The 198,723-nt window shown below is 35.8% G+C and carries 154 protein-coding genes, 4 tRNA genes, 1 other RNA gene, 1 riboswitch and 1 other annotated feature (1 of these 161 cut by a window edge); of the genes, 51 read left to right on the forward strand and 108 right to left on the reverse strand.

Annotated features, from left to right (window positions below):
- Window positions 1-1,477 carry the 3' portion of a DUF3794 and LysM peptidoglycan-binding domain-containing protein gene (locus CPHY_RS19640; RefSeq protein ID WP_012201789.1) on the forward strand. 95 nt of this gene lie to the left of the window's left edge, so 1,477 of the gene's 1,572 nt are visible here — the last part of the coding sequence; its start codon lies beyond the left edge, outside the window; the stop codon is at window positions 1,475-1,477.
- A 175-nt stretch (window positions 1,478-1,652) separates the two neighbouring features.
- Here CPHY_RS19640 and CPHY_RS19645 read toward each other — a convergent pair whose 3' ends face one another.
- The 6 genes from CPHY_RS19645 to CPHY_RS19670 form a co-directional block, all read right to left on the reverse strand.
- Window positions 1,653-2,225, reverse strand: coding sequence for a hypothetical protein (locus tag CPHY_RS19645; RefSeq protein WP_012201790.1), 573 nt, complete (start codon window positions 2,223-2,225; stop codon window positions 1,653-1,655).
- A 251-nt stretch (window positions 2,226-2,476) separates the two neighbouring features.
- On the reverse strand, window positions 2,477-3,199 hold the full coding sequence (locus tag CPHY_RS19650; protein ID WP_012201791.1) for a PHP domain-containing protein: 723 nt from the start codon (window positions 3,197-3,199) through the stop codon (window positions 2,477-2,479).
- A complete protein-coding gene (locus CPHY_RS19655; RefSeq protein WP_012201792.1) occupies window positions 3,180-3,527 on the reverse strand; it encodes a hypothetical protein in 348 nt (115 codons plus the stop codon). The genes CPHY_RS19650 and CPHY_RS19655 overlap by 20 nt, the downstream gene beginning before the upstream one ends.
- A 20-nt stretch (window positions 3,528-3,547) precedes the next feature.
- Entirely contained in the window at window positions 3,548-4,825 is a 1,278-nt protein-coding gene (locus CPHY_RS19660) for a [Fe-Fe] hydrogenase large subunit C-terminal domain-containing protein (RefSeq protein WP_081428635.1), read from the reverse strand.
- 145 nt (window positions 4,826-4,970) lie between these two features.
- Entirely contained in the window at window positions 4,971-5,393 is a 423-nt protein-coding gene (locus tag CPHY_RS19665; protein WP_012201794.1) for an ATP-binding protein, read from the reverse strand.
- The gene (locus CPHY_RS19670) at window positions 5,390-5,740 is read right to left on the reverse strand and encodes a DRTGG domain-containing protein (RefSeq protein WP_012201795.1); all 351 of its coding nucleotides are present in this window, start codon (window positions 5,738-5,740) and stop codon (window positions 5,390-5,392) included. The genes CPHY_RS19665 and CPHY_RS19670 overlap by 4 nt, the downstream gene beginning before the upstream one ends.
- Window positions 5,741-6,166: 426 nt before the next feature.
- Here CPHY_RS19670 and CPHY_RS19675 point away from each other — a divergent pair, with 426 nt between their 5' ends.
- The 5 genes from CPHY_RS19675 (at window position 6,167) to CPHY_RS19695 (ending at window position 11,335) form a co-directional block, all read left to right on the forward strand.
- Window positions 6,167-6,661: an NADH-quinone oxidoreductase subunit NuoE family protein gene (locus tag CPHY_RS19675; RefSeq protein ID WP_012201796.1), complete on the forward strand. Its 495-nt coding sequence runs from the start codon at window positions 6,167-6,169 to the stop codon at window positions 6,659-6,661.
- A gap of 72 nt (window positions 6,662-6,733) precedes the next feature.
- Entirely contained in the window at window positions 6,734-7,291 is a 558-nt protein-coding gene (locus CPHY_RS19680) for an ATP-binding protein (RefSeq protein WP_012201797.1), read from the forward strand.
- A 61-nt stretch (window positions 7,292-7,352) separates the two neighbouring features.
- A complete protein-coding gene (locus CPHY_RS19685; RefSeq protein WP_012201798.1) occupies window positions 7,353-7,724 on the forward strand; it encodes a (2Fe-2S) ferredoxin domain-containing protein in 372 nt (123 codons plus the stop codon).
- Between the two features lie 15 nt (window positions 7,725-7,739).
- Complete coding sequence (locus tag CPHY_RS19690; RefSeq protein WP_012201799.1) at window positions 7,740-9,527, forward strand: NADH-quinone oxidoreductase subunit NuoF; 1,788 nt, start codon at window positions 7,740-7,742, stop codon at window positions 9,525-9,527.
- Between the two features lie 59 nt (window positions 9,528-9,586).
- Complete coding sequence (locus CPHY_RS19695; protein WP_012201800.1) at window positions 9,587-11,335, forward strand: NADH-dependent [FeFe] hydrogenase, group A6; 1,749 nt, start codon at window positions 9,587-9,589, stop codon at window positions 11,333-11,335.
- A 179-nt stretch (window positions 11,336-11,514) separates the two neighbouring features.
- On the opposite strand, the gene CPHY_RS19700 is transcribed toward CPHY_RS19695, so the two are convergent.
- The 4 genes from CPHY_RS19700 to CPHY_RS19715 all read right to left on the reverse strand — a co-directional run bounded on the left by CPHY_RS19700 (window position 11,515) and on the right by CPHY_RS19715 (window position 14,037).
- Complete coding sequence (locus tag CPHY_RS19700; protein ID WP_012201801.1) at window positions 11,515-11,913, reverse strand: hypothetical protein; 399 nt, start codon at window positions 11,911-11,913, stop codon at window positions 11,515-11,517.
- A gap of 77 nt (window positions 11,914-11,990) precedes the next feature.
- Entirely contained in the window at window positions 11,991-12,797 is an 807-nt protein-coding gene (locus CPHY_RS19705; RefSeq protein WP_041703799.1) for a C39 family peptidase, read from the reverse strand.
- 207 nt (window positions 12,798-13,004) lie between these two features.
- Window positions 13,005-13,577, reverse strand: coding sequence for a signal peptidase II (locus CPHY_RS19710; protein ID WP_012201803.1), 573 nt, complete (start codon window positions 13,575-13,577; stop codon window positions 13,005-13,007).
- Window positions 13,578-13,602: 25 nt separating this feature from the next.
- Entirely contained in the window at window positions 13,603-14,037 is a 435-nt protein-coding gene (locus CPHY_RS19715; RefSeq protein WP_012201804.1) for a GNAT family N-acetyltransferase, read from the reverse strand.
- 391 nt (window positions 14,038-14,428) lie between these two features.
- Between CPHY_RS19715 and CPHY_RS19720 the strand changes: the two genes are divergently transcribed.
- The 8 genes from CPHY_RS19720 (at window position 14,429) to CPHY_RS19755 (ending at window position 22,014) form a co-directional block, all read left to right on the forward strand.
- Window positions 14,429-15,385 (forward strand): AAA family ATPase, encoded by a 957-nt coding sequence (locus tag CPHY_RS19720; protein WP_012201805.1) that lies wholly within the window; start codon window positions 14,429-14,431, stop codon window positions 15,383-15,385.
- A gap of 223 nt (window positions 15,386-15,608) precedes the next feature.
- The gene (locus tag CPHY_RS19725) at window positions 15,609-16,751 is read left to right on the forward strand and encodes a DUF58 domain-containing protein (protein ID WP_012201806.1); all 1,143 of its coding nucleotides are present in this window, start codon (window positions 15,609-15,611) and stop codon (window positions 16,749-16,751) included.
- Window positions 16,723-17,955: a DUF4129 domain-containing protein gene (locus tag CPHY_RS19730; RefSeq protein ID WP_157668764.1), complete on the forward strand. Its 1,233-nt coding sequence runs from the start codon at window positions 16,723-16,725 to the stop codon at window positions 17,953-17,955. Before CPHY_RS19725 ends, CPHY_RS19730 begins: the two co-directional genes overlap by 29 nt.
- 80 nt (window positions 17,956-18,035) lie before the next feature.
- Complete coding sequence (locus tag CPHY_RS19735; protein ID WP_012201808.1) at window positions 18,036-18,455, forward strand: protease complex subunit PrcB family protein; 420 nt, start codon at window positions 18,036-18,038, stop codon at window positions 18,453-18,455.
- Window positions 18,456-19,064: 609 nt separating this feature from the next.
- Window positions 19,065-19,307 carry a Veg family protein gene (locus tag CPHY_RS19740; protein WP_012201809.1) on the forward strand — a complete coding sequence of 81 codons (243 nt, stop codon included), beginning with the start codon at window positions 19,065-19,067 and terminating at the stop codon, window positions 19,305-19,307.
- 191 nt (window positions 19,308-19,498) lie between these two features.
- A complete protein-coding gene (locus CPHY_RS19745) occupies window positions 19,499-19,897 on the forward strand; it encodes a Fur family transcriptional regulator (RefSeq protein ID WP_012201810.1) in 399 nt (132 codons plus the stop codon).
- A gap of 551 nt (window positions 19,898-20,448) precedes the next feature.
- Complete coding sequence (locus tag CPHY_RS19750; protein WP_012201811.1) at window positions 20,449-20,991, forward strand: NADH peroxidase; 543 nt, start codon at window positions 20,449-20,451, stop codon at window positions 20,989-20,991.
- A gap of 294 nt (window positions 20,992-21,285) precedes the next feature.
- The gene (locus CPHY_RS19755; RefSeq protein ID WP_012201812.1) at window positions 21,286-22,014 is read left to right on the forward strand and encodes a YjjG family noncanonical pyrimidine nucleotidase; all 729 of its coding nucleotides are present in this window, start codon (window positions 21,286-21,288) and stop codon (window positions 22,012-22,014) included.
- 288 nt (window positions 22,015-22,302) lie between these two features.
- On the opposite strand, the gene CPHY_RS19760 is transcribed toward CPHY_RS19755, so the two are convergent.
- From CPHY_RS19760 to CPHY_RS19810, 11 genes are all read right to left on the reverse strand, one after another.
- The gene (locus tag CPHY_RS19760) at window positions 22,303-23,886 is read right to left on the reverse strand and encodes a DEAD/DEAH box helicase (RefSeq protein WP_012201813.1); all 1,584 of its coding nucleotides are present in this window, start codon (window positions 23,884-23,886) and stop codon (window positions 22,303-22,305) included.
- A 397-nt stretch (window positions 23,887-24,283) separates the two neighbouring features.
- Window positions 24,284-26,869: an ATP-dependent chaperone ClpB gene (clpB, locus tag CPHY_RS19765; protein ID WP_012201814.1), complete on the reverse strand. Its 2,586-nt coding sequence runs from the start codon at window positions 26,867-26,869 to the stop codon at window positions 24,284-24,286.
- Window positions 26,870-27,412: 543 nt separating this feature from the next.
- Window positions 27,413-28,870 carry an alpha/beta hydrolase gene (locus CPHY_RS19770; protein ID WP_012201815.1) on the reverse strand — a complete coding sequence of 486 codons (1,458 nt, stop codon included), beginning with the start codon at window positions 28,868-28,870 and terminating at the stop codon, window positions 27,413-27,415.
- 218 nt (window positions 28,871-29,088) lie between these two features.
- Entirely contained in the window at window positions 29,089-29,994 is a 906-nt protein-coding gene (gene hflC, locus CPHY_RS19775; protein ID WP_012201816.1) for a protease modulator HflC, read from the reverse strand.
- 1 nt (window position 29,995) lies between these two features.
- Entirely contained in the window at window positions 29,996-30,931 is a 936-nt protein-coding gene (hflK, locus tag CPHY_RS19780) for an FtsH protease activity modulator HflK (protein WP_012201817.1), read from the reverse strand.
- Between the two features lie 480 nt (window positions 30,932-31,411).
- Window positions 31,412-33,019 (reverse strand): PEGA domain-containing protein, encoded by a 1,608-nt coding sequence (locus CPHY_RS19785; RefSeq protein ID WP_012201818.1) that lies wholly within the window; start codon window positions 33,017-33,019, stop codon window positions 31,412-31,414.
- A 144-nt stretch (window positions 33,020-33,163) separates the two neighbouring features.
- Window positions 33,164-34,207 (reverse strand): protein kinase family protein, encoded by a 1,044-nt coding sequence (locus tag CPHY_RS19790; protein WP_012201819.1) that lies wholly within the window; start codon window positions 34,205-34,207, stop codon window positions 33,164-33,166.
- Window positions 34,208-34,362: 155 nt separating this feature from the next.
- The gene (locus CPHY_RS19795) at window positions 34,363-35,157 is read right to left on the reverse strand and encodes a hypothetical protein (protein WP_012201820.1); all 795 of its coding nucleotides are present in this window, start codon (window positions 35,155-35,157) and stop codon (window positions 34,363-34,365) included.
- Window positions 35,150-35,623 (reverse strand): hypothetical protein, encoded by a 474-nt coding sequence (locus CPHY_RS19800; protein WP_012201821.1) that lies wholly within the window; start codon window positions 35,621-35,623, stop codon window positions 35,150-35,152. Before CPHY_RS19800 ends, CPHY_RS19795 begins: the two co-directional genes overlap by 8 nt.
- Before the next feature lie 236 nt (window positions 35,624-35,859).
- Complete coding sequence (locus tag CPHY_RS19805) at window positions 35,860-37,239, reverse strand: CCA tRNA nucleotidyltransferase (RefSeq protein ID WP_012201822.1); 1,380 nt, start codon at window positions 37,237-37,239, stop codon at window positions 35,860-35,862.
- Window positions 37,240-37,301: 62 nt separating this feature from the next.
- Window positions 37,302-38,429: an SGNH/GDSL hydrolase family protein gene (locus CPHY_RS19810; protein WP_012201823.1), complete on the reverse strand. Its 1,128-nt coding sequence runs from the start codon at window positions 38,427-38,429 to the stop codon at window positions 37,302-37,304.
- Between the two features lie 353 nt (window positions 38,430-38,782).
- Here CPHY_RS19810 and CPHY_RS19815 point away from each other — a divergent pair, with 353 nt between their 5' ends.
- The 3 genes from CPHY_RS19815 (at window position 38,783) to CPHY_RS19825 (ending at window position 43,253) form a co-directional block, all read left to right on the forward strand.
- A complete protein-coding gene (locus tag CPHY_RS19815; RefSeq protein WP_012201824.1) occupies window positions 38,783-39,496 on the forward strand; it encodes a FadR/GntR family transcriptional regulator in 714 nt (237 codons plus the stop codon).
- Between the two features lie 565 nt (window positions 39,497-40,061).
- The gene (gene ilvD / locus CPHY_RS19820; RefSeq protein WP_012201825.1) at window positions 40,062-41,783 is read left to right on the forward strand and encodes a dihydroxy-acid dehydratase; all 1,722 of its coding nucleotides are present in this window, start codon (window positions 40,062-40,064) and stop codon (window positions 41,781-41,783) included.
- A 144-nt stretch (window positions 41,784-41,927) separates the two neighbouring features.
- On the forward strand, window positions 41,928-43,253 hold the full coding sequence (locus CPHY_RS19825; RefSeq protein WP_242658011.1) for a GntP family permease: 1,326 nt from the start codon (window positions 41,928-41,930) through the stop codon (window positions 43,251-43,253).
- 99 nt (window positions 43,254-43,352) lie between these two features.
- On the opposite strand, the gene ileS is transcribed toward CPHY_RS19825, so the two are convergent.
- Window positions 43,353-46,628 (reverse strand): isoleucine--tRNA ligase, encoded by a 3,276-nt coding sequence (gene ileS / locus CPHY_RS19830; protein ID WP_012201827.1) that lies wholly within the window; start codon window positions 46,626-46,628, stop codon window positions 43,353-43,355.
- 606 nt (window positions 46,629-47,234) lie between these two features.
- On the opposite strand from ileS, the gene CPHY_RS19835 reads away from it, so the two are divergent.
- A complete protein-coding gene (locus CPHY_RS19835) occupies window positions 47,235-47,429 on the forward strand; it encodes a hypothetical protein (RefSeq protein WP_012201828.1) in 195 nt (64 codons plus the stop codon).
- Between the two features lie 122 nt (window positions 47,430-47,551).
- Here the strand turns inward: CPHY_RS19835 and CPHY_RS19840 are convergent, their stop codons facing one another.
- The 18 genes from CPHY_RS19840 to CPHY_RS19925 form a co-directional block, all read right to left on the reverse strand.
- Complete coding sequence (locus CPHY_RS19840; protein ID WP_012201829.1) at window positions 47,552-48,925, reverse strand: citrate/2-methylcitrate synthase; 1,374 nt, start codon at window positions 48,923-48,925, stop codon at window positions 47,552-47,554.
- A 319-nt stretch (window positions 48,926-49,244) separates the two neighbouring features.
- Window positions 49,245-49,676, reverse strand: coding sequence for a MarR family winged helix-turn-helix transcriptional regulator (locus tag CPHY_RS19845; RefSeq protein WP_012201830.1), 432 nt, complete (start codon window positions 49,674-49,676; stop codon window positions 49,245-49,247).
- Window positions 49,677-50,043: 367 nt separating this feature from the next.
- A complete protein-coding gene (locus CPHY_RS19850; RefSeq protein WP_012201831.1) occupies window positions 50,044-51,501 on the reverse strand; it encodes a nicotinate phosphoribosyltransferase in 1,458 nt (485 codons plus the stop codon).
- A gap of 127 nt (window positions 51,502-51,628) precedes the next feature.
- Window positions 51,629-53,062, reverse strand: coding sequence for a proline--tRNA ligase (proS, locus tag CPHY_RS19855; protein WP_012201832.1), 1,434 nt, complete (start codon window positions 53,060-53,062; stop codon window positions 51,629-51,631).
- Between the two features lie 108 nt (window positions 53,063-53,170).
- Window positions 53,171-53,405: a binding site (T-box leader), on the reverse strand.
- 119 nt (window positions 53,406-53,524) lie between these two features.
- Window positions 53,525-54,559 carry a sporulation integral membrane protein YtvI gene (gene ytvI / locus CPHY_RS19860; RefSeq protein WP_012201833.1) on the reverse strand — a complete coding sequence of 345 codons (1,035 nt, stop codon included), beginning with the start codon at window positions 54,557-54,559 and terminating at the stop codon, window positions 53,525-53,527.
- A gap of 279 nt (window positions 54,560-54,838) precedes the next feature.
- Window positions 54,839-55,594 (reverse strand): cytidylate kinase family protein, encoded by a 756-nt coding sequence (locus tag CPHY_RS19865; protein ID WP_012201834.1) that lies wholly within the window; start codon window positions 55,592-55,594, stop codon window positions 54,839-54,841.
- A gap of 228 nt (window positions 55,595-55,822) precedes the next feature.
- Window positions 55,823-56,407: an ATP-binding cassette domain-containing protein gene (locus CPHY_RS19870; protein ID WP_012201835.1), complete on the reverse strand. Its 585-nt coding sequence runs from the start codon at window positions 56,405-56,407 to the stop codon at window positions 55,823-55,825.
- Window positions 56,408-56,492: 85 nt separating this feature from the next.
- Window positions 56,493-57,353, reverse strand: a complete 861-nt coding sequence (locus CPHY_RS19875; RefSeq protein ID WP_012201836.1) for an ABC transporter permease — start codon at window positions 57,351-57,353, stop codon at window positions 56,493-56,495.
- Between the two features lie 233 nt (window positions 57,354-57,586).
- Entirely contained in the window at window positions 57,587-58,360 is a 774-nt protein-coding gene (gene trpA, locus CPHY_RS19880) for a tryptophan synthase subunit alpha (RefSeq protein WP_012201837.1), read from the reverse strand.
- Window positions 58,353-59,537 carry a tryptophan synthase subunit beta gene (gene trpB / locus CPHY_RS19885; RefSeq protein ID WP_012201838.1) on the reverse strand — a complete coding sequence of 395 codons (1,185 nt, stop codon included), beginning with the start codon at window positions 59,535-59,537 and terminating at the stop codon, window positions 58,353-58,355. The genes trpA and trpB overlap by 8 nt, the downstream gene beginning before the upstream one ends.
- 34 nt (window positions 59,538-59,571) lie before the next feature.
- Window positions 59,572-60,228: a phosphoribosylanthranilate isomerase gene (locus tag CPHY_RS19890; RefSeq protein ID WP_012201839.1), complete on the reverse strand. Its 657-nt coding sequence runs from the start codon at window positions 60,226-60,228 to the stop codon at window positions 59,572-59,574.
- Between the two features lie 106 nt (window positions 60,229-60,334).
- The gene (gene trpC / locus CPHY_RS19895) at window positions 60,335-61,150 is read right to left on the reverse strand and encodes an indole-3-glycerol phosphate synthase TrpC (RefSeq protein ID WP_012201840.1); all 816 of its coding nucleotides are present in this window, start codon (window positions 61,148-61,150) and stop codon (window positions 60,335-60,337) included.
- A 3-nt stretch (window positions 61,151-61,153) separates the two neighbouring features.
- Window positions 61,154-62,164: an anthranilate phosphoribosyltransferase gene (gene trpD, locus CPHY_RS19900; RefSeq protein ID WP_012201841.1), complete on the reverse strand. Its 1,011-nt coding sequence runs from the start codon at window positions 62,162-62,164 to the stop codon at window positions 61,154-61,156.
- A gap of 8 nt (window positions 62,165-62,172) precedes the next feature.
- On the reverse strand, window positions 62,173-62,745 hold the full coding sequence (locus CPHY_RS19905; protein WP_012201842.1) for an anthranilate synthase component II: 573 nt from the start codon (window positions 62,743-62,745) through the stop codon (window positions 62,173-62,175).
- Complete coding sequence (gene trpE / locus CPHY_RS19910; RefSeq protein WP_012201843.1) at window positions 62,742-64,208, reverse strand: anthranilate synthase component I; 1,467 nt, start codon at window positions 64,206-64,208, stop codon at window positions 62,742-62,744. The genes CPHY_RS19905 and trpE overlap by 4 nt, the downstream gene beginning before the upstream one ends.
- 620 nt (window positions 64,209-64,828) lie before the next feature.
- Complete coding sequence (locus CPHY_RS19915; protein WP_012201844.1) at window positions 64,829-65,308, reverse strand: flagellar export chaperone FliS; 480 nt, start codon at window positions 65,306-65,308, stop codon at window positions 64,829-64,831.
- Between the two features lie 53 nt (window positions 65,309-65,361).
- Complete coding sequence (locus CPHY_RS22365) at window positions 65,362-66,870, reverse strand: flagellin N-terminal helical domain-containing protein (protein WP_012201845.1); 1,509 nt, start codon at window positions 66,868-66,870, stop codon at window positions 65,362-65,364.
- A 20-nt stretch (window positions 66,871-66,890) separates the two neighbouring features.
- Window positions 66,891-70,301, reverse strand: a complete 3,411-nt coding sequence (locus tag CPHY_RS19925; protein WP_012201846.1) for a DUF6240 domain-containing protein — start codon at window positions 70,299-70,301, stop codon at window positions 66,891-66,893.
- A gap of 431 nt (window positions 70,302-70,732) precedes the next feature.
- On the opposite strand from CPHY_RS19925, the gene CPHY_RS19930 reads away from it, so the two are divergent.
- From CPHY_RS19930 to CPHY_RS19945, 4 genes are all read left to right on the forward strand, one after another.
- Window positions 70,733-72,493 (forward strand): DUF885 domain-containing protein, encoded by a 1,761-nt coding sequence (locus CPHY_RS19930; protein WP_012201847.1) that lies wholly within the window; start codon window positions 70,733-70,735, stop codon window positions 72,491-72,493.
- Between the two features lie 523 nt (window positions 72,494-73,016).
- On the forward strand, window positions 73,017-74,684 hold the full coding sequence (locus CPHY_RS19935; protein WP_012201848.1) for a phosphoenolpyruvate carboxykinase (ATP): 1,668 nt from the start codon (window positions 73,017-73,019) through the stop codon (window positions 74,682-74,684).
- Between the two features lie 589 nt (window positions 74,685-75,273).
- A complete protein-coding gene (locus CPHY_RS19940) occupies window positions 75,274-77,667 on the forward strand; it encodes a GH36-type glycosyl hydrolase domain-containing protein (protein WP_012201849.1) in 2,394 nt (797 codons plus the stop codon).
- 289 nt (window positions 77,668-77,956) lie between these two features.
- On the forward strand, window positions 77,957-79,381 hold the full coding sequence (locus CPHY_RS19945; protein WP_012201850.1) for a phosphoglucomutase/phosphomannomutase family protein: 1,425 nt from the start codon (window positions 77,957-77,959) through the stop codon (window positions 79,379-79,381).
- A 429-nt stretch (window positions 79,382-79,810) separates the two neighbouring features.
- Here the strand turns inward: CPHY_RS19945 and CPHY_RS19950 are convergent, their stop codons facing one another.
- Window positions 79,811-80,986 (reverse strand): ISL3 family transposase, encoded by a 1,176-nt coding sequence (locus CPHY_RS19950; protein WP_012198949.1) that lies wholly within the window; start codon window positions 80,984-80,986, stop codon window positions 79,811-79,813.
- A 163-nt stretch (window positions 80,987-81,149) separates the two neighbouring features.
- On the opposite strand from CPHY_RS19950, the gene CPHY_RS19955 reads away from it, so the two are divergent.
- The 6 genes from CPHY_RS19955 to CPHY_RS19980 all read left to right on the forward strand — a co-directional run bounded on the left by CPHY_RS19955 (window position 81,150) and on the right by CPHY_RS19980 (window position 87,555).
- Window positions 81,150-82,895 (forward strand): sensor histidine kinase, encoded by a 1,746-nt coding sequence (locus CPHY_RS19955; RefSeq protein ID WP_012201851.1) that lies wholly within the window; start codon window positions 81,150-81,152, stop codon window positions 82,893-82,895.
- A 100-nt stretch (window positions 82,896-82,995) separates the two neighbouring features.
- On the forward strand, window positions 82,996-84,345 hold the full coding sequence (locus CPHY_RS19960; RefSeq protein ID WP_012201852.1) for an ABC transporter substrate-binding protein: 1,350 nt from the start codon (window positions 82,996-82,998) through the stop codon (window positions 84,343-84,345).
- 137 nt (window positions 84,346-84,482) lie between these two features.
- Window positions 84,483-85,364 (forward strand): carbohydrate ABC transporter permease, encoded by an 882-nt coding sequence (locus CPHY_RS19965; RefSeq protein ID WP_012201853.1) that lies wholly within the window; start codon window positions 84,483-84,485, stop codon window positions 85,362-85,364.
- Window positions 85,365-85,376: 12 nt separating this feature from the next.
- Complete coding sequence (locus CPHY_RS19970; protein ID WP_012201854.1) at window positions 85,377-86,252, forward strand: carbohydrate ABC transporter permease; 876 nt, start codon at window positions 85,377-85,379, stop codon at window positions 86,250-86,252.
- Window positions 86,253-86,508: 256 nt separating this feature from the next.
- Window positions 86,509-87,288, forward strand: a complete 780-nt coding sequence (locus CPHY_RS19975) for a response regulator transcription factor (RefSeq protein ID WP_012201855.1) — start codon at window positions 86,509-86,511, stop codon at window positions 87,286-87,288.
- 196 nt (window positions 87,289-87,484) lie between these two features.
- Window positions 87,485-87,555, forward strand: a tRNA-Gly gene (locus tag CPHY_RS19980).
- Between the two features lie 683 nt (window positions 87,556-88,238).
- Here CPHY_RS19980 and CPHY_RS22260 read toward each other — a convergent pair.
- Window positions 88,239-88,670, reverse strand: a complete 432-nt coding sequence (locus CPHY_RS22260) for a hypothetical protein (RefSeq protein ID WP_242658015.1) — start codon at window positions 88,668-88,670, stop codon at window positions 88,239-88,241.
- A 469-nt stretch (window positions 88,671-89,139) separates the two neighbouring features.
- Here CPHY_RS22260 and CPHY_RS19985 point away from each other — a divergent pair, with 469 nt between their 5' ends.
- A complete protein-coding gene (locus tag CPHY_RS19985; RefSeq protein WP_408611179.1) occupies window positions 89,140-95,427 on the forward strand; it encodes an endo-1,4-beta-xylanase in 6,288 nt (2,095 codons plus the stop codon).
- A gap of 77 nt (window positions 95,428-95,504) precedes the next feature.
- Here the strand turns inward: CPHY_RS19985 and CPHY_RS19990 are convergent, their stop codons facing one another.
- The 15 genes from CPHY_RS19990 to CPHY_RS20060 all read right to left on the reverse strand — a co-directional run bounded on the left by CPHY_RS19990 (window position 95,505) and on the right by CPHY_RS20060 (window position 116,322).
- A complete protein-coding gene (locus tag CPHY_RS19990) occupies window positions 95,505-96,494 on the reverse strand; it encodes an ABC transporter ATP-binding protein (protein WP_012201857.1) in 990 nt (329 codons plus the stop codon).
- Window position 96,495: 1 nt separating this feature from the next.
- Window positions 96,496-97,278 (reverse strand): ABC transporter permease, encoded by a 783-nt coding sequence (locus tag CPHY_RS19995; protein ID WP_012201858.1) that lies wholly within the window; start codon window positions 97,276-97,278, stop codon window positions 96,496-96,498.
- Window positions 97,279-97,489: 211 nt separating this feature from the next.
- Window positions 97,490-98,308 carry an ABC transporter permease gene (locus CPHY_RS20000; protein WP_012201859.1) on the reverse strand — a complete coding sequence of 273 codons (819 nt, stop codon included), beginning with the start codon at window positions 98,306-98,308 and terminating at the stop codon, window positions 97,490-97,492.
- Window positions 98,309-98,310: 2 nt separating this feature from the next.
- Window positions 98,311-99,477 carry a serine hydrolase domain-containing protein gene (locus tag CPHY_RS20005; protein WP_012201860.1) on the reverse strand — a complete coding sequence of 389 codons (1,167 nt, stop codon included), beginning with the start codon at window positions 99,475-99,477 and terminating at the stop codon, window positions 98,311-98,313.
- 473 nt (window positions 99,478-99,950) lie between these two features.
- Window positions 99,951-101,669 (reverse strand): methyl-accepting chemotaxis protein, encoded by a 1,719-nt coding sequence (locus CPHY_RS20010; protein ID WP_012201861.1) that lies wholly within the window; start codon window positions 101,667-101,669, stop codon window positions 99,951-99,953.
- Window positions 101,670-101,860: 191 nt separating this feature from the next.
- Window positions 101,861-102,322: a pyridoxamine 5'-phosphate oxidase family protein gene (locus tag CPHY_RS20015; RefSeq protein WP_012201862.1), complete on the reverse strand. Its 462-nt coding sequence runs from the start codon at window positions 102,320-102,322 to the stop codon at window positions 101,861-101,863.
- Window positions 102,323-102,522: 200 nt separating this feature from the next.
- Window positions 102,523-106,818 (reverse strand): fibronectin type III domain-containing protein, encoded by a 4,296-nt coding sequence (locus CPHY_RS21075; RefSeq protein WP_012201863.1) that lies wholly within the window; start codon window positions 106,816-106,818, stop codon window positions 102,523-102,525.
- Between the two features lie 471 nt (window positions 106,819-107,289).
- Window positions 107,290-108,354: an ABC transporter substrate-binding protein gene (locus CPHY_RS20025; protein ID WP_012201864.1), complete on the reverse strand. Its 1,065-nt coding sequence runs from the start codon at window positions 108,352-108,354 to the stop codon at window positions 107,290-107,292.
- A 196-nt stretch (window positions 108,355-108,550) separates the two neighbouring features.
- Window positions 108,551-108,799, reverse strand: coding sequence for a TM1266 family iron-only hydrogenase system putative regulator (locus tag CPHY_RS20030; protein WP_012201865.1), 249 nt, complete (start codon window positions 108,797-108,799; stop codon window positions 108,551-108,553).
- 254 nt (window positions 108,800-109,053) lie between these two features.
- A complete protein-coding gene (locus CPHY_RS20035) occupies window positions 109,054-109,743 on the reverse strand; it encodes a response regulator transcription factor (protein ID WP_012201866.1) in 690 nt (229 codons plus the stop codon).
- Between the two features lie 158 nt (window positions 109,744-109,901).
- The gene (locus CPHY_RS20040; RefSeq protein WP_012201867.1) at window positions 109,902-111,443 is read right to left on the reverse strand and encodes a sensor histidine kinase; all 1,542 of its coding nucleotides are present in this window, start codon (window positions 111,441-111,443) and stop codon (window positions 109,902-109,904) included.
- Window positions 111,444-111,855: 412 nt separating this feature from the next.
- Window positions 111,856-113,046 (reverse strand): methionine adenosyltransferase, encoded by a 1,191-nt coding sequence (metK, locus tag CPHY_RS20045; RefSeq protein WP_012201868.1) that lies wholly within the window; start codon window positions 113,044-113,046, stop codon window positions 111,856-111,858.
- A 145-nt stretch (window positions 113,047-113,191) separates the two neighbouring features.
- Window positions 113,192-113,287, reverse strand: a riboswitch (SAM riboswitch).
- A gap of 139 nt (window positions 113,288-113,426) precedes the next feature.
- Complete coding sequence (locus CPHY_RS20050) at window positions 113,427-113,621, reverse strand: heavy-metal-associated domain-containing protein (RefSeq protein WP_012201869.1); 195 nt, start codon at window positions 113,619-113,621, stop codon at window positions 113,427-113,429.
- Between the two features lie 106 nt (window positions 113,622-113,727).
- Window positions 113,728-114,039, reverse strand: coding sequence for a metal-sensing transcriptional repressor (locus tag CPHY_RS20055; RefSeq protein WP_012201870.1), 312 nt, complete (start codon window positions 114,037-114,039; stop codon window positions 113,728-113,730).
- Complete coding sequence (locus tag CPHY_RS20060; RefSeq protein WP_012201871.1) at window positions 114,040-116,322, reverse strand: heavy metal translocating P-type ATPase; 2,283 nt, start codon at window positions 116,320-116,322, stop codon at window positions 114,040-114,042.
- 628 nt (window positions 116,323-116,950) lie between these two features.
- Here CPHY_RS20060 and CPHY_RS20065 point away from each other — a divergent pair.
- Window positions 116,951-118,039 carry an HD-GYP domain-containing protein gene (locus CPHY_RS20065; protein ID WP_012201872.1) on the forward strand — a complete coding sequence of 363 codons (1,089 nt, stop codon included), beginning with the start codon at window positions 116,951-116,953 and terminating at the stop codon, window positions 118,037-118,039.
- A 232-nt stretch (window positions 118,040-118,271) separates the two neighbouring features.
- Here the strand turns inward: CPHY_RS20065 and CPHY_RS20070 are convergent, their stop codons facing one another.
- The 3 genes from CPHY_RS20070 to CPHY_RS20080 all read right to left on the reverse strand — a co-directional run bounded on the left by CPHY_RS20070 (window position 118,272) and on the right by CPHY_RS20080 (window position 120,980).
- A complete protein-coding gene (locus CPHY_RS20070) occupies window positions 118,272-119,570 on the reverse strand; it encodes a UDP-N-acetylglucosamine 1-carboxyvinyltransferase (RefSeq protein ID WP_012201873.1) in 1,299 nt (432 codons plus the stop codon).
- A gap of 281 nt (window positions 119,571-119,851) precedes the next feature.
- Window positions 119,852-120,364, reverse strand: a complete 513-nt coding sequence (locus tag CPHY_RS20075) for a shikimate kinase (RefSeq protein ID WP_012201874.1) — start codon at window positions 120,362-120,364, stop codon at window positions 119,852-119,854.
- Window positions 120,351-120,980, reverse strand: coding sequence for a flavin reductase family protein (locus CPHY_RS20080; RefSeq protein WP_012201875.1), 630 nt, complete (start codon window positions 120,978-120,980; stop codon window positions 120,351-120,353). Before CPHY_RS20080 ends, CPHY_RS20075 begins: the two co-directional genes overlap by 14 nt.
- Before the next feature lie 214 nt (window positions 120,981-121,194).
- On the opposite strand from CPHY_RS20080, the gene CPHY_RS20085 reads away from it, so the two are divergent.
- Window positions 121,195-121,536: an Ig-like domain-containing protein gene (locus CPHY_RS20085; RefSeq protein WP_012201876.1), complete on the forward strand. Its 342-nt coding sequence runs from the start codon at window positions 121,195-121,197 to the stop codon at window positions 121,534-121,536.
- 125 nt (window positions 121,537-121,661) lie between these two features.
- On the opposite strand, the gene CPHY_RS20090 is transcribed toward CPHY_RS20085, so the two are convergent.
- The 3 genes from CPHY_RS20090 to CPHY_RS20100 all read right to left on the reverse strand — a co-directional run bounded on the left by CPHY_RS20090 (window position 121,662) and on the right by CPHY_RS20100 (window position 126,628).
- On the reverse strand, window positions 121,662-123,725 hold the full coding sequence (locus tag CPHY_RS20090; RefSeq protein WP_012201877.1) for a tetratricopeptide repeat protein: 2,064 nt from the start codon (window positions 123,723-123,725) through the stop codon (window positions 121,662-121,664).
- Window positions 123,726-123,892: 167 nt separating this feature from the next.
- Window positions 123,893-124,615, reverse strand: a complete 723-nt coding sequence (locus CPHY_RS20095; RefSeq protein ID WP_012201878.1) for an ABC transporter ATP-binding protein — start codon at window positions 124,613-124,615, stop codon at window positions 123,893-123,895.
- 204 nt (window positions 124,616-124,819) lie between these two features.
- Window positions 124,820-126,628 carry a flavocytochrome c gene (locus CPHY_RS20100; protein WP_041703804.1) on the reverse strand — a complete coding sequence of 603 codons (1,809 nt, stop codon included), beginning with the start codon at window positions 126,626-126,628 and terminating at the stop codon, window positions 124,820-124,822.
- Between the two features lie 242 nt (window positions 126,629-126,870).
- On the opposite strand from CPHY_RS20100, the gene CPHY_RS21080 reads away from it, so the two are divergent.
- Window positions 126,871-128,613, forward strand: a complete 1,743-nt coding sequence (locus CPHY_RS21080) for a cache domain-containing sensor histidine kinase (RefSeq protein ID WP_012201880.1) — start codon at window positions 126,871-126,873, stop codon at window positions 128,611-128,613.
- Window positions 128,588-129,346 (forward strand): response regulator transcription factor, encoded by a 759-nt coding sequence (locus CPHY_RS20110; RefSeq protein WP_012201881.1) that lies wholly within the window; start codon window positions 128,588-128,590, stop codon window positions 129,344-129,346. The genes CPHY_RS21080 and CPHY_RS20110 overlap by 26 nt, the downstream gene beginning before the upstream one ends.
- A 290-nt stretch (window positions 129,347-129,636) precedes the next feature.
- On the opposite strand, the gene CPHY_RS20115 is transcribed toward CPHY_RS20110, so the two are convergent.
- The 6 genes from CPHY_RS20115 to CPHY_RS21085 all read right to left on the reverse strand — a co-directional run bounded on the left by CPHY_RS20115 (window position 129,637) and on the right by CPHY_RS21085 (window position 141,034).
- Entirely contained in the window at window positions 129,637-134,061 is a 4,425-nt protein-coding gene (locus CPHY_RS20115) for a chromosome segregation ATPase-like protein (RefSeq protein WP_012201882.1), read from the reverse strand.
- Window positions 134,048-134,788, reverse strand: coding sequence for a DUF6063 family protein (locus CPHY_RS20120; RefSeq protein WP_012201883.1), 741 nt, complete (start codon window positions 134,786-134,788; stop codon window positions 134,048-134,050). The genes CPHY_RS20115 and CPHY_RS20120 overlap by 14 nt, the downstream gene beginning before the upstream one ends.
- A 171-nt stretch (window positions 134,789-134,959) precedes the next feature.
- Window positions 134,960-136,507 carry a hypothetical protein gene (locus CPHY_RS20125; RefSeq protein WP_012201884.1) on the reverse strand — a complete coding sequence of 516 codons (1,548 nt, stop codon included), beginning with the start codon at window positions 136,505-136,507 and terminating at the stop codon, window positions 134,960-134,962.
- A gap of 65 nt (window positions 136,508-136,572) precedes the next feature.
- The gene (locus tag CPHY_RS20130; RefSeq protein ID WP_012201885.1) at window positions 136,573-138,888 is read right to left on the reverse strand and encodes a cyclic nucleotide-binding domain-containing protein; all 2,316 of its coding nucleotides are present in this window, start codon (window positions 138,886-138,888) and stop codon (window positions 136,573-136,575) included.
- A 257-nt stretch (window positions 138,889-139,145) separates the two neighbouring features.
- Window positions 139,146-139,407: signal recognition particle sRNA large type (gene ffs / locus CPHY_RS20430), an RNA gene on the reverse strand.
- A gap of 265 nt (window positions 139,408-139,672) precedes the next feature.
- Complete coding sequence (locus CPHY_RS21085) at window positions 139,673-141,034, reverse strand: LCP family protein (RefSeq protein WP_012201886.1); 1,362 nt, start codon at window positions 141,032-141,034, stop codon at window positions 139,673-139,675.
- Window positions 141,035-141,383: 349 nt separating this feature from the next.
- Here CPHY_RS21085 and tadA point away from each other — a divergent pair, with 349 nt between their 5' ends.
- The 3 genes from tadA (at window position 141,384) to CPHY_RS20150 (ending at window position 143,296) form a co-directional block, all read left to right on the forward strand.
- The gene (tadA, locus tag CPHY_RS20140) at window positions 141,384-141,869 is read left to right on the forward strand and encodes a tRNA adenosine(34) deaminase TadA (protein ID WP_012201887.1); all 486 of its coding nucleotides are present in this window, start codon (window positions 141,384-141,386) and stop codon (window positions 141,867-141,869) included.
- The gene (locus CPHY_RS20145; protein WP_012201888.1) at window positions 141,866-142,564 is read left to right on the forward strand and encodes an anaerobic ribonucleoside-triphosphate reductase activating protein; all 699 of its coding nucleotides are present in this window, start codon (window positions 141,866-141,868) and stop codon (window positions 142,562-142,564) included. Before tadA ends, CPHY_RS20145 begins: the two co-directional genes overlap by 4 nt.
- Before the next feature lie 180 nt (window positions 142,565-142,744).
- Window positions 142,745-143,296, forward strand: a complete 552-nt coding sequence (locus CPHY_RS20150; protein WP_012201889.1) for a GNAT family N-acetyltransferase — start codon at window positions 142,745-142,747, stop codon at window positions 143,294-143,296.
- A 161-nt stretch (window positions 143,297-143,457) separates the two neighbouring features.
- Here CPHY_RS20150 and CPHY_RS21090 read toward each other — a convergent pair whose 3' ends face one another.
- Window positions 143,458-144,885 carry a hypothetical protein gene (locus CPHY_RS21090; RefSeq protein ID WP_012201890.1) on the reverse strand — a complete coding sequence of 476 codons (1,428 nt, stop codon included), beginning with the start codon at window positions 144,883-144,885 and terminating at the stop codon, window positions 143,458-143,460.
- A gap of 263 nt (window positions 144,886-145,148) precedes the next feature.
- Here CPHY_RS21090 and CPHY_RS20160 point away from each other — a divergent pair, with 263 nt between their 5' ends.
- On the forward strand, window positions 145,149-146,990 hold the full coding sequence (locus CPHY_RS20160; RefSeq protein ID WP_012201891.1) for an ABC-F family ATP-binding cassette domain-containing protein: 1,842 nt from the start codon (window positions 145,149-145,151) through the stop codon (window positions 146,988-146,990).
- A 286-nt stretch (window positions 146,991-147,276) separates the two neighbouring features.
- Here the strand turns inward: CPHY_RS20160 and CPHY_RS20165 are convergent, their stop codons facing one another.
- The 5 genes from CPHY_RS20165 to CPHY_RS20185 form a co-directional block, all read right to left on the reverse strand.
- The gene (locus tag CPHY_RS20165) at window positions 147,277-148,161 is read right to left on the reverse strand and encodes a GNAT family N-acetyltransferase (RefSeq protein ID WP_012201892.1); all 885 of its coding nucleotides are present in this window, start codon (window positions 148,159-148,161) and stop codon (window positions 147,277-147,279) included.
- Window positions 148,162-148,190: 29 nt separating this feature from the next.
- Window positions 148,191-149,063 carry a 16S rRNA (adenine(1518)-N(6)/adenine(1519)-N(6))-dimethyltransferase RsmA gene (gene rsmA, locus CPHY_RS20170; RefSeq protein WP_012201893.1) on the reverse strand — a complete coding sequence of 291 codons (873 nt, stop codon included), beginning with the start codon at window positions 149,061-149,063 and terminating at the stop codon, window positions 148,191-148,193.
- A 120-nt stretch (window positions 149,064-149,183) separates the two neighbouring features.
- Entirely contained in the window at window positions 149,184-149,972 is a 789-nt protein-coding gene (locus CPHY_RS20175) for a TatD family hydrolase (RefSeq protein WP_012201894.1), read from the reverse strand.
- A 66-nt stretch (window positions 149,973-150,038) separates the two neighbouring features.
- Window positions 150,039-150,941 carry a 1-phosphofructokinase gene (gene pfkB / locus CPHY_RS20180; protein WP_012201895.1) on the reverse strand — a complete coding sequence of 301 codons (903 nt, stop codon included), beginning with the start codon at window positions 150,939-150,941 and terminating at the stop codon, window positions 150,039-150,041.
- A 106-nt stretch (window positions 150,942-151,047) separates the two neighbouring features.
- Window positions 151,048-151,335, reverse strand: coding sequence for a hypothetical protein (locus CPHY_RS20185; RefSeq protein ID WP_012201896.1), 288 nt, complete (start codon window positions 151,333-151,335; stop codon window positions 151,048-151,050).
- A gap of 386 nt (window positions 151,336-151,721) precedes the next feature.
- Here CPHY_RS20185 and CPHY_RS20190 point away from each other — a divergent pair, with 386 nt between their 5' ends.
- The 4 genes from CPHY_RS20190 to ptsP all read left to right on the forward strand — a co-directional run bounded on the left by CPHY_RS20190 (window position 151,722) and on the right by ptsP (window position 155,618).
- Window positions 151,722-152,096, forward strand: coding sequence for a GntR family transcriptional regulator (locus CPHY_RS20190; protein WP_012201897.1), 375 nt, complete (start codon window positions 151,722-151,724; stop codon window positions 152,094-152,096).
- A 2-nt stretch (window positions 152,097-152,098) separates the two neighbouring features.
- Entirely contained in the window at window positions 152,099-152,977 is an 879-nt protein-coding gene (locus CPHY_RS20195) for an ABC transporter ATP-binding protein (protein WP_012201898.1), read from the forward strand.
- 83 nt (window positions 152,978-153,060) lie between these two features.
- The gene (locus CPHY_RS20200; protein WP_012201899.1) at window positions 153,061-153,675 is read left to right on the forward strand and encodes an ABC-2 transporter permease; all 615 of its coding nucleotides are present in this window, start codon (window positions 153,061-153,063) and stop codon (window positions 153,673-153,675) included.
- Window positions 153,676-154,013: 338 nt separating this feature from the next.
- A complete protein-coding gene (gene ptsP / locus CPHY_RS20205) occupies window positions 154,014-155,618 on the forward strand; it encodes a phosphoenolpyruvate--protein phosphotransferase (protein ID WP_012201900.1) in 1,605 nt (534 codons plus the stop codon).
- A 3-nt stretch (window positions 155,619-155,621) separates the two neighbouring features.
- On the opposite strand, the gene CPHY_RS20210 is transcribed toward ptsP, so the two are convergent.
- Together CPHY_RS20210 and CPHY_RS20215 are read right to left on the reverse strand one after the other, a co-directional pair.
- Window positions 155,622-156,146, reverse strand: coding sequence for a spore maturation protein (locus tag CPHY_RS20210; protein ID WP_012201901.1), 525 nt, complete (start codon window positions 156,144-156,146; stop codon window positions 155,622-155,624).
- A gap of 84 nt (window positions 156,147-156,230) precedes the next feature.
- Window positions 156,231-156,821, reverse strand: coding sequence for a nucleoside recognition protein (locus CPHY_RS20215; RefSeq protein WP_012201902.1), 591 nt, complete (start codon window positions 156,819-156,821; stop codon window positions 156,231-156,233).
- Window positions 156,822-157,407: 586 nt separating this feature from the next.
- Here CPHY_RS20215 and CPHY_RS20220 point away from each other — a divergent pair.
- Window positions 157,408-157,665, forward strand: a complete 258-nt coding sequence (locus CPHY_RS20220; RefSeq protein ID WP_012201903.1) for an AbrB/MazE/SpoVT family DNA-binding domain-containing protein — start codon at window positions 157,408-157,410, stop codon at window positions 157,663-157,665.
- Window positions 157,666-157,903: 238 nt separating this feature from the next.
- On the opposite strand, the gene rsmI is transcribed toward CPHY_RS20220, so the two are convergent.
- The 7 genes from rsmI to CPHY_RS20255 all read right to left on the reverse strand — a co-directional run bounded on the left by rsmI (window position 157,904) and on the right by CPHY_RS20255 (window position 164,287).
- A complete protein-coding gene (rsmI, locus tag CPHY_RS20225) occupies window positions 157,904-158,749 on the reverse strand; it encodes a 16S rRNA (cytidine(1402)-2'-O)-methyltransferase (RefSeq protein WP_012201904.1) in 846 nt (281 codons plus the stop codon).
- A gap of 24 nt (window positions 158,750-158,773) precedes the next feature.
- Window positions 158,774-159,544 carry a tRNA1(Val) (adenine(37)-N6)-methyltransferase gene (locus tag CPHY_RS20230; RefSeq protein WP_012201905.1) on the reverse strand — a complete coding sequence of 257 codons (771 nt, stop codon included), beginning with the start codon at window positions 159,542-159,544 and terminating at the stop codon, window positions 158,774-158,776.
- Window positions 159,537-160,439: a PSP1 domain-containing protein gene (locus tag CPHY_RS20235; RefSeq protein ID WP_012201906.1), complete on the reverse strand. Its 903-nt coding sequence runs from the start codon at window positions 160,437-160,439 to the stop codon at window positions 159,537-159,539. The genes CPHY_RS20230 and CPHY_RS20235 overlap by 8 nt, the downstream gene beginning before the upstream one ends.
- 96 nt (window positions 160,440-160,535) lie before the next feature.
- Entirely contained in the window at window positions 160,536-161,528 is a 993-nt protein-coding gene (gene holB, locus CPHY_RS20240; protein WP_012201907.1) for a DNA polymerase III subunit delta', read from the reverse strand.
- Window positions 161,529-161,549: 21 nt separating this feature from the next.
- Window positions 161,550-161,990: a YaaR family protein gene (locus tag CPHY_RS20245; protein ID WP_012201908.1), complete on the reverse strand. Its 441-nt coding sequence runs from the start codon at window positions 161,988-161,990 to the stop codon at window positions 161,550-161,552.
- 274 nt (window positions 161,991-162,264) lie between these two features.
- On the reverse strand, window positions 162,265-162,855 hold the full coding sequence (locus tag CPHY_RS20250; protein WP_012201909.1) for a nucleoside/nucleotide kinase family protein: 591 nt from the start codon (window positions 162,853-162,855) through the stop codon (window positions 162,265-162,267).
- The gene (locus CPHY_RS20255) at window positions 162,848-164,287 is read right to left on the reverse strand and encodes an aminotransferase class I/II-fold pyridoxal phosphate-dependent enzyme (protein ID WP_012201910.1); all 1,440 of its coding nucleotides are present in this window, start codon (window positions 164,285-164,287) and stop codon (window positions 162,848-162,850) included. Before CPHY_RS20255 ends, CPHY_RS20250 begins: the two co-directional genes overlap by 8 nt.
- A gap of 252 nt (window positions 164,288-164,539) precedes the next feature.
- Between CPHY_RS20255 and trmB the strand changes: the two genes are divergently transcribed.
- The 3 genes from trmB to trxA all read left to right on the forward strand — a co-directional run bounded on the left by trmB (window position 164,540) and on the right by trxA (window position 165,994).
- Entirely contained in the window at window positions 164,540-165,184 is a 645-nt protein-coding gene (trmB, locus tag CPHY_RS20260; protein ID WP_012201911.1) for a tRNA (guanosine(46)-N7)-methyltransferase TrmB, read from the forward strand.
- A 57-nt stretch (window positions 165,185-165,241) separates the two neighbouring features.
- Complete coding sequence (locus CPHY_RS20265; RefSeq protein ID WP_041703805.1) at window positions 165,242-165,553, forward strand: hypothetical protein; 312 nt, start codon at window positions 165,242-165,244, stop codon at window positions 165,551-165,553.
- 129 nt (window positions 165,554-165,682) lie between these two features.
- A complete protein-coding gene (gene trxA, locus CPHY_RS20270) occupies window positions 165,683-165,994 on the forward strand; it encodes a thioredoxin (protein WP_012201913.1) in 312 nt (103 codons plus the stop codon).
- 44 nt (window positions 165,995-166,038) lie between these two features.
- Here trxA and CPHY_RS20275 read toward each other — a convergent pair whose 3' ends face one another.
- Window positions 166,039-167,343 (reverse strand): AI-2E family transporter, encoded by a 1,305-nt coding sequence (locus tag CPHY_RS20275; protein WP_012201914.1) that lies wholly within the window; start codon window positions 167,341-167,343, stop codon window positions 166,039-166,041.
- Window positions 167,344-167,679: 336 nt separating this feature from the next.
- On the opposite strand from CPHY_RS20275, the gene CPHY_RS20280 reads away from it, so the two are divergent.
- Together CPHY_RS20280 and CPHY_RS20285 are read left to right on the forward strand one after the other, a co-directional pair.
- Window positions 167,680-167,752: transfer RNA gene (locus CPHY_RS20280), tRNA-Lys, on the forward strand.
- 297 nt (window positions 167,753-168,049) lie between these two features.
- Window positions 168,050-168,122: transfer RNA gene (locus CPHY_RS20285), tRNA-Lys, on the forward strand.
- 64 nt (window positions 168,123-168,186) lie between these two features.
- Here the strand turns inward: CPHY_RS20285 and CPHY_RS20290 are convergent.
- The 3 genes from CPHY_RS20290 to CPHY_RS20300 all read right to left on the reverse strand — a co-directional run bounded on the left by CPHY_RS20290 (window position 168,187) and on the right by CPHY_RS20300 (window position 171,300).
- Window positions 168,187-169,485, reverse strand: a complete 1,299-nt coding sequence (locus tag CPHY_RS20290) for a DNA polymerase Y family protein (protein WP_012201915.1) — start codon at window positions 169,483-169,485, stop codon at window positions 168,187-168,189.
- A gap of 128 nt (window positions 169,486-169,613) precedes the next feature.
- A complete protein-coding gene (locus CPHY_RS20295) occupies window positions 169,614-170,807 on the reverse strand; it encodes an RNA-guided endonuclease InsQ/TnpB family protein (RefSeq protein ID WP_330370861.1) in 1,194 nt (397 codons plus the stop codon).
- Window positions 170,808-171,033: 226 nt separating this feature from the next.
- Window positions 171,034-171,300, reverse strand: a complete 267-nt coding sequence (locus CPHY_RS20300) for a hypothetical protein (RefSeq protein ID WP_012201917.1) — start codon at window positions 171,298-171,300, stop codon at window positions 171,034-171,036.
- A gap of 630 nt (window positions 171,301-171,930) precedes the next feature.
- Here CPHY_RS20300 and CPHY_RS20305 point away from each other — a divergent pair.
- Together CPHY_RS20305 and adhE are read left to right on the forward strand one after the other, a co-directional pair.
- The gene (locus CPHY_RS20305) at window positions 171,931-172,593 is read left to right on the forward strand and encodes an SOS response-associated peptidase (protein ID WP_012201918.1); all 663 of its coding nucleotides are present in this window, start codon (window positions 171,931-171,933) and stop codon (window positions 172,591-172,593) included.
- A 210-nt stretch (window positions 172,594-172,803) separates the two neighbouring features.
- Window positions 172,804-175,422 carry a bifunctional acetaldehyde-CoA/alcohol dehydrogenase gene (adhE, locus tag CPHY_RS20310; RefSeq protein ID WP_012201919.1) on the forward strand — a complete coding sequence of 873 codons (2,619 nt, stop codon included), beginning with the start codon at window positions 172,804-172,806 and terminating at the stop codon, window positions 175,420-175,422.
- A 279-nt stretch (window positions 175,423-175,701) separates the two neighbouring features.
- On the opposite strand, the gene CPHY_RS20315 is transcribed toward adhE, so the two are convergent.
- On the reverse strand, window positions 175,702-176,463 hold the full coding sequence (locus CPHY_RS20315; protein WP_049762442.1) for an ATP-binding cassette domain-containing protein: 762 nt from the start codon (window positions 176,461-176,463) through the stop codon (window positions 175,702-175,704).
- A gap of 405 nt (window positions 176,464-176,868) precedes the next feature.
- On the reverse strand, window positions 176,869-177,615 hold the full coding sequence (locus CPHY_RS20320) for a phosphotransferase (RefSeq protein WP_012201921.1): 747 nt from the start codon (window positions 177,613-177,615) through the stop codon (window positions 176,869-176,871).
- Between the two features lie 294 nt (window positions 177,616-177,909).
- On the opposite strand from CPHY_RS20320, the gene CPHY_RS20325 reads away from it, so the two are divergent.
- Both CPHY_RS20325 and CPHY_RS21095 read left to right on the forward strand, forming a co-directional pair.
- Window positions 177,910-178,632 carry an L-ribulose-5-phosphate 4-epimerase gene (locus CPHY_RS20325; protein ID WP_012201922.1) on the forward strand — a complete coding sequence of 241 codons (723 nt, stop codon included), beginning with the start codon at window positions 177,910-177,912 and terminating at the stop codon, window positions 178,630-178,632.
- A 221-nt stretch (window positions 178,633-178,853) separates the two neighbouring features.
- Window positions 178,854-180,404: a D-alanyl-D-alanine carboxypeptidase family protein gene (locus CPHY_RS21095; protein ID WP_012201923.1), complete on the forward strand. Its 1,551-nt coding sequence runs from the start codon at window positions 178,854-178,856 to the stop codon at window positions 180,402-180,404.
- A 165-nt stretch (window positions 180,405-180,569) separates the two neighbouring features.
- Here CPHY_RS21095 and CPHY_RS20335 read toward each other — a convergent pair whose 3' ends face one another.
- From CPHY_RS20335 to rpmH, 18 genes are all read right to left on the reverse strand, one after another.
- On the reverse strand, window positions 180,570-181,265 hold the full coding sequence (locus CPHY_RS20335) for a hypothetical protein (protein ID WP_012201924.1): 696 nt from the start codon (window positions 181,263-181,265) through the stop codon (window positions 180,570-180,572).
- Between the two features lie 395 nt (window positions 181,266-181,660).
- Window positions 181,661-181,732 (reverse strand) — tRNA-Arg (locus CPHY_RS20340).
- Window positions 181,733-181,765: 33 nt separating this feature from the next.
- Window positions 181,766-182,641 carry a DUF3881 family protein gene (locus CPHY_RS20345; protein ID WP_012201925.1) on the reverse strand — a complete coding sequence of 292 codons (876 nt, stop codon included), beginning with the start codon at window positions 182,639-182,641 and terminating at the stop codon, window positions 181,766-181,768.
- Window positions 182,642-182,761: 120 nt separating this feature from the next.
- The gene (locus tag CPHY_RS20350) at window positions 182,762-183,844 is read right to left on the reverse strand and encodes an HD-GYP domain-containing protein (RefSeq protein ID WP_012201926.1); all 1,083 of its coding nucleotides are present in this window, start codon (window positions 183,842-183,844) and stop codon (window positions 182,762-182,764) included.
- Between the two features lie 143 nt (window positions 183,845-183,987).
- Window positions 183,988-184,500: a DUF4446 family protein gene (locus CPHY_RS20355; RefSeq protein ID WP_012201927.1), complete on the reverse strand. Its 513-nt coding sequence runs from the start codon at window positions 184,498-184,500 to the stop codon at window positions 183,988-183,990.
- Between the two features lie 68 nt (window positions 184,501-184,568).
- Entirely contained in the window at window positions 184,569-185,456 is an 888-nt protein-coding gene (locus CPHY_RS20360; RefSeq protein WP_012201928.1) for a ParB/RepB/Spo0J family partition protein, read from the reverse strand.
- Window positions 185,457-185,458: 2 nt separating this feature from the next.
- Complete coding sequence (locus CPHY_RS20365) at window positions 185,459-186,313, reverse strand: ParA family protein (protein ID WP_012201929.1); 855 nt, start codon at window positions 186,311-186,313, stop codon at window positions 185,459-185,461.
- Between the two features lie 1,416 nt (window positions 186,314-187,729).
- Entirely contained in the window at window positions 187,730-188,371 is a 642-nt protein-coding gene (locus CPHY_RS20370; RefSeq protein WP_012201930.1) for a response regulator, read from the reverse strand.
- A gap of 3 nt (window positions 188,372-188,374) precedes the next feature.
- On the reverse strand, window positions 188,375-189,475 hold the full coding sequence (locus CPHY_RS20375) for a sensor histidine kinase (protein WP_012201931.1): 1,101 nt from the start codon (window positions 189,473-189,475) through the stop codon (window positions 188,375-188,377).
- 100 nt (window positions 189,476-189,575) lie between these two features.
- A complete protein-coding gene (locus CPHY_RS20380; RefSeq protein WP_012201932.1) occupies window positions 189,576-190,064 on the reverse strand; it encodes a GNAT family N-acetyltransferase in 489 nt (162 codons plus the stop codon).
- Between the two features lie 84 nt (window positions 190,065-190,148).
- Complete coding sequence (gene rsmG / locus CPHY_RS20385; RefSeq protein WP_012201933.1) at window positions 190,149-190,877, reverse strand: 16S rRNA (guanine(527)-N(7))-methyltransferase RsmG; 729 nt, start codon at window positions 190,875-190,877, stop codon at window positions 190,149-190,151.
- 273 nt (window positions 190,878-191,150) lie between these two features.
- Complete coding sequence (mnmG, locus tag CPHY_RS20390; protein WP_012201934.1) at window positions 191,151-193,034, reverse strand: tRNA uridine-5-carboxymethylaminomethyl(34) synthesis enzyme MnmG; 1,884 nt, start codon at window positions 193,032-193,034, stop codon at window positions 191,151-191,153.
- A gap of 29 nt (window positions 193,035-193,063) precedes the next feature.
- Entirely contained in the window at window positions 193,064-194,440 is a 1,377-nt protein-coding gene (gene mnmE, locus CPHY_RS20395; RefSeq protein WP_012201935.1) for a tRNA uridine-5-carboxymethylaminomethyl(34) synthesis GTPase MnmE, read from the reverse strand.
- Window positions 194,441-194,737: 297 nt separating this feature from the next.
- Window positions 194,738-195,568 (reverse strand): RNA-binding cell elongation regulator Jag/EloR, encoded by an 831-nt coding sequence (gene jag / locus CPHY_RS20400; RefSeq protein WP_012201936.1) that lies wholly within the window; start codon window positions 195,566-195,568, stop codon window positions 194,738-194,740.
- Window positions 195,568-196,896 carry a YidC/Oxa1 family membrane protein insertase gene (locus CPHY_RS20405; protein ID WP_012201937.1) on the reverse strand — a complete coding sequence of 443 codons (1,329 nt, stop codon included), beginning with the start codon at window positions 196,894-196,896 and terminating at the stop codon, window positions 195,568-195,570. Before CPHY_RS20405 ends, jag begins: the two co-directional genes overlap by 1 nt.
- A 52-nt stretch (window positions 196,897-196,948) precedes the next feature.
- Window positions 196,949-197,161 carry a membrane protein insertion efficiency factor YidD gene (yidD, locus tag CPHY_RS20410; RefSeq protein WP_012201938.1) on the reverse strand — a complete coding sequence of 71 codons (213 nt, stop codon included), beginning with the start codon at window positions 197,159-197,161 and terminating at the stop codon, window positions 196,949-196,951.
- Window positions 197,162-197,292: 131 nt separating this feature from the next.
- Entirely contained in the window at window positions 197,293-197,643 is a 351-nt protein-coding gene (gene rnpA, locus CPHY_RS20415) for a ribonuclease P protein component (protein WP_012201939.1), read from the reverse strand.
- A 232-nt stretch (window positions 197,644-197,875) separates the two neighbouring features.
- Window positions 197,876-198,010, reverse strand: a complete 135-nt coding sequence (gene rpmH / locus CPHY_RS20420) for a 50S ribosomal protein L34 (RefSeq protein ID WP_012201940.1) — start codon at window positions 198,008-198,010, stop codon at window positions 197,876-197,878.
- Window positions 198,011-198,723 lie beyond the last annotated feature (713 nt).

The raw sequence follows: 198,723 nt of genomic DNA on the forward strand, positions 1-198,723 counted from the left end.
TAAACCAGACATTAGTAAATTAATTAAGTCGCAGGGGGAAATCAAATTTAACGATCAGAAAATAAACAATGGTAAACTCTATGCAAATGGCTCGCTGCATTTTCAGGTATTATATTTAAGTGATGAAACCAATCGTCCAATTCATAGCTTAAGTGGACAGATTCCTTTCGATGAGGTAGTTAACTTAAATGAATCCTGCAATCATGATACCGGAACATTAAAATACGAGATCGAAGACCTAACCGCTAGTATTATTAATTCCAGAAAACTTAGTGTAAAGGCTTTGGTTCGCTTAAGTGTTGCCGTAGAAGATTTGTATGATGAAGAAAGTGCAGTATCTGTTGATGCCGAACCTGATGTACAATCCATATCCAAAACAATTGACGTTACCAATATGGCTGTAAACAAAAAGGACAGCTATCGGTTCCGTGATGAGGTTGTTCTTCCATCTGGTAAGAGCTGTATCTCCGAAGTTCTATATAATAATGTAGAATTGAAGAATGTCGATGTGCGTCTGTTGACAGATAAGTTCACTGCCAAAGGTGAGATTTCGTTGTTTGTGCTTTACATAGGAGAGGGTGAAGACAGCCCAATGGAATACTATGAGGCTGATCTACCTTTTAGCTCAACCATTGACTGTAATGGCTGTTCCGAAGATATGACTCCTGACATCTCACTCGATATCGTTGGTAACAACTTAAGTGTAAAACCAGATGCGGATGGAGAAGAAAGAGTTCTTGACTTAGAGACAATCTTAGATGTTTCCATTAAGATTTATGAGGAAACTCAGATGCAAGTTCTTCAGGATATTTATTCTCCAATGAGGGAAATAACTCCTGTTTACAAGGAAGCTAAGTATGAGAACCTTCTCATGCGTAATAACAACCGCGCACGTATTTCGGAAAGAATTCGATTAGATGAAGATAGTGCAAAACTATTACAGATTTGCCATGGAAATGGTACCGTTAAGATTGATGATATTACTCCAGTAGATAATGGATTAGAAGTGGAAGGCGTCATTGACCTTAGCATCCTTTACATAAGCTCAGATGATGCAAGGCCTTTACAGGCTATTAAATCTTCGGTCCCATTTTCTCAAATGATCGAAATTCGAGACTTAAAGGCAAATAGCAACTATGATGTAAAATCAAACCTTGAACAAATCAACATTATGATGCTTGATAACACAGAGGTAGAGGTAAAAGCTAGTGTTGTTCTTAACGTTATAGCATTTGATTGTTTAACCGAATCCTTTATGGTTGATTTCAAAGAAAATCCTCTTGACTTAGCAGGGTTACAAGCAATGCCAGGTATGGTTGGATATGTAGTAAAATCTGGTGATAGCCTTTGGAAGATAGCAAAGAGTTACCATACCACAGTTGACGCTATCAAAGATATTAATGATTTGGAATCAGAAGCTATCAGTGTAGGGGATCATCTCTTAATCGTTAAAGAATTAGATCCGAGCTTTGGATGATTTTAAAGAAAGTTTAATTTATAGGTAATTGCATAGCAATTTCCAAATAAATGAAAAAAGAGAGTGTAATTAGATACCTAACTACACTCTCTTCTTAAAGTCAAAGGATACTCGTAATTCGCATGTCGGCTATGCTTGAAAACGCTACTTACTCGTAATCCATTAGTAACTACGATTACTCTAAACCGTCTTTCCACTTATTAAGCTTTTCAATCGTTGTATCTAAAGTTTTCTGACATATCTCAGGAAGTTCGCCTCCCCAAGCTTTCGTAGCCTCTTTAAAGCCCTTCTTAACAGCATTAATCATGGCTTCTGCTTTGGAAGAATCATTCCCAGCCAGTGCTTTTGCAAAAGATACTAATCGTTCGGAGGTTTGTTCAACACCCCAATACCCATCTTCTGCAATTTCAGAAGCGGCTTTCGCAGCAGTTTCTGGGTCAACCGTTACTTTTCCTTCACGAAGCAGAGCCCAAATATCTGTAGCATCCGTTACTTGCTCGCCTTGTTTTAATAGCATTTTTTCAACTAACGAGCGAAGACTTGCTGTTCTTTGTTCCGCATCCGCTTTTAATCTTTCGATAGTCTCTCTATCCTGTTGCTTATTTGTTTTAATGCCTTCGGACTTTTCATAAGTTGCAGCCACTGTTTCTTGCTTTGGCTCATTTGTCGTGGAATTTTTCTTTTCTAATTCCACTGATTCTGTTAACGCATAGGTGCTTCTTACACCCGTAACTCCGTTTACACTCATACAATACCCTCCTTGGTATACGTAGGGCTATAAACCCTAAAAAAAGACATTAGTTACCGACCTATACTTAGGTCTTATTTCTTATATCGGAAGAAATCGTAAAATGTTTAACTCTATGTAACCTTAATTGAGATTCTAAATCTTCTAGCTTAAGTTCCTAATGCCTCTAATTTAAGTTTCAAGCTTTTAATTTAAGTTTCTATGCTTCTAATTTAAGTTCCTAAGCTCTCTAATTTACTTTCCGCTCTAGTCTAATATCCCATATTTTCTAGTGCTTTCAGTACAGCCGTTGCACTTTTCATAGAAGCTGATAATAGATGAATTGGTTCACTAATCTGCCCTAAGTTATGGGCATCGGAATCTGAAATAACATTGCACTGGTGAAGATAGGGATTATTAGGTACGAAAAGTTCTCTATTCTCTAGTTTTGTAAACTCCACACAAGAAAATCTACTATCTGGTGGTAGAAACCCTAGGTTTGATATTACACTATTCGAATTTTTATCAATATGAGCCGGAATCATAACCCCACGATAAGCAGTTACGATTTCATAGACATCAGAAAATCCAATAGTAGTCGCATTAATCAAAAGATACTCTTCACGCTCTACCACCTTCTCATCTTCGTCTACAACTAACTGATTTCCAAAGATACTTTCCTTATTCTTTACCTTTATTAAATGCTCATAGACATAGGAATCAAACAACATCGCATCTTCTAATTCCGCAAATAAACAAATGACATGTACTTCTTCAGAAGTCGTTAACTCCATTCCTGGTAAGACTAAAATATTATTTTTCTTTCCAATCTCTATTGCAATCTTACAGTTTCTACAGGTATTATGATCCGTAATTGCAATCACATCTAACCCCTTTAATGCCGCCATCATAACAATATTGGTCGGAGTCATATCGTCATCAGCACAAGGGGATAAGCAGGTGTGAATATGAAAATCATAGGTTAGAGGAATCATGTATGATTTGATATACTTGATATGCTGCCCCAAAAATAGGAAGATCGGTAGCTAAGATAGTAACACCTTCACTTTTCGCTTTTGATAGTGCAGCAGCATCAATCGTAACTCCCTCCGATAAAATTACACAAGCTACTTCCGTTAAAGTTGCAACCGCTATCGTATTTATATTACCCATTACAGTTGCCCAAGCGGCTCCAACTGGAATTTTACTCATTGCAATACTTAATAAATCACAACAAAATGGAGTTTCTACTTTCATATTTAGATTGTCACCTTCGTTAATTACTGTAAAATTGCATCTCCTGATAAACTCTTGTTTTGTCATCCTTACCTCCTGCTAATCTTCTAATTATCCTTTGTAAATTTACCAGATAGCTTGCTTACATACTCTCTAAAGATATGGATGCAATAGTTTTCCTCTGCAACCCCTCTCACAATATCCTCTGCAAGAGCCTTACAAGTCGGAGCTCCGCAAGAACCACAGTCAAGCCCCGGAAACTTCTTACAAAGTTCTTCTACTTTTGCTACCTTACCGATACTTTCAAGTAAACTGACACCAAGATTGAATACAGGTTCATATTCAACTTCCTGTGTCCAGCCAATATCAATACTTTCAAGTGGAATATGTGTTCTTGCAACAGGCATATATTTACGAAGTCTCTTTAGTTTTACTTTTGCAACATATGGATTTTCAACAGTAAGTACCCCTCCAACGCAGCCTCCATTACAAGCATTCAGTTCAATAAACTCAAGATTCGTAAACTTCTGATCCTCCATATCCTCAAGTACTCGAATGATATTTTCAATTCCATCTGCTGCAAGGTAACTATCTGTTAGAAGTCCACTTGCCTCACCGCCACTAGAACCCCAGCTGATTCCTATTTTACCTGCGATTGCAAGGTCTTCTAACTCTTCTCTTTCTGCTACAGTTTTCATACAGCTAATTAACTGAGGATAGACATCCTTAATTGCAAGTACCCCATCCACCTCACTTTTTTCATATCCCAACGGATTTTTTGCCGCTGTAACCTTCGCTGGGCATGGTGAAATGAAAAAGATACCTATTTTCTCACTTGGAAGTCCCGTCTTTTCCATGGCTATTTTTCTAGCTAATTCCGCAGCAATATCAACTGGCGCCTTTAACGGAAGCAGATGCTCCAATAAGCTTGGAAAACGGACACGAATCAATCTAGTTACCACAGGGCATGCCGTACTAATAACAGGCCACTTCTCCTTATGTTCTTCTATGTACATTCTAGTTGCTGCAGATACAATTTCAGCAGCACCGCTTACTTCAAAAACATCAGAGAATCCCATTAACTTTAAGGCATTTAAAACAATATTAATATCATCTAAATTATTCATCTGTGCATACAAAGAAGGTGCTGGTAAGGCAACGGTATATTCGAATTGCTTAATCATATCCATACTATCATACGTCGCATTCTTGGCATGATGAGGACATATTCTAATACACTCACCACAGTCGATACAAAATTCCTTTGTGATTACCGCCTTTTGATTACGAACTCTTATTGCCTCGGTAGGGCAACGCTTAATGCAATTGATACAGCCCTTACAAAGGTTTTCATCTAATCGTACCGCGGTATGAAACTTCCCCATCGTCATCCCCCTCTCCTAGCATATCTCTTAGTATATATTTCATTCCAAGACACAAAAAACATATAGGAAGCTATGCTGATTCTTTATGCACTATATCTTAATACATCAACTCTAATATATCCATCATTCCTTTATACTAACATAATTACATATAAACCTTCAACGATACAGTAGTCCCCTCTCCCAATATGGTATTTATACTCATTTCATCTGAGTATTTTTTCATATTTGGAAGGCCCATGCCAGCCCCAAATCCCAGTGCCCTAACATTATCGGGTGCAGTGGAATATCCAGCCTGCATGGCAAGTTCTACATCTACAATTCCTGGTCCCTCATCTTTTAATATCATTATGATTTCTGTAGAAGAGATATGTACCGTGATATCTCCTCCATGAGCATGAATCACCATGTTTATCTCGCCCTCATACATAGAGATGGCAACCTTTCTTATAGCCTCCGGATTTGCTCCCATCTGCTTTAATTTCTTTTTAACATCACTAGATGCTTCCCCCGCTCTAGTAAAATCATCACCAGGTATCGTATAAGTTAGTGTGATTGATTGGCTCAATTTGAGGTACCTCCTCGCAGACCATTTTGATATAATAAACCACATGCTGTAAACATACGATGTCCGGTACATAATAACGGTATTTCTCTTTCATTTGCAAGCTCAATCATAGCTTCATCTGGTCTTTTTCCTCGAACAAAAACGATACATACGACATCCATCATCTCCGCTGTGCGAATTACCTGTAAATTGCACAACCCGGTTAACAATACGCATTGTTCTTCGACAAATGCAAGTACATCACTCATCATATCGGATCCACAACCAGTTTGTGCCTCACGATTTAAAAATTCTTCTCCGCTAATTACCTGTGCTCCAAGTATTTCTTTCACATCTCTTACAGTCATGTGCGAATGCCTCCTCATCTTCTTTTACTCTATTTATCTTTATGGCTTTCCTTTTTTCAATAAAACTGTCAATATTGTATAAATTTTATACATTTTTACTTATTTATCAGTATAACATTACCAAATGTTCTTTTCAACTCCAGCTGGATAATTATTTTAATCTATATGTTATTTTATTAACCACTTTCTATGTATTATTGTATATTTCATATAAATAATTCAATATTTAATGTGCTTAATATGTTTCATGTATTTTATTGCATATACAATTGTATATAGTGTATTTGGTTATACTAAAATTAAAGATTACTATTTGTTAAATTTATATCATTGTGGATTTTTCACTAATACCATGCTATAATACTATTGTTTTTCGACAACATGTCATCGAAAAGATTGTTAAAAAACTATCAAGGAGGTTTTATCATGAGCTCACAGAAATCAACCGTTCCTTTTGCTGGAACAAAAGAGCAAGAGGCAGAACTTATAAGTGTTATAGAAGAGCTTAAAAGTGACAAAGGTGCCTTAATGCCAATACTTCAGAAGGCACAGGAAATCTATGGTTACCTTCCGATTGAAGTTCAAACCATTATTTCTAACACATTAGATATTCCTTTGGAAAAGATTTATGGAGTAGTAACATTTTATTCTCAATTCTCTCTTTTACCAAAAGGGAAATTCAAAATTTCCGTATGTCTTGGAACCGCCTGTTATGTAAAAGGCTCTGGTGACATCTATAATAAACTCATGGAGAAGCTTGGTATTGCTAGCGGCGAATGTACCCCTGACGGTAAGTTCTCTTTAGAAGCTTGCCGTTGTATTGGTGCCTGTGGTTTAGCTCCTGTTCTTACCGTTAACGATGATGTATACGGAAGACTTTCCGTAGATGACTTGGATGGTATTCTTGCTAAATACGCATAAGCTAATTCCTATTAGTACCTTTCAACTTCAAAATCGCATTGTTTATAGAATATGAAATAGAGGAAATCAAGTATGATGCCGGAAATCTCTCTGAACGTATTAGATGTGGCTCAAAATTCCATACGTGCAGACGCAACACTCATTATTATAACTGTAACTGCAGATAGAAAAAAGGATACTATGACTATAGTAATTAAAGATAATGGCTGTGGCATGACAAAAGAGCAGGTAACCCATGTCTTAGACCCTTTTTTCACAACACGAACTACCCGTAAGGTCGGGCTTGGAATACCGTTTTTTCAATATGCGGCGACTTCCACTGGTGGTAACTTTTCCATAGATTCTGTTGTTGGGGAAGGTACCATGGTTACAGCAAGTTTTATTCTCTCTCATATTGATCGGATGCCGCTTGGAGACATGACAAGCACGATGCATACGCTGATAACATTGAATAACCGGATAGATTTCTTATATACATATACCGTAGATGACAAAAGTTTCACCCTAGATACCAGAGAAATTCGAATGATACTTGACGGAATACCGCTTAATTCTCCTGATGTTTCTAATTATATACGAGAGTTTTTAAGCGAAAATAAGCAAGAAGTCGACCAAGGAATCATTCTCTAAGATAATCCGTTTGAATTTGGTAATTATATGCGCAAAGAATATGCGCAGAAATGGAGGAATTATGAAATCTCTTGAAGAATTAAAAGCAATACGGGAGAAGATGCAGAATCAAATTGGCCTTCGTAACGAAGCCGAAGCAAATATCCGTGTCGTTGTAGGTATGGCTACCTGCGGTATCGCAAGTGGAGCAAGACCTGTTCTTAATGCTCTTTCAACCGCAGTTCAAGAAAAAGGCCTTTCAAATATTGTGGTTACACAAACAGGATGTATCGGTTTGTGTCAGTTTGAACCAATTGTAGAGATTACGGAAGCCGATAAAGAAAAAGTAACTTATGTAAAGATGACAGCAGAAAAAGCGCTTGAAGTAGTAGAAAAGCACTTAGTACGTGGACAAATTGTCAAGGAATATACGATTCAAAATTATATTAAATAGCGAGGAGGACCTAATATGTATCGTTCACACATCTTAGTTTGTGGCGGAACTGGTTGTACTTCCTCCGGAAGTCAGCAGATTCTAAATGCGTTACAGACTGAAATCGAAAAAGCCGGACTAAAAGAAGAGGTTGCTGTCGTTCAGACAGGATGCCACGGACTTTGTGCTTTGGGACCTATTATGTTAATTTATCCAGAAGGCACATTTTACTCTATGGTAAATGTTGACGACATCCCGGAAATCGTAACGGAGCACTTATTAAAAGGTAGAATTGTGAAACGCCTTCTCTATAATGAGACTGTTACTGAAGATGGTATCAAATCATTAAACGAAACGGATTTTTATAAAAAACAGCACAGAATAGCACTTCGTAATTGTGGTGTAATTAACCCAGAGAATATTGATGAATACATAGGAACAAGGGGGTACGAAGCACTTGGTAAGGTTCTTACTGAGATGACCCCAGACGATGTAATACAAGTCCTCCTAGACAGCGGGTTACGTGGCCGTGGAGGCGGCGGATTCCCAACCGGTTTAAAGTGGAAACTTGCAAAAGGAAATGACGCTGATCAAAAATATGTTTGCTGTAATGCCGATGAAGGTGACCCAGGTGCATTCATGGATCGTTCTGTATTAGAAGGTGACCCTCACGTTGTATTAGAAGCCATGGCTATTGCAGGATATGCAATAGGAGCAACCCAAGGATATATTTACGTTCGTGCAGAATACCCAATCGCTGTTGCTCGTCTTGAAATTGCAATCAAACAGGCGAGAGAATATGGACTTCTTGGGAATAATATATTCGGAACCGATTTCTCCTTTGATGTAGGTCTTCGTTTAGGTGCTGGTGCTTTCGTTTGTGGAGAAGAGACAGCTCTTATGACCTCTATTGAAGGTAACCGTGGTGAACCTCGTCCACGTCCTCCATTCCCAGCACAAAAAGGATTATTCCAGAAACCAACTATATTAAATAACGTAGAAACTTATGCTAATATCCCACAGATTATTCTAAATGGATCCGAATGGTTTGCATCTATGGGTACTGAAAAGAGCAAGGGTACGAAAGTATTCGCTCTTGGTGGCAAGATCAAGAACACTGGTCTTGTAGAAATCCCAATGGGTACTACACTTCGCGAAGTTGTAGAACAAATCGGTGGCGGTATTCCTAACGGTAAGAAGTTTAAGGCTGCTCAGACCGGCGGACCATCCGGCGGATGTATTCCAGTGGAGCACTTTGATATTCCAATCGATTACGATAACCTGATTTCCATCGGTTCTATGATGGGTTCTGGTGGTCTTATCGTAATGGATGAAGACAACTGTATGGTTGATATTGCTAAGTTCTTCCTTGAATTCACCGTAGATGAGTCTTGTGGTAAATGTACTCCATGTCGAATCGGTACAAAGCGTATGTTAGAGATTCTCGAAAAGATTACCAAGGGTAATGGAACCTTAGAGGATTTAGATAAGTTAGAGGAACTTTGCTATTACATCAAAGATAATTCTCTCTGTGGTCTTGGCCAGACAGCACCAAACCCAGTTTTATCTACACTTCGCTACTTCAGAGACGAGTATGTTGCTCATGTAGTAGACAAGAAATGTCCAGCTGGTGTATGTAAATCCTTACTTTCCTATACCATCGATGCAGACATGTGTAAAGGATGTACCTTATGTGCACGTACCTGTCCAAACAATGCTATTGAAGGTAAAGTACGCGAGCCTCACGTAATCATACAAGATAAGTGTATCAAGTGTGGAGCTTGTATGGAGAAATGTAAATTCGGTGCAATCAGTAAGAAATAATATGGTGGCATTGTGAAAATAAAAGACTATTTTCATAATGTGGCATAATGGAGGAAACTATGGCGAATATTAATTTAAAAATTAACGGCATGGATGTCTCTGCTCCGGCAGGTTCGACCATCTTAGAAGCTGCCAGATTAGCGCACATTGAAATTCCAACCCTTTGTTACCTAAAGGAAATCAACGAAATTGGTGCTTGCCGTATCTGTGTAGTAGAAGTAAAAGGTGCAAGAAGCTTAGTAGCTTCCTGTGTATATCCAATAAATGAAGGTATGGAGGTATTTACAAATACTCCAAAAGTATTAAAGTCCAGAAAAAAAACCTTGCAATTAATTCTTTCTAATCATGACAGAAGATGTCTCTCCTGCGTAAGAAGTGGGGACTGTGAATTACAGAAATTATGTAAAGAACTTGGTGTTGATGACGAAGCATTATATGATGGCGAGAAGGGCTTATATGAGCTCGATGAAACCGCAGCTCATATGGTTCGTGATAATAATAAATGTATTCTTTGTAGACGTTGTACTGCTGTGTGCTCAATGACACAAGGTATCGGCGTAATTGGAGCAAATGAGCGAGGATTTAAGACAAATATCGGTTCTGCTTTTGAAATGGGACTAGGCGAAACAAGCTGTGTATCTTGTGGCCAGTGTATCGCTGTCTGTCCTACCGGTGCACTTTATGAAAAAGATAGCATCGATGCAGTATTAGAAGCAATTGCAGATCCGGAGAAGTTTGTATTCGTTCAAACAGCACCTGCTGTTCGTGCAGGACTTGGTGAAGCATTTGGCTTACCAATCGGAACGAATGTGGAAGGCAAGATGGTTGCTGCACTTCGTCGCATTGGCTTTGATAAAGTATTTGATACAAATTTCAGTGCTGACTTAACCATTATGGAAGAAGCAACAGAATTCCTTGATCGTGTACAAAATGGTGGAGTATTACCACTCATTACTTCCTGTTCTCCAGGATGGATTAAATACTGCGAGCACTATTTCCCAGATATGACAGAGAACTTAAGTTCCTGTAAATCTCCACAGCAGATGTTCGGTGCAATTGCAAAGACATATTATGCTGAGAAGCTTGGTATCGACCCAGCAAAGATGGTAAGTGTAAGTATTATGCCATGTACCGCAAAGAAATTTGAACTTGGCCGTGACGATCAATCCGCAGCAGGTGTTCCAGACGTTGACTATTCCTTGACTGTACGTGAGTTCGCAAGACTTATTGATAAGGTAGGCCTTAAATTCTTATCCTTACCAGACGAACAGTATGACAATCCACTTGGTATCTCTACCGGTGCCGCTGTTATCTTTGGTGCAACCGGTGGTGTTATGGAAGCAGCTCTTCGTACTGCAGTATGGAAGTTAACCGGTGAAAATAGTGATTCTCCAATTGAATTTAATGAAGTTCGTGGTGTACAAGGCATCAAAGAAGCAACCTTCCAAGTTGCTGGTATGGATGTCAATGTTGCTGTAGCTTCTGGTCTTTCCAATGCAAGAGAATTGCTTGAGAAAGTAAAATCAGGAGAAGCAAACTATCACTTTATCGAAATCATGGGATGTCCTGGTGGTTGTGTAAATGGTGGTGGTCAGCCTCAAGTTCCAGCAAGCGTTCGTAACTTTACGGATATTCGTGCTCTTCGTGCAAAGGTTCTTTATGATTCCGATGCAGCAAATCCTTTGCGTATGTCTCATGAAAATGAAGCAGTTAAGATGGTTTATGATGAGTTCCTTGGTGCTCCTGGAAGCCATAAGGCACACGATATCTTGCATACTACTTATGTTAAGAGATCCATTAATAAATAGAAACTAGAAAAAATAAAAAATGTCTCTGTGCAGGTATTAAACCGCTGAGACATTTTTTATTTTAATAAGAAAAGTTTCTATTCGCAGATAAATCTTTAAAGAGAGCTTTCAAATCCTGTCCAGTTACTTATATTTCATATAAAACTAGACAACTCAAATAATTGATCTAACCTACATCATTAGTTTTTTCCCTTTGTAACTTTACATAGTTCGAATATTCGATCCATATCAAGATTATAAAAGAAATAATATTTACCATTCACTTTTAGATCGTCTCCATAGAATATTATTTCATTAATAATGTTAGCATTCGTGTCTATCATAACGATTCCATAATCCCATCCCCCAGATGGAAGCTTTATTGGTTTGTATACATAATATCCATCATTCAACAATTGAAATAACTCTTGCTTTTGTTCCTCATTAAATGGAATCATTAAATCTTGATATCTTAAAAAATAGTCAGTCTCTGAACTATCTTTATCGCTTATAACATCCGAAAACTTTTTTATTGACAAAATAATAATCAACAAAATTAAGGATAGAGAAAATAGTGCAATTAATATTTTACGTTTCATATTCACCTCTAATTTTGTATAAAAGTATAATAAAAGTTGACGTTAGCACTTAATTATCCTTAAACTATTTTTAGAAATTACTCAGAAATATAAACTGCATTTTGCATAGATGCATCAGCAGGGCAGATATATCTCAAAGCTCTTGATACCCAACCATCAGCTATTTTATAATAAATTCTTTTCGTCCCATTACTAAATTGGTATTGTCTGTAACCTAACGCTAAAACAAAGTGTTCTTCATACAGGTTGTGTCCCATAACATTTAGTATAAAAGGTACATTATTATCTATTTTACCCATCATAGTACTATCCTTGGATAGTATTGTTGCATTGGCTGATATACTGTTATAGTTCTTTGAAAAAAAATATCTATTTATGGCACCACTTACATCCCATATAGATGCATTATAGCCAGCATAACTATAAATTGTAGAAAATGCAGTTTGCCAGTTATTATTATCATAAAGATTATAATAACTACGAGATTGATAATAATATAATAACAGATTAACTGCAGATGTAGCACCACAATGTCCTGTTGCTGAAAAATCACCAGTTGTCATATAATAATTATCCCAACCATTTATAGACTTAGTAGATAAACTGCTATATCCCTTTTCATAATCATCTGGATCAATTATGGGTATTGAAGGGGCTGTACTATTTCTATTAGTATTTGATGAATTAATAAAATCAGTTATTTTTTCTTTATCATTATATGATATGTTATTAAGCACATCATATACATACGAATTTTCAGAAATAAACATATTGAAGGAATCAAGGTAATAGTATTTTTTGTCAGAAAATCTCATTAATTTATTTGTACGGTTATATGGACTTGAACCATCATCAGAAAATTCATATACAATAGCATAACCCACCACGATATCAAAAAAGTACGTAAGCAACACTAAAAAAGAAAACTTACAGGTTTTGTATTCAGTATTTTTTATGCAGATAGTTCAATACTTGCAACAGACTTAACAACCTAAGAATTGAAAATATTCATGTATACAATTCTTTTAATATATAAATAGTTAAGTTAAAACGTTTGAGAAAACACATTCATAATACAGTATGGGGCAACCTCAATAGCAATACACCGTGAGGTTACCCCAACTATTACTAACATCACTCTTCCACCATTTACGCAAACAAAAGTAAGCAATATCATATCTCCTTAGTTTTTCAATTCTTTTATAATTCTTTATCAATGCAAAGGCAAACAATACTTCTGCCCCACTGATATAACAATCTTTCAAATCAAAGATAAACCAGTCAAATAGTAAAATATAATCAAGACTACCACCAAAGAATATCTTATCAATAAGGCTACAAAATGCTCCTGACAACAATAACACATAAATTACTTTCGGTATTATTCCCTCCCGTTTTGCACAAAAGTGATAATACTCGTACATATAGTAAGCTATCACTATAACGAAAGCATTAATCAGTATTGCAAACCATGGGTAACTAAAAATGTCTACATAATTCCCAAGATAAGATTGGTTTGTATTTACCTTTGGTTTGAAGGCAAATACGTCTCCCAATATCCGAAAACTCTTATCAAAATAATTATGTCGTATGATAGCCTTTATCACCTGATTGATTACTACCAAACTTCCTATTGTTATACCTTTTTTTGCTATTGGTTTCATGAAAATATCTCCTCCCCATTTCTAATTAGAAACGAATTCGATATAAAACTTCTTCTTCCACCCATTCGCTATGTACCGGTTGAAATCCTAGTCTCTTATATAGTCTTCTTGCCTGTTCGTTATCTGGCTCAAAACTAATATAGACCATCTTTTGACTCTTTTCTTCCTTCATATACTGAAGCAACTGTTTCATCGCTTCTGCTCCTAACCCCTTTGACTGATGCTTCTCATCAATCATAAATCTTATAATTAAATAATGATATTCATCTGGGTGTAAGCAATACATTAAAAATCCAACCAATTCCTCTTCCTCATAAATCGTCATTGGCATATAGTCCTCATGTATCTTCGCTTGTTCTAAGGAATAGTGGTTGGATACTAAAAAGCGGCGTTGATCCTCTTTCACTTTTAGGCTAATCACCGCATCATAATTAGACTCTGTAATACCCCTTAGGGACACCAAAGGATAACCTCTCCTTTCGCTATGTTTTCATTTGATAATTTCCCATATATTCTTTGGTTAGTCCTTATATTATATAGTTAAATATCCCCATTTGCAACCATCTCTGGTGCTTTATATGCTCAAATATTTCTTTTGTTTTATATACTTAAAATACTTTGTAAATACTTTGTTTTCAATACATAGAATCCCCCTGTTTAAACGAATTAGCATCCCGATTGAAGTCTTTCTATACCTATCTACAATGAAAAAGAAATTCTACTTTCTTGAATAACTTTTCTACTATGTTATAATATTAGTAAAATTTAGAATTTTATAGGTCTTAAATTCTCAAATATATTTTTCAACATCATATTTTTATGCGTGATAGAAAACGTGGATAGGAGCTCGTATGAATGTAAATGAGGCAAATAGAATTGTCAATAAATTAAAATCCAATATTCAGCAAGTAATTATAGGAAAAGACGAAGTTATTCTAAAAGTAATCACTTCCCTTATCGCAGGCGGACATGTTTTACTGGAGGATACGCCTGGTACCGGAAAGACATTACTATCCAAAGCACTCGCTCGTTCCCTCTCTCTAGATTTCAGACGTATTCAGTTTACTCCTGACCTATTACCATCCGACGTTACAGGACTTAATATATATAACCAAAAGGAAGAACGCTTTTCATTTTTAGCAGGCCCTGCCTTTACTAATATTTTATTGGCAGACGAAATAAACAGAGCAACTCCAAGAACCCAATCTAGTTTATTAGAGTGTATGGAAGAGCACCAGATTACAATTGACGGAGAAACAAGGACCTTATCGGATCCGTTCTTTGTAATTGCTACACAAAATCCAATAGAAACTGCAGGGACATTTCCACTTCCTGAAGCTCAGATGGATCGTTTTATGATGCAGCTCTCTATGGGGTATCCTACGGAATCTGAGGAGCTTTGTATGATAGAGAGGTATCTCTTAAATAACCCGTTAACCACGCTAAATCCGGTATGTACTGCTGAAAATATTCTTGCAATCAGAGAATTTTCAAAGACCGTTTTTATACATAATTCAGTACGGGAATATCTCGTTGCTATTATTCATGCAACAAGAAAACATCCTTTATTATCTGTTGGAGTTAGCCCTCGTGGAACATTGGCTTTGATAAAAGCCTGTCAAGTTTATGCTGCGATACAAGATCGTAATTATTGTCTACCAGATGATGTAAAACAATTGGCACCTTGCGTATTAAAACATCGTGTTCTATTATTTGGTAACTATAAACAGGGAGTTAATAATCATCCTATCGATGAAATTCTTCAAAAAATTCCTGTACCAACCGAGGATTTTAGTGAGAAGAGATGATGTAAAATGGTTGCTAAACATTGAAACGAAGTTAGTGTGGGATAAAAAATTACACGTTTCTTCAATATAACATTACTGCATTTGCAAGAAGATGTGGTATTCAATGGGTGTACTTAATATGTATGTGTACTTGATATATATGTGTACTTGATATATATGTGTACTTGACATGTATGTGTACTTGACATGTATGTGTACCTAAAACACGCAGATGGGAGTTCATATGAGAATTATAACATCATTTCTTCTCTTTGGTTTTGTGTACTACATTCAACACTATTTATACGCGAAGTATTGGGATTATAGATTGAGAGTAACGTTATCTTTTGAAGATAACTTTGTAACCGAAGGACAAAAGACTTATCTCATCGAATCTGTTGAGAATAATAAATTTTTACCTATCCCCCTCCTTCGTGTTAAGTTTTCAGCCTCGAAGTACTTTTTATTTGGAAAAGAGAGTAATGCAGACGTTACAGATCAGTATTATCGTCATAATGTTTACTCAATTATTCCATATCAAAAAATCACGAGAAAGTACCCATTTTTATGTAGCAAAAGAGGCTGTTATTCCATCAATCGCATTGATTTAATTTCCCGTGATTTATTCTTATCTGGAATACTTGCAAATCAAATACCATGTGATAGTATGATTCACGTCCTACCGGGTACAATTTCCCCGCTGCATTATCCAAAGAATCTGATATCAGCATTGCAGTCTATCATCCATCAGGCTGCATTAACAGAAGACCCATTTGAATTAAAAAGTATACGCAATTATGAACCATACGATAATATAAGACATGTGAACTGGAAGCAAACCGCAAGGACAGGACACTTAAAGGTAAATACCCACTTTCCGACGACGTGGCAAAATGTATCCATTTACCTAAATCTTGACCCCAATCTTGTTTTACATCAAGAAGATTTACTGGAAGAAGGCATACGTATTGCTTATTCCCTTGCTTCTATGTTAAATGAGACGAATATACCGGTGCGATTTATATGTAATGGTAAGGACATTTTCACAAACCAGACTATAAAGATGGAAGCTGGAAGTGGCAGACATTATTTAACTCAACTTGGCATCTCTTTAGCAAGAATAGACTTAAAGAAGCCAGTTGATAACTTTACCTCAACACTCGAACAATTTTCGGTGCAGGACCAAATATCCCATCAACTAATATTAATATCAAATTATCGAAAGCCTGACTTATTAGAAGTCTATCAAAAGCTTATGGATTGCGGCTATTCTTGTTTTTATATTATTCCAGCACTTAAGTCTGTGGAGATATTGGAAACATCGATTCCTAATTCTATGATATGGGAGGTGGACTATCTTGAAACAACGTTATCAGAAACTACTTGATGTATTCCATCTTGGCATGTTATTACTTGTTTGCTGCACATTGACAACTCTATTTTTTCAATATACTAAACAAACAACTATAGTAAGGCAGTCCGCTTTCTATGCTATTCTTCTGATATCTTCTTATCTAATCAATAGCTATGTGAGAAAGAATTTTTTTATTTTTCTACTACCACATTTGGCGATGTTGGTTTTGTTATTCTACCTGTCAATTCCTATACTAGATAAGTCCCTGTGTATTATTCTATGGTTTTTTCTGATCGTATTTGATATTTTGTTTTGGTGCGATATGACAAGGTCTAAAGTTATGGACATGCCATTACCAATCACGTTTGCCTATCCTATCCTTTATTGGTATTTAGGTAGAAGTGATTTCGGTAATTATCAAACGCTCTCTTATTACTATGGAATTTTATACTTAACTCTTGCACTTATTTGTTCTTATTTAAAGAATACAAAGTACATCGAACCAATAAAGGAAGTTACTGGGTATACTCCAACAAAGGAAATCCTAAAAAGTAATAACCGTATTGTTTTTAGTATTTGTAGTATTCTCCTTTTTGGAACCTTATTTCTTCGATATAAACCGATAGAAGCTTTTTTATCCTATGTATTCGGTCTCATAGGGCAAGGACTTAAAGCATTCCTCTCTTTTCTTATCAGTTTATTTCATAGTGCTCCTGCCATACCAGAGAGAGAAGAAATAATTCAACCTAATATACAACAAATACCTTTACCAAAAACGACTACAAACCCAATCGTTAACTTGATTCAGGATGTTATTATTTATATTGTTTCCTTTGCACTTATTACCGGAATTGTCATTACGGTTTCCGTAGTATTATATCATTTTATAAAAAAGTACCTTTATCATCATACTCCTGCTTCTTTTACAGAGGAGGATGACTTTTCCGTTATCGTAACCACAGAACGGCTTAATAGAAAAAAGCTTAAAGCGGAAAATGTTGATATGAAAGGTGATAATAATCAAAAAATAAGGTACTATTATAAGAAGAAAATAAAGCGCTTCATAATTAAAAATAAGAATTTTGATCCGTCACTAACACCAAATGAGCGTGCCAATACCTCTGACCCCTTAGCCGAGAAAGGACTAACAGAACTTACAACCTTCTATAATCAAGCTCGATATAGCAATGAATCTATGACAAAAGAAGATGCAAAAAAAGCAAAAACTTATTTATGATAATAGATTATCCTATGTTTACGTATAGTTCTAAAATTTTTATCATAAGATAGAATAAGAATTATTCGGAGTAGCACCATATGAAACATATTATAAAACAGTTTCTTCTTTTCTCATGCCTTCTAGTATTAAGTGCTTTACTGATTTCATGTAAGAAAACAAATGGCACACCAGAAAAAGAAAGAGATTTAGAATTTACCGTTGTAGAGAATGCTGATCTACCAGATAAATTATTAAAATGCATCGAAGATAAGAAAGCCAATCCTTTTAAATTAACTTATGAAAATGAAGATTATCTCTACATAGTGCAAGGTTATGGAGCACAAAAAAGTGGCGGCTATAGCATCTCTGTTGATGAACTATATCTTGCTGGTAATTGGATCTATGTTAAAACCAGCTTAATAGGTCCTGGAAAAAATGAACCTGTAACTCAGAACATCACCTACCCATATGTCGTTATTAAAACAGAATTTATGGATAATGAAGTTTGCTTTCAATAATAAGAAAAAGCAAAGCATTACAATCAATGCTTTGCTTTTTTATTCATGACAACGAAAAGTTCACGAAGCGTATTTTTTATTTGTTGAATAAAAATAAACATAACAACAATATTTAGTGTTACTAAAAACTAAATAAACCACATATAGTATATGGACGGTAATTTATTTAGTATTTTCTATATTTTTGTTATTAATGCTCATGTATTTCTTGGTAAGATTGTGCATTATTTCTTCTAATTCTAGTTCTTACTACCCAATCAATAAAAATCTAAATAACAATATGCATAGTATTACAGTTATTTGTTGTGCAATATTATTATTTAATTCAAAAAAATCGAACCTACATTCTCCCCCTTATTTGACTTTGATACCCTTGTATGCTATAGTATCATTATGAATTTGTTAGTTTTTGGATATGTCTTGACTACTAGTTATAACTTAATGTAATACTATGTCAGATGGTTTTCTGAATATATTTTTGGTTTTCCAAAATAACGGACAAACCTAAGCTTTATTTAGAAACCAATGGCCTATGGTTCGTAACACTTACTATAACAGGCATGTAAAGCGTCAAGTTTCACAGACCGTACTGCAGATTGGAGTATAATAATGAAGCAACCAGAAAACATGTGCAAGGTAAGAAACACTGTAGTTAATAACGTAGGGAGAAGGGTAAAAATCAAAGCAAATAAAGGACGTAATAAAGTAGATATCGCTGAGGGTATTATTGCTCAAACTTATCCATGCGTATTCTTAATTCAGGTGGAAGGTGAACTCGCCGAGTCCGTGAAGACAATGTCCTTTAGTTATACCGACGTTTTAACCAAGGAAGTAGAATTGGTACTCTGTTAATCTGAGTGTCAGAATACCTATTAATATAAGGAAACCCTAACATATAAAGATGTCATTTCATGATATTTCCACTTATTTGTGGTATATCATATTTGGCATCTTTTCTATTTTTACACATTGACATGTTACGTATTTTTCTATATAATTAGTAATCATTATTAATATAATTAATATTTAGAAAGGAGTCAGGCTTGCAAACAACGAAATATAGTAGACAGAGAGAATCCATCAAAGATTATCTTGCTCATACGAAAGAGCACCCTACTGCTGATACCATTTATTTGAAGGTTCGTGAAACTTATCCTAATGTAAGCTTAGGAACCATTTATCGTAATCTGAATCTTTTGGTTGAGCAAGGCGAAGTACTAAAAATCAGCTGCGGCGACGGATGTGACCATTTTGATGGGACAACAAAACCGCATTACCACTTTATATGCACCACTTGTAATAAAGTGATGGATCTTCCTGCATTATCTCTGGATCATATCGATACCTTAGCAGGAGCAAATTTTGCGGGTAAAATTGAAGGGCATACTGCTTTCTTCTATGGCTCTTGTCCAGAATGCACCACTAAGACTTCCAATAGTTAAAGTAAGCAAGCTGCTTCAGCTGAGTTAGCAGATAAATAGAGATTACGTAATTCTCTCGTTGTGTAAAAATAAAAAACCAGGAGCTTTTCTATAGGAAAGTATCCTGGTTTTTTTTACGTTAAAGAAGGATTACTGCCTTTGATTATTAATCATTTAAAACATCATATTAACCTGCCTTGATACATATATATTAATCTGCCTTGATACATATATATATTAAGGCTTTTAGTTTCTTATATTATATATTGTTTCTTTTCATGACCCCTCCTTCGTTTCTATTTCACTATCTTATAAGAAATGAACGATACTAGGAATACAAGTGGAGGAGCCCAGAAATTAATTTAAAAAGTTTGAAAAGAGGTATTGACATTTCTTTTCTTATGGTATATCATAATGATATCAGTAATGATTACTAATTTAGAAGATCATTAACAACAATAGGAAGTCACTAAAACAAATTTATTACATTCTTTCTATTGCCGCTATAAACAGAACCTTATTCTTAGGTCTGTTAAAAAAATAAGTATTGAAATGAAAAGGAGATTATAAGTATGAAAAAGTTTGTATGTAATGTATGTGGTTATGTTCATGAAGGAGATTCTGCTCCTGAAGTTTGTCCAATCTGTAAGGCTGGTGCTGATAAGTTTACTGAACAGTCTAGCGATCTTACATGGGCAGCTGAGCACGTAGTTGGTGTTGCTCAGGGTGTTAGCGAAGATATTCTTAAGGATTTAAGAGATAACTTTACTGGTGAGTGTGCTGAAGTAGGTATGTACCTTGCAATGGCAAGAGTAGCTCATAGAGAAGGCTACCCAGAAATCGGTTTATACTATGAGAAGGCAGCTCATGAAGAAGCTGATCATGCTTCCAGATTTGCAGAATTACTTGGTGAAGTAGTAACTAACAGCACAAAGAAGAACTTAGAGTTAAGAGTAGCTGCTGAAAATGGTGCTACAGCTGGTAAGTTTGATCTTGCTAAGCGTGCAAAAGAAGCTAATCTTGATGCAATTCATGACACTGTACATGAGATGGCTAAAGATGAAGCTAGACATGGTAAGGCATTCTTAGGCTTACTACAGAGATATTTTCAATAATTAAAACCATGCTTGTTCCCTTGGAGTAATGCACTCCCCGGTATTACTCCAGTTACTAGATTACTCGCCCTCCCTTGGCGAAATATTCTATACTCCCCTAAGAAGAAAGGCAAGACGTCTACCCCCATAGATGTCTTGCCTTTCTTCTTTATAATACTATATGTTAGAATAGTGATTTATTATTTATTACATATTCCGACATATAGTATAGAACCTAAAACAATATTTGCGTCTTTATCATGTCCATGCTATAATACCTAAAAATAAACAGAACTTATTTAGGAGAATATTCATATGAAATCATACCGCTATACCACACTTCTTTTTGATGCCGATGATACCTTATTAGACTTTAAAGCATCCGAGCAAGATGCATTATCTTATATTTTTGAACAAGTTAACGTACCTCTTACCGAGGAGATTCTTTCTTTCTACCATGAAATTAATCATGGTTTATGGGAAGCTTTCGAAAGAGGTGAAATTTCTCGAAATGATATCCTGCAAACGCGCTTTGTAACAGTATTTGATGCATTACAAAAAAGAGGAATTGCCCCTAGGAATCTAACATTTGGAAGAAAGCCAATCGATTCTACGGATCTTGAACCACTATATCAAGCAAAACTTGCAACGGGTCACAACTTAATACCTGGGGCTAAAGAGCTAATTGAAACTCTTCGTAAAACTCATCGTGTTTATATTGTCTCGAATGGCGTGGCCACTACCCAGCAAGACCGCTTAAATGCCTCCGGCCTATTCCCTCTTTTTGAAGATATATTTATCTCAGAAATGACCGGATATCAAAAACCACAAGTGGAATTTTTCCATTATTGTATTGCTCGTATTCCTGAATTTTCTCCTGAAACTACTCTAATTATTGGAGATAGCCTTACTTCTGATATCAAAGGTGGCAATAACATCGGTATTGATACTTGTTGGTTTAATCCAAGGCACGTAGAAAAAAGAATAGATGTAACTATAACCTATGAAATCCACAAGTTAGAGGAACTGTATCAAATTGTTTAGAACCTACAAGGCTAGCACACCTACCTCGGAGATTTTTTATTTATCGGTAACTTCATGATTTTCTCGTAAACAGAAAAGCACGTTCACGAACTTATCCTTACCACACAAAAAAGAGAACTAGGACTCAATCCTTAGTTCTCTTTTTTCTTATAAACAAAAGCAAGTTAGCTAATAAACTAGCTCTACTGATTTCTCTTTGTTTTAATTCGTAAAAGTATTCATTCATTCTTGCAAACTAATATTAGTCCATCTAACACCATACCTTAGTTATAAAGATATTTCAAAAGATTACTTATGGTTCGCTGGTTCTATATTAATCGATTTACCTTTAATCTTTGATTCCTTCATCACTTGAATGACATCTGCTGCATATTCTCTAGGTACCTCAACAAAGGTATATTTGTCATACATATCGATGCTACCAATAAGCTTTCCTGGCATTCCTGTCTCGCCTGCAATCGCACCTAGGATGTCACCTGGTCTAATGTTTTGCTTTTTACCAAGATTGATAAATAAACGAACCATTCCTTGCTCAGCTCCAGTATCACCAAAGTCAGGAACTGCTTGTTCTTCTGGTTGACTATCACTTCCCATTGCCATCTTTAAGAATGCGGCTGCGACATCAAGAGCTGTATAATCTGATTCATTTATCTTAGCTTCGATAATGGAAATCATTTTTGTTAAATCTTCTGCATCCATTAGCTCATTAATGCGGTCTAAGATTTTTTCTGCCTTAACTGCTGTTACATCATTAACAGATGGAATAGGCATAACTTTAATCTTAGTTTTACAATAACGCTGGATATCTCTTAATTTATATACTTCTTTTCCAACTACTAAAGTAAATGCACGTCCAGTTCTTCCTGCTCTACCGGTACGTCCAATACGGTGTACATAATATTCTTCATCCTGTGGTACATCATAATTAAATACTGCTTCCACATCATCTACGTCAATACCTCTTGCTGCTACATCGGTAGCAACTAGGATTTCTGCTTTACCAGTACGGAAAGAACTCATAACACGGTCTCTTTGCTGCTGCTTTAAATCACCGTGAAGACCTTCTGCAAAGAATCCTCGGCCAGATAATGCAGTAACTAATTCATCTACCTGACGCTTTGTGTTACAGAATACTAAGCAACGCTTTGGAGAATACATATCTAATAATCTAGATAATACATCAACCTTATTCTTAGGTCTTACTTCGTAGTAGTATTGCTCTATCTTTGGAACTGTTAACTCTTTCTTTACTACCTTTACTATAGTAGCGTCCTTTTGATATGTTCTTGCAATATCCATAATTGGCTGAGGCATAGTAGCTGAGAATAATAATGTTTGACGGTCTTCTGGCATTTCCTTTAAGATAGTCTCAATATCTTCACGGAATCCCATGTTTAACATCTCATCCGCCTCATCTAAAGCAATCATAGAAACCTTATCAAACTTTACTGTTTTTCTTCTCATGTGATCCATAACACGACCTGGAGTACCGATTACAATCTGAACTCCTGCTTTTAGTGAACGAATCTGTCTCGTAATGTCTTGGCCACCGTAAATCGGTATTGCTTTAATCCCATGCATAAACTTAGAGAATTTATGCATCTCATCAGATACCTGAATTGCAAGCTCTCTTGTTGGGCAAAGTATAACTGCCTGAAGACCCTTTACCTTTGGGTCGATTTTTTGCAATATTGGAATAGAAAACGCAGCAGTCTTTCCAGTACCAGTCTGAGCCTGACCTACGATATCTTTCCCCTCTAAAACAACCGGTATTGCTTGAGCCTGAATCGGTGTCATTTCTTCATAACCAAGCTCCTCGATTGCTCTAATAATCGGAGTTTGTAACTCCATTTCATCAAATCTAATTGTCATTCCTTACTTCCTTTCTCAAACGCACAGAAAGCACCATGCGCCTATCCACAATGTTATATCGGAAATTTCTACGCAGCATGGTTGACACCGCGTCCTTGGAAACATTTAAAGTATCTCCACTTCTATCTATCTAAACCCGATGTATACGCACAAAAAGTGCTGTAAAATTACCATGATCAATTCAATTACCCATTGATTCAGGGTGAATCTTACAACACTCCCTTTTCATTTAGTGTAAATGTTTATTCCGATAATACTCCGGGTTGTAGTATATCATTAAAAGCTAGTTGCGTCAAGGCGTTTTCCAGAAAGATAAGAGATGAGGAATAGGCAATTTGAGCTATTGTAAGCTTTTCCTGCTTTATTATACCCAGTATTTCACTAGTAAAAACCTCAGTTAGCTCTTAACCCTTGCCGTTAATTTATCACCTTCTGTATCAATTAAGATAGTATCACCTTCTTTTACCTGATCACTTAAAATTAATCTGGCACTTAAAGTCTCAACGTTCTTTTGTAGATATCTCTTTAATGGACGTGCACCATAAACTGGGTCGTAAGCTTTATCAATTACTAGCTGTTTCGCTGTGTCGGTTAATTCTACACGAATACTGCGGTCTTCAAGTCGTTTATTAAGATTAGTGATTAATAAATCAACAATACTACGAATATCTTCCTTATTTAATGGTTTAAATAATATGATCTCATCCAATCGATTTAAAAACTCTGGTCTAAAATGAGCACGCAAATCTTCCATAACCAAGCTCTCAGCCTGTGTACTAATTTCACCTGTTTCATCAATACCGTCTAATAGATAGGTAGAGCCAATATTAGAAGTCATGATTAAGATCGTATTCTTAAAGTCTACGGTACGGCCTGTAGAGTCTGTAATACGTCCATCATCAAGTACCTGTAATAAGATATTAAACACGTCCGGATGAGCCTTTTCAATTTCATCAAATAGTACTACCGAATATGGCTTTCTACGAACAGCTTCCGTAAGTTGTCCTCCCTCATCATATCCAACATATCCTGGAGGCGCTCCGATTAATCTGCTGACAGAATATTTCTCCATATATTCACTCATATCGATACGAACAATATTTTGTTCATTGTCAAATAAGGACTCTGCAAGTGCTTTGGCTAGTTCTGTTTTACCTACGCCTGTAGGTCCTAGAAATAGGAACGAACCTATTGGCTTGCTTGGATCTTTAATACCAGCCTTAGAACGAAGCAGAGCATCTGCAACACGTCGTACACCCTCCTCTTGTCCTATCACTCTTCTATGAAGCTCCTCGTCAAGATGTAGGGTTTTATTTCGTTCGCTTTCCGTTAACTTCGCTACCGGTATTCCTGTCCAACGGGAAACAACACGTGCAATTTCTTCCTCACTCACACTTTCATGAACTAAGGTATGAGCCTCTTGTTTCACTTTCTCTTCCTCTAATTCAAGTTGCTTACGAAGGCTTGGCAAACGTCCATATTTTAACTCTGCGGCTTTATTTAGGTCATAATTTAACTCTGCATTTTGAATTTCGTTGTTAATGGCTTCCAATTCTTCTCGAAGCTTTTGGACTTTTTCTACCGCAGCTTTTTCATTATCCCATTTTGCTTTTCTTTCATTAAAGTCTTCTCGAAGCTCTGCTAATTCTTTTTGCAGACTTAAAAGACGTTCTTTACTTAGACGATCATCCTCTTTTTTCAGTGCTGCTTCTTCTATTTCCATCTGCATAATACGACGTGATATATCATCTAGCTCAGTTGGCATCGAATCAAGTTCTGTCTTAATTAAAGCACAAGCCTCATCAACTAAATCAATTGCTTTATCCGGAAGGAAACGGTCCGAGATATAACGATTACTTAAAACAGCTGCACTTACTAAAGCAGCATCTGTAATTTTTACACCATGGAATACTTCATAACGCTCTTTTAGCCCACGCAAGATAGAGATCGTATCCTCAACTGTAGGTTCCTCCACCATGACTGGCTGGAATCTCCTCTCAAGAGCTGCATCCTTTTCAATATACATACGATATTCATTCAGGGTCGTAGCACCAATACAATGAAGCTCTCCACGAGCTAACATAGGTTTTAGCATATTACCAGCATCCATGGCACCATCAGTTTTCCCTGCACCGACAATCGTATGAAGCTCATCGATAAATAGAATAATCTGACCATCACTGTTTTTTACATCATCAAGAACTGCTTTTAAACGTTCCTCAAACTCGCCTCGATATTTAGCACCTGCTACCAGAGCCCCCATATCAAGAGCAAAAAGGCGCTTATCCTTTAACCCTTCTGGTACATCACCACGAACAATACGTTGCGCTAAACCTTCTACTACAGCGGTTTTACCAACACCTGGTTCACCAATTAACACTGGATTATTTTTCGTCTTTCTAGATAGGATACGAACCACATTACGAATCTCGCTATCACGACCAATGACTGGATCTAGCTTTTGATTCTTTGCACGCTCTACTAAATCAACACCATATTTCTCAAGTGTATCATAGGTTGCTTCCGGGTTATCGCTTCGAACCTGTTGGTTACCACGAACAGAAGCAAGCGCAGATAAAAATCTATCCTTATTAATATTAAAGTCCTTTAACAACCTCGCTATCTCTATATTCGGATACTTTAACAAACTAAGGAACAGATGCTCTACAGAGACATACTGGTCCCCCATTGCAGAAGCTTCATTTTCTGCATAAATTAATACTTTATTTAAGTCATTACTGATATAAACTTCCCCACCACTAACTTTGGGACGTTTATTTAATAACCCCTGTAACTGAGCAAGAAATACTTCTGTGTTAATGTCCATCTTTTGAAATAATTTTGGTAACAGACCTTCCTTATCCTTTAACAGACAGTATAAAAAATGCTCTTCATCAATTTGCTGGTGTCCATACTCATACGCCAGTTTTTCACAATCCTGAACTGCCTTTAACGATTTTTGAGTAAACTTGCTAATATTCATACAAATAACCTGCCTTTCCATAGCCTGCAAACTTTAGCCCGCAGGCACATATATTTATAACCTAATCTCATTCCCATTTTAATAAAATCAATCTGAATCTGTTTGTTCTATTACAACTATAACATATATAATTATGATGTCAAGTAGTATTTTCAGTTTTTAACTTTTTTTGATTGATTAGATAATTGTTTAATATCCTTAGTATATAATTAGCAAATTAAATAGAATTAACCCTATTTCTCCAATGGCAGCATTGATAGTAAAGCAAGAAGTATCAGCACCTAGACATTGTAACTAATTAAAATATCGTGTAGTTAAATTGTCGTATTTTACATTTTATCCCTATATAATAAGCATGTATTTCATATATTTCATGTATTTCATCTAAGAACTTGAGAGGGGAAATAACCATGATACAAGCATTAAAAGAGATGCCAAAAATAGAAAGATAAAATAAATAAGGTATTGTAGAACTGTCCAAAAAAGTGTATAACGCACTTTTCTTTCACAGGTCCTACAATACCTTATCTTATTACTTAAATTCTAATGTTCCTTAACCCACGCTGCAATTGCTAGAATCACTTTATCATCTACCTTGTTCTTTACGCTGTAGTCGCTTATATCACGTACTCCTGTTGTTGGCATAAATAAATGATTTAAGCCTTCATACAATTGAAATGTTGCATTGTCTTTCTCTTGTAGTAGATCCTTCCACATCTTAAAATCTACTTCAGGATACACTTGAAAATCTGCTTCTCCCTGCATAAATAACATTGGCAGGGTTAGATTTGCTACGATTTTAGGAGTATCTATATCATTCAAACTCTTCCAGTAGTATCCGTTTGCCCCAAGAAGTGGCTCATCTAGGTTTTCCTCTGTAAGGCTTTTAATCTGCTCATATTGAGCCTTCATAGTATCTAGATAGAGTGTTTTCTCCGACTCACTCACCGTACCATTCTCTACCGCCTCAATCGATTGATCAAGTAATAGATCTTCTAATTTTCTTGGACTTCCTGCTAAGGAGATAAATCCTGCGATATCCGAATTATCTTCCGCTATCTTTGGACATAACATACCTCCTAAACTATGCCCAAGTACAAATATCTTTTCCGTATTTACATTTGTTAGACTCTTAGCATATTGAATGGCGTAAGTAACATCCTCTAATACCTCATCATAAATTGTCATTGTATCGGAGGCTTGATCCATATATTGATAGAATCTTTTATTGTAACGGATAGAGGCAATCCCCTCACTTGCTAATCCTCTTGCGATATCACGAAATGGCTTATTGCTTGTTCCGCCAATGGTTTCATCCATATCACTCTGTCCTGACCCCTGTACTAAGACTACGACAGGTGGATTTTTTATACCTTTTGGCATCGTTAAAATACCATCAAGCGGAAATTCTCCCTCACCAACAGTGACACCGCTCGTGATACCTATAGTGATGTCGATTTCCTCCATCTTTTCACGATCGTATTCTTCCTCAATTGGTTGGTAAGAGAACCATAGTTTTACTAACTTACAGTCTTTATTATAGACATAAGATATCTTTAAACCATTCTCTGTATATTCTACTAAACTATCTACTGAGATATACTCACCCGTTGTTGTAGCCTTTATAGAGATAGCATCAACTAACTCACCAATTCGCTCAACAGTGCTATGAAAGGCTTTCTCTAAGTCTGGCAATGATAATTGCTCTTTGACTGTATCCTCAAGATAGGAATAGACTTCTTCAAAATTCTCTGTTAATAAATCGTGCGTTAACTTTGCTGAAAGATCCTCCAAACCATTCTCACTAAATTCTACAGAGTCGATAAGACCCGGTGTCGGTGTTTCGTTAGGTATTTCCGTAATGTTTGCTTCTGTTATCGTTGGTGTCACTGTCAGTTCCCCATCACTTATTGTCTGGTCAGTTTGATTACTCTTTCCTTTACACGAGACCATACTTAGGATAAATAGACTGCAGACCAAACCCAATAATACCTTCTTCATTCTAACTCCTATTCTGGCACTTTAGCCCTTTTTTAAAACAAAACATCTTGTGCATCAACACAAATTAAATGTTTAAAACTTTGTGCATATACTTCATATTCATGCATCTTAATTAAAGTTTTCACAGTTATAATTACTTTACACAGGAAAGTGCCACAAAATCTTTCCTTGTTTGAAATCATTTGTAGCACCTATATTCCTATTTTTATTATACCACCTTAATCAATAGAATTAAATATTTTAGCTAAAGGTGAATCAGAATTTAATATTAATGTTTTATTGCTACCACTTAAGGAAACCTTTGCAGCATCAAGAGAACGAACGAAGGAATAAAAATCACTTCTTGATTCATCGGAATATGCAGCTGCAAGAATTCTCATATACTCTGCTTCCCCTGCTGCTCTTGTTTTTTCAGCTTCTGCTTTAGCCGCGGAAATTTTTATTACTATCTCATTGTCAGTCTGATTACGGATTTTCTTAGCTGCAGACTCACCTTCCGCAGTATAAGAAGCGGCAATGTTATTACGCTCAGAAATCATTCTCTCATAGACTGCTGTTTTGTTATCACTTGGTAAATCTAAGTGTTTTGTTTCAACACTAATAATTTTAATTCCATACTGATCCATAACGTCGCCCATATTCTCCATGATTGCTGAACTTAACGCTCCATGACGCCCGGAGATAACTTCGGTCTGTGCCATTCTACTGATCACATTTTTAATAGAGTTGTAGACTGTTGTATTAATACGGCTCTCTGCATTTGCTATTTGTGCGTTTAAGCTCTTTACAAATAAGAGTGGATTTTCAATCTCCCAGAGAACATAACTGTCTGCTACCATCGTTTTTTTATCTTTCGTAATAACATCAGAAGGAGCTAAATCATACAATAATGTTTTGTTTGGCAGCTTTGCGGTATCTTCAATAAATGGAATCTTAAAACTAAGTCCTGGCTTCGTAATAATACGCTCTACTTTTCCAAACTGGCGAACGAGTGTATATTCATCCTGCTCTGTAACAACAATTGATGTTCCCAAAACAAAAAGTCCAAGGACAGCAATTATTATAATGAATCCAAGCACAAATCTTGGTGCTCTTCTTTGTTTGATATGTTCAACATCTCCCATACTACTGTCCTCCTCCTATCAATGGCTCTATCGGTAACAATTTTTGTACTCCATCTTTGGAATTATCAATTATGACTTTTAAATCAGGTAAAATGTCCTCCATAGCTTCATAAAACATTCTTTGTTTCGTTATTAATGGATATTTTTTATATTCTTGATAAATTGCATTAAATCTAGCAACCTGACCTTCTGCCTCATTGATACGGGCTTGTTTTGCTGACTCTGCCTCTTTTGTAATCTGGTCAATCTGTGCTTCTGCAGCAGGTAACTCTTCATTACGATACTTATTTGCATTATTGATTGCTGTTTCTTTCCCTTGTTTTGCTGTTTCTACTGCCTTAAAGGCTTCCATAACCTCTGAAGTAGGTGGCTCTGCATCCTGAATTGTGAGATTCACTAAAGAGATACCTAAATCATTCTCGATTAATTTTTCAGTTATCATGTCTCGGATTACTGATTGAATTTCATTTTTACCAGTAGTTATTACACTATCCACATCATAACTTCCTACCTGGGAACGTATACAACTCTGAGCCAAATTCTTTAAAATACTCGCTGGATCATTCGAAGCATATAAATATTTCACTGGATCCGTTACTTTATATTCTACAAAGAAATCCACAAGTACAAAATTATAATCTACCGTAATCATTAGGGCTTCTTCATCAATTGATTCCCCAGTATTAAGATCATAACCAATCGTAAAACCCTTAATTGTGGTATCCACCATCTTCACTTTTTGTATAAATGGTATCTTAAAATGTAAACCAGGTTGGTCAACCTGCTTCGGAATTCCAAAAGTGGTAACAACAGCCTGTTCCTGCTCATTGATTGAATATGCTGACATCCCACCTAGGATTGCAATTACAATAATAACGATAGCAATCACTGCAACTTTGGAACCTTTCTTCATTGCATTTATTTGTTTCTCATCCATTTTATTTATCTTCCCCTTTCTTTTAAAGGAATTTATTGTAGTTCTATCTTACTCATTCATCCCTGGAAAAGCAAGATAAACCAGATTAGATTTTTATTAAATATATTAAAAAGTTAAAGATTCTACCTTTATAAGTATACATTTTCTTTCTTGTTTGTTACAATTTTAGGTAATAGAATGTATTGATAAGTTCGAATACACTTCGTCTAGCAAACCCACATGGTGGATACACTTCCCTCAGAGAGTGTTTAAATTTCGTACAAATTAAAAAGCAGAGATTATGCGAAACCACGGAATATGTCTTAACACTTCCTAGATTTCTTCTAATCTCTGCTTCTTTCTAACCTCTGCTTCTTTCTAATCTCTTCTTTTTTCTAATCTCTTCTTTTTTCTATTCTCTTCTTTTTTAATTCTTCCTTTAAACTAAGGTAATTGACATATCTTTATAAACATACACTAACATGCACCCTGTCACATTTTTTATTTAGGGAACGAGAAGTAAGCGTCTGCACCGTCATCGTCAATATCAATTTGATAACTCTTTGCTTCCTCTCCTTCAACAATCAAATCAACATCTATAGTTCCTATTTGTTTTTCAACCACTAATTTTCCATTCTTAATGGTGCCCATAAATGCTCCGTCAAAATAAACATCTGCTCCAGTAATCCAATTAATTGTAATCGTATTATTCTTATTGGAACTATGATTACCATTGGAGGAATTTCCTCCGTTATTGGATCCACTGTTGGAATTGTTACCAGAACCATTGTTATTTCCACCGTTGTTACTGGAACCTTGATTACTTCCACCCGAGCCGTTTCCATTGTTCCATCCAGAGGAATCCGAATCAGCGTCACCATCTGAGGTGCTATCCTCTATCTCTGATCCTCCTGAATTATTTGACCAGTTATCATCAAATCCAGTCTCATAACCATTGTTATTATCTGTGTTATTATTCCAGTTATTATTTCCACTATTATTTCCGTTGTTGTTTCCATTGTTATTTCCGCTATTATTACCGTTATTGTTTCCATTGAATCCGCCGTTTTCTGGAAGCGTAATATTAGCACTTTGATCTGTACGATCGATATTTAACGTTCCTTTATAAGTAACGTAACCACCTAATGATACTTCGACTTTATGCTCTCCATATGTTAATTCCACTGGCTCTATATAATTTGTTTTCACCCCATCAATATAGAGATTGGCAGACTCTGGTTTAATAGAAAATCGAACCCGACCACGCATGATGGCTGCCATACCAAATTCCTCGATATTACACTTTAGCATCTGTCCTCTTACTATGGTTGCCTCTTTCGTCCCTTCCATATTTTTATTTCTTACTGTCACTGGATAGGTTCCTTCTTTTATCGTAAGCCTAAGGTCATTCGTAATTTTCTCTATCGCTGTTGTTCCTACAGAAATCGTACCTCCAATAAAATCTTCTTCCCCAGATAACTCAAGATATCCATGTCCCTGATTAATTAAAACTACATAGATATTCTCTTCCACTCCTCGTAATGTCACATAGTCCATACTAAGTACATCTGAGATATCTGCTGGCTCTCCATGATAAAGCACCGTAACATGCTCTGGATATGTATAGTTTGTTCCGTGAAAGGATACCATTCTCGCTTCAGGATTCACCGATACATCAGTTACCCCTATCGCTTCCCATATTTTATCAGATATCTTTAAACCACCTAATTCCTTCGTTCCTTGTTTAAAGAAAAGATCTACTATCTGCCCGGATAATAACTGTGATACCGCTAGATTTTGGCCGTATTTATCAGTTATACTTGTCCCTCCATGATAATCTAGCCATAAGGTTTCCCCACTATCGATTTCTAATACCTTAAGCTTATTCCTCAATGTATCAGTTTCGAGATAAACTGCCATTACAGCATCGTCATACGCAGTACTACTATCTTTTACTATAGGAGTCGGTTCTGGTTCTTTCCCCTTTACTTTCTTTTCTTTCTGTCCAAATACCGTAAATAACACAACGGAGAAAATTGCCAACAATGCAACAACAATTCCACCGATAATAACGAGTTTAGACCAGTCTTGTTTTTTCTTATGCTTCATATGTTTTCCTCATCTTTTCTAGAAACAAAATTCTGCTGTGCAGTTTATGTAGCTTTTGCATAAATTCAAAAAGGTGTGCCTAATCTAGGCACACCTTCATTATAATGGATATTTCATTTGAATTCAACAGCCTATCTAGCCTATCTATGCCTTTAATAACTGATCTAAAAACTCTTTTTTAGAATCAATTTGATCGGTTAAGGTAATAAGTTTTTGAACATTTTTCTGTGGTATCCACGATTTTTTATTATTGTAATAATAATTAGTGATCTTCCAAAACTTCTCTGGGTAGAGTAGTAATACATAAAGTAAATGTTTCTCAGCTTTTGAAAGAGTTCTTTGTTTTTGATACTCTTTTAAAATGTTTTGTCCCATGCTGATGTTCCAATCGTTTTTTTCCATTACCTTCCGGATAAATTGATAAAGATCCGTAATCTGTAATCCAAGGACTGCCTTTTCAAAATTCGAAGTTGCTACCATATCACTTTCATGAACCTCAGCAGCAGAGCACAACTGATTGGCGGCTTTATTCAAATTTAAGATAAAAACATTATGATAAGTATAGTTCCCATGGCAAATCATACCCCGGTCTAATGAATTACACATAAGAGTACAATAAGGAATTTGTTTCATATACTCCATCGCATACAAGGCATCTTGATAAAACTGCTCACACTCACTTAAATAGCATACCTCAAACTCATTTTTCTGCTTTCTTTCCCTTATATAGCTTTTTACCCGTTTTAGTTCTCTTGTCCTTTTTTCTAAGATTGTAAAAAGGTTTCCTTGCTGATAACATTGCTTCTGCTCTGAACTAACTTCAATTCCGACCATACAATTATGAAGCCGAGCTAAATTTGAGGTTGCAAGACATATCTTATCCTCTTTTTTAAGGTTACATTCTTCCCCGTCATACCAGTTCTTAATTACAAACTTTTCACCAATTGAATTTACGGAAAGAATCGAACCAGCACAGTTTCTAACATAGCCATCCGTATTTTCGTATCCATTCGCCGCAATTTGCTGCTTGATTGTATCCTCGAATTCGAGACGTCCTTCCCCGCCCTCATATCCGCAAAGCAGCTTCAGTCCCTGATCAGTTTCCAATACATATGCTCCTCTGGTACGGTAGGTATTGTAGATTCTTAAATCATATTTTCCTAGTACCTCTTGGCTTCTATCCTCCACATTACATCCCTCCGACTGAAAACATACTCCCTGAATGCCCTTAGAGGGAGTTCTTTCTAATCATATGATGTAATTTGAAAAATCATGCTATGTGGAATGTAAAATTGTATACTTTTGTATAGATTAACAGCTTTTTTTTAAATTTTTGGTTGTCCTTATGGTTGAAAAAATAACATCCCAAAGACACAGCAATAAAGCTTCCTTCCAATACAAATAAAATCCGTTGAATATAGAATTAATTCCACATTTGGTTTTAATATAATTGCACCCTCAGGTAAAATAATTGATTCTGTATGACCTGAACAATATTCAATTGTTCTCTCATAACAAGTATTTCTTATCCGATAATTCACTTTTACAGAATAAGAAATAACACCAGAGATTAAAAGCCTTGTATTACAACAAAGCTCTCCCTTTCTTCCTTTTTTTGAAAATGGGAGGAACATTAATTTCTGGTGGTAATAATCTACCTCTATATCCCTAACTATTCCTGAATCCGGTATCTGACTTGGCAATAGCAAGCTCTGTTTTATTAGACACGGTCTACCTACTGTCTTTATAATCTTTGTATATACTTTGTTAGAAACTACTAAGAACTCTTTTTGGGCAGCTCTACAACGTACTGATATAAAATCCTCTCTTAGCATTTCTGATATACATAGACCAAACCGTATAACTCCCCTTTCGTGGGGCGCTAAAGATAGTAAGATAGCAGTTCCCTTTTTTATTGACTTACCCCTGTTTTGAATAAGGAACGAGTTTGGTACCAGTATCGTCGACTTCGGATGATCTATCTCTATCCATATCTGTGGCATGTACTTATCTGATAAATTTAAAACAAGCATCTCATACTTTAGAATATCAAAAGTAAATGCCACTTCTTTTTCTACTGTTAGTGCCAAACATAAATCCAAACCATCATCAAAAGGAAAAGGAATATCCTTAATCATCACAATTGTCGTATGTTAATACTAAAGATATACTACAAAATAGTGTGTTTCTAGCTATGATAATAGCAGAAAAGTCTTGAATATCAAAACCCAAAAATACTTCATGGTTACCATTATCCTCTAATGGCACCACAATATTAGTTGAAAATGGTATCACTCTTTCTAAGGTATTATTTCTTCTTACTCCATTCTCTACCTGTGTTATAACAATTTTGGTATTAAAAAATCCAATCACAATAAGATTTTTTCCGGTTAATATCTGGCCTTCTGCAGAAGTTCCAGCTACACTAGGTACAAATCGAATGTTTGATACACAGATTGATGGAGTTGTTACCGCCACATTATCGTTAATATCAGCCTGCACACTAAACGTTTGAGTTGCTTGAAACTGGCTAAAAAACTCTGGCATTGTAGTAGGAAATTGAATCGGAAATAGGCAAATTGGAATCGAGGAACAACGAGACATAGAATTCTCCTCATAATTACTAATGTTACTTTATCATATGCTAACAATGAATAAAAATGTTATAAAATCATGTGCCTTATCCTCATGTATTTAATTTTTTTATTATTCTACTTGTCCTTATTGCTTTCTTATTAACTCTCAGATAACTGTTGTTTATAACGAATACTTTATATTTATTATTTATCTATATGCTTACAAAGATACTCCCCACCTCTTAGATGGGAGATGAAGTCTGTCTAGCTATTCCCGTCAGTTTTATTTTGAAACTGGCTTGTAGCTATCTTTAATAACTGGTCTTTCGTATTTAAAGATGGATCAATAATTACCTTTTCTAATAGCATGTCAAGTAATACACCAATATTTTTCCCGGACTCAAATCCTTGATCCATTAAGTCCTTTCCATTTACCGCTAAACTCTTTAGAGATACACATTCACCATGTTCTATCATGTCTTGATATAGCTCTTTCGCTCGTTTTAGATCCTTCTCCATCTCTTCTATCACTTGAGAATCTTTTGTTTGCATATTACATTCCTGAAGCACAAAAAGCATTGGCATGTATTTCTCCCCTATTTGATTGGTTGCTCTTCGAATATCTTCTTTCGAATGTCCAAATGTAAAATTATGATAGTAGACTAGTTTTGTAACACTCTCAATCGTTTCATTATCAAACTTTAACCTACGTAAAATGGATTTCGCAATATTTGCACCCTTAGTCTGATGCTCCTGATTAAGTACTTGTGGATTATTATCTTTTATTACTGGTTTTGCTACATCATGTAAAAGAATCGCCCAACAATAAATCAATTGTTGTTTCTTATCTTCAACATCTTTTGAAAGGTTCTTGGTAAAATAGCGCAAAGCCTCCAATGTATGCTCCCCAACACTTGATTGTTGGTATGGACCTTGTAGCTTTGTAGCAAGCATCTGGTCAAATTCAGGTAAAATAACCTCTGTTAATCCTGTTTCATAGGCAATCATTATTTTTTTTGGATGGCTTGATAATAATAATTTATTGAGTTCCTCTCGAATACGCTCCGCACTAATATTTTTTAAATTCAAAGCTTTTAAACGGATTGCAGCAAGTGTTTCATCCTCAATCGTAAAATTAAGCTGGGCTGAAAAACGAACAGCACGAAGAATACGAAGTGCATCCTCATCAAATCGCTGATCTGCACTTCCAACGCAACGTATCTTCTTATCCTGTAGGTCTTTGAGTCCCTCAAATTCATCAACAAGTCCATCTTTGGCATTGTAAGCCATGGCATTTATGGTAAAGTCTCTTCGTTTTAAGTCTTCAATTAAATTTTTTGTATATTCTACTTGCTTTGGATGACGATTATCCTCATATTCACCATCTAGACGATAGGTTGTAACTTCAAAACCTTCTTTCCCAAGCATAACAGTAACTGTTCCATGTTTAATTCCGGTGTCTATCGTTCTCGAAAATATCTGCTTCACCTCACAGGGATTTGCAGAGGTTGTAATATCCCAATCTCCTGGTATTCTGCCTAGTAAAGAGTCGCGAACACAGCCTCCTACCGCATAGCCTTCAAAACCATGAGACATCAGTTCTTCTATGATATAATTTACCTTATCTGGAAGAGTAATTATCATTTTAGGGTAATTCCTTTCACTTCAATCTGTATTTATTCTATCACAGTTGAATTTAATACGCATTACATTTCAGTATTACCACTTCCAAAATCGATTAGACAATGTTTCCAATCCTTAAAGTAGCTTGGATTTAGATGGATACCATCAGAAGTCGCTTCATCGGGTAGATTGCCGTCTTTGTTCGCAAAAAATGAATATAAATCAATATACTCTACCCCTTCCTCATCAGCCATCTCTTTAATCAAATCGTTATACTTTTTTATATTTGTGTTATTAAATACTTTATCACCATCATTCAATTTTTTTGTCACAGGGTAATTTGCTTGTATGATAATTTCACAGTTTGGTTCTATTATTCTCAATCCTTTAATTATGTCACGATAATCTTCTATAAAGATTTTAAGACTATCCCAACCAAGTTCATTTAGTCCAAACATTACATATGCTTTAGAAAATGAAGTTTGTCTTGCTGCATCTAATACATTCCCTTTTTGTTTATTATCAAGAGTAATATAGTCCTTTTTCATTGCTGTATTTACTTGCAATCCGCGATACGTATAAAACTTTGCATTTTTTACACCGCCAAACTGTCCAAGACCTTCGGTTCTGGAATCACCGATAAAAATGGTATTGTTAAAAAAATCATTCTCAAATTCACTATTCTTATCTTCTGATTTTTCATCTTCCGAAGTATCTTTTTTCGAGTTCTCATCCTCTGTGGCCTTATCATTTTTTACATTTTCTTTTGAGGAATCATCCGTATTGTTACTATTTGATTCCTCTGTATTTGTGTCAGTTTGGTTATTTGCTAAATCCTCTTTCTTTTCTTCGATATCCCCCTTGGTATCTTCCAAATCAGCTCCATCGGATTTATCCTTTTTGTCCCCCCCAGTGCTCATATCAATTGGATTCTTATTCTCACCTGTTTCATTTATTTGGGAAGCAGTCTCACTAGGTTTGTACAAATCATTTCCCAGTCCCACATTATATTTACCCAGCTCAATATTAGTCTCTGCTCTATGGGAATTTGCAGCCCTTGCTCCAAACCCACTGCTCCCCCCTTGTGATAAGCATAAATATATGGAAAGTGACAACATCCCTGTCACACTTATTGCATAAATTACTCTTTTTCCACGAGTATTTCTCTTTTTCCGATTACGTTTTTTCAACTGTTCTCTGTAAGTATCCATGATAGCGCCTCTCTATAACACATTCCTAATTAAGTCTTCAATAGTATAGATTATTATTGATACAAGAAAGTTTCAAATATATTACTATTTCTTTAATATTACTGAAAAATTTGTAGAATTAATACAATTGTAATATGATTGGTATAAGCACATGTCTTGTACGTAATCTCCCAAGCTTCCTCCCAAGTAAAATAGCAATTTATACTATATTAAATAAGATCGTCTATTGTTGATACGATTGCATTTTCGAACACTTTCTATTATACTTGTTTCTAGTTAATGTTTGGACGGACAAGAGCAAGTTAGCTTTGTAAAATTTTATCTTGTCATGATGAAAAGAAAGGAAAACTTCCATGTATCAGTATGAAAATCTGGGAAATAAGAATCTCACCGAACGTATTGAAGATAATATCATTAGTTATATTGTTGATCATCAGCTTAAACCAGGTGATAAGCTTCCGAATGAGTTTATTCTTGCTGAAACTTTTTGTGTCGGAAGAAGTACCATAAGAGAAGTAATTAAATCCTTATCGTCAAAAGGAATTCTTGAAGTTCGTAGAGGAGCTGGTACCTTTGTCTGTGAACGGAAAGGGCGAGAAAATGATCCTCTAGGATTATCGTTAATTACAGACCGATACAAGCTAGCCCTAGATCTTCTTTCTGTACGTCTCATGATTGAACCTGAAATTGCATCGCAAGCAGCGCAAAATGCTACGGCAGAAGATATCGAAGCACTTCGTATTCAATGTGAACGAGTAGAACAAAAGATTAAGGAGGGGCAAAATCACCTTGAAGAAGATATCAAATATCATGCCTATATCGCAAAATGCAGTCGAAATCTTGTTGTAGAAACATTGGTTCCAATGATTAATTCTTCTGTAGCTATGTTTGGGAATATTACTCACAGAAAATTACTCACAGAGACAATGTTAACCCATCGACAAGTTTTTGAAGCAATCCGTAATCATGATTATGCAGGCGCTAAATATGCAATGACTATGCATCTTTTATATAACCGAAATATGATTATTCAACTAAAAGAGAAATCTGAGTCAGATCAAACATAATCAGTTGTTAAAATATAAGTTAGTTAATTAACTCCGGAACTACTGCAATTAACTTATCCGATGTTAAGATTCGCTCACTCAATTCATAGATAATAACCTTGTCTTATATCACTTCATAATAATCTTTATATTGTATTGCAAGTTTAAGGTATTTTCCCTTCTTGCAGTACTTTTTTATACTTTTCATCAAAAAATATCTCTTCTATCCAATTAATTTTATCTTCTTCTTATTTTGCTTTTTTTATTTTAATGTTCATCGTTAATAAATATTAGCCGGATAGTTGTCATACATCTTTCTCGAATCTTCATTTGTCTTATCTATTTGGAATTATATTTATTTTCTTTTTTCTTGTTCACCATTACGAACAAATATTCCAACATATTTTATGCATAATCACCATTTCTATAAAATATTTGACAAATCTTTTGTTACATGTTACATTGAGATTGTAAAGTCATCAGACATCTATATTGTTATTTTATCGATAGCCGGAGGATTAAATATGATAAACTCAGAATAAGTCATCAGACATATTTTTGCTATTGGACAGAAAGGAAACTAAGTATGAAACTAAAAAGCCAAGAGATCCGCGCCATTGCTCCTGAGATGGACCCTCTTCGTATGGGAATGGGTTGGACTGTAAATGATTTAGAAAAACCACAGATAATTGTCGAAAGTACCTTTGGAGACAGCCACCCTGGCAGTGCTCATCTATTAACCTTTGTTACAGAAGCTGTTGAAGGTATCAATCAATGTGGTGGTAAAGCCGCAAGATATTTTGCAACCGATATTTGTGATGGCATGGCACAAGGACATGATGGAATTAATTATTCTTTAGCATCCCGTGATACCATCGCTAACTTAATTGAAATTCACGCAAATGCTACTACCTTTGACGCAGGTGTATTTATTGCTAGCTGTGATAAAGCAGTCCCAGCGCAGTTAATGGCAATCGGTAGACTAGATATTCCATCCATTGTAGTAACAGGCGGTGTGATGGATGCTGGTCCTGATTTACTTACACTTGAACAAATAGGTAAATACAATGCCATGTACAAGCGAGGTGAAATTACAGAGGAACAGTTAACTTACTACAAACACAATGCCTGCCCTTCTTGCGGTGCATGTTCGTTCATGGGGACCGCTTCTACCATGCAGATAATGGCTGAGGCTATGGGTCTTATGCTTCCAGGAAGTGCATTAATGCCTGCAACCTGTGAAGATTTAAAAGATGTTGCTAAAAGAGCAGGCATTCAAGCTGTAGAACTTGCAAAAAAAGGTATCAAAGCATCTGATATTGTTACTATGAAATCCTTTGAAAATGCAATTATTGTACATGCAGCTATTTCCGGTTCTACCAACTCCCTACTTCACATTCCAGCAATTGCACATGAATTTGGTTTAGAAATTGATGCAGATACTTTTGATCAAAAGCACCGTGGTGCACATTATCTGCTTGATATCCGTCCTGCCGGAAAATGGCCAGCACAATATTTTTACTATGCAGGTGGCGTTCCACGCATTATGGAAGAGATCAAAGAAATGCTTCACTTAGATGTAATGACTGTTACGGGTAAAACTCTCGGTGAGAATTTAGAAGATTTAAAAAAATCTGGATACTATGAGAAATGTGATGAGTATTTGAAAAAAGTCGGCATTAAACGTACTGACGTAATACGTAACTTTGATGAGCCAATCGGAAACGACGGAACCATAGCTATTTTGCGTGGAAATCTCGCACCAGATGGTGCTGTTGTAAAACATTCTGCAGTTCCTAAGGAAATGCATCAAGCAGTTCTTCGCGCCAGACCATTTGATTGTGAAGAAGATGCGATAGCTGCTGTTCTTGAGAAATGCATCAAGCCAGGAGATGCTGTATTCATCCGTTATGAAGGTCCAAAAGGAAGCGGTATGCCTGAAATGTTTTACACAACAGAAGCCATTGCTTCCGATGAAGAACTTGGTAAATCCATTGCACTTATTACAGATGGACGCTTTTCTGGTGCTTCCAAGGGCCCTGCCATCGGACATGTATCTCCTGAAGCTGCGGAAGGTGGTCCAATTGCCTTAGTGGAAGAGGATGATCTCATAGAAATTAATATCAAAGATCGTATTTTAAGAATCATCGGTATTCATGGTGAATTAAAGTCAGAAGAAGAAATTACGGAAATATTAAATGAAAGAAAGAAAATCTGGAAAAAGCCAGAACCTAAGTATCAAAAAGGCGTTTTAAAGCTCTTCTCCGAACACGCTGTCTCCCCAATGAAGGGCGGTTATATGCAGTAACTTAAGTTAGATTCAATAATAAATCAAAAAGGAGATTTTATAGGTATGAATACTATTATAACAGGTAGTAACTTATTTCTTGCTGCAACTGAAGCAGGCTCACATGTAAGTGCTGGTCGACTCATTATTTCCGCACTCATTGGTATGGCAATCTTATTATTATTAATTATTTATGTTAAGCTACATCCGATTCTTTCCATCCTTATCAGTGCTGTTGTCATTGGTATTGGTGCAGGGATGTCTACCGAAGCTATTATTGGTTCTGTCGGTACAGGTATGGGTAACACGTTAAAAGGTATCGCATTATTAGTTGGTCTTGGTTCTATGTTTGGTGCTATATTAGAAATTTCAGGTGGCGCGCAACGTATTGCTTTATCCCTCGTTAATAAGTTTGGTGACAACAAAGCTGCTTGGGCTCTTGGTATTACAGGTTTAGTTATCTCTATTCCAGTTTTCTTTGACGCTGGATTAATTATCTTAATTCCACTTGCCTTTGGTTTAGCGAAACGTACAAGGAAATCTACTCTATTTTACGCAATTCCATTGCTTGCTGGCCTTGCTGTTGGCCATGCATTTATTCCACCAACTCCAGGCCCTATCCTGGTTGCAAATATGCTCGGTGTCGATTTAAGTTACGTTATTATCATCGGCCTAATTGTTGGTACTGTTGCCATGATTATTGCAGGTCCTATTTTCGGAAAGTATATCGGAACCAAGATTCATGTGCCTCTACCAAAAAATTTAGAAGATATGCAAGATTACGATGAAAGTAAGCTTCCTAAGTTTGCTACTGTCGTTGGTATCATTATGATTCCATTGTTATTAATCCTTACCAATACCGTTGTCGGTGCTATTATTAACAATACTCAAACACCGATAGAGTTTTTAGTACATATTAAACCAGCACTTGCTTTCCTTGGCGAACCATTTGTTGCACTTTCTATAGCAACCATTGCTGCTATGATCGTCCTTGGTATTAAGCATGGTTACTCAAGAGAAGAACTTGAAAAAGTTATGACAAAATCCTTAGAGCCTACTGGTATGATCCTTCTTGTAACTGCTTGTGGTGGAGTATTAAGATATATCCTGCAAGATTCCGGTTTTGGTGAAGTAATCGGACAAGCTGTAGCAAAAAGTGCTCTTCCACTTGTTGTAGTCGCTTTCGTAGTAGCTGCACTAGTACGTATCTCTGTTGGTTCTGCTACCGTAGCGATGACAATGGCTGCTGGAATTATTTCTTCCATGCCTGAGATTGCATCTCTTTCTCCTCTCTATCTTGCCTGCGTAACTGCGGCAATCGCTGGTGGAGCCACAGTTATGAGCCATTTTAATGACTCCGGTTTCTGGCTAGTAAAATCCTTACTTCAAATTGATGAAAAAACCACCTTAAAGTCTTGGACTATAATGGAGACTATTGTTGGTTTAACAGGATTTATTGGAGCATTGATAATTTCATTCTTTGTCAAATGATGAATAGCTCAAGGCTTTTCTAGAAGCTTGTTGATAAATTATGAAAAAAGGATGAGACTAGGCTCATCCTTTTTTCTATATTACCACTATATTTATTTTTTAAGCATTCACTTTCATAACGCCAAGAGTTACATCCTCACCATTTAAGTTCCACTCTTTGCTAAAGCCCTGAGCTTCTCCATAAACCACATCATCTGCAAGAACGATAGAAGAGATTTCAGCAACATTTTTCTTCACAATTGCTTCTACCTTTTCATTATCCTTAACAGATACCACAATATGATCCATTACTTCGAATCCGGCATCTTTACGCATTGTCTGAACCTTACTAATTACTTCACGTACAAATCCCTCTTCGATTAACTCCTCTGTTAGATTTGTATCAAGAACTACAGTAATTCCATAGTCACTATCTGTTACATAGCCTTCCATCTGAGCTGCATCAATTAAAAGGTCATCCTTTTCAAGAACTTCTTCTGTACCATCTAAAGTAATTGTAAGAGTTCCCTTCTCATTTAATTCATCCATCGTTTCATTACCGTTTAAAGAAGATAATACTTCTTTTAACGCATTTAACTTACTACCAAAACGGCGACCAAGAGTCTTAAGCTGTGGCTTAAATGTATAAGAAGTAAAGTTACGAACATCAGAAGTAAATACTACATTCTTTACATTCAACTCATCTTCAATAATTTCCTTATAGAAGTCAGACATTCCTTCTACTACGCTACCATCGTTTGCTGTATAAGTTAACTCTGCTTTTACATACATCTTAGAAATTGGCTGTCTCTGCTTAATGTTTGCTGTATTTCTACATGCACGGCCAAGAACTACGATCTCAAGAACTGCTTCCATATCTGCCTCAAGCTTAGTATCAATTAACTTCGCATCCCAGGTTGGGAAATCACATAGGTGGACGCTTAATGGTGCGTTCTTATCGATACTGCATACAAGGTTACGGTAGATATCTTCTGCCATGAATGGAACCATAGGCGCAGAAGCCTTTGCAATCGTTACTAATGCAGTGTATAACGTCATGTAAGCATTAATCTTATCCTGCTCCATTCCCTTTGCCCAGAAACGTTCACGACCACGTCTTACATACCAGTTACTTAGCTCATCTACGAACTCCTGAAGTGCTCTAGCAGTCTCAGGAATCTTATAAGCAGCAAGGTTTTCATCCACAGTCTTAACCACTGTGTTTAACTTACTAAGTAACCATTTATCCATAACTGGAAGTTTATCATAATCTAAAGAATATTTGGTTGCATCAAATTGGTCAATGTTTGCATATAGTACGAAGAATGCATAGGTATTCCATAGAGTACCCATGAACTTACGCTGTCCTTCTACTACTGCCTTTCCATGAAAACGGTTTGGTAACCAAGGAGCTGAGTTAATATAGAAGTACCAACGAATCGCATCTGCGCCATATTCCTCTAACGCATCAAACGGATCTACTGCATTTCCTTTAGATTTACTCATCTTCTGACCATTCTCATCCTGAACGTGCCCAAGAACGATAACATTCTTATATGGAGCTTTATCAAAGATAAGTGTTGAAATTGCAAGTAAGGAGTAGAACCAACCTCTCGTCTGGTCAACAGCTTCAGAGATAAAATCTGCTGGGAACTGTGCTTCGAACTTCTCTTTATTTTCAAATGGATAATGATGCTGTGCAAATGGCATTGCACCAGAATCATACCAACAGTCAATAACTTCAGGTACACGATGCATTTCCTTGCCACAATCAGGACAGGTAATTGTTACGTTATCAATGTACGGTCTGTGAAGCTCGATATCCTCTGGACAATTCTTAGACATAGACTTTAATTCTTCAATGCTTCCAATCGAATGCATCTTGCCACAATCACAAGTCCAAACATTTAATGGAGTTCCCCAGTAACGATTACGGCTGATACCCCAATCCTGAAGATTCTCTAACCAGTCACCAAAACGTCCTTTACCTATGGTCTCAGGAATCCAGTTGATTGTATTATTGTTTGCAATCATCTTGTCTTTCACAGCTGTCATCTTGATGAACCAGGACTCTCTTGCATAGTAGATCAGAGGAGTATCACATCTCCAGCAGAATGGATAACTATGCTCAAATTTAAGAACCTTAAATAATTGCTTTGTTTCTCCTAATTTCTTAAGGATTCCTTCATCACTCTTCTTGCAGAATAGTCCTGCGAAATCGGTAACCTCTGCCTTCATCTGACCTTTTTCATCCACTAACTGTACGAAAGGTAATTCATAACGATTACCTACATTCGCATCGTCTGCACCAAAGGCTGGAGCAATATGAACGATACCAGTACCATCCGTTAATGTAACATAGTCAGCACAAGTTACATAATAAGCCTTCTTGCCATTGACATTGTTACGGTTTGCTTTTTCATTTCTAGTTCCATCCGCATTATTATATGCATAGTCAAATAGTGGATCATATTTCATATACTCAAGATCAGATCCTTTGTAACTCTCAACTACTCTATAATCTCCTTCAATGACGGAGCATAATGCTTCTGCTAAGATATAGTACTCTACACCGACTGCTGTATGTTCCTCAGTAACTTCTTCCTCACCCTTAGGGCTCTTTACGACATTACCTTTCGCATTTACTGAAACTTCTACCTTCACATAGTCTTCCTTTGGATTAACACAAAGCGCTACGTTAGATGGAAGTGTCCAAGGTGTTGTTGTCCATGCTAAGAAATACTCATTTGCAGAATCCATTACTCTAAATTTAGCGATAACGGATTTCTCCTTTACATCCTTATATCCTTGTGCTACCTCATGAGAAGCAAGAGGTGTTCCACATCTTGGACAGTAAGGTACAATTTTATAACCTTTGTATAATAAGCCCTTATCCCAGACTTGCTTCAAGGACCACCATACAGATTCAATATAATCGTTATGGTAAGTTACATATGGATCATCCATATCTGCCCAGAAACCAACGGTACCAGAGAAATCTTCCCACATCCCTTTGTATTTCCAAACACTTTCCTTACACTTTGTAATAAATGGCTCTAAACCATACTGTTCAATCTGCTCTTTACCATTTAATTCTAGAAGCTTCTCAACTTCAAGCTCTACTGGAAGACCATGAGTATCCCATCCAGCCTTTCTTGGAACCATACAACCCTTCATAGTACGGTATCTTGGAATCATATCTTTAATAACACGTGTTAATACGTGTCCAATGTGTGGTTTACCATTTGCAGTTGGAGGTCCATCATAAAACGTAAATGTCTCTCCTTCTTTTCTGGAATCAATACTTTTCTCAAAGATTTCATTCTCTTTCCAGAACTTCAATACTTCTTTTTCTCTGTCAACAAAATTCAGATTGGTTGATACCTTTTCGTACATGATTCATCTTCCTTTCTTATCTCTTCTATTGTTTCCTTATTTAATCATTCGCAGTCAGCATTCGTAATCTATCGTTAAAATAGATATGTCTTTTGAACATTCAGTAGTTGCAGCGCCATTTCCATGAATTAAAAAAAGCTCCCATCCAAAACAGGATGAGAGCAGGAATGCTTCATTATACCACCTATTTCACGTACGCAGACTAAGTCTGTTATACATTATCTATATAACGGTAGAACCCGACAACACCTACTAACTACGGTTCAATGTTGCAACTGATAAAGTGATTTTCAGAAATTCCCTACTCCTACTGCACTCACACTCTCTGCAGCTCGCTGTGATTTTTAAGAATTCTTACTCTCTTCGTCAACGTCTTTACATATTTCTTTTATTTCATCGCCATATCACTACTATGACAGATGTTATATTTTCTTTATCTTAGTATAGATTCTATGCTTTGTCAACATCAAATTCTGATTGCCAACTTCTTTATATGATTACCAACTTTCTTTATATGATTACCAACTTCTTAATCAAATTCTGATTGTAACTCCTTTAAAGTATAAATCATTCTAAGTTGAGCACATTATCCTTGAGGTGATTAATATGGAACCATTTTTATCGCAAACAGATAATGTCTATGGTGGACAAATAATGCCCGTATTGTTATTTTCAGACAACTCAATGGATGAGTATCTGAATGGGTTAAACTCCAGTGAATATGAAGCCGTTATGCGTATGAAAGATACCTTTCATTCTCGTGATGATGTAGAACGTTTTGTAAATGGTCTTCATGACTAATTAATTCCGTTCACCTAAACCCTTTCTGCTTGTTCCTTCCCATTAAAACTTTCTCATTTGTCTTTTCAAACTTATGGAGCAAGCAGATAGGATTTTCGTAACTAATCGTCACCCTATGTTGACTATTTTGTTTGATCTTCACGTCCTTCCATTGCCTCATATTCTCTACGATCGTGAACACTACGATAAGCAGGACGGATAATTTTTTCTGCACTTACAAGTTCCTCTAAGCGGTGGGCACTCCATCCAACAATTCTTGCTACAGCAAACATTGGAGTATATAATTCTAGTGGTAATTCAAGCATCCGATAAACAAATCCGCTATAGAAATCGACATTCGCATTAACACCTTTATAAATCTTTCGCTCTTCTCCAATTAATTTCGGAGCAAGTCTTTCTACAATAGTATATAATTCAAATTCTTTTTCTTGCCCTTTTTCCGTTGCCAGTTTTCCTACGAAATTCTTAAAGATATCAGCTCTTGGATCCGAAATAGAATAGACAGCATGGCCGATACCATAGATAAGGCCGGAACGATCAAATTCCTCTTTTCTAAGAATTCTTAGTAGATAATCTGCAATTGCTTCTTCATCCTTCCAGTCACTAATCTTACCCTTTAAGTCATCAAACATTTGCATAACTTTGATATTCGCGCCACCATGTCTTGGCCCTTTCAAGGAAGCTAATGCCGCAGCCATAACAGAATAGGTATCAGTTCCAGAAGATGTAACAACACGGGTAGTAAAAGAGGAGTTATTACCACCGCCATGCTCCATATGAAGTACTAAAGCTAAATCAAGCACAGCTGCTTCAAAAGGAGTAAATTGCTTATCTGGACGTAACATATATAGGATATTCTCCGCCATCGAAAACTCTTCTTTTGGTGGATGAATATGTAGACTGTTCCCGATACTATGGTAATATGCGTTGTAACTATACACAGCCAACATTGGAAATTGACTTATAAGATTTAGACATTGTCTCATTACATTAGGTATAGAGGTATTCTCAGCCTCTACATCATAAGAATAGATAGTTAAAATACTTTTTGCGAGGGATATCATAATATCCTTGCTAGGTGCTTTCATAATAACATCACGGCAGAAATTATGAGGTAATGACCTTCTTTGCCCTAGCTCTACCTTAAATTCTTCTAATTGCTCCTTGGTAGGTAGTTCTCCAAATAATAATAGATAGGTAACCTCTTCAAATCCATATCTACCTTCAGATAAGAAACCATCCGTTAATTCCCTGACATCATAGCCACGGTAAAAAAGCCTACCTTCACATGGTACCTCTTCACCATTAATAATATCTTTTGCATGAACTTCCGAAATATTCGTAAGCCCGGCGAGGACTCCCTTTCCGTTAAGATCTCTTAAGCCACGCTTCACATCATACTGACGGTATAACTCAACTGGGACCTTATCCCTGCTCGTACATATGGCAGCTAACTTCCTCACCTGTGGGGTGACTTGAAAAATAACATCTTTCATCCAATACCTCCTTTTCAGCTTATGCCCATGATTATTAACACGGTTAACTTGTTTTTAGTTAACACAAGTATTACTTATTTTTTTTTAGTTGTCAATCATTTTTCTCCAATTTTAAGGAATTATTAGAAACATAATTCTACAATTCTATGCATAGTTATAAGGTGTCATCCTGAACTACTCGAATCATATTATATCTCATGGTATATATTGGCTTTCGTTAGAACAAATCATATCGTTATTATAAGCAAAAAGACTGATAGTGTTAGTGCATAAATATGCGACTATCCTATCAGTCTATCTTATTCCATAGATGGTACTTCTAATCCTCTTCTAATATGTTCCCCAACTTTTGAAGAGATACAACCATCTGTGTTATTTCATCTTTTCCCATTCGCCTTCCTATTCTTCCCAACAATTTATGAAAGGCATCTTGCTCTCTTAAGAGTGCTTGTTTTCCCAAAGCTGTTAGTTCAAGATAGTAAATCCGATGGTCTTTCGCATCGCTTACCTTCTGAAGAAAACCTTTTTTCTCTATAACGGTAAGCATACGAGAGGTTGCCGGCTTCTTTGTACCAAGTTGTTCATTCAAGCTAGTCGGTGTCAGTTTCTGATTGCCATCTTTTTGTGATTCTGCAATCATGCTCATCGCACAAAATTCTCCAAAGGTCAAATCGTTTTGCAGACGCAGCTGACTTACGACAGAGCGCAAATGATGCATCATGATAATAAGATCACTGGGTTCCGTTTGCATATTACATAAACTCCAATCTATTTCATTCCGATAATAGGAGCGTTTTTTGCACCCTCAATCTGATTATCGGAACAAGATTTTGTTACGATAATATAAATTGTCTAGCTATGTATAGCTAGACAATCTACATTCTATGATCTATTTTATATTTGCAATTGCAATATTGTTAAAAATAGATTGTTAACATCGTTAATTAATGAATTGAGGATACATTATTTATCTTAATTTGTCAAGGATTGTTTCTGTTTTGGAAGTAATCCCCTATATATATTTGATATTTAAAATAGAGGCAAAAGAAACAGAAAGACTTTCATCTTTTGCTTCTTATACCTCTATAGTAGTATTTTATCTATATTCGCTCTTTTGCTTATTCGCGTACGCTAGAATTATAACTATCCAACAACTGATGTTTCATATGATATAGCTCATTAGAAAGATCTACATAAACATCCTGAGGGTTAACCAAACGTCTTGTTTCATCCCATAGAGTATTGAGTTCATCCTGGCAGTAAGTTCTAATATCCATTACAGCTGGAGATCCATAGACGCACTCACCATTTAAAAAGATAGGAACAAGCAATTCTCTCATTTTATAGGTACCTGGTTTTAAATAGGTCTTCTTCCAAGTTGCCATAGGATCAAAAAGTAATAAAGGATTATCTTCGGAATACTTCTCACCAACTAAAGCAATTAAGTCTGCTTTAATCTTCCCACTCTCTTTATCATAGATACGATAAATTGTTTTGTTACCAGGATTGGTAATCTTCCATTGGTTTTCAGATAGCTTAATTTTAGGTATAAATATATCATCCTGCTTAATTGCAGCTAATTTATAAACACCACCAAATGCAGGACAATCTTTCGAAGTAATTAGATTTGTTCCGACACCCCAGGAATTAATCTGTGCACCCTGTGTCTTTAAGGAATCAATCAAATATTCATCCAAATCACTGGAAGCACTGATGAAAGCATCATTAAGACCAGCTTCATTTAACATCTTGCGAGCCCTTTTAGATAAATAGGATAAATCACCGCTATCTAGGCGGATTCCATAACGACTGGTAAGTGTTCCCGCTTCTTTCATCTCCTTGAATACCCTTATTGCATTCGGTACACCGGAACGAAGCGTATCATACGTATCAACTAATAATGTAACACTATTTGGATAAAGCTCTGCATATTTGCGAAATGCTGTTAACTCATCTTCAAAACTCATAATCCAGCTATGTGCGTGGGTACCAAGAACAGGCATTCCAAACATTTTTGCGCTTTGAACATTACTAGTACCGATACATCCGCCAATGACCGCAGCTCTGGCACCAAGAGTACCCGCATCTGGCCCTTGAGCTCTACGAAGACCGAATTCCATGACACCTTCCCCACATGCTGCATAGCAAACACGAGAAGCCTTTGTTGCAATTAAACTCTGGTGATTGATAATATTTAAGATTGCCGTTTCCACAAGCTGTGCTTCCATAATTGGAGCAATTACTTTCACCAGTGGTTCCATCGGAAATACTACAGATCCTTCTGGAACAGAATAAATGTCACCAGAGAATTTAAAGTTTTTCAAATACTCTAAGAAATCCTCATCAAATATGCTAAGGCTACGGAAATAGTCAATATCATCCTGTTCGAATTTTAAGTTCTTAATATAATCAATTACTTGTTCCAATCCACAGCAAATCGCATAACCACTGCCAGATGGGTTCGTTCGATAGAATGCATCAAAAACAACCGTTTCGTTAGTTTTATTTTTAAAATAACCTTGCATCATAGTTAGCTCATAAAAGTCGGTCAACAACGTTAAATTACGTTCAGCCATAGCGATATCCTCCTTCGCAATCATCAAGTACAATTTTCTGCGAGTACTATGTATCATGTAGTACTCGCATTACGTGAAACACGTATTACGTACATTACGTAAAATCATCCAGAGATTCCTTCATCTATTAATAAGCTTTTCCCCAATACACTAAGGATTTAGCTTGCTTACCACAGCATACACAGGTATCAGCAATATGTTCCTGTGCAAATGGCATACAACGTGAAGTAGCACCTGTCTTTTCCTTAATTTCGTCTTCGCAGGCACGTTCTCCACACCACATAGCTTTTACAAATCCTGGCTTGTTAGCAACAACATCTGCAAATTCTTCTGTAGAATGAGCCTCGTAAGTATGAGCATCACGATGATTTCTAGCACGCTCTAACATTTCTTTTTGCATAGCTTCAAGAATTTCACCAATCTTTGTATCAATTTCATCAAGAGAAACTACAGTCTTCTCTCTTGTATCACGACGTACAAGAACTGCTTGATTTGCCTCAATGTCCTTTGGTCCGATTTCAACACGCACTGGGATACCACGCATCTCATGCTCAGAGAATTTCCATCCTGGGCTCTTATCAGAATCGTCGACCTTTACACGGAAAGCGCCAAGTTTTTCACGAAGTTCTGCCGCCTTTTCTAATACGCCTTCCTTCTTTTGCATAATTGGAACAATAACAACTTGAGTAGGAGCAATTCTTGGTGGCAATACAAGACCACTATTATCACCGTGTACCATAATTAATGCACCAATCAGACGAGTTGTCATTCCCCAAGAAGTCTGGTGTACATATTGAAGTTTATTTTCTTTATCGGTATATTGAATGTTAAAGGCTTTTGCAAATCCATCTCCAAAGTTATGGCTAGTTCCTGATTGAAGCGCCTTACCGTCATGCATCAATGCTTCGATGGTATAAGTTGCCTCAGCTCCTGCGAATTTTTCTTTGTCTGTCTTTCTACCACGAACCATAGGAATCGCTAACACTTCTTCACAGAAATCAGCATAAAGATTGAGCATTTGAATGGTTCTTTCTTCTGCTTCCTCAGCTGTTGCATGCGCTGTATGTCCTTCTTGCCATAAGAACTCTAAAGTACGTAAGAATGGTCTGGTTGTTTTCTCCCAACGTACAACGGAACACCATTGATTGTATAGTTTAGGAAGATCACGATAAGATTCAATTATATGAGAATAAAAGTCACAGAATAAAGTTTCAGAAGTTGGTCTTACACATAAACGTTCTTGTAACTGCTCTCCACCACCGTGAGTAACCCAAGCAACTTCTGGTGCAAAACCCTCTACATGATCTTTTTCTTTATTTAATAAGCTCTCTGGAATAAACATAGGCATGTAAACATTCTCTACTCCAGTCGCCTTAAATCTAGCATCTAACTCCTTTTGGATATTCTCCCAAATAGCATATCCTGCTGGACGGAAAATAGTACATCCTCTTACTCCTGAATAATCTACAAGTTCAGCTTTTTTTACTACATCCGTATACCATTGAGCGAAATCTTCATCCATAGAGGTAATCGATTCAACTAATTTCTTATCGTTTGCCATAATCATTCTCCTTTTAAAATTTATTATAAACCAAGTGACCTCGCCACTTTTCCTAGGTCTCAATCTCATGGGTGAAGGTACAATTGAATAAAAAAAAGGCCCCTTAAAACAAGGGACCGAAACTTCGGTGGTACCACCCAAATTAATTGCTTGCGCAATTCACTCCTATCGTTAACGCCGATTTACGCTGTATTTTATACGATATGTTATTATCATAACGTATGCTATATTTATAGCGTACAGTGCTCCAAGGTAGGTTCTATTCGGCTTCATAAGAGTTTTCACCAGCCACTCTCTCTCTAAAATGACTTACCTATATACTATTCCTCTTCATCGCAACTTTCTATGCATCGCACAGAATTTAGATTACCATGATTTTATGCTACATACTGGTTTTTGTCAAGAATGATTTTTAGCAAACGTATAGTTCCCCTTATCTAAGCACAATTCTAATATAACAGCCTATTCCTCTGCATATGTCGCAATCACAGTTTTTATAATAACTAAGCTAAGCGGTCCTAAAAAAAAGCCAATCACTCCAAAAAGTTGTACCCCCACATACATTGCTATCATACTATAGATGGGTTTCACCCCAATTTTGTCTCCTAATAATTTGGGTTCCAATATCTCACGCACTATCTGACATAATAGGAATATGCTCATGATGACAGCCGCGTGCATAAACTTTTTTTGTAATAACATCACTATAGTCCATGGAATTAAGATAAGCCCGCTTCCTAACACCGGAAAACCGTCGAATATACCAACCGCAAGACCTATCAATAAAGCATACGGGTTCTTTAGTATGAAAAATCCCACCGCATTTATTACTGCTATAATCGACATTAATATCATCTGTGTTTTCATATAGGCAATTCCCGTGTCTGATAACTTTTGTGTAATTTTATGAACCGCAGGGTAAAATTCTGATTTTCGAAGCCCTACCTTATATTCCTCCATATCCTTTATAATTAAAATAGTAGCTACTAAAATAATAAGGAAAATTGCAAGAAACTCTGCTAAACCAATGGCTAACTTTATTGTTTGAACCGTCATCTTAGGTAATATATTCATTTGAACATACTTTACCAAGGTTTCCATTCCATCATTCACTACTAATTTTAATGATCCATCCTTAAAACCGAACAGCTTATCCCCCGTAACACAAATGATTTCTACCTGTTGCGTAAAATATTGCTGGTAAATCGGAATATTTCGCAAAAATAATACGACTTGATTGAATAAAATTCTTCCAAGATAACATAATATTACTGAAATTACTAGTAATAACAAAAGAACACCAAAACCTCCACCAACCACTAGAGGAATTTTTAATTTTCGGTGTAAAAAGCCTACTACTGGTCGTAACAGCCAAGCGATAAAGTAGGCAAATAAAAATGGGACAAACAGCGGTAATAGGTATTTCATACCTATATACACAGCAATGATTGTCCCAGCAGTAAGAAGTAACTTTCTTTTATTTTTTGATAGTTTCACTTTCTTCTCCAAACAATCACCTCGTATCAATCCTCAGCTGATTCTGATACTATTGTCTGTAGAAGATTTTTATCTATGCCCAAAAGTACAATGTAACATATCCCATCTTTCAGAATACTTGATCTCTCTGGCTTTTCGAATTTTGTTAGTTCCTGTTAAATATTCTTCCTAATTATGTTATGGATATATACCCAAAACTAGGATAGCATTTTAAAAAATTAATCTAAATAAGATAAAATACTTTATATTATAAAGTAACCGATTCAAAAATAAAATAACCTATAAACTAACAGATACAAAAGGAATTCCTTTCTCTGCTGCCTGCTTTACAAGTTCCATTCCACGAATCACCTTGTAATCGTCTTCCGTTTTTTCAATAACGATATCACCCTCTAAATAAAGCTTCTCTGGATTTGCAGACATTGTAGCCTCTTCTATCCCAAGACGCTTTGGAGACATTAAAATCTTTGTTTCTTTCTTATCGCCATTATTCTTGTATTTTTCAGCTTCTTCTAAAATAACCTTAGATAGAAGATCTGGTGTACAATACGTACTATCTAAAATCAAATTATAATTTAAAAAATTAAAATAATCCAAATTATAAATATCTTTATAACGAATATCCTCTGTTTGAGCACGAAGTTTTAATTGCTGTTTCGCATCTTCTGCGCTTGAATATTTTTCAACATTACCTCGATTATCCCCATACACGCGGTCGGCTGCAACATGAAGACTAACGGATAAAAAAACTTTGAATGATGTTTCAACAAAGTTCCATGCCAATCTGGAATCAAATACAATCGCCTTATCTGGATTCTCACGACTAATTTTTGCAGTAGTATCATCAATCATATTATCATACTTGTGATCCTTGCACATGAGTTGGTTCATCTCAAGCACACTGATTCCTAAATCTTCTGCCAGCTTACGCTGTACCTTACCCGTAGAATAAATTTCATAATGATGTTCCGTTTCTAAAATCTTGCAAATCGTAGATTTTCCGCTTCCGAGATTTCCGGTTAACGTGATATGCATTTGTTTTTCCTCCTATTTATAAGCATCTATTTTTTAAGTTTAATATTTTCTTCCTATCATAGCATGTCTTATTTCATCTTGGAAGAGTATTTTTAAGGAATTTAGCACCTTTTCCCCCACATGCTACTTCCTTAACCTTCATTTTCTCTTTTATTTTATCCAATTAACGTGTCACGATACCCTAAATGATACCAAAAGATATCTTTCAAATAATTTTTCCGAAAGATTTTATGAAAAATATAATAATTTTGCATGTAACGCTTCCACTTCTGCTTTATCATGTGTCACAAGGATGACTGTCCTTTCAGATAATGAATCTTTAAGATACGATAATACTTGCTCTTTTAAGCTTTCATCTAATCCTTTCAAAGGTTCATCTAGGATAATCACATCACTTTGAGCCATTACCGCTCTGACAATTGCTACCCTACGTTTCATTCCACCACTTAACTTACTTATTGGCTTTCCTTTATAATCACTTAGAAAAACTTTTGAAAATTCTTTCTCCACTTGTTCTGTTCCTATATCCGAAGGTAACACCATCTTTACATTTGTGATAGCATCAGACCCTTCACATAAACGGTCTTCTTGAAACACAGCAGAAAACTTTATATTTTCCAATCCAGTAACATTTCCCGCAGATGGTTTCAATAATCCCAATAGTACTTTCACAAATGTTGTTTTTCCTATACCAGAGGCCCCCATAATACCGATTACTTCCCCTGGTTTTATCGTAAGATTTAAATCTTTTAGAACCTGTTTTTCGCCAAAATTCAAAGAGACATTCTTAAAGATAATTTCTTTCTCACTCATCTTGTCCTCCATTAAGGTACTTTAACACCTTACATAGCAGTTTTAACGTTGTGCGCACCAAAATTTAATTGCACACTCCGATTCCCTATCTTTCTAACATTTCTTTGGTTAAGGCATAGTTTAATTTATTTATAAGCAAAAGAATAAGCTTTTCAAATACTACACTAATTCCTATAATCACAACAGTCCAAGCAAACATCTCTTTTGTCATAAGATATAATTTAGCCTCATATAGTTGCTCACCAATTGAGTTGTTTGGTAAACCAATTACCTCTGCAGCAATCCCTGATTTCCAACAAAAGCCCAAACCTACCGAACAAGCAGAAACAAAATATGGCATCACGGCTGGAAGATAGATAAATTTTAACTTTCTAAGTCCACTCATATGAAAAACTGCCGCCATTTCAAGTAAACCTTGGTCTGCTGATTCCACTCCTTTTAACACATTCGTGTAGATAATAGGAAGAACCATAAGAAAAGAAATTAATATCGATAGGTTTCTTGCCCTCACCCATAAAAGAGCTAATATTACAAATGAAGCAACTGGAATGGATTTAATCACTCTCATCGCAACCGTAAAAAACTCTTTTAAAAATACATTATGATAAGCCCCAAGTGATAATAATACACCAGTTACTACCGCTAAAATAAATCCTAGGCTTATTTTTAGAAAAGAAGATGAGATGCTAAACCAAAAACTTTTTTCAAAAATTAATTTCGCTAAAGTAGTCACTACTTGTATGGGGGAAGCAATTAATATATTGCTATTTATCACTATGCTTGCTACTTGCCACAATATTAGCCATATTGCAATTGCAAGCAAAGTTATATATCTTTTATGTACATCCTTATTAAAGTCTTTCATCCATACCCTCATTTCTGCTTGGTCATTGTCATGCTTGTAAGACGATGCATATTGTAACATCATTGCAGTAGTTTCTATCATAGATAAACCTACTGTAACACAATACAGTTGACCTCTATCATAGAAGTAACCAACAACACATTACAGTTGATTTCTATCATAAAAATAACCAACAACATATTACAGTTGATATCTATCATAGAAATAACCCTACCTAAATATTAATAAAACACGTTTCCACCAAATAAATTAGCCATACTGTCAAGTTCTATCATATACCATGATACTTCCCCTTGACAAGTATGGCTAAACACTTACTTACAAATTGATTTCTTTAATACTTTGATAAAATCAGTCACTGGCTGAACACACTGCTCTTGATGCTTTGCAATAATATCTACAATTGCGCTGCCGACAATTACACCATCGGATATCTCTGCCATCTCCCTTGCTTGTTCTGGTGTAGAAATTCCAAACCCAACTGCACAAGGAATATCGGTTACCTTCTTCGCCTCTTTTATCATGTAATCCACTTGACTTCCTATCTCTGTTCTTACTCCGGTTACCCCAAGAGAAGAAACGCAGTATAAGAAACCTTCTGCTTCCTTTAGTATGGTTTGAATTCTTTCCTTTGAGGTTGGTGCTATCATCGATATTAATGTAATATCATGTAATTTACAAAGAGGAAGTAGCTCTTCCTTTTCTTCATAAGGAAGGTCAGGTACAATTACTCCATCGATACCAACTTCTTTGCAACGCCTTAAAAATCGATCTGCACCGTAGGTATAGATAGGGTTTATATAAGTCATAAACACTAATGGTACCAATACCTTGCTCCTTACCCTTCCTATCATATCAAACAGCAAATCTGTGGTTGCCCCCGCCTTTAATGCTCTTTCATTTGCCTCCTGGATAATAGGGCCTTCCGCAATCGGATCAGAAAATGGGATTCCTATCTCAATTAGGTCCGCTCCCTCCATTGCCATACTAACAATCAATTCTTCTGTGACTTCAATTCCTGGATCTCCACCTGTAATAAAGGTAATAAGTGCCTTTCCCTTCGTAAATGCTTGTTCTATCCTAGTCATATAATTTCACCCCCCTATATCTAGCAATCGCAGCAACATCCTTATCTCCACGTCCTGAGATATTTATCACAAGGATACTGTCTTTCCCCATCGTTGGCGCTAACTTCTTTGCGTATGCAACAGCATGAGCACTCTCTATTGCAGGTATAATTCCTTCTGTTCTTGAAAGATATTCAAATGCCTCCACCGCTTCATCGTCCGTAACTGGTACATAAGTTGCCCGATTGGTATCATGTAACATAGCATGCTCCGGTCCGATTCCAGGGTAATCAAGACCCGCAGAAATAGAGTAAACAGGAGCAATTTGACCATATTCATCCTGGCAGAAATAAGATTTCATTCCATGGAAAATACCTTCTGTTCCATTTGCGATGGTAGCTGCATTTTTAGGATGATTTACACCAAGTCCTGCTGCCTCACAACCATATAAAGCTACACTAGGATCATTTAGGAATTCATAAAATGCTCCCATAGCATTACTCCCTCCACCAACACAGGCAACGATTGCATCTGGAAGTTTTCCTTCCACTTCCTGTAGTTGAGCTTTGATTTCCTTACCAATCACTTTCTGAAAATCTCGAACAATTGTTGGGAAAGGATGAGGTCCCATAACAGACCCTAAAACATAATGAGTATCCTCTACCCTCTTCGTCCACTCACGCATCGTTTCGTTTACTGCATCCTTAAGAGTCATAGTTCCTGAGGTTACTGGATGCACCTTAGCTCCCAATAGTTCCATTCGATAGACATTCAGTACCTGTCGGTCTGTGTCCTCTTTTCCCATAAAGATTTCACATTCCAGTCCCATAAGTGCTGCGGCTGTTGCTGTCGCCACACCATGTTGGCCGGCTCCAGTTTCTGCTATGACACGTGTCTTACCCATTTTTTTTGCCAATAATACCTGACCTAGTACATTATTAATTTTGTGAGAACCCGTATGATTTAAATCCTCTCGCTTTAAGTAAATTTTAGCCCCAGAAAGATCCTCGGTCATTTTCTTAGCGTAATATAACAACGATGGCCTTCCTGCATATTCATGGTATAAGGTCTCTAGTTCCTTACAAAAATCAGGATCCTTTTTAAAATACTCGTATGCCTTTTCTACCTCTAACACCGCATTCATTAATGTTTCTGGTACATATTGACCGCCATATTGATGAAATCTTCCTTCTTTCATATTGTCCTCCATTCTCGCGTACGCTTTTTTGATATTAATTTTCATTCCACCGCCAAGCGGCAAATAAAAACTCCTTTACCTTTTCTTCATCCTTTTGTCCCATACTTTCTACTCCACTGCTTACATCTACTCCATAAGGCTCTAGCCTACTATCCAAAAGTCTCACGTTTTGTGCTGTTAATCCTCCTGCTATAAAATAAGGCTTTTGCAGATACTTCTTAAATTCATTATTAGAACTCTCTTTATAAACTTCGGTTAATATCGTTTCATCAAACCGTTTGCCCTCTCCTCCATAGCTATGTTCGCTATACGTATCGTATAAAAAATAATCGCATGGCAAAGTAAGTGCTTCTAAAATTTGTTCTACGGATTGAGCTCGAACGGCCTTTATAATAGGCGCTCCTACCTCTAGTTTTAAAGCATTGATGTAATCCCTGTCTTCGTCTCCATGAAGCTGCACTAGCTGTATTGTGTTCTTCTCACACATCTTAGCTATTCTTTCTATAGATTCATTTACAAAAACACCAACAGCTTGAATCTCGCTTGATAGCTCTCTTCGCAATAATGAGGCAACCTCTTCATCAATTTTTCTTTTCACACCCGCAAATACAAATCCCACATAATTTGGAGCGTACTTATTCACAATTTCAATCTCACGAAGAGACTTTAATCCACAAATCTTTGTTTTCATTCACATTCCCCTCATTACTGCACTGTTTTTTCCCACCATGGGTTTATTGCTACAACATAGACATAAACTTACCGTGTAAAAACTATATTTACTCTTTCCCCATTCCCTAAAGTAGACTTTTAAGATTTCGTATCATTAGTTTTTTATTTGATGCTTTCATTAGCGTCTCACCGATTAGAACTCCGTTTACACCCGCTTCCTTAAGCTCTTTTATCTGCTCTGGTGTAGAAATCCCGCTTTCTGCAATAAAGATAGCCTCCTTTGGAACAAGCGTACGTAACTTTAAACTATTTTCAATTGATACCTCAAAGGTTGATAAATTTCGATTATTCACACCGATTATTCTTGCTCCACATTGAAGAGCCCTCATTACTTCCTCTTGGTTATGAGTTTCCACTAATGCACTTAGCCCCAGTTCATCGCAGATTTTCAGAAATCCGGTTAACTGCTCCTCTGTTAAGATGGATACTATGAGTAAGACACAATCCGCACCAAGTAGTTTCGCTTGGTAAATCTGATAAGCTTCTAGGATAAAGTCTTTTCGTAGTACAGGAATACCTACTTCTTTTTTTACCTCCATCAGGTAATCATCCTTTCCAAGAAAAAAGGTGGGTTCCGTAAGCACTGAAATTGCAGCAGCACCGCCTTCTTCATACTCTTTGGCTATGAATACTGGATCAAAATCCTTTGCTATCATACCTTTTGAAGGAGATGCCCTTTTAATCTCACAAAGAAAATTAACACCCGGTCTACTCATGACTTCTTCAAAAAAAAATTTGTCTCGTGATATGGAAGAAGAACTACCAAATCCTTGCTTGATAGCCATCTCGGTTGCGCTCTTTTTTATAACTTCTTCCGGAAGTCTTCGCTTTTCTTGATTGATTCTATCTTTTGTTGTTTCTACTATTTTTTCTAAAATCATGGCTCACCTCCGATTTGACAGTTCAATAAATTTATCAAGCTGATGGATCGCCTTCTTACTATCGATTATATCAGTTGCAATTTTTGCTGCTTCTTGTAATGTAATATCGTCTCTTACCATATAGATACAAGCAGCTGCATTAAAGATAACTGCATCCCTTTTCGGCCCTTTTTCACCATTTAAAATTGCCCTTGTAATTGCTGCGTTCTCTGCCGGAGAACCACCTACAAGATCTTCCTTTTTGCACTTTGTTAATCCAATTTGCTCTGGTTCTAAAATATAATCGTATAGTTTTCCATCTCGTATCTTACAACATACCGTTTGGTGACTTAGTGATATCTCATCTAAACCATCCCTTCCGTATACAACCATTCCTCGTTTTACTCCAAGCTTTAATAAAACTCTGGCCAGTGGTTTTACTAATGCTTCTTCATAAACACCTAAAAGCTCTAAATTTGCTCCAGCCGGATTTGCTAGCGGACCAAGGATATTAAAAATTGTTCGAATCCCAAGTTCTCTCCTTACTGGTGCAACAAACTTCATTGCACTATGATAGGTTTGAGCAAACATAAAGCACAAGCCCATTTCTTCTAAAATCTTTGCACTCTCAAGTGGAGCTAGCATAATATTAACCCCTAATGCTTCAAGCACATCTGCTGCACCACATTTACTTGAAACACATCGATTTCCATGCTTTGCAACTGGAATCCCTGCTGCGGATACAACAAATCCTGTAGTCGTTGAGATATTAAAGGTATTTGCTTCATCTCCCCCCGTCCCAACGATTTCTAATACATCCATATTATGAAGTAATCTTACACAGTGCTTTCTCATGCCTGCTGCACTCGCTGTTATTTCGTCAATGGTTTCCCCTTTCATACGAAGTGCAGTAAGGTAGGAGCCAATTAAAACATTCGAGGCTTCTCCACTCATAATCTCATCCATTACCTGTTCTGCTACCTCATAGCTTAAATCCTCTTTATTCACCAATTGATAAATCGCTTCTTTAATCATACTTTACCTCATTTCTTTAAAAAGTTTTCCATTATCGTCTTTCCATTCGGTGTAAGTACGGATTCCGGATGAAATTGTACTCCGTAGATTGGATACTCTTTATGTTCAATTGCCATGATCTCACTATCCTGTGTCACCGCAGTCACTTTTAAGGCTTCCGGTATTGTTTCGCGAACCGCTGCTAAAGAATGATATCTTGCAGCAGAAAATGTTTCCTCAAGTCCTCTGAATAACTTACTTTCTGAATCCACCATTATCACACTCTGCTTCCCATGCATGATTGATTTTGCATAGGAGATTGTCGCACCAAACACCTCACAAATTGCTTGATGCCCTAGACATACTCCTAGGATTGGTATCTCTTTATGAAATTTTCTAATTACTTCTTCACATATTCCTGCATCCTTTGGTTTTCCAGGTCCCGGCGATAAGATGATATGAGATGGTTTTCGTTGTTCGATTTGTTCTAAAGAGATCTCATCATTTCGTACCACCAGAAATTCTTCCGCCATTTCTATTGACCCAATTAGTTGTACAAGGTTATAGGTAAAACTATCGTAATTATCGATGAAAAGTATCATACCCTATCTACCTCCCCTGCTCTAAGTAATGCATCAACAACTGCCGCTGCCTTATGATTTGTTTCTTCATACTCAAGTTCACTATTACTATCCGCCACAATGCCAGCTCCAACCTGAACATATACGCTATCTTTCTTCTTAACCGCTGTTCGTATTGCAATACAAAAATCCAGATTCCCAGAAAGGTCAAAATACCCTATGGCACCTCCATAGATTCCTCTAGGACTTTCTTCTAACTCTTCTATGATTTCACAAGCACGTATCTTTGGTGCTCCAGTCAAAGTTCCAGCTGGAAAGGATGCAATTAGTGCATCACAGCCATCCTTATCTTCTCTTAACTTTCCACTAACCTTTGAAGTAATGTGCATAACCTTAGAGTATCGATGCACCTTTAGATATTCTTCAACTACAACCGATTGATAAGCTGCCACTCTTCCCACATCATTTCTAGCCAAATCAACTAACATATTGTGCTCCGCGAGTTCTTTTTCATCTTCAAGTAGTTCTTTTTCCAATTTTTCGTCTTCTTCACCCGTGCTCCCCCTGGGCCTAGTCCCTGCAATTGGGAAGATAGTTACTTCTCTATCGATGACTTTTACCAAGGTTTCTGGCGATGAACCAGCAATTTCAATATCACCAGAGTGAATAAAGTACATATATGGAGAAGGATTCGCCGTTCTTAATACTCGATATGCATTCATTAGGCTATTCTTATAAGTGGCCTCCAGCCTTCTTGAGATAACTCCTTGAAAGATATCACCTTCCCTAATGTAGTGCTTTGTTTTCTCTATGATAGCAAGGTACTCTTTCTTCGTTATATTACTCTTAAAAACAGGCGCTTCCTCCTTAAACTGAAAGGCCGGCGGTATCGTTTCAACTAACAAGGTTTCAAGGGCTTCGATACGAAGAACTGCCTCATCATACCCTTTTCTTCCTTCCTTGGTTGGATAATGATCAATCAGATACATCTTTTGTTTAACATGATCAAATGCTATAACCTCTAGATAAAGCTGTAAGGAAAACTCCTCAAAATCACTCTCTCTAAGGTGTAATTTAGGTTCCATTCTTCCTATCATTTCATAGCCAAAGTACCCCACAAGCCCTCCGGAAAACGATGGAAGCTTCTCAAGTTTTGGTGCTCTATACTCCTTTAGGAGACTTCGAATCGCCTGCATGCTGTCTCCTGTTTGCTCTATGGCTTCTTCCTCTAAACCTTTTTTAAGAAAAACCTTGCCACCCTTGCCAAACAGCTTTAGTACTGGGGTAAATCCGAGAAAGGAATAGCGACCCCATCGCTCATTTCCCTCTGCACTTTCAAATAGATAATAGTTTTTAGCGTGTAACGATAGTTTCTGCATCACTAAGATTGGTGTGGTCTGATCTGAATAAATTTCTTTATATACCGGAACATAAGGGAATTTAAATGAAAGCTCTGCCAAATCTTCATACCTTGGTAATACCATTCCTGTTCTCCTCCTTTTTCAATGATTACTCTATATTTTCATAAAAACAAAAAATCAGTAATCCATGGTAAAAAGAGAATTCTATCTTTGGAGCAAAGACACTTCATCTATGGGAATATAGTTCATCTAGGTAAATGAAATTCACTAAGGTGAATGAAATTCACTTGGTGAATGAAATTCACCATTCGATCCCCACAAGATAAGTGTGTATCCCTGGAAGTTTTTTGATTTATAGGTAAGTCGAATAATTTTCTATAAATAAAAAAAGCTTCTGCCCCTAGACTAAGGGACAAAAGCTTAAAACTTCTGCGATACCACCCAATTTGGTGCAATGCACCCACTCTCTTTGTATACCATCATATACACCCCACTGATAACGGACAGGGTCCCCGTTGGCGTCTACTCCCATATGGTTTCAAGCCACCCTCACAAGTCCATTCACTAAATTCTACGAGGATACCCTCTGTCTTACCGTATCACACCAACCACGGCTCTCTGTAAAGACTTCCTCTAGCTACTTCTCTTGCTCATCGGTTTTTACTATTTCTTGGATTTACTGATTTAATTGGATAAAGTATATTCCTAAATAATACAATTGTCAAGTAAAATATTTTACTTATTTAAGCCTTAAACCCACGATTAATATCACTTGGATTTAAACTTGATTCATTTAAAGTACCTTTGCCATAGGTTAATCCTGCATAAATCTGCTGTGTGTTTTGCATCATTGGTCCTGAGTTATCTTGTTTACTCACTTCTAAAAAACCAACTCTTAAGTCATTTATTAGATCAAGGATCTCTGGAAAGTCTTGATTACTTCGTGACATTTGGGCACAAACCAGCTTTTTATTTAAGTAAGAATATAGACTTAGTAAATCGTATGATAGTGGATAGCGATAATCTAAGGCACCCATGAGTTGATTTATAACACGACTTGCATGTCTTAATTCTTTTTCGTATATTTTATAATCCTTCGCGTTAATTGCATCTGTCGCACATTCTAAGTCTGCCTCTAAAATGTCATAGAGAATAACAATTAGTTGGCTTTGGTTTGCTTGTGTGACTCTAACAGCGAACTCTCGTAATCGATCCTTATTCATTGCCACTCCAATCTTGGTTTCCCATTATTACCGCATATTGATTTTAGAAGCTATTAACTTTGTAATAAGGATAGAATATTCTGTGGTCTCTGATTCGCTTGCGCTAACATAGCAGTGCCTGCTTGTACTAACACGTTTTTCTGAGTAAATAAGGACATTTCTTTTGCCATATCGGTATCTTCGATACGAGATAAAGCTTCCGTAATATTTTCAGCTCCAACATCCAAGTTTGCAATCGCATGCTCCAAACGATTTTGATATGCACCAAGCTTTGCACGAATATCAGTTACCATAGTAATCGCTTTACTTAGAATGGAAATTGCACTAGAAGCTCCCTCCTGAGTACAAACATTTACAATATTTGTTCCAAGAGTATAAGTATCTACACGAGGAATTCGTACTTCCATCGTTTGTCCTTCATTGGCACCAATCTGAAGATCCATAGGTCCAGCTTGTAAAACTGTAATAGAAACATTATCAGAACCAGCACCATCTGTTATGCTTGCTCCATCATTATTTACTGTTTGATCAGTAAATGCAGTTTTAGCTGCTCCAGGAGTAGCCTTAAATTTAATTTCAAAGCCGTCACCGTCTGTTACTGTGATAATGTTGCCACTGCAAGAAGCCGTAGCAGTAGAGGAAAAACCATTTCCTAACGTCGCTTTTGCATCTACACCAATAGCTTTCGCACCACCACTGCTAATACCTAATAAGCCGCTTAGTTTATCGTTATCACAATGCATCTCAATTGTCTGATTGGAACCATATTCCTTTGTCATAAATACAAGGGAACCATTATCAATCGGTCCACTCTCATAGCCAGCAAATCCATCATAGTCTGGATTTACGGATGTACCAACCTGAGCAAACACTTTAATATTCATTGTGTCACAGGCTCCACGAAGCTTTTCAAATACCTGCTCCATGGTATCACCAGCGTTAATTTTTATCTCTATACCATTAATATTAATAACGCCTGCCTGATCATCAGCAATTTGATCAGAAAGTCCACCTAATTGCATTCCAGTCATAACTGCCTGTCTTGCATCCCCAGTTATAATAAAGTTATAATCTTTTGCATCTACATTATCGGATAGAGAAATCATTTCCACATCAGAGGTATTGGAATAACTCTGGCAATCTAAATTTCCATTTAATAAAGGTTTTGTATTGAACTCAGTGTCTGTTGAAATACGGGTGATTTCGTTGTTTAACGCGTTAATCTCTTTTTGAATTGCCAAGCGATCTTCTGCAGTGTTGGTACCGTTTGCAGCTTGCACTGAGAGTTCTCTCATACGCTGTAACATTGCATTAACCTCATTTAATGCACCCTCTGCTGTCTGTATAACTGATACACCATCGGAAGCATTTCTTGAAGATTGCTCTAAACCTTCAATCTGTGTTTTCATTTTTCTTGAGATAGCAAGTCCTGCCGCATCATCAGCTGCACGATTGATTCGGTAACCACTGCTTAATCTTTCTAAACTCTTATCTAATGCATTATTATTAATTTTTAATTGGTTATTACCGTGAAGTGCTGAAATATTATGATTTATTCTCATCTCTTTGCCTACATCCTTTCTTATTCCTTCTCGTTCGAAACTTCTAGTTTCTGGAGACTCTGTATTATTGTCTTTGCTGCAAGATATAACTTTTCGGTATTATATTTGTTTTCTGTTGCTTCCGGTGTTAATGAATTGTCGTTAACCTTTTCCGTAGCAGATTCTAACTGTGCTTCCCTATAAAACTTCCCGCTCTTATAAAGATAACCCTGTGCGGTATTTGATCTTATTGCAATGTTTATCGATGAAATTGAAATATCCTGATTTTTCAATGCTTCAAGCAACAATTCTTGATTCTCTTTCAAGTTTTCTAAAGCAGCTCTATCCTCCACTGTGATAAAGCATTTCGCATTTTCATCGCTTGCATATAGCTCTGCTTGAATCGTTCCAAACGTGTTAGATGGGTAAGATATGTACACCTTTCCCTCGTTCGTAGTCCCATGAATTACCGTTAGATTAATATTGGTAATAGAATCCTTCGTTATTAATGGGATATTATAATGCTCTTTTTTATTTAGCCCTTGATTTAACCTAATCATAGATTTTAGCTGTTTTATCTCTAATACCTGATTTGCAGTAACCTCTGCTTCTAAAAGAACCTCATCGGAAGCTTCCGAAAAGGAATGGTAAAACTCCTCTAACGAAGACACCAATGTCTCTCTGTTATCGATGGAATCAATGATATCTTTATTTAACTCTTCTATGCTTTTCTTTTGAGAGTATTTAGATGCATTTTTATAAATACTATCATTCTGGTTTAAAAGTTCTTTTGTAGCAGCAATATTATGAATGCTATTTGACAAACCATAATCTTTTAGGAAGCGTAACTCCTCATTGCTGTTATTGGATATTTCTCGTATTTGCTCTAATTGGTTACTCTCATGTATATTAGTTTTGTGAAGTAAATCCTCCTTGTTAAGGGATTCCTCCACAAGTTTCTCAGACTCTAGACTATTCTGTATCTTATTTTGAGAAACCTGTCCTTGAACTTTTGTTAGCTTTTCTGATAATTCCTCTAAGTTACTATCAAAGACGGATGTATCCGACGAAGACATTACTTCCTTTAATGCATCTGGAGTAATCTCTTTTTGAATTTCTCGAACCAACTTTTCGCCATAGAATGCAGCATCAATTTGCGCCGTTATCGAATTACTATACCCTGTTGCTTTTGTAAGACTTCTAAAATCGTCATCAATGCGTTCATCCATTGATCCATGCTTTAAGGTACGAACTGATGTTAATAAGTTTTTAAGGGTCAGTTCTCCTCCCGCCTTAACGACGGCACCAATTGCAGCACCATCAGACTTTTGTATCTGATGAAGTAGTCGATAGATTCCAATGTAGGATTCACGCTCTGGTGGGCTAATTTCTTCATTCGCCTCAAGCTCTACTAAAAACTTTGCAAATCCGTCGGTACTGTCTGTTCCATTGTCTTTTAAGTATTCCTTTAATGTGCTAGATAGCTCATCTAGGTTCATGGTAAGCGGGTTAACCCCATCTTTTATTAAGGAGGCTGTGACAGATGGTTTTAATCCTTCTATTACTTCTGAAACTTTAGCATCATAAGCCTTCATAGCTAAGACGTTGTCCTGTGTAATTTCTATGTTGTTATATCCTAGAATACGAACAGCTCTCTGATTCGCAGTTGTTGTATCAAGTTGAATCTCTTTTAAGAGTGAATCTACAGATGCAAATGCTTTTTTAATAGAATCCCCCATATCTGCGCGAGGTGAAGTCATTAACTGTTCATAGGATTCTTTCGCATTTTTTAACTGTTCACTCTCTCCAAAACTAGTATCGTACAGCCTGTTAAGCGACACCTGTTGCCTAATTGTAAAGGTGGAACTAAGAACAGTTGCAGACGACTGCTTTAATGTATCCACTGTCGATACGGTCTGCTTTAATAAATCTATTTGGGCGCTTGTATCAAAACCAACTTCTTTTCCGAGTTTTTCATAATATTCCTCTTCCAGTTGCTTTAATCCCTCAACAACTTTTGCTATACTTTCTGTTTCCACAGAAATACCTTTCGCTGATAGCCGTAAGGAAGCTTCGACTGTTAACTTTAATCGTATCTCCTCTAGCTGCCTTTTCGCGGTGATGGCGGCTATATTGTTGGTATCTGCATCCACCTGTAAGTTGTTTGCTCCTTCTATATCACTTTTTATCTCACCATTTTGTATCTGCATAAGAAACTTTAGGCTTAATTTATCAAGACTTTGATTGTTCGCTTTCTCATTCTTTAAGTAGGTTGTAGCCTTATCTATCGTTTCTTCTGAGATTTGATGGATATTCTCTATAAAATCCTTAAACTTATCCTCCTCCATAGATAGGAGTACACCTTGCCTTGGGTCTTTTCCAGCTTTTAATGCATTGACTGCTCCGGTAAGTGCCATGTTTTCTTGATCTTCTGGCTTAATCGAAGATAAACTCATTTTGTACCTTATATTTTCACTTGTGATTGGTAAATTTCGTTCAAACAACCACTTTGCTTCTTGTAAAGTCTCTTCCTTTACCGGAATATCTCCTTCTTTTAGAATTTGCTTAACTGCATCTTCTAACTCACGAAAAGCTTCCTCTTTATCAAGTTTTTGTGTAACATTTCCGCTATGTTCTGCTTTATAGATACTTTCAATGGTTGGCTTAAGGTTATTTTGTATCAAGTAAGTCATCGTGTTTTCACTTAGACCATTCCCTGAAGGTGCTAACTTCGGTGAAGATGCAATCTTCATTGCATTTGCAATCTGCTCCACGTTCTCTGCTGTTACAGGTAAATCTGCATTTAATAAACGGTCTACAATCTGCTTTGCCATACTCGTATCAGGAATACATGCTCTTGCAACCTTTTCAGCCATCTCCCTGGTTTTTTTCATTATTTCTTTCTGAGCATTTAAAGAATCTTCTCTTAGTACCTTCTGTGATTTAATTCGTTCTAAGGCTCGTGCGAGACGCTCCTGATTAAAGTCCTCGATGGTAAATCCTTCTTCTGATAATTCGTGATAATCATCCTCGGTCATACAAGTAGCAGTCTGCTTAAGATCCTGTTCCTCTTCTTTTACCGAAGTTTCTCCATTCTGAAACGTCGAAACCGTTCCTTTTCCCGCATCAACCTGAGTAAACAATAGAGTTACCTCTTTTTTGTTCTCCTGTTTCTCTGCACTTCCAATTTCCTTTAGAACAATACCATTCTTCGATACATCCATTATCTTAAATTTTCTAATTTCGCCTTCCTTGGCATCTGGGACTGTTTCTTTCGAGAACTTGCATTCTCGTCCACTAAAGTTGATGGAAATCTGATCTGAAACATCTAAGACTGTGCCTTCTAGTATCTGGCCCACTTCATAAGCCGGATGATTTGTACTCTCCTTAGAAATTGTTTCTACTTGATTTTTTTGTTGATTTCCAGTTGCATAAATCCCATTCATATTCATGATTATCTCCATGTTCGCATTTGCGAACTCAAAATTAATAGTTGAGAGCGATATTCTTTCTTGAAAGTGGTTTTCTTTCTTGAAAGTGGTTTTCTTTCTTGAAAGTGATTTTCTTTCTTGAAAGTGATTCTCTTTCAATCTGCACTCTCACTTCATTTCGTTTTTATAAATGATGCCTTCATTACTACCATGTATTTCGGATATTTTTATAAAAACTTAACTGGTTCGCTCAAAATTCCTAGAACTGGGTATGTAACCAAACTATTTTACATACATTAAACTATACGTTCTGCTTCGTACTAAGCCTTAGGAATAAGATAAAAGATTTTACCGTTTCATTACACTTATATAAACGGCAATGAATTGTAATAGATAATATAAAAAAGCTTCCACTAATCTTAAACTTAGTAATGAATCTGTAGGAGGGTTTTATGAAAAAATTAAACAGATTAATTGCCTTATTTCTAAGCCTTATTCTAGTTATAAGTCTTGTCGGATGTAAGGAAAAAACACAGGAAGACATACAAAAAAATTATCATACCTTTCTTGATAAGTTATTTAAAGAAGAGGTTACTAGCGACTCCCTATCGCTTCATTACACTTTGGCAAATCCAGAAAATTACGGTATAAAAAATATCAAACCGACACTGGGTACGCTTTCTATAGAGCAAATGAAGAAAGATATGATTGATGCAGAGAATAACAGAAAGAAACTACAAGAATTTAAATACGATTGGCTTACGAAAGAAGATCAGATTACTTATGAGATTCTAAATGATGTATTTTCCAAAAAGCTTGCCTTAGGTGCTTACCCATATCTTATGGAACTGCTTGGCCCAACAACTGGAGTGCAAGCACAGTTACCAATTCTTTTTGCGGAATATGCCTTTTACTCGAAAGACGACATTAGTACATATATAAAACTCTTAAATTGCGTAGATGAGTATTTTAAATCCATTGAAGAATTTGAAAAAGAAAAATCCCAAAAAGGTTATTTCATGACGGATAACATTGCTGATGATATCATCGCTCAGTGTCAGGATTTTATAAAAAGCCCTGATGATAACTTTTTAATTACATCCTTTAGGGAAAGAATTGAAGTAATTCCAGATTTAACAGATAAGGAAAAAAGTGAATTTGAAGAGAATAATACATCTGCCATTTTAACTTCAGTGATTCCAGCCTATGAAAGCTTAATTAATACATTGATTTCTTTAAAAGGCAGCTCAAAAAATAAAAACGGTCTTAGCGGTTTCGAGGGTGGAAAAGAATATTATGAATTAAAGGTTCAGTTATCCACTGGTTCATCAAAAACAATTCCAGAAATGAAAAGGAGTTTAAAAGCCCTACTAAACCGTTGCTTATCCACTATTACTACACTAAGCATCAAAGATCCTACCCTTTATGATCAATATCAAAATATCACCTTCCCAGAAACAGATCCAAATGCAACCATGGAGTACCTCGCATCTCAAATCACAAAGGATTTCCCGGTTTTGGATAGCGTTAATTATACGGTAAAATATGTTCCTGACTCCTTAGAGAATCATCTTAGCCCAGCAATGTATTTAATACCACCGATTGATTTTTATACAGAAAATTGTATCTATATCAATAACAATCCAAACTATGATATGACAAAGCTATTCCCAACGATTGCACATGAAGGGTACCCTGGGCATCTCTATCAAAATGTGTATTTTAGAAAACTTAACATGCATCCATTACGAAGTGTTATTGATGTAACTGGGTATGATGAGGGCTGGGCTACTTATGTGGAATGTTATTCCTATGGTATGGCTGGACTAAGCCAGAATCTTTCTGACTTCTTAAAAGCAAATATGATAGCGGTACATTGTCTATACTCACTGACAGATATCGGTATACACTATGAAGGATGGACGAAGGAGGAAACTATAGATTTTTGGAGTAATTACGTATCCTCTCTGGAAGATGCTGAGGGAATCTATAATTCCATTCTTGGTGAGCCAGGTATCTATCTTCCTTACTGTGTAGGCTATATTGAAATTATGGAGTTAAAAGGTTTAGCAAAGTCCTCTTTACAGGAGAATTTCCGTATAAAAGATTTTCATACCTTCTTATTGGATTTTGGTCCAGCACCATTTGATATCATTGAAAAGTATTTAAAAAACTGGCTGACAGAAAAAACTGGATCTAATTCTGCAAAGTAATAAAACCTTTTCATTCACCTAATTAACTCTGAAGCTTTTCTATCCATATAGAGAATTAGCAAGCTTTTCCCGCTTATCTTTCTATTTATATTATAACTATACGAAAGCAAGGGATTGTTTTAGTGCTCCATCATTCATTGTTGCACTAAAAAGTTCTCTTGCTTTCATTATATTTTGTATCATGGAATAAGGAGTAGCGGTTATATCATATCTATTTTCACGTTTGTTGTATTATTAACATAACAAATACTAACTTTAATCTTGTTTATATAAATATATTGCATAAATTTGGTTTAATCTTACAAATTTATTAAATATTCGATATAAATATTGACATTTACACGCAACAAATTTATACTTAAATTGGTAGAAATTGATAATCTCATCACAATAGTATGCACGTTTTAAGAGTATCCCTATTGTTTGTTTGATCAGTTTATTTTCCGCCAAGAGAAGCACTTCTTTGCTTCCGGTAAGCAGAAAATATATTAGATATATCATAATTCATAGGAGGAAATCAATCATGTCAACAAAAGCGTATTATAAGCGCGATGAAATCGGTGTTGGAAAGCCAGGATTCTCAAAAACTCGCTCTATCATTGAAGCCGCTTTTTATGGCAACAATGTAGTGAAAGTCAACACCCTAAAGGAAGCCTACGAGCTTGCGAAAAATTCTCCTGGTACTGTGGTAACTGATATGCCAGTATACAGAGGAGAAGAATTCGGTCTAGAAAAAGACTCAAAAGTACTCTTATTTAATGATGGTTCTATTACCGGACGTTATGCTGCTGCAAGAAGAATCGCCGGTGAGCCAAATGTTGATTGCGCGGAATTAGACAAAATCGTTATGGATGCTATTTATGACACTAGATGGGATACCATGTACCATGCAGAAGTTTACATAGGCTTAGATCCTGAATTTATGATAAAAGCCCATCTGTTAATTCCAGAAGGTGAAGAGAACATTATGTACTCCTGGATGTTAAACTTTCAATACATGTCAGATGAATATGTAAGGATGTACAAAGATTCGAAACCTATTGGTAATGAACCAGATATCTATATTTTCTCAAATCCACAATGGACCGGAACAACAAATCCTAACTATGATCCTAAATGCTTATGCTATTTTAATACTGCTGAAAACTGTGCCGCTATCTTAGGTATGAGATACTTTGGAGAGCACAAAAAAGGAACTCTCACGATTGGATGGGCTATCGCTAACCGAAATGGATATGCCTCTTGCCATGGTGGACAAAAAAGATACAACCTTCCGAATAACAAATCCTATGTTGCATCCGTATTCGGTCTTTCAGGCTCAGGAAAGTCTACAATAACACATGCAAAACATGATAGTAAGTATGACATAACCGTACTTCATGATGATGCATTTATCATTAATACAGAGACAGGATCATCGATCGCGATGGAGCCTACTTATTTCGATAAAACTGCTGATTACCCTACATACTGCGAAGATAATAAATATCTGTTAACAGCTCAAAACTGCTCCGCTACCATTGATGAGGATGGTAAGATAGTTCTGGTAACAGAGGATATCCGTAATGGTAATGGTCGTGCCATAAAATCAAAATTATGGTCACCGAACCGCGTTGATAAAATAGAAGAGCCAGTAAATGCAATCTTCTGGATTATGAAAGATCCTACTATCCCACCGATAGTAAAATTAAAAGGCGCTTCGCTTGCTTCTGTTATGGGTGCAACCTTGGCAACAAAAAGATCAAATGCAGAAAGATTAGCAGAAGGGATCGACCCTAAAGCATTAGTAGTAGAACCATATGCAAATCCATTTAGAACTTATCCTTTAGCAAATGATTATGATAAGTTCAAAAAGTTAGTAGCTGAGAGAAATGTAGATTGTTATATTATCAATACTGGTGACTTCATGGGTAAAAAGGTAAAACCAGCAGACACACTTGGTGTTATAGAGGCAGTTGTCGAAGGTAATGCTGAATTTAAACAATGGGGACCTTTTGAAGATATTGAAATCTTTGAGTGGGATGGATTTATTCCAAATCTAGATGACCCAGAATATAAATCTCAGTTAAAAGCTAGAATGCTAGACCGTGTTAAATTTGTTGAAAGTAGAGAAAACTTTAAGGGTGGATATGATAAACTTCCAGAAGATGCTCTTTTGGCTCTTAAAAAGGTAGTATCTGGGTTGAACTAATGGTGATTATTTTATTTTCATCCATATTTCATCTAATATTTCATCCAATATTTCATCCAATATTTCATCCAATATTAAAACAACGATTGCGCCCATGCTGGGTGCAAAAAATAGCGCGCTATCCTAATAGTAATAGCGCGCTATTTTTTGTATTTTTTTGTTGTATATTATGACTTATTTTATCCTATTTCTACCCTCTTATGAAGTCGACAAAACGATACAAGAAAGAGCAAGATTACAATATCGATTTATCCCTGTAATGTGCTAATATACAAGTAGGGTAATAGAAAGTTTCACCGTGTATCGGTTTTATCTTCTATTGCCTATTTGTTGGAACTAAGAATATGTTCCGATAATCGAGCTAGCGGTGAAAAAACGCACCTTTTATCAGAATCTATCTTTAGCTCCTGATAAACAAGAAGAAGTACGCTTTGCGAACTTTTCCTTGCCAAGAACTATATTTGAGAAGATAAACTTTAATAATACCTTAGCATTAATGTGACCCTAGTTGTAAGAGTTTTGCCGCTTTAAAATCCTCTCTAGTTTATCTTCTCACTTGTTATCTAAATCATCCTTAAAGGAGGCATGTATGCAATACGGACATTTTGATCAAGAAAAAAAAGAGTATGTCATCGACCGCGTTGACCTTCCAACCTCATGGACCAATTATCTAGGGGTTAAAGACACTTGTGTGGTTGTAAATCAAACCGCAGGTGGCTACATGTTTTATAAATCACCAGAATACCACCGTGTTACAAGATTTCGCGGAAATAGTGTACCAATGGATCGCCCTGGGCATTATGTATACCTTAGGGACAACGAGACGAAGGATTACTGGAGTGTTTCATGGCAACCAGTAGGTAAGCCATTAGATGAAGCTAAGTATACCTGCCGTCATGGAATGTCCTATTCCGTCTACGAATGTGATTATCAGAAATTAAAAGCGACACAAACCCTTGTTGTACCAATCGATGAAGATGTGGAACTTTGGGATGTAACAGTTACGAATAACGATTCCAAACCAAGAAATATTAGCCTATTTACTTATTGTGAATTTTCTTTTCATCATATCATGATAGATAATCAAAACTTCCAGATGAGCCTTTACTGTGCTGGTTCTTCCTATGAAGATGGTATTACCCTGCATGATTTATTCTATGAAGAATTTGGTTATCAATACTTTACCTCAACCCAAACACCAGATGGTTATGACTGTCTCCGCGATAAATTCCTTGGCCTTTATCATACAGAATCTGATCCAATTGGAGTTATTAATGGGGAATTAAGTGGTAGTACAGAACTTGGAAATAATCACTGTGGTTCTCTTCAACATAATTTTGTGATTCAGCCAAACGAAACAATTCGAATTGTTTATATGTTAGGCGAAGGGAATCATAACGCTGGCAAACGTATTCGTGAAAAATACAGTAATTTATCCGCAGTCGATCAAGTCTACCATGACTTAAAGACTTTTTGGAGTGAAAAACAAAGTAAATTACAGATTCAAACTCCAAATGAGGGAATGAATACTTTAATTAATACATGGACTTTATACCAAGCCGAAATCAATGTCATGTTCTCTCGCTTCGCTTCCTTTATTGAAGTTGGTGGAAGAACAGGTCTTGGATACCGAGATACAGCACAAGATTCCATGACAATACCTCATTCTAATCCAGAAAAATGTAAACAGCGAATTCGTGAGTTAATGCAGGGTCTTGTATCCGAAGGTTATGGACTTCATTTATTCCAACCAGAATGGTTTGCGAAAGATGAAGATAAAAAGCCTTTTAAATCACCAACCGTAGTTCCTTCTCCAGATAAAAATAGCATCGTTCATGGTATAAAAGATGCTTGTTCTGATGATGCATTATGGTTAGTATCCTCTGTTGTTGAATACATAAAAGAGACCGGAGAATTTGAGCTAGCAGATGAAGTAATTACCTATGCAGATGGTGGCGAGGGTACTGTATATGAACACCTAACCAAAATCTTAGATTTTTCTGCAAAACAAGTTGGTGCAACCGGTATTTGTAAAGGTCTTCGCGCCGATTGGAATGACTGCCTAAACCTTGGTGGTGGAGAAAGCGCAATGGTTTCTTTCTTGCACTACTGGGCTCTTAATAATTTTATCTCTCTTGCGAAGTTTTTAAATCGTGAAGAGGATGTACAGAAATACACAGCTTTAGCCGATCATGTAAAAGAAGTATGTAATAAAGAATTATGGGATCAGGAATGGTTTATCCGTGGAATTACGAAAAACGGTAAAAAAATTGGTACAATAAATGATAAAGAAGGTAAGATTCACTTAGAGTCTAACTCTTGGGCTGTATTATCCGGTGCAGCTACCGAAGAAAAAGGTCTCAAAGCTATGGATAGTGTATATGAGCATTTATATACTCCATATGGAATTTTACTGAATGCTCCTTCCTATACAGTGCCTGATGATGACATTGGATTTGTTACCCGTGTTTATCCTGGATTAAAAGAAAATGGAGCAATTTTTAGTCACCCAAATCCATGGGCATGGGCTGCTGAATGTGAACTTGGCCGTGGTGACAGAGCAATGGAATTTTATAATGCACTTTGCCCATATTATCAAAATGATAAAATTGAAATTCGAGAAGCAGAGCCATATTCCTATTGCCAGTTTATTATGGGTAGAGATCACACTGCCTTTGGTCGTGCAAGACACCCATTTATGACTGGTACTGGCGGTTGGGCATATTTTAGTGCCACTAGATATATGCTCGGTATTAAACCTCAATTTGATTATTTAGAAATTAATCCTTGCATTCCTGGCTCATGGGATAGCTTCCAAGTAACTAGAGAATGGAGAGGTGCAGTCTATGAGATTGCTGTTGAGAATCCAGATGGAGTTATGAAGGGCGTCAAAGAAATCTATCTTGATGGAAAATTGGTGGAAAGACTTCCAGTTCAGGAGCCACATACCACTCACCATGTTCGCATTGTTATGGGAGTGTAAAAGAACTTTGTTCTTTTACACAGAAGTTTGTGCCTGCGTAATCCTCGGCACAAACTTCCGGCCTACTACTAGGCAAACATGATTTTATGTGAAGAGAATTTCTTAGGTACCAAAAGATGCTGCCTAAGAAATTCTAAAACTTCACACTGGTTTCATTCATTATTTGTTCCACCTTTTGGTGACATTTTCAAAGTGTAAAAAAGTTTTTCAAAGCGAATTATATTTTAATTTGCAAATATGATGTCTGCGGCCTAAAGTTTGCAGGCTATGGAAAGGCATGGTTATAATTATGATTAAATTTGGTACTGGGGGCTGGCGTGCTATCATTGGAGATGACTTCACCAAGTCAAACATACAGCTACTCGCGAAAGGTCTTTGCGATAAAATGAAAGCAGAAGGTGTCGCTGATAAAGGAGTTGTATTAGGCTATGACCGCCGTTTTCTGGCAAAGGAGGCTATGCAATGGGCAGCGACTGTCTTTGCAAAAGAAGGCATACATGCTTCTCTTGTGAATAAGTCTTCACCTACACCGCTTATTATGTTCTATGTGATGAAGCATAATCTTCCATATGGACTTATGATAACCGCTAGCCATAATCCTGCTATTTATAACGGAATTAAGGTTTTTACCGCTGGTGGTAGAGATGCAGATGAACTTCAGACACAAGACTTGGAAAGTTATATAAGTAATTTAACTTCGGAAGATGTTTACGATATGGGCTATGAAGAAGCAATCTCACAAGGTCTTATTGAAGAAATTTATCCTTTGAATGAGTACCTTGATAATATTATCGAGACTGTAGATATGGATGCTATTCGGAAAAGAAGCTTAAAAATCGTTATCGACCCAATGTATGGTGTTAGTGAAACTTCTCTAACCACAATCTTTCATACTGCACGTTGTGAAGTTTACACGATTCATGACCGACATGATACACTTTTTGGCGGTAAACTACCATCACCTTCAGCTGCTACTCTTCACTCCTTACAGCGTGCTGTAATTGATCGAAAATGTGACATTGGTATTGCAACAGATGGTGATGCAGATCGTATCGGTGTGATTGACGATACAGGACATTTTCTACATCCAAACGATATTCTTGTACTACTTTATTATTATCTCGTAAAGTATAGAGGATGGGAAGGACCAGTCGTAAGAAATATCGCTACTACTCATATGCTTGATAAGGTAGCGAAAAAATTTGGTCAAGAATGCTATGAAGTTCCTGTTGGCTTTAAACATATCTCTGCTAAAATGAATGCCACAAATGCAATCATCGGGGGAGAGTCCTCAGGCGGTCTTACTGTCAGAGGTCATATCAAAGGAAAAGATGGTGTATATGCCGCTGCTCTTTTGGTAGAAATGATTGCAGTTACCGGAAAAAAATTATCCGAAATCTATAAAGATATTGAACAAGAATTTGGTTCAATTGAGATGGAGGAAGCAAACTATCGCTTTAGTCAAGAAAAGAAGGATGAAATCTATAAAGTATTGATGGAAGATAAAAAACTTCCTACTTTCCCAACAGAAATAGATCATGTTTCTTATCTTGATGGAAGTAAAGTGTATTTTAAAAATGGTGGTTGGGTTGTAGCAAGATTCTCAGGAACTGAGCCATTACTTCGAATCTTTTGTGAAATGAGCTCCATAAAAACAGCTCGTAAAATAATCTCTCTTTATGAAGACTACTTAGGACTCACACCAGAGCCTTAATATACTATCTTCGTACCCCTGTGCCCTTACTCTCTTGGGCACAGGATACCCTCCAAAAGATTCTTTCTTAGGCATATTTCTTTTTTTATTTAATTGATGGGGATTTCATATAAAATGCAGTTTTTCATTTAAAAAGGTAACAAAAAAGTCGCCAAGTGCTCTATTACAAGAGTAAAGATTATAAAATTAAAATCGAAAATATATAAGTTTCATGGTATAATAGTTATACGTACCATGATAAATGAAAAGCAGAAATTCTATCCGTTTGGAATTTCTGCTTTTATTATTTTGGCTCTTTGTCAAGTCTTGGGGTGGGATTCACGGAATCCCGCTCCATTACTTCATTTAGAGCTATTTTAATGTTTTGGTTTATAATTCATGTTTTTGGGCGTGCCAAATAAGCCTCTTGCCTAGTCGTCCATTTTCTAATTAAATAGTGCAGTGTATAATTCTTGTTCGGAATCTATTGAAGTTACGCATTCCAAAAGATAATCTTTTTAGTACCTTGATTTTGTTATTGTAGCCTTCGGTAGGGCCATTTGTATATTTGTATTTAAAGGCATTTAATATACCTTTTGACCAGTTTCTATAGGTTTTGGCACAGTTCTCAAATTCAGGTATTCCTGATTTTTCAGCTGTTTTAACCCAATCCCAGAAAGCTGTTCGTTGATAAGAATACTTTTCGCTTTGGCAAATACCATAGAACCATTCTTTAAGATTGTGAGCTACTCTCAAGTCATCATTGTAAAGCAACATAAGGTCGCATGCTTTCTTGTTTTCATCCTTAAGCTTGGCGTAGCGAGTTAGTATTAGCTTTCGGCTACGTTTGTAGTATTTTCTGAGGTTTGCAGACATTGTTTTCTGGAGTCTTTTCCTCACATTTTCAATTGCCCATGTAACATACCGGATGAAATGGTATTTGTCGATAATGATTGTGGCATTAGGGAAATAAGCTTTTGCTAAGTCCACGTAAGGCTGCCACATGTCACAGACGAAGAACTTCACACGGTGACGCTCTGCTCGGCTTGTTTCTTTAAAATAGGCACTTAAATGGCTCTGCGTTCTGTCCGGTAGTATATCTAGAATGCTACGTTTCTTGGCATCCAAAAGAATACATTGGTATTTCCCCGCATCCGTATCTCCCTTGAACTCATCAATTGAGATACACTCTGGAAGAGAGGGAGCGGAATAGTTAACGGTGTCTAAAAGCCGGGTAACAGTATTTACTGATACATTCGTTATTTCAGCAACGGACTTGATATTTATAAGATTTCTGAGTAGGTCTATAATCTTGTAAGATAATCGTAAAGTACGCTGTTGATAAGAGGGAAGGAAATGATATTTTTCCGTAAATCTTTTACCACACTGGCAGACATAGCGTCTTTTCTTAAGGACCAAATATGTATGTTTCATTTGAAATGGCAGATCCTTAATTTCTTGATTACGGTAATCATGAATGCGTTTGGTTTGATTACCGCAGCAAGGACAAGTATGTAAAGAAGGAGCTGTTTCAATGAATATCTTTACATAGTGATCAGCATGCACAACTTTTTTGATATAAACATCTTTTAAATCTAAAAGATTTCTGGTACAATTAGAGTGCATTTATATGGAACCTCCTTTGGAAGTGTTTGTTTGGACGACGGGCATTTTCGGGGAGGCTTCTTTTATTTTATTACATAAAAAGAAGGTTGGGAATATGTTAAATGATACACACCCCAACCTTTATTATAGAACCATTATTTTTTTCTAACAGATGGGGGTAAAGATGAAAGTACATTTTAAGTCAAACAATGAAGTTTCCCTAAAATGGAGTATGATGCGTACTCTAATCTTATGTTGGGTATTACCGCTTACAATACTAACAATTATCGTATTTGACTTTGTTTATCATAACTTAAATCAACAGACAGAGCAAACGATTATAAATTCCACAGATAAAGCGGTCGAAATTTGCCTTTCAAGGATGCAAGATTCTATTACAGCATCGAAAAATGCTTCTTATCTTCCAACTATAAGGGAAAAATATAATCTATATCTTCTTGATAATAATAGGCAACAGCTTTACACTAAGGTAACCGAATTCCTAATACAGCAATACAAATTCGATGACCGTTTTCTCAGTACTATGTTAATGTTTACAGAAGATCCGCAAGAAGTTTATTGTACATATAGCAACAAATATAAATCTACATATTCCAATGTCCAGTATTTCAAACGTAATGTTTTAACTCAGGTTATGGAAATCTCGAAAGATTTGGATACTAAGGTGAAGTTCCTTCCAATTGATAATCGTGTTTACATGGTGAGAAATCTTATGACACCAACTTTTGAGCCATATGCTGTAATTGTAATGGAACTAAACAATGAGTCTATCTTTGAAAGTATCGGAACCATCTGGGGATACGAAACAGGTACTATCTATAAAAATGGAAGCTTTTTATGGGGCTCCAAAGAAAATGAATATTTATCCCGCTATGATAAAGTTACCAATCGAAGTATCTACTATAAAAATAAAGGAGATTCTTATGTATATAAAACATTAAAGTACAATCAAGATGTCCTGACTTTTGTAGCAAAACTAGATAGCGCTGTTATACTCTATGAGATGGATGCATTAAAATATATTGTTACTTTTTCGATTCCTTTACTAATTGCATTCGCATTCATTGTATTTCGGTTCTTCCATCGAAAGATAACAAAACCGATATTCCAACTAATCTCAGCATCTCATAAAATTGAAGACGGAGATTATGGAACTCAAATTCAAATAATACAAGGTAGCCAGGAATTTTCTTTCCTTAGCGAAGCATTTAACTCAATGTCCCTAAAACTTAAGCATCAGTTTGAGCAAATTTTCCTGGAAGAGCTAGCCCTAAAGGATGCTAGAATCATGGCACTACAATCACAAATTAATCCTCACTTTTTAAACAATACCTTAGAGATCATAAACTGGGAAGCAAGACTGATGGAAAATTATAAAGTGAGTGGTATGATTGAAGCTTTGTCTACCATTCTAGGTGCGACAATGAATCGAAGACAACAACAGCATATCCCGCTTGCAGAAGAACTTTCCTATGCAGATGCTTACTTCTTTATCATTTCTACAAGGCTTGGAGAACGGTTTCAAGTTGTTAAGGAAATTGATGAAAGTTTATTACAAGTTCCAGTACCTAGGCTTATTATCCAGCCAATTATAGAAAATGCAGTCGAACATGGGATGAATGCACAAAATCAAGGCGTAGTTACGCTTCATATTTTTTCCGAAGAGGATAAGTTATTTATTGAGGTACGAAATCAAGGAGAATTAACAGCGATAGACAAAGAGAGAATAGATGCCTTATTAAGCGACGATTTTGATGTAGAAAATGAGCGTTCCACGAGCCTTGGTATTCGTAATGTTAACCGACGTCTAAAAATCATTTACGGATACGATTGTGGATTATCCATCAAAAGTGACAAAGACGGTTCTACAGTAAGTACAATTATAGTCAAATTAAACAAAACAAACTAAGACAAATAATAACAATTCAAAGCATTAACCTTTCCCCGTTCTTAGGGTATGATGGTATCAGATGACAAAAGCATCTAAAAATTTCACGGGAGGTTATTTTATGAAAAAATTACTTGCGTTACTGTTAACTCTTACAATGGTAGTATCTATGGCTGCCTGCACTAAGAAAGAGGATCCAGCTACTAATACCCCTGGTAGTAGTACAGATAGCCCTAAAGCTACTGCTACAACGGCTCCTACGGCTGCACCTAAGAAAGTTACATTAAATGTTACTACTACATATGCCGGAAACGATGGCAATGCTCAGAATTACCAAGACGCTGTCGCTAATTGGGAAAAATCAACTGGAAACAAAGTGAATGATTCCTCATCAACTTCTGATGAAACTTTTAAAGCTAGAGTTTTAGCAGACTTCGAAACAGGATCTGAACCAGACGTATTATTCTTCTTTAACGGTGTGGATTCCAATGCTTTCGTTCAAGCAGGCAAAGTAGTATCTATCGATGAAATTCGTCAATCTTACCCTGACTATGCATCTAATATGAAAGATGGCATGTTAGGCGCTTCTCCTGTTGATGGAAAGAACTATTCCGTTCCTGTAAATGGTTACTGGGAAGGTATGTTTGTAAACAAAGAAGTATGTAAGGCTGCTGGTGTTCAGATTCCAGATGCTAACACTACATGGGATCAGTTCCTTGAGACTTGTCAGAAGATTAAAGATGCAGGCTTTGCTCCTATCGCTGTTTCTTTAGCAACTGTACCTCACTACTGGTTTGAGTTCTCTATTTACAATTTCTTATCACCATCAACACATAATGTTCTTCCAAAGAACACTACTGATACTCAGGGACAGGCATGGGTGAACGGTATTAACGATATTAAGATGCTTTATGAAAAAGGTTATTTCCCAGAAAATACTTTAACAGGTACTGACGATGAAACTGTTCAATTATTTATTGATAACAAAGCAGCATTCTTAATCGATGGTTCTTGGAAAGTTGGTGGAATCGAAGGTTTAACAACCGATATTGATAATTTTACTGTTACTTATGTTCCAGGAAAGGGCGACAGAAAGACTACAGATATCATCGGTGGATTATCTAGCGGATATTTTATCTCAAAGAAAGCTTGGGAAGATCCAGATAAGCGTGCTGCTGCTGTTGATTTTATTACTTCCATGACAAGTGATGAGTTAGTTTCTAAATTCGCACAAGTATCGGCTACAGCATTAAAGAATGGTCCTACAGTAGATGAATCTAAATTATCATCTCTAGCTAAAGATGGCCTTAAGTATGTAAAAGGCGCTACTGGAATGGCTAGCGCTGTAGAAGATCAGGTTCCAAGAGAGTGTAGAGTTCCTGTTTTTGATGGAATGCCTAATTTAGTAACTGGTAAAAACGATATCGCAGAAGCAATACAAAGCGTTTTAGATTTAACAGCTGCTCAATAATTTTACAAAGGAAAATACAAATTTAACTTTTCTTTGTCGCGAATAAGAGGTGTCTTTAAAGGCCCACTTATTAAAATAAAAAATTGAGGCCGGAGAAAATGCACTTTCTCTGGCCTTCTTTTAAGAGAGGAGAAACTATGACAGCTCACATTTATAAAAACAAAAAACCGATAATTTTCTTCCTCGCACCAGCGTTTGCCTTTATTATCGTATTCTTATATTATCCTTTTATACAGAATATCATCAACAGCTTTCAGGAAATTGCCGGACTTGGTTCTGCAGCAAAGGGTTGGCAGGATCCATGGTACAGTAATTATACAGCTCTGTTAAAAGATGAAACTATGAGAATTGCTCTAAAAAATACTCTGATCATGTTACTTGTCACAGTATTTGGTCAGGTTGGAATTGCTCTTTTACTTTCCATTCTTACTGATCGTGTCTCTCATGGTGCGAAGTTTTTCCGGGTTGTTTATTTCTTCCCAATTGTAATATCTGCCACTGCACTCGGTTTATTGTTCTTTCTTATTGTTCTATATGATAAAGGTATGCTCAATCAGCTTCGTGAGTTCTTTGGAGCTACAAAATTAGTTGATTTTAAGAGCAAACCTTATGCTTTATTTACTATGATGATTCCTGTTATGTGGCAATACGTCGGGTTTTATTTTATTATCCTTGTAACCGGATTAAATAATATTTCCTCTGAGTTATACGAAGCTGCATCAATCGATGGTGCAACACCTTATCAACAGGTAAAATACCTCTCTCTACCACTTCTTCGTAACGTTATTTGTACCTGTGTTGTTCTTGCAGTAACTGGTTCCTTAAAGGTATTCGATCTTCCTTGGACATTATTCCCTAAAGGAATGTCAGATACTTGGCTCACCGGATCTTATATGTTCTATCAGGTGTTTAATGCAAACAACGTAGATTATAGTTCTGCTATTGCAGTTGTGATTGTTTTCTTAGGCGTTGTTCTATCAAAACTTGTTAACACGATTTTCAAAGAAAAAGAATATTAGAGGAGGGTTGCTATGAAAACTACTACAGTGAAAAACAAAAGAAAAATCTCCATAGGGCAACCCATCATCTATTTATTATTAAGTCTTTGGGCTTTAACTACGATTTATCCAATTGTATGGGTTGTATTAAATTCATTTAAAGACCGAAGATACATCTTAAAAAATTCCTTTTCGCTGCCTATAGGAGATATTTTTACCCTTAGTAACTACGAATTAGCATTTCGGCGTGTAAATATACTCAGTGCTTATAAAAATAGTTTAATAATCTCCACAACTGTAGCTGTGACTGTTATTATATTTGCAGGTTTAGCCTCTTACGTATTAGTAAGATATGAGTTTCGTTTAAAGAAATTATTATATGGTTTAGTAATTGCAGGTATGATGTTTCCTGTATACTCGACAATTATTCCTGTATTTCGTATGGAATATTCCTGGGGTATTGTAAATACCGATAAACTATACTTATCCCTACTCTCCTGCGCTCTTCCGCAAATAGCTGGTAACTTATCCTTTGCTATTGTCGTATTAATGGGATATATTAAAAGTCTTCCAATAGAGCTAGAAGAAGCTGCTTACATGGAGGGATGCAATATTTTTCAAATTTTCTTCCGTGTTATTGTTCCGTTAACCAAACCATCTTTTGCTACGGTTTCCATCTTCTCCTTTTTATGGAGCTATAATGATTTATTTACTCAGATGTTCTTTTTACGTACCAAGACACAGTGGACTATTACTAATTTATTGAATCAATTAACTTCCCAGGAAGGTACTAACTACGGACTTATGGCATCTGCGGTAACACTGGTAATAATTCCGATTTTAATCTTATATATCTTCTTACAGAAATATATCATTAAAGGAATGACTGCAGGTGCGGTCAAGGGTTGATTTTTGTGGTATAATCTTAGTGTAGAACTAAGCCATATCTGATTTAGTTCTAAATATGAATTAGTTCTACACACATTAGATGGCTAGCTTTGAAGCGTTTACTGTTATAGCATGAGGAATATGCTAATAAATTTCGTATATCTCCATGTAAAGCCTCATACTATGAATAAAAAAAGCTAGTATCTAAGATATTAATATCCACATAACTATTAACCTTAAATACATAAGCGTGAGAACAGGCTGACAGGAGGTTGCCATGTACAAGGTAATTATCATTGATGACGAACCGGTTATCGTAAGGGGATTGTCTCAGACAATACCATGGGAGAAACATAATTGTCAGGTCGTAGGCACTGCATTTAATGGAAAAGACGGACTAGATTTAATCCGGGACCAAAAGCCAGATATTTTAATATCTGATATCTGTATGCCCGGCATGGATGGCTTAACCATGATAGCAAGTATAAAATCACAATTTCCAAAGATGCAGATTTGCATCTTGACTGGATTCCGCGATTTTGATTATGCCCAACGGGCTATTTGTCTTGGTGTTACTCGATTTCTATTAAAACCATCTAAAATGAATGAATTATTAGATGCACTTGATGTTATGACAACCAATCTATCAAGTTCTGATGTTGAGATAAAAAAAGAAGAACTATTGATATCTGACACAGAACAGCAAGACTCACCAGAAGAGAACACCGCCAGCAGTTTTATCGTGAAGAATGCCTTACAATATATTGATGAAAACTACCAACAAAAAATAATGTTATCGGAAGTTGCTGAACATATCTATGTCAGCCAATGGCATTTAAGTAAATTACTCCACCGACATACTGGACAAAATTTTTCTGAAATTCTTAATAACGTTCGTATAGAAAAGGCAAAAGAATTACTCAATAATCCAGCACTACGTATCGGTGAAGTAGCCGAAAAAGTTGGCTTCGTTGATATGGCACATTTTTCAAGAGTATTTAAAAAAATAGTTGGTATTTCTGCAAATGAGTTTCGAAATACAGTACTATCTAAGTAATATACATAACAAAAATATCATTTCTCTTTCGTGTAGATTGGCAATAAGGACCTCTCCTATCGTCCCATGCCTAGACAAGAAAGCAAACCCAACCATAGAGCTTTCTTGTTGAAAGAAAAAGGCTGTGACCCTCTCACAGCCTTTTTTTGATTGACGAATAAATACAAAAGTGTTAGAATAATATGGTAATATTCAAGCGGATATAGTTCAATGGTAGAATATGAGCTTCCCAAGCTTAGGATGCGGGTTCGATTCCCGTTATCCGCTGGAGAAAGAAAGAGAGCATCAGCCCCGAAAGCTGATGCTCTTTTTCACGTGTCTTAACTGAAGTCAATAGTCACCAGCTCAAGTCTGTAATATGACGCTCTTTGAAGTAAACAAAAAAAATACTAAAAGTGGAAACCGGGAACATTGGAATGTTTTGTAATTTATACACTAATCAATACATGATTTATTGACAATGTTGCACATTGAATTTCTAACTTGTATACACTAGTATACAAGTATGCATGCTTAAGCCACTTAGTCTCGTGAGGTTGTTACTATTACCTATATACAAGCCATTAACCAGTACCCAATCACATTAAGTGTGAAGATATAGAAGGAGGTGTTCGTAACCGAGAGAATCAAACAGAACATGGGACGTCTCACCCAATAAAAGATCGTTTGGCCACACTGCGCGTTAGCAGTGAGACTGAAAAAGGAGAACCCCAACTCCAGAATAAAAGAGGCAAAATATATCATTTTAATGGGAGGTAAATTAATATGAAGAAAAGAATTATTTCTTTTCTAATGTGTGCAATGATGGTACTGCAACTCCTACCTATTGATCTCTTGCCTAACAGTTCGTCAATCGCCAGTGCGGCTTCAACAACAGCATATTCCATGGCGTCTGATAGCGACATCCAGAGTAAAACAATCGGTACCACATTCGATGGCACCACATGGTTTCAGAAAGCCGGCGGCCCGACGCTTACTGTTGTTGACAACAGTGGAGCCAAAGCCATTAGTGTTACAGGGCGGACTGCAGACTGGAATAGCGTTGATTTGAAAAATTTAGTTTCCTTGCCTGATGGGTTTGAGTACACTATCATGGTGACCGGCCGTACTTCTGAGGGCTCCAAGATGAAGCTATCACAGACGGCAAGCCCGTATGGAACACATGCTTCTTTAGTTGTGGGCACAGATGGTATTTTCTCTCTTGAGAAGACCTTCACGTATACCCAGTTACAGACTGAGAAGACCGTTCGTATCCAGTCGGAAGGAACAACCAACGACTTTACAATTAACAGCATCATAATCACCCAGACAGCAGTCTCAGATGGCGTAACATCTACACCTACACCTACCCCGATTTCTGATGGTGCAACTACTAGCGACATCTCTATTTCCTTCAATACCACCGACAATACCAAGTGGAGCGAAGCTTTTAGCGTGTCCAACACAGATAATGCCGCAATTGAATGGGTTTCGGACTTCGGTAATGGCGATACTTTTGCACTTAAGGGTATCCACCTATCTACCTCGACTGACTATACCGGCGCTAACAACGCCATCCGTCTGACATTTCCTGAGCCATTGGCTAAGAACGCCGTTTACACTATTTCGTATAGCGTCTTTGTCCCAGCCGTAGGCAACGAGGGTAAAGATACACTTGTAGGACCGGGCATCGTCCTGAGTGGCGATTATACAGGCTCAACAGGCGTGACCAAATTCCCGGCCGACTTCGGCACAATTAGTACAGAGACATGGAAAGATGTTAGTATAACCACACCGGAAGGTGGTCTGAACGAGACACTAAAGAGCATCGACTTCCGTTTCGTTGTAAACGAAGCAACGAAGCATCCTGACGTGTGGTTTCTCGATAATATCAAGATCTCACAGAGATTAATTAATGTTGAAAACGTAGCTCCGGATTACAAAAGTTATCCTGCACTAAAGGATGTCTACAAAGATTATTTCCTAATTGGCGTGGCATCGAGTAATTACCGGATGTCCGGTGACAAGCTTGATATAATCAATTATCATTTCAACACATTTACGCCTGAGAATGAGATGAAGCCCTCGAGTGTACAAAATGTCAAGGGTGTATTTACCTATAGTGCCCTAGACGAACAATTCGCTAAGCTTCCAGGCTTTAATCTGATCGGCCATACCCTAGCTTGGCACTCACAGTCGCCTACCTGGATGTGGGGTTCACCGACACCTCTGCCTGCTGCAGATGCAAAGGCCAATTTGGACGCACACATTACGGATGTTTTGGACCGTTATGGCGCAAACCTTTACAGTATCGACGTCGTTAACGAGGCTATGGCCGACGGCAAGAACAATGTCGACTGGCGGCAGAATCTGCGTAGCAATGAGGGTTGGTACACTGCTCTTGGTTCAGAGTGGGTTGAAGACGCATTCCTTAAAGCAGCTGAAATCGTTGACGCCAATGGTTGGAACTGCAAGCTTTACTACAATGATTTCAATCTCGACTATGCCGATAAGGCAAGATCTGTTTATAATATGGTTAAGGATATCAACGAACGTTATGCCGGAAGACGTCCAAACGGCAAGCCCCTTATCGAGGGTATCGGTATGCAAGGACACTATAATGAGAACACCATCGTAGCTAACGTTGAGAACTCGATCAACCTCTTTTCGACTCTTCCCGGTGTCTCTATTAGCGTTACCGAACTAGATATTACATACTTAAATTCGGGTAGTCTCACCGAAGTTCAAGCTCATAGCCAGGCCGTTAAGTATGCACAACTCTTTGATGTTTATAAGAGGTATGCTGTAGGCCCTGCAAACGGAGGAAAGGGCCGCATCGAACGTGTTACCTTCTGGGGAACAAACGACGCTGACAGTTGGCGTGCATCAACCTTCCCGTTGCTCTTTGACAAGAATCTACGTGCTAAAGAAGCTTTCAAAGCCGTTCTTGATCCAACTAAGTACTTAAGCACCGAGATCCCTGCCGCAGGCCAGACTTATGATAAATATCCAGCACTGAAAGACATCTACAAAGATTATTTCACCATGGGTATTTTCGGCTCAGGCGAAACTAATGCCTTAGTTTACAATTTTGCGGCATATGCACCTGGTAATGAGATGAAGCCAGAAAGTACACAAAATGTCAAAGGAACTTTTACATACAATAGCGCGGACACCGCGTTTAGTAATCTTCTAAGTAGGAATCCGAACATGCTTTTCTACGGACATACGCTTGCATGGCATTCGCAGTCACCAACGTGGATGTGGGACGCACCACCTGCTAAATACGGACAACCAGGTACATACGATAGAACCACCGCATTAAAAAATCTCAATGATCATATAGAAAATGTTCTCGGCTACTACGGAGGACGTCTTGAAGGAATCGATGTAGTGAATGAAGCCATCGGTACTGCGAACCCTAACGACTGGAAATCTTCGCTAGCAAAAGGAGAAGGCTGGTATATGGCACTCGGCTCAGACTGGGTTGAACTCGCATTCCTAAAAGCTGCCGAAGTTGTTGACAGTCATCCGGATTGGAATTGCAAGTTGATCTATAACGATTTCGGTCTTGATTCTCCAAACAAAGCACGTGCAGTCTACGAGATGGTTAAGAGCATTAACGAACGTTATGAAGGCGTACGCCCGAATGGGAAAAACCTGATTGAGGTCATCGGTATGCAAGAACATGATAATCTCACCACAGATGTTACATATGTGGAAAACTCCATCAAACTGTTTGCGACACTTCCTGGTGTCAAAGTTAATATTACAGAGATGGATATCGGATGCCCACCTGTCGGAACTCTCACCTCGGATAATGAGAACAACCAGGCAATGAAGTATGCTGAGTTGTTCCAGATTTTCAAAAAGTATGCTACAGGCTCAGCTAATACGACAAGCAATCCAAAGGTAATTGATCGCGTGAGTATTTGCGGCGTTAGAGACGCTACCTCAGGTTGGCGTGCTGGTGAATATGCACTGCTATTTACATCGACAGGATTGGCAAAACAAGCTTTAGTAGCGGTTCTAGATCCCGATGCATTTCTTGCGGGACATAAATACATTGATACTGATCCAAAACCGGAGATAAAGCCAGTTGACGGCGTCTTTGTTTATGATGCAGCCAAAGGAGACGGATGGTCAGGTGCGAATATTATCTTGGGTAACGGCGCATCACAGTGGCCTTGGTCGACAGCAGCAGAGGATGGTAAGGTGGCATTTATTCCTGAGAAGGAAGCGACATACCGTCTCACGATTAACTACACATCAGCAGGTACATCAGCCATTCGTGTGCGTTGGGTTGGGGACAACACTAACGGTGGATATACCACTGCAGATGGATCGGTTGTCAGCTCACCTCCATATAACACTAGTTTAAATCCTAGCATGGTGTCACCTAGAATTCCTGCGTACTTCAACAGCGGCATGGTGGCTGGCGGAACCTACAGTTTAGTTACTGAAATCAAGCTTGACGGTTCTCAGGCTGCAAATGGACTAATTGGTAACATCGCTATCCGTGGTGGAGCTGGCGGTAACGCCTTCTCTATTAACTCAATTAAGGTGGAGAAGATCGGTACCGGAGCACCTGATCAGCTACTAGTTAGCTGGCCGGCATCTCCAACAATAGCATATACCGCAATAGCAAATGGTGTCGCAAATACCACTACCTCCAATTCTATCGCACTTACCTTTAATAATCCGGTACCGGGATTTGTAGCCACCGACATCACCCTCACAGCAGGCACCGCTAATGCAACATTAGGCGCTTTGACTGTAGTGGACGGCTCGAACGATACAAAATACAACCTTGCTATCAGTGGAATTACTATGGAAGGTAACGTTAATTTAAAGATTACAAAGGACGGCGTAGATAATGTAGTAAAGGTCGTTGATATTCACAGAATTCCAATTACCTTTACCGTAGCGAATGTTGGAGGCAATGCCTTTGTAAGTAATAGTACCGCTTTAAGGCTAACATTTAATGCAGCTGTAACTAGTCTGTCGGCAGAAGACATTATTCTACTCCCTGGAACTCCTACTGCTGTATCAAACTATGCAAGTTCATTAGCGCAGAAGGGCCTTCTTACGAAAGTAAGCGACACTATATATGAACTTGCGCTCACAGGCATTACCAAAACAGGTACACTTGGAGTCAAAGTCAATAAAATAGGGATTGAAGCCAATCAGAAGAATGTAATTGTAAATGCAAAAGTTGATAAGACCGCATTGCAACCTACACCTCCTCGTAGTTATTTCCCTCAGAATATAACTAACCTACCAAAATCATCAGGCTTAAACGATCTGTTCCAGTTCTTGGATTCTAATGCAGGTACAAATGGCCGGGTTGAAACCGCAGCTGATTGGACGGCACGTAAAGCCGAGCTAAAAGACTTAATTCAATACTATTACTACGGCAGATATTACCCGACAGCAAAGACTTGTATTACGGTGAATACCGCTACGAACCAGGTTAATGTCACCATAAATGATAATGGTAGAAGCGTGACCGGAAGCCTTGGCACCGTAACGGTTCCTACTGGTACAGCTCCGGAAGGCGGCTGGCCGGTTATTATCGCCTTTGGTTTTGGCCAGACGTCAATGGCAACCCAAAACGGTTACGCAGTAATTAACGTCTCCAACTGGGGTGGAAGCAGAACCGGAAACTACTATAATCTGTATCCGTTTAACGCCTACGATTACGATTTCAATACAGGCTCAATTATGACAGCAGCATGGACTGTCTCCCGTATCATAGACGCGATGGAGATTAGCCAAACAGCGAATGGCGGTAAGAATCAATGGAACATCAACCCGTATAAGTCCATTACAACAGGCGTATCCATTAACGGTAAATATGCTCTGATGGCAGCAGCTATGGACGATCGTGTCGGTGCAGCAGCACCTGTTGATTGCGGACAATCCGGTGCATCTAGCTTCCGTTATACCGCTGAAGGAAAATTGTTCTACTATAATTCACCATTAGACCGTATCTATCGTAGAAATCAGAAAGCTTTAAACAGTATTCAGTATAGTGGTGAATCATTCTGGATGGGGCTTGGAACAGCAGCTGGATTCCATCAACAAGTAGATATCGATTATTTACCTTTTGACGCGCATGCTGTTGAGGCTCTAGTAGCACCTAGACCGCTTATCGCGTTTACCGCAGATAATAATTTCGACTGGACTACCCCGCCGTCCTCAGTAATGGATATGTTAGCTGCTAAGGAAGTCTACGAGTTCTTAGGTAGCGGCGACAACATTGCTGTACGTACGCGTGACGGTGCACATGCAATACAGGATAGAGATGTTCCGTTCATGTTAGCAATCATGGACAATGCATTTGGCGGAAAGCCGCTAGAAGTCAGAGATCTCTACCCTAAGAGTAACCCACCAAGCTATGGTATAGGAACCTATGCTAATATTTCAGCTATGTCGATTTACCCTTACGATATTGACAGTTCCTACATTCGTTGGTCTCGTCCAGGCAAATACACGCTATGGACCGAAAACGAGATTGTCACCGAAGGTATCCCTGCAACAATCAAGGTTCATTCTGATGCCGGGCAGGTTAAATTGACGATTCTAGATGCGGACAACAAACCGACAGAGTCTACATGGACAGCCAATGTAGTTGGTGGCATCGCTGTGTTTAACCTAACAGCGGATCAAGTTAAGATAGGGCGTTACCAGATTACTACGGTTGGTACCGCAAAGGATGGCAAGACTGTGTACTTCCAAGGCATAGACGTAGCTACCGCACTGCGTCACGGCACCGCCAGAAATGACAACGGCGCGGCTGTTATGTATGGATTTACCAGTAAGATCAATAAAAATATGGTAGAAGTTTACGCAGATAGCAATAAGTTGACAAAGTCCCTCCAGGAGGACACAGAGCAGGCTTGGATTCTTAATTATGGCGTAACAACTAACCCTAATGAGAACAACCGCATACTAAATAACGCGTTCAATGTAATTACACTGAAAAAGCTGCAAATGGAGGCTATGCCTGGCTATACATTTGAGATTTCCATTGACAAGTCTAAACTTGCTAACAATCAGGAAACTATCAGTTGGAACGCATCGGCAGCGGTACAAAAGATCGGTCCTCAGCCGAACTGGCCTCTGTATCCAAACAGCCTGACAGATGACGGAACCCGCCCATTACGCCCGGCGACAGCTACCAACTTTAACGCCACTACTACTTTCAGTTTAAATGATCTGGCAAATCTCGATGTTGGCGATAAATTGGTGATTACATTCAATGAGCCTATGTACAAAGGCGATTTCGGTATCGGATTTGATTTCTCCGATGACTTTTTACTTACATGGGCAGATGATAACAAATCGGTAGAAGTGACATTTAACAATGTAACAAAAGGGAAAGGTGAAGTTTGCAATATTTATACTATGCGCTTAAGTGATGCCGCTGGTAATATGATTGCAGCTCCAATCCACCATTCGTTCACTCGTAAGCCTGCCTCCGAAGGCCCTATTACGATTACGCCAACCCCAACGGTTACGGAGGTTCCAACGGTTACGGGTGCCCCGACTGCAACCCCTACTCCTACACCAGAGTTAACAACAGAAGAGATTCTAGAGCACTTAACACCAAAACGCACTGGTACTCTATATGTTGGAGGTAAGAGTTTTAACTTAGGATGGTTTGGATTAAAGCTTCCAAATAACGTTGTTAAAGTAGCTAACTTTGATGAAAAGACATTAAGTAAGCTTGATGAGGGAATAGTTCCAATTACGATTACTTATAAGTCAAATAATCCAGGTATTGTAGAAGTAAAACAGAATGGACGTTTGATTGCAAAAGAATCTGGTATTATAGTTATTACGGCTACTGTTACAATGCAGGATGGAACACAGAAGGTTTATACTAGAAAATTATCTGTTAAAAAAGCGACCATTGAATTTGTGGAAAGTGCTGTGCATATGAAAGTGGGAGAAGAAGCAGTATTTAAAATAAAAGTAAATGGTTTAGATGAAGATAGCATCCTCTGGATGTCTAGTAAAAAGGATGGAGTAGTTGTGAAGAAGAATCCAGGAAGTACAACTGCAACAGTTAAGGCCGTTTCTGCAAAAACAGATTGGATTTATGTAAATGTAGATGGTATGAAGAAGTCAATTAAAGTTATTATTGAAGAGTAAGCTTATACTTACTGTCATAAAAAGAAGTACGCAAACGAAGCGTACTTCTTTTTTTCATATCAAAGAAAAATAATCATTCATCCTTCTTTCTTACTCTGATAAATATATGTAATAATAGCCTCCATCGGCATTTCCTTAATTGAGATATCAGTAAAGTCACATCTTTCGGAAAACCTTGCCATGAAATTATTTATGGAGATTACATCAAGATCCACGCTGATGGTTATATTCAACTCAGACTCTCTTTCTATAATGCTTGCTCCTTCGATATTCAAATCCTTAATCGGCTGCTGTAATACCAAGTGAACGATTTTCTTCGCCCCCAGAACCTTTCTAAGATTTTCAATAGAATCGTCAAATACCTTCTCTCCGTGATTAATGATAACGATATTCTTAGCCAACTGTTCCACATCCTCCAAATCATGGGTGGTGAGAATAAAGGTGGTTCCTCGCTTGTTCATTTCCCGGATAAATTCTCTAATTTTTTGCTTTGCTATGACATCCAGACCAATTGTCGGTTCATCTAAGAATACTACCCTTGGCTGATGCAGCATGGCCATTATAAACTCACATTTCATTCTCTCACCAAGGGAAAGAACTCTGGTTGGTCTTGTGATATAGTCCTCTACTCCAAAAAGCTTAGACATAACTTCTATTCGCTCTTTATAATCCTGGTCTGATATGTTGTAAATCGCTTTGTTCATTCGAAAGCTATCAATTGGCGGTATGTCCCATATTAGCTGTGACTTTTGTCCAAATACTGCCCCAATTTGATGGACATAAGTTTTTCTGTTCTTCGTTGGATTGAAGCCCATTACACTGATATTACCGCTGGTAGGGTACAGCGTACCAGTTAACATTTTAATTGTTGTAGATTTACCTGCGCCATTGGGTCCAAGAATACCGATGATATCCCCCTCTTCTGCGGTGAAGGAGATATCGTTTACCGCCAATACCGGAACTTTCTCCCTATGGAAAAAGGTTTTAACACTCTCCTTAAATCCACTGCCTCTTTTATAGGTCTCGTACTTCTTAATCAAATTTTCAACTGTAATAATCGTTCCCATCTCAGCCTCCGACGCCCTGATACATGCGTACCATAAATCGATATAAAGCAATTCCTAGAATCAAAAATACAATACATGGAAGAATAGCGATAAACATGATGTAATTCCCTCTTCCCAGCAGTGCTGCTGCCGGAAAGAAGCCAATCATTGCCACCGGTATCAAAAAAGAAGATATGATCAGAATTGCCTTTGGGAAAATACTCTGCGGATACTTTCCGAAGCTTCGCAGGCTGTCAAATATCTCAGGAATGCGTGAATTTCCAACCCATTTGAAAGAAGTTGCAGCCATCATAAGTGCAATCCCCATCATAACCATAAGTCCTATCAGAAACATAGAGCCAAACTGTAGCCACATAATCAGGGATGGTGCTTCCAAATGCGTTAATGCAATTATAAAAATCGTTGCTCCTCCGAGGAATGAGCCAATTGCATCAATGGAAAAGCTGCGTGCCATTAGAAGAAACATTGTATCCACCGGCATTAGCAGTACCATCTCTAAATTTCCCTCACGAACAGCTCCCATGGTTGCCCACATAATTCCATGAAAGCTCATATCAGCGATTGCCATGGACATCGTAAATACGGATTGGATTAACAGTACTTCATATACAGTCCAACCTTCAAATCCAGCTCCCGACCCATAAATTAAGAGGGTAACCAGTGGGAACAATATATCTCCTAGTAGCATAATTACTGAATTCAGGAAAAAATTCAAACGGTAGGTAGAGGCTGTGGTAAAAGACACTTTGATGCACTCCCTATAGATATGCATATATCGTTTCATCTTACTCCTCCTCTATAGATTATGAACTCATTTCAGGATTCTTGCCTTCATATCCCCTTACAAATCCCATAATATTTTTTGGTCCATTTATCTTTTATTTTTTATTTTTTATCTTTTTTCTTTTTTTTATCTTTTATCTTTTTTCTTTTTTTTATCTTTTACCTTTTGTCTTTTATTAAATATGATCTCTAATCTTCACGCGAATTCTTAATTAAACCCCGACACCATTAAAATGATGCATGGATGCTTTATAAATTAGCTCACTTAAAATTATAACGACACCTACAGCGATTCCCTGAAGACCTACGATTGTTGGTATCGGCATATTAATGCCTGCCAAATGAAACTCTCCGGTAAATACCATTGCCGGAACATAGGACATATACGGAAATGGTAAGAAGAATAGTACTCTTTGCACAGCCTCAGGAAAAAATACCAATGGTATGAAGGCTCCGGAAAACACTCCAGATAAAAGATCAAACACCCTTCGTATCCCGGAAGATTGTATAAACCAAAATGCAGTCATTCCCAGTATATAATGAACATAGAAGTTCATTAAGAAAGCAAAAGCTACGGAGAGTAATGTCCATCCTATCCTTTTCGGTATCATTTCAACACCGAACAGTAGGGAAAAAATTAAATAACATGGAATAAATTCAAATAGCAACCCAAGAAACCGATGTCCAACCTTCTGCGAAAATGCAAAGAAGCGATGGTGTATCGGTCTCAAGGAAAAAGTCAAAAACTTACCGGTCTGGATTAGCATCTGTAAATTCCAATCCGCAAAATCCATCGTCAAATAACCTATCAGGGTGGAAGCTCCAAAATAGGTTATTATCTGAGATAGTTGCATGCCATTAATCTCCGCTTTCCCACCATAAGCCGACGTCCAGATAAAATATTGGACAATAAAATAAACTGGTCCTACAAAAATTGAAACCATGGAATGGGTGCGGTAGGCACTCCATTCCTTATAGGTAACCAGTGCCACTGCTTTCATTACTTCGAATTGATGACGTATGTATTTCATTCTTACTTTAATCCTGACCACATCACTGCTGCTGCATTATATAAGGCCTCTCCAGACCAAGCACCATTTACGAACGGAACAAACCAAGCAGCAACCAGTTTTTCTGTAGGATCTATTATGAGACAGCATCCGCCTGCTCCTTCATGGAAGAAGGTTCCCTGAGTATATAAACTCCCTTCATTACAGCGCATATCAGGTCCTAACCCATATTGGCGATATGGTCCGCCCGCATTCCAGCAATAATCCTTGATATGGGGTGCTGTATACAGTGTGGACATTTTTTCTATCGCTTTTCGCCCAATTACTCTTGTTCCATCGATATACCCTCCTTGCAGTAGCATAGTACCAAATCGGCATAAATCATATGCTGTGGAATACATGCTGCCCCCTGTACCAGGTATTTTCGCCCAGACGCTATCTTGTTCTTCTGTACTTTGTGTTCCGTTCAGTATCTCCGTAATGAATTTTTCACTGCGCTCATTAGGGATATTCGTTCTGCTTACAACTTCCTTGTTGTCATAACCAAAACCGGAATCCATCATGCCACAGGGTTTAATAATATGCTCGATAATATAATCATTGGCAAATTGTCCGCTAACTCTTGTAATAATCTCTCCAAGTATTACATAACCAAAACTACAATAGGCCCATTCTTCTCCTGGTTTTTTCCGCATTCCACTTCTCAAAGAGGCAGCAATCCAATTCATGCCCTTGTCATGATCGATAAATGCCCATGGCGATACAAAATATTTATTTTCGAAGCACTCATCATCCGCCTGCAACCCCGAGGTATGAGAAAGCAGATGTGCGATTGTGATTTCATTGAAAGGTTTTGTATCAAACTCTTCAATGAATTCCCCAACCCTTTGACTTACTCTTAATTTACCATCTTCCGCTAACTGCCAGATAGCGGTTGCAGTAAACAGCTTAGTAATGGAAGCAATCCGTTGAATAGTGTCCGGTCTTAACTCTCTTGTATCCTCTTCCCGAAAAGAGAGCTTACCGACTGCATTATTGGCAAATACTTTTCCGTCTCTCGCCAGACAATAGTTTGCAGAAATCAATATTTTTCTTTTCGTCAAATCCTCAAAAAAATGGCTCAGTTTTACTAACCTATCCTCATCATACCCAACATCTTCCGGTGTATAATCTGTCTTAAAGCTGATCATATTTATTGCCTCCTTTTGAATTGTAGAAGTCGAACTGAGTGGAATTGAAATCACATGATAAAAGGTTGTTTCATTTTTTACTATGTAAATATATTCTATTATTATACATTTTTAGGTTTGGAAAGTAAACTGTGAAAAATATTGAAATTCTATTAACAAGCTTTAATAAGGTTTATATTAATCATGTTTATATTAATCACTTTGGCTCAAGCTAAAGTACTACAATTGGAGTAATTTTAACGCCAGCTTAAGATGAGTAAATTATATAATTAAGCATCAAAAAGGAGGGTCGCAAAATAGCTGATAAATAGCTATGGGGCGGCCCTCCTTTGTAGTTTTGAGATTTTCGAATGTAGTTTAAGCTTGAGTTTATTATCTTCAAGATTTTAGACGTGAATATAATCTTAGGGTCAACCACTGGAGTTCTACCTTTAATCTATTGGAATAAGTAATCGTTTCATGGGTTGGCTTTTTCATAAATTAAATTCTCCTACTAAGGTAGCTAAATCTTTAACCATACTGTTTAAGTCACGTATAGTTTCCGATATTTCTTCTGTAAAAGCAGTTTGTTCCTCCGCTGAACCGGTTATTTCCTGAACAGATGCAACAGATTGCTCTATGGCATTCTTAATATTTTCCATGGAGATCATTACTTCATTTTTTACATTTTCTATTGATTTTATATCTTCATCAAAAAGTTCAATTTGATTCACTGTACTATCCACCGATTCTTTTGTTATTTCAAAAGATTCCTTTGAGGTAGCAATTGAGCCTTTAACAATGTGAAGTAAGCCGCCGGTTCTGCTTAATGTCTCCGCTATACCGGATATGTCGTCTGCAATTGCAGTTACAATTGATTTGATTTCCCGGGTAGAAGTAGAGGATTGTTCTGCCAGTTTCCTTACTTCATCAGCAACAACGGAAAACCCTTTTCCATGCTCTCCAGCTCTTGCTGCTTCAATAGCTGCATTTAATGCTAAGAGGTTGGTCTGGTTTGCAATAGAATCTATGGATTCCAAAATCAGTCCGATGGAATTGGATCTTTGGGATAAATTTTCTATTTGCTCTGCCATTTCCACATCGGCTTCCAAATATTTGTTAAAATTATAATTTAAGTCATCAATAGCTTTAATACCTACTTCGTTTTGCTTTTGCATTTTATTGGCATTATTCAAAGTGATATTCAATTTTGATGTAATATCTTCAATTTTGTTGGATAAATCATTTGTGATATTATATGTAGCTTCACTTTCAAAAACTTCTTGTTCGGAACTTTTTGCAATTTCTTGAATGCTTTTTGATATTCCATCGCTGGATTGCTCTAATTCATCAATGGACCTTTCAATTATTTGGGAAGAATCAAAAAGATGCTTGGTTATATTATGAATTTTAATTGTCATTGCCTTAATATTGTCAACCATCTTATTAAATGATTCCGTAAGCAAACCAATTTCATCACTGCTTTTCACCTTTAATTTATCCACAACCAAATCATTATTTGCCACTTTATTTGCAACATTGGCTATTGATATAATCGGATTCACGATATATCTTACTATGAGAATTACTACAATTATAATTAATACCAGAAAAACACCAGGAATTAACATGGATAACTGCTTAAACTGCTGCAGGGTATCATGTATATAGGTTGCATCATAATCTACTCCTACAAATCCAACCACCACGCCAGTACTGTCCTTTAGGGGATAATAAGAATCAACCAGTATTCCCCATTCTCCATAATCTTTAATCTCATTGCCGATAAATACATCGCCGTTAGTGGCGGTCACATAACCAGGAATAGTTTCTTCCACATCTCCTATATGTGATCTGTCCTCTCCTAAAGAACCATCTACAACATATTGAAACTCTTTGTTATCAGCTTGTCTCATGATATAAAGATATTTCGCTCCGCCTAACTCCATGAGATTGTTTAGCTTTTCTTGTATACCCTTATATGTCTCTGTGTTTTCATCCTCTAATGTTGTCAGTTTCTTTAAATCATCAGGGTTTATTTGCTTTGCGGCTGTTTCAGCTATTTTATAAGCCTTATCGCCAGTGGTTTTCATAACCATGCGGTAACTGGTATAATACAATAGATACGAAAAAATACCAATAAATACAATAAAGCAGCTTAACAAAGATATTAAAATTTTGGTTCTTAACTTTTTTAAAACAGATATTTGCATACGTTTTCTCCTCAATGTAGTCTAACTAAATACTATAAAATTATGTAGTTATTTTTTTCACAATGCCCTATTATATCACAGAGCAAGATAAATTGGGAGCATTATAATTTTAAAATGAAAATTTTTTCTTGCTTATAAATGCTAAAAGAACCGACTAAAATATCCGCCGATTCTTTCTTCTCATAATTATCTTAAACAAATCTTCTCTTTCCAGTCACATGGTCTAAAGTAATCTGATAAATTGTCATCACCTTTAGAGCCCCCTCGTTAATGGGATACCCGTCAAATCCACAATGGGTTACAAGTAATTCAAGCCCTTTTATCGCATCCTGATCAAATACCTTAACTGCTTCACCATACCCAATGATACTTTCGTATTCGCAAGTGACGCTATTTCCTGTTTCAGTAAAGCGATGACAGATATCTGCTTCTATACACACCTTATTGTTTCTTCCTATAAGATCGTGCTTTTTCCCTTCCTTCGCACCGTGCACATATAATATGATTTTATTATCTATTACTTCGTATCCAAATGAGATAGGTACAACATAGGGATACTCCTCATCAAATATCCCGATGCGAATTGTATCACAACGATTTATTACATCAACAATTTCATTAAAGTCTTTAATTCCACGATCTGATTTTCTCATGATGGAACCCTCCAATTTTTTATTCGTAGTAAAAGTAATGTTTATATTCTAACTTTTATTCTTAAGTTTTCCAAGTACTATTTTAGATATAGATAGGGAATGTACTTTGCCATTTTAGCTCTTTATTTTTTACACACATTTATATCGCAAAAAAGAAGTACGCTTCGCTTGCGTACTTCTTTTTTGATTGTATGATAAGCTTACTCTTCAATAATAACTTTAATTGACTTCTTCACACCATCTACGATTACATAAATCCAATCTGTTTCCGCAGAAACTGCTTTTACCGTTGCAGTTGTACTTCCTGGATTCTTCTTTACAACTGCACCATCTTTTTTACTTGACATCCAGATGATGCTATCTTCATCCAAACCGTTAACTTTGATTTCAAATACTGCTTCTTCTCCCACTTTCATTCGTACAGTACTTTCCACAAATTCTACGGTTGCCTTTTTAATAGATAATTTTCTAGTATAAACTTCCTGTGTACCATCCTGCATTGTTACAGTAGCTGTAATGATTGCAACACCAGATTCTTTTGCAATCAGACGTCCATTTTGTTTTACCTCTACAATGCCTGGATTATTTGACTTGTAAGTAATCGTGATTGGTACAATTCCCTCTGCCAACTTACTTAATGTTTTTTCATCAAAGTTAGCTACTTTAACAACGTTAGTCGGAAGTTTTAACCCAAACCATCCTAAGTTAGAACTATCACCACCAACATAAAGAGTACCAGTACGCTTTGGAGTTAAATGTTCAAAAATCTCCTCTTTTGTTAATTCTGGTGCTGGAGTTGGGGTAGATGTTGGGGCCGGTGTAGATGTTGGAGCTGGCACTTCTGGCGATTGTGTTGGTTGTGGTGTTACAGTTTCAGCAACTTCAGGGCCGATTGTTGGTTCAAATGATGGAGTTCCTCCTACTCTTGCACCGATACCTGCTGGAGCATTCTCTGTTAATACAAGGAATCCATTCATGTTTATTGTTCCATCTACATTTCTTGTAATTCCATTGAAAGTTAAGCTTTCAAACCAATCACTAGAAACCGTATTTCCTGCCTTATTCTTAGAAGAAGCGCTAGCAACATCCCAGTAATAATTGGTTGCTCCATATACCTTATTTTCATCCTGAGAACCTTTAAATTTAAAGTTCTCTGGCATTTTAATACAATCATCTTGGCCAATCACAATACCCTCAGTACGATAGGAAAGGATACCATCCGCATAGAAATCTGTATTCACTGCATCATTTGTGTAAAGAGCAACGTTATAACTCTCGTTATTAAATGATGTACTACTATAAACCTGGATATCTGGACAACTGTTTGAATCAATACCCTTTGCTTTATTTCTAAATGATACGGAATTCTCTAACTGGTGATATCCGGTGATACTGGAACCACCCATCTTAAATCCATTACCATTACCTGCATTTGTTCCATCTTCTAAATAGCCATTGCCATAAGCAACACTATTTCTAATTGTAACCTTACCGATAGAACCAGTCTCTGGTTTAGCAAAAAAGTCCCAACCATCGTCTGCGTTGTTGTAAGCGATACATCCATCAAATACATTGCCATTGCCAACCGTTAACTTTGCTGCAAAACCATCTGCATCTTCATATCCCTTATCTGCATTTCCATAAGAGGTACAGTTTAAGATAAGGTTATTTGCTGGCCATAAATCCCAATCATCAGTACCTAAATATCTGGAAATCTGAAGACCTGTATTACCATTGTGGTACGTATTAACCTGGTCGTAAATACAATTGCTTCCGGATACCTGAATACCTTTTTGTGCATCCTGAGTTTTTGTTACATCAAAACCCTTGAAATACCAATAGTTCCCCACTACTATCATGCCTGCACAAGCACTGTTAAAATTAAATACAGGACGAGTAGACGCATTCGGATCTGCTACCATTTGAATCATCTTGTCTGCTGTTCCATCAATACCACGTTCAATCTTAATTGTTTTTGTTAAGCTATAAGTACCACCAGCTAGAACAATGGTCTGACCTGGTTGAACATGCTTTACTGCTGTATAAATATCTAAAGGATTCGCTTTTGTACCGCTACCATTTGGTGAACCATTTGGTGCTACATAAATAGACTGACCTTCTTCACCATAGCTCTTATAAAATACAGTATGAGTGAAGTTCTTTGTTGCATAAGAAGATAACTCCTCAAACTCACTTGGCTTGTAACCTTTATCAGGTGTAAATGTTACATTAAATGTATTATTTCCCTTACTTAAGTTTACACGCTTTGTAATATTAGTATTTGCATTTACGTGTTCCTCTTTGGTAATTACCTGACCAAGAGAATCTGTAATAGTTAATACACCATCTGCATTAGCACGGAATACTAAGTTATATCCCGATGTGCCAACTGCTGTTGCAGAAGTAACTGTATATGAAGGAGTTACTAACGCAATTGGACGTTCTTCTGCTGGTGGATCTGTTTTAGGATCTGAAGTAATTAACTCAATATCTGTTACTGTAATACTAGCATATCTAGATGCAAAGAAACCAACATAAATATTGTCTTTGTCAATCTGAGTTAATGCATTACGGTCTAAATCATAATATAACTTAGTTGTAGTATTTCCTTCTGGATCAGTGTAACTAATACGGTAACCAGTGTTGTCACGCTGGATTGCTAAATCAAATGTAGTTACCGGGTTAGCAATGGTTCCTCCTGGTTGACTTGTATAATTTCCTACAATGTTGTAAGTACCCGTGCCGTTATTTGCACAAGAAGTTTCAATTGGTGCCATCCTAGAGCTAAATAACTCATTGAGGTTTGTGTTAATTGTATTATCCGCGATATTCTCTGCAGTTACACCAACCTTTTCTTGTGCACCAATACCAAGTTTCATTGAAATATTATCGCCTACGTCAGATACCTTCTGATTCTCTTTATCCCAAGAGTATTCAACCTTTGTTACACTTGCCATATAAGAGTTATTCCAGAATACTAAATTGTTTCCATTCACTCCGACAGCATCAGCAGCCATAAGACCGAAGCCTTCCTGACCATTAGAAAATGTCCAAGTATCCACTGCTACTTTTGCTCGTAAGATAAAGTTTTCTTCCGCTGCATTAATCTTTGTATAATAGAAAGCAAGACCATCTGTAGAAAGTGGCACAAGCTTACCTTTACCACTTTGGCTTACTACTTTAACTTCACCATCTAAAGCATTTCCACTATAATAATTGTTTTTTGTATCAACACCTGAACCAAAGGCTGCAAATGACCAAGCTCTTTGAAATTCCTGTTCAACTTTCACGGTAGTAGTCGCTTCTGTTGATTCACTACCACGTACTGCTTTCACTCGAATTGTATATGTTAATCCTACAGTTAAACCATCAATTATAACTGTGGTTCCAGTAACTGTTTTCACAGTTGTGAAATTAGTTTCGCCATCAGCTTTATATGCTACTTCATAACCTTCTGATTCTTTTACTTCATTCCATGTAACATCTACAGAACCATTACCTACATTATTAACAGATTGAATTTCTGGCTTTCCTAGAGGTAAAATAAATCCAACTTCTTGAGATTTTTCACTGATCTTATCTACTTCTTGACCTCTAGATAATACCGCTCTAAACTGGTAATTTCCACTGGCATCAGGAGTGAATACAACTGTTCCACTATTCCCTGGTGCAGAGCTCTTTTCTATTTTCTTAAGAGTATCACCTTCGTACATCTCAATAGTTATAGAATCTGCATAGCCATTACCAACTTTACCGAGAAAATCTACCGCGATCGCATTATCATTTGCTGCAACTTTGCTAATTGAAGGCGATTCTATATCTTCCCAAGATACGGAATTATCACCATAGACGATAGATAAACCGTACATAGGAATTTTAGTTCCATCTCCATAGAAGTAATAGGATTTTCCTGCTTCTACTTCATAAGTTTTAACAATAAATTCATTTGTACCACCTGCTTTGTAGCTATCAATATTTATCTTATTACTATCTACAAAATAATAAATTTTCCCAGCATTTAATTTAAATACAATTGTAAATTTACCATTGTCTTCTGGAGTAACCTTTACAACAGATCCCGTAGTAGGAATATCTCCTTTACTTGGTGAAGGATTCCCTGTTCCTACAATACTACCGTTATATGTTACACCCTCTATCTCCTGAGTGGAAGCTGTATATGACATATTCTCAAGAACTTCTATACCATGATAATTAGTATTCACTTTAAGTCCCGTGGTAATATCAATGTCATATTTTTCTGAAGATATTCCTCCCCCAGAAGCTACATTCACATCCATTACCTCAAATCCTTCAGGCATACTGTCATCAGCATCTAGGCTATCAACTACAGTATCCTCCGTAACGTATGCTGTTCCTTCATCACTTACTTCCACTGCATATGTAATTCTCACTGGAGCAACCATCGTTAAAACCATGATAATAGCCAGCAAACATGCAAGGATTCTGTTCTTCATATTTTTCTTTGAATAAAACATTTTTCCCTCCTAAATATTTTTAATCTCATATTGTAATTGTTTACATGGTTAAGTAGATAAATTATATGTAAAACCATGTGGTATTATGGAATTTTTTAACGTATACAATACAAAATTATAAAGTATGAAAAAATAAATCATTTCCAAAATGTAAGTGCTTACATTTTGGATTATATAAAATCTAATAAATTGTAACATACATTTCATATATTGTAAATATCTTCTTGTGTGTTTTATATAATGTACACAATTATAAAGTAATGTTTTTGTGTATTATTTAAAATCTTATTCTGTTGATTGATCTTCATTTTATTAATATGAAGTATTTTCTCTAATGTCCTCAGAATCCATAAATAAAAAAGAAGCTCTACGATTCCAACTCTTTCGTTAGATTCTATCGAGCTTCCTTGCTATAAATATAATACACTCTATGTTTGTATTCCTTCTTCCTAAAAGAATATCAATACATCTCTACTCCCAATAAAACCCATTCTCCGGTAATTTCCCACCTACTGATTCTGGTTTTTGATCATAGAGTACCTTTAAATATCCATTCACTTTATTTTTCATTTCCTCACCACGAATTAATGTAATATTACAGTAAGGGATTGCTTGCTTAGCAACAGGTGCTTTAACTATTCCGAACTTTTCAATTAAGGTTGAAGCCTCTTCCACTTTACTATTTACATAAGTAACGCTATCCCTGTACTCTGATAAAAAGGCTTCTACTGCTTCTTTATTCTCATCAGCGAATTTTTTGTTAACTACAACGACACCAGTAACTACAGAACTATCGGAATTTAATGCTTCCCATTCCTTTGTTACATCTAATGCAACTCTAACTTTATCGTTTGTCATTTGCACTGTGGTAACATAAGGTTGAGGTAGCATTGCTATTGCATTTTCAGATTCACTTAACATAGCTGCAACTTCTGTTGCTTCGGATTTATATTCAATGGTTACATCTTTACTTGGATCGATTCCATGAGAACTAAGAAGATAATTTAGAGTAAATTCTGGTGTTGTTCCCTTCCCAGTTGAGTAAATTGTCTTGCCTTTCAAATCTTCAACACTTTTTATAGAGTCGCCAGTCTCAACAATATATAATACACCAAGTGTATTGATGCCTGCTACCTGAATTTTTCCTTCACTGTTTTGATACAGGATAGAAGCTAGATTACACGGAATAGCTGCAATTTGAAAATCACCCTTAATTAAGTTTGCTGTGATTTCATCTGCTGTTCCAGCGATTGTAAAATCATATTTGTTTGCAGTCTCTCCATTTTCTGCTCTCTCCATAAGTTCTACCATACCCATTGCTGTAGGACCTTTTAGAGCTGCAATATTCATTGTGATTTTCTCAACAGTGCTCTCCTCCCCTTTCGTTGGTTCTTCGGTTGGCTTTGTTGTTACTTCTTCTGCCTTAGTTGGCTCAGGAGCTATATTGTTATCCTCTACATTCTTTTTTGTGGAGCAGCCTGCTAACACCGCCATACTAAAGATAAGTGTTAGAATCAAATATTTATACTTCTTCATAAAAACCTCTATTCTGGTACTTTTAGCACCTTTTATTAATAATAATTTAAAACACTATTACTTTAAACAAGAGCAAAACATGTAATGAATTTCTTTCAGTCTAAGATAATCATGAATTTCATCCTGTCTAAAATAAACATGAATTTCACCCTGTCTAAGATAAACAAGAATTTCACTTTGTCTAAAAATTACACACTTATGATGATTTTGAATACATCGTCTTAACACTGATTCCCTTTACCATACCCAATTTACCAGATAGGGAACTAATCACATTGTTTTCTGCATCTACCACCACACTAATTATGCTGACACCCTTATCCTTATAGGGAAGGCCCATTCTACCGATGATATAGCTGCTATATTCATGTAAGATATGATTCACCTCTGCTGATGCACTAAGTTCCTCCACTATGATCCCGATTAATGCAATTCTAGTATCCACAATTGTCCTCCTTTCGATTATGTATTAGGGGAAAGCTATTAGTAGTCCAGCTCCCTAGATATACAGAATAAAAATGGCTTTTGAAAGCTGAAATGAATTCCTCATTCCCTTTCAAAAGCCTGATTTACGCTTTTTTCGTTTTCTCTTAAAACAGAACTATCTTTTCTGTCTTCAAAACTTTTCAAATTGCGCTTCTTTATCAGGTGTTTCCTTCTATGTCAGCGACTACATTATATAGCATATTTTAACAACTGTCAAACTTTAAAGCGGTAGCCCACACCCCAGATTGTTTCGATGTATTGTGGTTTTGAAGTGTTTGCTTCAATCTTTTCTCGGATCTTTTTAATATGAACGGTAACCGTAGCAATATCACCAATCGACTCCATATCCCAAATCTCTTGAAATAGTTCTTCCTTAGTATAAACATGGTTTGGATTTTGTGCTAAGAAAGTAAGTAGGTCAAACTCTTTGGTTGTAAATGCCCTTTCCTCTCCATTCACATAAACACGTCGAGCAGTTTTATCAATTTTGATACCACGAATTTCTATCATTTCATTTTCCTTCATTCCAGTACCAATCAATCGCTCATATCTTGCTAAATGTGCTTTTACCCTAGCCACCAATTCACTTGGGCTAAATGGCTTTGTCATATAATCATCTGCTCCGAGTCCAAGTCCTCGAATCTTATCAATGTCATCCTTTTTTGCAGACACCATAATAACAGGGATATTCTTTTCTTCCCTAACACGCTTACAAATTTCGAATCCATCTACGTTTGGTAACATTAAGTCTAGAATGATTAACTTATAATCCCCTGTTAGAGCTGCCGCTAAACCTTTATCTCCGGTATTTTCAATATCTACCTCAAAACCAGAAAGCTCTAAATAATCCTTTTCAAGTTCTGCAATTGCAGCTTCATCTTCTACTATTAATATCTTGTCCATAAAAATCTCCTTTCTTCTGCTACCGTGTGAACATTTTCTTTATTTTCAATTCAGAAGAAAAAAATGGAATCTCAATGGATTTCATTTTTATTCTTCTGGTGTGAAGTTTTAGAATTCCTAAGGTAGTCTTTTGCTTAATTAGAAATTCTCTTCAAACTTTAATCTTTTACTTTTAGTTCTAATCCTTTTTTTATTTTTGAGAGTTTCTTCTCCATATGCTCTTTATCAGTCCATTTCATTATTGTAAAGATAATGCTCGTTCCTACACCGACTTCACTCTTTGCCCAGATGTTACCACCATGCTCTTCAATTACTTTTTTAGCAATCGCTAAGCCAAGTCCAGAACCCCCTTGCTTAGAATTTCTGGATGCATCTGCCCGGTAAAAGCGTTCAAATATATTCGGAAGGTCTTTCGCTGCAATACCACAACCATCATCTTCAATTGAAACTTGTACCATATCACCAGCATCGGATAGTCTTACCCTAATGGTTCCTTCTGCTTTTCCCATGTACTTTATTGCATTTCCCACAATGTTATGAATTACTCTCTTTAATTGCTCTGTATCAATAATTACTTTACATTCTGGTGATACCATATTCTCATATTCTAACTTAATATTCTTAATCTCAAGTTCGAAGCTGAGCTCATCTACGCAGTCACTAAAGTAATCATCGATTCCAATAATGTTAAAGTTATATGGAACTGTGTTATTATCAATCCTTGCATAAAGCGATAATTCATCTACTAAGGAAGACATATCATTTGCCTTTGTATAAATTGTTTTTACGTATCGATCAAGCTTTTCTGGAGTATCTGCTACCCCATCGATAATTCCTTCCGAATACCCCTTAATCGCAGTAAGCGGCGTCTTTAGGTCATGCGATATATTACTTAATAACTCTCTCGAATTTTCATCATACTGCATCTTTACTTCAATTAGCTCTTTTAGATGAATTCTCATTTCCTCAAAATCTTCGCATAACTGGCCAATCTCATCATTTGATCTTACAGTAATCGAATAATTTAGATTTCCTTCCTTCATCTCCTTGGTCGCACGTTTTAGTACATCAAGTGGTTTTATAATTCCTCTGTAAAGCCATATAATTAAAATAACAGCGGTTATTATGATAATTAATACAAAGGATATCACCGCTTGAATTGCAGAAACTTTTAGCTGTGGAACAATATTATCAACCTCTGTTAATACAAATATGGTTCCCTCGGAGCCATCCTGATACAAAAAGTCTTGCTGTTTTACTAAAATGGGGTTTTTACCTCCAACATAAATACCTCCATCAACTTCTGTGCTATGATTATTGTAGCTTGGAAGATTGTTCTTCACAGTTGTAAATTTAGCAGTATTCCCAACAAAAATAATCTCTTGATCCTTTCTGACAACTAAGAAAGAATATTTCCCTTTAAGTTCTGCGTTAAGCGATTTAATATATTCTAAATCCTCTAATTCCCAAGGTGATTTCATTGCCTGGGTTTTAATTCTATTAAAAGCATCCCTTGTAACTCGATTTAATATCTGTATTGGATTCGTTATTACCTGCACGGTATTAAACTCTACGTCATAGGTTTTCTGAATCGAGTTTAACTGGTACTCAATGATTAGCTTACCAGTCATAACAGCTAAACATATGGGTAGAATAATAATGATTAAGAACGACATCTTTAGTCTGTTTTTTAGATCCACTTTCCTTCCTCCGTATCTATGTCTCATACTAAAAGGTTCTATATTTCTATGGAAAACAGTAACACCTCTTAAATGGAATGTGATAACTATTAAACATTTAATCCTACCGGTGTTAGTGTTTAAATGTTCCTAACTTTTTATTCTATCCTATCAAAAAATAACAAGTTTTACTATTTCCTCATTCCATTATAACATAACAAAGGCTAGCTTACACATAAACAATCTATAAAAACATCTATAAAAACTATAAAAAGAACTTCCCACGAAATGATATGCTTCTCCTTGTAGCAAACAGTTTTATTATTTAAACTGTCTATCACAAGGGGCGTCTATCACACGGGAAGTCCCTTTGCTTATAATTTTGCTTATAATTCTGTTAACTTTACTTATAATTTAATCTTATAATTTATTCCTATAAATATTTCTTTAGCTCTTCTGCCTTATCTGTTTGCTCCCAAGGAAGATTTAAGTCATTTCTACCAAAATGTCCATATGCAGCTGTTTGCTTATAGATTGGTCTTCTTAAATCAAGCATTTTAATGATACCAGCTGGACGAAGGTCAAAATGTTTACGAACAATTTCAGTTAACTCTTCATTGCTCTTCTTTCCTGTTCCAAAAGTATCGATCATAATGGAAGTAGGCTGAGCAACACCAATTGCATAGGATAACTGTATCTCGCACTTATCTGCAAGACCAGATGCAACAATATTCTTAGCAACATAACGAGCTGCATAAGAAGCAGAACGATCTACCTTTGTACAGTCCTTACCAGAGAATGCACCGCCGCCATGACGAGCATATCCACCGTAGGTGTCTACGATAATTTTTCTACCTGTTAAACCACTATCTCCATTTGGTCCACCAATAACGAAACGTCCCGTTGGATTAATAAAGAATTTTGTCTTCTCATCTACCATTTCTTTTGGAAGAACTGGTTCAAAAACATACTTCTTAATATCCTCATGAATTTGCTCCTGTGTCACATCTGGATCATGCTGAGTAGATAATACAACTGCATTTAAGTGAACTGGTTTACCTTCTTCATTATATTCCACTGTAACTTGTGATTTTCCATCCGGACGAAGGTAGCTAAGGGTACCATCTTTTCTTACTTTAGATAACTGTTTTGTTAATTTATGAGCCAATGAAATAGGATATGGCATAAGTTCTTCGGTCTCATTGGATGCATAACCAAACATCATACCTTGATCTCCAGCACCAATTGCTTCAATTGCTTCGTCTGTCATCTCATTTTGCTTTGCTTCTAACGCTTTGTCTACACCAAGAGCAATATCTTTTGACTGTTCGTCAAGTGCAACAATAACACCACATGTATCTGCGTCAAAGCCATACTTTGCACGATCATACCCGATTTCTTTTACGGTATCACGTACAATCTTTTGAATATCAACATAACCAGATGTTGTAATCTCACCCATTACAAGTACGAGTCCTGTAGTGATTGCTGTTTCACACGCAACACGGCTCATTGGATCTTGCTCTAATAAGGCATCTAATACTGCATCTGATATTTGATCACAGATTTTATCTGGATGGCCTTCTGTAACTGATTCTGATGTAAATAGTAATTTGTTTTGCATAAAAACTCCTTTCACCCTTCCATGTTCTGAAAGGCTTATGATATATTATTTGTGCCGATTTAGGTCCGAATACAACCGTCGTAGTATTTTCCTCTATCCACAAAAAAAGTCCGCATAAGCGGACTTGTTTATTAAAAACCAAATCCTCTCATTGTTCGATTGCTCGCTCAACTTAGCACCTTCCCATAGGGGGTTGCCGTGACTTCACTGAGTCTTTACTCTCCGTCACTCTGAATAAGAGAAATATCTATGAACTTATTGTATATTCGTACACTTAGTAGACAATAAAATTGATTGTCACTTGTGCATTAACTATATCGAAAAATCGCTTAACTGTCAAGAAAAATAATTTACCAAAGCTCTTTACATTTCTCATAGAATTATTTTCTTGTTGCAGTAAAACCGATATCCGCTAACTCTTCCACTGCTTGATTTAATGTTGCCTCATCACCGTCAATACTTACAGACTTACTGGATAAGTCAACTTCATGATTAATATTAAGTCCCGCAAGAAGATTATGAATACGATCTACGCAGTGGTTACAGCTCATTTCTTTAATATCAAATTTAGTCATAATGTACTCCTTTTCTGTGCACCTTTGCACGATACATAGTTTTGTGACCTATATGCCAAACAAAACATATTTGATTGAATATTCTTTGTTTTTATTTATTATCTCGTTATTTCATAATTTTCTGTATTGTTTTCAAAAGTTCCTCAATCACTTCATCGTTCCCTTGCCTGATATCCTCTACAACACAGGAGCGAATATGATTTCCTAACAATACCTTATTAAAACTATTTAACGCAGATTGGATAGCACTAACCTGAGTTAATATTTCAACACAATAATGCTCTTCCTCTACCATGCGTCGAACACCCCGAACTTGACCTTCAATACGATTAAGACGATGAATTAAATCTTTAAATTCCGCCTCATTTCGGTGTTTTAAATCATGGCATAAAGGCATTTCTTCTTTTTTCTCGGACATTTATGCCCTCCTTTTTACCTCAAGTCGTTTGTATCGTAAGCTTAATGCATTTGTAACTACACAAACAGAACTTAAAGACATTGCAAATCCTCCAAGCATTGGACTTAATAATATATCTGTAAATGGATACAGTAATCCTGCGGCAATTGGAATACCAATAATATTGTAAATAAAGGCCCAGAAAAGATTTTGTTTGATGTTACGGATTGTTAACTTACTTAAATGTACCGCACGGTAAACATCCATAAGATCAGAACGCATTAATACAAGATCTGCAGAATCAATTGCAATATCACTGCCGCTTCCGATAGCAACACCAACATCTGCCTGAATTAGTGCAGGAGCATCATTGATACCATCTCCTACCATCATAACCTTCTTGCCTTCAGATTGAAGCTTCTTAACAACTTCTGCCTTATCGCCTGGTAATACCTCCGCGATGATATGATCCACCATAGCCTTTTTTGCAATTGCTTCAGCAGTAACTTTGTGGTCTCCGGTTAGCATATATACTGTTAAACCTAATGATTTAAGCGCTTCCACTGCTTCTCTACTGGTGGACTTAATTGTATCTGCTACTCCGATAATTCCTTCCAGTTTGCCCTCTATCATTACATAGATTGGAGTTTGACCTTGCATTGCCATCTGTTCAGCTGCCATGTGAAATTCCTTAGACACAGCATCTTTCCCATAGCTTAGCATAAGCTTTTCATTACCTACAGCAATCTTTTTGCCACTCTCTGAAAGAATTGCTTCTACTCCAAGACCAGTCTTATTCTCAAACTGTTCTATTGCAGGTTCTTTTTCTTTCACACTACTATGATACTCCTCTACGATTGCACGTGCAAGAGGATGTTCACTTCCTGCCTCAACAGCAGCTGTAAAACTTAGTATTTGTTCTCTACTATAATTCTTTGTAAATATTTCAACAACCTTCGGTTTTCCCTCTGTAATTGTTCCTGTTTTATCTAATACCACGGTATCAATATGATGGGCAGTTTCTAGGGCTTCCCCACTCTTAATTAAGATACCATGACTTGCACCGAGGCCAGTTCCAACCATGATTGCAGTCGGTGTTGCAAGCCCTAGCGCACATGGACAAGCAATTACTAAAACAGATACAAATATTGTTAATACGAAAGCAATGTCATGACCAAGTAAAAACCAAATAACTGCAGCAACAACTGCAATAATCATTACGACAGGAACAAAATATCCTGCGACTTTATCCGCAATCTTGGAAATCGGTGCTTTCTTCCCTTGGGCATCTTCCATCAGTTTTACAATTTTAGCAAGTGTAGTATCTTCACCAACGCTTGTAACACGTACTAAAAGCATACCATTAAAGTTCTGGCTTCCACCAATCACCATATCTTCAACTTGCTTTTCCACAGGAATACTTTCACCAGTAAGCATGGATTCATCTACACTACTGCTTCCCTCGATAACAACACCATCAATAGGTACCTTACTGCCAGCCTTAATAATAACGATATCATTTTTTCTTAGTTCACTTACCGGAACTTCTCTTTCCACTCCATTTTCCACTAAAACGGCAGTATCCGGTGCTAACTCCATCATCTTACGAATCGCTTGTGTGGTCTTTCTCTTACTTCTGCTCTCTAAATACTTGCCAAGCATAACTAACGTAACAACAACTGCTGCGGATTCATAATATAAATTGTCAACAGCATTGGAATTATAAGGGATGCGAATTGTCATCACTACACTATAGATAAAAGCGGCTGATGTACCAACAGCAACTAAAGTATCCATATTCGGATTTCCTTTAAATAATGTATGGAATCCGTTCGTATAAAATTTACTTCCACAGATTAACACCGGAATTGTTAATAACAATTGTGCAACAGCAAAGTTAAATGGCATATGATGCATGTCTAGAAATGCTGGTAATGGCATCTTCCAAGGTACCATATGGCCCATACTGATATAAAGTAGAGGAATTGCAAATGCGATTGCAATCACGAGTCTGGTTCTTGAAGCTTTAAATTTCTTCTCAGTCTCCTCCTCTTCTTTTTGACGGACAGCTTTCTCATCTATTTGTTTTTCCTTATGGTATGGGGAAATACCAAACCCTGCCTTTTTCACCTTCTCCATAATTAGGTCCGGTGTTACCTTATCTTCTTCATATTCAATTGTAAGTTTCGCTGTTGTTAAGTTCACGCTACTAGAGCTAACTCCTGGAAGCCTACCGGTTACCCGTTCCACTGCACTACTACAAGAAGCACAGGTCATGCCCTCAATATTATATATTTCCTTCATATATCTCAACCTTTCTATTCTTCCTCACTTAACATCTAAAAGATATAAATACAGTATCCTTCGCTATCTAAATGTCATAAATAGATTCTGTTATTGTACTATAAGTACAAATAGTATTCCTAATTTAAAGTAATCAATGAACAAAAAGAAATCTTTTTAAGCTAAGTGGATTAGAATTAATTATTATTTTTACATACCCCCATGGGGTATATATCATTTATAACTTAGATATTGTTTCTTGTCAATAGATTTTTTCTTTTATTACTGCTTTCTATGATTTTATCTCTTATTACTTCTTTAATAACTTTTTCTCTTATTACTTCTTTCTTAGTATTTTTCTTCATTACTTTTTTTCATTACTTCTTTCTTTCATTACTTCTTTCTATTGTTTCACATTTTCTAGAACCATTTACATAATTAAAAATAGTAATTTTATTTATTTACAAAAAACTACGATCTTCTGTTGATTTTCTATAATTTAATGTTGATTTTTAGAATATTTTGTATGTATTATTTGACATTTTCCGGTTTTATTCTTATAATTATGGTAATAACTCACATTTTGATTTCGCTTGCTTTATACTACATATCATTATCACTTATAAAGCCAAATAAAGAAGGAGTACCTATGAAAACTAAAAAAATTTCAGTAAGTCAAGCAGTTCCGGGTATGATTGTTGCAGAAAATGTCTATACATTTAATAATCAGCTTATTATATCAGAAGGTACTAAGCTCTCAGATAAAATTATCACCCGGCTAAAGTTCTATTCCATTCATCAAGTAAATGTTCATCTCCAAGATGAAAAGGTATCAAAACCATCGGAAAAACCTGTTAACTCCAATCTCTACTTAGAAAAAATGAGGTCAACAGACGAATTCGAAGATTTCAGTAGTACCGTTTTAGATACTGTTGGTAGGTTCCATAATACTATGGATGATGTGGCAAACAATAATGGTAAAATAGACACAGACTCTTTGTATCGTGATATTAAGAAGATTATGGCTCAAGGTCGTAATAACCTGCATATCTTTGATATGTTACACTGCATGAGAGACTATGATGATATGTCCTATATGCACTCGATTAATGTTGCTATTATGTGTTATATGTTCGGCGTATGGTTAAACTTTGGGCCACGCGATCTTGAAACTCTTACGGTATGTGGTCTTCTACATGATATAGGGAAACTGGTTATACCAAGTGAAATCTTAACTAAAAAAGAAACGCTTACACAAGAGGAATACGACTTACTTAAATCTCATACCACACGTGGTTATAATATTCTTGAGCACCATGATATCAATATCCATATTAAAATGACCGCAATGATGCACCATGAGCGTTGTGACGGTAGTGGATATCCTATGGGCTTAACTTCTGCGCAGATTGATCGATTTGCTAAGATTGTTATGATAGCAGATGTCTATGATGCAATGACTTCCTCTCGAAGTTATCGTAATCCTCTTTGCCCTTTTGAAGTTATCTCCTTATTTGAATCAGAAGGACTAACAAAATACGAACCAAAATACATCATGACCCTGTTTGATCATATCAGTCAGCTTTATTTAAATAGCACCGTTCGCCTTAATGATGGTAGAGTAGGTCAGGTTGTATTTATGAATCGTAACACCCTTTCGAAACCAGTTATTCGATGTGGAGAGGAATTTGTTGATTTAACAAAGTTTTCTAACCTTTATGTTTCGGAGATTCTATAGGTAGAAGTTAAGTTTTGTGCAAGATTGATAACAAAATTTTGAACAACACAATTAAAACAAAATTTAAATAAAAAAGCAGAGAATTCTAAGTTTATTAAGAATTCTCTGCTTTTTCTATTCTATAAAGTTATTTTACACCAAGGTAAACTTCATTCTATTCCTTTTTCGTCGTAAATAAAGCTCCATGCATTGACAATCATAAATTAATGGCATGCATAATAAAGATAAACTATTAGCCTATCTTTAATCTAGCTTTTCGATTGGACTTTTCGTCTTCCGCATCTACCTTTTCCATGGAAGCTCCAAGTTCTTTCATCTTATCTTCAAAGTTCTCGTAACCACGTTCTACTAATTCAATATTCTCAACAACAGTTACACCTTCCGCTGCTAATCCTGCAATAACTAATGCAGCACCAGCGCGTAAATCAGGGGAGCATACTTTTGCTCCAGTTAACTCAGCTACTCCATCAATAATAGCAGTGTTTCCTTCTACCTTAATGGAAGCACCCATTCTTGCAAGTTCATCGACATACTTAAAACGATTTTCGTAAATACTTTCTGTCACGATGCTTGTACCACTTGACATAGCTAAAACTGTTGCTATCTGTGGTTGCATGTCTGTTGGAAATCCTGGGTATGGTAAGGTTTTAACCTGAGTATGACCTAATCTCTTATTTGCTACGACACGAATTGCATCATCGAATTCTTCCACTTCTGCACCAATTTCAACAATTTTTGCAGTGATTGCTTCTAAGTGTTTTGGAATAACATTCTTAATTGTTACATCACCTTTTGTTGCAACCGCTGCTAACATAAAGGTTCCTGCTTCAATCTGATCTGGAATGATAGAATACGTACTGCCATGTAATTTATTTACACCTTTAATACGAATTACGTCAGTTCCTGCTCCTTTTACATTAGCACCCATGCTATTTAAAAAGTTAGCAACATCAACGACATGTGGCTCTTTCGCAGCATTCTCTATTATTGTTTGACCCTCTGCCAACGCTGCTGCAAGCATAACATTTATTGTACCACCAACAGTATTACAGTCAAAATAAAGATGTGTACCTACTAATTTTTTTGCTGATGCTGTTATCATACCATGCTGAATCTTTACTTCTGCTCCAAGAGCTTCAAATCCTTTAATATGTTGATCTATCGGTCTACTTCCAATGTTACATCCACCTGGAAGTGCAACTTCTGCATATTTATATTTTCCAAGTAATGCACCTAAAAGGTAATAAGATGCACGAATTCGGCGAACAAAATCATCGTCGATACTTCTAGAATTTATAGTACCACCATTTATCTTAACAGTATGTCTGTCTATTCTCTCTACTTTAGCGCCAATCGCTTCTATTGCTTGAAGTTGAATACAAATGTCACTAACATCCGGCAAATTTTCAATTGTAACCTGCTCGTCCGTCATTACTGCAGCCGCCAAAATACCTAATGCTGCATTCTTTGCCCCACCGATGGTAACTTCACCGGCTAAAGCCTTGCCTCCCTTTATAATATACTGCTCCATTTCGCACCTCTATCTATTATTAATGCAGTTATATCATATTCCAATTCCTGCTTTTTTCTATTATGTTAGTCATCTACACGCGTGAAACGCAGTGATGTACATCCACGTAAAAAGCCCATGGTAAACCATAGTTAAAATGCACATAAACTGCGTCTTGATTTTGTGAAAATTGATATCTTAATAACGATTATAACACAAAGCTCAAATTTGTAAATGACTTTTTTTCGAAAAACCCTGTATTTCACTACCTTTTCTAACGTTTTTCTCGATGCCTGACTGACTTATTCCATAATTGTGTGCACTCGTTCTACAATTGTCTCCATTGTAGATTCAATATCCATATTTTCACAATCTATTACAATATCTGCATAGAGTTGATAGAAAGGACAGCGTTCTTCATACAAACCTACTAAATCTTGCCCCTCCTTTAGTACCACTCCTCTTTGCATAATATTTCCGAGACGCTTACTAATTTCATTGTAACTTAATTTTAAATATATGACTGTACCAATGCTTCTAAGATGATTCATCGCTTCTTCACCATAGATAACACTGCCTCCAGTTGCAATCACGGTATGTTTTGTTTGAATGCTTTGATTTACCTCATTTTCAATCTGTATAAAGCGTTCCAGTCCATCGCTAGAGATAATTTCATGTAAGAGACGCCCTTCTTTTTCTTGAATAAGTAAATCTGCATCAATAAACTGATACCCTAGTACTTTAGCTAAAATAACTCCGATCGTACTTTTTCCAGCGCCTGGCATCCCAATTAACACAATATTATCTTTTTTCATCGTTAATCTTACCCCGCGGTTTCTTACTTTGTTTTTTATCAACCTTTTGAATCTTTTGTTTTCTTACAGAATAACCAAAGTTTCCAAGTAAAGATCCAAGACCATAATACTCTCCATGAGAATAAACTACCGGCCTTGTCTTATTTAACTCGAATTTTCCTGTCTCATTCATAGCTTTCTTGTCGACTTGTACACCTACTACCTCTGCGATAAACATGTCGTGAGAACCAAGTTTTATAATCTCCTTTAATCGGCACTCGATATTAACAGGGGATTCCTCTATAATTGGCGCTTTCACCTTCTCTCCTTTTTTCGGAGTTAAATTCATCTCCTTAAACTTATCCACGTCTCTACCTGAACGAACGCCGCAAAAATCAGTTGCTTTGGTAAGTTCTTCTGTGGTTAAATTAATGACAAATTCTTTTGTTTTTTCAATTATTGAATAAGAATGTCGCTCCGGTCTTATAGAAACCGAAACCATAGGTGGATTAGTACAAATCGTTCCACACCAAGCTACCGTTATGATATTATTATTCCCAAATTCGTCAGCACAACTGACCATTACGACTGGTAATGGATATAACATATTACCAGGTTTAAAAATTTCTTTCTCCATTGTAATACCTTTCTAATCTTTTTTGTTAATTTTGACACATATGGTATAATTTGATATAATACAACCTATCAGAAAATGATTTTATAACTTTTGATAAAAGGTGCTGTTATTGCGCCATTTATCCCATAATGGAATACGCTTCAAGTTCCGATAACTATTTAGAGTAAACTATTAAATGTTATAATATACTAAACTTGACATTGAGGTGAACAATATGCCAACCAATTACATCGATATAGAAGCTGTTTCTGGTAGTAATCCAGCCCTGATAAAACAGAATTTAAAATTTAAAACAGGAAAATTTACTTGGAGAGTTAAATTTACAGCTCCCTTAAATCCTTCAACCGTTAATAATATGAACCTTTACGTAACAAAATCAGATGGTTCTTCACTAAAAACCACCATACAATATGATTCTGTTAATAATTATATTGAAATTGAACCACTAGAGGCTTATGCACAAAGTGAGTCCTACATATTAAATATAACGAAAAATGTTGAATCAAAAGGTGGACAACGATTGAAAGAAGAAATCCGACTTCGTTTTAAAATTTAACATCAGAATTCTTCTAAGCTAAATTGAATTTTAATTTTCTACAGCTTCAGGTGTAAAAATGCTTGCGCATATGGCATTTTTACACCTGAAACAGTATAGAAGACTTGGTTCAATTTAGATAGGCATTATTTAATATCTTCTTTTTTTAATATGGTAAGATCAAATTGATCCAAGTTACCCTTACGGGTTAATTCTAATAGCACTTGTTCATTTTGCTTTTCATGATCTAAAATTATTTGATTAAGATATGAGAAAACTTCTGAAAGGATGTTTTCTCTTTTTATCTTTATTTTATCCAAAATTACATCTCTTAAATAATCAAATGCATCTTTTTCTATCTTGTATCCTACCTCACATATTTTGTCATAAGAAAATCCCAAATAATCCTCAACCTTATATTGAGGCAGTAAAATACGGAGTGGATAAGAATTAATCAAATCCTCATTCTCTTCCCATAGTTGTTCCATTTCTTCGCTTAATCCAGTTAACATATAAATAATGTTTTGACCTGGTATCTGTTGTAACTCAATTAAGCGAATTAAAGTATCTCTTGTTAAATTCTGAGAGCTTTGTAAAATCATGATGCAATCTTTCAATTGATGACTTTTCGAAATAAAATCCATTTGATTTAACTTCTTTGCATCAATGAGTGCAACTCTTGGAGATGAAATAAAAGATAAACGATGCAATAATTTTGCATATTTCTTGGCTAATAATGTTTTCCCACTATCTTTACTACCCATAATGACTAAATTTTTATGCCCATAAACTGAGTGAATCATTGATTCAATACTTTGAAGTATATTTTCCTTCAGCCCATCGATTCGCATAAAATTCCCAAATATTTCACTTAGTGAAATATTCTTTTCTTCTAATAAAGGTAAAAGCTTTGATTGTAAATTATCAATGAGCTCAGCATTGGATTTTAATTCAATATGGATCAAGCTTTTTGAATCTGCTTCTGTATCCTCTCCTATTATGGTTTCATCACAAGTTTTAACCTTTGTAGAATCATCCATTCCAATGTTAGCTTCTTGTTGATCATACTTTTTATGAAATAACTTATGTTTTGACTTACCAAATCCGGGTGGAATAATTATGTTAGCTTGTTCTTCTCTATTTTGTATTTTCTCCGCTTGTAAGCCCATGTCTTGCTCTGACTTCTTTGCTTCTAACTTTTGTTCTATCTCTTCTTGTCCAATTTCTACTTTAAATCCTTCTTCTTGTTCTAACTCTTCTTTTAAGCCTTCTTCAAGTTCTATTTTCTCTTGAATTAACTCTTCTTGGAATACTTCTTCAGGCTCTATCATCTCATTCCCTAGTTCTTCATGCTCTAGTTCCCAATCCTCTTCCGCTCCATCATCCTGCCCTAAATTGTTTTGAAGTGCGTCAAAGTCGTCCACTTTAATATCATTTCTATCTTTTGGAGAATTATCCTTGCTCTCTATCTTGTTCTCGTCAATTTGATATGAAATTTCCTCAGCACATCTATCTTCGAGGTTCTCGTACTCCGTATTCTCTTCTACCTCGTTTACATGTTTATCTATATGATTAGGACCATTTTCCTTATTTTCACTGTCCTTTTGCTTTGAAGCGTCAAGTAACAGCTCTAAATCTAATTCACCATTATAAAAGGCCAGAAGGGCCTTTGCGCGATCTACATATTCACCGTTGCCAAACCACAATATGATTTTTTCACATTCTTTACGGCAGGCTGCTTCATTACCACTTTTATAATATAATTTTGCAAGCTCATAAGCCCAACATTCAATATATTCGACCTCTTTCAGCTTTTCTAGGTCCGCAATTAATACATCGATAGGCTTTTTCATTAACTTATCGATGCTATAACGGAATATATATTGATAAAAATCATCTGGAGCTATTTTAATAAATTCTTCTAGATAATAATTCGCCTCAATAATATCCTTTAATTTAATTGACAGATGAACTATTTGCGCCAAAACTCTTCTCGTTCTAACCGTATCATAGATTTGCTCAAACAGTTCTTTTGCTTCCACATATTTTTTATTTTGAAAGTAGCATTCTGCAATTACACCTAAATCAGAGATACTTTTTAACTTTTTAATATCTACATTTTCAGCCAAATCATATGCTTCTTTTAATTGCCCCTGCTCTAGATACTTCTTTATTTGTTCTATCTGAATGATTAATTTATATTTCTTCATTCTAACCTCCAAGCGCCAATCGTTTTATCTATAAGACTTTAAAACGGATATGACTATATTACTTCGTTTAGAAATCTATAATTTTTTATCTTAAAGTTGCCATAATAATTGCGTGCAAAATGTGTTTATGGATTACAATCTTACACCTTTTATCTCAATTAATCTCTTTAATTAATACTTAATTCCTCATAGAGCTGCTCTAAGGATATTTTATTACCACTTTGGATTAGAGAATTTGATACGGTATCATTCCATACACATCTTCCCTGATTGAAAATAAGAATTCGGTCACACAAGCGTTCTACTTCTTCTAAATAATGACCTACATATAAAATAGCAGTTCCAGCCTTCTTTAACTGTTCAATAGCAGATAAAATCTGTTTTCTCGATTGTAAGTCAATCCCAACGGTTGGCTCATCTAAGATTACTAATTGGGGTTCATGTAGCAGTGCTACCGCAATATTTAATCTTCTTTTCATACCACCGGAGTACTCTTTCACTTTTCGATTTAACTCACTCTCGGTAAAACCTATCATATCACTCAATTGTTTTATTCGTTCTTTCTTCAGTGCTTTTGATAAATGATAGGCATTTCCCCAAAATTCAAAATTATCCATTCCAGTAAGTGACTCGTAGAGTGCAATGTCTTGAGGTACGTATCCCAAGGAACTTCGGATTATTTTAGGGTTTTTTGCAATATCCTCTCCATTGAAAAGAATCTGCCCTTTGTCCGGTCGAAGTAAGGTTGCGATCATCGATACTGTCGTTGATTTTCCCGCACCGTTTGGACCAATTAAACCTGTAATTTCGCCCTGCTTCATCTGAAAACTAATGTCCTCTACAGCAGTATGATTTTGATAAGCCTTATGTACGTGATTTACCTCTAACATTGTTAACCCTTCTTTCCAGACATAGTTCTCCCATTTTTGACATAATCTAAACTAATATTATCATTATCGTTTCCAATTAACAAGTAGTATCAATAGAACAACTACAACATATAGGGTTTTTAGTGAAAAAAATAAGCTGCTGCCAGACTATTCTTACGTTAGTTTGACAACAGCTTATTTTTTCTATCGAATCATTATTTTTAATTATTCCGCTTTTGCAGCGTTTCTACCTGCAATACGACCAAATACAGTAATATCTGCAATAGCATCACTACCTAAACGGTTTGTGCCATGGATATCACCAGTTACTTCACCAGCAGCAAATAACCCTTTGATTATGTTTCCGTCTGTATTGATTACATTTGCATCTGTGTTGATTTTAATACCACCCATTGTATGATGGATTGCTGGCTTGGATTTCATGATATAGTAAGGTCCACCTGTAAATGCTGTTAATGTACCTCTCTTATTGAACTCTTCATCTTTACCATTCTTTGCGTATTCATTGTATTTTTCTACTGTTTTCTTTAATTCTTCGGCATCAATATCAAAGAATGCAGCTGCTTCTTCGATTGTATCTGCTTTTATAAGGATACCTTTTTCAATTAAGTAATCATATTCTCTTTGGTGCTTTACATTAACGCCACTTGCTACCATGGAAGCTTCATCCCAGAACATGTAAGAAACTCCACCTGTTTGTGCTACCACTGCTCTTGAAATAACATCACGACGTTCTAATTCTTCTACGAAACGTTTTCCTTCTTTATTTACAAGGATAGAACGTCCTTCCATTCGAACATCACCAACATAAAGAAGTGTTCCGAGTTCTGGATCACATGTTGGATAAGTTTGAATGTATTGCATATCTACAAGTTCTGCTCCAACGTTTTCTGCCATTGTAATACCATCTCCGGTACTACCTACAGAGTTTGTAGAAAGAATCTTTTCATTCATTTCTGGGTTATATTTTACTCTCATCTCAAGATTGGAACCAAATCCACCAGTTGCAAGAATAACACCTTTGTTTGCACTGTAAGTGATTTCTTTTCCGTCAAACTCTGCTTTTACTGCAACCACTTTATCATTTTCTACAACTAGTTCTTTTGCAGTAGTATTTAAGTGAGTAATTACACCAACTTCCCCCGCTTTTTTTGTCAATTTACTAATTAACTCCACACCACTTGCATCTTTTGGAACTAAACTACGTTTTACAGAATGTCCACCAAAGAAAAGCATGTAATCTTCAAATGTTACATTTACTTCATCTTTTAACCATTCTGCAGATTCTAATGCATGATCTGCTAAGACACGAACGAGTTCCGGATCATTTTCATAGTCTCCACCTTTTAAGATGTCTTCATAGAATTGATCTTTACTATCCTCAATACCTTCTTCTTTTTGAAGCCAGTTGCCTGGTGCTGCATATTCACCACCAGAAATTAATGTGTTACCACCTTCCATTGGCATCTTTTCAAGTAAAATAACAGAAGCTCCGTTGTTAGCAGCTTCAATTGCAGCTGTTAAACCAGCTCCACCCGCACCAACTATAACTACATCAGCAGTATACGCTGCTTCTCTTTCTTCTTTATTACTTGTTCCCGCTGCTTCTTTTGCAACCAATTGATCTTTGGAAGCACCTGTTTTTTCAAATGCATTTTCTACTGCTGTTTTAAATCCTGTGGATGTTAAGGTAGCACCACTTACAGAATCTACGTCAAATGAGTTTGTTCCAATCATCGCATCAGTAATCGTTTGCATTGCATCTGCAAATCCTTGAGTTTCGTTATTTTCAAGAACATCAATCTTTTTGATCTCTCCATTTTCTAATGTTAATTCAACTTTGATTTTTCCACCTTTTCCTTCACCTTCTCCAGTGAAAGTCCCACTTGGAATGGCTGTTGCCGTTGCGTCTGTATCTGGTGATGTTTTTGGTTCCTCTTTTGCTTTTGAGCCACAGCCTGTTAGTGCAAGAGCCGCAATTAACCCAAGAACTACTAATTTTGACTTTCTCATCTTCATTCTCCTCTTTCCCATTGTGCTAAAACCTCTCAACAATCGAAAACACATTCGAATTTCTTCCATTTTATTGTTGTATAATCGAATGTTTTTCATTGAAATTATTTATTTTTGTCAAAAAGTTTGTTAAATACTTGTCATATAATTTAGATTATAGTATACTGACAGCGATTTGTATTTACACTAATTTTCGTATTTTTGTACTTTAACGAACATTCAATGCTTGAAAGAGGGACCTTATGAAATTGCATACAAAAATTGCATTACTATTTAGTATTTGTATTTCATTTGCTTTCTCTTGCCTTTTATTTATGGTAAGAGATCGAATATTAACTTCCAATCAAATAAGTTTAGAAAACCTGAATACACAAATTGTTGAGTCAAAGGCAAACGAAATTGGCTCTTGGTTGAATCAGCGAATAAGTGAAATTCGAGTGATTAGTCAGACGGAAGCACTTCGAACAATGGAAACAAAAAGCTTACAAACTTTTATCAAACGGTTAAATCAAAATGTTGGAGAGCATTATGGAAATGAATACGGGACATTTGCTGCCGGAACGACAAATGGACTTGGTTATGTCTGTGATGAACAAACCATTGACGTATCCAAACGTGATTATTTTCAACATGCCATGTCAACCGATGAAGAATACATCATTAGTACTCCCTTACTTTCTAAAACAGATAGCTTGCCAATCACACTCATTTGTTATCCAATATACGATGATGAGAATGAAAAAATTGGATTTATTAATGGTGCGATTTCTCTGTATAAATTATCTGAAATTACAGAAGGCATTGATTTTTATAATGGTTCTTCATGGATTATGGATTCCAAAGGAAATCTTTATACCAGCAATCCAATTCAAGGCATAAGCGCATCTGAGCTGGCAAATTTAGTGTCGCATATCAAAGAACCAATAGCAAAGAACGTTGGTCTTTTTTCATTTAAAGAAGAAAAAGGGAAAGAACAAGTGGTATTTTATTCTCCAATTCCATACTCCAATGGTTGGTCTTTATGTACTATGACTTCTTTGAAGGAATTAAATTTACATACACAAAACTTAATCTATACCATTTTAGTGATATGGATCCTTATGCTTGCCATATCTATCGTAAGTTGTTTCTTATTTTCTCGTACCATTACTGCTCCTATTTATAAGCTTTCAAAAGCAATGCAACTTGTAAAGGATGGAAGTTTTGATTTACCGAAACAGGTAATCAGTGGCAAAAAGGATGAACTTGCATTCCTTGCCAATAACTTTTACACAATGACGGAACAGATTTCCTTTCTAATGGAACGAATTAAGGAAGAAGAAGTGGCAAAGCGTACTGCTGAATTTCAGGTATTACAATCACAGATTAACCCTCATTTTTTATATAATACACTGGATAATCTTCAATGGAGAGCCTATGATCATAACGCCCTTGAGCTATCTGAAATGATTGAGGCTTTGTCCGATTTCTTCCGAATTTCTCTCAGTGATGGCAAAGAATTTATTTCTGTGATAAAGGAAATTGAACATGTTAAGAGTTACCTATTTATTCAACAAAAACGTTATGAAGATATTTTAAACTTTACCATTTCCTGTGACCCTGATGTCTCAGAATATGTTACAATCAAACTGATTGTGCAGCCATTGGTTGAAAATGCACTGTATCACGGAATTAAACCAAAGCTTTCCCATGGTACGATTGCTGTCAGAGTATTAAGAAAAGAGGATACCATTCAAATTATTGTACAAGATGATGGCGTTGGTATGTCACCCCCAAAACTTAAAACGTTACTCCGCTCATTGGAACAGGACGCTCCCGGTAAGGGATATGGCCTATATAACATTCACCGTAGAATACAAATGGTGTATGGTAAGGAGTATGGTATTTCCATTACCAGTGAAGAGCAGATTGGGACAACCGCTACGATTATTATTCCAGCAGTAAAGGAGATGCAAAACAATGAGAAAATTATTAATTGCAGATGATGAAAAGATAATACGCGAAGGCATAGCCAAACTCATTCAAGCCTCTAGTTTACCTGTTACTATCGTTGGGCAAGCCGCAAATGGACGACAAGCGCTCGAGATGATGCAGTCAACGCGTCCAGACCTTGTCATCATTGATATCACGATGCCTGCCATTACCGGGCTTGATGTGATTGAACAATCCAAAGATTTTCTACCGTCTTCGAAATTCATTATCGTCTCTGGGCATGACAGCTTTCCATTTGCTCAAAAAGCAATCGAATTGGGTGCCTTTCATTATCTTTTAAAACCTATCAAGCGAAGCCAGCTGTTATCCGTGGTGGAACATGCCTTAGAAACACTTGAAAAAAAAGAAGAAGTTATAGTTTCAACAGATACCGATATAACTTCTGTGTCAGATGCAACGAACGGTACGGTATGTGAAAAGGTATCCGCTTATATCAACGATCATCACTGCGATAGTAATATGAGTCTTAATTTTGTTGCTGATAAATTTCATATCAGCCAATCTTATCTGACCCGAATAATTAAGAAAAGTACCAATTTAAGTTTTACAGAATATCTAAATAAACTACGGATTCAACAAGCAATCTTTCTTTTATCTTCCAGAGAAAATCTATTAATCGCCCAAATTGCAGAACTTGTTGGTTATTCCAGTCAACATTATTTTTCTCGGGTATTCAAAAATCATACCGGTGTTTCTCCCGTAGAATATCGTAACATGCGTGGATAACAAATTTGATTTTCATTTTTTAAAAACAGAGCAGATAAAACACATACATATGTTTTATCTGCTCCTATCTTTTTATATTACATTAGACTGTTCACTACGTTTATAATATTATGACTTTTATCATTCGATTGCTTCCAACGTAGCTTGATAAGTTCCAAAAGCAATCAGTCTAAATATCCTTATCCTCCTGGTCCGTATCCAGAACCAGGTGTACCAATAATATAATAAAAATTTTTTATTACTATAGTAAAATAAGTATAATTAAATTTTTTACAGAACCGCTCATTCTTTTATTGATAAAACTCAAAACTCGTCTGCTCATACTTTAATGGAGTAAATTCAGTCTCTCTTGCTTCTACTGAGCTATGATAATCTACCACAACAGTTTGTTGTCTTTGATCAATTAATTTTTGCCCAAGGATATAGTTAACATCAAATCGGCTCGTAATCGCTGGTGTTGTACCTCTGGCAGGAACAATTAACTGCACCTGATTCGCCTTAAGAAGTTCAAAAATTGGCTCCCAGATATAGACATCCTTTGCTGCACCGAATGGATTATCAATAAAGATAACCTTACGTAATCCACTATTTTCTGTCCTATGAGAATTGATATTCGTAATATAGTTAATAATCGAAATTAAAAACTGTGTATAGATACCCTGTGACTGTCCTGTGCTTCCAACCGCTTCTTCATAACGAAGATGTCGGCTTTGTTCTTTGATACGTTCTCTCTTATACAAACTAAGCTTAATTGCATTCATATCAGTGACAATAACAGAAAATAACTTCTTTAAAGACAGTGCGTTGCGAATAAACTTAAGTTTATCATTGATATCCTTCATAGAATCCGCTCCCTTTACAATTTCATCAATATAAGAGGACATCTTATCCTTATAAAACTCTTCTTTCACATAAGGAATGTGAAGAGAAATCATTGGAATTAATTCTCCTTCCAAAGTAATACGAGAAAGCTTAGGAAGTCGTTCCAGTTCTGTTTTAATATAAATACAACGCTGTAAACACTGATTTTCAAAGTTGTCTTTGATATTTTGCATATCTTCAATTCCCTTAAAGATACGGTCTTTTTCTAACGTTAAACAGTCATTGACCTCACTAAGGCTATTAATTAATTTTCTGGTCTCAGACTCTGTGTTCGGACGCTTTACATTCTGGCTTATCTCATCCGCTAACATAACGGCACCTAGAAGTTTTAAGGAATCCATCGTCTTACCTTTATTATGAGCAAATTCCTCCTGCTTTTGTTTTACACTTTTTTCATTCTCAATGAAATGTGACTCAAGCTCCTTCAATTCTGAGAATATCTCATCTGCGCTAAGCCCTGTGTATTTTACTCGATTAGAGTCTATGGTGGTCTCAAATGTGGACGTATCTGCAACTTTTCGCATACGAACGATGTCTTTTTTCATCTCTTCGAATAATGCTTCTTCTTTTTTACAAGCTTCCAATACGCTCTGATATTTCTTTGCCTCTGCTTCTAAACGATTAAATTGCTCTTTGGTATCAATTGCTAATCTTTCTAAGTCAAAGCCATCAAAAGACTCAAAAGGACCATCCCCATACTGTTCTTTTAATGCACTAACCGCTTGATCACACTTACCAAGAAGCCTTTGATAATCCGAACGGAGAGTATCGCAGGTTGCCTTCGCACTTTCAGTTTCCTTTTCCAGTGATATACAAACTTCTCTTAATGAGGAAATCTCACTTTCGCTTGTTTCAAAAAGACGATTTTCCTGTTGCATCTGTTCTAACAATGAAACGGAGAGGCTTCTACCTTGAATACTCTTAAGACAACGATTCATAGCATTCACATAAGAATTTACTAAACGATTTTTATCTTCTAAATCTGTATGCTTTGATTCTAACGCAGATAAACATCCATGGAGTTTCGTTGTTAGCTCTTCTTCTGTAAGAGATATTCCTTTATGCTCCCCGTCCTTATAATAAATCTGGTATTTACTTTCCCATAAGAGTTCCTGTTTATTTAAGGCTTCTTTGTTAGAATTTCTAACAGATTCAAGCTCCTTACCTTTTTCAAATAACATTACCTTTTCTTGTGCTACTTGAGATAAAAGTTCTTTTATCTTTTGTTTTCTTGTTTCTTCCCTAAAAAGCTCAGTTTCACAAGAGGTAAACTCTTTCTTAAGAATAAGTAACTCCTCTAAATTTCTTAACTCTCTACCTGTTGACTCTATCTCTTTTTGTATTTCAACAACTAACTGACCGAAAGCTATGATCTGATTTTCTCTCTCTTCACACTCTTCACGTCTTTTTCTAAGCTCAATTTCTACTTCCTCAAATTTGTGCTTTCGTGCTTTAGTACTTTCCATCAACTGCTCATATACTTCTTCTTGATTTCCCTGATAGAGAGACACCTTTTCCTCATCTTCTGAATATGTCTTTTCCTGATCTTCTAATCGATAGATGCGGTTTTCTCTATCCTTAATTTCATCCTCAAGTTTATTAACTTCCTTTTTAATACGTTCCTCATCAAAAAGAATACTCTGATCCTTTGACAATAAGCTAATTCCTTTTGGTAGTGATAACTTATCTACCCAATCTAAACTTTGTTCCAGAATTACCGGGATTACATATTCCTCAAATTCTTTCCCTTTTAGCATAATTTCTTCTGTACTTACTTCTCCTTTAAGGATGATAGAGTATGGAAGATATGGTAGGTTTAAACTTAAGTCACTTCGTTTCTTTGCATCTAGGGAATGAAGGTACTCTACCCCTGTCACTGCATCAATGCCATAATGTGATTTCAGTGTTGAAGCCGCTAGCTGTAACACCCCTTCATTGCCAGAGAAACGTCCTAACTCTAAGTCTTCTTTTTCTTTTTTCAGTTTCAACACAATTTCTTTTTCTGAAGCAATTGTTTGAATAACTTTTCTAAGTCGTTTGTAAATCTCTTGCTTTAACTCTTTAAGTCCACTTTGCCCATAAGCATGAAGTAGTTGATCTAATTTTTTTCGCTCTATAACAATTTTTTCAATCTGTTTTTCTTCTTCCTCTTGCTGATCCTTATAGGTAGTACTTTGAAGTGAGAGCTTTGCTACACTGATTTTTGCTTCCTGATAGGACGCTTCTTCTAGTAACTTTTTCTCCTCTGTCACCTTCTTCTTTTCTCTAAGTGAACTTAGTTTTGTTTCACTTTCCTGTTTTTGCTTTTCGGTTTCCTCTATTAATAAAAGATTGGCCTCTCTTAAAAGGGTCGTAATCTTTTCTCCTAGCTCCTGTCTCTTACTATTTAGCACCTGTAATTGATGGGTAACAACCGCATATTCTTTTTCTCCAGATAGTGCCTTGTCATTTACGACCTCAAGCGCCTTTTGTACTTCAATTATCTCAAGGTTAAGGCTATCCAAGAAATAAACACACTCTGTTCTATAGGCATCTAGGCGCTTCTTCTTTTCAGATACTAGGGAATGAATCTCCGATAGCAGGTCAGAATTATTATTTTGAACCGCACGAATAGATTCTAATACCTCATTTCTCTTCTGCTTCTCGCTAAGATATTCAAGGTAATCATTCATTGATTCCTTTTTCATTAACTGAGCTTCATTTAACTGCAACTTGTCAAGCAGAATCTGATACTCTTCTTCAGTTTTTTCTAGTCGCTCACGAAGGTTAATCGTCTCTTTCTTTGTTTCAAATACTCGGATACTTTCGAGGCGTTTTTTTAAATCCTCACGCTTTTCTTCACTCTCTCTTACCTGATTTTTTAGATTTTCGTATTTTGCTTTCGACTCCTCTGTCATATCGGAAGCTTTTAGATATACCTTCCTTAATTCCTCTTCGCACTGTTCTTTCTCCTGATATAAATCGACGAAGCCCTCTAAACGATGGGAGAAATTTTGTAATACATCTATTTGTTTATCGTAATTTGCAATTTCATCCTTACAGCGAGATAATTCCAAAAGCTTTTCTCTAATATCGAGTAAGGTTTTGGACATCGTTTCTTCTTCCTCAGAGCTACCTGCTTTTTGTGTAAAGGACTTTTGAATAATCTCTTCGATTAATAAATCCTCCACTACTTTACGAGTAGTTTTATAATTTGTTTCAAAATAAGTTCTTACATGGCCTTCGGTTTTATTAATACCACGAATGATCTCCCATTCACTTTCATAAATTCCATAGTAAGCAACGAATGCCTGATAATCCTTCTTACGGTCAAAAATTTTAACCTCATAATTATTATCACGTTCTAAATCCTTTAGATATTTTCTAAGTCCTGTATAAGTAATCCTCTCTTTGTCCTTTACAAGTGGAAGATTTTTAATATCATTTTCATTATATTCCCTATAAAACACACAATAATTAAAGTACTCAATCGAGGCGGTATCCTTTACCTCTTCTGGTACCTGGTTCGTTGCTTTTCTTGCGCAAAATCCTGTCAGCATATAACGAAAGCTATTTTCGGTATCGTAATCATCTAATCTCCACTCAATTAATGAATGGATGGTCTGGCTTCCGTCCCCGGTACGAAACAACTTTTCAATCGGCTGTTTTTCATCTAAGGTACAATTTGGAATCATGTTCTGTAGCATAAGTAGCATTAATACACTTTTACCACCGCCATTTGCAAGGTCATAGAGTGTGTTGTGACAGAAGGGCTTCATGATAAAATCATCATACGCCTGCGTACCAAAGTTATATTTTACGTTGTTTACACGGATACGATTAATGTGTGGCATCCTCCTGCCCCTCCTTTTCCTCTAGTTGTTGCTGCATCTCATACAGTCTGCCTCTTTCTTCTTCAAAGTAGTTTTTTACCATTGCATGAAAACGGTTAGTTGGATAATACTTCTCCTGCGCTTCCACAAAAACGTTCTGAAGAATAAGAAAGTTAAATACAAGCTTTACATAACCTGACTTAGAACCCCTACCAGCACGAATTCCATTCGTATCTTCACTGCTAACCACCGGTAGTTCATCCCATGTTAATGCAAGTGTTTCAAAACTGCTCTCTTCTAGTTCATTTCGTACTAATATATTAATGTTACGAATCATATTTGTAAGGTTTCGGCTAATTGCTTCAAGAATTTCCTCAATTCTTACATACTCTGTATAGGTATAGGTTGCAGAATCGCTATAGAAACTAACCATAATGTTGTATATGATAAAGTAACAAAGATATAGCTCCTTATTGAGACGTAGTCCCATCGCACGCTTTAATTCTTCGTTTGTGTATCCAAATACACGATTGTGGTCTCCAGCAGTTAAAAAAAGGCTATAATTATAATCGTAGATTTTTAAATTCATCCCTTTCGCCATCTGTTCCACAAGATCATTAACTTCAGCATTGTTACTGTAAGCCTCATAATAATCTGCATTTTTTCCAGTCTCCAAGCTAATTTCTTCTCCGATAATTAATGCCTGAAAAACTTCCATGGCCTTTGCAAGATTTTTATTATTTAACATTGTATAAATCTCCTATCTTATCTCATTCTGACTGCACAGACATGCATGAAACCAGTGTGAAGTTTTAGAATTTCTTAGGCAGCGTCTTTAGGCGCCTTAGAAATTCTCTTCGCACTTGTAACCACGCCTTCTCAGTAGGCAGTTTGAAAAATCTTAATTTTTCACGCTATCCTAATGACGTACAAATAAAATGTTGGTCGTAACAAACTCACGATTCCCCGAAATATCAGTGATTAAGTGGGTAACCTTCTCTACTTCTCCCTCCTGATCCGATAGAAGTTTTAGAGAAAAGCGCAATTTTCGGTACCTCTCATGCCTTGCTTCCTCAAGAAAGCTCGCTAAGAACCCATCAAAGAAGGTATCCTGACGCTTTCTTATCTCTGAGAGATCATACTCCTTTTTTTGACTTAGATGAACTAAGAAGGAGTAATAATCGCTATTCTTAAAGATATCATCAAAAAATTTTAGCTCAAGCTCATGATTGAATTGTGCTAGTGAGAAATTTTCCCTTACAAGCAGCATATCAAGTAGCGTCTTTATCATCGCCTCATAATTTTGTGATATTCTTTCTTCCTCAACTTCATCATCGAATTGATAAATCACTTCGTCCACTTCTAAAACGGTTTCACCGACTTCTTCTTTTTGACCTGTATAGCTTAGGAGTTCATCAATATTTCCAAGGTAAAATGTCTTTGTAATCTTTGGAGAAAATAAAGGTGAAACGATAGATTTTAATAAGGATACATCATTTTTATTCTTCACCTTTTCTACATAATCCATAAAGTCAAAAGCATTTCTAAAACGACTATATTTATGCTTTCTTATCATTTCATCAGAGCGCAACTGAAGCTCAGTACAATCCGATAAGAGCCTGCTGTGATTGGTCATCGCCTTTTTTAGTTCTGTCTCAAGCTCATAGATTTCTTTTAAAGAAGCTTGGTAGCTAACCCCAGCTGCACTTGCTTTTTTAAGCGCTTGATCCGTTAACTCCTTGTTTCGAATAAAAGCCTTTTGCTCTCTGTCAAACCACTGCATTCCCGTTCTTTGAAAATCTTCTAACGCTTTTGCACCCTCAAACACATTGATACCTAATAAACTTAAGACTTCCTGCTTTCTAAGTCTAAGACGATTGACTTCACTGTTAATTCGTCTAACAACCTCCGTACCACCCTTAAAATTCTTGGTCTCAATCATCTTTTCCAGTAAGAGCTGTTGGATATTAATCTTACTTTCTTCCTTCACCTCTTTGGTTTCTAAATAAAACTCGATTGCATCTGCGGTAACAGAGTACACTACACTTCCAGCTAGTAATTTACTCTCTATTAGTTTTACTCTGGTTGTTTTTTGTTTTTTTTCTACCGGATCAAAATAATCCATAACAAATGGTTTTCCATCGTTTTTTATCTTATCAAAAAGGTAATCAATTAATTCCTTTTCTTCCTCTCCATAGAAGGATAAGGAAAAATCATTTCTTAATAATTCCGATAAAAACTCTGCTACTTCCTGATAGGTAACACTCCTTTCATTAAAGTGGTTCTCTTCGATAAAATAACGAAGAAGAGCCATTGTGACATATCCCATGTCAACAATGGCGTATTTTCCATCCTTAAATTGAGTCATAGATACCTGTTGCAATAAAAAAAATGGTATGTATTTTTTTAAATATTGCATACGAGTACTATGATTATTTACAATATCACTCCGTAGTGTATGGTTCATGGTACCTCCAAATTAACGCAAACAACCCCAGCGATTACTCAGAAAAACCACTGGGGCAGTACATATTAAAGTTCTCGATAGAAGAACATCGTGTCCTCTAGTTCCTTTGTCAACTCGATTTTTTCCTTAGTTAATGCATGGAAACGAAGTTCTAATTCTCTGATCTTCTTAACAGTATTACGTTGGCTCCTACCAAACGCCTCCACAAACAACGGTTGCGTAGATAGTTTCTCACGTATCTCTTTAGAGAATGGACAATACGTCGCAAGAAGTTCTCTTGCCACCTTATTCAGCCGAATGGCACCAGTCGCCTCTCCTTTAATCCATGCCTCATAATCTATAACAAATATTTCTCTTGTATTATTTCTTCCCTTTTGAATCTGTAGTTTTAACTTTTCTTTCCGCTCCTCTGATAAATCATGATTTCTACGGTAGAACTGAATATAATCTACATACTCTGAGGTAAGGGACTTATGTTTTAAATCATTCCAAGCAGTTCCCTGAATACATCTGCATAATTCCCAACGGAATCGTCCAAACAATCGTATCATAATATCATCTAAATTGGAATCTATAAACTGTGGAAATAAAAAACGTCCCGGATTATTTCTTCTCTTACTACTAATCTCCTGCCACATAGAACCATTCGAACCGACAATTGGAAGAATGATAATCTCTGGAAATACTTGTTTCATAATATATTCTTTCTCTATTCCGGCTTCCGCATTGACATAGAGGGACTCACGGTGGAAAGCAGAGTAATCAATTGCAAGTACCTTCTCAAAGGAATCATTAATTTTTTGCTTGGTAAGAATAGCTTTCTCTATAACATTGTAGAATTGCTCTTTATAAAGGATAGGAAGAAAAATTGAGATTTGTCCATTTAATAACTTATTGTTATAGGCGAACATATTCGTAATCTCATAATGAAGTTTTTCCTCCATATCAACGAGAAGCTCTTTCTCTTTACTCTCTGTGATTTCTCCTCTTTTACGCAATGCTCTGAGATGATCCATATATTCTAAGTCAAATTCACTTTTGGATGGTTCTCTTTTTCCTTGAATAATTAAGCTTAACCATTCATACAACGTATAAATACGACAAGGCCCATCTGTTGTTCCAGCATCTAATTTGCATAAGGAATGAAGTTGTTGTTCGGTTAATAATCGCTCATCTACGAATCCATATCTTAAAAATAAATCAATTGCCTTAGGAATAGCTTTTTGCTTTTTATAGGATATTAGGAAAGCACGTTCATATATTTCATAATATAGCTTTGTAATTTCCCTTCTTTTTAACCTCATATCATCGTCTGGAGATAAGCGATCTTCTGCATTTATAAAATATTCAACTGCCTTAGAGAAGGCTACTTCTTTTTCTTTTTCTAGCTCAACGAAATTAAATATCTGTCGCATCGAACCATGTAAAGAATCTACCATAGCTTTAATATCTGCAGTATCATTATTTGAAGTTTCCTCTGGTTCACTTTCTACCACAAGACTTAAATACAATTCTTCAAACTCTTTGCGTTCCAGCGTTACACTATGATTTGTATATATCGATAATACTTTGTCTACAGAATTAATGCGGTCTACCATATTGTCAATTCGACGCATTAATTCTTGATTAACAAAACCATCCTTCTTAAAATCCTGATATAGTGCTACTGTTCTTTTATAGAGACACATTTCACTGTTGTTCATAAGAAGCTGAAAGGTATTCTCAAGATGAGTAGTAACCTCTTGACAATTTAATGTAAGATTCGCAAGAATAGCGCACGCATCCTCGATATGTGCCATTGTCATGCTCTCACTATGCCCATAAAATGTCTTTACCGCAGCTAGTGGTAAATTGGAACATTCACAAAAGAAATCCGCTTCTCTATGATTAAATTCAACCTCTGAATTATAAACTTCTAATTCATCAATTTTAGGTATAGCATAAACAGGCATCTTATTGCTATGACCTGCATTAACATAATAGGAATATTCATCCTTTAAATACTCAAATAGAGACTCGTCGCAACGATTAACTTCCTCTAATACCCTACTTAATTCCCTAATATGATAGCAAAGGGAATAAATGATAACACCTTGGTAATCTTTATTGAAGGCAAAAATTTCATGAAGGGAATCCACTCCACTTACCGGGAAAGGATAAATAACTGCGTCCTCTGATGCTACATAATTACTTAAATATCTACCCATAAATAAATCATGAATGCCAAACATACATCCCTGCGTTAGGACGATACGGCTCCCATGATTAATCGCAGTTATACGACCTTTTAGCACCATGCATATGTAAGTTACTTCTTCTTGTTCTTGAAAAATAACGGTGTTTTTTAATAATTGATTGACCGTATTTGGTTTTAATAACAAATGCTGCGCCTCCTTGCTTTAGTGTAATTATAATTCTACTCATCCTTGATTTATAATTTATCACTCTAACCCCAAAATCAAGATGTTTCTTCATCTTATTATAATCGAATTTAGTATAATGGGGAAGTATATTTTCTCTTTTTATCGAAAATTGAAAATATAAACAAAAAAACCGATATAAAAAGTAAGCTATACTTTTTCTATATCGGCATATTTCTTATTATAATATATGGATAATTAGTCATGTATTTTTTAATCCGTGCGCCTTGCTTCGAATAATTACCACAAACGTTACCTCTACAGTTAACTCGGTTCAGGCTCCCTCACGGCACACGAAAGGTTTTGCTTAGTGCTGCTGCATTCCTGCCCTGACACGATTCACAAATTTTCATTGCGTAAGACCCAAACGTCAACATCACTTATAGAGGGCAGCTATGCAATAAGTTATCCTAGGCAAGACATCACCCCTGCTGTAGCGGATTGCAGGTACAGGGCACCGCTATCTCCCCGGCTGCACGGAAACTTTATAACAATAAAAAGACCTATGGTCTCATTGCTACCTTATAAGCAGTATCCTTAGTTGGATACCATATATTCACCAGACACAAAACATAAGCTTTGTGCGAGGTAAGGTTTAGTATACTTTGTTTTTTCTTACTTGTCAATAGTTATCCCTGGCAAGTGAACTTTCAAATTATGGCTATTTCTATTATGAATGCATATAATCTAAGTAATTGTATCAAGGATATCCCACTCGAAATAACACAAATTTAAAAACCTTATCCTAATTCTCCGTAGCTAAATACGCAGCTCTTGCTTCCTCTTCCGTGTCTTTGTATATATCTTGATACAAGCGAACTATATTTTCTTCCCAATTAGGAAGAATAGGATAAGTAATACCATTATACTCATGAGGATCCTCAAACAATCCATCGTAAGGGAAACGTTCTGAACTTAAGCTTGTTATTCCATCCTCAACAATAAATTCTATTGTATCTGATATTTGCCCACTAGTAACATTCGTTTTTACATAGGATAGACATTTTGTTGTGATAGATAATAGGTCAAATATATTTTTCTTTTTATACTTATCAAATATAGCAGTTAGTAAACGACGCTGTCTTAAGGTTCTTCCATAATCGTCATTCACTCCACCTAAAGTTTCAACCTTTCTAACCCTTGCATAGCCAAGTGCTTGGTTACCGTTAAGATGATTCATTCCAGCTTTTACATTCCGATAGGTAGGATTTGAAATATAATTTTTTACATTTAAGTAAGCAGCTTCTTTCGCTCCTAGTTCTATATCAACTCCACCTAATTCATCAACAACTTTCTCAAATGCCTCAAAGTTTACATAGGCATAACCATCTATTTTAATACGATAATTTTCCTCAATTACACTGATGAGTGTACTCATTCCTCCAGCTGCATAATAGGCATTTAATTTTCTAGCTCGATTCTCATATTCAATATACGTATCACGAAGTATTGATACTAGTGTTATTTCCTTGCTTTTTTTATTAATGGAGACAATCATAATAGAATCTGTATTTCTTGCGTTATTAATTTCTTCAATTCCGAGTAACAGAAAATTATCTACACCCTCCTCACTTCTAGGTATGATATTTTTATCCGATACTTCTGTGATATCTGTTTCTGAAAAGAGATCAACCACATCCTCGGAATCCACATCATCATCTGGGTAAGGCGTTACTAATGGTTGAAGAACTTCTGGTGAAGTGTCCATGGCCTCATGCAGAAATAAACCTGCTAAATTATAAAAAATTTCTCGTCCTGACCGTGTTCCAACGGTAAATGATACGATTCCTATACATACAATTACTAGGGAACCTACTAAAAAATGACGGTATTTTTTCTTCCATTTTAAATAAATTGAATCTTCTTCCGATAAGTCATTTATATCTTTCTCTAATAAGTCATTTGATTCTTCATTCAAGAAGTCATTTTGCTCTTCATCCAATAAGTTATTTTGCTCTTCATCCAAGAAGTTATTTGATTCTTCTAATAAGCCATTTGATTTTTCTAATAAATCATTTGATCCTTCTTCCAATAAGTTGTTTGATTCTTCCTCCGATAAGTCATTTGATTCTTTAGTTTTCTTATGATTAAAAACCCAAACTTTCATAACTTAATCCTCCGTTAGATTTGTTGGAATTTAATTTCCTTTAGACCTAATACCACTAACTTTTGTATCATACCCATTATCTATTTATTATAAACATTAATTTATTCCCAGAATGTGTCAAATAAATGTTCAAAATCTTATAAATTTATAACAGATGCAAATCACTCTTTGTTCAGGGTTATATAGCCTTGTACTTCTTCAGTAAAATGCTATAATAATAGAGATATCCTTCTGTAATCTAAATGGATTTCATAATACATGTGAATTTCATAATTCATGTGGATTTCATAATCCATTCATCCTATGAAGAATAAACGCAAATTGTAGTTGCTATAAGGAGACTTTAAAAATGGATGAGAAAATAAAATATATGAAAGCTGCGATAGTTCAAGCAAAAAAGGCCGCCTTAATTGGCGAAGTACCTATTGGTTGCGTTATCGTTTATGATAATAAAATCATTGCTCGAGGTTATAACAAGAGAAATACCAAAAAAACTACACTAGCTCACGCTGAGATACTTGCAATAGAAAAAGCCTCAAGATATCTTAACGATTGGCGCTTGGAAGGTTGTACAATGTACGTGACCCTAGAACCATGTCAAATGTGTTCTGGGGCTATTGTTCAATCCCGAATGGATCGCGTTGTTATCGGTTCTATGAATCCGAAGGCTGGTTGTGCTGGTTCCATTCTTAACTTATTACAAATGGAGCAATTTAACCATCAGGTAGAACTAGAAACAGGTGTTATGCAAGAGGAATGTACGAAGTTATTGCAAGACTTTTTTGTCATGCTTCGGGAACAAAAAAAGAGAGAAAAGGAAAGTAAGAAGTTATGAAAATTAGTGGATTACAAAAACTAACGCTTTTGGATTACCCTGGTCATCTTGCTTGTACGATATTTACTAAGGGCTGCAATTTTCGTTGCCCATTTTGTCAAAATGCTTCTCTTGTCATATCTTCAGAAGAAATTCCACAATATAGTGAAGATGAGATTCTAAATTTTCTATCCTCTCGTAAACATATATTAGAAGGTATCTGTATCTCTGGAGGTGAACCAACGATGCAACCAGACCTTATTGACTTTATTCGCAAAGTAAAATCAATGGGGTATTTTGTAAAGTTAGACACGAATGGTACTCATCCAAAGCTCATACGTCAACTAATCGATGAACAGTCCGTCGATATGGTAGCAATGGATATAAAAAATAGCAAAGAAAGCTATGCAAAAACTTGCGGGATTGAAATTCTTAACATGGATACTATAGATGAATCAGTGAATCTTCTGAAAGAAGGAGTGATTCCTTATGAATTTCGTACTACGGTTGTAAAAGAGCTACATACCAAAAAAGATTTTGAGAGAATAGGTAAATGGCTACAAGGGCCATCTCCTTATTATCTACAAGCGTTTGTTGATTCCGGTGACTTAATCGGTACTAATCTTACCGGTTACAATAAACAAGAACTGACTGAATTACTTGAGATAACAAAACTCTATCTACCTAATGCCTCTTTACGTGGGATCGAAGCGTAAAAATAAAGACATTTTCGCACAGCCTATTACTGAACAGGCATGTTTTCCAATGTTGGAAGAATTTCTAAGGCGCCAAAAGACGCTAGCTAAGAAATTCTAAAACTTCACACTTTCATGCATTGTTTGTGCCGCCTTTGACGACATGTTTTCAAGTATATCTATGTTTTAAGGAGGAGTTTTTTGGACTCAATATATTATACCGATCATCTTGTATTAAAAATTCTAGATCCAAGTTGGGCTCCATCCGTTCTCAATTTTTATCTAATAAACCGTTCTCATATCGAACCTTGGGAACCACTTCGACCTAACAACTTTTACACCTCTAACCACCAGCGGTCTGTTCTCGCTGCAGAGCAACAGTTACTCTTAAATAATCAGGCAGTCAGATATTATATATTTGAGAAAAGTAATACTCATAAGATTATAGGATCTGTAAACTTTTATCACATAAAAAGAAGCCCTGATAATACTTGCAAAATAGGCTATAAATTAGCCTCCTCTAAGCTACATAAAGGTTATGCGACAGAAGCTATTTCCTTCCTAATACCAAGAATTTTTCATGATTACAATTTGTATCGAATAGAAGCAGATATCATGAAAGATAACCTCCCCTCCATTCATCTCATCGAAAGATTGAACTTTCATCTAGAAGGTATTACACGAGGGGGTTTTGAAATCTGTGGAAGGCGGGAAGACCATCTCAAATATTCACTGCTTTACACAGATATTTAATGAGTAAAAAGTTCATCCTCTACTTATTAGCAATAAATCACAAAATCTTATAAGATACTCTTTGTAATTTAATATACAATAACATCAGAATAGGGGTAAGCCTAAAAATCAGGCTCTCCCCTATTTTTATAAAGTAATGTGATACTTTCATTAAACCATCTTTAGAAAGTACTTGCATTACTATAATCGATATAAGCATACCAGTATCCGAAATCTCCATCTCTTAATTTACGCCTTCTCGAACATTTGAAATCTTTAAATCCAAACATTCCAGCCATATGTTTTTCCCTTATGTTATAAGCACCTGGTACCATAATCATATAGTAAATTCCCTCTCTTGACATCTTTCTGGCAAAGAGAAGATGACGGTAAGTGCTAAAGGAATGAAGTAAAAAGCTATTATTTCCGAGAACCCAGGAATCCATAGGTAGTAACCCAAGATCTTTTGGTTCAATACGAACACATTCGGTTATTTCTCCGTCATCAAAAGGATACATATGAGGAAAACGATCCATGATGGATCTTGCCGAAGGGTGGTCGCACCAGCCATCCTTCTCGGACATACTGGGCGTAGTCTTACAATCAGCGGCATTTACCATCTCATCATTATCATCAAGTACAAGTTCATCCGCTTCTACGGAACCCTCTGCCCTAGCTGCTTCAATAGAGGATACCATAAATTCCACCTCTTTGTTTGCCTCTTTTCTTTCGTCTTCTCTCCCCTTCTCCACACCATTACTATCCTCAGAAATTTCCTCCCTCGAGCTTTGTGAATCCGTAATATCGGCAGCTTTTATTTCTTCTATTTGTGATTCATCTGATTCATCTCCTACTATTGCATTTTCTATTTGCTCTACAACATTTCCTTGTGTTACCCTGTCCTCATCAAGTACTATCGTTTCTTCTTGTACACCAGCATCATTCGTTACTATGGAATTTTCCACGGTATCTTCTATATTTTCTAATGAATTATCAAAAGATATTTCTGCATTATCCAACACTGCTTCAGTATTATCAACTTTTTCTAGCCTTTCCTTATCCTCATTCTTTGTACCACTTACTAGATTTGAGCTTTCTGGTAGTACCTCGACAACCTCAATTACCTTCTCTGTCTTCGTATCAACAATCTCAACAACAGAAGGTTGCTTCCTTGATTCAACCTTTTCTTTCTCTTCTTCTCGATTATTTAAAACTTTATCCTCAAAAGATGCTACTTGATGATATGTAATCGGGATATCATCCCATTCCGTAACAAAATAATTATCCTTAGAAAAACAGACAACAATGCCAGTGACCTCGTAGAAACGTACCTTCGTATCTTCCATAACTCCTCTTGGCATCGTAACTCTAGCTTCTACTCCATCTGCCTTCGTGATTGCAGTCCCTACTAATATTCCTTCGGCTTGATCTCGGTTTCTTTTTACAAAGTATACTCTACATGCCCGCCCAGGAATTGTTCTAATATTACAATTTAGAGAAACCTTACACATTTCATCACTAGTTTCTATTCTCGCATATCCAGTATTGTTATTTTTTCTTCCCGAATCATATTGATAAAAATACGATACAAAGCGTTTGTAATTGGTCATACTGCACCCCTTTTCTTTCCACTGCCGTTCTTGCCCTTTCATCCAGAATAATTATGATGAGCCCGTCTTATCCTAATATATGTGATAAACCATTGCTGTATGACAAAAAATATACTAATCTAAAACAAGTATCACTAACTCCCCCTACCATTGCGTTTATAATACATATAGTGTAAAATGTGTCTAGTTATAAAGAATCTATGTAATTCTTAGCATTATATAAACCTGGCATTCGCACAAAACGTGCTAGAACGGAGTATTCAATGAATTTATTAACCATGGAAAATATCAGCAAAAGTTATACCGAACGTATGCTGTTTGATAAGGTAAGTCTGGGAATTAATGAAAATGATAGAATTGGTGTAATTGGTATTAACGGTACCGGAAAATCAACTCTTTTAAAATTAATTGCTGGAATAGAAGAACCAGATGAAGGTACTATAACCAAAGGTAAGCAAGTAAGAATTGAATATCTACCTCAAGCTCCCCAGTTCGATGAATCACTCACAATTCTTGAAAACGTGATTGAAGGAAAGACAGCCAAAGAAGAATATCGAAACCTTGCTGGAGAAGCAAAGGCTATGCTGTTAAAGCTTGGTATCGAAGACTGTGACCAAAGGACTACCTATCTTTCTGGTGGTCAGAAGAAACGTATTGCACTTGTTCGTACTTTGTTAACCGAGGCAGACATCTTAGTACTAGATGAGCCTACAAATCATTTAGATAGCGCCATGACAGAGTGGCTTGAAGAATTCTTAAAAAAGTTTCGTGGAGCTTTTATTATGATAACTCATGACCGTTATTTCCTTGACCATGTTACCAATCGAATTGTGGAATTAGATAAAAGTAAACTATTTTCCTACACAGCGAATTACTCAAAATTCTTAGAGTTAAAGGCTGAGCGCGAGGAAGTGGAGCTTGCTACAGAGAGAAAGAATAAGAGCCTTTACCGTGTAGAGCTTGAATGGATGATGCGTGGTGCAAGGGCCCGCTCTACCAAACAAAAAGCTCATATTTCACGTTTTGAAGAACTTCGTGACCGTAATAAAATTGAAGTAGATCAGTCCGTAGAGATGTCTTCCATTTCCTCTCGTTTAGGAAAGAAAACGATAGAACTAGAAAACATCTGTAAAGCATATGAAGACCAAACTCTAATCAAAGATTTTTCCTATATCTTTTTACCAGGAGATTATATTGGAATTGTTGGACCAAATGGTTGTGGAAAATCCACACTACTTCGAATCCTAACACAGACTATAGAACCTGACAGTGGTTCCGTGATTATGGGAACGACCGTAAAACTCGGATATTTCTCTCAGGAAAATGAATATATGGATGAAAATCAAAAGGTACTAGATTACATCCGTGCAACTGCAGACTTTATTCAAACCACGGATGGAACCATTACAGCATCCCAGATGTGTGAAAAATTCCTTTTTACTGGTTCGATGCAACATCAGTTGATTTCTAAGTTAAGTGGTGGTGAAAAACGTCGTCTATACCTGTTAAAGATATTAATGGATGCTCCAAATATTCTTATTTTAGATGAGCCAACCAACGACTTAGACATTAAAACTTTAACAATTTTAGAAGATTATCTTTCTAGCTTTCAAGGTATTGTAATCACAGTATCCCATGACCGTTATTTCCTTGATAAGATTGCAACGCGTATCTTTGCTTTTGAAGAAAACGGTGAAATTCGTCAGTATGAAGGCAATCACTCTGATTATAAGGATGCACTGAAAGAACGTTATCCACAATCACAAAGAGAAAATGAGAGCTCTATCAACAATAACAGTAACTCATCCAACTCTTCTGTGGACAGTACAAACCAGAAATCATCACGAACTACAGAAAAGAAGATAAAATTTAGCTATAACGAACAGCGAGAATTTGACACCATTGAAGCTGAAATTGAAGAACTAGAACAAAAGATATCTAACCTTGATGACGCCATTGCAACTTCTGCCTCTGAGTACAGCAAGTTAGATGCTCTCATGAAAGAAAAAGAGGAAGTTGAGCTTCAGTTAGAGGAAAAGATGGAACGTTATCTTTATCTTCAGGATTTAGCTGATAAAATTAAGGAACAGAACAACAAGGGTTAAAACTTAAAGGAAAACGCTTCACGAACCCTTCTAATATACATTAAGAGGAGCCCGTAAACCGTTTTATTATATACAAAAGCACTCTTTGTGAACTTTTCCTTGTCATGAATAAAAAAATCCAAGGTATGCCTGAGCTATTCCTTGGATTTTCTTTTATTATGAGTTACTTAGCAAAGCGTACCAATACGAATGATACCACCATACTTTGATAAGGTAATGATTACTCCTACTGTAAAGACTCTAATATATAACTCTGTTATTTGCATTATTTCACACCGCAATACCTTTACCATACCACGTAAAACAATAGTTTCTGCTCTATCTGAAAACCGAACTCTTCATAAAGATGAAAAGCCGCTTCACTTTTTGTACTAACCTGAAGGATAATATCTTTCAGTGGGCTATTTAACATGTCAAGAAATTTAGCTAATAACAATCTTCCATAGCCCTTGCCCTGTTCGGTTTTACTTATCGCAATATCAAATATAGTATCTGATTTGGTACCTATATAGGCACCGCACGTACCAACGATTTTTTTATCTATTTTTACAACGTACAATTTAAAGTCACTATCCTCTAAACACTCCGTTAGATGTTCAGTTGCAACTTCATCGCTCATTGAAAAAATATCTTTTAATGTATCAAGATAAAACTGTATCTCTTCTTCCCGATTTTTATCAATAGGATCAATCAGAAATGATGTTCTATCCTTTTCTTCATTTCTTTCATAAAATTTATGATTACTAAAATTACTTATCTGATTGCTTCCTTCTCCAGAAAGACGCATAAAGTGTTCCGCATAATGATGGTAACCAGATAGGAAAGGAGCCTCTTCATCACTAAGTACCGACAGATGTTTTAACTCTTCGTATTCCTCCTTAATGCTTTGTATTAGATACTCAGCATAATTTTTCTCATTTCCTCTAATATAAAATCTTCCCTCAGCAACAAGTTCTCCGTCACTATCCTCTTCCACACAGAGTAATGCAAAAAAACCTACTACCAATTCCCCTTCATAAAGAAGGGCAAATGGTGGCAGGCCAAATTCTTCATATACCTGTGTGCCAGCTACCATATCCTCTCTTAGTCTATCTTCACTGTCTAAGGTTAGCAGGTTATTAATCTGTTGCTTATGACGATTAAGTAAACGACATAAGAATTTTACTTTCACAGATATCCTCCATTCCAATGTAAACACATCTATTTCATTTTTTCATCAATGATATCCGCTAGTTTAGCAAACTGCTCTAAAGTAAGTGCTTCTCCACGAATCGTAGCCACTACACCGAGCTCTTCAATTGCCTCGCTAATCATTTCTTTTGGCAGTGAAATTTCCGGTGAATTATTCAGGCCATTTGCTAACGTTTTTCTTCTCTGGTTAAAAGAAGCACGAATTAATTTAAATAGTAAGTTCTCATTCTTCACCTTAACTGGTGCATCCTGATGAAGGGTTAATCGAATTACAGCGGAACCCACATTAGGTCGTGGCATAAAACAGTTCGGCGGTACATTTGCAACGATATATGGATCGGCATAATACTGTACTGCTAAAGATAAAGCACCATAATCCTTGCTTCCAGGACCGGATTGCATACGGTCTGCAACTTCCTTTTGTACCATAACTGTAATATTATCAATAGGAACATGAGCTTCAAATAACCCCATAATGATTGGGGTTGTTATATAGTAAGGTAGGTTCGCAACCACCTTGATTGGCTTACCACCGTTCTTCTCTTTTACAATCTGATTAATATCTACTTTTAAGATATCCTCATTTATAATTGTAACATTATCGTAGGAAGATAGTGTATCCTGCTCTAATATTGGTATCAGGTTCTTGTCGATCTCTACTGCTACAACCTCTCTCGCATTTTCACATAAATACTGTGTCATTGTACCAATACCTGGTCCAATTTCAAGTACTAGGTCATCCTTTGTGATCTCAGCGGAACGAATAATTTTTTCCAGTACATGAGTATCAATTAAGAAGTTCTGTCCAAACTTTTTTTGAAATATGAAACGATATCTATTTAGCACTTCAATTGTCTGTTTTGGATCTCCCAAATATGCCATTTATTTTCCTCTTTCCTTATGCCTTTATAGCTTACATTCATTTAAATGATAAGAGCAAGCTTAACTGTAATCTTTTTTACTGTATAATAACACCCAACTACTATAGCTCTACCGAAAGTTCTACTGTTGCATCTGGTATACTTTATATGCATTTTCCGTTGTCTGCCTAATTACCTCTTCGGCACTTACATTCTTAATGAGTGCAATTTCCTCTACCACATGTGATAGATAACCGGAATAGTTTCGTTTCCCACGATAAGGCACCGGCGCCAGATAAGGGCAGTCTGTTTCTAATACAAGACTTGTTAATGGAGCCATCTCCACAACTTCCTTTAGCTTTCTACCATTCTTGAAAGTTACCACTCCGCCAATACCAAGATAAAATCCCTGCTTTAGATAGTATTCCGCTATTTCAGTTCCATAAGAATAACAGTGTATAATCCCAGTTAAGGTAGTATTTTGACTTTTTGCATAGGAAACTGCTTCCTTCATCATCTCAAGTGTATCTGCTGCTGCATCTCTGCTGTGAATAATCACTGGAAGGTTTTCCTGGATTGCAAGGTCTAGCTGCTTTTTAAACCAGAATTTTTGTATCTCTCTGTCCGTAGCATCCCAGTAATAGTCTAGACCGATTTCACCGATTGCAACCACTTTCTCTTTCTTAGCCATCTCACAAAGAGTTTTAAAATTATCCTCATTTAACTCTTTTGTTTGGTCAGGATGTACACCAACAGCTGCATATACAGAATCAAATTTCTTTGCAAGTACAATCGAAGACTTAGAGCTTGCTAAGTTTGCTCCAATATTAACAACGTTTACAATTCCTTCGTTCTTTAAATTATTTAGTATTTCTTCTCTATCTAAATCAAATGCTTCATCATCATAATGAGCATGTGTATCAAATATCATCTTTTACCTCATTTCCTGTACACGTTTTTGTCTATTAGAATTCCTATAATTATAAGGGCTTATTCTTTATTTGTCCATGAATATTTGAGGATATAACTCCTTGGTTGGCAGCCAATCACTAAATGCACTTGCACTTCCTGTTTGTACAGAAAGCTCAAATGCTTTTCTAAAATCACCTGTTTTGAAATATCCAGCAAGAAATCCTGCCAACATGGCATCCCCTGCACCTACTGTATTTCTTACCTCTCCCTTTACTGCCTCCATTTGATAAGTTTCTTTTTCTTCTGTTAGAAAAATAGCCCCTTTTTCACCAAGGGACACCAAGACATTTCTTGCACCAAGTTCCTGTAGTTTTTCTGCGTAATAAATAACTTCTTCTCTCTTCGTTATATTAACTGAAAATAGCCCTTTTAGCTCTTCTTCATTTGGCTTTATTAAAAATGGATGATACGGTAACACCTTTCGTAACAGCTCCCCTTCTGCATCCACTACTGTTTTCACACCCTTTAAAGCAAGACTTTCTAAAATCATCTCATAAGTATTACTACTTAATGTCGCTGGAATACTCCCTGCAAGTACTAAAAAATCGTCTTCTTTAAGATTGGATAGTGTATTCATCATCCCATCGATATTTTCTTTTGCTATCACAGGTCCACTTGTATTAATATCTGTTTCTTCGTTATCACGAATTTTAACATTAATACGTGACATTCCTTCCTTTGTATAGATAAACTTTGTTTCGCATCCTTTATCCTTTAACAACCGCTCAATCTCTCTTCCGGTAAATCCAGCCAAAAAGCCCATTGCTATATTATCAATTCCAAACTCTGATAAAACCAAGGATACATTGATTCCTTTGCCGCCAGGGTATAGTTCTTCCTTATTGGTTCGCTGAATTTTCCCTTTCGTAAGATTTTCCACATGAAGTATGTAATCAAGTGCTGGATTCCATGTCACAGTATAAATCATAGTAATAACCTTGCCTTTCCATAGCCTGCAAGCTTTAGATCGCAGGTACAATGTAATGTGAAAAAACTTTATTTCTTCTTACTAATAAACCTTACCTTTTCATAGCCTAGCAAAATAAAAATGAAGTTTCCTGAAACTCAATTGCTTGCTCTATTCTTTTTTGATCTTCCTCAATAAAAAGACTTAGTAGTTGTTTTATTTCAAACTTATGGAGAATCGAAAAACTTAAGTAATGGCCATTCTCTATTGGAATATGAAGCACTCTCCCATTGGTAACATCCCCAATAGATATTGTTTTCGTTTCCTCATGATAAGACGCCTTTAAGGCACTATCAGAATCTAAGAACTCCAATTTTTGATTGATAAGTAGTGTTAACTCTTCTATCCGTTTCATAAAGTTAATATTTTCTCCTTACATCATATTCAATAATTCTATTATCGAAATAAAATCATGTTTCGATATTTCAGGTTTAGGGTGCAAAAAACGCACCTTTTATCAGAAGTTTATAATAAACTTCTGATAAGTTATATTATATCACGATTTCTTCCATAGTTCTCCTTATAACAAAAAAACTTATTATGTTAATTTTACTATCATTAATCAATTATTTTTCAATTTTGTTATTTTCCCCCTTGTAATTTAATAAATAGTGTATATAATCAATATATACACTATATATATTATAGTGACTAAAATCATGTCATGATAATTGATGAACGGTGTTTAAACGTATCGTTCCAAAACTCATAATGTGGTAAGGAAACAATAGGAGAGGAAGCATGAACATAAACATTAGTAATTCAAGTGGTCAGCCAATCTATGATCAAATCACTTCCCAGATAAAAAATCTCATCATCACCGGTGAATTAAAAGAAGGGGACGCCCTTCCTTCGATGAGACTTTTAGCCAAGGAATTAAGGATTAGTGTAATAACTACAAAGCGCGCGTATGAAGAATTAGAAAGAGAAGGCTTTATAGTCTCCATGACCGGTAAAGGTAGTTTTGTTGCCGGTAAAAATATTGAATTCATCAAAGAGGAACATCTGCGAAGTATGGAGGAACATCTACAACAAGCAGTAGAATCAGCTACTCTTGCTGGTGTTTCTCTACCAGAAATAATTGATTTAATAACCTATCTTTATAAAGGAGAGTAGCTATGAAATATGCGCTGGAAATAAACAATGTGGAGAAGAAATATTCTGATTTTAACCTAGACCACATCAATATTAAACTTCCAACAGGCTCTATTTTGGGGTTTGTTGGTGAAAATGGTGCTGGAAAAAGTACAACTATAAAATTAATTTTAGATATAATCAAACGGGACGAAGGAAGTATTACCGTATTAGGTGAAGATAATCTAAAGATTTCTGCCAAAACAAAAGAAAGCATTGGTGTCGTTTTCGATGACTGTTGTTTCCCAGAAGTTCTGAATCTTAAAGATGTAAATCAAGTAATGAAGGGTATTTATAAACAATGGGATTCTTCCATCTTCTATCAATATATAAAGAAGTTTCGATTGCCCGAAACCAAAAGCATTAAAGATTACTCTAGAGGAATGCGAATGAAATTATCCATTGCTTGTGCCCTATCTCATCATGCGAAACTATTAATCCTCGATGAAGCTACCAGCGGATTAGACCCTGTCGTTCGAGATGAAATCCTTGATGTCTTCTTAGAATTCATACAAGATGAAACAAACTCCATACTTATTTCTTCTCACATCATCAGCGATTTGGAGAAAATTTGTGACTATATTTGTCTGATACACGATGGTCATATCTTATTTTCAGAACCGAAAGATGATTTACTGGAAACTTACGGAATCCTAAAATGTTCTGAATCTGATTTCACTCATATTACAAAGGAAGCTGTGGTTGGATACCGTAAAAATCAATTTGGTATTGAAGCTCTTGTAAAAAAACATTTGATCAATAAGACGAACCAAGGTGCTTCACTTGCATTGAATAATCAATATGTCGTAGACCCAGCTACGATTGAAGATATTATGCTTTTCTATATCAAAGGGAAACGATAGGTAATTTAAAACCTACGATTTCTGCCATCAAAGAAATAGCTATCTTTATACAAAGGCGCTAGGGCGCCAGAAATGAGGTTAATATGATAGGATTAATAAAAAAAGACCTTCTTACATTAAAAAAACAACTTATCATCATCATATTTTTTGTTGCATTCTATGGAATTTTAAGTTTTGCACAACCAGGCAATTATAGTATGTTTGCTTATATGGTAACGCTTTATAGTATCTTTATCCCCATGACTTCCTTAGGTTATGATGACCGTTCTGAGTGGAATAAATACGCAATTACGATGCCAGTTACACGAAAGCATTTGGTGTATAGTAAATATCTATTAAGTATACTCGCAATCGGTATTACCGGAATTCTGTGCATTGTCCTCATTCTACTTATAGATAAGGGTTTTACCTCTGAAAGTCTTTTTACCATAACTAGTTCATTATCCATTGGTGTACTTTTTATCTCCATTATTCTCCCTTTTAACTTTAGGTTTGGGGTTGAGAAAAGCAGATTTATTATATTTGGACTCTTTGGTATTCCGACCGTACTGATTGTCATCCTTAGTAAAGCAAATATTCCGCTACCTAGTGAAGACTTTATTTTGAAACTATTACGCTTCCTCCCACTACTAGCCGTTGCTGTACTAATCATTTCCAACTTAGTTAGCGTCTCCATTGTAGAAAAGAAAGAATATTAGAAAGTATTATTGTAATATATATAAAAGCGGATTCAAAAGTGATAGCCCTGGTTTCTCTCCTTGGATACTCCTTTGATCCGCTTTTTACTTACTTTCTAACATCATTTACCTCTTCAAATGGAGCCTCTTTATAGAGAGCCCTTGCGATTGCTATCTTTTATGCCTCTCCTACACTGATTTCTACACCTAATCCCTTGTCTAGTTCTTTCCCTTTTCTTCCAATTAGATTTGTGGTAGAATAAATAAAATAAAAAATCATTTAAAGCAACAACCGTTTTACTAAAAATAACGAATGTGCCAATATAAACGATACATGATTTACCAGAATGGAGGTTACTATGAATAAATTACACGGTGGTATATCCGCTTCCGAAGGAATAGCGATAGGACAAGCATATGTTGTTACAAAAAAATACCTTACCATACCAAAACATATTTTATTTGAGAATCAACTTTCCTCTGAATACCAAAGATATCTATCTGCGGTAGACGCAGTATCGAATCAATTATTAACCTTACATGATAGTACCTCGATTCTTGCAGCCCAAGCAGAGCTTGTTCGTGACGATTCCATCTTGATGCAAGTAAAGCTTGCGATAGAACAAAAACGAAGCAATGCTGAGCTTGCAGTCTATGAAATCTATCAGGATTATCTAGCTCTCTTAGAACAATCGGAGGATGCTTACCTAAAAGAGCGTGCTACCGATATTATTGAAGTTAGAGATCTCCTTTTATCTCATTTACAAGGAGTCTTATTCAATCCCTTTGAAAATTTGACCAGACCATCTATTATAATCGCAGAGGACTTATCACCCTCAGAAACATTAACGATTCCCATGAATTTGATTAAAGGACTCATCTTAGGGCAAGGTAGCAGTAATAGTCATATTGCTTTGATAGCAAAAAGTCTTGAAATCCCTGCAATTGTAGCAGCAAAAGAGCTCCTCCCACAATTTACAAATGGAGAAGAGCTTATTTTAGATGCCTATGAAACAGATATCATACAAAATCCTACTACGAATCAAAAAGAAAAATATCAAACTAAATTAAGAGAATTTCTTGTTTTAAAAGAAGAGGATGCTAATCTCACATCACTACCAGTAATAACCTTGAGGGGGAAGCCTATTAAGCTATCTGGAAATGCGATGAATTTAGAGGAAGTAACAAAATTACGTCAAATTGGATGCCAACATATTGGTTTGTTCCGCAGTGAATTTCTCTATTTAAATCGAAATAACTTACCTTCCGAGCAGGAACAATATCAAGCTTATAAAGACATTTTATTGCTTGCTGATGGTGAAGTAACGATACGTACCTTAGATATTGGTGGAGATAAACCTCTTCCTTACTACCCTCTTCCAGCAGAAAATAATCCTTTTTTAGGCTACCGAGGAATTCGGGTTTTCTTAGACCGCGAAGAACTATGGAAACCACAGCTACGTGCTTTACTAAAAGCTAGTGTTCATGGGAATTTGAGAATCCTTTTTCCTATGATAACAGATGTAAATGAACTCATTCTTGCGAAGCAAATGCTAGCAATGTGTAAAGAAGAACTTATACATGAGGGAGTATCCGTCTCCTCTAAAATACCAATTGGAATTATGATAGAAACTCCGGCAGCTGTATTGGATGCTGACGTTCTTGCAAAGCATTGTGACTTTTTTAGCATCGGAACCAATGATTTGACACAATATCTTTTTATAATTGACAGAACCAATCCTTTTGTTGGTAATCGCTATGGGCTATTACCAGATGCGTTACAATCTGCACTATCCATGACTTTAAAGGCAGGAAAAGAGAATCATATTCCTGTTAGTATTTGCGGTGAACTCGCAGGTAATGAATCCGCTATAAACGCGCTCTTAACTCTTGGTTTTGAAGAATTTAGTGTTCCTATCACCCGATTTAATCCTATCAAGCGTTGTATCCACAAACACCCATGATAATTACATTAACCCCATAAATAAAGTACTAATGATAACTCCTGCTAAAGTAGCAACTAAGGCCCCTGCTAAGGTGTATCTTGTTTTCTTGACTCCTGCAGTCATATAATACACTGCCATTGTGTAGAAGATTGTTTCTGTACAACTCATAATAATACTACTTAACCTACCAATATAAGAATCTGGACCGAACTCTTTGAATAAATCAAGCAATAAACTAGTTGCAGCAGAGGAAGAGAACATCTTAATAATTACAAGAGGAACAATTTCTGATGGGAAATGAAATACGGAAGTTACTCCATCCAGAGCATTTGATATTAATAACAACACTCCAGAAGCCCGTAGGATTCCGATAGCAACCATTAGCCCAATAAGTGTTGGCATAATTCCAAGCACTACTTGAAATCCTTCTTTCGCTCCTTTTATAAAGTCATCGTAAACTGGTCTTTTCATGAGAATTCCCATACCGATGATATAAAAGAAAAGTAGTGGTATAATATAATCCGATAGGTAGACTACAAACTTCATTGTTATTACCCTCCCTTTCTACTTTTTGTAGTTAATCTATTATGTTAAGAATATAAGAATCCGATTTGTATGTTGGCTCGAACCTTAATACTTTGGTTTCTTAGATAGCTTTCTTGCTATAATAGAAAAAGCAACACCAACAAGGGTAGAACAGAAAGTAACAAGTATACTAACACCTAAGATATCTGAAGGATTCATTGAACCATACTGACTCCGGTATGCTATAATATTAACTGGAATCAGCTGAAGAGAAGAAATATTGATAATTAGAAACGTACACATATCACAGCTTGCAAGCTTTGAATTTTTATTTAAAGTAGCTAATTCTTTCATTGCCTTTAAACCTACTGGTGTGGCAGCCCATCCAAGTCCCAAGATATTGGCAATCATATTAGATGCAATGTACTCATTTACAATATGATCCTTCGGTATGTCTGGAAATAATACTTTTAATAATGGCCGAAGTCTCCTTGTTAATTGATCCATAAGCCCAATACCCCTAGCAACCTCCATAAGGCCCATCCATAGAGACATAACCCCAAGCATTGCAATACATAGGGTTACAGCCTCCTTTGCGGAAGATATGGTTGTTGTACTGATAGCAGACATCTTCCCTGTGAATGCACCGTACACAATTCCAATAATAATCATGAATGCCCATAGATAATTTATCATAGTGCAAAACCATTCGTTTTTTTAATCATATGAGATTATACATGAATCTATTCTTCCTACTATTTGGTCTCAATACGATAACTCTTTCCCTTTATAAGGAACGGTGGTAGGAATTGTTGAAACGATAACTAGGATAAATTACTTATGCTCTTTCCATTAATTATCAATAAAATAATCTTAATTTTAGACGATATAATAGATATGCCTTTTTTATTTTCGGATAACATAAAGGTAATAATTGTAAATTCCAAAACATCTAGTAAAAGAAATGAAAATGCTTACAATCATAAACTAATACATCTAATTATATATAATAATTTACATAATGTCTTATTTTCTGATAGTTCGCCATATTTTTACAATTTCTCTTTTTAACAAGTGAATAATAGGTTGAAAACGTTAACTTTGACGAAACTATACACTTATTTTACATTTTGTGAATATGCATCTTAAAAAAATGCTAGAATGTAACATTTTTTTGAATTGACTTCACCTGTCTTTATATGATAATTTATAGTAAGTAATTCAAAATAATTACAAGATTTGACAGTTTATATGTTTGTTTGACATTGAAAGGAGTACTATAATGAAAAGTACAGGTATCGTTAGAAAGCTTGACGAGCTAGGCCGCATCACACTTCCTATTGAATTAAGAAGAACACTTGGTGTTAGCGAGAGAGATCCATTGGAAATCTTCGTAGATGAGGGTAAGATTATTCTTCAGAAATATGAACCAGCTGATATCTTCAGTGGAAGTAAAGATGATTTAGTAGATTATTGCGGTAAGAAAGTCGCTAAGAGTTCTATTATGGAACTAGCAAAACTTGCAGGAATTATTGAGTAATTAAACTTGGTACAACCTAACATATAAGAGTTCTACATAATGCAGTATAAATATTCAATTATTGTTTATGGCTCTGCAAAATCCAATTACTCTTATATTTTGAAGTAAATCATTCCTTCGAATATTGCCTGATTTAAAATCAGATATAATATAGCTAGAAGGCATACTTTGGCAGCAAAAAAAGTATAGAAAATCATGCTTACAATCAAAGCATTTTTTCTATACTTTTTTATATCCTTTATTCTTGCTCAAGAAGTTGCGAATAAATTTCTCTTTTTGAAACGCCTCGGTCAGAAGCAACTAATTTCATGGCTTCCTTCTTACTTAACCCTTGTCCGAGATAGTAATCCATATGGGCTTCTAATGTCCACTCTGCCCATCGCTCCTGTTCTTCTTTCTTCAGTTCTTCCCTTGTACGCCCTTCAATTAGTACCACACACTCTCCTTTTGGTTCACTATCAGTATAGAAGGCAAGTGCATCTTCTATCGTAGTTAAGAATGCAGTTTCATATCTTTTTGTTAATTCTCTACAGACTGTAATTCTTCTATTGCCAAGAACCTCATGGAGAGCATTTAGAGTCTTTACTAACCGATGTGGCGCTTCATATAGAATAATTGTTCTTGTCTCATTGACAAGCTCCTCAAGAATGGAATGACGTTCTTTTTTATCTACTGGTAAAAAAGCTTCAAATACAAACCTTCTGGTAGACCGTCCGGAAATTGTTAAAGCTGTTATTAACGCACAGGCTCCTGGTAAAGAAGTCACTACAATTCCTGCCTCATATGCCATCTGAACTAGCTCTTCTCCCGGATCTGAAATTCCAGGGGTTCCTGCATCGGAAATTAACGCCACGTTTTTTCCTTGTAGCATCTCTTCTATTAGATGCTTACCTTTTTCTATCTTATTAAATTCATGATAGCTCGTCATCGGCGTTTTAATATTAAAATGATTTAATAACTTAATACTATTTCTTGTGTCCTCTGCGGCAATTAAATCTACCTCAGATAATGTCCTTACAGCACGAAAGGTCATATCCTCCAAGTTACCAATTGGAGTGGCACACAAATATAATTTTCCTGACATGATTCCTCCTAACACCCATTGAAACTAATAACCATAGATATCATAAATCTCATCGGTATAAACATTTACCTCACGATAGACAACAAGCGGTGCTTCTATCGTAATCATTGGGTTTCCACCACGCAAACCTTCGATAAGAACCATGTTTGGCTCTTTGTCGGCATAGGGATGTACCAATTTCATCCGTTTTGGTTCTAATTTATATTGACGCATGATAGAAAATATTTCAACCAAGCGATGAGGACGATGCACCATATAAAATCTTCCGTTTGGTTTTAGAACTTTAGCAGCTTCTCTTATCACATCCTCAAGGCTACATAATATTTCATGTCTCGCAATCGCCTTAGGCATAGTAGGATTTACTAACCCGTGTTGATTATTCATATAAGGAGGGTTACACGTAACGACATCAAAAGAGCCCCCTCCAAATATCTTAGAGGTCTCTTTAATATCGCCCTTTACTATTTCTATCCGATCTTGTAAATCATTATAGAGAACACTTCTTCTTGCCATGTCTGCACTCTCTTCCTGAATCTCAAGACCTGTAAAGTGTTTTCCTTTTGTCTTCCCTGCTAATAAAATAGGAATAATTCCTGTCCCTGTACCCATATCAAGAGTAGATTCCTCTGGTTTTATTTTAGCAAAACCAGATAACAAAACAGCATCCATTCCAAAACAAAATTTCTCAGGGTTTTGAATTATTTTATAACCATTACGATGTAAATCATCCAATCTCTCTCCTTCAAAAAGAAGTTCTTCTTTTTGTGTTATAGAAATTTTCTCTGTATTAATCATCCAGATGATTACCTTCTTTTCTTTCCAACGCTTCAAGTGCACGAAGTTCCTCATCAAGAAGCACTTTCTCTTTTTTCTTCTTTGGCTTAAAGCGAAGGTCACTTACTTTGTATTCACGAATCTCTTTTTCATCATTTTCTAATACTACGATGACTTTTACCAATTGTTTTAATACGCTAACGCTTGTTACTTCACCACGAAGATTATCACCCGTAGTTACAAAATCACCTACACTTGGAAGCCTACTATTTAAGTCCTCATATGCCTCTTCCTCATTTTTTAAACAGCACATTAATCTTCCACATACGCCAGATATTTTAGTCGGATTTAAGGAAAGATTTTGTTCCTTTGCCATCTTAATAGAAACAGGCGCAAACTCAGATAAGTGCGTATGACAGCATAGAGGTCTTCCACAGATTCCGATACCACCAACAATTTTGGTTTCATCACGTACACCAATTTGACGTAATTCAATTCTTGTCTTAAAGACCGAAGCCAAATCCTTTACTAATTCTCGGAAATCAATTCTTCCATCTGCAGTAAAATAAAACAATACCTTGTTATTGTCAAACGTATACTCACAATCAATCAACTTCATGTCAAGCTGATGTTTTGTAATCTTCTCCATACAGATGCGAAATGCTTCTTCTTCCTTCTCTTTGTTTTTATGCTCTATTTCATCGTCTTCTGGTGTTGCCGTTCTCATAACCTGTTTTAATGGCTGTACCACTTGGCTCTCTTCTACATCTCTTGGCCCGAGAACTACATTACCATATTCTACACCTCTTGCGGTCTCAACAATTACATTATCCCCTTGTTTAATCGAAAAACCAGCTGGATCAAAAAAATAAATCTTACCAGCTCTTCGAAAACGTACGCCGATTACATTAATCATAGTTTTTTATCCTCTCTCCCTTTTCATTAACTCTTAGCTATACGAATATCCAATTAGAAAGAGTAATGATTTCAGTTGAATATTCCTATATAACATCTATTGATAACTTTCCTTCATAGAAAGTAATAAAAGTTCCATTGCTACTTCAAAATTTACATTTGCATTCAATCGTTCTTTGACCGTACTAAACGCCTGTATTATTTGCTCTAACCCTTCAAAGCTGGTTAATTTTGCTTGCTTTTTAATGGTAGACAATTCTTCCTTATATACTAAAAGATTGCCATCCTGCGTCGCCTTAAACATTAAAATATCTCGATACCATAGAAGCATTAAATCCAAGCAGTCTAAAATATCACTTTTATTTTCTGAGAAATATTTGACCGCTTCTGCAATATCACTAAGGTCCATTCCCTCCATATTATTCATGAGATGAATGATATCCTCCTTCATCTTTACAAATCGTTCTGAGGTCGCATACTTAATCGCTTTCCCCAAATTACCTCCGGAAAAGGATGCACTGATTTGTGCTTGATACTCCACGATATGTTCTTCGTCTATGAGATATTGTTTGATTTTATTCTTGTCCACTGCTTTAAAATTAAGTAAAACGCAGCGGGATAATATCGTTGGTAAAAAAGAATTGCTATTGTTTGTTAATAATAGAATTATTGCATACCCGGGCGGTTCTTCAATTGTTTTCAAGAGAGCATTTTGAGCTTGCTCTGTCATCTTCTCCGCTTCATCTATGATATAGATTTTATAAGGGCCAACATAAGGCTTAATTGCAATGTCATTATTTAACTGAAGTCTTATATCATCTACACCAATACTCGCTTTCTCATGAGTGATTCTACGAATATCTGGCTGATTTCCTGAAACTGCTTGTAAGCAGGATTTACATTTGGTACATGGATTGGTTCCATGTTCACTACACAAAAGAGCAGCAGCAAAAATATTTGCAACAAAGTTTTTTCCGATTCCATCTTCCCCTTGAAAGATATACGCGTGAGAAACCTTATTGGTTTTGATTGCGTTTTGAAGATGATTCACAATTTCTTCATGCCCAATGACATCTTTAAAGGTATTCATGTTTTCCCTGCCTTTCTAAAACTATGCCAACAAGTCCAGTAATAATCCTCTAATTTCATCTATGCGACTTAAGATTGCGATGGTATCCTTTTCCTCTTTGATTAGCTCCAATGCTAATTCATCTAAGGTTTTATCGATTAGTTTTATCATACCATATACTCGGTGTCTTCCGCGTTTATCTAAAAAATTCTGACGTGAAAATTTATGAGATCGATTTACAACCTCATTCATAAATTCCTTGATTAATTCCCTATATCTTCTCATATCCGTAACATCCATGTGCTTGGTGATTCGTTTACCTTGAGTGGAAATTTCCTCTACTAATAGATTTAAACGCGCCTGAAGTGACTGCTCCTCAATATTACTAATTAAGGTAAAGCGAAAAGAATCATCTCCATTAGGAACAGGAGCTTTCACCTCTGTCTGATTGATTTGCTGTAATTGATTCACCTTAATCTCCATGCGCTCGCCTCCCCATTCACCGTATCATTTGATATTAAATATTATGTCGTAATCATGTGTAATCATGATTGCGGCACTTCGTCTCGTTTTGTACACTTGAAAACATAGCGTCAAAGCATAAGTACTGTGATATAATATCTAACGCCATTATACCATACGGTACCTATAAATTATAGCATTTTCTTTCATTCTACCTATTACGATCATTTATGAAACTCCCCTATCCCTATCGGCTAATTTCATAAATGGTATAATTTTTAATATAATGAAAGTTTTATATCTGAAAACTCTTAATATCATTCACGATTTCATTTATACAATCATTTAAATCGACATTTTTATACCGTTTTATAATATTAGCTTCCATTAATTTTTCTTCTGAGAAATCCTCCTCATCTGCGAGATACCTTCTGCAAACCTCCGCATACTTAGGACTTTCTTGTTTTCTCTCTCGAACAATTGATCTTTCTAATCGTATGTCATCCGCAACTTCAATATAAATAGGAATTACGGTATCCTTACCAAAATATTTTCTTATTTGGACAAAGCCCTCTAATGTACTAATAAGAAGATAATCATTCTTACCAAAAATAATTTGTTCATCATTAACGGTAAAATAATGCCATTCACCATGTACCGTATCGTAAGATCTATGCTCAATAATCAGACCTTTCTCTTTTAGATTTTCCATCTCATTAACGGTCACAAAGCGATACTCTACGCCATTTCTTTCCCCTTTGCGAATTGGTCTAGTTGTATAACCAACCGCTGTCTTAAGCATAAGCTCCTTCGATTCAATCAGCTTTTTATAGACCGTATCTTTCCCGGTCGCGCTCTTTCCCATGATTACAAAAATTTTAGACATGCTTTTCTCCTGCTTTTACTGTAATGAAGTCCCCTTCCTCCTCTAAAAGACCATTAACACTTAATTCAGCTTGCTTAAAGAGAAGAAGTTTTTCTATCATAGGCCTATCAATAATCTCTCCTGGAACCAAAAGAGGAATCCCTGGTGGATAAAGATATACATAATCTAGTACAACCCGTCCTTCGCTTTTCATAAGCGGGACTACCTCTTCCTTGCACCCATCAAGTTCATAAGTCTCATAAGATCGCATAGGCTCTTGCAGTTGATTTAATTCGCTTTCAAAGAATTCTATCTCTATGAACGTTTGATTTATATTCTCAAAAAATCGTCCGTTTTCAATATCCTCTTCTATCGATAGGATTGCCTTAATTAATCGATCAAAACCTTCTTTTGTATCACACACACTTGTCATACATAACACATAATCTTTCGATGCCATCTCTGGTTGAATAAGATACTTTGTCCTTAACTCCTCATATAACATCTTTCCGGTGATATCCTTATGATTTGACGCAATTACGAGCTTAGAGGCATCTTTGTGTTCTGGATTCCAAAGAGTAAGATTTTTTAGTTGAGCAAGTTTTTCATATACATAATCTAAGTGTTCTAGGTAGAGTTTAAATTTTTCTTCTCTTTCTAACCTTAAAAAATCCATACATTTTACCAAACTTGCCATTAACAAATAAGAAGGACTACTAGTCTCATATATTTTTAAAAAATATTTTATTGCTTTTTCTGATACCAAATCACTATTTCGATGCAAAAGTGCCGTTTGTGTAAATGCTGGCAACGTCTTATGTGTGCTCTGAATTACAACATCCGCTCCACCTTCCAGTGCACTCTTTTCATTCCCACCTTGAAATAACAAATGCGCTCCATGTGCCTCATCTACCAAAAGTACTGCTCCATATCGATGAGTTACCTCAGCAATTTTTTTAATGTCAGAGACAATCCCTTCATAAGTAGGAGATGTTAATACAACAAGAGTAATATCAGGATTATCCTCAAGAGTTTGAGTTACAGAATCTACTGTGATTTGCCCTGCTATCCCATACTGCAACATGGATGGATAAAGATATACTGGCTTTAACTGTCTTTGATAGATTGCATGATAGACTGCCTGATGCGAATTTCTTGCGATTGCTACCTTATCTCCGCGATTTGTCATTGCGGAAATTCCTGCTAAAATTCCACACGTACTACCGTTTACTAGGAAAAAGCTCTGCTTCGTCTGAAATAACTCTGCAGTCTCCTCCATTGCTTCTTTTAATATCTCTTCCGCATCATGCAAATTGTCAAAACCATCGATTTCGGTAATATCAAGAGCATATGGATTATCCATAAACCATTCTTTATTTCTCTTGTGGCCAGGCATATGCATCGGATAATATTCTGTTTTTGCATACTCCTGTAACTTTTTATATAAATTCACCTTGCCACTCCTCTTTTCTATCCATTGATTCCGTATTTCTCATTCTAATAACACCTAGTCAAATAAGAAGTGAAATGCATTTTATTTCACAATAACTTACCGATATTATAGCGTACAAAACTTTAAAACACAAGAAAAAGCCCCATCAAGCAGTCTAATGTATGGACAGTACTAATTGACGAATAATAAGATAACAAGTATAATTAATTTTAGGTTGACACACCTTAATCGGTTTAGAAAGGTAGGAGTAACATGCGACTTCGAAATATTCCCGGCTCAAGAGAATATATAGCACAAAATGACTATGTCGTTCATGATCCGGAACAAAAGAAAGGTAAATGGCACGAAGTATTTGGTAATAACAATCCCATACACATTGAAATAGGCATGGGAAAGGGTCAATTTATCACTTCTCTAGCAATGCAAAATCCTAATATAAATTATATAGGCATAGAAAAATACTCTAGCGTATTACTACGTGCCATCGAAAAAAGAGAGGAATATGAAGGGGATAATCTTTATTTTCTTCGTTTTGACGCAGAATCTATCACTGATATTTTTGCTCCTTCTGAAGTAGATCGAATCTACTTAAACTTCTCTGATCCATGGCCAAAAGATCGCCACTCAAAAAGAAGATTAACTTCTAGCGAGTTCCTAGCACGCTATGATCAGTTCTTAGTAAAGGATGGCTATGTAGCCTTTAAAACGGATAATAGAGACTTATTCGACTTTTCACTCGAACAAGTAACTCTATCCGGATGGCAATTGCGAGATGTAACTTTTGATTTACATCATAGTGAGTATGTGGAGGGTAACATCATGACGGAATATGAAGAACGTTTTTCCTCTATGGGAAATCCTATTCATCGCTTAGTTGCCTTTCGAGAGAAAGAATAATTGGATATTTTTCTAATTACCGTAATATGATTATAAAAAAAGCATAGCTGGTGTATTATGAAAAATTCTCCAAAAACTAGGTTGTCACATACCCTTATGTCCAATCAAAACCTTAACAAGAGAGCATTAGACTTAAAAAGTTCTTGGGATGCTGTAGATGGTTTGCTGAAAAATTCCAACCTCCTAAAGAAGAAGGTTGGTACTACAGATAACAAGCCTGCAGATAACAAACCAAATACCGCAGGGAACAAACCAAATACCGCAGGGAACAAACCGAATAATGCGGGGAACAGACCGAATAATTCTGGAAACAGACCGAATAATTCTGGAAATAAGCCAAATGCTTCGGGTAATAAACCTTCCAAATAGTAATCCTAGCTAAACAGGTTAAAACTCTTTGAATAAGGGTAAAATACCAAAAGGTGAATGATACCTGATTTGATAACAAGTGACAAAGGAACTATTAAATTATCTATACCATACAACGGAGGTACTAATATGGCACTAATATTTACTGATGAAAATTTTGAAAAAGAAGTAATTCAATCCGATTTACCAGTTTTGGTAGATTTCTATGCAGATTGGTGCGGACCATGTAAAATGATGGCACCAATCATCGAAGAATTACATGACCAGTATGAAGGTAAAATAAAGATTGGCAAACTTAACGTAGATAATTCTCCAGAAACAGCAGCAGCATTTCGCGTTATGTCAATTCCAACTTTAATCTTCTTTAAGAATGGAAAAGCAATTGAAACAATGGTAGGCGTTGTTGCAAAACAAAAATTAGAGGATATGTTAAATGCATAAGAAAAATCCTGTTCCTAGCACTCTTTGCTAGGAACAGGATTTTTTTATCGTATTTCTATATTGCGTTTCTTTAAACGTCCCGTAATAAACATACCTGCTAGATAAGCAATCACTGCAACGAAAGGAACTCCTAAAAACATTCCTATTACACCGCCGTAAGCACCTCCGACTGTAATACCAAAAATAACCCATAAAGGAGTTAGCCCAGTTGAATCACCAAGAATCTTAGGTCCTAAAATCCAGCCATCAAACTGCTGTAGGCCAAGTATCATAATCGCAAAGACTAATGCTTGAATAGGACTGATAAATAAAAATAAAAGTATTCCTGGTACCGCTCCGATAAATGGTCCAAAGTAAGGAATCATATTCGTAACTCCTACAATAACGCTGATTAAGATCGCATATGGCAGTCTAAGGATTGACATTAATATAAAGCAAAGAATACCAATAATGGTGGAATCAATCGTCTTTCCAACAATAAAACCTGTAAAGATTGATCCACATTCCCTTGTTACATCAAGGAAGGAATCTGCTTTCTTTTTCGGAATAAATGCATAGATTATACGTGCTGCATTTTTTGATAACATCCTTTTATCATATAGCATATAAATAGAGATCGCAATTGATAATAAAATATTAATCGCTGTCTTCGCAATTGAAATTGAGACATTTAATATCTTTGGTAATACATTTTTAACAAAGTCTGTTCCAAAAGAAAGTAATTGTGGTAAAGATGCTTCAATTTTATCTTGTATATATCCCGTATCAAGTATTGGAAACTTTTCACCAATATCATTTAACCAGGTTTCACCCTTTTTATATAAAGCATCGCTATTTAAAACTAATTCCGTTATGCTATTTGTAACCTGCGGTATGATATAAGTAAAACTTACTACTATGACTGCAATAATTATAATGTAAGTGGTAGCAATACCTAGAGCCAAACAGACTTTTGGTTTCTTTATATTTAGCATTTTGCCATAAAATCGATCCGCTAACGCTTTCACAATTGGATTTACAATAAAAGCAATAAAGAAAGCAGCGATAAATGGTTGTATCACTACCCCAAAGTTTTTTAGGCCTGTTGAAAAAGAAGGAATATTTTCTAATGCTAACTTAAATATAATAGAAAGTGCAATGACACAAAATGCATATACACTAATGGTAAAATACTTTTTGGTTGGCTCGAATCGGAATTTGTAATCCTTAGGACGCTCTACTATTTCTTTTTCCTGTTCTTCAGACACCTTCTCTTCCTTTAGAACTATTACCTTAATTTTACCGGTCTCTTCATGAACTACAGCTTTTTTCTTCTTGTTTATTCCAGAAAGTTTTAACTTTTTCGCCATTTATTAACCCCTTTTATTTTCTATTTACATTGGAGAGTAACGGGTATAATTTCTATATTTCCTCCCCCTTACTTCCATTGTAATTTTCATACTATATGCATTATATCGGTTTCAAGAACTATAATCAACGGTAATTGTAATTCTTTTGACTTTCAATCGTATTATTAACAAGAATCATTTGACTTAGACGTTACTTTTCATTCCAGTGTGCCACGCAAACATCTATGGAATAATATAACATTTTATTTTTTATAAAAAATGCTTGCTTTTTCTAATACCATCGTATATAATAATTTTTGCGTTCACGAGATAGAACAACTTTTTAAATATGGTTATGCGTCTTTAGCTCAGTTGGTAGAGCACCTGACTCTTAATCAGGGTGTCCAGGGTTCGAGCCCCTGAAGACGCATTAGAAGTCTTCGTTTGGCAGATAATAGCTGCTGGGTGAGGACTTTTTTAATCGATAAGAAAATGCAGAGCATTAAAAAACGCTTTGCATTAAAAGTTGCTCCACATTAAAAATTACTCTGCATTAGAAAAGGCTTTGCATTATTATAAAATAGAGGGGAACATTTTATCTCTTGTCGATATTTATATCGTTTTAAAGGAGTTTCTGTTCTTTTTTAAGAAATTTTAAAAAATTTAAAAAAATACTTGCAATTCTTGTCCACTTCCTATATAATAACTAATTGTTGATACCGAATACGCGTCTTTAGCTCAGTTGGTAGAGCACCTGACTCTTAATCAGGGTGTCCAGGGTTCGAGCCCCTGAAGACGCATCATAAAGTCCTCGTTTGGCGAACGCAAGAGTCGCTGGGTGAGGACTTTTTCTTGTCTAATTCCCTACCGCAGCGGCTTTGTAATTCCCGTTTTCTTTTCTTTTGATATTCCTCCATGCATATGATAAGTACTTGTATTTAAAAAACAAGCTCTCATCACAGAATCGTCTCCGTACCTCTTTCGTATAGAATCTATTGTTTCATCCAATTTACTCAATTTCTCATAGCGATCCCAATCAAATAGGTTATACTGCATCGTACTCTCCTTGGTAATCCTACTTGTGTGCACGCCCATTTGTCTAATTGGCGTCCTTCCATCCCATAGATTCTTAAATAAACGGCAAGCAAAACGGTATACCTCCATCGTCGTATTAGAAGCCGAAAAAAGCATCCCTTGATGAGAGGCCCTCTGAAAAGTATCTGTTGTAACCGAAACAGACACACATTGCCCTTTTACGCCATCCATTCGAAGTCTCGTACATACTGTTTCGCTTAACGATAGCAAAACGAGATTTGCATGCTCCATCGTAACAATATCGTAAGGTGTCGTTACGGAATTGCCATACCCCTTATTTGCTTCTAAAGGAACAAAAAGGGGGGATTCATCGATTCCATGTGAAAACTGGTAAAGTACTTCCCCATACTTCCCAAAATGAGCTTTCAATATTTTTACATCTGTTTGTGCTAGCTCCCCTATCGTCTTAATTCCCAGGTTAAAGAGTTTTTTTTCTGTCGCTCTTCCTACAAAAAATAACTCTCCTACCGGTAACGGCCACATCTTCTTTGGAATCTCCTCTGGAAACATCGTATGCACCAAATTCGGCTTCTTTAACTCCCCTGCCATCTTTGCTAATAATTTGTTCGAAGACACACCAATATTTACCGTAAATTTTAACTCCTCTTCAATCAAATCTTTTAGATTATTTGCAACAATAACAGGTCCCCCATATAACAATTCACTCCCACTCATATCAACAAAAGCTTCATCAATCGAATACTGCTCTACTTTCGGAGAAAACCTGTGTAAAATCTCCATTAATGATTTTGATGCTTTTACATACCTTTGGTAATTTGGTGGAATGATTACTAAATTTGGGCATTTTTGTACTGCTGCCCCTAGAGCTTCACCTGTGTGAATTTTTAGTTTTTTAGCAGAAGTAGATTTCGCTAAAACTATTCCATGCCTATTTTCTTTATCTCCTCCAATTACAGAAGGGATTTCTCGCAAGTCCACGCTTTCCCCTAAAACATGAAGTCGATAAGCAGCCTCCCAGCTAAGAAACGCAGAGTTAACATCAATATGAAAAAAAATCTTTTCCTGCATTGCTACACTGCCACTCAAAATATGGACAAATCTACCCATATCGAGATTATTCCCTGTTCAACGTGTCTGATTTGGTGATTGTTATAATACACTACTCTCATTTGCTATAACACTCCGAGGGCGTAAATTCCCCAAATAGCCTTGGGTACATACTTACAGTAACGTGGTTATGCTATCATGTAAGTTTTTGCTTCTCTAAGATTAATACTAGCTTGATAATCCCTATCAATTACTAGACCACACTCTTTACAAACATAAATTCTGTCAGAAAGTTTTAAGTCTTTTTTGACATTTCCACAACATGAGCAAAGCTTAGAAGATGGATACCATCTATCTACTATTCTAAGTTCAATATCGTTTTGTTTACATTTGTTGGTAAGTTTTATTCTGAACTCATAAAACTTTTGCCCAGCAACTGCTTTTGATAAGTGGCGATTTTTCATCATGCCTTTTACATTCAAATCTTCAATAGTTATTGAACTTGGTTTTTGTCCTACTATTTCAGACACACATTTATTAATGTAATCAGTACGAATGTTCGCTAATCTTTGTTGAAGTCTTTGTACTTTGACTATTTGCTTACGAATATTCTGTCTAGTGGTCTCCCCTTTTCTTATTTTATTTTGTTTTTTAAGACATTCATATTTCCTTGAAAGCCTTACTTGTTCACGTTTTAACTTCTTTTCTAATTTCTTTACTCTTGAAGTCTTATTGATGTTCTTCTTAACTATTTCATTACTAAAAATAGCAAAATCTTTTATTCCTAAATCTAGTCCTAATGGCTCTGTTTTAGGTAAGGAGTTCTTAACTTCTTCTACTTCACAAACAATTGAAATATAATATTTTCCTGCTTGTTCTGTGACCGTACCACTAATGACGTTTGCATTGGCCTTGATATATCCAAATTCCTTAAGCCTAACCCATTTAAGTGTAGGTATATTAATTTTATGACGTTCAATCTTGAAATCGGTTTTATTATTCTTTGGAAAATATAAACCTACTTTAGACTTACCTTTCTTCTTAAAACGTGGAAATTGTGCTTCACCTTTAAAAAACTTCTTATACGCAAATTCTGCATTACAAATAGCTTTTTTTCTAGCTTTACTACCACAATCATTAATCCACTTGCAATCATCTAAAACTTTAATATCATTATTAATGTACTTATCAAAGTCATTGGCTGACATAAAGGCTTTTTTCTTATTAAGCTTACCCTCTTTAAAGTCTTGATAAAGTGATTGGTTCTTAGCAAGATAAGCGTTATAAAGCCATCTGCAAACGCCTAAACATTGATTAATCTTCTGTATCTGCTGGTTCGTTGGTTTTAATTCCACTTTGTATGCTCTTTGCAATCTCTTCATCCTCCTCTATATCCGTAGGCTTTTTTGCTACAAGAATCCCCGCTCTATCCCATCTTTGAAGTGTCTTGACCAATACATTGAGTAGTTCAGGAAATCTTTAGTCTTATATTTGTTATGTGCTTCATATGTTTATCAACTCGTTTAAGTATATTTAAACACTCTTGGACACATTTTCCAACATCTTAGATAGCTAAAGTAGTATTATCTCCTTAAATAACATAACCTTTTAACTTACCATTCGAAACAAAGTCCATTTACCCGAGTCAATATGATAGTGAAGTTCAGCCAAACGAATTTCTCCAAACAGCTCTAAACGACATCCATAAATAAGAATGGTTAGACCGGATGGTTTTATTTGTTTACGGTATGCAATTTCTATAATGTCAGCAGAAACTCTCTCATGTTCTTCATTTTCTAATCGTATGCGTAGTGGCTTAACCTCGCCTAAGGTACTACAAAAGGAAATCATATCAACGGGAATGTTATTTTGCACTTTCCTACACCTCTTTTCAAACAACTAAATGCTACATTCCAAAAAATACTATGGTATAAAATAAACGACCAAGTAAAAGCATACTTCGCGAACTTTTCCTTGTTATAAATAAATTTCTTTCTATAGTTTATGCAAAAATATCGAACGTATGTACGTTTATTATACCAGAACGTATGTTCTGTTGTAAAGTGGTATTCTATAACATTTTTATAGTAGATGCTATGAAATTGATATTGTCTAATAGGAAAATTTCAACATATATTAATGCTTGGGCAAACACCGGATTTATTATAGATAAATAGTAGAGTGAACGAATGAAACTACACTTTAAAAGAAGAGCGAAATTGATGTTAGGTCTATGAAAGCACAAGCCTTCTTTTTATGCTTGCCTATAATTCTAATTTTGGCAACTTTTGTATTGTTAGCAATTGTTTTATATAAATAACTGTATTTACGCATTAATATATATTAAAATATAAGAAAATACAGATACAAAGAAAAATAGTATATATCATTTTTAAGTCTTATGTGAAATTGAAAAAACAAAGAAACTATTTAAAATATCCTAGAGGTATAGGAAAAAGAAAGATATCGAACAATACTTTATATGTATTAGGAAGGAGAACAACTATGTGTGGGCGCTATTATGTAGATGAAGAAAGCAATGAAGAGTTACTTCGTATTATAAGAAATTTAGATCGACGTCTTCAGGGGGAGGGCATGCAGATACCTGACTCAAACGATGAGGGTACACACGTTCCAAGAAAGTTTAAAACTGGTGAAATTTATCCAACCAACACTGCTCCGATTATTGCGAGAAAAGAAGGAAACATCCTGCCTTATGCAATGACTTGGGGATATAAAGGTTTCGAGGGAAATAAAGTAATTATTAATGCACGTTGCGAAAGTGCATCAGAAAAAAGAATGTTTGCAAGCGATCTGGATTCTAGACGTATTGTAGTTCCTGCAAGTGGCTTTTATGAATGGGAGCATAGTGGTACCAAAACCAAATATTATTTTACCTCCAAGCAAGAAAAACCCCTTTATATGGCTGGCTTATCTCATCCCGATGAAGAGGAAGATCGCTTTGTTATTCTCACAACATCAGCAAATGAATCTATGAAAGACATTCATAATCGTATGCCTGTCTTATTAAAAGAAGATGAAATTGAAGGTTGGCTATCCTCCAGAGAAGAAGCAGTTTCTATCATGAAACGCATACCAGAACAATTGCATAGGACTAACACTTCCCCAAAAGAACCACAATTTGAACAACTTAGATTTCCATGGTAATGTTATCATGAAATTCACCATAAAGTGAGTTTATTTTTATTTTTCTTTGTTAGTTGTGTACATTGACAATTTTTTAACATTATTATAAAATGACGTTGAATCAAATAGCTTAATTTTTTTATGTAAGTTTGTTAAATATTTAACAGTGATAAATATACTTTAGATATTAAACTCTGTAATACAAACAAAACATCTTAGGAGGATAAGATTATGACGAAAAAAGTGGAATTACAGACAACTGGATTAGTAGACTCTCTCGAAGCATTAACAGCAAAATTTAGAGAGTTAAAAGAAGCACAAGAGCTCTTTGCTACCTACACTCAAGAGCAAGTAGATAAAATCTTCTTTGCTGCTGCCATGGCTGCCAATCAGCAACGTATTCCGTTAGCAAAGATGGCTGTAGAAGAAACGGGTATGGGTATTGTAGAAGATAAAGTAATTAAGAATCATTATGCTGCAGAGTATATTTACAATGCATACAAAGATACAAAAACATGTGGAGTGGTTGAAGAAGATCCTAGCTTCGGTATCAAAAAAATTGCAGAGCCAATCGGCGTAGTTGCAGCTGTAATCCCAACTACCAATCCTACCTCCACTGCTATCTTTAAAACATTACTTTGTTTAAAGACTCGTAACGCAATCATCATCAGCCCACATCCTCGTGCTAAGAACTGTACCATCGCAGCTGCTAAGGTAGTTTTAGATGCTGCAGTTGCTGCAGGTGCTCCTGCTGGTATAATTGGATGGATTGATGTTCCATCACTTGAATTAACCAATGAAGTTATGAAAAATGCAGACATCATCCTTGCAACTGGTGGACCTGGTATGGTAAAGGCTGCTTATTCTTCTGGTAAACCAGCACTTGGTGTTGGCGCAGGTAATACCCCTGTTATTATGGATGAAAGCTGCGATGTTCGCCTTGCAGTAAGCTCTATTATTCACTCTAAGACATTTGATAACGGTATGATTTGTGCTTCCGAGCAATCCGTAATTATTAGTGATAAGATTTATGAAGCTGCTAAGAAAGAATTCAAGGATCGTGGTTGCCACATCTGCTCCCCAGAAGAGACTCAGAAGCTTCGTGAAACAATCCTAATTAATGGTGCTCTTAACGCTAAAATTGTTGGACAAAGCGCTCATACGATTGCAAAGCTTGCAGGATTTGATGTAGCAGAAGCTGCTAAGATTTTAATTGGTGAAGTAGAATCCGTTGAACTAGAAGAACAATTTGCACACGAGAAACTTTCTCCAGTTCTTGCTATGTACAAATCAAAATCCTTTGATGATGCAGTAAGCAAAGCTGCTCGTCTTGTTGCAGATGGCGGTTATGGCCATACTTCTTCCATCTATATTAATGTAGGTACCGGACAAGAAAAGATTGCAAAGTTTTCTGATGCTATGAAGACTTGCCGTATTCTTGTAAATACACCATCCTCCCATGGTGGTATCGGTGACCTTTATAACTTTAAATTAGCTCCATCTCTTACTCTTGGTTGTGGCTCCTGGGGCGGTAACTCTGTATCAGAAAACGTAGGAGTAAAGCACTTAATCAACATTAAGACAGTTGCTGAGAGGAGAGAAAACATGCTTTGGTTTAGAGCACCTGAGAAAGTATACTTTAAGAAGGGTTGTTTACCAGTAGCCCTCGCAGAATTAAAAGATGTAATGAATAAAAAGAAAGTATTCATTGTAACCGATGCTTTCCTTTATAAAAATGGCTATACAAAATGTGTTACTGATCAGTTAGATGCTATGGGAATTCAGCATACTACTTACTATGATGTTGCTCCAGATCCATCTTTAGCTAGTGCTACAGAAGGTGCAGAAGCGATGAGACTCTTCGAGCCAGACTGTATTATCGCACTCGGTGGTGGTTCTGCAATGGATGCCGGAAAGATTATGTGGGTTATGTATGAACACCCTGAAGTAAACTTCCTTGACCTTGCAATGCGTTTCATGGATATTAGAAAGCGTGTTTACTCCTTCCCTAAGATGGGCGAAAAAGCTTACTTTATCGCAGTTCCAACTTCCTCCGGTACTGGTTCTGAAGTTACACCATTTGCTGTTATTACCGATGAGAGAACTGGCGTAAAATATCCACTTGCAGATTACGAATTACTTCCTAAGATGGCTATTATTGATGCCGATATGATGATGAATCAACCTAAGGGATTAACTTCTGCTTCCGGTATTGATGCCCTTACCCATGCATTAGAGGCATATGCTTCTATCATGGCTACTGACTATACGGATGGTTTAGCATTAAAAGCTATGAAGAATATCTTCGCTTACCTTCCAAGCGCATATGAAAATGGTGCCGCTGATCCGGTTGCAAGAGAAAAGATGGCAGATGCTTCTACCTTAGCTGGTATGGCATTCGCAAATGCATTCTTAGGAATTTGCCACTCCATGGCTCATAAATTAGGTGCATTCCACCACTTACCACACGGTGTAGCAAACGCACTCTTAATCAACGAAGTAATGCGCTTTAACTCCGTTAGCATTCCTACAAAGATGGGTACTTTCTCTCAATACCAATACCCACATGCGTTAGATCGTTATGTAGAATGTGCGAACTTCTTAGGTATTGCCGGAAAGAACGACAATGAGAAATTCGAAAACCTTCTTAAGGCAATTGATGAATTAAAAGAAAAAGTTGGTATCAAGAAATCCATCAAAGAATATGGCGTAGACGAGAAATATTTCTTAGATACTTTAGATGCTATGGTTGAACAGGCTTTCGATGATCAGTGTACTGGTGCTAACCCAAGATATCCATTAATGAAGGAAATCAAGGAAATCTATCTTAAAGTGTACTACGGTAAATAATAAAAGAAAGCAAGAAGGGTCCTTGTCATAATACCTACCCTACAGGATTCACATGATTAAATAACAAAGTGGTTTCGCCCACTTAAGTTCCCAGGTTTTAAGAGTGCTCCCATATTGGGCCGTACGTGAAGCAAGAAAAGGTACGCTTTGCGAACTTTTCCTTATTATGAAAGATAGCATCTTGTGTTATCTTTCTCGCTTCCCCTTATGGGTTCATATAAAAAAAGAAGGAAGAGCCCCCTTTCTCTTCCTTCTTTTATATTTAAATATCTTTATCTTTTATACTGTACATCCTTTTTCTGCTACATTTATTTTTCTCTCGTAATAACTACTTTGTTCTAGATAAAAATCCTCTAGATTCCTATCCTTATCTAATAATTCTTTGATACTAATCGTTCCAAGATTAACTCCTTTTGATAGAATCATTACACGATCACAGAGTTTTTCCATCTCCCATAGCATAGTGCTTGATACTACAATACCTATTCCCTGCTCATGAGAAATTATTTTTAAAAACTCTCTAACCTTTCTAGTAGCAATTGGATTATAATCTTTTGTTGGTTCATCTAGTACAATAAGTTTTGGATTACTAAGAAGAGAGATTCCTATCGAAAGCATAAGTTTCATTTCAGCTGAATAGTTCTTTACTTTCTTGTATAAATCTAGCTGAGAAGAAACTAATATTTTTACTTTTTCTAATTGCTCCTTCCCAATTTTTTTTACTTTTGCAAACCGATATAAGTTCTCTAACCCAGATAAGTGCTCCGATAAGTGGGGTAAATTCCCTAGCACACCGATTTCTTTTATAGCATCTTCATAATTATAATCAAGGTCATATCCTCCTATAATTACGGTACCCTCTTCTTTTTTAAGTAAACCAGTTACCATCTTAATTATTGTGGTCTTTCCATCCCCTTTTTGACCTAGTATACCAAAGATCTCACTGGAATACCCAGTTAGAGAAATACAATTTACCACTTTATGCCCTCTATATTGTTTGGTTAACCCTACAACTTGTAATACAATAGTTTTCTTACTCATTTTACCTCCAAGATACACATGTTTTACATATATAATTGAAACAAACCGAATCATTTTACTAAATATTGGTTATCCATTATTATGTTTAAAGTATAGTCACATGTAGTTTCTTTAACCAAAACATTTTAAAGTTTAATATAACTCAAATAGAGACCATTTTGATATACCCTTAATCTAGGATCTTCTCTCAAAATGGTCTCTAATACTTTATTTATTACACATTATTTTACTTATTACTAATCACTTATTACTAATTACTAGCTACTCATTACTTATCACTTATCACTCATTACTTATCACTCATTACTTATCACTCTTTGCTTATTGCTCTTTGCTCCTTGCTCTTTGCTCTTTGCTCTTTGCTCTTTGCTCTTTGCTCTTTGTCTATTACCTTTATATTATTATTTATTCATATTCTACAACATCTAACCACTTCATTAGCAGATCTTTCTCTTCTGGCTTATCCTTGCTTAACTGAGCTGCTGCTACAATTGGTAACCAAGTCTGAACATAACGTTTCTCAGTCTTGCTTTTTTTACAAAATACATCAAGATAATAATCTGCAAGTCTTTGATCTTCTAGGGCAAACAACAAATAGGTTCTAGCCGTGTCCGCACTTGCATTTCCTTGTGTAGCATGTACCCAGTCAATCACATACATATTATCATTTGATACAATAATATTATTAGGATTGAGATCACCGTGACAGACCTTTACGTGCTTTGGCATACCATCTAATCTGGTTAATAAATCGTATTTTTTAATACTGTCTAGCATTTCAAGGCTATTAATCTGACGAATTAATTTATCTTTTAATTTATTTAACAATGGTGCTCTCTTAGAATGAATTTCAAGTTGAAGGTCAACCATTTTGTTTATGTACTCTTCTTTTTTCTCCGGATTTTCTTTTATTAATTGGCTTAAGGTCTTTCCCTCAATAAAATTCATAGTAATTGACCATTGTCCATTTTCAATTCCAACCTCACTAATACTTGGAATTGCTAGACCAGTTTCTTCTACTCTGGTTGTATTCAATGCCTCATTAAGTACGTCTGTTTTGTTTGTTTCCTTATTGAAAACCTTAATTGCATTATCTCCATCGCGATAAACACTAGCTTTCTGTCCTTTTGAAATTAAGTTTGTAAGCTTCATAATGTTTTCTCCTCTCGTCTAGTCTTTTATAAGTCATACTATACTTCGTATTCTATATAGTTTTGTAACATTTATATAAAATACCATTGATTTATACAATAATTATAGCATATATTGCTAATTTTGTATAGCTTTATCTCATATTAATTTTAAAACTATCCCCGTCTTTACTTACTCACTAAAATTTAGAGCGATCTTTTCCTTCTAAGTATCATACTTCCTTTACTTCAATATTTGTATATACTATAATAAATACAGATACTCATTCTATTATACATAACAGGGAGAATTAAAATGTTAGAAAAGTTAAAAGAAGAAGTTTATCAAGCTAATATGATGTTACCAAAGCACGGATTAATTACATTAACATGGGGAAATGTTTCTGCTCGTGATAAAGAAACAGGATATATTGTAATTAAACCATCCGGAGTTGAGTATACTAATATGAAACTAGAGGACATGGTTGTGGTAGACTTAGAAGGAAATGTAATTGACGGTGCCTTAAATCCTTCTTCTGATACCCCAACTCATATAGAATTATATCAAGCATATCCTGATCTTGGTGGTATTGTTCATACTCATTCTCGCTTTGCAACTATTTTTGCACAAGCAGGAGCTTCCATCCCTGCGCTTGGTACAACCCATGCAGATTATTTTTATGGTTCCATACCATGCACTCGTAAAATGACAAAAAGAGAAATCAAAGGATCCTATGAGAAAGAAACGGGTAGCGTTATCATTGATACCTTCGAAGAACATAACATCAATCCATATCAGGTTCCATCTGTTCTTGTTCATAGTCATGGTCCATTCACCTGGGGAAGCAGTGCTATGAAAGCAGTGGAAAACGCAATTGTTCTAGAGGAAGTAGCCCAGATGGCTTGGCATACTCTACTACTTTATCAAAGTAATCATATGACTACCACCTGCCCTTCCATGCAACAGGATTTACTAGATAAGCACTACCTTCGAAAACATGGTCCAAACTCTTACTATGGTCAAAAACGTTCCGAATAGTTTTTTTGTTGTTTCCATGATTTATAGTATTTTAACTTGCGGCATGCATAAAAATACTTTATAATAACAATATACGGGCCCCCCGTCAAGTCTATCTTGATCGGGGTCTTGTCGTTTATCCAATTCTTGCCTTTACAATAGCTTTGCAATCCCTTTTTAATGGCTTTGCAATCACTTTGCAATTGCATTCAACCGCTTTTTCTCACGATTTGGAGGATTTTATGAAGGTTAATTTAAGAAAATACTTCCGTAGGCTCCTTGCATTTACAGTCACCGTAATAATTACGGTTTCTCCTGCCACAGCCTATGCGGATACCAATACAAACAAAGAAAATGTTCCGTCAACTGTTGATGTTTCTGATTTTACTTGGCCAACCGGGCCAGAAGTATATGCCGACGCTGCTATTGTCATGGAAGCTAGCACCGGTTTAATTTTATACGAGAAAGATATTTATGATAAGCACTATCCTGCAAGTATCACTAAAATTTTAACTACCTTATTAGCAATAGAAAATTGTAATTTAAATGAAACCATGACGATGTCACATGCTGCAGAATGGGACGTTGATTTTAATAGTAGCCGAATTGGTCTTGTGGAAGGTGAATCCTTATCCTTAAAAGATGCTTTATACGCCGTTATGTTGGAATCTGCGAATGAAGTATCTTTTGGTGTTGGCGAGCATGTTGCAAAAGGCTCAATGACTGATTTTACTGCAATGATGAATGCCAGGGCAAAAGAACTTGGATGCGTTAATTCCAATTTCGTTAATCCTAATGGCCTTCATGATGATAACCACTATACTTGTGCCTATGATATGGCTTTAATCAGCCGTGCAGCAATTATGCTACCTGAGTTTCGTACTATTACAGGTACCCGTACTTATACCATTCCGGCTACTAATAAAAATGTAGCACGCCCTTTAGCAAATCATCACCGTTTTATTCGAAAGACTTCAAATTATGATGGTGCTATCGGAGGAAAAACTGGTGGTACTACAGAAGCCAAAACAACATTGGTTACTTATGCAGAACGAAATGGATTAACCTTGATTGCCGTTGTTCTACATGTTGATACCGGTTTACACGCATATGAGGATACTGCGAAAATACTTGATTTTGCATTTGATAATTATGCTTTATATAGAATTGAAGATACAGAAGGTGTTAATAATTCTGCTTTTACATCTTTATTTAAAGATTTTCCTGCCTTTGTTAAGCCAGATCAAAGCCCACTGCGCTTAAGTTCAAATAGTAATGTGGTTTTACCAGTGACAGCAGATTATAAAGATGCTGAAAAAACAATAACTTATACTCCTGTAAAAGAATTTGTTCACGGTAATAATGTCATCGGACAAATCTCTTATTCCTATGCTGGAAAATATGTTGGTTCAACTGATATTTTATACTATAATCAAGAATATCCTTTAACCAAGGCGGAGTTTGATGCACAATGGCCTAATTACTTGATTCCTCCTGAACTTATTTTTAAAGACTCTGAAACGAATGTAACCCTTGGTTCAGAATCTTCTGATAAGGAAGATATACCAGTAACTTCAAAAACCACAAAAGAAAAAGATTCAAAAAAACAGGGTTCTTCCCTAGTAAAACCAGCACTTCTTGGAATTATAGCTACTGTTATAGTTCTTTTGGTTGGATATTATATACTATTTATTGAATTACCTCATAGGAAACGTCGTAGAAGATATCATGAGAATCATAAACGCCGAATGGATTCTATGCACCGAAATTATCGTGAAGATTATATAGAATAAAAGTTAAACTATAAGAGTCTACCTATACTTGACAAACTTACAAAAGGTCAGCACCTTTCTTAGTGCTGACCTTATTATTGACCTTACTCTGCTCTTATTTGACCTTACTCTACTCTTATTTGATCTTACTCTGTTCTTATTGATCTTACTCTGCTCTTATTGATCTTACTCTGTTTTTAATTTATCACTCTCTACTATACCTTGTAATAAGTGGTTGATTTGTTCCAATTTTTTTGTTATACCTTCTATTTCATTATGATAATTATTATTCAATGTTACAATTTGTTCTTCCAGTTCTGATTGATTATTCTTAAGAAGATTCGGTAGTGCTCCTTCCAACATAGAAACAACATGATTAATTTCTTTTAAAGTAGACTGAGTATTTTCGTTCGTATTTAATGCTACTTGACGAGCATTCTCTCTACTATATTGAACCAATGCTCTAATTCCATGACGAAGCAACTTTGTGTTCTCTTCTTGCTCTATTTGTATATTTTTTTCTAAGGTCTCGAGACGAGCTAAAATATCAAGCATAGAAACACTTTCCGCTTCTTCCTCATCCCCTTCTTTGGCTGCTTTATATATTGCTCTTTCTAATCTTTCAAGTTTTGTATAGTTGCGTTTCATTTCAAACATAGCTTGCTCAAACTTATCATCCAAATCACATTGATCAAGTTGATATTTTTGGTAGATATCATGTTCTATTTTATCTACTAGAAAATAAGCGGCAATTAGCATCAAAACAGCGGCAAGCGCTACTGCCAGATAATCCTTATGGAATTCAATTAAGATAAATGCTGCAAAAAAAGCGGCTGCAACAAAGAAGATAATATAAATAACCTTTGATTTCCTGCTCTTCAATCCGTACCCCTCCTGCGCTGTTTTATCAGCTATGTCTCTATTGTAATTTTTGTTCCGATAATATAACATATCAGAAGTTATTTTTCAAACTTCTGTTAAAAGTGCAGTTTTTGCACCGTCAATATGATCATCTGGATTTTTTCGTCCCGACGATATAGTTATCGGATAATTTCTGTGTTTTTATGATATTGGTTTTATATTTTATCTTATATACTACATTTATATCTTTAGATAGTAACACCCCAATTTTCCATCTTTAGAACATCTACGCCCCACTCGCTCCACTAAATTCATAGTACGTATACGCACCCTCCAGAGAATTTTTAAATTATAGATAACATCAAAAATTCAATAACTTTAAAAAAAGCTGTAGGTATCTAACCTACAGCCTATTACGTCCCCAACAGGAATCGAACCTGTAACTAATCCTTAGGAGGGATTTATTATATCCGTTTAACTATGGGGACTTGGATGACACATTATTTATTATATGCAAATTATCAAATAAAGTCAACCATTCCCTGCATCCAAATCGTTCCCTTAAATCTTCTACCTACTTGTGGCTCTCCGAACAAATCCTCTTTATTAATACAAATTTCAAAGGTTAATCCATTGCATTCTAGCTGCATTAAATATAGAATTTCCTTTGTTTCTCCATTCTTTACTTCTCGCCACTCTATAATAGTACCTAAGACAGTGTAATTATCAGACTCTGATCCATATGGAACAAACGAAGTTTCTACGATAGAATAAATATCTTCCTTGTTAACACGTTTAGAAACCATGGCATACAAATCAATATCATCGATTGTTAGACTATCGATTGCTTCTTGGTTTCCTTTTTTAGCTTCTGCAATCAACTGATTACGATATTTTAAATCTGCTGTACTGCTTCTTATCTGATGCTCCGTCTTTACTACGGGAAGTAATATCTTTCCCTCTGCGGCTAATCCAGACAATGTAATGGAACGAAGTCCGATAGAATCTCTTTTCGCTTTTATTGATAAATAATCAATTACATTCTGCAAATAAAAGATAAGGGATACTCCAAGACGATAGTCATCACACATTCCGGTATAAGCATCCGTATCAACTCTTTTACTGATATATACCTCTTCCCTAGTACTAACATTTTGTCCATGGAAATAAGGATAATAATGTTCTACATGGAATTGATCATTCTCATCGTACTCACCGCGAACCGTTATCCCTATTCCATCTGCAAATTCATAAGATAATTCTGCAACTACAGTATCATCTTCAAAACTATATCTATGTTTATCTGTAGCTTGTTCCACTACTTTATGAATTAAGTCTTCCACTTGTATTCTATTATTTAATTTACTAAATCCTATTGCCCTTAAAAAACTATGCATTACTTCACCCAATAACTTTCTTTTTGCTGTATTTCATTCTATGTGAAAACCTCATTTCTTAGTTATATCATATTAATGGAATCTTAGCAACTAGGGAATATAGTAACTATCATTTTGGTATCACTCCTCAATTGTGTCTCGTATAAAAGTTGTTAATTCTTGTGACAAATCTACGATTCTTCCCTTTTTACTTAAATCTAATTCTTTTATACCTAACACTTGTACTACTGGACGAGTTGGCATACGATAGTTTTGCTTTGTTACTATACCAATTTCTTCAGTATTTAAAAGAACATATGTTCCTATTGGATATACTGCTACAACCTCAACAAATGCATTAACAACTTTAAAATCAAATAATACTCCCGCTTTACTCATTATATTATCGATAACATGATGGACTTTGTATTTTAACCTTTGATCACCGTAAACAGCACGATCTAACTCATCACAGACTGCCACAATTTTTGTTTCTAAACTAATCCTATCACTTGTTAGATGCATTGGATAACCACTTCCATCATCTCGCTCATGATGACTTAGAACAATTTCCTTCGCTGTATTTGATAACCAGTCCTCATCTTTTACCATAGTGTACCCTGTTAATACGTGCTTTTTAATCTCCGCTAATTGCTTTTCATCACATTCATCTATTTTAACTTTTCCATAATCAAATGGTAAATAGGAAATCCCTAAATCATGAAGCAAGGACCCTACTGCTATATCTTGTATCTTCTTTTGAGGCAATTTTAGTTTCAAAGCTATTAACACTGCGAGAGTTGATACATTGACGCTATGAGTATATGTAGTATAGTTCTTTTCCCTTATTGTAGAAACATTGTACATTACATTTGGTTGTTCTAATATTTCTTGAATAATATGATTTGCAACATCTACTACGCCAGTTAATTCATTACTTGCACAACATGTATAACGTTCGATTGTATCTTTAATCTGTCCAACACATTCTTCTAATATCTTTTTTTCAATCTGAGCTTCTACAGTACCTTGCACCACATTAACTATTTTTTGTTCTATAACTTCCTCAATAAAAATCCAGCCAATATGTAGCTCTTTTAATTTTTGGATATACTCTTTTTTAATCTTTGCTCCAACTGGAATGATAACAAGGCCGTGGCTTGTTGCAATTTCTTTTGCAACGATTTCACCGCCTATTAAATTATCTACAGATATTCGTTTCAATGAGCTACTCCTCCACTTCTTTATTAACATGATATATAAGCAAGCTATCTTTCTTTTACAAATTCAACACCATAATGCAAACTTATTAATAAAAAGTCTTAGAACGAAGACACTTCTTTCATTCGCTCTAAGACCACTTAATCTTACTCAAAATAGTTCTTCTTATTTTTTGCTTCGCTTAATACCTGTTTTTCTTCTTCTGATAAAAGTACAAATGATTCCCCTTTAATTATTTCCTTTATATAGGTATAGCAACCTTCTCTACTACTATGCATAGAAGTAATAATAAAGCCACTATTATTATCATCTAATAAGCAAAGGGAAAAACTTAGCTTGCCTCCCATTTCTTTAAAAGCATCATACTTAACAATACTACATTTTTGATAGGTATTTAATAAGTTCTCTGTTATTCTATGAATACTATCTTTCATAGACTTGGCATCCTCTTTCAATTGGTCAACCTCTTTAAAGCGGTTTAAAATAGTACTTTCTAGAGTTTTACCATCGCTACCTTCCATAAAAGTATTGTACTTTTTCTTTAATTTACTTTGTTTTACTAATACTATTATCTGAATAATGAAAATTAATAATAAAGCAACCACAATTCCGAGTACTATATAACTTCCATCTAAACCGAGGCTATCAAATAGTTCCATTCTCCCTCAACCTTTCTCTTCTTTTCGATTGTTTTACGAATTCTTTTTATCACTTTGAATCTTATTTGTTACCCTAATGTATTTATCAAATCTAAAATACGTTCAAAATCATCTTGGGAATAATATTCGATCTCTATTTTGCCTTTATTATTATTTCCTCTACGGATTTCAACTTTACTTCCAAAGATAGCCTTCATACGATCTTCAATTTCTTTGTAAATAAAATTATCATCCCTAGTTGCTGCTATTTCCTTTTCCGGCTTGTCCTTAGAAATATGTTTGACTAATTTTTCTGTTTCGCGTACACTTAACTTTTCATCGAATACCTTTGTTGCTAATTGATATTGTGTTTCACCATCTGCTATTGCTAATAGTGCTCTCGCGTGACCCTCAGATATCATATCATCGATTACCATTTGTTGCACACGTTTGTCTAACTTTAATAATCGCATACTATTTGTAACAGAAACTCTACTTTTACCAACTCTCTCAGCAACTTCATCTTGTTTTAACTTAAATTCTGAGATTAATTTTTCATAAGCAAGTGCTTCTTCTATTGCATTTAAATCTTCTCTTTGTATGTTTTCTATTAAAGCGATCTCTAATACTTGTTGTTTTGTAAATTCCTTAACTATAACTGGGATTTCTTTTAGACCAGCAATCCTTGATGCTCTCCACCGTCTTTCCCCTGCTATAATCTCGTAACGATCACCTTTTTTTTGAACAATTAAAGGTTGAATTACACCATGCAATTTAATAGAATCTGCTAGCTCATGTAAGGCATCCTCATCAAAATGAGAACGCGGTTGTGATTTGTTAGGTTCTATCTGATTAATATTAATAAATGTTTCACGTGAAACATTTTCTTGATTTCCCTTAACTTTAGGCTCACTCTTATCAATTTTATCGACAATTAGTGAATCTAGCCCCTTGCCTAAACCTTTTTTTGGTGCCATAACTACTCTCCTTTTCTACGTCCAAACAAATTTTTGCCTTTCTTTTTCTGTGTTTCCTTATTTGTTTGAACTGAAACCTCTTCTTCCACATTTCCCATATCTTGTTTTATTACTTCATCTGCCAAATCACGGTATGCATCCGCTCCTGCTGATTTTGGGTCATAAATACTAATCGGTAAACCATGACTTGGGGCTTCTGCTAACCTAACATTACGAGGAATGATAGAATTATAAATGTTTTGTTCCAAATTGCTTCTTACATTTTCCACAACTTGCAAGGAAAGATTCGTTCTAGCATCATACATAGTAAATACAACACCTTCAATTTCTAGCGATGCATTCAGTCTTTTTTTCACAAGGTTAATTGTATGTATTAACTGAGTTAAACCTTCCAGTGCGTAATATTCACATTGTATTGGTACAAGTACAGAATCAGCTGTAGTCATTGCATTAATTGTTAACGTATTTAGCGAAGGAGGACAGTCTATAATAATGTAGTCAAAGAAATCTTTGATTGGATTAATATGTTTTTTAAGTATATATTCCTTATCTTCAATTCCTATCAATTCAATTTCAGCTCCAGCTAAATTTACATCTGATGGAATAACGACAAGATTTGGTACGATACTGTCATGTATGCATTTCTCAACATTAGATTCCCCAATCATAAGTTCATAAACAGTATTTTCCAAAGAAGCTTTATTGATACCAAGACCACTTGTAGTATTACCTTGTGGATCTATATCAATTGTAAGCACCTTCATGCCTTTTTCCGCTAAACATGCTGCTAAATTTATTGCAGTAGTTGTTTTTCCAACTCCACCTTTTTGATTTGCAACTGCTATCGTTTTTCCCATATTATCATCCTTCATCTTTCTTATGCTAACTTTTTTAATTATAACACGATATGATTTAGATAGCTATAGATATTATGTAACAAAACCTAAAAGATTCGAAAAAGTTACTTTTTTCTCCATGCAATATAGCATTATAATCAACTTATATTAATTTTAAAATGTAATGTACTTGATTTAGATTATTCTTATAATTTTATTTTGTTATAATATCTGAAAAGAAAGCTTGTGGAATTGATATAAACTTTTATAATTAGAATATTTCGATTAAATATTTTTTCTTTTATATGTTTCACGTGAAACATTATAAAATTCTTCAATATAATACAGTCTAATTTTATGATAGTTCTGAGGATTTCTGATAGTCTTAGACTTTATTATGTAGATTTGCTTTCACATACTAAAAATTTATTTTTCATTTTGAATCTCATTGTAATATAAATTTATAAGTTATAGATTACAATGTTTCACGTGAAACATTGTAATGCTCTTTCGATATAAAACTATTTAATTTTATGAAGGTCCAAAAGCTTCTGATAGTTTTAGACTTTATGTCGATCAGCTTTCACATATTAATAATTTAAATAGTTTTCCTTTTGAGTCTTATTGTACTATAAACTTACATATTAATTAATATAATTTGTGAAACATTATAATGCTCTTTCAATATAATACAATTCAATTTTATGATGGTTCTAAGGGTTCCTGATAGTTTTAGACTTTATATAGATTTGATTTCATATACAAAAAAATTAAATAAATTTCGATTTGAGTTCTTTGTAAGATGAAATTATACGTTATAGATTTATTACAATGTTTCACGTGAAACATTATAATTCTTTTCAATATAATACAATTTAATTTAATGATAGTCTAAGGTTTCTGATAGTTTTGGACTATATGTAGATTTGATTTCACATACTAAAAATTAAATAAATTTCAATCTGAGTTTCATTGTTATATGAAATTATATGTTATAGATTTATAAGGTTTCACGTGAAACATTGTAATATCCTTTCAATATAATACAATTTAATTTTATGATAGTTCTAGTTTAGTTTCTAATAGTTTTATACTTTATAATGTACATTTACTTTCACAGCTTCAAATGACCCATAACAATCTGCCCCACATGTTATTAGCAAATTATAATAGTGCTTTTCCACCTTTTTTGCCCTCCTGTCAAAGGATACTCATAATTCGTATGTCAGCTAATTCGCCTAAACGCTACTTACTTATAACTCAAGCAACTACGTTGCTTGTTCAGCGGGAACTTTTACTCACATTGAAACAAGCAAGTCTATCCCCCTTAAAAGAGGGGGACTTTCTTGATGGTTAAATCATAAATCTTAAGAAACAGCACTCTTAACTAAAAAAAGAGATAGACTAAAACTCTATCCCTAATCTTTTATGGCATAATTAAAACATATTTACAAAATTATTTTTGATTGCGTAAACAGCCGCTTGTGTACGGTCAGAAACGCTAATCTTTTTAAATATATTAGAAACATGATTCTTTACTGTCTTCTCACTAATACTTAAGCGATAAGCAATTTCCTTATTAAATAAACCTTCTGCTAATAATTTTAATACATCAATTTCTCTGCGTGTTAAAATCTCTGTATTAGAAGAACTTGGACTTTGCATACGCTCTTTTAATTCAGGAGTTAATGATGGCTCAATATAGGTTTCTCCCTGATAAATTGTATAAATTGCTTTCTTTAATACAGAAGACTCTGAATCTTTTAAAACATACCCATTAACTCCAATATCAACAGCACGCAATAAATATTCTATCTCGTTATGGATTGTTAGCATCAGAACCTTTTGTTTGTTATTATTTCTTCTTAGCTCTTGTAGAGTTTGTAATCCATTCATTGTTGGCATATTGATATCAAGGAGTAGCACATCAGGGTTTGTATCCACCACTTTTTGTATACACTGTTCACCATCACTTGCTTCTCCAACTACTTGAATATCACCGTCTAGTTCCAAAAGTTGTTTCAAACCCTCTCTGACCATCTTATGATCATCTGCAATTACTACACGAATTGTGCCCATTTATTAATCCCCCTTATCAATACAACATGGTATACTTACAATGATTTTAGTTCCGCTATTATTATTTGATTCTAAAGAAAATTTACCTGAAAGCAAATAAACTCTTTCACTCATATTGGATAAACCAAATCCACAGTTTTTACATGTAGTATCTTTACATTTAGAACTCTCTTCTAAACCAATACCATTGTCTTCAATTGTTAATTGAATTACTTCTTCTTTTTGTGATAAATCTATTATGCAAGTAGTAGCTTTTGCATGCTTTGATATATTATTGAACGCCTCTTGTATAATACGATAGATTGTAATGCTAACTACTTGATTCTTTATTTCAAAATTTTCATCAATAGAAATGATAACTTGTATTTTATTATGCCGCTTAAAATTATCAACATATCTCTCGATTGCTGCCTTCAAACCTAAATCATTTAAAGTCATTGGTCGCAAATCATATATAATTTCTCGCATATCATTAATAATTGTTCGAATGTTTTCAATCATAGTAGCCAACTCAAGCTTTGCACGAATAGCATCTAAATCAAATAGCTTGATGCAAAGTTCAGTTTTATGTACCAGAGAAGTTAAATTCTGCACAGTTGAATCATGTAGATCCATAGCTATTCTTTGACGCTCTAATTCTTGTGCTTCTAGTATCTTAAGACCAAGAGCTTCATGGTTGATTAATTCTTCTGTACAAACTTCTGACTCAAAAGCCTTTAAATCTATATGTTGTCTATCTAACAAATTAGTTAAACAGCTTAGTATCAATTGATACTTATTTTTTAAGTCATAGTGTTGCTCCAAAAGATTTATTATATTAGGAAGATTGTCCTTGAGTTGTTCCAATTCCTTCTTAATATAATCTTCTTCCTTAATCTTTTTAGAATCCTCATAAGGAGAGAATAATAAATGATTTTTATCTTGATTTTCATTCATTTTCTCTAAGGTATGTTCCAACTCTTTTTTCTGCTTTTTAACTATATCGACTTTTTCACTAAGTTTATGAGACTGTTCTTCTAATTTTTTTAACATCTCATAACAAAACTCCATAGCCTCTTTTGTCTGCCCAACCTCGTTGATAATATCCTTATGAGATTTTTCCATGTGTATAAATCCTCACTCTTCTTGTCTTAAACTAACTATAACATATTTTAACATAAATTATATAAAATGTCTATTTTATAGTATGAGGATATAAATAAGATTATTTTTCTTTTTGACAAGTCCTACATAAATCTTGTTGTTCAAGCTGCATACTAATATGTTCTATGCCATCTTCTATATAAACATCACCCACAGTTTTAAAACCAATCGATTCATAAAATTTAATTGCACGAACTTGAGCACTTAACTTAACAGTTTTTGCCCCACATTCAAACGATTTACTAATCAATATCTTAACTAACATATCACCATAGTGTTTTCCGCGTTCTTCTTTTCGTACTGCAATCCTTCCTATTTTGAATGTTCCATCTTCTAATAGTATTAGCCTTCCTGTAGCAACAGCCTTGTTTTGTTCCTTATTCTGTTCGTTATCAGTTGAAAAGATAAGACAGTGTAATGCAGTTTGGTCCAAATCATCAAATTCTAGCTCTTCTGGTATTCCTTGCTCTTTAACGAATACTTCTTTCCGAATCTCAAAGCATTCGGTTAAATCTTCCCCTGGATGTATTAATTTACCTTGAATATACATTACGACCTCTATTCTGGCGCTTTGGCACCTTTACTAATAAAAGTAATGTTGCTCGACAACAATATTTATCTCTGTAAATAACTTTTATTTTTTTCTTATTAAAGGCATTTTTAAAGGTTTCCCTCCGGCTCTTGGATAAGACTTCGGAGTTTCTTTTACTTTTTTAATACATATTAAAGTTCGTTCCATATCTGTATCTGGTAAGGAGAATGTAACCTTTTCTTCTAACTTACCACCTAAGCATTCTAAGGCATATTCTGCTTCCTCTAACTCCTCAGTAACCTTTCCTGATTTATAAGGAATAAAGTATCCTCCCTTTTTCACATAGGGTAAACATAATTCTGCCAAAGAAGCTGTTCTTGCTACAGCTCTTGATACAACTATATCAAATTTCTCACGAAAATCAAGCTTTCTTGCTTGTTCTTCCGCTCTACCATGCATTGCAGATATATTCTTTAGTTCTAACCTATTGATAACCTCATTTAGAAAGTTAATCCTTTTGTTTAAAGAGTCCATTAGCAATACATTTAAATCAGGATATGCAATTTTTAATGGTATTCCAGGAAAACCTGCTCCCGTACCCATGTCTAGTAACGTATCTCCTGTCTTAATTTGATATGATTTTATAAGTGACAGACTATCAAGAAAATGTTTTTGTATTACTTCTTCATATTCTGTAATTGCAGTTAAATTCATAAAAGAATTCCATTCGATTAACAAATCATAATATATCTCAAATTGCTCTAACTGATGTTTATTTAAATCCATTCCAAGACTACGTAGCCCTTGAATGAAAGTCGAATTATCTCTCATTAAAACCTCCACGACTTCTCATGTAACCGTTTGTGCCTAATCTATATATATATCTTTCTTAATATAATAAGAGAGTCAACCAACTACCTAGCCTAAAAAAGACATTCTAGCAAGTTGACTCACTTTTCTTACAAGGTCTTCAATTTTATTAATAAAAATTAAATTTGATAAAGTGATTTTAGAAAAAGAAGTCTCTAAAAATAAATTCGCTTAAATTCTTCTGTTGTTTAATTGTAAATATTCTATTCAACTCTTTTTCCCAATTATATATATTTACTTTTTTCTTCTTATTTGTTCCAAGTAAACTAATAAGACAGAGATATCTGCCGGTGATACACCCGAAATACGTGACGCTTGTCCTACAGAACTTGGTTTAATTTGATTTAATTTTTGTTTTGCTTCAATTCTTAAAGAAGGTACATCCGAATAATCCAAATCTTCCGGAATCTTTTTACCTTCTAATTTTTTGAACTGCTCCACCTGATGTTCCTGTCTTTTAATATACCCATCATACTTAAAGTTGATTTCAACTTGAGTAATTACTTCCTCTGGTAATGGCTCTCTATTTTTATCTAAAGGAGCTAACGCGGCATAGGTTAATTCTGGCCTTCTAACAAGTTCAGCTAAAGTAGTACCTGTTTTTAATGTTGTTGTTCCAAGACCTTCTAGGATTTCTTGAACCTCTTTTGATGCTCCGATTAAACTGTTTTCTAAACGCATCATCTCTTCCTTTATCATTCTTTCTTTATCAATTAGATGTTCATAACGATCTTCACTGATTAATCCTATTTCATGTCCAATCCTGGTAAGTCTTTGATCTGCATTATCTTGTCGAAGAATCAAACGATATTCCGCTCTTGATGTCATCATACGATATGGTTCATGCGTTTCTTTTGTAACCAAATCATCGATTAAAACACCGATATACGCCTGAGAACGATCTAATACAATTGGTTCTTTTCCTGATAATTTTCTAGCTGCATTAATACCTGCCATTAATCCTTGTGCTGCAGCTTCCTCATAGCCAGAGCTACCATTAAATTGACCTCCACTAAATAAACCATTAATTGACATAAATTCCAAGCTTGATTTTAACTGCATTGGATTAATACAATCATATTCAATAGCATAGGCATTTCTAACAATTTTAGCATTTTCTAATCCAGAAACAGATCGATACATCTTAAACTGTACATCTTCTGGTAAACTACTTGACATACCTGAGATATACATTTCATTCGTATAATTACCTTCTGGCTCTATAAATACTTGATGACGATCTTTATCAGGAAATTTAACAACCTTATCTTCGATAGAAGGACAGTATCTAGGACCTGTACCTTTTATATTACCAGAATATAATGGTGAACGGTGAATGTTATCACGAATAATATCATGTGTATTTTCATTGGTATAGGTTAACCAACAGGAAATTTGCTCTTTTTCGATATCTTCTGGATTATTGATAAAGGAGAATGGCACTACTTTTTCATCACCGAATTGCTCCTCCATCTTACTAAAATCAATACTTCTTTTATCTATTCTTGCAGGAGTACCTGTTTTAAAACGATACATTTCAATTCCAAGCTTCTTTAAGCTTTCTGTCAAATGATTTGCAGATGGTAATCCATTTGGACCGGTATAATGGCTAGTTTCACCATAGATACATCTGGCATTAAGATAAACTCCGGTACATAAGATAACTACCTTACATGGATATACTCCACCTGAATAAACCTTAACTCCTGTTACCTCATTATTTTCCGTAAGGATATCGATTACCTCATCTTGACGTAGCGTTAGGTTATCCGTATTTTCGACTACCTTACGCATCTCCCTGCAATAATCCATCTTATCAGCCTGCGCTCTTAAGGAGTGTACCGCAGGGCCTTTTGATTGATTTAACATCTTAGATTGTATATATGTTTTATCGATATTTTTACCCATTTCACCACCTAAGGCATCTATTTCACGTACAAGATGACCTTTGGATGTTCCACCAATGTTTGGATTACAAGGCATTAATGCTATATTATCCATACTGACGGTTAACATTATTGTATTAAAACCTAGACGTGCACATGCCAACGCGGCTTCACAACCAGCATGACCTGCTCCCACCACTACAACGTCATAAGCTTCATATAGATTCGTCATACTTACCTCCATTCTAGCGTACTTTCAAACTACTTACCCATACAAAATTCTTTAAATATGGTATTTACCAAATCCTCATCCACAGACTCGCCAATGATTGTTCCTAATATTTCATATGCATTCATCAAGTCTATAGAGAAGAAATCTTCTGGCATCTCGTTTTCTATACTAACAATTACTTGCTCTAAACTAACCTTTGCTTCTACAAGTGCATTCTTGTGTCTCATATTTGTGATGTATATTTCATCATTAAAAGAAATGTTACCTTCAAAAAACATCTCTGTAATTGTCTGTTCTAAATCTTTAATACCTGTTTGATCAATCGCAGAAATTTTTAATATAGGTTTGTTCGTAAGAAGATTTATTTTTTCTTCTTCAATTACAGAATCTAAGTCTGATTTATTTAAAAGTACGATTGCTTTTCTATCTTTGATAAATTCTAGAATTTCTTTATCATCTTGGTTTAATGGTGTGGATGCATCAATAACACAGATGATTAAGTCTGCTTCCTTAGCGCTCTTTAAACTTTTTTCAACACCTAATTTTTCAACCAAATCCGAGGTTTCTCTTATTCCAGCAGTATCTATAAGATTTAAACATAATCCATTTAAAAATACTGTCTCTTCAATCGTATCTCTTGTTGTCCCTGCAATCTCTGTTACAATAGCTCTTTCTTCTCCAACCATTAAGTTCAATAAAGAAGATTTACCAGCGTTTGGCCTACCTAATATAACTGTACGAATTCCTTCCTTAATCATACGACCATTTTCTGACGTATTGATAAGCTCAGAAAGTTCTTTGATGCTTCCAATTACATTATCTCTTAATTTATCAGAGAACCCTTCTAAACTAATATGCTCTGGATCATCAAGTGCAGCTTCAATATAAGCTGTATCTAAAATTATGCTATGCCTTACGTCTTTTACCTTATGAAGTACATTACCCTTTAATTGCTTCATAGAGTTTTTTAAGGCCAATTCATTATTCGCATGTATAACATCAATTACTGCTTCCGCCTGAGATAAGTCTATTCTGCCATTTAAAAATGCACGTTTTGTAAACTCACCTGGTTCTGCAATTCTTGCACCCGCTTTTAATACTGCTTCTAATACTTTTTTTGTTACCGTAATTCCACCATGGCAATCAATTTCTATACTATCTTCCATGGTATAACTTCTTGGAGCACGCATGATTATCACCATAACTTCATCAATGATTTCCTCCTCATCAACGATATAACCATAGTGTACCGTATGAGAATCCATCTCAGATAATCGTTTTGCCTTTGATTTTGTTTGAAATATCTTATCAATCACAGCAAAGGCCTGATCTCCACTTATTCTAACTATACTAATTCCCGCATTACTCAGTCCTGTTGCTATGGCGGCAATGGTATCTGTTTTCATGTCTCCCATATCCTCCGAAATTCTATTTTAATTCTTATATATCTTAATTCATATATTTTAATTCTTTTATATTTTATTCTTATTAGAGTTAGTACATTTCTTATCTTACATACTCACTGTCACTGAAACATTACTCTACTTATCAAAAAACAAATTAATTTCGATAAGCTATTTATTAGTAATAGATTTTCGATTAAAATAAATTAAAACTAATAATATTTAGGAAAGGCTGTTACACAGGAAGTACCGCCTAGATACTTTCCTATGTCACAGCCTGACAATTTAATACTCTGCGTATTATTCCTTATTAGCGTCTGCCTCTTTTGCAGCTGCTTTTGCTTCTAAGTATGCAGCATAGTCCTTCTTATAATCAGTACTGTAATCTTTTGTATTTCCACCGTACTTCTTTTGGAATTCCTTCTTGCTGTCCTTATTAAAGACTTTCTTGTTGTAATCTTTATTTCCAAATCGATTATTGTTATTATTACTATGAAGGTTTACTCCCTTCTTTAAGCTAATAACAACTTTTCTGAAAGGTTCTTCCCCTTCACTATGAGTTTCAACATATTTATCATTCTGTAAGGCAGAGTGAATAATACGTCTCTCATAAGGATTCATTGGTTCTAAGGATACAGGTTTGTGAGTTCTTTTTACTTTGGATGCAATATTTTTTGCTAAGTTTTCCAAAGTGTCTTTTCTTCTCTCACGATAATTTTCTGTATCTAACTTTACCTTAAGATAACCTTCGTTATTTTTATTAATTACAAGGCTTGTTAGATATTGAAGAGAGTCTAGGGTTTGTCCCCTCTTGCCGATTAGTACACCCATATCATCCCCGACGATATTGATATCTACATTTTCTCCATCTTTATTATAGGAAACCTCTGCAGTTGCATCAATTCCCATAGCTTTAAAAACTTTATCGAGAAAATTCTTAGCTACTCCATCAATACTAAATTTTAATCTAGCACGTATTTTTGCAGGCTTTGAAAACATTCCAAGTAAACCTTTTGATTCTTTCTCTATAACCTCATATTCCATCTTTTCACTCGTAGTTTGAAAACTTAATAAGGCTTCTGTTAAAGCTTCATCTACTGTTTTACCCGTAAACTCTTTCCAGTCCTCCATTATTTTTTATCCCCCTTATCACTATCACGCTTTAAGATGTTAGCATTAGCTGCGATGCTACCTGCAGCATAGGATACATTACTTTTTTTATAGTTTGATTGTTCTTTTTCTTTATTGCTTGTCTTTGTTTCAGAAGTAGTCTTACTAGCTACATCAATAGCCTTCGTTGTTGTCTTTGCAACATTTGCCATTGTATTACCTGTAACAACGCCATACTTCTCTTTTCTCTTACTAGATTTTGCTACACTTTTAGCAATCATATCATCAATATCTATCTTATCAAGATATTTGTTAATAAAAATCTGCTGTAAAATCTGAACAACGCTACTTGCAATCCAGTAGATACCAACACCGATTGGTAAGAAGGTACAGAAAATACCGGATACAACAGGCATAACAGTGTTCATTGTTTTTAAACTTTGTGCACCTGGGGTATCATCAGAAGTGCTTTGTGGAGTTGCTGTCATCATAAGCTTGCTTTGTGCAAACTGTGATCCAGCCGCTGCTAGGGGTATTAAAATACCAGGGAATGTAAACCCAGGAGCATCAAGAATGTTTAGATTATTACCAATAAATCTATTTATATGGATAATCTGATCAACAGATTCTTTTACATTAATACCACTTACGAAATTTTGTAATGAAGTTAAGTTATCACTCGTTAAGAACTGAAGATAATTTGCATTCCAGGAATCCTTTAACATAAACGCTTCCCAGTTTGCAGTCTTAAACTGTGCAAAGATATCGATTAATTTATTTGTTGCAATATCCATCTTACCTAAAGTTAATTGTTCTGCAAAAGCAGTTGTGTTAGCCGTTATAGAATTATCTTTTGCGAACTGTGCTAACGCTTCTGGGAATCCCTGAATATGAATAACTCCCTGAGCTATCACATCATATAAACTCTTAACATCATTTACATAGGCAGGAACTGCATAGATTACACGATATAATGCAAACATAATTGGTAAAGAAATTAATAATGGTAAACATCCAGACAATGGAGAAGCACCATATTTTGCATAAATTTCTTGCATTTCTGCTTGCTGCTTTTGCATCGATGCTTGATCTTTTTTACCTTTATACTTCGCCTGAACCTTCTGAATTTCTGGATTCATTTTGGCGGATAAACGGGTTCCTTTTTGCTGCTTAATTGTCAAAGGAAGCATAAGCATCTTAATTACAAAGGTAAAGATTACAATACATATCGCAATGTTTGCCATTCCAAAGATGCTAAGAAATTCATATATTCCATTTAAAATAATACCCATTACCCAAGCAAATGGCCCTAAAATACCAGTAACCTGAGTTAATACTGTTATGTCCACTAATTTTCCTCCTTAAAAATAAGGTAAATTTAAAAACTCAAAAAAGGCCATCCTAAGGAACAGGATCAAATCCCCCTTTATGAAACGGATGACACTTAAGAATTCTTCTCACAGCAAGATAACTTCCTCTGATAGCACCATATCGCTGTAATGCTTCTAGTGCATACTCCGAACAGGTTGGAGTAAAACGACAGGTTGGAACTCTCTTCATTGGTGAGATATATTTTCGATATAATTTAACTATTGCTATTAGAATTCGTTTCATCACATTCATCTTTTCTCTCTACAGATAGCATAGTTACCTGCTTAAACAAGAAAGGCCAGTTTTCTGACTTACTTGTTATTCACAAAATTCATTCTGTTGCTTTGCTTAAATCAAAATTTCATGCTTAAAACTCAATTTCTATCTGGTTCACTGCTACTTATTATTTTGTGCAGTTTTGCCAAGTGCATTAGAGCACTGCTAATTTCTGAATAGTTCTTTCCCTTAGATCCTGCTCTTGCTACAATTACAATATCTAAACCACTATTAGATATTGAATCATTTAATCGATAACTTTCTCTAATTAATCTGCTTATCCGGTGTCTTACTACGCTATTACCGACTTTTTTACTAACCGATATTCCTAAACGATTAATCGACAACTCATTTTTACAAACATACATTACTAAATACTTATTAGCAAAAGACTTACCGTTTTTATAAACATTACCGAATTGTTGACTATTTTTTAATGATTCTGACAATATTCAAAATCTCCTTATTGACAAGGCCCCACTGGCTTGTCTACTGTCATTTTGTTCTATTTTCTTCTAAATAGTCGTGTATACAAGACGAGCCAGTTTTCCTCACACTTTGAATAGTTTCATTCTATTTCAAATTATGTTTTGGTTAACTGCCTCTCTTGTCCCTTGGATAGCATATCATAGCTACTCCTTATCCTCACGTATTAGAAGAAAAGGTCACATGAACTGCGACCTATGCTGATAATTTATGTCTTCCTTTTGCTCTTCTAGCGGCTAATACTTTTCTACCGTTAGATGTGCTCATTCTTGATCTAAATCCATGAACCTTAGCTCTGGAACGCTTTTTTGGCTGAAATGTCATTTTCATTCGAAAACACCTCCTTTAAACTACCTTTTCTTTATAGTAAGCCTATTTACTCTATTTTAAATAGCATTACCATTATAGTAGGAAAGACATGCTACGTCAAGTAAATCTTTTGTTTTACCATGATTTTGTCCGTTTTACTATCTATTATGCTTGTGTTCTTTTTTCTTATTTTGTCACTTTTTTAAGATAACTGACTATTACTCTTTGGCACACTTAATGTTTTAGTTATTCTCCATATTACTTTTCCATTGATTTAGTTTCTTCCTATATATATGTAATTTTTTTAACTTTAAATTTCCATGATATTTTGAATTATTTAAAATTCTATATGTTGTTATAAAAAATTTTAACCTCCATTTATGTTACTATATGTTGATTAAAAAAGCCGAGTTATCCACAATTTGTGGATGAATTGTGGATAACAGTGTTTATTTGTGTTAATATTTTATCTTATTGATTTTATTCCCCTTGATAATACTAGCTATTTCCATGTGGGTAACGCGTATAATCTTATTAACCATGTGTGTATATTCGATAATTTGCTGTGAATAAGTTATGGAAAACTAACAAAGTTATGTTCATAAAAAAATATTAACATTGAAATGTTTATAGTTTTGTTATATATTATAAGTGTATGGACTTTTGTGGACAAACTATACTAGATTAGAAAATGTTATCAGCAGCAAGTTAGCCTTATATTTCAGGTTTATTAT

This window comes from Lachnoclostridium phytofermentans ISDg (assembly GCF_000018685.1).
GTDB lineage: Bacteria > Bacillota > Clostridia > Lachnospirales > Lachnospiraceae > Lachnoclostridium > Lachnoclostridium phytofermentans.

Excerpts from the sequence above, each read along its gene's own strand:
- CPHY_RS19950 (WP_012198949.1), bottom strand. The coding sequence starts at position 80,986 with ATGCACTCTAATTGTACCAGAAATCTTTTAGATTTAAAAGATGTTTAT.
- CPHY_RS19905 (WP_012201842.1), bottom strand. The coding sequence starts at position 62,745 with ATGATACTTTTCATCGATAATTACGATAGTTTTACCTATAACCTTGTA.
- CPHY_RS19695 (WP_012201800.1), top strand. The coding sequence starts at position 9,587 with ATGGCGAATATTAATTTAAAAATTAACGGCATGGATGTCTCTGCTCCG.
- CPHY_RS20305 (WP_012201918.1), top strand. The coding sequence starts at position 171,931 with ATGTGTGGGCGCTATTATGTAGATGAAGAAAGCAATGAAGAGTTACTT.
- CPHY_RS19770 (WP_012201815.1), bottom strand. The coding sequence starts at position 28,870 with ATGAAGAAGGTATTATTGGGTTTGGTCTGCAGTCTATTTATCCTAAGT.
- CPHY_RS19755 (WP_012201812.1), top strand. The coding sequence starts at position 21,286 with ATGAAATCATACCGCTATACCACACTTCTTTTTGATGCCGATGATACC.
- CPHY_RS20380 (WP_012201932.1), bottom strand. The coding sequence starts at position 190,064 with ATGTATATTCAAGGTAAATTAATACATCCAGGGGAAGATTTAACCGAA.
- CPHY_RS20060 (WP_012201871.1), bottom strand. The coding sequence starts at position 116,322 with ATGAAGGAAATATATAATATTGAGGGCATGACCTGTGCTTCTTGTAGT.
- CPHY_RS19915 (WP_012201844.1), bottom strand. The coding sequence starts at position 65,308 with ATGAATAAGGATCGATTACGAGAGTTCGCTGTTAGAGTCACACAAGCA.
- CPHY_RS20175 (WP_012201894.1), bottom strand. The coding sequence starts at position 149,972 with ATGATATTTGATACACATGCTCATTATGATGATGAAGCATTTGATTTA.
- CPHY_RS20295 (WP_330370861.1), bottom strand. The coding sequence starts at position 170,807 with ATGAAGAGATTGCAAAGAGCATACAAAGTGGAATTAAAACCAACGAAC.
- CPHY_RS19825 (WP_242658011.1), top strand. The coding sequence starts at position 41,928 with ATGGCAATCTTATTATTATTAATTATTTATGTTAAGCTACATCCGATT.
- CPHY_RS19785 (WP_012201818.1), bottom strand. The coding sequence starts at position 33,019 with ATGAAGCATAAGAAAAAACAAGACTGGTCTAAACTCGTTATTATCGGT.
- CPHY_RS20375 (WP_012201931.1), bottom strand. The coding sequence starts at position 189,475 with ATGGAAAAATCTCATAAGGATATTATCAACGAGGTTGGGCAGACAAAA.
- CPHY_RS19725 (WP_012201806.1), top strand. The coding sequence starts at position 15,609 with ATGAGAATTATAACATCATTTCTTCTCTTTGGTTTTGTGTACTACATT.
- CPHY_RS20010 (WP_012201861.1), bottom strand. The coding sequence starts at position 101,669 with ATGCAAATATCTGTTTTAAAAAAGTTAAGAACCAAAATTTTAATATCT.
- jag (WP_012201936.1), bottom strand. The coding sequence starts at position 195,568 with ATGGAGGACTGGAAAGAGTTTACGGGTAAAACAGTAGATGAAGCTTTA.
- CPHY_RS19835 (WP_012201828.1), top strand. The coding sequence starts at position 47,235 with ATGGAACCATTTTTATCGCAAACAGATAATGTCTATGGTGGACAAATA.
- CPHY_RS19700 (WP_012201801.1), bottom strand. The coding sequence starts at position 11,913 with ATGAAACGTAAAATATTAATTGCACTATTTTCTCTATCCTTAATTTTG.
- CPHY_RS19670 (WP_012201795.1), bottom strand. The coding sequence starts at position 5,740 with ATGACTGTAAGAGATGTGAAAGAAATACTTGGAGCACAGGTAATTAGC.
- CPHY_RS21080 (WP_012201880.1), top strand. The coding sequence starts at position 126,871 with ATGAAATTGCATACAAAAATTGCATTACTATTTAGTATTTGTATTTCA.
- CPHY_RS21095 (WP_012201923.1), top strand. The coding sequence starts at position 178,854 with ATGAAGGTTAATTTAAGAAAATACTTCCGTAGGCTCCTTGCATTTACA.
- CPHY_RS19710 (WP_012201803.1), bottom strand. The coding sequence starts at position 13,577 with ATGAAACCAATAGCAAAAAAAGGTATAACAATAGGAAGTTTGGTAGTA.
- trxA (WP_012201913.1), top strand. The coding sequence starts at position 165,683 with ATGGCACTAATATTTACTGATGAAAATTTTGAAAAAGAAGTAATTCAA.
- CPHY_RS19965 (WP_012201853.1), top strand. The coding sequence starts at position 84,483 with ATGACAGCTCACATTTATAAAAACAAAAAACCGATAATTTTCTTCCTC.
- CPHY_RS22365 (WP_012201845.1), bottom strand. The coding sequence starts at position 66,870 with ATGAGAATAAATCATAATATTTCAGCACTTCACGGTAATAACCAATTA.
- trpA (WP_012201837.1), bottom strand. The coding sequence starts at position 58,360 with ATGACTAGGATAGAACAAGCATTTACGAAGGGAAAGGCACTTATTACC.
- CPHY_RS20070 (WP_012201873.1), bottom strand. The coding sequence starts at position 119,570 with ATGGAGCAGTATATTATAAAGGGAGGCAAGGCTTTAGCCGGTGAAGTT.
- CPHY_RS20080 (WP_012201875.1), bottom strand. The coding sequence starts at position 120,980 with ATGGAGAAAGAAATTTTTAAACCTGGTAATATGTTATATCCATTACCA.
- ilvD (WP_012201825.1), top strand. The coding sequence starts at position 40,062 with ATGAAACTAAAAAGCCAAGAGATCCGCGCCATTGCTCCTGAGATGGAC.
- CPHY_RS20315 (WP_049762442.1), bottom strand. The coding sequence starts at position 176,463 with ATGAGTAAGAAAACTATTGTATTACAAGTTGTAGGGTTAACCAAACAA.
- CPHY_RS20360 (WP_012201928.1), bottom strand. The coding sequence starts at position 185,456 with ATGGCACCAAAAAAAGGTTTAGGCAAGGGGCTAGATTCACTAATTGTC.
- CPHY_RS20365 (WP_012201929.1), bottom strand. The coding sequence starts at position 186,313 with ATGGGAAAAACGATAGCAGTTGCAAATCAAAAAGGTGGAGTTGGAAAA.
- CPHY_RS20050 (WP_012201869.1), bottom strand. The coding sequence starts at position 113,621 with ATGACTAAATTTGATATTAAAGAAATGAGCTGTAACCACTGCGTAGAT.
- CPHY_RS19655 (WP_012201792.1), bottom strand. The coding sequence starts at position 3,527 with ATGACAAAACAAGAGTTTATCAGGAGATGCAATTTTACAGTAATTAAC.
- CPHY_RS19685 (WP_012201798.1), top strand. The coding sequence starts at position 7,353 with ATGAAATCTCTTGAAGAATTAAAAGCAATACGGGAGAAGATGCAGAAT.
- CPHY_RS20190 (WP_012201897.1), top strand. The coding sequence starts at position 151,722 with ATGAACATAAACATTAGTAATTCAAGTGGTCAGCCAATCTATGATCAA.
- CPHY_RS19660 (WP_081428635.1), bottom strand. The coding sequence starts at position 4,825 with ATGGGGAAGTTTCATACCGCGGTACGATTAGATGAAAACCTTTGTAAG.
- CPHY_RS20035 (WP_012201866.1), bottom strand. The coding sequence starts at position 109,743 with ATGGACAAGATATTAATAGTAGAAGATGAAGCTGCAATTGCAGAACTT.
- mnmE (WP_012201935.1), bottom strand. The coding sequence starts at position 194,440 with ATGAAAACAGATACCATTGCCGCCATAGCAACAGGACTGAGTAATGCG.
- CPHY_RS19800 (WP_012201821.1), bottom strand. The coding sequence starts at position 35,623 with ATGTCTCGTTGTTCCTCGATTCCAATTTGCCTATTTCCGATTCAATTT.
- rsmI (WP_012201904.1), bottom strand. The coding sequence starts at position 158,749 with ATGTCAGGAAAATTATATTTGTGTGCCACTCCAATTGGTAACTTGGAG.
- CPHY_RS19970 (WP_012201854.1), top strand. The coding sequence starts at position 85,377 with ATGAAAACTACTACAGTGAAAAACAAAAGAAAAATCTCCATAGGGCAA.
- CPHY_RS19840 (WP_012201829.1), bottom strand. The coding sequence starts at position 48,925 with ATGAAAGATGTTATTTTTCAAGTCACCCCACAGGTGAGGAAGTTAGCT.
- CPHY_RS19645 (WP_012201790.1), bottom strand. The coding sequence starts at position 2,225 with ATGAGTGTAAACGGAGTTACGGGTGTAAGAAGCACCTATGCGTTAACA.
- CPHY_RS20110 (WP_012201881.1), top strand. The coding sequence starts at position 128,588 with ATGAGAAAATTATTAATTGCAGATGATGAAAAGATAATACGCGAAGGC.
- CPHY_RS20290 (WP_012201915.1), bottom strand. The coding sequence starts at position 169,485 with ATGGGTAGATTTGTCCATATTTTGAGTGGCAGTGTAGCAATGCAGGAA.
- CPHY_RS19815 (WP_012201824.1), top strand. The coding sequence starts at position 38,783 with ATGTATCAGTATGAAAATCTGGGAAATAAGAATCTCACCGAACGTATT.
- CPHY_RS19795 (WP_012201820.1), bottom strand. The coding sequence starts at position 35,157 with ATGATTAAGGATATTCCTTTTCCTTTTGATGATGGTTTGGATTTATGT.
- CPHY_RS22260 (WP_242658015.1), bottom strand. The coding sequence starts at position 88,670 with ATGTCGCTAGTAGTTGCACCATCAGAAATCGGGGTAGGTGTAGGTGTA.
- proS (WP_012201832.1), bottom strand. The coding sequence starts at position 53,062 with ATGGCAAACGATAAGAAATTAGTTGAATCGATTACCTCTATGGATGAA.
- CPHY_RS20265 (WP_041703805.1), top strand. The coding sequence starts at position 165,242 with ATGAAAAATTCTCCAAAAACTAGGTTGTCACATACCCTTATGTCCAAT.
- trmB (WP_012201911.1), top strand. The coding sequence starts at position 164,540 with ATGCGACTTCGAAATATTCCCGGCTCAAGAGAATATATAGCACAAAAT.
- pfkB (WP_012201895.1), bottom strand. The coding sequence starts at position 150,941 with ATGATTTATACTGTGACATGGAATCCAGCACTTGATTACATACTTCAT.
- hflK (WP_012201817.1), bottom strand. The coding sequence starts at position 30,931 with ATGGATGAGAAACAAATAAATGCAATGAAGAAAGGTTCCAAAGTTGCA.
- CPHY_RS19690 (WP_012201799.1), top strand. The coding sequence starts at position 7,740 with ATGTATCGTTCACACATCTTAGTTTGTGGCGGAACTGGTTGTACTTCC.
- ptsP (WP_012201900.1), top strand. The coding sequence starts at position 154,014 with ATGAATAAATTACACGGTGGTATATCCGCTTCCGAAGGAATAGCGATA.
- CPHY_RS19675 (WP_012201796.1), top strand. The coding sequence starts at position 6,167 with ATGAGCTCACAGAAATCAACCGTTCCTTTTGCTGGAACAAAAGAGCAA.
- CPHY_RS20000 (WP_012201859.1), bottom strand. The coding sequence starts at position 98,308 with ATGAAATACATACGTCATCAATTCGAAGTAATGAAAGCAGTGGCACTG.
- CPHY_RS19945 (WP_012201850.1), top strand. The coding sequence starts at position 77,957 with ATGATTAAATTTGGTACTGGGGGCTGGCGTGCTATCATTGGAGATGAC.
- CPHY_RS20195 (WP_012201898.1), top strand. The coding sequence starts at position 152,099 with ATGAAATATGCGCTGGAAATAAACAATGTGGAGAAGAAATATTCTGAT.
- CPHY_RS19740 (WP_012201809.1), top strand. The coding sequence starts at position 19,065 with ATGAAGCAACCAGAAAACATGTGCAAGGTAAGAAACACTGTAGTTAAT.
- CPHY_RS20275 (WP_012201914.1), bottom strand. The coding sequence starts at position 167,343 with ATGGCGAAAAAGTTAAAACTTTCTGGAATAAACAAGAAGAAAAAAGCT.
- tadA (WP_012201887.1), top strand. The coding sequence starts at position 141,384 with ATGGATGAGAAAATAAAATATATGAAAGCTGCGATAGTTCAAGCAAAA.
- CPHY_RS20100 (WP_041703804.1), bottom strand. The coding sequence starts at position 126,628 with ATGAGAAAGTCAAAATTAGTAGTTCTTGGGTTAATTGCGGCTCTTGCA.
- CPHY_RS19650 (WP_012201791.1), bottom strand. The coding sequence starts at position 3,199 with ATGATTCCTCTAACCTATGATTTTCATATTCACACCTGCTTATCCCCT.
- CPHY_RS20025 (WP_012201864.1), bottom strand. The coding sequence starts at position 108,354 with ATGAAGAAGTATAAATATTTGATTCTAACACTTATCTTTAGTATGGCG.
- CPHY_RS19875 (WP_012201836.1), bottom strand. The coding sequence starts at position 57,353 with ATGATAGAAACTACTGCAATGATGTTACAATATGCATCGTCTTACAAG.
- CPHY_RS20220 (WP_012201903.1), top strand. The coding sequence starts at position 157,408 with ATGAAAAGTACAGGTATCGTTAGAAAGCTTGACGAGCTAGGCCGCATC.
- rsmA (WP_012201893.1), bottom strand. The coding sequence starts at position 149,063 with ATGGCATATTTGGGAGATCCAAAACAGACAATTGAAGTGCTAAATAGA.
- CPHY_RS19925 (WP_012201846.1), bottom strand. The coding sequence starts at position 70,301 with ATGAATATGAATGGGATTTATGCAACTGGAAATCAACAAAAAAATCAA.
- clpB (WP_012201814.1), bottom strand. The coding sequence starts at position 26,869 with ATGAATATTAGCAAGTTTACTCAAAAATCGTTAAAGGCAGTTCAGGAT.
- CPHY_RS19940 (WP_012201849.1), top strand. The coding sequence starts at position 75,274 with ATGCAATACGGACATTTTGATCAAGAAAAAAAAGAGTATGTCATCGAC.
- CPHY_RS19930 (WP_012201847.1), top strand. The coding sequence starts at position 70,733 with ATGAAAAAATTAAACAGATTAATTGCCTTATTTCTAAGCCTTATTCTA.
- CPHY_RS20345 (WP_012201925.1), bottom strand. The coding sequence starts at position 182,641 with ATGCATAGTTTTTTAAGGGCAATAGGATTTAGTAAATTAAATAATAGA.
- trpB (WP_012201838.1), bottom strand. The coding sequence starts at position 59,537 with ATGAAAGAAGGAAGATTTCATCAATATGGCGGTCAATATGTACCAGAA.
- ileS (WP_012201827.1), bottom strand. The coding sequence starts at position 46,628 with ATGTACGAAAAGGTATCAACCAATCTGAATTTTGTTGACAGAGAAAAA.
- CPHY_RS19805 (WP_012201822.1), bottom strand. The coding sequence starts at position 37,239 with ATGATAATTACTCTTCCAGATAAGGTAAATTATATCATAGAAGAACTG.
- CPHY_RS19845 (WP_012201830.1), bottom strand. The coding sequence starts at position 49,676 with ATGCAAACGGAACCCAGTGATCTTATTATCATGATGCATCATTTGCGC.
- CPHY_RS19810 (WP_012201823.1), bottom strand. The coding sequence starts at position 38,429 with ATGGATACTTACAGAGAACAGTTGAAAAAACGTAATCGGAAAAAGAGA.
- metK (WP_012201868.1), bottom strand. The coding sequence starts at position 113,046 with ATGCAAAACAAATTACTATTTACATCAGAATCAGTTACAGAAGGCCAT.
- adhE (WP_012201919.1), top strand. The coding sequence starts at position 172,804 with ATGACGAAAAAAGTGGAATTACAGACAACTGGATTAGTAGACTCTCTC.
- CPHY_RS19680 (WP_012201797.1), top strand. The coding sequence starts at position 6,734 with ATGATGCCGGAAATCTCTCTGAACGTATTAGATGTGGCTCAAAATTCC.
- trpC (WP_012201840.1), bottom strand. The coding sequence starts at position 61,150 with ATGATTTTAGAAAAAATAGTAGAAACAACAAAAGATAGAATCAATCAA.
- CPHY_RS20160 (WP_012201891.1), top strand. The coding sequence starts at position 145,149 with ATGAATTTATTAACCATGGAAAATATCAGCAAAAGTTATACCGAACGT.
- CPHY_RS20115 (WP_012201882.1), bottom strand. The coding sequence starts at position 134,061 with ATGCCACACATTAATCGTATCCGTGTAAACAACGTAAAATATAACTTT.
- CPHY_RS20215 (WP_012201902.1), bottom strand. The coding sequence starts at position 156,821 with ATGATAAATTATCTATGGGCATTCATGATTATTATTGGAATTGTGTAC.
- CPHY_RS19760 (WP_012201813.1), bottom strand. The coding sequence starts at position 23,886 with ATGACAATTAGATTTGATGAAATGGAGTTACAAACTCCGATTATTAGA.
- CPHY_RS20370 (WP_012201930.1), bottom strand. The coding sequence starts at position 188,371 with ATGGGCACAATTCGTGTAGTAATTGCAGATGATCATAAGATGGTCAGA.
- CPHY_RS20005 (WP_012201860.1), bottom strand. The coding sequence starts at position 99,477 with ATGATCAGCTTTAAGACAGATTATACACCGGAAGATGTTGGGTATGAT.
- CPHY_RS20185 (WP_012201896.1), bottom strand. The coding sequence starts at position 151,335 with ATGAAACGGATAGAAGAGTTAACACTACTTATCAATCAAAAATTGGAG.
- CPHY_RS19975 (WP_012201855.1), top strand. The coding sequence starts at position 86,509 with ATGTACAAGGTAATTATCATTGATGACGAACCGGTTATCGTAAGGGGA.
- CPHY_RS20245 (WP_012201908.1), bottom strand. The coding sequence starts at position 161,990 with ATGGAGATTAAGGTGAATCAATTACAGCAAATCAATCAGACAGAGGTG.
- CPHY_RS20320 (WP_012201921.1), bottom strand. The coding sequence starts at position 177,615 with ATGAAGCTTACAAACTTAATTTCAAAAGGACAGAAAGCTAGTGTTTAT.
- CPHY_RS19960 (WP_012201852.1), top strand. The coding sequence starts at position 82,996 with ATGAAAAAATTACTTGCGTTACTGTTAACTCTTACAATGGTAGTATCT.
- CPHY_RS21090 (WP_012201890.1), bottom strand. The coding sequence starts at position 144,885 with ATGACCAATTACAAACGCTTTGTATCGTATTTTTATCAATATGATTCG.
- CPHY_RS20095 (WP_012201878.1), bottom strand. The coding sequence starts at position 124,615 with ATGTTAGAGGTAAATCACGTACATAAGGCTTATCAAAATCATACTGCT.
- CPHY_RS20065 (WP_012201872.1), top strand. The coding sequence starts at position 116,951 with ATGAAAACTAAAAAAATTTCAGTAAGTCAAGCAGTTCCGGGTATGATT.
- CPHY_RS20090 (WP_012201877.1), bottom strand. The coding sequence starts at position 123,725 with ATGAAGAAATATAAATTAATCATTCAGATAGAACAAATAAAGAAGTAT.
- CPHY_RS20325 (WP_012201922.1), top strand. The coding sequence starts at position 177,910 with ATGTTAGAAAAGTTAAAAGAAGAAGTTTATCAAGCTAATATGATGTTA.
- CPHY_RS21085 (WP_012201886.1), bottom strand. The coding sequence starts at position 141,034 with ATGAAAGTTTGGGTTTTTAATCATAAGAAAACTAAAGAATCAAATGAC.
- CPHY_RS20355 (WP_012201927.1), bottom strand. The coding sequence starts at position 184,500 with ATGGAACTATTTGATAGCCTCGGTTTAGATGGAAGTTATATAGTACTC.
- CPHY_RS20250 (WP_012201909.1), bottom strand. The coding sequence starts at position 162,855 with ATGTCTAAAATTTTTGTAATCATGGGAAAGAGCGCGACCGGGAAAGAT.
- holB (WP_012201907.1), bottom strand. The coding sequence starts at position 161,528 with ATGAATACCTTTAAAGATGTCATTGGGCATGAAGAAATTGTGAATCAT.
- CPHY_RS19995 (WP_012201858.1), bottom strand. The coding sequence starts at position 97,278 with ATGAAACGATATATGCATATCTATAGGGAGTGCATCAAAGTGTCTTTT.
- CPHY_RS21075 (WP_012201863.1), bottom strand. The coding sequence starts at position 106,818 with ATGTTTTATTCAAAGAAAAATATGAAGAACAGAATCCTTGCATGTTTG.
- CPHY_RS20125 (WP_012201884.1), bottom strand. The coding sequence starts at position 136,507 with ATGAACCATACACTACGGAGTGATATTGTAAATAATCATAGTACTCGT.
- CPHY_RS20015 (WP_012201862.1), bottom strand. The coding sequence starts at position 102,322 with ATGAGAAAATCAGATCGTGGAATTAAAGACTTTAATGAAATTGTTGAT.
- CPHY_RS20235 (WP_012201906.1), bottom strand. The coding sequence starts at position 160,439 with ATGATTAATGTAATCGGCGTACGTTTTCGAAGAGCTGGTAAGATTTAT.
- CPHY_RS19990 (WP_012201857.1), bottom strand. The coding sequence starts at position 96,494 with ATGGGAACGATTATTACAGTTGAAAATTTGATTAAGAAGTACGAGACC.
- CPHY_RS20085 (WP_012201876.1), top strand. The coding sequence starts at position 121,195 with ATGCCAACCAATTACATCGATATAGAAGCTGTTTCTGGTAGTAATCCA.
- yidD (WP_012201938.1), bottom strand. The coding sequence starts at position 197,161 with ATGAAACGAATTCTAATAGCAATAGTTAAATTATATCGAAAATATATC.
- CPHY_RS20055 (WP_012201870.1), bottom strand. The coding sequence starts at position 114,039 with ATGTCCGAGAAAAAAGAAGAAATGCCTTTATGCCATGATTTAAAACAC.
- mnmG (WP_012201934.1), bottom strand. The coding sequence starts at position 193,034 with ATGACGAATCTATATGAAGCTTATGACGTTGTAGTGGTGGGAGCAGGT.
- trpD (WP_012201841.1), bottom strand. The coding sequence starts at position 62,164 with ATGATTAAAGAAGCGATTTATCAATTGGTGAATAAAGAGGATTTAAGC.
- CPHY_RS19870 (WP_012201835.1), bottom strand. The coding sequence starts at position 56,407 with ATGAGTGAGAAAGAAATTATCTTTAAGAATGTCTCTTTGAATTTTGGC.
- rpmH (WP_012201940.1), bottom strand. The coding sequence starts at position 198,010 with ATGAAAATGACATTTCAGCCAAAAAAGCGTTCCAGAGCTAAGGTTCAT.
- CPHY_RS19850 (WP_012201831.1), bottom strand. The coding sequence starts at position 51,501 with ATGGCTGAACGTAATTTAACGTTGTTGACCGACTTTTATGAGCTAACT.
- CPHY_RS20230 (WP_012201905.1), bottom strand. The coding sequence starts at position 159,544 with ATGATTAATACAGAGAAAATTTCTATAACACAAAAAGAAGAACTTCTT.
- CPHY_RS19955 (WP_012201851.1), top strand. The coding sequence starts at position 81,150 with ATGAAAGTACATTTTAAGTCAAACAATGAAGTTTCCCTAAAATGGAGT.
- CPHY_RS20210 (WP_012201901.1), bottom strand. The coding sequence starts at position 156,146 with ATGAAGTTTGTAGTCTACCTATCGGATTATATTATACCACTACTTTTC.
- CPHY_RS20075 (WP_012201874.1), bottom strand. The coding sequence starts at position 120,364 with ATGAAAAAAGATAATATTGTGTTAATTGGGATGCCAGGCGCTGGAAAA.
- CPHY_RS19720 (WP_012201805.1), top strand. The coding sequence starts at position 14,429 with ATGAATGTAAATGAGGCAAATAGAATTGTCAATAAATTAAAATCCAAT.
- CPHY_RS19735 (WP_012201808.1), top strand. The coding sequence starts at position 18,036 with ATGAAACATATTATAAAACAGTTTCTTCTTTTCTCATGCCTTCTAGTA.
- hflC (WP_012201816.1), bottom strand. The coding sequence starts at position 29,994 with ATGGGAGATGTTGAACATATCAAACAAAGAAGAGCACCAAGATTTGTG.
- CPHY_RS19890 (WP_012201839.1), bottom strand. The coding sequence starts at position 60,228 with ATGAAAACAAAGATTTGTGGATTAAAGTCTCTTCGTGAGATTGAAATT.
- CPHY_RS19935 (WP_012201848.1), top strand. The coding sequence starts at position 73,017 with ATGTCAACAAAAGCGTATTATAAGCGCGATGAAATCGGTGTTGGAAAG.
- trpE (WP_012201843.1), bottom strand. The coding sequence starts at position 64,208 with ATGGTATTACCAAGGTATGAAGATTTGGCAGAGCTTTCATTTAAATTC.
- rsmG (WP_012201933.1), bottom strand. The coding sequence starts at position 190,877 with ATGAGAGATAATTCGACTTTCATTCAAGGGCTACGTAGTCTTGGAATG.
- CPHY_RS20200 (WP_012201899.1), top strand. The coding sequence starts at position 153,061 with ATGATAGGATTAATAAAAAAAGACCTTCTTACATTAAAAAAACAACTT.
- CPHY_RS19750 (WP_012201811.1), top strand. The coding sequence starts at position 20,449 with ATGAAAAAGTTTGTATGTAATGTATGTGGTTATGTTCATGAAGGAGAT.
- CPHY_RS20145 (WP_012201888.1), top strand. The coding sequence starts at position 141,866 with ATGAAAATTAGTGGATTACAAAAACTAACGCTTTTGGATTACCCTGGT.
- CPHY_RS19865 (WP_012201834.1), bottom strand. The coding sequence starts at position 55,594 with ATGCATATCACGTTAACCGGAAATCTCGGAAGCGGAAAATCTACGATT.
- CPHY_RS20120 (WP_012201883.1), bottom strand. The coding sequence starts at position 134,788 with ATGTTAAATAATAAAAATCTTGCAAAGGCCATGGAAGTTTTTCAGGCA.